Origin of the sequence: Collinsella ureilytica (assembly GCF_019795105.1) — a bacterium.
In the GTDB taxonomy this organism is placed as follows: domain Bacteria; phylum Actinomycetota; class Coriobacteriia; order Coriobacteriales; family Coriobacteriaceae; genus Collinsella; species Collinsella ureilytica.
In genome coordinates, this window is the sequence record NZ_JAIMFO010000005.1 from 173,015 (window position 1) to 368,388 (window position 195,374).

General features: G+C 52.9%; 160 protein-coding genes and 8 tRNA genes (1 of these 168 cut by a window edge). 45 read left to right on the forward strand and 123 right to left on the reverse strand.

Going from position 1 to position 195,374, the window contains the following annotated elements; all coding sequences use genetic code 11:
- Together K6V98_RS03495 and K6V98_RS03505 are read right to left on the reverse strand one after the other, a co-directional pair.
- A protein-coding gene (locus K6V98_RS03495) for an ATP-dependent Clp protease ATP-binding subunit (protein ID WP_306792729.1) crosses the window boundary here: on the reverse strand, positions 1-1,595 show its 5' portion. It extends 1,396 nt beyond the left edge of the window; only the first 1,595 of its 2,991 coding nucleotides appear in the window; the start codon lies at positions 1,593-1,595; its stop codon lies beyond the left edge, outside the window.
- Positions 1,596-1,856: 261 nt separating this feature from the next.
- Entirely contained in the window at positions 1,857-2,582 is a 726-nt protein-coding gene (locus tag K6V98_RS03505; protein ID WP_222199143.1) for a B3/B4 domain-containing protein, read from the reverse strand.
- A gap of 367 nt (positions 2,583-2,949) precedes the next feature.
- Between K6V98_RS03505 and K6V98_RS03510 the strand changes: the two genes are divergently transcribed.
- The 4 genes from K6V98_RS03510 to K6V98_RS03525 all read left to right on the forward strand — a co-directional run bounded on the left by K6V98_RS03510 (position 2,950) and on the right by K6V98_RS03525 (position 7,236).
- The gene (locus tag K6V98_RS03510; protein WP_222199144.1) at positions 2,950-4,740 is read left to right on the forward strand and encodes a glycoside hydrolase family 35 protein; all 1,791 of its coding nucleotides are present in this window, start codon (positions 2,950-2,952) and stop codon (positions 4,738-4,740) included.
- A 13-nt stretch (positions 4,741-4,753) separates the two neighbouring features.
- Complete coding sequence (locus tag K6V98_RS03515) at positions 4,754-5,218, forward strand: PTS sugar transporter subunit IIB (protein ID WP_222199145.1); 465 nt, start codon at positions 4,754-4,756, stop codon at positions 5,216-5,218.
- 100 nt (positions 5,219-5,318) lie between these two features.
- Positions 5,319-6,197, forward strand: a complete 879-nt coding sequence (locus K6V98_RS03520) for a PTS mannose/fructose/sorbose/N-acetylgalactosamine transporter subunit IIC (protein ID WP_442779802.1) — start codon at positions 5,319-5,321, stop codon at positions 6,195-6,197.
- A gap of 52 nt (positions 6,198-6,249) precedes the next feature.
- Positions 6,250-7,236: a PTS system mannose/fructose/sorbose family transporter subunit IID gene (locus tag K6V98_RS03525; protein ID WP_306792730.1), complete on the forward strand. Its 987-nt coding sequence runs from the start codon at positions 6,250-6,252 to the stop codon at positions 7,234-7,236.
- A gap of 304 nt (positions 7,237-7,540) precedes the next feature.
- On the opposite strand, the gene K6V98_RS03530 is transcribed toward K6V98_RS03525, so the two are convergent.
- The 11 genes from K6V98_RS03530 to K6V98_RS03580 form a co-directional block, all read right to left on the reverse strand.
- A complete protein-coding gene (locus K6V98_RS03530; RefSeq protein ID WP_222199146.1) occupies positions 7,541-8,251 on the reverse strand; it encodes a GntR family transcriptional regulator in 711 nt (236 codons plus the stop codon).
- 26 nt (positions 8,252-8,277) lie between these two features.
- A complete protein-coding gene (gene lysS, locus K6V98_RS03535; RefSeq protein ID WP_306792731.1) occupies positions 8,278-10,257 on the reverse strand; it encodes a lysine--tRNA ligase in 1,980 nt (659 codons plus the stop codon).
- Positions 10,258-10,332: 75 nt separating this feature from the next.
- The gene (locus K6V98_RS03540) at positions 10,333-10,803 is read right to left on the reverse strand and encodes a GreA/GreB family elongation factor (protein ID WP_222199148.1); all 471 of its coding nucleotides are present in this window, start codon (positions 10,801-10,803) and stop codon (positions 10,333-10,335) included.
- A 54-nt stretch (positions 10,804-10,857) separates the two neighbouring features.
- Complete coding sequence (locus tag K6V98_RS03545) at positions 10,858-11,127, reverse strand: Sec-independent protein translocase subunit TatA/TatB (protein WP_222199149.1); 270 nt, start codon at positions 11,125-11,127, stop codon at positions 10,858-10,860.
- Positions 11,128-11,329: 202 nt separating this feature from the next.
- Positions 11,330-11,406, reverse strand: a tRNA-Pro gene (locus K6V98_RS03550).
- 36 nt (positions 11,407-11,442) lie between these two features.
- A complete protein-coding gene (gene ispE / locus K6V98_RS03555; protein ID WP_222199150.1) occupies positions 11,443-12,339 on the reverse strand; it encodes a 4-(cytidine 5'-diphospho)-2-C-methyl-D-erythritol kinase in 897 nt (298 codons plus the stop codon).
- A gap of 3 nt (positions 12,340-12,342) precedes the next feature.
- Positions 12,343-12,636 (reverse strand): Veg family protein, encoded by a 294-nt coding sequence (locus tag K6V98_RS03560; protein WP_222199151.1) that lies wholly within the window; start codon positions 12,634-12,636, stop codon positions 12,343-12,345.
- Between the two features lie 456 nt (positions 12,637-13,092).
- The gene (gene rdgB, locus K6V98_RS03565; RefSeq protein WP_222199152.1) at positions 13,093-13,737 is read right to left on the reverse strand and encodes an RdgB/HAM1 family non-canonical purine NTP pyrophosphatase; all 645 of its coding nucleotides are present in this window, start codon (positions 13,735-13,737) and stop codon (positions 13,093-13,095) included.
- 138 nt (positions 13,738-13,875) lie between these two features.
- Positions 13,876-14,622: a ribonuclease PH gene (gene rph, locus K6V98_RS03570; protein ID WP_222199153.1), complete on the reverse strand. Its 747-nt coding sequence runs from the start codon at positions 14,620-14,622 to the stop codon at positions 13,876-13,878.
- 7 nt (positions 14,623-14,629) lie between these two features.
- Positions 14,630-15,532 (reverse strand): glutamate racemase, encoded by a 903-nt coding sequence (gene murI / locus K6V98_RS03575; protein WP_222199154.1) that lies wholly within the window; start codon positions 15,530-15,532, stop codon positions 14,630-14,632.
- Between the two features lie 204 nt (positions 15,533-15,736).
- Positions 15,737-16,642, reverse strand: a complete 906-nt coding sequence (locus tag K6V98_RS03580) for an HAD family hydrolase (protein WP_222199155.1) — start codon at positions 16,640-16,642, stop codon at positions 15,737-15,739.
- 377 nt (positions 16,643-17,019) lie between these two features.
- Between K6V98_RS03580 and K6V98_RS03585 the strand changes: the two genes are divergently transcribed.
- Positions 17,020-17,095: transfer RNA gene (locus K6V98_RS03585), tRNA-Val, on the forward strand.
- A gap of 614 nt (positions 17,096-17,709) precedes the next feature.
- Complete coding sequence (locus tag K6V98_RS03590) at positions 17,710-19,560, forward strand: Mur ligase family protein (protein ID WP_222199156.1); 1,851 nt, start codon at positions 17,710-17,712, stop codon at positions 19,558-19,560.
- A 282-nt stretch (positions 19,561-19,842) separates the two neighbouring features.
- Here the strand turns inward: K6V98_RS03590 and K6V98_RS03595 are convergent, their stop codons facing one another.
- Positions 19,843-21,111, reverse strand: a complete 1,269-nt coding sequence (locus K6V98_RS03595; protein ID WP_222199157.1) for a bifunctional ornithine acetyltransferase/N-acetylglutamate synthase — start codon at positions 21,109-21,111, stop codon at positions 19,843-19,845.
- A gap of 403 nt (positions 21,112-21,514) precedes the next feature.
- On the opposite strand from K6V98_RS03595, the gene K6V98_RS03600 reads away from it, so the two are divergent.
- The 6 genes from K6V98_RS03600 to K6V98_RS03625 all read left to right on the forward strand — a co-directional run bounded on the left by K6V98_RS03600 (position 21,515) and on the right by K6V98_RS03625 (position 26,091).
- Complete coding sequence (locus K6V98_RS03600; protein WP_222199158.1) at positions 21,515-21,952, forward strand: NusG domain II-containing protein; 438 nt, start codon at positions 21,515-21,517, stop codon at positions 21,950-21,952.
- Between the two features lie 70 nt (positions 21,953-22,022).
- On the forward strand, positions 22,023-23,102 hold the full coding sequence (locus tag K6V98_RS03605) for a hypothetical protein (RefSeq protein ID WP_222199159.1): 1,080 nt from the start codon (positions 22,023-22,025) through the stop codon (positions 23,100-23,102).
- Positions 23,102-24,109: a hypothetical protein gene (locus K6V98_RS03610; protein ID WP_222199160.1), complete on the forward strand. Its 1,008-nt coding sequence runs from the start codon at positions 23,102-23,104 to the stop codon at positions 24,107-24,109. The genes K6V98_RS03605 and K6V98_RS03610 overlap by 1 nt, the downstream gene beginning before the upstream one ends.
- A gap of 192 nt (positions 24,110-24,301) precedes the next feature.
- Positions 24,302-24,946, forward strand: a complete 645-nt coding sequence (locus K6V98_RS03615; protein WP_222199161.1) for a type IV toxin-antitoxin system AbiEi family antitoxin domain-containing protein — start codon at positions 24,302-24,304, stop codon at positions 24,944-24,946.
- Complete coding sequence (locus K6V98_RS03620) at positions 24,943-25,848, forward strand: nucleotidyl transferase AbiEii/AbiGii toxin family protein (protein ID WP_222199162.1); 906 nt, start codon at positions 24,943-24,945, stop codon at positions 25,846-25,848. Before K6V98_RS03615 ends, K6V98_RS03620 begins: the two co-directional genes overlap by 4 nt.
- Before the next feature lie 166 nt (positions 25,849-26,014).
- Positions 26,015-26,091: transfer RNA gene (locus K6V98_RS03625), tRNA-Glu, on the forward strand.
- A 67-nt stretch (positions 26,092-26,158) separates the two neighbouring features.
- On the opposite strand, the gene K6V98_RS03630 is transcribed toward K6V98_RS03625, so the two are convergent.
- Together K6V98_RS03630 and K6V98_RS03635 are read right to left on the reverse strand one after the other, a co-directional pair.
- Entirely contained in the window at positions 26,159-26,377 is a 219-nt protein-coding gene (locus tag K6V98_RS03630; RefSeq protein ID WP_222199163.1) for a hypothetical protein, read from the reverse strand.
- A 546-nt stretch (positions 26,378-26,923) separates the two neighbouring features.
- On the reverse strand, positions 26,924-27,142 hold the full coding sequence (locus tag K6V98_RS03635; RefSeq protein ID WP_222199164.1) for a hypothetical protein: 219 nt from the start codon (positions 27,140-27,142) through the stop codon (positions 26,924-26,926).
- A gap of 278 nt (positions 27,143-27,420) precedes the next feature.
- Here K6V98_RS03635 and K6V98_RS03640 point away from each other — a divergent pair, with 278 nt between their 5' ends.
- Positions 27,421-27,657: a hypothetical protein gene (locus tag K6V98_RS03640; RefSeq protein WP_222199165.1), complete on the forward strand. Its 237-nt coding sequence runs from the start codon at positions 27,421-27,423 to the stop codon at positions 27,655-27,657.
- Positions 27,658-27,880: 223 nt separating this feature from the next.
- Here the strand turns inward: K6V98_RS03640 and K6V98_RS03645 are convergent, their stop codons facing one another.
- Positions 27,881-29,971 (reverse strand): glutamine synthetase III family protein, encoded by a 2,091-nt coding sequence (locus tag K6V98_RS03645; RefSeq protein WP_222199166.1) that lies wholly within the window; start codon positions 29,969-29,971, stop codon positions 27,881-27,883.
- 376 nt (positions 29,972-30,347) lie between these two features.
- Here K6V98_RS03645 and K6V98_RS03650 point away from each other — a divergent pair, with 376 nt between their 5' ends.
- Positions 30,348-31,712 (forward strand): PFL family protein, encoded by a 1,365-nt coding sequence (locus K6V98_RS03650; protein ID WP_222199167.1) that lies wholly within the window; start codon positions 30,348-30,350, stop codon positions 31,710-31,712.
- Here the strand turns inward: K6V98_RS03650 and K6V98_RS03655 are convergent.
- Positions 31,702-32,850: a YibE/F family protein gene (locus tag K6V98_RS03655; protein ID WP_222199168.1), complete on the reverse strand. Its 1,149-nt coding sequence runs from the start codon at positions 32,848-32,850 to the stop codon at positions 31,702-31,704. The genes K6V98_RS03650 and K6V98_RS03655 overlap by 11 nt on opposite strands.
- A gap of 336 nt (positions 32,851-33,186) precedes the next feature.
- Positions 33,187-35,721, reverse strand: a complete 2,535-nt coding sequence (locus K6V98_RS03660; RefSeq protein WP_222199169.1) for a metallophosphoesterase — start codon at positions 35,719-35,721, stop codon at positions 33,187-33,189.
- Positions 35,722-36,062: 341 nt separating this feature from the next.
- Here K6V98_RS03660 and yhbY point away from each other — a divergent pair, with 341 nt between their 5' ends.
- Positions 36,063-36,365: a ribosome assembly RNA-binding protein YhbY gene (yhbY, locus tag K6V98_RS03665; RefSeq protein WP_222199170.1), complete on the forward strand. Its 303-nt coding sequence runs from the start codon at positions 36,063-36,065 to the stop codon at positions 36,363-36,365.
- 106 nt (positions 36,366-36,471) lie between these two features.
- Here yhbY and K6V98_RS03670 read toward each other — a convergent pair whose 3' ends face one another.
- The 4 genes from K6V98_RS03670 to K6V98_RS03685 form a co-directional block, all read right to left on the reverse strand.
- Entirely contained in the window at positions 36,472-39,300 is a 2,829-nt protein-coding gene (locus K6V98_RS03670) for a phosphoenolpyruvate carboxylase (RefSeq protein WP_222199171.1), read from the reverse strand.
- 186 nt (positions 39,301-39,486) lie between these two features.
- The gene (hisS, locus tag K6V98_RS03675; RefSeq protein WP_222199172.1) at positions 39,487-40,803 is read right to left on the reverse strand and encodes a histidine--tRNA ligase; all 1,317 of its coding nucleotides are present in this window, start codon (positions 40,801-40,803) and stop codon (positions 39,487-39,489) included.
- Between the two features lie 291 nt (positions 40,804-41,094).
- Positions 41,095-42,117, reverse strand: coding sequence for a DMT family transporter (locus K6V98_RS03680; RefSeq protein WP_222199173.1), 1,023 nt, complete (start codon positions 42,115-42,117; stop codon positions 41,095-41,097).
- 790 nt (positions 42,118-42,907) lie between these two features.
- Positions 42,908-43,759, reverse strand: a complete 852-nt coding sequence (locus K6V98_RS03685; RefSeq protein WP_222199174.1) for a class II fructose-bisphosphate aldolase — start codon at positions 43,757-43,759, stop codon at positions 42,908-42,910.
- Between the two features lie 533 nt (positions 43,760-44,292).
- Here K6V98_RS03685 and K6V98_RS03690 point away from each other — a divergent pair.
- Positions 44,293-45,135 (forward strand): DeoR/GlpR family DNA-binding transcription regulator, encoded by an 843-nt coding sequence (locus K6V98_RS03690; protein ID WP_222199175.1) that lies wholly within the window; start codon positions 44,293-44,295, stop codon positions 45,133-45,135.
- 416 nt (positions 45,136-45,551) lie between these two features.
- On the opposite strand, the gene K6V98_RS03695 is transcribed toward K6V98_RS03690, so the two are convergent.
- From K6V98_RS03695 to K6V98_RS03715, 5 genes are all read right to left on the reverse strand, one after another.
- The gene (locus K6V98_RS03695; RefSeq protein ID WP_222199176.1) at positions 45,552-45,851 is read right to left on the reverse strand and encodes a PTS sugar transporter subunit IIB; all 300 of its coding nucleotides are present in this window, start codon (positions 45,849-45,851) and stop codon (positions 45,552-45,554) included.
- Between the two features lie 165 nt (positions 45,852-46,016).
- A complete protein-coding gene (locus K6V98_RS03700; RefSeq protein ID WP_222199177.1) occupies positions 46,017-47,669 on the reverse strand; it encodes an ABC transporter permease subunit in 1,653 nt (550 codons plus the stop codon).
- A gap of 16 nt (positions 47,670-47,685) precedes the next feature.
- Positions 47,686-49,194, reverse strand: a complete 1,509-nt coding sequence (locus tag K6V98_RS03705; protein WP_222199178.1) for a sugar ABC transporter ATP-binding protein — start codon at positions 49,192-49,194, stop codon at positions 47,686-47,688.
- A gap of 144 nt (positions 49,195-49,338) precedes the next feature.
- Positions 49,339-50,625 carry a substrate-binding domain-containing protein gene (locus K6V98_RS03710; RefSeq protein WP_222199179.1) on the reverse strand — a complete coding sequence of 429 codons (1,287 nt, stop codon included), beginning with the start codon at positions 50,623-50,625 and terminating at the stop codon, positions 49,339-49,341.
- A 246-nt stretch (positions 50,626-50,871) separates the two neighbouring features.
- A complete protein-coding gene (locus tag K6V98_RS03715) occupies positions 50,872-51,921 on the reverse strand; it encodes a LacI family DNA-binding transcriptional regulator (RefSeq protein WP_306792734.1) in 1,050 nt (349 codons plus the stop codon).
- A gap of 300 nt (positions 51,922-52,221) precedes the next feature.
- Between K6V98_RS03715 and K6V98_RS03720 the strand changes: the two genes are divergently transcribed.
- From K6V98_RS03720 to K6V98_RS03730, 3 genes are all read left to right on the forward strand, one after another.
- Complete coding sequence (locus tag K6V98_RS03720; RefSeq protein WP_306792735.1) at positions 52,222-53,490, forward strand: aldose epimerase family protein; 1,269 nt, start codon at positions 52,222-52,224, stop codon at positions 53,488-53,490.
- A 78-nt stretch (positions 53,491-53,568) separates the two neighbouring features.
- Entirely contained in the window at positions 53,569-54,786 is a 1,218-nt protein-coding gene (locus K6V98_RS03725; protein ID WP_222199181.1) for a galactokinase, read from the forward strand.
- 65 nt (positions 54,787-54,851) lie between these two features.
- Positions 54,852-56,450 (forward strand): UDP-glucose--hexose-1-phosphate uridylyltransferase, encoded by a 1,599-nt coding sequence (locus K6V98_RS03730; RefSeq protein ID WP_222199299.1) that lies wholly within the window; start codon positions 54,852-54,854, stop codon positions 56,448-56,450.
- Between the two features lie 242 nt (positions 56,451-56,692).
- Here the strand turns inward: K6V98_RS03730 and nagA are convergent, their stop codons facing one another.
- Both nagA and K6V98_RS03740 read right to left on the reverse strand, forming a co-directional pair.
- Positions 56,693-57,877: an N-acetylglucosamine-6-phosphate deacetylase gene (gene nagA, locus K6V98_RS03735; RefSeq protein ID WP_222199182.1), complete on the reverse strand. Its 1,185-nt coding sequence runs from the start codon at positions 57,875-57,877 to the stop codon at positions 56,693-56,695.
- A 276-nt stretch (positions 57,878-58,153) separates the two neighbouring features.
- Positions 58,154-59,323 carry an SIS domain-containing protein gene (locus K6V98_RS03740; protein ID WP_222199183.1) on the reverse strand — a complete coding sequence of 390 codons (1,170 nt, stop codon included), beginning with the start codon at positions 59,321-59,323 and terminating at the stop codon, positions 58,154-58,156.
- A gap of 270 nt (positions 59,324-59,593) precedes the next feature.
- Here K6V98_RS03740 and K6V98_RS03745 point away from each other — a divergent pair, with 270 nt between their 5' ends.
- Both K6V98_RS03745 and K6V98_RS03750 read left to right on the forward strand, forming a co-directional pair.
- On the forward strand, positions 59,594-60,082 hold the full coding sequence (locus K6V98_RS03745) for a hypothetical protein (protein WP_222199184.1): 489 nt from the start codon (positions 59,594-59,596) through the stop codon (positions 60,080-60,082).
- A gap of 72 nt (positions 60,083-60,154) precedes the next feature.
- On the forward strand, positions 60,155-60,580 hold the full coding sequence (locus K6V98_RS03750; protein ID WP_222199185.1) for a hypothetical protein: 426 nt from the start codon (positions 60,155-60,157) through the stop codon (positions 60,578-60,580).
- Positions 60,581-60,758: 178 nt separating this feature from the next.
- Here K6V98_RS03750 and K6V98_RS03755 read toward each other — a convergent pair whose 3' ends face one another.
- The 27 genes from K6V98_RS03755 to K6V98_RS03885 all read right to left on the reverse strand — a co-directional run bounded on the left by K6V98_RS03755 (position 60,759) and on the right by K6V98_RS03885 (position 92,270).
- The gene (locus K6V98_RS03755) at positions 60,759-61,487 is read right to left on the reverse strand and encodes a GntR family transcriptional regulator (protein ID WP_222199186.1); all 729 of its coding nucleotides are present in this window, start codon (positions 61,485-61,487) and stop codon (positions 60,759-60,761) included.
- 131 nt (positions 61,488-61,618) lie between these two features.
- Positions 61,619-62,701, reverse strand: coding sequence for a PTS system mannose/fructose/sorbose family transporter subunit IID (locus tag K6V98_RS03760; protein ID WP_222199187.1), 1,083 nt, complete (start codon positions 62,699-62,701; stop codon positions 61,619-61,621).
- A complete protein-coding gene (locus K6V98_RS03765) occupies positions 62,691-63,488 on the reverse strand; it encodes a PTS mannose/fructose/sorbose/N-acetylgalactosamine transporter subunit IIC (protein ID WP_222199188.1) in 798 nt (265 codons plus the stop codon). The genes K6V98_RS03760 and K6V98_RS03765 overlap by 11 nt, the downstream gene beginning before the upstream one ends.
- An 87-nt stretch (positions 63,489-63,575) precedes the next feature.
- Positions 63,576-64,058, reverse strand: coding sequence for a PTS galactosamine transporter subunit IIB (agaB, locus tag K6V98_RS03770; RefSeq protein ID WP_222199189.1), 483 nt, complete (start codon positions 64,056-64,058; stop codon positions 63,576-63,578).
- A 66-nt stretch (positions 64,059-64,124) separates the two neighbouring features.
- Entirely contained in the window at positions 64,125-64,406 is a 282-nt protein-coding gene (gene yajC / locus K6V98_RS03775; protein ID WP_222199190.1) for a preprotein translocase subunit YajC, read from the reverse strand.
- Entirely contained in the window at positions 64,406-64,843 is a 438-nt protein-coding gene (gene agaF, locus K6V98_RS03780) for a PTS galactosamine/N-acetylgalactosamine transporter subunit IIA (RefSeq protein ID WP_222199191.1), read from the reverse strand. The genes yajC and agaF overlap by 1 nt, the downstream gene beginning before the upstream one ends.
- A gap of 493 nt (positions 64,844-65,336) precedes the next feature.
- On the reverse strand, positions 65,337-71,603 hold the full coding sequence (locus tag K6V98_RS03785; RefSeq protein ID WP_222199192.1) for an SHIRT domain-containing protein: 6,267 nt from the start codon (positions 71,601-71,603) through the stop codon (positions 65,337-65,339).
- 457 nt (positions 71,604-72,060) lie between these two features.
- A tRNA-Thr gene (locus tag K6V98_RS03790) sits at positions 72,061-72,136 on the reverse strand.
- Positions 72,137-72,223: 87 nt separating this feature from the next.
- The gene (locus tag K6V98_RS03795) at positions 72,224-73,411 is read right to left on the reverse strand and encodes a hypothetical protein (protein WP_222199193.1); all 1,188 of its coding nucleotides are present in this window, start codon (positions 73,409-73,411) and stop codon (positions 72,224-72,226) included.
- A gap of 234 nt (positions 73,412-73,645) precedes the next feature.
- Positions 73,646-74,737 carry an isocitrate/isopropylmalate dehydrogenase family protein gene (locus tag K6V98_RS03800; protein ID WP_222199194.1) on the reverse strand — a complete coding sequence of 364 codons (1,092 nt, stop codon included), beginning with the start codon at positions 74,735-74,737 and terminating at the stop codon, positions 73,646-73,648.
- A gap of 2 nt (positions 74,738-74,739) precedes the next feature.
- Complete coding sequence (locus tag K6V98_RS03805) at positions 74,740-75,438, reverse strand: hypothetical protein (protein ID WP_222199195.1); 699 nt, start codon at positions 75,436-75,438, stop codon at positions 74,740-74,742.
- 5 nt (positions 75,439-75,443) lie between these two features.
- Positions 75,444-75,884 (reverse strand): hypothetical protein, encoded by a 441-nt coding sequence (locus tag K6V98_RS03810; RefSeq protein WP_222199196.1) that lies wholly within the window; start codon positions 75,882-75,884, stop codon positions 75,444-75,446.
- On the reverse strand, positions 75,884-77,056 hold the full coding sequence (locus K6V98_RS03815; RefSeq protein ID WP_222199197.1) for an NAD(P)-binding domain-containing protein: 1,173 nt from the start codon (positions 77,054-77,056) through the stop codon (positions 75,884-75,886). The genes K6V98_RS03810 and K6V98_RS03815 overlap by 1 nt, the downstream gene beginning before the upstream one ends.
- Before the next feature lie 71 nt (positions 77,057-77,127).
- A complete protein-coding gene (locus K6V98_RS03820; protein ID WP_222199198.1) occupies positions 77,128-78,081 on the reverse strand; it encodes a DegV family protein in 954 nt (317 codons plus the stop codon).
- Between the two features lie 74 nt (positions 78,082-78,155).
- A complete protein-coding gene (gene hpf, locus K6V98_RS03825) occupies positions 78,156-78,743 on the reverse strand; it encodes a ribosome hibernation-promoting factor, HPF/YfiA family (RefSeq protein ID WP_222199199.1) in 588 nt (195 codons plus the stop codon).
- A 273-nt stretch (positions 78,744-79,016) separates the two neighbouring features.
- The gene (locus K6V98_RS03830; RefSeq protein WP_222199200.1) at positions 79,017-80,030 is read right to left on the reverse strand and encodes a substrate-binding periplasmic protein; all 1,014 of its coding nucleotides are present in this window, start codon (positions 80,028-80,030) and stop codon (positions 79,017-79,019) included.
- Between the two features lie 328 nt (positions 80,031-80,358).
- On the reverse strand, positions 80,359-81,072 hold the full coding sequence (locus tag K6V98_RS03835) for a ComF family protein (RefSeq protein WP_222199201.1): 714 nt from the start codon (positions 81,070-81,072) through the stop codon (positions 80,359-80,361).
- 3 nt (positions 81,073-81,075) lie between these two features.
- Positions 81,076-82,941: a regulatory iron-sulfur-containing complex subunit RicT gene (locus tag K6V98_RS03840; RefSeq protein ID WP_222199202.1), complete on the reverse strand. Its 1,866-nt coding sequence runs from the start codon at positions 82,939-82,941 to the stop codon at positions 81,076-81,078.
- Entirely contained in the window at positions 82,932-84,059 is a 1,128-nt protein-coding gene (gene holB / locus K6V98_RS03845) for a DNA polymerase III subunit delta' (protein WP_222199203.1), read from the reverse strand. The genes K6V98_RS03840 and holB overlap by 10 nt, the downstream gene beginning before the upstream one ends.
- Positions 84,056-84,682: a dTMP kinase gene (gene tmk / locus K6V98_RS03850; protein WP_222199204.1), complete on the reverse strand. Its 627-nt coding sequence runs from the start codon at positions 84,680-84,682 to the stop codon at positions 84,056-84,058. Before tmk ends, holB begins: the two co-directional genes overlap by 4 nt.
- A 102-nt stretch (positions 84,683-84,784) precedes the next feature.
- Positions 84,785-87,346, reverse strand: coding sequence for a DNA topoisomerase I (locus K6V98_RS03855; RefSeq protein WP_222199205.1), 2,562 nt, complete (start codon positions 87,344-87,346; stop codon positions 84,785-84,787).
- 110 nt (positions 87,347-87,456) lie between these two features.
- Positions 87,457-88,140 carry a hydrogenase nickel incorporation protein HypB gene (gene hypB, locus K6V98_RS03860; protein WP_222199206.1) on the reverse strand — a complete coding sequence of 228 codons (684 nt, stop codon included), beginning with the start codon at positions 88,138-88,140 and terminating at the stop codon, positions 87,457-87,459.
- Between the two features lie 56 nt (positions 88,141-88,196).
- Complete coding sequence (locus K6V98_RS03865) at positions 88,197-88,550, reverse strand: hydrogenase maturation nickel metallochaperone HypA/HybF (RefSeq protein ID WP_222199207.1); 354 nt, start codon at positions 88,548-88,550, stop codon at positions 88,197-88,199.
- A gap of 3 nt (positions 88,551-88,553) precedes the next feature.
- Complete coding sequence (tatC, locus tag K6V98_RS03870) at positions 88,554-89,348, reverse strand: twin-arginine translocase subunit TatC (RefSeq protein ID WP_222199208.1); 795 nt, start codon at positions 89,346-89,348, stop codon at positions 88,554-88,556.
- Positions 89,348-90,049, reverse strand: a complete 702-nt coding sequence (locus K6V98_RS03875; protein WP_222199209.1) for a Sec-independent protein translocase subunit TatA/TatB — start codon at positions 90,047-90,049, stop codon at positions 89,348-89,350. The genes tatC and K6V98_RS03875 overlap by 1 nt, the downstream gene beginning before the upstream one ends.
- 122 nt (positions 90,050-90,171) lie before the next feature.
- Positions 90,172-90,480 (reverse strand): STAS domain-containing protein, encoded by a 309-nt coding sequence (locus tag K6V98_RS03880; protein WP_222199210.1) that lies wholly within the window; start codon positions 90,478-90,480, stop codon positions 90,172-90,174.
- Positions 90,481-90,965: 485 nt separating this feature from the next.
- The gene (locus K6V98_RS03885; RefSeq protein WP_222199211.1) at positions 90,966-92,270 is read right to left on the reverse strand and encodes an aspartate aminotransferase type Ic; all 1,305 of its coding nucleotides are present in this window, start codon (positions 92,268-92,270) and stop codon (positions 90,966-90,968) included.
- 317 nt (positions 92,271-92,587) lie between these two features.
- Here K6V98_RS03885 and K6V98_RS03890 point away from each other — a divergent pair, with 317 nt between their 5' ends.
- The 3 genes from K6V98_RS03890 to K6V98_RS03900 all read left to right on the forward strand — a co-directional run bounded on the left by K6V98_RS03890 (position 92,588) and on the right by K6V98_RS03900 (position 94,663).
- A complete protein-coding gene (locus K6V98_RS03890) occupies positions 92,588-92,836 on the forward strand; it encodes a hypothetical protein (RefSeq protein WP_222199212.1) in 249 nt (82 codons plus the stop codon).
- Between the two features lie 240 nt (positions 92,837-93,076).
- Positions 93,077-93,517: a hypothetical protein gene (locus K6V98_RS03895; protein ID WP_222199213.1), complete on the forward strand. Its 441-nt coding sequence runs from the start codon at positions 93,077-93,079 to the stop codon at positions 93,515-93,517.
- Between the two features lie 165 nt (positions 93,518-93,682).
- Positions 93,683-94,663: a helix-turn-helix transcriptional regulator gene (locus K6V98_RS03900; protein ID WP_222199214.1), complete on the forward strand. Its 981-nt coding sequence runs from the start codon at positions 93,683-93,685 to the stop codon at positions 94,661-94,663.
- A gap of 29 nt (positions 94,664-94,692) precedes the next feature.
- On the opposite strand, the gene nhaA is transcribed toward K6V98_RS03900, so the two are convergent.
- From nhaA to K6V98_RS03980, 16 genes are all read right to left on the reverse strand, one after another.
- Complete coding sequence (gene nhaA / locus K6V98_RS03905; RefSeq protein WP_222199215.1) at positions 94,693-96,048, reverse strand: Na+/H+ antiporter NhaA; 1,356 nt, start codon at positions 96,046-96,048, stop codon at positions 94,693-94,695.
- 215 nt (positions 96,049-96,263) lie between these two features.
- Positions 96,264-97,205 (reverse strand): manganese-dependent inorganic pyrophosphatase, encoded by a 942-nt coding sequence (locus K6V98_RS03910; RefSeq protein WP_222199216.1) that lies wholly within the window; start codon positions 97,203-97,205, stop codon positions 96,264-96,266.
- A gap of 103 nt (positions 97,206-97,308) precedes the next feature.
- The gene (locus tag K6V98_RS03915; RefSeq protein ID WP_222199217.1) at positions 97,309-99,477 is read right to left on the reverse strand and encodes a C69 family dipeptidase; all 2,169 of its coding nucleotides are present in this window, start codon (positions 99,475-99,477) and stop codon (positions 97,309-97,311) included.
- Positions 99,478-99,859: 382 nt separating this feature from the next.
- A complete protein-coding gene (locus tag K6V98_RS03920; RefSeq protein ID WP_222199218.1) occupies positions 99,860-100,198 on the reverse strand; it encodes a PTS sugar transporter subunit IIA in 339 nt (112 codons plus the stop codon).
- Between the two features lie 137 nt (positions 100,199-100,335).
- Positions 100,336-100,641, reverse strand: coding sequence for a PTS sugar transporter subunit IIB (locus K6V98_RS03925; protein ID WP_222199219.1), 306 nt, complete (start codon positions 100,639-100,641; stop codon positions 100,336-100,338).
- A gap of 75 nt (positions 100,642-100,716) precedes the next feature.
- Positions 100,717-102,090: a PTS sugar transporter subunit IIC gene (locus K6V98_RS03930; RefSeq protein WP_222199220.1), complete on the reverse strand. Its 1,374-nt coding sequence runs from the start codon at positions 102,088-102,090 to the stop codon at positions 100,717-100,719.
- A gap of 104 nt (positions 102,091-102,194) precedes the next feature.
- On the reverse strand, positions 102,195-102,458 hold the full coding sequence (locus K6V98_RS08785) for a pentapeptide repeat-containing protein (protein ID WP_371734517.1): 264 nt from the start codon (positions 102,456-102,458) through the stop codon (positions 102,195-102,197).
- The gene (locus tag K6V98_RS03940; protein WP_306792737.1) at positions 102,340-103,824 is read right to left on the reverse strand and encodes a glycoside hydrolase family 1 protein; all 1,485 of its coding nucleotides are present in this window, start codon (positions 103,822-103,824) and stop codon (positions 102,340-102,342) included. Before K6V98_RS03940 ends, K6V98_RS08785 begins: the two co-directional genes overlap by 119 nt.
- Positions 103,825-104,231: 407 nt before the next feature.
- Complete coding sequence (locus K6V98_RS03945) at positions 104,232-104,825, reverse strand: DUF5028 domain-containing protein (protein WP_222199222.1); 594 nt, start codon at positions 104,823-104,825, stop codon at positions 104,232-104,234.
- Entirely contained in the window at positions 104,812-105,480 is a 669-nt protein-coding gene (locus tag K6V98_RS03950; protein WP_222199223.1) for an ABC transporter ATP-binding protein, read from the reverse strand. The genes K6V98_RS03945 and K6V98_RS03950 overlap by 14 nt, the downstream gene beginning before the upstream one ends.
- Positions 105,477-105,626, reverse strand: coding sequence for a hypothetical protein (locus tag K6V98_RS03955; protein ID WP_222199224.1), 150 nt, complete (start codon positions 105,624-105,626; stop codon positions 105,477-105,479). Before K6V98_RS03955 ends, K6V98_RS03950 begins: the two co-directional genes overlap by 4 nt.
- Before the next feature lie 74 nt (positions 105,627-105,700).
- Entirely contained in the window at positions 105,701-106,321 is a 621-nt protein-coding gene (locus K6V98_RS03960) for a hypothetical protein (RefSeq protein ID WP_222199225.1), read from the reverse strand.
- 76 nt (positions 106,322-106,397) lie between these two features.
- Positions 106,398-106,688, reverse strand: coding sequence for a hypothetical protein (locus K6V98_RS03965; protein WP_222199226.1), 291 nt, complete (start codon positions 106,686-106,688; stop codon positions 106,398-106,400).
- A 49-nt stretch (positions 106,689-106,737) separates the two neighbouring features.
- Positions 106,738-106,995, reverse strand: a complete 258-nt coding sequence (locus K6V98_RS03970; RefSeq protein WP_222199227.1) for a helix-turn-helix domain-containing protein — start codon at positions 106,993-106,995, stop codon at positions 106,738-106,740.
- A 132-nt stretch (positions 106,996-107,127) separates the two neighbouring features.
- Positions 107,128-107,457 (reverse strand): hypothetical protein, encoded by a 330-nt coding sequence (locus tag K6V98_RS03975; RefSeq protein WP_222199228.1) that lies wholly within the window; start codon positions 107,455-107,457, stop codon positions 107,128-107,130.
- A gap of 139 nt (positions 107,458-107,596) precedes the next feature.
- Positions 107,597-109,369, reverse strand: a complete 1,773-nt coding sequence (locus tag K6V98_RS03980; protein WP_222199229.1) for an ABC transporter ATP-binding protein — start codon at positions 109,367-109,369, stop codon at positions 107,597-107,599.
- A gap of 172 nt (positions 109,370-109,541) precedes the next feature.
- Here K6V98_RS03980 and K6V98_RS03985 point away from each other — a divergent pair, with 172 nt between their 5' ends.
- Together K6V98_RS03985 and K6V98_RS03990 are read left to right on the forward strand one after the other, a co-directional pair.
- On the forward strand, positions 109,542-110,264 hold the full coding sequence (locus K6V98_RS03985) for a GntR family transcriptional regulator (RefSeq protein WP_222199230.1): 723 nt from the start codon (positions 109,542-109,544) through the stop codon (positions 110,262-110,264).
- Between the two features lie 65 nt (positions 110,265-110,329).
- On the forward strand, positions 110,330-111,274 hold the full coding sequence (locus K6V98_RS03990) for a type I phosphomannose isomerase catalytic subunit (RefSeq protein WP_222199231.1): 945 nt from the start codon (positions 110,330-110,332) through the stop codon (positions 111,272-111,274).
- A gap of 435 nt (positions 111,275-111,709) precedes the next feature.
- On the opposite strand, the gene K6V98_RS03995 is transcribed toward K6V98_RS03990, so the two are convergent.
- The 8 genes from K6V98_RS03995 to K6V98_RS04030 form a co-directional block, all read right to left on the reverse strand.
- Positions 111,710-112,006, reverse strand: coding sequence for an HPr family phosphocarrier protein (locus K6V98_RS03995; RefSeq protein WP_222199232.1), 297 nt, complete (start codon positions 112,004-112,006; stop codon positions 111,710-111,712).
- A 19-nt stretch (positions 112,007-112,025) separates the two neighbouring features.
- The gene (locus K6V98_RS04000) at positions 112,026-112,568 is read right to left on the reverse strand and encodes a PTS sugar transporter subunit IIA (protein WP_222199233.1); all 543 of its coding nucleotides are present in this window, start codon (positions 112,566-112,568) and stop codon (positions 112,026-112,028) included.
- 476 nt (positions 112,569-113,044) lie between these two features.
- Positions 113,045-114,628 (reverse strand): LPXTG cell wall anchor domain-containing protein, encoded by a 1,584-nt coding sequence (locus K6V98_RS04005; protein WP_222199234.1) that lies wholly within the window; start codon positions 114,626-114,628, stop codon positions 113,045-113,047.
- A 532-nt stretch (positions 114,629-115,160) separates the two neighbouring features.
- A complete protein-coding gene (gene brnQ, locus K6V98_RS04010; protein WP_222199235.1) occupies positions 115,161-116,495 on the reverse strand; it encodes a branched-chain amino acid transport system II carrier protein in 1,335 nt (444 codons plus the stop codon).
- 27 nt (positions 116,496-116,522) lie between these two features.
- On the reverse strand, positions 116,523-119,123 hold the full coding sequence (locus tag K6V98_RS04015; protein WP_222199236.1) for an ATP-dependent helicase: 2,601 nt from the start codon (positions 119,121-119,123) through the stop codon (positions 116,523-116,525).
- A gap of 357 nt (positions 119,124-119,480) precedes the next feature.
- Positions 119,481-120,761 (reverse strand): uracil-xanthine permease family protein, encoded by a 1,281-nt coding sequence (locus tag K6V98_RS04020; RefSeq protein ID WP_222199237.1) that lies wholly within the window; start codon positions 120,759-120,761, stop codon positions 119,481-119,483.
- A gap of 738 nt (positions 120,762-121,499) precedes the next feature.
- Positions 121,500-122,813: an NCS2 family permease gene (locus K6V98_RS04025; RefSeq protein ID WP_222199238.1), complete on the reverse strand. Its 1,314-nt coding sequence runs from the start codon at positions 122,811-122,813 to the stop codon at positions 121,500-121,502.
- Between the two features lie 294 nt (positions 122,814-123,107).
- Positions 123,108-123,998 carry an undecaprenyl-diphosphate phosphatase gene (locus tag K6V98_RS04030; RefSeq protein WP_222199301.1) on the reverse strand — a complete coding sequence of 297 codons (891 nt, stop codon included), beginning with the start codon at positions 123,996-123,998 and terminating at the stop codon, positions 123,108-123,110.
- A 263-nt stretch (positions 123,999-124,261) separates the two neighbouring features.
- On the opposite strand from K6V98_RS04030, the gene K6V98_RS04035 reads away from it, so the two are divergent.
- Entirely contained in the window at positions 124,262-124,699 is a 438-nt protein-coding gene (locus K6V98_RS04035) for a universal stress protein (RefSeq protein WP_222199239.1), read from the forward strand.
- Between the two features lie 68 nt (positions 124,700-124,767).
- On the opposite strand, the gene K6V98_RS04040 is transcribed toward K6V98_RS04035, so the two are convergent.
- From K6V98_RS04040 to K6V98_RS04080, 9 genes are all read right to left on the reverse strand, one after another.
- Positions 124,768-125,910: a sensor histidine kinase gene (locus K6V98_RS04040; RefSeq protein WP_222199240.1), complete on the reverse strand. Its 1,143-nt coding sequence runs from the start codon at positions 125,908-125,910 to the stop codon at positions 124,768-124,770.
- Between the two features lie 2 nt (positions 125,911-125,912).
- A complete protein-coding gene (locus tag K6V98_RS04045) occupies positions 125,913-126,584 on the reverse strand; it encodes a response regulator transcription factor (protein WP_222199241.1) in 672 nt (223 codons plus the stop codon).
- A gap of 96 nt (positions 126,585-126,680) precedes the next feature.
- Positions 126,681-127,145: a hypothetical protein gene (locus K6V98_RS04050; RefSeq protein ID WP_222199242.1), complete on the reverse strand. Its 465-nt coding sequence runs from the start codon at positions 127,143-127,145 to the stop codon at positions 126,681-126,683.
- Between the two features lie 10 nt (positions 127,146-127,155).
- Positions 127,156-128,052: a hypothetical protein gene (locus K6V98_RS04055; RefSeq protein ID WP_222199243.1), complete on the reverse strand. Its 897-nt coding sequence runs from the start codon at positions 128,050-128,052 to the stop codon at positions 127,156-127,158.
- 297 nt (positions 128,053-128,349) lie between these two features.
- Entirely contained in the window at positions 128,350-130,080 is a 1,731-nt protein-coding gene (gene purH, locus K6V98_RS04060; RefSeq protein ID WP_222199244.1) for a bifunctional phosphoribosylaminoimidazolecarboxamide formyltransferase/IMP cyclohydrolase, read from the reverse strand.
- A gap of 207 nt (positions 130,081-130,287) precedes the next feature.
- A complete protein-coding gene (locus K6V98_RS04065) occupies positions 130,288-132,303 on the reverse strand; it encodes a DUF2207 domain-containing protein (RefSeq protein ID WP_222199245.1) in 2,016 nt (671 codons plus the stop codon).
- Positions 132,304-132,819: 516 nt separating this feature from the next.
- Positions 132,820-133,779, reverse strand: a complete 960-nt coding sequence (gene gluQRS / locus K6V98_RS04070) for a tRNA glutamyl-Q(34) synthetase GluQRS (protein WP_222199246.1) — start codon at positions 133,777-133,779, stop codon at positions 132,820-132,822.
- Positions 133,780-134,237: 458 nt separating this feature from the next.
- Positions 134,238-136,175, reverse strand: a complete 1,938-nt coding sequence (locus tag K6V98_RS04075; RefSeq protein WP_222199247.1) for an InlB B-repeat-containing protein — start codon at positions 136,173-136,175, stop codon at positions 134,238-134,240.
- Between the two features lie 470 nt (positions 136,176-136,645).
- Complete coding sequence (locus tag K6V98_RS04080) at positions 136,646-137,164, reverse strand: ferritin (protein ID WP_222199248.1); 519 nt, start codon at positions 137,162-137,164, stop codon at positions 136,646-136,648.
- A 155-nt stretch (positions 137,165-137,319) separates the two neighbouring features.
- Between K6V98_RS04080 and K6V98_RS08675 the strand changes: the two genes are divergently transcribed.
- The 9 genes from K6V98_RS08675 (at position 137,320) to K6V98_RS04115 (ending at position 146,794) form a co-directional block, all read left to right on the forward strand.
- The gene (locus tag K6V98_RS08675) at positions 137,320-138,093 is read left to right on the forward strand and encodes a hypothetical protein (RefSeq protein ID WP_306792738.1); all 774 of its coding nucleotides are present in this window, start codon (positions 137,320-137,322) and stop codon (positions 138,091-138,093) included.
- Positions 138,094-138,104: 11 nt separating this feature from the next.
- Positions 138,105-138,233, forward strand: a complete 129-nt coding sequence (locus tag K6V98_RS08790; RefSeq protein ID WP_371734519.1) for an LPXTG cell wall anchor domain-containing protein — start codon at positions 138,105-138,107, stop codon at positions 138,231-138,233.
- A 521-nt stretch (positions 138,234-138,754) separates the two neighbouring features.
- The gene (locus K6V98_RS04090; protein WP_442779847.1) at positions 138,755-139,267 is read left to right on the forward strand and encodes a sugar O-acetyltransferase; all 513 of its coding nucleotides are present in this window, start codon (positions 138,755-138,757) and stop codon (positions 139,265-139,267) included.
- Between the two features lie 577 nt (positions 139,268-139,844).
- Entirely contained in the window at positions 139,845-140,447 is a 603-nt protein-coding gene (locus tag K6V98_RS08685; protein WP_371734518.1) for a sugar-binding domain-containing protein, read from the forward strand.
- Entirely contained in the window at positions 140,375-141,643 is a 1,269-nt protein-coding gene (gene uidA, locus K6V98_RS04095) for a beta-glucuronidase (protein WP_371734520.1), read from the forward strand. Before K6V98_RS08685 ends, uidA begins: the two co-directional genes overlap by 73 nt.
- Positions 141,644-141,761: 118 nt before the next feature.
- Positions 141,762-142,280: a ClbS/DfsB family four-helix bundle protein gene (locus K6V98_RS04100; protein ID WP_222199250.1), complete on the forward strand. Its 519-nt coding sequence runs from the start codon at positions 141,762-141,764 to the stop codon at positions 142,278-142,280.
- 345 nt (positions 142,281-142,625) lie between these two features.
- The gene (locus tag K6V98_RS04105; protein ID WP_222199251.1) at positions 142,626-143,222 is read left to right on the forward strand and encodes a TetR/AcrR family transcriptional regulator; all 597 of its coding nucleotides are present in this window, start codon (positions 142,626-142,628) and stop codon (positions 143,220-143,222) included.
- A 117-nt stretch (positions 143,223-143,339) separates the two neighbouring features.
- Positions 143,340-145,079: an ABC transporter ATP-binding protein gene (locus K6V98_RS04110; protein WP_222199252.1), complete on the forward strand. Its 1,740-nt coding sequence runs from the start codon at positions 143,340-143,342 to the stop codon at positions 145,077-145,079.
- Positions 145,076-146,794: an ABC transporter ATP-binding protein gene (locus K6V98_RS04115; RefSeq protein WP_222199253.1), complete on the forward strand. Its 1,719-nt coding sequence runs from the start codon at positions 145,076-145,078 to the stop codon at positions 146,792-146,794. The genes K6V98_RS04110 and K6V98_RS04115 overlap by 4 nt, the downstream gene beginning before the upstream one ends.
- Before the next feature lie 388 nt (positions 146,795-147,182).
- Here K6V98_RS04115 and K6V98_RS04120 read toward each other — a convergent pair whose 3' ends face one another.
- The 5 genes from K6V98_RS04120 to K6V98_RS04140 form a co-directional block, all read right to left on the reverse strand.
- Positions 147,183-150,548 (reverse strand): CAP domain-containing protein, encoded by a 3,366-nt coding sequence (locus tag K6V98_RS04120; RefSeq protein WP_222199254.1) that lies wholly within the window; start codon positions 150,546-150,548, stop codon positions 147,183-147,185.
- A gap of 298 nt (positions 150,549-150,846) precedes the next feature.
- Positions 150,847-152,001, reverse strand: coding sequence for a PTS ascorbate transporter subunit IIC (locus tag K6V98_RS04125; protein ID WP_371734521.1), 1,155 nt, complete (start codon positions 151,999-152,001; stop codon positions 150,847-150,849).
- Between the two features lie 215 nt (positions 152,002-152,216).
- A complete protein-coding gene (locus tag K6V98_RS04130; protein ID WP_222199255.1) occupies positions 152,217-152,507 on the reverse strand; it encodes a type II toxin-antitoxin system RelE family toxin in 291 nt (96 codons plus the stop codon).
- A complete protein-coding gene (gene relB / locus K6V98_RS04135; RefSeq protein WP_306792739.1) occupies positions 152,504-152,731 on the reverse strand; it encodes a type II toxin-antitoxin system RelB family antitoxin in 228 nt (75 codons plus the stop codon). Before relB ends, K6V98_RS04130 begins: the two co-directional genes overlap by 4 nt.
- Before the next feature lie 358 nt (positions 152,732-153,089).
- A tRNA-Arg gene (locus K6V98_RS04140) sits at positions 153,090-153,166 on the reverse strand.
- A gap of 271 nt (positions 153,167-153,437) precedes the next feature.
- Here K6V98_RS04140 and K6V98_RS04145 point away from each other — a divergent pair.
- Complete coding sequence (locus tag K6V98_RS04145; protein WP_222199256.1) at positions 153,438-155,867, forward strand: tetratricopeptide repeat protein; 2,430 nt, start codon at positions 153,438-153,440, stop codon at positions 155,865-155,867.
- A 287-nt stretch (positions 155,868-156,154) separates the two neighbouring features.
- Positions 156,155-156,245 (forward strand) — tRNA-Ser (locus tag K6V98_RS04150).
- Positions 156,246-156,311: 66 nt separating this feature from the next.
- Here the strand turns inward: K6V98_RS04150 and K6V98_RS04155 are convergent.
- The 4 genes from K6V98_RS04155 to K6V98_RS04170 all read right to left on the reverse strand — a co-directional run bounded on the left by K6V98_RS04155 (position 156,312) and on the right by K6V98_RS04170 (position 160,166).
- Entirely contained in the window at positions 156,312-156,659 is a 348-nt protein-coding gene (locus K6V98_RS04155; protein ID WP_222199257.1) for a hypothetical protein, read from the reverse strand.
- 413 nt (positions 156,660-157,072) lie between these two features.
- A complete protein-coding gene (locus K6V98_RS04160) occupies positions 157,073-158,287 on the reverse strand; it encodes a MupG family TIM beta-alpha barrel fold protein (protein WP_222199258.1) in 1,215 nt (404 codons plus the stop codon).
- Positions 158,288-158,413: 126 nt separating this feature from the next.
- Complete coding sequence (murQ, locus tag K6V98_RS04165) at positions 158,414-159,313, reverse strand: N-acetylmuramic acid 6-phosphate etherase (RefSeq protein WP_222199259.1); 900 nt, start codon at positions 159,311-159,313, stop codon at positions 158,414-158,416.
- Positions 159,306-160,166 carry a MurR/RpiR family transcriptional regulator gene (locus K6V98_RS04170; RefSeq protein WP_222199260.1) on the reverse strand — a complete coding sequence of 287 codons (861 nt, stop codon included), beginning with the start codon at positions 160,164-160,166 and terminating at the stop codon, positions 159,306-159,308. The genes murQ and K6V98_RS04170 overlap by 8 nt, the downstream gene beginning before the upstream one ends.
- A 530-nt stretch (positions 160,167-160,696) precedes the next feature.
- Between K6V98_RS04170 and K6V98_RS04175 the strand changes: the two genes are divergently transcribed.
- Together K6V98_RS04175 and K6V98_RS04180 are read left to right on the forward strand one after the other, a co-directional pair.
- Positions 160,697-161,596: an alpha/beta hydrolase gene (locus tag K6V98_RS04175; protein ID WP_222199261.1), complete on the forward strand. Its 900-nt coding sequence runs from the start codon at positions 160,697-160,699 to the stop codon at positions 161,594-161,596.
- Between the two features lie 9 nt (positions 161,597-161,605).
- Positions 161,606-163,027 carry a PTS transporter subunit EIIC gene (locus K6V98_RS04180; protein WP_222199262.1) on the forward strand — a complete coding sequence of 474 codons (1,422 nt, stop codon included), beginning with the start codon at positions 161,606-161,608 and terminating at the stop codon, positions 163,025-163,027.
- Between the two features lie 452 nt (positions 163,028-163,479).
- On the opposite strand, the gene serS is transcribed toward K6V98_RS04180, so the two are convergent.
- Positions 163,480-164,769, reverse strand: coding sequence for a serine--tRNA ligase (gene serS, locus K6V98_RS04185; RefSeq protein WP_222199263.1), 1,290 nt, complete (start codon positions 164,767-164,769; stop codon positions 163,480-163,482).
- Positions 164,770-164,857: 88 nt separating this feature from the next.
- Here serS and K6V98_RS04190 point away from each other — a divergent pair, with 88 nt between their 5' ends.
- Positions 164,858-165,028 carry a DUF6724 family protein gene (locus tag K6V98_RS04190; protein WP_222199264.1) on the forward strand — a complete coding sequence of 57 codons (171 nt, stop codon included), beginning with the start codon at positions 164,858-164,860 and terminating at the stop codon, positions 165,026-165,028.
- A gap of 124 nt (positions 165,029-165,152) precedes the next feature.
- Here K6V98_RS04190 and K6V98_RS04195 read toward each other — a convergent pair whose 3' ends face one another.
- From K6V98_RS04195 to K6V98_RS04220, 6 genes are all read right to left on the reverse strand, one after another.
- Positions 165,153-166,142, reverse strand: coding sequence for an SPFH domain-containing protein (locus K6V98_RS04195; protein WP_222199265.1), 990 nt, complete (start codon positions 166,140-166,142; stop codon positions 165,153-165,155).
- Between the two features lie 300 nt (positions 166,143-166,442).
- Complete coding sequence (gene glyA / locus K6V98_RS04200; RefSeq protein ID WP_222199266.1) at positions 166,443-167,693, reverse strand: serine hydroxymethyltransferase; 1,251 nt, start codon at positions 167,691-167,693, stop codon at positions 166,443-166,445.
- Positions 167,694-167,994: 301 nt separating this feature from the next.
- Positions 167,995-168,081: transfer RNA gene (locus tag K6V98_RS04205), tRNA-Leu, on the reverse strand.
- An 87-nt stretch (positions 168,082-168,168) separates the two neighbouring features.
- Positions 168,169-168,999 (reverse strand): hypothetical protein, encoded by an 831-nt coding sequence (locus tag K6V98_RS04210; protein WP_222199267.1) that lies wholly within the window; start codon positions 168,997-168,999, stop codon positions 168,169-168,171.
- An 18-nt stretch (positions 169,000-169,017) separates the two neighbouring features.
- Complete coding sequence (locus K6V98_RS04215) at positions 169,018-170,436, reverse strand: PTS galactitol transporter subunit IIC (protein ID WP_222199268.1); 1,419 nt, start codon at positions 170,434-170,436, stop codon at positions 169,018-169,020.
- A gap of 214 nt (positions 170,437-170,650) precedes the next feature.
- A complete protein-coding gene (locus K6V98_RS04220) occupies positions 170,651-170,935 on the reverse strand; it encodes a PTS sugar transporter subunit IIB (protein WP_222199269.1) in 285 nt (94 codons plus the stop codon).
- Between the two features lie 648 nt (positions 170,936-171,583).
- Between K6V98_RS04220 and K6V98_RS04225 the strand changes: the two genes are divergently transcribed.
- A complete protein-coding gene (locus K6V98_RS04225; protein ID WP_222199270.1) occupies positions 171,584-172,354 on the forward strand; it encodes an SDR family NAD(P)-dependent oxidoreductase in 771 nt (256 codons plus the stop codon).
- A 199-nt stretch (positions 172,355-172,553) separates the two neighbouring features.
- Positions 172,554-172,637: transfer RNA gene (locus tag K6V98_RS04230), tRNA-Leu, on the forward strand.
- A 200-nt stretch (positions 172,638-172,837) separates the two neighbouring features.
- On the opposite strand, the gene K6V98_RS04235 is transcribed toward K6V98_RS04230, so the two are convergent.
- The 6 genes from K6V98_RS04235 to K6V98_RS04260 form a co-directional block, all read right to left on the reverse strand.
- The gene (locus tag K6V98_RS04235) at positions 172,838-174,013 is read right to left on the reverse strand and encodes a Ppx/GppA phosphatase family protein (protein ID WP_222199271.1); all 1,176 of its coding nucleotides are present in this window, start codon (positions 174,011-174,013) and stop codon (positions 172,838-172,840) included.
- 31 nt (positions 174,014-174,044) lie between these two features.
- Positions 174,045-175,649 carry an FtsB family cell division protein gene (locus tag K6V98_RS04240; RefSeq protein ID WP_222199272.1) on the reverse strand — a complete coding sequence of 535 codons (1,605 nt, stop codon included), beginning with the start codon at positions 175,647-175,649 and terminating at the stop codon, positions 174,045-174,047.
- 653 nt (positions 175,650-176,302) lie between these two features.
- On the reverse strand, positions 176,303-177,592 hold the full coding sequence (eno, locus tag K6V98_RS04245; RefSeq protein WP_222199273.1) for a phosphopyruvate hydratase: 1,290 nt from the start codon (positions 177,590-177,592) through the stop codon (positions 176,303-176,305).
- Between the two features lie 517 nt (positions 177,593-178,109).
- The gene (gene mazG, locus K6V98_RS04250; RefSeq protein WP_222199274.1) at positions 178,110-178,970 is read right to left on the reverse strand and encodes a nucleoside triphosphate pyrophosphohydrolase; all 861 of its coding nucleotides are present in this window, start codon (positions 178,968-178,970) and stop codon (positions 178,110-178,112) included.
- 1 nt (position 178,971) lies between these two features.
- Complete coding sequence (gene yfcE, locus K6V98_RS04255; RefSeq protein ID WP_222199275.1) at positions 178,972-179,529, reverse strand: phosphodiesterase; 558 nt, start codon at positions 179,527-179,529, stop codon at positions 178,972-178,974.
- Positions 179,530-179,720: 191 nt separating this feature from the next.
- Positions 179,721-180,092: an arsenate reductase family protein gene (locus K6V98_RS04260; RefSeq protein WP_222199276.1), complete on the reverse strand. Its 372-nt coding sequence runs from the start codon at positions 180,090-180,092 to the stop codon at positions 179,721-179,723.
- Between the two features lie 315 nt (positions 180,093-180,407).
- Between K6V98_RS04260 and K6V98_RS04265 the strand changes: the two genes are divergently transcribed.
- Both K6V98_RS04265 and K6V98_RS04270 read left to right on the forward strand, forming a co-directional pair.
- Positions 180,408-181,151 carry a Gx transporter family protein gene (locus K6V98_RS04265; RefSeq protein WP_222199277.1) on the forward strand — a complete coding sequence of 248 codons (744 nt, stop codon included), beginning with the start codon at positions 180,408-180,410 and terminating at the stop codon, positions 181,149-181,151.
- 62 nt (positions 181,152-181,213) lie between these two features.
- Positions 181,214-182,323: an FAD:protein FMN transferase gene (locus K6V98_RS04270; protein WP_306792741.1), complete on the forward strand. Its 1,110-nt coding sequence runs from the start codon at positions 181,214-181,216 to the stop codon at positions 182,321-182,323.
- Between the two features lie 104 nt (positions 182,324-182,427).
- On the opposite strand, the gene metA is transcribed toward K6V98_RS04270, so the two are convergent.
- From metA to K6V98_RS04325, 11 genes are all read right to left on the reverse strand, one after another.
- Positions 182,428-183,375: a homoserine O-acetyltransferase MetA gene (gene metA, locus K6V98_RS04275; protein ID WP_222199278.1), complete on the reverse strand. Its 948-nt coding sequence runs from the start codon at positions 183,373-183,375 to the stop codon at positions 182,428-182,430.
- Positions 183,376-183,492: 117 nt separating this feature from the next.
- Positions 183,493-183,783 carry a P-loop NTPase family protein gene (locus K6V98_RS04280; RefSeq protein ID WP_222199279.1) on the reverse strand — a complete coding sequence of 97 codons (291 nt, stop codon included), beginning with the start codon at positions 183,781-183,783 and terminating at the stop codon, positions 183,493-183,495.
- A gap of 28 nt (positions 183,784-183,811) precedes the next feature.
- On the reverse strand, positions 183,812-185,995 hold the full coding sequence (locus K6V98_RS04285) for a hypothetical protein (RefSeq protein ID WP_222199280.1): 2,184 nt from the start codon (positions 185,993-185,995) through the stop codon (positions 183,812-183,814).
- Positions 185,996-186,183: 188 nt separating this feature from the next.
- Entirely contained in the window at positions 186,184-186,981 is a 798-nt protein-coding gene (locus K6V98_RS04290) for an ABC transporter ATP-binding protein (RefSeq protein ID WP_222199281.1), read from the reverse strand.
- On the reverse strand, positions 186,978-188,045 hold the full coding sequence (locus tag K6V98_RS04295) for a FecCD family ABC transporter permease (protein ID WP_222199282.1): 1,068 nt from the start codon (positions 188,043-188,045) through the stop codon (positions 186,978-186,980). Before K6V98_RS04295 ends, K6V98_RS04290 begins: the two co-directional genes overlap by 4 nt.
- Positions 188,038-189,189, reverse strand: a complete 1,152-nt coding sequence (locus tag K6V98_RS04300) for an ABC transporter substrate-binding protein (RefSeq protein ID WP_222199283.1) — start codon at positions 189,187-189,189, stop codon at positions 188,038-188,040. The genes K6V98_RS04295 and K6V98_RS04300 overlap by 8 nt, the downstream gene beginning before the upstream one ends.
- 569 nt (positions 189,190-189,758) lie before the next feature.
- Complete coding sequence (locus tag K6V98_RS04305; RefSeq protein ID WP_306792742.1) at positions 189,759-190,724, reverse strand: YitT family protein; 966 nt, start codon at positions 190,722-190,724, stop codon at positions 189,759-189,761.
- 411 nt (positions 190,725-191,135) lie between these two features.
- Positions 191,136-191,603, reverse strand: coding sequence for a PTS sugar transporter subunit IIA (locus K6V98_RS04310; RefSeq protein WP_222199284.1), 468 nt, complete (start codon positions 191,601-191,603; stop codon positions 191,136-191,138).
- A 33-nt stretch (positions 191,604-191,636) separates the two neighbouring features.
- A complete protein-coding gene (locus K6V98_RS04315) occupies positions 191,637-193,118 on the reverse strand; it encodes an FGGY-family carbohydrate kinase (protein ID WP_222199285.1) in 1,482 nt (493 codons plus the stop codon).
- A 136-nt stretch (positions 193,119-193,254) separates the two neighbouring features.
- Positions 193,255-194,718 (reverse strand): PTS galactitol transporter subunit IIC, encoded by a 1,464-nt coding sequence (locus K6V98_RS04320; RefSeq protein WP_306792743.1) that lies wholly within the window; start codon positions 194,716-194,718, stop codon positions 193,255-193,257.
- A 224-nt stretch (positions 194,719-194,942) separates the two neighbouring features.
- Entirely contained in the window at positions 194,943-195,227 is a 285-nt protein-coding gene (locus K6V98_RS04325) for a PTS sugar transporter subunit IIB (RefSeq protein WP_222199286.1), read from the reverse strand.
- Positions 195,228-195,374: the final 147 nt, after the last annotated feature.

Below are 195,374 nucleotides of genomic sequence, written 5' to 3' on the forward strand. Positions count from 1 at the left end.
TTATCAGGCAAGAAACGATCCTGAATATAACGGCTTGATAAATGCGCTGCCGCTTCAATTGCTGCCTCGGTATAGCGAACATGATGGTGTGACTCATAGCGCGACACCAGTGCCTTCAAGATTTTGACGGTATCTTGAACCGAAGGCTCCTCTACATCAATCGCCTGGAAACGACGCTCGAATGCCGGATCCTTGGTGAGATACTTGCGAAACTCCTCTGCGGTGGTAGCACCAATAATCTGGAACGCACCACGAGCCAAGACGGGCTTTAGCATCGAGCTTGCATCAATCGAGCCTTCAGCCGAACCAGCTCCAATCAAGGTATGCATTTCGTCGATGAACAAAATGATGTCATCAGCCTCGGTGGCCTCTTGAATAACGTTTTTGAGTCGCTCCTCAAACTCACCGCGATATTTTGCTCCCGCTACCAGACCAGGTAAGTCTAAGGTCCAAATATTTTGATCGGCCAGATTATCTGGAACATTACCGGCTGCAATTTCTTGAGCTAAGCCCTCAACGATGGCAGTTTTGCCAACACCCGGGTCGCCTAAGATGAGCGGGTTATTTTTCGCCCGACGAGAAAGAATTTCCATCATGCGGGAGATCTCTTTATCACGGCCAATAACCGGATCAAGCTTGCCTTCGCGCGCTTGCTCCGTCAGGTTCGTACCAAACTGTGCAAGCGTGGAACCTTCCTCCCCTTGAGACTGAGGAGATCCACCAGAAAAGAAGGGCAGGCCAGCACCGGGACGACCCGATCCAGCGCCTGCCATTGGGCGCTTTCGACCCTGATCCTTTGCCGTCAGCCGCTCAATTGCCGTGCGCACCGCAGGAGCTGAGGTGCCCAGACGATTCAAAATATCGGTTGCCCGGTTATTGCCTTCAGACACAATGGCTAAAAGCAGATGCTCGGTAGACACGTAGGTTTGGTTATTCTCACGAGCAAGGCGGAAGCTGCGCTCCATAACCGCAATAACCGAAGGGGTAAAGGCAAGCTTTGCATGGGCAGATGCCTGAGCGCTTGCAGCTTCTGCGGCAGGCTCCTTGCTTGCCTGGTCAGAGACACCTTGCTCTGCAGATGCGCGCTTCTCAGAAGCGTCGCCCGTCTTGCTGGTGGCAGTGTCATGGCTTGTAATATCGGCATCGCTCGCCTCTGCATCAGATGCCTCACCAGCAGGAGCATCCGCAACCTGAGCTTCACCGCGCTCTTCTGCCGCTTCGGCCGCCGACGCATCAGCACCATGATCGGTGATCTTGCCAGAAGATAGCTCGCTATCCTCATCCTGCTCAGCGGATGCATCTCTCGCCTGGCTCTCTGCCTCAGCTTCATTTGCCTTAGCAGCTACCACAGCAGAAATATCTGAGTGCGCAAGCGATGATGCGCTCGGCTGCATACGATCCTTTGTGAGCTCCAACAGAATATCCTCATGTGCAATCTCGAGCTCGCGCAAGGCCTCAGCCGCAATACCTGAATCCTCTTTAGCAAGCGCCAAGAGCAAATGCTCTGTGCCTACCTTTTTAGAACCGAGCGCAATGGCCTCTTCTTTTGAGAGCGCCATGACCTTTCGCGCACGATCGGTAAATCTATCCAACATGAAAAACCCTCTTACATGCCCTGATGTTGCTATCAAGGTAGATGTTTACCCCAGACGCATGCCTTCAATTCATGCATACACAATGAAGGCCAGTGTAGGTGCACTCAATCGCGCGTGATCATGAGGTGAGCTGAGGGCTCCAGCTTGAACGAGGGCTCCAACGTGAGCTGAGAGCTCTACGTGAACTTTAGGATCCAACGCGAGCTGAGTGGCCAATGTGAACTTAGGGGCTCCATCGTGAACTGAGAGCCCAGCGTGAACTTAGGGCTCTAACACAACCGAGCGCTGATCAGTAGTAATGAGGTCTTCGAGCACAATCTGAGCCTTAAAATGGCGCTTAAGCCGCTCAGCCAAAACCCGTACCGCCTCTTTCGCATCATCTGCACGGTCAGGCTCTATGCACTCAAAAATGATCACCACGTTTTTCGTTGCGTCACCCAGCTCAGTTCGCTGGCAGTCGCGCCAATTCCAGCATCTGCTCGTGGCTCCAGCCTCGTCCACATACGCAAGCTCGCCCGGAAGCGTTGGATCATTCTCCTCCTCACCAATAGGCAAGAAGCTGTCTCCGCCTTCGGTTACCTTCAGCAGATAATCGCCCTCAATCCGATCCAGATCAAAGCCACCAATAGGAAAGGCATAGGAGAGCGAGACCGCATTACAGAGATCTACTGAGGGTGAGATGGAGCCAACCGGCCGTCCCTTTAATACACGCTTCAGCAGATTTTCAAATGCGCTGCGAACTCCTCGTTTGGTTTTGAACCGCCGGTATGCTTCGCGCCAGATACGCACCGGAGCATTCTCCGAAATAACCTCACTGGTTAAGAATCGCTCAGCCTGGCGATTAGCCTTTGCCAGCATGGCTGCGAGCTCCTCCCGATCCTCTTCGGGCATTTCAGTCCCGTCAATAAGATCCCGGGCCACCACAACACCAATGATTGCCTCGGGGAAAAGCTCCCAAAACGATTCCTCGCAAATCAGCTGTTTCATGATGCTCCCTTCAAACCATGCTATCGCTCAAGGCTTCGAATGCTTAGGACTCCAGATGCTCGCAGTCCCGAACCCCTCGAACTTTTTGAGCGCCATCCACTCGAACTCCAAATCCCCAGGGCTTCGGACACGCAAGCTCCCCCATGGCCTCCCACGATACCTGTTAAACCTTGGTAAGGATGCGCGCTCTGCCCACCTGAATACGCCCTGCCGTTCACCGACAGTTTTGCCCCGTTCACGGATCACCGTTTTAGGCCACTTGACCCCTGACCTCGTCAGTTCTATTTAATATATTAATATATTCATATGCGAACTACAGACCACCAGATGAAGCGTTGAAAGTACGAAGCGTTAGAAAGTGCGGCTCATGACTCACACCTTTGAAATCACCGACGAGCTTCTCTTAGATGGCAAGGCGTTCAAGATCATGGCCGGTGCCATTCACTACTTTCGTGTCCACCCCACCGACTGGTATCACTCGCTGTACAACCTCAAAGCGCTTGGCTTTAACACCGTTGAGACCTATGTACCGTGGAATCTGCATGAGCCAACGCCCGATATCTTTAATTTTGAGGGCATCTGCGACCTTGAGGCCTTCCTCGATATGGCCGCTGAACTTGGACTCTTTGCCATTGTGCGCCCCTCTCCGTATATCTGCGCTGAGTGGGAGTTTGGCGGCATGCCAGCCTGGCTGCTCGCCGATCGCTCTATGCGCCCGCGCTCGCGCGATGAGCGCTTTCTTGCTCGAGTAGCAAGCTATTATGATGAACTCATGGCTCGCCTGCGCCCACACCAACTTGATGCTGGTGGCAACATCATCATGATGCAGGTAGAAAACGAATATGGCTCCTATTGTGAGGACAAGCACTATCTGAACGCGATTCGCGAGATGATGATTGCTCGCGGCATTACCGTTCCCCTGTGCACCTCAGATGGCCCTTGGCGAGCCTGCCTTCGTGCTGGCTCCCTCATCGATCAGGACGTTTTGCCCTGTGGCAATTTTGGCTCTCGCGCCCATGAAAACTTTGCTGAGCTTGCGCGCTTTCATCGTGAGCACCAGAAAACCTGGCCGCTCATGTGCATGGAGTTTTGGGATGGCTGGTTCAACCGTTGGGGCGAGGAAGTCATTCGTCGCGACCCAGAAGAGCTCGATGAAGCTGTTGGTGAGGTCTTAGACGAGGGCAGCATTTGCCTCTATATGTTTCATGGCGGCACCAATTTTGGCTTTATGAATGGCTGCTCGGCTAGGCTCCAGCTTGATCTTCCGCAGGTCACCTCGTATGACTACGATGCTCCCTTAGATGAACAGGGCAACCCCACTCCGAAGTACTATGCCTTAGCTTCAATGCTTAAGAAGCGCTTCCCCGAACTTGAGCAGAGCGAACCGCTCATTAAAAAGTCCTTGCCCGCCCGTGTACTCACACGCCAGGTGAATACTGACCTTTTTGAAAATCTTGAGGCTGCAACTCATACCTATCATGACCTCTACACCCATCCCATGGAGGATCTGGGGCAAAACCTCGGCTATATCTTGTATCGCACACAGATTGAACGAGATAGTACCGAGCCTGAGCACCTGCGCGTCATTGATGCGCGCGACCGCATTCATGTCTTTGTAAACGGCGAGCTGGTAGCCACTCAGTATCAAACTGAAATTGGCGAAGATATCATGGCCGAACTCAAAGACGGCAACAACCAGCTGGATATTCTTGTTAAGAATATGGGTCGCGTGAACTATGGACACAAACTCCTAGCCGATACCCAGCGCAAGGGCATTCGAACGCGCGTCTGCGCAGACCTGCATTTTATTTCCAACTTTGAACACTACGGCTTTGACCTCACGGTACTGCCACGCTTGAACTTTACCGAGAACAAGCCGTGCAAGACCCCAAGCTTTCACCGCTTTGAGGTCACCTTATCTGAAGATGAAATCCTCGATACCAATCTTGATCTCACGGGCTTTGGCAAGGGCGTAGCCTTCGTCAATGGGCAAAACGTCGGAAGGTTCTGGGAGTGCGGTCCCATTCGCTCGCTCTATGTTCCTCACGGCATGCTGCATGCCGGCACGAATGAGATCGTCATTTTTGAAACCGAAGGCGTCTATCGGGATCAGCTCGCCCTGAGTCCCGCTGTCGTATACGAACCCGTAGCTGAGTAGGGAGCTGAGTGAAGTGATTGTTGGAACACGTATTGATTTTCGTTTGATTCATGGCCAGGTTGCTAATCTTTGGGCCAATGCCCGCCAGGTTGAGCGCTTCTTGGTTGTGGATGATGAGGTAGCAGAGGATACCCTGCAAAAGCAGGTGCTCCGCATGGCAACCCCGAGCACCATTCGCCTCTCTGTGCTTCCCGCAGAAAAGGCAGCGGCCAATATCTTGGCTAGAAAATACGATGCTACGCGCCTCTTCATTGTGGTGAAAAAGCCCGCCGTGCTCGTTCGCCTTATGAAGGCTGGCGTGAAGTTTGACGAGATCATCGTTGGCAATATGACCACCACCGAAGAAGTGCGCCGTGTTGGCCTCAATATCGGTCTTGATGCAGGCGACGTAGAAGCCTTCGGTGAGCTTGCTGCAGCTGGCATCCCCATGGTGTCTCAGCTTGTTCCCTCTAATAACCCCGAAGTTTTCAAGCTCTAAACCGGAGCCTCTCCCCCGTGCGCACGGGGGTAGTCATAGCTCATCTGCAACCCGCCCGGCTATCGGGCACAAGAAAAAGGAAGGGCAAGATGATCGCTTGGTGGCAAATCCTTCTGCTCACGCTGTTGCGGCATACCAGATCATGGACGAACTGAGCCCGTACACCTCAGCAGGCCAGGCTGTATTCGCCGGCCTCGTGAGTGGCCTCGTCATGGGAGACCTCACAACTGGTCTCTATATCGGTGGAGCTATGCAGCTCACCGTCCTGGGCGTAGGCACCTTCGGTGGCTCCTCGCGCATTGATGCCAACTCAGGAACGGTAATCGCTACCGCCTTTGCCGTTGCGTCCTCCATGGATCCGCAGCAGGCGTTCGCTGTTATTGCGACACCGGTTGCGGCACTCATGACCTATACCGACATCATTGGCCGCTTCTCCGATACCTTCTGGGCGCATCGCTGCGACGCAGACGTTGAGAACATGGCATGGGGAAGCTATAACTTCCACTACCTCATGGGCGGCGTCTCCTGGATGCTCTCTCGTGCTTTGCTGGTATTCTTGGCCCTCGCCTTTGGTCAAAACCTCATCGACCCGGTCGTAGCTGCCTTAAATGGCGATCCTGCCTGGCTTGGTAAGGGTCTTACGGTTGCTGGCGGCACTTTGCCTGCTGTTGGTTTTGCAATCCTGCTTCGGTATCTGCCGGTTAAAAAGCACGTTGCTTACCTTTTGCTTGGCTTTGCAACCACGGCCGTGTTCGTCACCCTCTTTGGTTATATCGGCAGCCTGAATGCTGACATTGCAGCTGTTGGTGGCCTAGTTGATGGCGCTCAGCTCACCGGCCAGTACAACGGTTTGCCCATGCTGTTGGTGGCCTTGATCGGCCTCGCCCTATCACTGATCTACTACAAGAGCGACCAGGCTGCTCCTGCTGTTCAGGCTACTGCGGCAGTCGAGATCGGAGATGACGATGACGAGCTCTAATGTGACAAAGCTGCCCAACGGCACAACAGGCTATAAGCCGACGTAAAAGGACATGAACCAAATCAGCTTGAGGAGCTTGTTGCTCTTCCAAGCTGGATGGAACTACGAGCGTATGCAGAGCAGTGGCTACCTTTGGGTTATGCTGCCCACCCTTCGCAAGATCTATGGTGATAACACGCCTGAGCTGAAAGAGATGGCGCGCCTGCACTGCTCCACCTTCTTTAACACCACAAACTTCTTGAACAATATTGTTCATGGTATTGATCTGGCCTTAGAGGTTGAAAACGGCATTGAGAGTAAAGACGCCGTTGCCGGTATGAAGACCGGCCTGATGGGTTCTCTCGCCTCCATTGGTGACTCGATCTTTGGTGCCTTGTTGTATCTATGCCTTGCCGCAATGCTTCACTCTAGGGAGAACTTCATGCCCGATATGCAGCCTTTACTCATTGTTGCAGCCATCCTTATGATCGTGGTCATGCTTGCCTCTGAAACCATTAAGCGCTTGCTTGATGCTGCCTTGGAGCGCCTGCTGGCTGAAGGCAAGTACGACATGGCAATACAGGTGCTTGACAAGCGCTTAGCGCGGATGCTCTTCCCTACCTTTAAGCAGTACTACCTCAGATTTTCTATTTATGAGGCATCAGGACAGGCCAGGCTTGCTCGCACGATGCTCAATCATCTGCTTGGCATGAAGGTCACTGCTCGGCGTCGAGCAACCTTGGTGGTTATTGCATTTAATTTCTTTATTAATCAAGAAGACGAACCAGCAGCACGCGCCATGCTCGAAGAGATTGAACGGGTCGGCACGGAAGAAGTTCTTGCTGATTGCAAGGACACCTACGCGATCGTTTTTGAGGGAGACTCCAGTCATATTGAGCGCATGGAAGGCCTCGTTGCTCGCGTAAAAAATACGCAGGTGCTCTGCAAACTGTATTACTTGCTTGCCCGCCAGTATAAGAACCGTGGCGACAAAAAGATGGCACGAGCCTTTGAAGCTAAGCTCAACGCACTTAAGGCAGAGGCTCGCGAGCAGGCGTAGAGAAGGCGTTTGTTTAGCTCTTCGCGGCGAGGATCAGGCGCACGTCCTCGCTTTAACGTTCTCACTGCAGTATCCTCACGGCAAGGGCTCAGGCGCGTCCTCGCTTTAACGTTCTCACTGCAGCATCCTCGCTGCTGAAGCCACAGCGTATCATCGGCAAAAAGAGCTAGAAAAAAAATGAGCTCTCCCGCGTACGCAAGAGACACAGGGCATGGGCGGGCATGGGCGGCAAAATCAAGCACGCAAGCTCGCGCACACGTTCAAAATGGCAACAGAGCATGCCAGCAACGTCAAGCATCCAGCCCTAAACAGGACTACTCCTCAGCTCAATTTTGTAGAAATCCCACCGCTTATAGCCAATAACATGCTCGATAACCGTACCATCGTCGAGCGTGGTGGTCTTTTCTTGGCGGACGCACGGCGTGTTCATATCGCAGGCCATCAAGCGCGCTATACGCTCAGGAATCGGCATCTCAATCGTATCAACCTCATATGAGGCCTCGTCATACAAGGCAATACCAAAGGCCTCACGAATGAAGCCATAAATGGACTGGTAGCGCGTTGGATCTGCATCAGGATCAATAAAGCGCTCAGGAATATGAGACTCGCTCACCAAGAAGGGCTCGCCTTCCACAGCGCGAACGCGCTCAATCGTCCAATAGGATTCGCCAGCGCGGAGCTTCATAATCTTGGCTACTTCCGGATCTGTCCCTCGCTCAAAACGAATAACCTCAACCGTCTCATCTTGAGCATGAGAAGAGAAGACCTCAATGTCTGAAAACTCCACGCGCTGACGCTTACGAGCACGCGTGATAAAGGTTCCAAGCCCTTGGCGGCGCACCACATAGCCCATATCAGCAAGGTCGCGGATGGCGCGAATCACCGTGATTGAACTCACGTTAAAGCGCTCAATCAAATCACGTTCGCTATAGAATCGATCACCCGGCTTAAAATCACCCGAGAGAATCTCGGCCTCAAGCTCGTTTCTGATGATCTGATACTTTGGAACGCCCATCGCCTATCTCCACGAAACCTCAGAGCTTAATACAGCTTCGCACCTGCTGGAATTCGGTCATCTACCATGAGCACATTCAGTCGCTCTTCACCTTCAACCTCATGAATCACGCTAATGATCATTCCGCAAGAATCGATACCCATCATGGAGCGCGGAGGCAGGTTGGTAATGGCAACCAAGGTTTTACCCACGAGCTCTTCTGGTGCATAGAAGGCGCGAATGCCAGAAAGAATGGTGCGATTGTTGCCCGATCCATCATCTAAGGTAAAGCGCAACAACTTCTTAGACTTTGGCACTGCCTCGCATTCCAGCACCTTTACCGCACGGAAGTCAGAGCGAGAGAAGGTCTCAAAGTCTACAAAGTCCTCAAAGAGCGGCTCCACGACGACCTGCTCGGCCGCTACGCGCTCAGCTTCTTGAGCAGCAAGCTCAGCAGCCTCACGTGCCTTAGCACGGCTCTCCTCTTGCCGCTCGCGTGCAGCGGCAGCGCCACTTGCGCTCGTGGCTTCGGGGCGCATGTGCGGGAAGAGCAGCACGTCACGGATAGAAGCAGAATCGGTGAGAAGCATGACAACACGGTCGATACCAATACCAATGCCGCCAGCAGGAGGCATACCGTACTCAAGCGCACGCACATAGTCTGCGTCGTACTCCATCGCCTCATCGTCTCCGCTGGCCTTCTCCTCCATTTGGCGGGCAAAGCGCTCAGCCTGATCAACCGGGTCATTGAGCTCAGAGAAGGCGTTGGCATACTCGTGTCCAGCAATGACCAGCTCAAAGCGGTGCGTCAAGCGCGGATCATCCTCACGTCGCTTCGCCAAGGGAGAGACCTCGACTGGGTAGTCAACCACAAAGGTGGGGTTGATAAGGGAATCCTCACCCAGCTCATCGTAGAGCTCGGCGATAATCCTGCCCGGTCCCCAATCTTTTGCTACCTCAATATCATGCGCCGCTGCAAGCGATGCAAGATGCTCAAGAGGCGTATCAAGGTCGACATCTTCGCCCAACACCTGAGAAACAACCTGCGTCATAGGAATTGACGGCCAGCTGCCCGAAAGATCGATCTCTTTGCCCTGAAACACAATCTGCTCAGTCGTATTCACACGGGCATTTGCTGCTTTGATGACGCCTTCGGCCAACGCCTTCATGCCCTCAAGATCGCTATAGGCGCGGTAAGCCTCCATGGTCGTAAACTCTGGGTTGTGCGTTTGATCCATGCCTTCATTTCTAAAAATTCGGCCAATCTCAAACACCCGCTCATAACCACCGACGAGCAACCGCTTGAGGTGGAGCTCGGTGGCAATACGGAGGTAGTTCTCCTGATCTAAGGCGTTGAAATGCGTAATGAAGGGCTTGGCTGTAGCGCCTCCCTGAATGGTCTGCAGGATTGGCGTCTCCACCTCCATGTAGCCGTCAGCCTCCATATAGCGGCGGAACTCAGAGATGATGGCTGAGCGCTTACGGAAGGTTTCGCGCACATCGGCATTTACGATGAGATCCACATACCGCTGGCGATACCGGGTCTCTTTGTCTGAAAGACCATGGAATTTCTCTGGCAGAGGACGAATGCTTTTTGAAAGCAGCATAAGCTGAGTTGGAGCAAGCGAGAGCTGGCCGCGCCGGGTGCGCAGAATCGTTCCCCCAACGTTGAGAATATCTCCCATATCAAGCTGGCCAATGAGCTGCCAGTCGGCCTCACTCATAGCGTTAATGCGGCAAAAGATCTGAATATCTGCCGTGGGGTCGCGAAGCACAATGAAGGCAATCTTGCCTTGGTTTCTCAGGGCAACCACACGGCCCGCAATGCGATAGCTATCTTCGGTCGCAGCACCATCTTCAAGCTCGGCATAGCGGTCAATCAAATCAGCCGCATACGCGTCCACATCCGAATACTCGGGATACGGATCAATGCCCGCCTTGGCAAGGGCGATCCTGCGCGCAAGACGCTGCTCACGCTCATTTGCCGGAGCAGCGGCTGAAGTATCGGGGGTAGTAGGTGCTGCCATAACATTCTCCTTCATATGCAAAAGCTCCCCGAGGCCTGGGTGGTCTCGAGGAGCATCCACACGCTGAATCTGTAGTTAGCGCGAGATTTTAGTAACGGTATAGGTGCGGCGCTTGCCAGCCGGAGTAATGAACTCCACCGTCTCACCCTCGGCGTGACCAATAACTGCGCGCCCCACTGGAGACTCGTTGGAGATCTTGCGCTCAAGTGAGTTGGTTTCTGTCGTGCCTACGATGGTGACCTTCGTTGCCACACCATCTTCATCTACCAGATCAACCGTAGATCCAATAGAAACAATGAGCTCTGACTGCTCACCAGCATCTTGCGCCTTAGCGAGGATGGCACGAATCTCAGCGATACGCGAGGCGTTTTTAGCCTCCTCCTCCTTTGCGGCGTCGTACTCAGCATTCTCAGAGAGGTCGCCAAAGGCACGAGCCTCTTTTAAGTGCTCGATAACCTCCTGCTGCTTCTCTCCCTCACGCCAAGCAAGCTCTTCTGCGAGCTTCTTGCGACCTTCCGCGGTCAGGACAATATCGCTAACTACCATACAGGAACTCCTTGGACGTGCACGTACGCTCGTAGAATGTGGTGAGTACTGAGGTTAGGCAACGTCAATAGGACCTTGCTCAGAATCCTCGCGGCGCTTCTTTGCGGCGGCAAGCTTGGCCTCAAGCTCGCGTATCTCTGCATCCTCATCGGCCTCATCGACCAGAGCTGGCTTCTCAGATGCCTTCGTAGGCTCATCCATGCCCTCGCGGATGTTTTTGACCGTGGAACCAAGAGACTTTCCGAGCTTGGGAAGATTTTTCGGCCCAAAGATCAGCAGGGCGACAATCAGAATGACGATCCACTCAAAACCTTTTGGGAACATACAACTTTCCTCTCATCAATCCCCGCGCTCGAGCGCGACGTTGGATACGGCGTCAATAACTGCGCCAGCGTTCGTTGAGTATACCGCGCGTATCAGACCCTCACAATAACCGCCACATTTTACACGCTCTGACCCCATGCTGTGTGAAAAAAATAAGGCGAGCTGAAACGCGTTGTCGTTTCTGCCCGCCTCTCATACACACTGGTCGGGTTGACTGGATTTGAACCAGCGACCCCCGCGTCCCGAACGCGGTGCTCTACCAAACTGAGCCACAACCCGAAGCCCGGCTATAATAGCAGAAGGCATAACAGAGCGCTAGCCATGCAAAATAACCGGTCCGGTTTTCTCCATCTTCGCCACCTTTGCCCACCAGCCATGCTCGTTTTGTGCTGCGCTCACCATGGCCTCGGCGTCCCTTTGCGTCTTACAAATTGCAAACACGGTCGATCCCGATCCACACACATCTGCTGCACGAACACCAGGTTGAGCACGCATCCAGCTGAGCACCTGAGCAATTGAGGGCAGCACCTCCGCTGCTGCCGGTGCGAGATTGTTTGCTACTGCCTGCATAATGCTCGCTTCATCGTGTGCGCGCAGCGCCTGAAGCATCTGCCCAAGATCGGCAGGCGCAGTCGGGTTTTTATCGAAAGCAGCATAGGCTTCTTGTGAGGTAACGCCAGCCTCACCGGGCGGACGGACTAAGGCTACCGGCGTTGCCGTAAGCGGGGCAAAAAGCTCTTGCAACGTATCTCCACGCTGAGCAAGCCAGGCTATAGACCCATGTAAAAAGAAGGGCACATCTGCCCCAATGCCTTGCGCTACCTGCTCAATACGAGGATCGAGCGGATCGAGATCCCAAAGATGTGCAATGCCTAAGATGACAGCGGCAGCATCGGTAGAAGGGCCTCCCAAGCCCGCACGAACGGGAATATGCTTGTCAATCAAAATCGTAAAGTTGGCTTGCCGACCAAAGGCATCTCCCATGGCTCGAGCTGCTCGATACGCAGTGTTTTGCTCCATCGGAAAATCTTGCGCAGGAGTCACGCGAACGAAGAGCTCATCTGCCGGAGCAATCTCGACCGTATCGGTAAGATCTATGGTCGTCATCACCGTATCAACACGGTGATAGCCATCTTCCTCCTTGCCGGGATGAACACCCAGATAGAGGTTGATCTTTGCCGGAGCACTGATCAGGAGGAAGGGGCGAGCCATTGCTTAGCGCTCCTCAGCCTGGCCAGCCTGGTCAAACAGCAGCTCACCGCTCTCTGGATCAAACAGCTCCACCGTGCCGGTAAGCACATCTACATACTGGTAGGACTGGCGAGACTTACGGCCTCGGCGCTCATCAACCTCTACGATGAAGACAGCCGGATGCACATTCATAATGACACCCACGCGCTCGATGACGCGGGTACGACCCATATTTGCCTTAACGCGTACGCGATCCCCTACCATGTCAGTCAGGCGGCCGCGAATCAACTCAACATGATCTACTTCAAGCTCATCCATCTATATCGCCTCCAGAAGGGCAGAATGCCCCATAGTTAAAACAGCTACTCAGTATAGCAAGCGAAACGTCCTGCCGATAGCATGAGGAACTTAGGGGGTTAAATTACATGAATGGGTAGTGGTAGAGCCTGATGTTCGCTCCAGCGACGACCAGCTGCGTAGGCCAATAGCACGTACCTGTGGAAAAAACTTGGTTGTGCAACTGTTTGCCAGTGGTGAGGTACGCGGCTCGTGGGAGAGGCTGCGGCACTATGTATACATTGCGCAATAAATTGGCTGCAACGAGGTACGCGGAGCTGCACGATAGGCCACATCGCTACGCATGCGCTCTGCTCAAGGGGCAGGCTGCATCGCTACGCATGCGCTGCGCAATTGATTGACAGCTGTGACTCGACACGTTGCTCTGCGTGGCAGGCTACATCGCTAGGCATATGTTGCGCAATAAATCGGCTGCAGCTAGACGCTCTGCTCGGCAGCGATCGCTCGTGCCAAAGCAGTTAGTGCGAAAAAACGATGACTGATGGCATTTTTTTCTTCTGGTGCAAGCTCTGCCATGGTGCGGCCTGGCGTGGCATCGGGTAAAAAGAGCGGATCATACCCAAAGCCGTGGCTTCCCACCAGCTCTGTTCCAATTGAACCCGCACAGGTACCTGAGCCCACCAGCTCACGTCCGTCTGGGAAAACCAGTACCACCGTACTTGCAAACCGAGCGCGGCGAGCCGCCTGTGGCACCTCAGCAAGCTTTTGTAAGAGCAGTGCATTATTGGCCGCATCGTCCCCATGAACACCAGCAAAGCGGGCTGAATACACACCAGGCGCTCCCTGCAAGGCATCAACCACCAAACCAGAGTCATCTGCGATAGCTGCAAGGCCAGTTGCTGCCACAGCCGCGCGAGCTTTGATACGCGCATTCTCTAAAAACGTTGTACCGATCTCTTCAGGCTCGGGAAACTCACCAAGCTGACCGAGGGCTACGAACTGGGTATCGGGGAGCACGTCAGCTAAGATTTCCTCAATCTCTATCAGCTTATGAGCATTACCCGTAGCAACTACGATGGTTGTTTCTGGATTAAGGCAACCCTTGCTGTTCGTACTACCCATGACACACCCTTCTTGTATGTATTCGAATGTATTCGACCAAGCCCATCAAACGAAATGCATGATCAGAAATCGCTTTTGCATACGTGCAGACAACCACATAAGCGCGGCCAACCACGCTGTCAGATGCTTAGTCTTCGCTTAGTCTTCGTCCTCACTCCGAAACGCTGTAACCTCATTTTGTAAATCAAGCAGGCGCCGAATACCCGCATCACCAAGATCTAAAAGGGTATTGAGTCGGTCTCTCCCAAAGGTAATGCGCTCACCAGTTCCTTGCAGCTCCACCATCTCACCGGTCTCGGTAGCCACAATATTCATGTCAACCTCGGCGCGAGAATCCTCGGTGTAGTCCAAATCAAGCAAGCATGCTCCATCAACCACACCAACCGACACGGCAGCGACTTGGCCGGTCAGCGGCAAGCGTGGAATCTTTCCCGCCTCAACCCAGAGAGCCAGTGCGTCATGCAAAGCCACCCAAGCACCCGTAACGCTTGCTGTGCGCGTGCCTCCATCTGCCTGAATAACGTCACAATCGACCGTTACCGTATACTCGCCCAAAGCCTTGAGGTTTACCACCGCACGCAGGCTTCTGCCAACGAGGCGCTCAATTTCCATTGAGCGACCCTTTCTTGTTCCCTGCTCACGCTTTGAACGGCGATTCGTAGAAGCGGGAAGCATGGCATATTCAGAGGTTACCCAGCCAGCTCGACTCGACCGCCTCCAAACGGGCACGCCTTCTTCAATGGTGGCCGCGCAAAGCACCTTGGTGTCGCCAAACTCCACCAAACACGACCCCAACGCATGCTTAAGAACCTCGCGCGTCAGCTTAACTGGCCGCAGCGCATCAGCGGCGCGTCCGTTTTCGCGATTCACTTCGATCAGCTCCATAATGCTCCTATGCTCCATGGCCAACGCTTAAGGCGTCGAGCTCAGATATGTCTACGTGTTCCACGCTTTTCAGTGGACGACCAAAGATAAAACTTCCTGCGGCCGCAAAAACCGCAATGTCGTCGGCAGTCGTTGCAAATCGGTGCTCTGGCACGGTCGTGGCAGCTGCGAGCTGTTCTCTGCGCATTAAAATATCTGCCAGCTCACGTGTGGTTTCTTCCGCAGAACTCACCACGCGCACCTGATCGCCTAAAGCTTTCGAAATAGGACCTGATAGCAGGGGAAAATGCGTACAGCCCAAAACCACCGCATCAATATCGCGACCACAAAGCGGAGCGATGGTGCGGCGAACCTCAGCACACACCTCTGGCGTATCAAAGATGTCGGCACCCTCGAGCCAACGGTCGCGCACATGAGCGCCGGTAGCCAGCTCACTCTCAACGATATCCACAAAGCTTGAAGCCGCACATCCGTATACATCCACACCAGCATCCAAGCGCTCAATGGCCTGTGTATAGGCGCCACTTCTAACCGTAAGCTCAGTGGCTAACACGCCCACGCGGCGCGAACGTGTGCTATTAATGGCTGCCCGAGCACCTGGCTCAATCACGCCAATGACCGGAACCGAGAGCAGTTGCTGCAAGGTACTCAAAGCAGCTGCAGTAGCGGTATTGCAGGCAACAACTATGATCTTCACCTGATGCTTTGCGAGCCATCGAGCAGCTTCAAGGGCAAATCGTCTGACCTCGCGCTCTGAGCGCGTTCCATACGGGCAGCGCTTCGTATCTCCAAAGTAGCAGATCGACTCCCCCGGCAAGCTGTTCGCAATCGCCCGCGCAACCGTAAGCCCCCCAAGGCCAGAGTCAAAAACGCCAACCGGGCGCTCATCGCTCGCGTGGCTTTTATTCATGAGCGACCTCCTTGCAGGAAGAAAAGGACATCGTGGTGGGCGAATTGTTTGTGCAGAGCACCTGATAGAGCACCTGATGCATGAGTTTTGCACGCGTCCTTTGTAGGACATGTACGCTGCTTTGCCATAGAGTCCTCTCGCTTTTATGCGAGGCGAGCGCATCTGCCCGGCCACAACTGAGCCGAGACGTGGCGAGCACCCGGATCATCCCTGCGCCTCAAGAACCGTCTTCATAGCACGTACCCAACCATCTACAATGCGGCCGCGCGTAATATATGCGTTATCGGTTGCGGCTAAGAAGTCCTCAGCGCCCTCATGTTTAAGACCATTTTCTACCAGCAAAAACGTGCCAACCGACTCTGCCATAGTGTAATCAGACTCCGCATCACCAACGCCAATCGTGGTGGCAGGATCAATACCGCGCAACTCACAAAAGCGTGCAATGCCCCGACCTTTGGTGAGACCAGCTGGCAAGATATTGAAGGCACGCGCCGCCTTTCCCTCAGGAATTGCAAGCGTGGTTGGGGCGGAGATGTAATTCAAAAATCCGTTATCTCCCCACTCAAGCGGAATACCCGCATGGTCGAGGATTGCGCGCACGTCCTCGTCGTTGGGAGCACCGCGCATGCCAACCGTCACCTCTCGGTGTTTGTAGCCTTCTGCCATGTCGTTGTGATACTCAACAATGCCAGGCCAGCTTGCAATGATCTGCTCGCAGACTCCCGTACCCTCGATAATCTCATGCGGCGTCATACCACAGGCCTGGTCATACGCCATATCGGCTGTGTAGTATTGCCAGTTGTCAGACTTGTGATCGAGCATGAGCAGTCCGCCCATCTCACCAATATATGCATTGAGTCCCAAAATGCGGACATCTTCGTGCAGCATTGAGCGGTTTCTGCCTGAGCACGGAATAACCTCAATACCAGCTCGTTTGAGCTCAACCAAAACCTCAACCAGCGCAAGACTCGGTGTGCCATCTGAGGCAGCCAAAGCACAGGAGCCCGGAGCGAGCATGGTTCCATCCATATCGGTAAAGATATAACGCACATCTGCAAGGCGACGGCGAAGGTCACCTTGAGCGTGGGTGGGCAGCATACAATTGGGCATACATCCTCCTCATTGGGTGCAATCATCCATGATAACCGGATTTATTGCGCTGGTCTGGGAATCCATCGGAGTGCGATATGGGGTCGGATGCATCCGCTCGCCTTGTGCCGAGGTGGGCACAGCCGAGCACCTTGCGCCGTTGCTCTCTGCCGTGGATCTATGCCGAGGTGGGTATGCCCTCGCACTTACGGGATGACCGGGCATTCATACCTCCAAGGTAACCATGCCCTCATACCCACGACATATGAGGCCCGACACAACCGTTCCTGCACGACAGTTGGAGATGCGTGGCAGGTGCGTCACTCACGCAACGACTCCACTAGAAAAAGATATGGCTAGCGCTCTGCCGAGAATCAGGTATACTCTCTCTCGTTCATGGGCGATTGGCGCAACGGCTAGCGCAGGTGCTTTACACGCACAAGGCTGGGGGTTCGAATCCCTCATCGCCCACCATATGCACGGTATCCGAACCCCCAAGCACAGCCTCGCTTGGGGGTTCGTCACGCTCAGTGGCAACGTCTCCTCTCAAAACTCATCACATTGATCTCGCAAAACTTTAAAGATAGGGGAAGCAGCGAGAAAAAACGTGCTCTTTTGACCCCAATGTACCTATCTCTACCTGCTAAAACATTGCTTTCAAAGTTGTGCTCAACCAACTTTGAGGCTGGACAATACGCGCCCCATCTTTCCCTTGATTGAGGCTACGGCTGAGGTTGCGATCTGCTTTCTGCGGGCAATACGTGCGTTGCTTTCCCCTGATTGAGAGCTGGCGCGCTTGGTGTGCGTGCATTTTGGTGTCGTTAGGAGCATTTTTGCCCGCACTTCGCGTCAAATCTGTGTCTGAAGGACAATAAATGTACTAAATTTAACCCCCCTATGCTCATTTTGACCGCCCACAAAAGACTCCTCAACGCCCGATACACGGCCTAGGTCTATGCCGGTATCTGCGTGCGTATGGCTCTCAAAAGACTCCTCAACGCCCAATATGCATCCAACCCGTGAAACAATGCCTGAGGCACAAGAGGTATGCTGGTGCTGCTATGCACCCAACCCGTGAGGCAGCATTTATGGAAACAACCGATCGCACTCCGCTTACCCTCGCAGATTACGCAAGGCTTCTCGATCAAGAAGGCATCCTTATCTCGGCACCTGATCATCTGATGCACGAGCCATCATCTGCCCGTGAAGTGTGTAGCCATGCCAGGGTCACACCGAGCCATGGTAAGGTCACACCGGTCTCCGCCATATCAGGCACCAATGCCATACACACGACGCACGAAGCGCACGATGAGCAAGCGCCGCAAGCAACAAAAGCAGAGGCCACACTACCAGGCGTGCAAAGCGCATCGGTAGAAATGCAAGCGAAGCAGGTGAAGCAATCAACCTCAGCAACGCTTCTGGCATCGACCGAAACATCAGAGCACGTGCCGCAGGCATTTTCTGCGACGCCCACCAATATTGCTAGCCGCTACCCCACCGACTGGAAAACAATCCCGGTCAAACACGCCTCCGACGACTCACGGTCAGTGGAGGCACACACGCTCTTTGTATGCAAAGGCGCTGCGTTTAAGCGCGACTATCTGCTCTCTGCCATAGCTTCCGGTGCAGTTGGCTACGTATCTGCCCACGATTACGATGTGGACATTCCGCTTCTTCTGGTAAGCGATATTCGCCGCGCCTTGGCTGTTGTGGCAGATGCCGCCTATGGGCATCCGTCTGCTGCACTCAAAATTTGTGCACTCACCGGAACAAAAGGTAAAACGACCTGCGCATACTACCTCAATCATCTGCTCTGCGAGCGCGCTCGTGCTTTGAACAAGCCACAGCCTGGCTTGTTTTCTACCGTTGAGTATTTTGATGGAATCGAATCAGGAGGCTCGCAGCTCACAACCCCTGAGCCCTTCCAGCTTCACGAGCGATTCTCTCACGCCCGCGATGCTGGCCTTGAGCAGATCATCATGGAGGCCTCGAGTCAGGCGCTCAAATATGATCGAACGTATGGAATTACCTTTGCCGTTGGCGCGTTTTTGAATATTGGACGAGACCATATCTCCCCTATTGAGCATCCTAATTTTGAAGATTATCTTACGAGCAAGCTGCGTATCTTTAACCAGTCAGAGACCGCAGTGGTAAACCTCGACATGGATTTTGCAGATCGTGTACTGGCAGCTGCTCAGACGTGCGAGCACCTCATAACGTACTCCCTCACCAATCCCAAAGCGGATATCTACGTCGAGCATCTCTCTCATACCAGCGCTGGCATGACAGGCCTCGTTCACACCCCGGGCTTTACACGCGAGATGCATTTTGCCACTCCGGTTGCCTTTAATGTTTCAAATGCGCTGGCTACCATCGCCTGTGCATTGGCGCTGGGTACAGAAGAGCAATTCATTGTCCACGCCTTTGAAGACATGCAGGTTCCGGGACGCATGAAGCTCATTCCCAGCCCCGATGGCAGCATCTTGGGGGTCGTAGACTATGCCCATAACGGCATGAGCTTATCTGCGCTCTTAAAGGGGCTGAAGGAGAGCTATCCCGACCGCGAGATCATTGCCGTTTTTGGAGCGACGGGCGGCAAAGGGGCAGACCGACGGCGCACTATGGGAGAAGCGGCCGGGCAACTTGCAGACAACGTGATTGTGACCGAAGATGATCCCGGCCCGGAAGATTCGCGCGAGATTTGCAACACCATTGCTGAATGTGTAGCAGCTGAGGGACGAATCCAAGCAGAGATCATTCTTGATCGCGAGCAGGCAATCCGAGCCGCTGTAGACCAGGCAAAGCGCCCCGCAGTCGTGGTCATTGCAGGCAAGGGCGATGACGCTTATATGCTGAGAAACGGCGTGCGAGAGCCGTATACCCCCGATTCGGTCACACTGAAAGCCGCACTTGATGAAGCCTGTGCCGCTGCAAAATAGGAGGCTCAAAGCACGCTTTTTGAGCTTGCAGCCGGTCATGAGGCTTCCTTGAGATTACATACCGAACTTGGCAGGAGAGGCTGAGAAGAGCGCATGCCAAGCTCGAGCTACAAGCGGCACATGAGTTTCAAGCGGGTACACAAACGCAAATGAGTTTCAAGCGGGTGCACAAGCGCAAATGAGCCTCAGGCGGATGCACGAGAGCAAATGAGATTCAGTCGAAAGCGCATGCAATAGCCTGGAAGCATCGCGGCTACTCACAAGACAGCTGCACGTACGCACTTACGACAAGCGGATCTGCGCCCAAAGCGTCGTTGATGCCTCTCCAAGGCCAAGATCGACCGTAAGCTCAATCTCGGGCGTTTCAAAGCGGCGCGCGAGATCCTCCTCATCCACTGCAACTCCCATGCCATCGCGGCAAATTTCCACACCGAGTAAATCGATCCCGATGCGATCGGCTACAAGATCTAAGCCCGACGCGCCTAAGGCAGAAATGGTTCCTGCAAGCGGGGAGCAACGCTTAGACAATGCGGCTCGAACAGCAGTTGAGCTCACCACAGCTCGTCCTGCCAACTCGGCATCTTCGAGCGAAGCAGCTCCCACAATCCGTATACGCGCTATATGAGAGTCCGTCTCCTCAGTGAGAGTAAGTCGGACAAGCGTTCCACATACCTGCTGTACAACATAGGCAAGCTCTTCAAACTCCTCCGTCCCAACCTCAATCAGAGGGCCTTCGGGAGCAGCAGCGCCACTTGCCATCATCACAATCATGCCGTTTGTGGAAGGAGCACTGACGAGGGCAATATGGTGAAAGAGCGGGCTTGCGCAAGTTGCAGCAAGGGTATTGAGCGCCTGATGAGACACTGGTGCATCCAAGGTGATGCAGGTGATAAGTGAGGTATCGTCCGCGATACCCGTACCCGGCCGTGCACACATACCACCGACCGTAAAGGTGTATTCAGCCCAGGCGAGCACGCCACTCGGATACGAAATAGCACACTCAAGTGGGCGAAGGCCACGGGAAAGCACGCGAGCTGCGGCGCTGCCTCCATCTGAGCTTGCCGCATCAATTACATCAGGCAGACGCGTTTCTATTGGGTCAAGCGCGAGCGGCACTCCTAGAGAACCGGTAGATGCAACAAGCACCTGCTCGGTCTCGCAGCCCAAAATCTGGGCAGTAATCTCACAGGTATCATGCGCAACCTGCACGCCCGCCTCACCAGTTGCTGCATTTGCAGAGCCCGCATTCATCACAAGGGCACGCACGCGCCCCGAACCTTGGGGAAGGTGCACTTTGTTGATCTGGATTGGCGCTGCGGGAAGCGTACTTTTCGTGAAAAGAGCCACGGTCTCTACCGGCTCAGCAGCTAAAAGAATGGCAAGGTCAGGCTGGCTTGTGTCGTGAGCGGCAGCACCATGTGCAGCTAAGCCACCGGGATGCGCCTGTGAGGCTATGCCCACATGAATACCCGCTGCAGTAAAGCCCTTTGGCGAGGCAGCTCCCCCACCTTCAAGTGGGCGCAACGAGTTGTCAAAGCGATCAATATTCATATCGGCTCCTTGGCTTATCACGCATCTCGCATCACGTTGATGAGTACTTGTAAGTGTAGCCTGTGCTTGCCGCGTACGATACATCTCGACGCCAAACGCCATATGTTTTGATAAGTTTTAGAATTGCAGTGTCGGTGTCGAAGCTGAGCGAGAAGCGGTATGCACGAGCTGGGGGCGTGGTCGCAAGCTCTGCAACAGGTCGCGCGATGAAAAGCAGTGCGAACCACTGCAACAGCACGCAACCGCTGCAACAGTTCGCGCGATGATGAAGGAGTCGCAAGCTCTGCAGCAGTGCGAGCCACTATTGCCAGCGCGCGACGAAAAGCAGTCGCATGTTGATGCAGCGCGCAGGCTTATGCGCCAGCGCGCAAACTGATGCATCGCACAAGTTCAGGAGGCAGACGTGAAGCGCGGGGATCGTATACTTATCATCCTCATAGCAGGAGTGCTGGCAGTCGCTCTCCTTTGGATTGCCGCTGAAAAGAGCTCTCGCTCTCCAAGCGCTTCAAGCAACCCAAGTACCCCCATAGTCGTCACTCAAACAAAAGCCGGCTTTTACCAGGTCAACTCACTTGATGAAGACATCGAGTTCACGGTAGAAGCCCCCGGAACTGGCTCTGGTAGAGATGCCCTCCATAGCGAGAACACCATCTCAATCCACCATGGCGAGGTGCGCGTCACCGAAGCAAATTGTGCTAACCAGGTATGTGTTGAGCACACAGCCATACATGAGCCGGGCGAGCAGATTGTCTGTCTTCCGCATGGGCTCGTTGTTCAAATTGCCAACAACGAAGCTGACATCGCCAAGCTTTCCTCAACACAAAATAATAAACCTGAATAATAAAGTGCTCGCACTGTAAGAAGCCAAACGGTATAGTGGGCAGACTACGAACGAGCTGAAAGGAGGCGTTATGCCCTGTGATCCTTTGAGAGAGGATTGCCTTCGCCTCTTGGTGAATCACATTGCACGTGATCATACCGATGCATATTCATTTAATGAGCACGTTGATTACGTCATCAACACCTATGCTGAAAATCCCGATCGGCTCATCGTAACTGACCAAGAACGAGCAGCTCACTTGGTTGCCCTTGCTGCCGATAAGCTCGACTATCACGTAGCATTTTCAACCGCAGACAATGAAGACGAGCTCAAACGGCAAGAAGAAAGCGTTATCCATGATTTAAAAGAGGCAATTGAGCTTGATAGCACCAACTGGGACGCACGCCGCATGCTGGCAGAGCTCGAGCTCGATAGTTCTGAAGAGTTTTTAACCTTCCTCCAAGACAACCTTAACGAGGTAAGCCGTTCTTGCTTTGCAACTGCGGTCAAAGCGAAGGCTCATGCCTTCGATGAATTTGCGCGCGATCTGCCGCTCTACCCCTATTACCGATGGCTTTATACCATTGCAGCACGGTCTTTTGATTGCGGCCATTACCACAGCTCCCTGATGATTGCTCAATCGCTTTTGCATACAAACCCCGACGATTACACCGATGTTCGCTTTACCGCTGCACTTGCCATGGCAAAGCTTGAGGTTGATCGCCAAGAGCTTGCACAGTTTCGCAAGAACCATCACCAGGCGTATAGCGTTTTACTTCCCGATGGCAACTCACAGCCCAGACCAGACGACCCCTGGATGCTCATTGCCGAGCTTGCCCTTGCTTGGAAGTCATTTGATATGAAATCGGCAGAGAAAACGCTTGCACGCCTCCTCACATTGACACCTCACGCAGCTGCAACACTGAATCTCCAAGCCGTGGTTCCCGATGGCGTGTATGCACGACTTTGCGTACCCATCAATTCAGACGACGAGCTTGCCCTTGCGGTCAGTGAGGCAGATCCGCTGCTACAGGAGGGCATTGGCACACCCATCGCTGCGCCTTTTGCATCATGGCTTGGAGAGCACGACCTGGTTTTACAGGCCTTAGAAGCAGATCCGGATTGGCATCCTCAGACTTTGGACTTTGATCCATTCGGGAGTGGTATCTAATGGAACCGTCTGTGTATATCCCGCGCTATCTTGAGCGCGAGTATCTACGCTCGCATCCCAATCTCACACCGGCAGCACGCCAACTGGTGCACGAAGAAATTGCCACTCGTCCAAAATCGTTTATAACGGACGATCATGGGCTGGCTCTGCTGTCATACGCACAGGTGCGCAATGCGCTCATTCATCGCTTGGAGACTGCAGAAGATCTACTGGAAGATGAGTTTGAACAAGAGCGTATGGCTGCTTTTCGCGATGCTCGTATTGCTTCAGCGCAGATCTATGACACCGATCCTCGCTGTATAGACGCCCGCTTGCTTGAAATTATGATCGCTGAGGCTCCAGTTGAAAACTGCGTCAATGATGCCCTCATCCTTGAGCGAAATGCCAAGCGCCTGATCAAGCATGTAGTGCCTGGTTTTGACGAGGATGCCCCTCATTTTTGGAATGAAGACTTCTTAGCAACATCCGGAGAGGATGCCGCTACATGTACGGCGGCAACTCCTGAGCTCATTGGCTGGCTTCACACACTTGAGGCGCTCGCATTTCTCTGCATCGCCACCGCTCGCTATAGCGCAGCAGCTGGTTTTGCACGCACAGCTATGCGCGCCCAAGGCTACGATGGCTATCCTCAGGGCAGCCTGCTGCTTGCGCTTGCACGACTTGAGCAAGAGGATGAGTTTTTTAAGTACGCCGATGAGTCTCCTTGGTATTTACTTTCACGTGCGCTCCTTCTCTATAAGATCGATCGTGAACGCGCAGCTAAACGAGCTATTCAAGAATTTGCGCGCACCTGTGAGGGCGGGGCATATTTCTTGCTCAATCCCACCTATCTCAATCCCTATGTGCCCACCCGGCCTCTGGAGACCGTTGCCTGGAAACGCACACATCAGGCAGTTTGGGAAGCAGATACGATCTTGTCTGATGTGCCCGAATTTAGCGCATGGGCAGAAGAGGTTGAGGGTGTGCTTGCTGCCGCAGAAGACTTTGCCCGAAAGCAAGGTTTATAGCGCTGAGAGGCTGCCTACAACTTCTCTGAGCTATTACGGTTGGGAATGTTGGTTGCCTAGCAATCGAGGCCGCTCAACAATCAAAGCCGACGGAGCTAACGCAACGTGTTGCGATAGAGCAAGCAACTGGCGGCACCATCTGGCGTATGTCTTACCTGTTGCAAATGTCTGCTTTTAGCGTACAATTGCAACATGAGCTATTCGAATCACATTGCTGCTCTTAACGAGCTTTCATCATCGGAGGGAGTATTTACCACCGCCCAAGCGGGGCGGCTTGGCATTACTCGCAATGCGCTCTCTCAGGCTGTCGCATCAGGCCGTGCGGAGCGCATCGCTCATGGAGCTTACAAGCTGTCTGGCTCGCAGAGTGATTGTACTGATGAGCTAGCGGCCATCTGGAAGCTTACTAATCCTCCTCGATTTAGTCACGAACGCATGCAGATGGCAGCGTGGGATGGTATTGCCATCGGAGGATCGACTGCAGCGAGTTTGCTGGAGATTGGAGACTTTTATCTCTCACCCTATCGCATATACGCCCCAAAAAGGATCAACTCTCGGATCAGCTCGGCTTCCTTTGCCGTTAGAAGAATTGATAGGTTAGACATTGTCTGGATAAAGGGTCTACCTGTCACATGCCCTGAGCGTACGCTCATTGACCTTTGTATTGATAGTGAGGAGTGGTCTCTCGTTCGAGATGCGATGCATGACGTCGAGAGAATAAACAACAGACGTTTGATTCAGATTGTCGCATCGCTTCCTGACCGCAAAGACATGAGAAATCGTCTCACTCCTATACGTGAGTATCTGAGCGATCATTGTGCAAAGGAGTGCCGATGAGATACAAAACCCCTGCCGCACTCGAGATGGCTGTCAAGGCTGCAGCGAGGGCAGTCCGAATGGACACAAGCCGTGCGATTACTGGCTTTTACTTTCATAGGCTGTTATGTCGGATTTTCAATGACCCGGCGAGACGATTCGTGCTGAAAGGCGGTCAAAGCATGCTGGCGCGAACCGTCGATGCACGTGCGACGCGCGACATTGATCTAGTCTACCGGGAACGTTCGCTTGATGCAGCTCTAAAGGATCTGACTAAGCTCGCATCGCAGGATATTGGCGACTATATGACGTTCATATTTACTTCTGCGACACCCATAAAGCTTGATGACGAGTATCGATCTGGCCTCAGCGTCACGTTTCAGCCGATGCTTGGAGCAAGACCCTTGCAGCTGATATCGATTGACCTCGTCGTAGATGAAGTGCCTCTCGAATGCGTTGAAACTATCACTCCTGCTGACAGGCTTGCGATTGAGGGCCTCATGGAGTGCGACTACCTTGTGTACCCGGTTGAGGTCGCACTTGCCGACAAGATGTGCGCTCTGATTGAAATGCATGACGGTAGACCTTCATCTCGCGTTAAGGATTTGGTAGACATCGTCATCTATGCCATCACATGTAGGGTGGATGGAAGGATGCTAGAAGAACGGATGAAGCGCGAGGCAGCTGTTCGGAAGATTACACTCCCCAATACCTTCGGAATTCCGGAAGAGTGGGTCGGCTCCCGCGAAAGGCAGTTCACGAAGTTATGCTCACAGACGGGACTGATTGGTATTTCGACAATCGCTGATGCGATGGATCTTGCCAGCAAGTTACTTGATCCAGTCCTCACCGCCGCTGCCGAAGGAATGGTTTGGAACCCCGATGCAGCAAAGTGGGAAGCCAAGGCTGACAGAACGTGTTGAGTGGATGAGATCTGACTGATGTCGATTGAGAATCAGTCGGGATCAAAAATTACCCTGCTATTGAATTTCAAGGAATTAACGGTGACTCGGTGGCTTGTGATCTTGAAAGTGAACCTTGATTAAGGTTGATGTCAAACGCGAATCATCTGTTATACTCTTCTGCGCTGTCCCCATCGTCTAGAGGCCTAGGACGTCGCCCTTTCAAGGCGAAGATCACGGGTTCGAATCCCGTTGGGGGCACCACCTTTTTGAGGTCGGGGCGAACTTGAGACGCTGGAGCGCGTACAGGTTCGCCCTTTTCGCATCATAGTTACGCGTTAGATAGTGCATCAGAGGAGCCAGGATTAACGGAAGCCTGCCGTTCCATATCTTGGCGGATAAGCGCTTTAAGATAACCCTGCTTATTCGGCTGGTTTTCCATCCACTGAGCTATGTCGCTATCAGTTGGATAAAGCCTAATAACAACAGTTGTTGTATGTTTCTTCCGGTATCGAGCATCTGCTCTACGCTGTGCTTCTGTTTGTGCCATAAATAACGCCCCTTTCGGTTAGCTCTATGAGAACCCCTACAACAATAACAATGACAACCCATTTTACCGTAGGCGTTATAAACGATAAGAAGGCTCATGCAATATGGGCAGAGCGCACGAGTGCAGCTATTATGAAAGGAAGCCGAAACGAAGCAAGAGATCAAAGCCTACTTATGATTGGGGCTGATGCAACGTGAAATACGATGTTGATTACGATTTCGTGTTCGAGGAAGACGAATTTGGCACCCCAAAGCTTCCCGATAATGTGAGCTGGCGCGGGAATCTGTGCGTACTGCCGAATGGTCGATATCTGCCGCCCGGTCTTTACCGTACAGCGGATGGCGGTGACCTCATTTACGAACCACGCGAACTAAGCCCGTTCGCGGAAATGCTTGCGCAGTTCAATAGGTAATTACAAAATAAAGGCTCCCACGAGGAGCCTTTTTTATGGCGAAAGGAGGCCATGGGAAGCACTGTGCGCGAGCTCAGCGTGAATGAACGCTGGCATCGTAATGCCATACGCACCACCTTTGATGCCATAAATACCTATGAATGAGCTGGTGCATCAGAGGAGCCGGAGTTGGCGGAAGCCTGACGGTTCATATCCTCGCGGATAAGCCCGCGAATATATGCCTGTTTGTTCTCCTGTGCGCTATACCACTCCCAGATATCCATATCGGCAGGGTAAAACACCGTATGCGCCGCACGAGTCTTTTCACGCCGATATTTTTCAGTTGCGCGGCGCTGTGCATCTGATACAGCCATTAGCAGTGCTCCTTTCGATCAATTCGTGCAAGGATCTCCATAACGAAAAACATGACAATCCATTTGAGCGAAGCGTGAATGATTTCCATGATGTTCCCTTCTGGATATAATTCCCTCGTGAGGCGCGGTTTCTACGCCCCTCCTACTGGTTACCGCTTAAAGTGCTGCACTCACTTTGGACGGTTCCTCATCTTCGGCTTATGTTTCTAAAAGTATACGTGTCAATGTACTCTTAAAGCTAGCCGATCGTGCAAAGCCTTTGTACTTAAGGAACGAATATGATTACCTTTAATGAAGCGAAAGAAAAAGCAAAAAAGTTGTTTCCCTCTGCTAATTACTTTTCCGAATATGAAGATGCCTTTGTTTTCTCTGACTATGAAGATTGCAGCATTGGAGGATCTAGTCCTCTTGTCGTGTTGAAAAGCTCAGGAGATTGCATAAATTACATTGCATACACTTCTGGACATAATGAGCTCGTTACGATTGAGGAAGGCTATATTTCAGCCGTTGGCTAACTGATGTAAGCACGCTTTCACGTACGGATCCGCAGGATCCTCACATACAGATCCGTATTTCTTGCAGCGCCAGCACCAAGGCATCAACGGCACGCCAGTGCGCGTTAACGACATGCCAGAGCACAGCGCCAGCGCACCCAAGCATCGACGCTACGCCAGCACCGAAGCATCAGCGGCAGCCCAGCACGCGCTAGCAGCACGCCAGCGCGCTCAGCCCTCTACACTACACGTAAAAGAGAATGTCGTCGTAGGTTGGAACAGGCCAGTAATCGGCAGCAACAATCTCTTCCATTGCATCAACGGTCTCACGAAGCCGTGCCATTGCAGCCGATACCTCATGAGCATAGCAATTGGCCTGAAGCTGGGCGTCCGCCTGGGACTGAGCCTCTGCATGGCGCTTTTCAAGCGCGCAGATTGCCTCATTGATCTCGGTAATGCCCGCGCAAAGCTCGTTTAAGGTATTTTGCTCCCACTGCATAGCGGCCTCAGCACCAGCAGCGCGAATTGCCTCAAGACCACGGGCAACCTTGGTTGCATACGCCGTAATCACCGGCCGATAGGTGCGACGTGCCTCGCGAATCATGGTCGTCGCCTCAATATTCATAAGCTTGTTGTACTTCTCAAGCTTGCAGTCATACCTACAAACTGCCTCGGAACGGCTTAAGACGCCCATCTCTTCAAATAAGGCAATGTTTTTCTCAGCCACCATGGCAGGAAGCGCATCTGCGGTCGTGCGGCAATTGGAAAGCCCGCGCCGAGCTGCCTCCTCATGCCATGCCTCGTTATAGCCATCGCCCGAGAAGAGAATGCGGCGGTGTGCCAGCAACGAGCGCTTACAATACTCAAGCGCTGCCTCAGGAAAACGCTCTGCCTCAACGGCTTCCAAAGCGTCAGCAATGCCCTTCAAGGCCTTTGCAACCGCCGTATCAAGGATCATATTCGCGTCAGATACATTTGCTTCAGCGCCCACCGAGCGGAACTCAAACTTATTACCCGTAAAAGCAAAGGGGCTTGTACGGTTGCGATCTGTATTATCGCGCTCAAGCTTGGGCAGGGTATTTGCTCCAAGATCTAACACGCCATGGGTTGCATGCACCGAGGCCTTGCCATCCATAATGTTTTGCACAACCTCGGTGAGCTGGTTGCCCAAAAAGATCGACATAATTGCCGGCGGTGCCTCATGAGCGCCCAAGCGGTGATCGTTTCCGCAGCTTGCAGCAGACAAGCGCAAGAGATCCTGATACTCATCCACAGCCTCAATAACTGCCGTCAAAAAGACCACGAACTGTAAGTTCTCAAGCGGTGTATCGCCCGGATCAAGCAGATTCTCGTCCTCTGTGCCAAGCGACCAGTTATTGTGCTTACCCGAACCATTGATGCCTGCGAACGGCTTCTCATGCAAGAGACACACCAAATCATGGCGCGAAGCAACGAGTTTCATCTTCTCCATCACGAGAAGATTGTTGTCCACTGCCTCATTAACCTCGCTATACACCGGTGCCAACTCATGCTGACACGGTGCCACCTCGTTGTGCTCAGTCTTCGATGGAATACCAAGCGCCCAAAGCTCATCATCCAGGTCTTTCATATATGCAGAGACCGTTGGACGGATTGCTCCAAAATAATGTTCCTCAAGCTCTTGGCCCTTGCACGGCGAGGCACCAAAGAGCGTGCGACCACAAATGACCAAATCGCGGCGGGCTCGATAGGCTTCTTTTTTAATGAGGAAGTATTCCTGCTCATCGCCAACTGAGGGAACGACGCGCTTGGGATACTTTCCAAAAAGAGCAAGCACCCGCTTTGCCTGTGTGTCAATCGCAGTCATAGAACGCAAGAGCGGCGTTTTTTTATCAAGCGCCTCTCCGGTATAGCTACAAAAAGCGGTAGGAACGCAGAGTACCTCGTCCTTTACGAAAGCCGGGCTCGTCGCATCCCAGATGGTATAGCCACGCGCCTCAAAGGTGGCACGCAAGCCGCCATTTGGAAAGCTGGACGCATCTGGCTCGCCCTGTACGAGCGCCTTACCAGAAAACTTAGTAATGGCTGTTCCGTCTCCCACCGGCTCAAGAAAGCTATCGTGCTTCTCTGAGGTAATGCCTGAGAGCGGCTGAAACCAGTGAGCATAGTGCGTAGCTCCCCGTTCAAGCGCCCACTCTTTCATGGCATGCGCCACCGCATTTGCTACATCAAGATCGAGGGGCTCACCCTCCTCAAGCGTTGCCGCCAGCCTGCGATGTACATCTTTTGGCAAACGCTTTTTCATTACCGCGTCTGAGAAAACCTCGGTTCCATAGCGATCCGTAAGGTCAGCCATGAAAAACTCCCTTCGTGGGTCTTTCTGCGGAGATGCTGCCAGCACCTGACAGCATACGTTCACGTAGCGTAAAGGGACTCTGTTACACCTGTGTTAATAGGTGGCAACACACCATAACACTTTGGCACACAAGCATTGTACCGTGCAGCACGCACTGTATGAGTATGTCGTTCAAACACCAAAACGGGACAAGGTGCTCAGGCATCCTATACAACAAAGAACGCCTCGATACACCCTCCACTCCCCGCCTTCCGAGCTTCCCAACAAGCTACACGTACAACAAATACCTGTTAACACATTGTCTTTGCCCCATTAAAGGAGCTCTCGCGGTAGAATCGAGCAAGACGCAAGCACAGAGGCGCAAAGAGAGGTACTGATGTCGATCACACCGCAAGAAATTGCTGAGACACGTGGCATGGTTCGTGAGCAAAATCTCGATATTCGCACCATCACCATGGGAATCTCACTCATGGGCTGCGCTGATGAAGACCTCAAACGCATGTGCACCAAGGTATATGACCGGGTAACCCAAACCGCCGAGCATCTCGTCTCTACCGCCGCTGACCTTGAGCGTGAATATGGCATTCCTATTGTGAACAAGCGTGTATCGGTAACACCCGTAGCCCAGATTGCTGCTGCCTGTAAGGATGTTGACCTCACACCTCTTGCTCATACGCTTGATAAAGCTGCTGCAACCCTTGGTATTGATTATTTGGGAGGCTACTCAGCGCTCGTGCAGAAGGGCATTGGAGATGCTGATCGTCGCCTCATTGCATGCATTCCTGAAGCCCTTGCTGCTACAAGCCGCGTCTGCTCGAGTCTCAATGTTGCAAGCCTTCGGGCAGGTATCAATATGGATGCCGTCTTACTTGCTGCCCGCACCATTCGCCGTGCAGCAGAGCTCACGGCAGATGAGGACTCCGTCGGTGCCTCCAAGTTTGTTGTATTTGCCAATATGGTGGAAGACTCCCCCTTCATGGCTGGAGCCGTACATGGCAGCGGAGAGGCCGACGCCGTCATTAACGTTGGCGTTTCTGGTCCTGGCGTTATGGCTGCTGCCTTGGCAGAGCTTTCTGATGAAGCTGACATGATGGAGGTTGCCGAGCGCATCAAGCAAACTGCCTTTAAGATCACGCGCGCCGGTGAGCTTATGAGCCGCGAAGCTGCCCGGCGCTTAGGCGTAGAAAAAGGCATTGTCGATCTTTCGCTCGCCCCCACTCCGGCGGTTGGAGACTCAGTGGCACGTATTTTGGAGATCATCGGTGTTGGACGCTGCGGTGGCCCGGGAACAACGGCGGCGCTTGCTCTCTTGAACGACTGCGTTAAAAAGGGCGGCGTCATGGCAAGCTCGAGCGTGGGCGGCCTCTCTGGTGCCTTCATTCCCGTCTCAGAAGATGCGGGCATGATTGAGGCGGCAGAGGCAGGAGCGTTGACTTTAGAAAAACTTGAAGCCATGACCTGCGTGTGCTCGGTTGGCCTGGATATGATTGCGATCCCAGGAGATACGTCGGTAGAGGCCATCGCTGGCATCATTGCCGATGAGATGGCCATTGGCGTGATCAACAATAAGACCACTGCGGTGCGTATTATCCCGGCCATTGGCAAGCAAGAGGGTGAGGCGGTGGAATACGGCGGGCTTTTTGGTCGCGCCCCGGTTATGCACGTGAATCCTCACGCCGGTACCGTTCTTGCCCACCGTGGCGGCCGATTCCCCGCACCACTGAACTCGCTTAAGAACTAGCGGGCTCTTTTGTTACGGCGGCACATACAAAGGCAGTGACCGGCACACAGGCTATCACCGCAATGCCGCCGACAAAACTATGTAAAAGCTCAACTGCCATATAGTCAGATGAGATGAGTTGCGCCATATCAACGCCATAGGCCATGAGTACGAGCATGGAGGTCAGACTCGACCCGGTAAATGCCAAAATCAAAGTCTGGCACATGGTGCCGATCATATCTCTTCCCATATTAAAGGCAGAGGTCACCATCTGAGTTCGGCTGAGCGTTGGGTGCTGATCTTTCAGCTCAAACAAAGCCGTTGCGATTGACATACACATATCCATCACCGCGCCGAGTGAGGCTACCAACACCCCTACAAACAAGGTTGCCTGCACATCAAGACCTGTGGTTTGGGCAATGAGGATCAGCTCCTCTGCATCCCCTTTATTAAACCCACTAACCACAAGAATGGATGAGAAGAGCACATAGACTCCAGCGGCAACTGCCATTCCAAGAACGGTTGATCCAATGGCAGCATAGGTTTTTGGACTCCAACCATTGAGCAAGAGCATGGAGAAGATCGTAATGATGATCATGACAGCCAGACCGGCAGGCACCGCAGGAATGCCCGAAAACACGGCAGGTACCAGCAACAAAATAATCATCAGCATGGCAAAGGCCAAACCGATCATGGATCGCAGCCCTTTGAGACCACCTACCACCACCATGCAAAGAGCAAAGAGTCCAAATACAAGCGCGCTTTTTCCCATCCGATCATAATTAAAGACAGAATAGTAGGGAGCAATCCCTTCTTGGCGCTCTGCCTTAATTATCACGCGCTCACCAACACGACCTAACACATTATGATCAGCAGAAAGGCTATTCTCCGCTAAGACCGTCTCGCCAGCTCCCATGCCTGTTTCTAGGCGAACCTCCAGAACCTGATGGCCTAAGAAACGATTCGTCCCCTCCTCACGATCGAGATGCTCCTCTTGTACACGCACGATTGTTGCCTCTGGATAGGTAATGCCGTTGGCAGTAAGCATCGTAAATGAGGTATCACGCGTTGAAGCAAACCAGAGCGATCCTGCAATCACTGCAAGCATGAGCAAAACGGTCAACAGGTCACGACGGTGGGAGATGAGTCGATCTTTCACAACAGCTTCCTTTATATGAGGAGAACGAATAGGCGAAGCTCTACGAGGAGCAGATAACGAGACAGAGAGCCACACTGTGAAGCAATGGATCTCCGCACACATCGCTGTGCGCAACATGCATGGCAGCCAGTTGGGGTTGTGTTTGGTGCCAAGCGATGAGCTTCAGTGCGGACGAGCAGTACATGATGGTCGGAGCACCGTACTCCGTAGAAAAGACAGGCAGGCTGCCGGCCGAACGGGAGAGCGCGCCGCCGATGAAAAGGTCAGTCGGCGACGCGCAAACACGTTGATGCAAGCGCAAAAGCAAGCGTTGCGAATTACAACAAGACCTGCACCTTATGAGCGGCGAGTGTGCTTATAGGTAGCCGCAGCTCCCAGCAAAACTGATGCCACCAGAGCAACGGGAGCATAGACCGCAGAAACATCACCGGTCTGAGGCATCTTGCGTGCTGGCTTGCTCGGGCGAGCACCGGGCTTTTGACCGGTTCCAGCGCCGTTGCCGGTTCCTGTGCCTGTACCGGTTCCAGTGCCAGTGCCTGTGCCCGTGTCGGCTCCTGTACCAGCGCCTGTGCCAGTTCCAGCTCCAGTGCTGTTACCGGTTCCCGTACCTGTGCCGGTTCCGGTATCCTTACCATCTCCAGTACCCGTGCCCGCACCGGTATCCGTGTCAGCAGCCTTCACAACCTCGACCGTCAGGCTCAGCTCAGCTGTTTGCCCGTAGGCATCCTGAGCGGTAAACGCAAGCTTCCACGTACCAGGCTTAGACGTATCAACTGCCTGCTGGGTCTGACCTGCCGGATCAGTAATTACCACCGAAGGCGTCAAAGCCTCTCCCCGGCTATCTTGGGCACGTACATGATCCAGCGGATTGAATGGTTTACCGACCGTCGTCTGAACCTTCTCCCCAGCCTCGACCGGCGCAATCGTGGGCTTGGCCGCCCGAACGATCGTAAAGAAGTCCATCTTCTCCAGGGCATCCCCGCTGGAGTAATAGGTGTTGAGGGTAACGGAATCAGGGGTAACTGCCACATCGGTAATTGAGGGACGGCGGCTCTGATCCTGAGCGGCTGCATAGCTTGGCAAACCATTAGCAAGCTGGCTATTCAACTTGTAATACTTAGAGCCCGATGCTGAGTTAGCCGTGAGATACAAGATCTGTCCGCGCTTAGGGTTGATCGCCTCAGCCGGTGCAGGCTCACCCTTAGAAATATCGTGGCCTTGCGGAATCACCGGGTTTGCACCCTCCATGAGGTAGGTGCGGGTGAAATAGTGATCATGACCCATGAGCACAACGTCGATACCTAAATCGGTAAAGATGCGCGAGAGCTCGCCACAGCGCTGGATAATGTCACCGTCTGAATAGTGCGTTGCCAGTGAGAAAATCGCATGATGAAAGACTACAAACTTCCAGGTAGCATTGGGGTTCGCCTGGATCGCCTTCTCCATAAACGCCTTGTGCTCAGAAGTCGTCCGATTGTTTGAGTTAATCATCATGAACAGCGCACCGTTATAGGTGTACCAATAGTCGCCCGACTGCTCACCGGTATTGTTCGAGGTACCCAGTGCATCGACATTGGGCATATTGTTGTACTCGGTATAGCGCAGATCTCCCGCATCGTGGTTGCCCACCGTCGTTGCCTGAGGCATCGACTTAAGCACAAGCGGGCTATAGTAGCCATCGTATTCGCGCTCAATGGTGCGGCGGTTGATCTGGTCTCCGCCAGATACTAAAAACTCAGCGTTGAGCGAACGAGACAGCTCCAAGGTCTGATTCCAACCCCGGGTATCGTTATCAGCATCTCCACTTGCGCCAATTTGAGGGTCGCCAGCAAAGAGAAAGTTGAACGGCTTGTTTTTGCCTTCGCTCTCGGTATTGAACTCATGGGTATCAGACCATTTTGCATCGTTTCCAACCTGATAGACATAAGTCTTTCCCGGCTCAAGGTCATCTACCACTGCCTTATTGGACTGATAGCCAGCGCGTGTAGCAGAAGCTTGTACTGCTGGAACCGAGTGCACACCCTCAGTGGGGAAGGTTGTTTGCGCGCCTTGTGGCTTCTCGGCAATTTGAACAAACGAAGGCGCATTGGAAGTGCCTAACCAATTAAAACGACGCTGAGCCTCAGTGCCACCTACCGCAAGTTCAAGAGCCTGAATATCAGCCTCGCGCTTGCCTACATTCAGGGTCAAACGCTTAAGATCAAAGTAGATATCTGAGCTCTCAGCGCGTCCTTGGTGAAGCTCAACAGAGATCACATTGCCGCTGGCCTTGAGCGCCAAACGATCCACATCAGCAAAGGCAATCTGAGCTTCTTTAGGTTCAGAGGCATTCGATCCACCATAGCCCTCTACGTCAAAAGAGCCCTCAGCGTCATCTCCGCCAGCAATCCTTACACCATTGATATAGATCGTCGCAGCGTCATCATATACAAAGGCACCGCTCAAAGAACGAACAGCGGAAGGATCCTCTACCGAAAACGTTGTACGGAAATAGTAGACCGGAATGGCCTTACCATCAGCACCATTCACGTAGTGGTGCAACAAAACTGTTGGCGTATGACCGCCACCCAGATCGGCAAGAGCACCGCGCTTTGCACCAAAGCTTCCACGGCCAGTCTTCCACGCGCCGTCAGTCACCTCTGCAGAGGTTTTCCAGCCATCGGCAGGTGGCGTATTGTCGTCTCTGTACTGCCACTCAGTTGTTCCCGATACCACCACATCTGCATTGGCGGCTCGAGCATCTACCGCGCTTGGGCGCACAAAGCCAGCCCAAACAAAGGTAGCAATGAGTGCGAGGACGGAGGCTAGCATCAGTGCCCACGCCCTTCTCGATCGACGACACCCATCAAGCTTTTGCATGACGTGTTCCATATCCGTCCTCTCAAATTGTGAGTTTCCCTCTTAAGACACGTCCCGATCGATAAGGACGCGCTTGCCGCAAGCCATGATAAAAATGGCAAATCAGCTGAGAGATTGTTGGAGGTAAGCTCTTTGTATGGAGTCAATCAAGGGCGAGGTGAGGGCACAAAAACGGACGGGCGCTCAGATTGCAATCGGTGCAGAAGGGCGAACAACTTGAGGCACCCCTTGAGATGGAGCAAACAGCACATCCTCAAACGTCGTGTGCGGCAGCAGCGTGCGGACAATACGCACTGATTACCAACCGCCTTGCCTGATAAACTATGACGAGCAAACAATGGAAAGGACGCACCATGGCGCTTTCAGGAAAACAAATTCGGCATCTTAGAAGCCTTGCCCACCACCTCAATCCAGTCGTTTTGATTGGAAAGGCCGGAGTAACTTCAGGAACCACTCAACAAGCATCAGAAGGGCTCGAAGCGCATGAGCTCATTAAGTGCGGTGTGCAGGATGGATGCGACCAGACTGCGACAGAGGTCGCCCATGAACTTGCCGAGCTTGTGGGCGCTGAGGTTGTGCAGGTCATTGGACACCGCTTTTCGCTCTACCGTCCGAGCAAGAAAAAGGACATCGAGCATATCAAGCTGCCTCAATAGATTCACTCATCGCAGGTGCCCCTGCTCTTAGCCATGCAAAAAGCGCCCCATTAGAAGCCGTGGCTCCTTAATGGGGCGCTGGTGTGGCGATCTCAAACGAGAAAACTTACCCCGTATTTTGCAAGCCCGCAGAAACGCCGGTTACGGTTGCAAGGATGAGATCGAGGTATTCGGCCTTCGCCTCCTCAGAGAGGTCATCCTGGCGCACGCGAACCTCGCGCAGAGTTCGTACCTGCGTGAGCGAAAGGGCATCTACGTAGGGATTTCTGAGGCGCACGGCACGACCCAGAACACGCCGGTGCTCAAGCGGCCATTCATCTCCCACAATAGCCAAGGTCCAAGCGCGTGTGAGCTGCATCTCGCGATAGACCTTCTCGGTCAGATCCGGTCGGTCGCCCAAGGCCAGATACATCTTGGCAATGCGCAGGTCAGTCTTTGCGATCGACATCTCAATATTGTCAATAAAGGTGGTAAAGAGCGGCCACTCGCGATAGGCACGACGCAAAAGATCAAGGTCATCTAAGACCTCGCATGCGCTGCCCAAGCCATACCACGCCGCAAGGTTAATGCGAGCCTGGCTCCAACTAAAGACCCAAGGAATCGTGCGCAGGTCATCCAAGGACTTCGCACCCAGACCGCGCTTGGCAGGTCTGCTACCAATCGGCAAAAGACCGACCTCGGTCAAGGGTGTAACCGTGCTAAACCAAGGCGTAAAGTCTTCGGTATGCAAAAGATCGAGGAATGCCGCGTGAGAAGCATCGGACAGCGAGGCGGCCATCGAGCTATACGCCTGAGTCATCTCAGTGTTGATGCGCTCAACCGAAGGAGCGCTGGTCAGCAAGGTTGCTGCGGCAACGCTTTCGACATGGCGCTTTGCTAGCTCAATATTGCCATAGCGAGCAAAGATAACCTCACCTTGCTCAGTCAGCTTAAAGCAGCCATTCACCGATCCACGAGGCTGGGCGAGCACGGCACGGTTTGCCGGGCCACCACCTCTACCAACCGCACCACCGCGACCATGCATGAGTGTGAGATCGATGTGGTGGCGCTCAGCCCATGCAACAATACGCTCCTCAGCCGCGTGCAGGGCAAGGGTGGCCGTGGTAGGACCAGCATCTTTTGAGGAGTCAGAGTAGCCGAGCATGATCTCCATCTTGTTGCCCGTTTGCTCAAGACGCTTGGCAACAGCGGGCACCTTGAGCATATCTTCGAGGACATCAACGCAGCCCTCAAGATCTTCAAGCTGCTCAAAAAGGGGAACAACGTCGAGCTCAGGAACATCTTCGGCGTGAGCAAAGGCAAGACTTGCCAGCTCATACACATCGGCCACGTCTTGGGCGCTCTTAGTAAACGAGATGATATAGCGCCGAGCGGCCTTCGTGCCAAAACGACGTTGAATCATGCCGAGGGCGCGGAAGGTATCCAGCACCTCACGCGTCATAGGATTCAAGGCTCCCCGCTCGCCATTGCGACCGTGCTCTTTAATGTCTGCCAGCGCACGGGCGTGTACCACTGAGTGCTGACGGAACTCGGTCTCTACCATGTGGAAGCCAAAGGTCTCCACCTGCCAGATGATCGTTTGCACCGGGCCATAGGCCGCACGAACCGCACCAGCCTTGGCCAAGGAGCGCTGCACGACGCGAAGATCTGCCAAAAACTCGTCAGCATTGCGATACATCGTATCCGCCACACGGCGAACCGTAGCATTTAAGCGCTCAGCCATCACGAGCATAACTGCACGATGAAGCTCCGACGTAGAAATGAGCATGGCGCGAGACGTTAATACCTCGCTCATCTCTACCTGACGGCTCCAGAGTGCCACCAGCTCATCTGATGGCTTGGTGTAGCGAGCCTCAAGCGTGAGGTTTCGTCCCACACGACGGCATTTCTCTTCAAGCTTGGCAATCATATGAGCCGCATACACATGAGCAACCTGGCGGCTTACCCGCGCCGTTACATTGGGGTTGCCATCACGGTCAGTTCCAATCCAGCTCCCGAGCCTAAAAAATGCTGGACATACGGGAGGAACAGTTCCCGCACGATCGCCTAAGATCCAATCGTCAAAGCGGCGATACACCACCGGAATCGCATCAAACAGCGTGTGATCAAAGATGTCGATTACCGTATCTGCTTCCTCGACCGGCGTTGGCTTTTTGAGCTCAATGGGAGAGGTACGCACGAGCGCATCAATTTCTTGCAGGAGATGGCGCTCGTTTTCCATAAGCGATGTGCCGCCCAGCAAAGGCCGCTCCTCAAGCAGGCGAGCAATCCGGCGAATCTTGCCCTCAACTGCCTTGCGGCGTGCCTCGGTGGGGTGAGCCGTGAACACTGGATGGAACTCGAGCTTGCCCAAGAGCTCGAGCGCGCGCTCTTGGCCGACTTCCTTCACAAGTTGGTCAAAGGCAAGGGCGAGTTCATTGGTAGGATCGGGCGGCATCACGTCTCCGGCACCAATTTCAACTTCGCGCTCACGTGCCTTCAGCACGCTGACGCGGTAGTTTTCTTCAGAGAGATTGGCGAGGTGGAAAAATGACGTGAGGGCGCGAGTGAGCATCTGCGCATGATCCACATCAAGCGAATCGATCAGGGCAACAGCCTCACGAAAGGCGCGAACCTCTTCCCCATCTCCTGTTGGAATGCCTTCTGTATCCACAGCCTCAGCAACTGCCGCAGCGCCGGGGTTTCCCTCATTTGCAGTAACTACCTGAGCTAAGAGCTCATCAAACAGCTCTCGCACTTGAGAGTCGTACTCGTCGAGCACCTTGCGCTCCAGACGCAAAAAAAGCGCCAGATTATCGCGCAGACTCTCAGGGATATCGATCTCGGTGATCTCGGACAACGCGCTCCCCCTTTGATCGGTCTCAAAGCCGTTCCTATTATAGGGACGCGCGAGTGAGAGCGCTTTATTTAGCAAAAGTTTTTCGTTTGTTTTCATAAAATCGGCGAACGGAGGCTTGCGCGCGGCAGAAGAGCAATTCTTCGGCGAGCGGTTAGATTTCTAGCGCAAGCGGTGAGCAAAGGCAGCTCGCACAGAGAACGCCGGGCAAGCGGTGAGCGCGCTGAGGACACCGAGCGCACGGTGCAAGCTGAGCGGGCGCTGAGGGAGCCTCGCGAACGCCTGCTATACCTGAGCTAACAGATAGGCTGCAATTTCCTCGCGAGCTACCAGCTCTTCGGTTCGTGTCGTAAGATTTCGAACCTTCACCGATCCTGCAGCCAGCTCCTCCTCGCCAACAATCACCGCAAAGCGAACGCCCAGCTTATCTGCCTGCTTAAACTGACCCTTGAGCGAACGGCTCTGATAGTCTGCCTCCGTGCGAATGCCCGCACGACGAAGATCTAAACACACATCAAAGGCGTGGGTGCGCATATCAGCTCCAGTAGCAGCGACATAGACACCGAGCTCATCGGCAGGCGATACCATCGAAACACCCATGGCCTCAAGGGCAAGCAAAGCACGCTCAAAGCCAACGGCAAAGCCCACGCCCGGCGTCGGGCGTCCGCCTTCAATCTCAACAAGACCATCGTAGCGGCCACCGCCGCCAATCGAACCAACGCCTGCCCCGGGAACCTCAACCTCAAAGACCGTGCGGGTGTAATAATCCAGACCGCGCACCAGGCGAGGATCCTCAATATAGGCAATGCCTGCACGATCCAAATATGCCTTTACCTCGGCATAGTGGCTTGCACAATCCTCACACAGGCTTTCGGTAACAAGGGGCGCTGCCTGCATAACCTCGCGGCAGTGCTCATTTTTACAATCAAAGGCACGCAGCGGATTGATCTTTGCACGCACCAAGCACTCATCACACATCTCATCGGCATGATCGAAAATGAATGAGCGCACGCTTTCGCGATAGGCCGGACGGCACGCAGGATCGCCCATGCTATTGATCAGCAAGCGCAATTTTGAAAGATCAAAGCCCAGCTCACGATAGAAATCCATGAGCATAATGATGCACTCGGCATCAGCAGCAGGATCAGGCGCACCAATCCACTCAAGTCCAATCTGGTGGAACTGGCGAAGACGACCGCGCTGAGGTCGCTCACCGCGAAACATTGGCTCGGCATAATACACCTTAAGAGGAGCTGCTCCTTGAGGCACCAGGTTGTTTTCTACAACCGAGCGCACCACGCCAGCTGTGCCTTCTGGGCGCAAGGCCAGGCGCTGCTTGGGCTTGAGCGAGGCGTCTGAACCCTCAGCGAGCACACGCTCATAATTGGCTCCAGAAAAGACGCGAAACATTTCTTTGCGAACCACATCGGTTGACTCACCAATGCCATGGACAAACACATCAAGCTGCTCAATCGCGGGAGTCTCTACCTCATCAAAGCCATAGGGATGAAAGACGGCAGCTGCCGCCTCTTGCATGCGCGTCCACGCACGCATCTCATCTCCGATCAGATCCCGTGTACCTTCAGCTTTTTGTGCCCGCATGGCATACCTTTCTTCGTTATCGGCCGACCCACATTATACGTGTGGCATCGCTGCCGTCACCTTCAGCTGCATATACCCACGCTTTGTAACATGCTCAGGCGCCCCCGCGTGCATCCGCACACAGCTCGTCGCACATGGAAGCGGAAATGCAAAAGGCTAAGATGCACAGAGCAGCCCGCAGGTGAGCTGGAATGCGAAAACGGAGGCAGCAACTCCCGGCTTTTACGGTGTCTGCATCAATTCCAAGGCGAGTCGGAATGCGAAAAGCAGAAGCAGCGACTCCAACGCCGCCTATCTCGTACGATCAGCCAAGAATCCAAAGCGAGTCTCAGACAACACGATCGACAGAAAGATGAGCACAAATCCAAACACGAGCCTGCCCGTAAGCATTTCTCCTGCAAACAAAATAGCAAAGAGCACGCCCGAGGGAGACTCGAGCGAAAGTAAGAGCGACCCTGTTGACGCTGGCACATGAGCGAACGCAAGATTTTGAATTAAGAGCCCAATGCAGGTGCACACGACTGACAAAAAGACCAGGATGCCAATGGTATCTGGCGTCCAGACCTCAGGTTGAGGAGCCGGCTCAAACAAAAACGAGGTCACTAAAGCACCTACGCCTACCACCAAAAGCATCCAAAAGGTGAGCACATTCACATCAAGGTCGCGGCCAAAGCAGCTCATCACCGCCATCTGCAGGGCAAAAAAGCCAGCCCCTACCAAGGTCAGGGCGTCGCCAAGCCCAATGCTGAGATCGTCTAAGGCTACAAAGGCCACGCCACAAAGACAGAGCAGTGCCGCTCCCACATTCCACCTGCTCAGCCGCTCGCCACCCATCATATGGCTGATGAAGGGCACCAAGATGCAATAGGTTCCGGTCAAAAAAGCGCTCTTTCCACTGGTTGTTCCTACAAGACCAGCGGTTTGTAGGCCATAGGCAGCCCACATAATGAGTCCCATTCCGAGACCGACAACGAGATTGCGGGCATTAAAGTGAGCGCGAATACGGCGGTGTAAGAAGAGAAAGAGAAGACCTGCCGAGGGCAAAAATCTCGCTCCTACAATGAGGAACGGTGGGAAGAGATCGAGGGCACCCTTCATGATGAAAAACGAAAAACCCCAGATGAGCGCCATTGCCACGAGCAAGGATTTCCAGAACAGCGGCGAGCGAGCGCCTGCTCCGCGCAAAGTCCCAGCGCCGCGATCCCACGGAGCTACCGGAGCATCTGGCCCTAATAGCGCCTCGAGGCTATCGTTCGAATCTTTATCTAAATACGTGCTGCTTGGTGCGGTGTGTGTACGGTTCGCCTCAGTCATGCGGGGACAATGCCTCTCAAGATGGGAGGCGTGGTGTCCGCGCCGTGCCCTCTGCACGGCACCGCCTCGTGGACGAGCCTAGCGCCCGGACCCCCGGAACGCATTCGCACTGTACCACGCTGACCAGCAGGCTCTCAATTCACCGAACTAAAGCGCAAGGCAGAGCACACTTATACAGCAGGCTCGTAATCGGCAAGCAGCTCAACCAAGAGCTGATAGGCGTCGTCGGCGTGCTCAATTTCGTTCACACCACTTTTCTGCTCGCACGGGGCAAATTGGGCAGATCGGCCTTTCTAGCGAGAGTGGAAGACTTTGCGCTAGTGGTCGGCTTACATGGGGGTATTGGGTTGATTGGGCTGAAAATACGGTATAGGGGGTTGGTTTTAGTACATTTATTGTCCTCTATGCACAGATTTGACGCGAAGTGCGGGCAAAAATGCTCCTAACGACACCGAAACGTACGCCGGTTCCACTGCAAAAGTGCACTCTCGAATTTAAAAATCTGGAGGAGGCACTCATCGACACCAACCTGTACGCCAGCTCTGCTCCAAAAGCGCTATTCCAAATTGTGGAAAACTAACACGTGCCCTCGCGAAACATCAAAGCGTACGCCGGTCTCACTTCAAAATTTGGAAAAATCGACGCGTATGCTCTTGAGTAAAAGGGTTATGGGAGCAAAACCGCGACCCAGCGCGTGAATGCACTCATAAACAAAAACCGCGATTCGGCACGTACGCATGCCGAATCGCGGATACACATCCAAGCCGCTCAGAACAAGAAGTGACTAAATCTATGCGCGGCCGTTTGAACCCAGGTTCTCCATGCGGATCTTGACGATCTTGGTGATCTCATCCATACCTGCACGAGCCGGCTTCTTCGGATCAAAATTGCCAGGATTTTCTGCCATATATGCCATATAGCCCTTGGTATACGCCTGACGAAGCTCAGTTGCGTAGTTAACCTTGCAAATACCGTTGGAAATTGCCTGAGCTACCTGCTCATCGGGAACACCAGAGGTGCCATGCAACACGAGAGGCACATCGGTCTTGGCGGCAATAGCAGAAACCACATCAAGCGCAATATGAGGCGTTCCATGATACACGCCATGAGCAGTGCCTACGCCAATTGCCAAGCTCGTGCAGCCTGTGCGCTCTACAAACTCAGCCGCCTCATCAGGATCGGTATAAGGATTTTCTCCCTCAACAGCCGGGCCGTCGTCCTCTTTACCGCCTACCTTGCCAAGCTCTGCCTCAACGGGAATGCCCAGAGCCTTGCCCACGCGAGCAACCGGAGCCGTAACCTCAATATTCTCCTCATATGGAACATGACTACCGTCAATCATGACCGAGGTGTAGCCTACCTTCATAGCCTGCATGCAGCGATCAAAGCCATCCCCGTGGTCGAGATGCAAAGCCACTGGTACATCGGTGCGCGCAGCAGCGGCAGAAACCATGCCATAGAAGTAATCAAGACCGGCGGATTTTACCGTACCAGGCGTGGTCTGCATAATCACCGGAGAGCGCAGCTCCTCAGCAGCAGCTAAGATAGCCATCACGAACTCAAGGTTCTCCACATTGAAGGCACCCACACCATAGTGATTTTTTTGTGCGTCGAGCAGCATCTCTTTCGTAGTTACCAGCATGATCGCTCCCTTCCGCTCAGCACAAGGTCAGCTGAGCGCACACCGCCGTCTTCCTTTCCGGCGCATCTTGAGACTATTGTAGGTGAGGCACATTCCAAGATCTGGGAATTTTAGGCTCTAGAACGTGCATATTCTCCTCAATACGCAAGAAAAAGAAAGTCGATTGCTCTCAAGAATTAAAGCACACGTTATTTCTGCAGGTAGATATGAAGCGGTTGTGGCATTTTCCTGTGCTGCATAGCAAAAAGAAAATAGATTAGCTTCTTTAAAAGAAAGCATAAGAAAATAGATACAAGATGCGTCGCAAGACGTTATAGCAAAATCGCAGTGTGGATTACCCCGACGCGCAGGAATTATGCATGAGCACAAAGGTCAAGCGCAAGCTAAGCCGGTGGACGAGCAGGAAGGCGAAGCGCGGGATGAGTCAGAGATGAAACGCGAGCTGAGCAGGCGGAGGTGCGTAACGGACGTAAGTATAAAGACGCTATGCGCAACACACTGGGCATCTCTAATAGCAGTCACAAGGAGCCGCCATGAGAAAAAAGCAGGCCGAACCCAACAAGCCAAGCACAAGCACCAGATCTCGAAGTGGCGCTCGAAGCTTTGCAGAAGAGCGTCAGTCGGCCATTGTTGAGATGCTTGAGCGCAATACCTCTATTCAAGTGAACGATATTGCTCAGGCTTTTGGTGTCTCGGCAGTTACCGCTCGAGCCGACCTTGATGCCTTAGCTGCAGATGGCAAGCTACGACGCACCCATGGTGGGGCAGTTTCGCTCCACAAGACCCTGACGGTCTCGGTACAAGATAAGCGTGTGAATCTCAACGCTCAGGAGAAACGTCGTGTTGGCCTCGCCGCTCAAGCGCTCGTAGAAGATGCTTCAACCATCATGGTTGATTCAGGAACAACAGCTCTGGAGTTTGTGCGCGCACTGGGCAAGCGATCAGGGATCACAATCATTACTGCAGATCTCACCATCGCAAATTTTGTAGATGCGAGCCTGCCTGATATTAATTGCGTACTTCTAGGTGGAACACTTCGCAAAGGGCACCGCTATACCTACGGTCCTTTAACGGTGCGATCCCTCGATGTCCTCCATGCCGACCTTGCCATCATATGCCCAGGTTCGTTTGTTCCCTCTCGAGGACTTATGACGGACTATCCGCAAATGGCAGACGTGAAAGCTGCCATGATTGCAGCCGCAGATACAAGCTGTGCCCTCATGGATGCAAGCAAAGTCGGAGCAGGTGGCCTGATACGATTTGCTGGTTTGGAAGATCTGGATGCTATCGTGGTTGACCGCGATCCAGCAGGTATTGTTGGAGGGATGGCAGAATCGTTGGGTGAGCAAGCTCCTCAGCTCATCATCGCGCCCTAAGTTGAGTGAGCGCAAGGCAGCAGCGTCGAAGCCCATCATTGAGCCCTCACCACGACGGGTCACGCAAGCGCAAGGCAGCAGCGTCGAAGCTCTCAAAGCGCGAACCGCCGAATACGGCAGCGGACACGTCTCAAGGTTTGAGCCGAACCACCGCGCACGACACAAACAAGGCAGCGGGCTCGAGGCCGCAGCGTCGAAGTCCTCAAAACCATAACCGTCAAACACGGAAGCAGCCACGTCTCGAGGCTTGAACCGAACCGCCGCACACGACACGAACAAGACAGCGAGCGCGAGGCCGCAGCCACGGGACTCTCAAAGCGCGAATCGAACCGTCACGCAAGGCAGCAAGCGCAAGGCCGCAGCCCAAAACCCCAAACCAAACCGCCCACGCAAAAAAGCGGCTACGTCCTCAGCCCTTAGAGTTCGAGCAGCTCAGCTACCCCGTCCATAATGCCCGGGGCGTCGGCACGCGCATACAAATCCTGATCAATCACCGAGACAGGAACGGTAGAGACCTCTTCTACGCTTCCCTTTGCAAAACCGATCTGTGGGCTCAAAAGCACGAGATCAGCCTCAGAAATCTTCGACACAGCGTCGCTCATGGGATGAGCCTCAATCTCAATTCCAAGATTGCGCTCGGTAGCAACATGCTGCATTTTAGAAACAAGCAGGCTAGTTGAAACGCCTGCCGTGCAGCAGACAAGAACCTTCTTCATTCATCGTTCCTTCCGTGAGCTCAAACGCAGATGCGAACAAAAGATACTGCAACCTCATACACGCACAGCAAAAAACCAATAGCAAGCAGCAGCGCCGCCGAGCGGGGCGGAGATGTGAAAGGGTTCATCTCCGTCCTGCACGACGGCGCCGCCACGAGGTATGTCTTACTTCTTGCGGATATACTTCAGGCAGTCAAGGGTTACGGCGATCAGGATGATGATGCCGGAGAAGACGAACTGAAGGTTCGTATCAATACCCAAAATCGTTAAGGAGTAGGTCAGTGCGGTAAAGATCAATACACCTACGGTAACGCCGGAGATCTTACCAATACCACCGGTAAACGAGATACCACCAACCACGCACGCAGCAATGGCGTCCATCTCCCAGCCCTGACCATAGGCAGCAGAGCCAGAACCAACCATGCGGATGCACTCAAGCCATGAGCCAAAGCCGTACAGGATGCCGGCCAGCAGGAAGGCACCGATAGAAATTGCAAAGACGTTAATACCAGATACTGAAGCTGCCTCGGGGTTTCCACCAACGGCATACATGTTCTTACCAAAGGTGGTCTTGTTCCAAATGAACCAAACAATGGCAATGGCAGCAATTGCCCAGAGGATGATCGTCGGGAAGCCGTTGATCTTCGGGGTCACCATATTGGGGATCTGCGGATCAATAGCGCCAAAGGAAACGCCCTTAGTGGCATAGGTTACCAAGCCAAAGATGATGAGCATATTGGCCATCGTTGAGATAAACCAGTGCATCTTAAACTTTGCGGTAAAGAATCCTGCAATTGCAGAGAACAAGGTGCAGAGCGCCACGCAAACAACCAGAGCAAGCAGGATACGTCCCACAACCGGCATGGTTGAGAAGTCAAAAGCAATGCCAAAAACCGTACCCGTATTGGGTCCTTGGTGCATGATGATCGTAGAGGCCACCATACTCATACCAACCATACGGCCAATTGAGAGGTCGGTACCGGTCTGCAAAATGAGGCCAGCTACGCCAAGCGCCAAGAACATACGCGGCGAGGACTGCTGCAAGATGTTCAGAATGTTTTGCACCGTGAGCAGCTGGGTGCCCTTAATGGCAGGTGTAATACCGCAAAGCACGGCGAAGACGAGCAGAATTGCGAGATACAGACCATTGTTGAGCAAGAAGTCACGCGCGCTAAAGGTATAGCGATAGGTCTCCCAGCGCTGTGCCAGCTTTTCCTGGAAGGTAAAGCGCGACATGCGCAGCATATCCAGCAGGTGGTAGCGATACATGAAAGCCTCATGCTCGCGATCCTTAATGCGCTGCATGTCCTGCTGATAGGTAACCTTGGCGTCAAACTGCTTGTTCTTATAAACGTACTTCTCTTCCTTTACCTCTTGGGAGTCGGAAAGAGAGGCAAGTTCTTTTTTGTGGTCGCGCTCAAGCTCAGCCAAACGTGCCTGATAGTCCTTCTTTGCAACCTCGCGCTCGGCCTCGCAGCTCTGCTTGACCGGAGTCAGATACTCTTTCTCAAAGTGCTCATTTAAATACGCCTCAGCCTCGGCAATGAGCTTTGAGATAGCATCGGCGTGAGATGCCTCAACCTGCTTTGCAGCATCCAAGTCTTTTTGGAATTTTGCAATCTCGCGATCGCGCTCTTCGCGCGTGAGGATCCGGTCGTTCTTGGTTGCGTCGATGCTCGACTGCAGCTCCAACACCTTCGTGGTGCCATCTGCGCGCAGCTCATCAACCTTGCGCTGAATCTCGCTCACATGAGCGTCAATCGGCTGCAGAAGAGCTGTCTCCTGCTCAACCGAGAGTACCGTGCGTGACTGTGCCATAGTTTCATCCCCTCGCTTACAGGTATTTCGCGCTTAGACGCAGGAGCTCTTCCTGGTCGGTTTTCTTTGTCTCTACAATGCCCGAAAGCCTGCCGTTGGACATAACACCAATACGGTTGGTAATTCCCAAAATCTCAGGCATCTCCGAGGAAACAACGATGATCGTTGTTCCCTGCTTAGCCATTTCAATGATCAGCTCGTAGATCTCGTATTTTGCTCCCACGTCAATGCCGCGCGTGGGCTCATCCATCAAGAAGATCTGCGGATAGCGCTCAAGCCACTTACCAAAAATAACCTTTTGCTGATTACCACCAGACAAGCTTGAGATCAGATCATCTGGACCCATGCACTTGGTTCTCATGGTTTTAATCTCACGAGCCGTTGCCCGAACCATCTTGCTCTGAGACAGGGCAATGCCGTTCTTATACTGATCAAGATTGGCAATCGTGGTGTTAAAGGTCAGATCTCCTTTGAGGAACAGGCCATTTGCCTTGCGCTCCTCGGTAATCAGGGCAAAGCCATGATCCATAGCATCTTTTGCCGAGCTAAAGTTCATCAGACGATCGCGGAAGTACACACGACCTGCCGCTCGGGTACGGATACCAAAGATCGTTTCAAGCAGCTCCGTACGGCCAGCACCAACCAGGCCATACAAGCCAAAGATCTCACCACGGCCAACCTCAAAACTGATGTCTTGCAAGTGTGGCTCAAACTTGGTGGAGAGGTGACGGATAGACAAAATCGGCTCTCCCGGCACATTGTCTACCGGCGGGAAACGTTGAGCAAGTGAACGGCCAACCATAGCGGAGATGAGCTCGTTCATATTCGTCTCACTCGTGCGCTTGGTCATAACAAGGTTGCCGTCGCGCAGAACTGAGACCTCGTCGCAAATCTCAAAGATCTCATCCATCTTGTGCGAAATATAAATGAGTGAGATGCCCTGATCGCGCAGCATGCGCATCATTTGGAAGAGCTTCTCTACTTCTTGAGCCATGAGCGAAGAAGTTGGCTCGTCGAGCACGATCACCTTTGCGTTATACGAAATAGCCTTTGCAATCTCGCACATCTGGCGCTGAGAAACCGACATCGTGCGCATGGGCTGGGTTAGATCAACCGTCATGCCGAGGCGGCGGAAAAGCTCATTAGCCTCTTTGCGCATACGTGGCTCGTCTACGATACCCATCGAGTTGACCGGATAGCGGCCAAGGAAAAGATTATCTACGACGTTGCGCTCCAGGCACTGGTTCAGCTCCTGGTGCACCATGGCAATACCGTTCTCAAGGGCGTCTTTAGGGCCAGAGAAACTAATCTCTTTGCCCTCAAGCATGATGGTGCCCTCGTCCTTTTGATAGCTGCCAAAGAGGCATTTCATCATGGTGGACTTTCCAGCACCGTTCTCACCCATGAGGCCCATCACGCTGCCGCGGCGCACGTCGAGATCGATATGGTCGAGCACGCGGTTGCGTCCGAAGGTCTTACTCATCCCCTGGATGGAAAGAACGATGTCCTCGTGCGTTTCAGTCATGTGTTCACCCCTCGTGTTCTCCGCATCCCACACAGGCAGCGCCCGGGCGGGTCTCATATAACAGATGCAAAAGGGGGAGAAAGAACCTTCCTCCCCCTCTGCTCCTCAGACTCGGATACTCAGCCGATTGAGCATTCAGGCGAATTAGCCCAGCAGCGCGGTGTAGGAAGCGCCGTTGTCGGTCTTCACCATGTTGATGGCAAAGGCATCATACTCGCTCGGGTTGCCCAAACGGTTGGTAAGCGTTGCCTCGCTCTGGCCGTCACCAGCAACAAAGTCAACATCGAGGTTCAAAACCTCCATGTACTTCTTCAGCAGTGGCTGATAGGTGGAGGACAGGAAGTTGTCGCCAGAGTTGTAGATGGAGAGCCAGACCTTCTTCTTGGGGGACTTGCTCTCATCAAGCTGCGACTGGGCAGTCTTGTACAGCATGGTGGGATCCATGAAGTCCTTGTAGTTATCAGGCGTAACGGCCAGGTTCATGGCGTAGAAGGAACGATCGGTATCGCTGTACTTGAAGTCCTCAGCGGCGATCATGTTACCAGCCTCATCCTCCTTACCAACACCGGTCTGGATGTCTACGCCGTCCATGGCGTTGCGGAGCAAACGAAGGGTGAGGTAGGCCTGAACACCAGGGTTCTGGGAGACGGTGCCTGCATAGCCCTCGGCAATGGCGGCTACAGCGTCAGAGTTGGCGTCATAACCAAAGGTCGGAACCTTGTGCTCCTTGGACCAGGCGTTAAACATGGCCATGCCCATGCCGTCGTTGTTAGAAACGATGATGTCAATCTGATCACCAAAGGCGGAAGCCCAGGTACCAATGGCGTTACCAGCCGTGGGGGCATCCCAAGTGGATCCAGCGGTGGTCTTCATCTCCTGGCTGGCAAGCTCGCGAACGATAAACTTCTTGCCATCAACCTCAATCTCGCCGTCCTTCACAACGGTGGAAGAACCATCCGTGTTGGTACCAGCGGCGTCAGACACGACGTTGCCATCCTTCTCAACGGCCGTGCCAAGCGCCTTGCGGCAACCACGGGTACGAGCGATGGAGTCGTTGTGTCCCACGTCACCGATGGCGAGAACGTAGCCAATGATGCCGTCACCGTTGCGGTCGATCTTGTCGGCGTTCTTCTTGATGTAGTCAACCACCATCTGACCCTCAAGCTCGCCACCCTGGTTGGCGTCAAAGCCAACATAGTAGGTGTCCTTATTCCACTGCAGGGTCGTCATATCGAGCTCACCGGTGGAGCTGTTGGACGGCTGACGGTTATAGAACACGACCGGCTTGGCCGCGTTGCCGCCGGCGGCTGCAGGAGCGCTACCAGCAGGAGCCTTGCCCTGCCCGCCGCAGCCCGTAAGGACTCCGGCGCCCAGGACGCTCATCGCGCCCAGACCGCACACCTGCAAGAATTGACGACGTGACATGCCCATGAGAACAGCCCCTTTCATGCGGCGCATTTGCGCCCCTCATTAATACGAACGGTGCGGGCGCACCGTAGCAGATTTCCGAGGAGAGGCGGGTGCTCCCACCCCGGGCTTCTGCAATGCTAACGTTAACATCCTGACCGCGAATGCGCTCAGTGTAACTCTAAGCGCTCGCCAAACGGTCAAGATTTGGGTGTAGACGGTAGATGAGTCCGATTGCGTATCATCAACCTTCACACCCATGTGTAAGAGTTATCTGCGATCTGCCACAGAAGACCGCTCAACCAATACACCAGGGATCCGCACAGCCTCGGGAGTTACGCCCGGATCCTGCACGGCATGCTCAAATACTTGACGACCACGCTCCCGCAAATCAAAGCGCACCGAGGTGAGTTCAACATGAGGAACCATGGCCTCAAGCGAGTCATCAATACCAACCACGCTCACGTCTTCTGGAACACGGCGACCTTGCTCGCGAAGGGCATCAATAACGCCAGCAGCCATCTGATCGTTTGCCACATAGACGGCAGTCATTGCCCGATCTTTTGCCAAACGCTGGCCAATCTCGTATCCCGAATGCGGGGTCCAGTCTCCGTGGAGAGGTTCTTGAGCCGCAATGCCACGTCCAGCAAGAGCATCTCTCCAGCCAGCCTCACGAAACTCACTATCAATTGAGTAGGTAGGGCCGCCCACGAAGCGGATCTGTTCATGCCCGTGGGCAAAGAGATGATTCATCACCAAGGCCGAGCATCCATAGTGATCAGAATCAACGGTTGTGCAAAGCGGGTGAGCATACATCGTAACAATGACCGTGCTCATACCCGGCTGAGGTGTAAAACTTGGAAAATCAGGTGCCATACGGCTCATGCCAATAATCATGCCGTCTACCGGAAGCTCAGCCATACGCCGTGAAGCTTCTGCCAGGGCAAAAGCCTCGTCTTCACACATCTCAATCATGGTAACGGCATGCCCACACTCACGCGCGGCGGCCAAAATGCCATCGAGCATGGTGAGGTTACCAATCTTTGTAATGTCGTAAACGCACAGACCAACAGCGCGATAGCTTCCGCCGCGCAGTGACCTACCGGCATAGTTTGGCCTAAAACCAAGCTCGTGCATGACTGCCAGCACTCGATCACGGGTTTTTTCGCTCACATTGGGCACGCCATTTGCCACGCGGGACACCGTTTGCTGAGAGACTCCCGCTGCAACTGCGACATCAGACATTGATACCGCGCGCCCCTTGTATACACCCTTGCGCTCCGGTTTTGCGGAGAGCGCGTGGCGGATGCGCTTCTCCATGACGACCCCTTTCCGCGCATCGTCCATCCTCTTTCGACCATAGTAGCGAATGACCGCTTACGGGGGTTTTGCTACCAGTCACAGGAAAGAGAATTAACAAATGACAGCCTTCATTGAGTACGTTAACATTCTAAGCGTACTCATGCAAGGGAAATCTCGTATCTGGTTGCTCTGCTGATTGCTCGTTGCGCGGGTCATGCCCGGGTCAGACTAGGTTTCTGAAGCGGGCAGCAAGGCTGTGGGAGCAGCTGGAAATGTATACGGAAACGAGTGGCTTAAAACTTCGTTGAAAGGAACTCTATGATCCTGAAAACGCCATTTGGCCAAATGCCCGATGGACGCCCTGTTTCGCGCTATGAACTGAGTGTGGGCTCTGCTCGGGTTTCGGTCATGGACTTTGGTGCTGCGATTCTGAGCGCCGAGGTGCCAGATCGTACCGGCAACCTCACTGATGTCGTGCTCGGTTTTGATTCACTTGAGGGCTATTTTGATAACCCGGCCTGCCATGGTTCGGTCATAGGCCCTTCTGCCAATCGCACGGATCGCGCTGAGGTACCACTTGGTGGTACGGTGTATCATCTGCCAGCCAACGACGGGCCAGATCAGCAAAATAACCTGCATACCGATCTCAAGCTCGGCCTGCATAAACGCCTCTGGGATGCTGAGCTTGATGAAGCCAACAATGCTATACAGTTTTCCTGCTGCCTAGACGATGGTGAGCTGGGACTTCCCGGAGCAAGGCGCTTCTTTGCCATCTATACGCTGCGCACCTGCAAAGCATCGGCCACCGAAATAGCTGCCTGCAAGTCCGACGGAGCGACCACTGAAGGAGCAGCCTGCGAGCTCGATGGAACGACCGTTAAGCCCGACGGAGCAGCCACCGAAGAAGCGACCTGCGAGCCCAACGGGACGGCCAATAAGCTCGACGGAGCAGCCTTCGCGTGCAAAACTCCGGCTGAATATACTGAGGGCGCTGAGCTCGTCTTGACCCTTAGGTGTGAAACTGATCATGACACCTATGTAAATATGACCAATCACACCTACTTCAACCTGCAAGGAGCAGGTTCGGGATCTGCCCTTGGTGCCCTCGTAACGCTTCGGGCCTCTCACTTTTTGCCCATTCGCGAAGACAGCGTTTCTGCTGGAGAGATCAGGCCAGTGGCACACACACCATTTGACTTCACCAGCCCAAAGCGCCTCGATGCAGATATTGCTGCTGATGATATTCAGCTCGCTCGTGCCCGTGGCTATGATCACTGCTTTGTAATCGATGGCTACGAGCCTGGGACTGGCGCACGTCCTGCTCTTTGCGCCCACGACCCCGCGAGCGGCCGTGTGCTTGAAATCCTCATTACCCAACCTGGAGCTCATCTCTACACCGGAAACTGGCTCAACGACCATAATGCAAAACGAGGCGCCTCCTTTGAGCCGGGAGCCGGCTTTGCCTTTGAGCCTGAGTTTTTCCCGGATAACGTCCACCACGCAGACTGGGAGCATCCCGTATGTACACCCGACACTCCCTGGTCTCAAACCATTGTGTACCGCTTCTCTACCGTTGATCCCGCGTAGTTTTCCAAAAAAAGCTACGCATTCATGTATCTACACCATGCCTCGCAAGGCGGCGAGGCCAAGAGGAAGGATTCGCCCATGTCAGAGACCATCCACGATGCAGCAATCTCCCGGGCTCGCGCCTATTTTGTGCAAGAGTTCGGTGAGCCCGCGCCCGACGCTCGCCTGCTCTATGTTCATGCGCCGGGTCGCTCTGAGATCTCAGGCAACCACACCGACCATGAAGGCGGTCGCGTTATTGCTGGAGCCTTAGATGTGGCAGTGGAAGGCATTGCGGTTGCCAATGGTACGAATACGATTCGTATTGCTGACGAAGGCTTCCCTCCGTTTGAGATCACCTTGGATGACCTCTCCGTTCAGACCGAGGAGCGCGAAGGCTCCGCTTCGCTCCTGCGTGGTATGGCAGCACAGCTTGCCGATACGGGCAGAGAACCGACTGGCTTTGACTTTGCCTTTATTTGCACGGTTCCCTCAGGTGGCGGCCTTTCAAGCTCCGCTGCTGTAGAGGCTGCCTATGGGCGTGCCATGGAAGCGCTCTGGGAGGGTCGCGAGATCTCCCCCATTGAGCTCGCCAAGATGAGCCAGTTTGCCGAGAACGAGTACTTTGGAAAGCCCTGCGGCCTTATGGATCAAGCTGCTGTATGCTTGGGCGGCCTTGCGTATATGGACTTTGAGGAGGCCACGCAGCCAGCATGCGCCAAACTCGACTTTGACTTTGATAAGGCAGGATATGGCCTCGTTTTGGTAAAGGTTGGAAGCGACCATGCCGATCTTACTGACGAGTACGCTGCCATTCCGCAGGAGATGCAGGCTGTAGCTGCAGAGTTTGGCAAGAAGCGTCTTTGCGAAGTAGACCCTCACGACTTTGATGCTCGCGTAGCCGAACTTCGCCAAAAGCTCGGTGACCGCGCAGTGCTTCGCGCCATCCATTACTTCTATGAAGTGGGCTTGGTAGACAAGCGCTGGGATGCCCTGCAGGCGGGTGATATTGATCGCTTCCTCGCACTCACCCGTGAGTCTGGTGCCAGCTCAGCCATGTTCTTGCAAAACGTAACAGTTGCAGGCTCCGATGTTCGCTCACAGCACACCATGGTTGCCCTCGGCTTGGCTGAGCGGATCTTAGCCGGACGCGGTGCTACACGCATTCACGGCGGTGGCTTTGGCGGCTCCATCCAGTGCTTTGTTCCAACTGAGCTGGTAGATGAGTTTATCCAGCGCATGAATGCCTGGCTGGGCGAGGGCTTTGCTCGACACTACGCCATTGCTCAGGAGGGGGCGTTTGCTCAATGGCTGTAAGCGCAGAATCTGAGGCACATGAGGTGTGCGAGGTGTGCGGAACAGCCTGCGAGCGTGAGGCACACATGAGCCTTCGAGACGCAATTGAGAGCTTAGTTGATTACGCCTGCGGATCTGGCATGCTCGAGCAGGCAGATCGGCGCTGGGCATACAATGCCGTTCTTTCTGCTATCGGAGCAGAAGGACCAGGCCCTCTTGAGGCATGGGAGCTTCAAGCGGCAAAGCCTCCGCAAGACTTCGACCTTGCTTCTACCCTTGCCCTCCTTGCCAATCAGGCCTCTACCCATGGGCGTTTTGAAGATACCGCCTCAGGGCATGACCGCGCTGCCATGGAAGTTATGGGGTCGCTCATGCCGCGTCCTTCAGAGATTGCGCGAAAGTTCTCTGAGCTGCAAAAAACCGCAGGCCCAGAAGCTGCAACAACCTGGTTTTACCAGCTTTGCGGAGATGCCGACTATGTGCGGCGCTCCGCCATTGCACGCAATATTGAGTGGACAACACAAACCCGCTGGGGAGATTTAGAAATCACCATCAACCTCTCTAAGCCAGAGAAGGATCCCCGCGATATTGCTGCTGCAGGCGCTGCCAAAAAATCGAACACCGGATCAGATGAGGTCTACCCGGCTTGCCAGCTCTGTATGGGAAATGAGGGCTATGCGGGTCGCGCAGCGGTCTCTCATGCAGGAGCACATCCTGCCCGCCAAAACCTGCGCATCGTTCCTGTTGAGCTGGGTGGCGAGGCCTGGGGTCTGCAATATAGCCCCTATGCCTACTTTAGCGAGCACTGCATAGCCATGAGTCCCGAGCATCGACCCATGCATGTTGATCGTGAAAACATGGAGCGTCTGCTCGATTTCATAGACGCCTTCCCTCACTATTTTGTTGGCTCAAATGCCGATTTGCCCATTGTCGGTGGATCCATTCTCTCTCACGACCACTTCCAAGGCGGTCGCCACGTCTTCCCTATGATGCGCGCTGAAGTAACAGATACCTTCTCGATTCCTGGCTTTTCAGGCGTTGAGGGCGAAGTGCTCAACTGGCCAATGACGGTTTTGAGGCTTCGCTCCTCTGATCGGGCCGTGCTCTTGGACGCAGCCGATCATGTGCTTGTGCGCTGGCGTGCGTGGGATGATGCCGAAGCAGGCGTGGTTTCTCATGATGCAGATGGCACACGGCATAACACCATTACGCCCGTTGCCACAAAGAGCGGGTCTGACTACGTGCTCTACCTTGCCTTGCGCTGCAATATCACGACCGATGAGCACCCACTCGGAGTCTTTCATCCGCATGCGGAGTATCACCATATTAAGAAGGAAAACATTGGCTTAATTGAGGTCATGGGGCTTGCCATTCTGCCACCGCGCTTGGTAGATGAGCTTGATGCGGTGAAACGCCATCTGATTGCTGCTCAAGGGGCAACTCAGGATCAGCCCATGGAGCTTGATGCGCTGGAACAAGCGCTTCGCTCAGATGCCCTCTCCGCTCCGCATGCTCGCTGGGCTCTTGAGGTAGCAAAACGCCATCCCAGCTTAGGTGTGGATGCCGAGACAATCCTTCATGATGAGGTTGGCTTTGTGTTTGGCCAGGTGTTGGAAGATGCTGGTGTCTTTAAGTGGGATGAAGTAGGACGCGCAGCGCTCGCTCACTTCTTAGAGGCTCTCTAGCACTGGCGCGGCTGCTACGCTCCGGAACGACCGGAGCGTAGCAGCCGGAGCGTAGCAACCAAGGCGCAGCAGCCGGAACGATCGTGCTCAGCAACCGGAGTACAACAACCAAGGCGCACCGCACGCAGCGTGTATCACGCAATGCAAAACCCGGGTATGAGCAAGAACTCATATCCGGGTTTCGTGTTCGCGCTCACTGCACGTACGAAGCGCTCACAGCTACCATAGCGCCATCACACGCACTAGGCTGTGTAAACGCAGGCTCCACCAAGATAGGTCTCATGCAGCTCAGCATCTTTGGAAAGCACGACGAAGTCTGCCGGGTGGCCTACGCGGATCGATCCGCATACATCAGCAATGCCCGCAGACTCAGCCGCTGCCTGCGTGGCCATATAGATGGCCTCGGGCTTACTTGCCACGCCCCACGCAACAATGTTTTGCACTGCCTCGTGCATCCGCAAAATCGAGCCAGCCAGCGAGCCACCATCCTTTAAGCGAGCAGTGCCGCCACCAACAATAACGGGCAGCTCACCCAGGTGATAATCACCATCAGGCATGCCACCTGCACGCATGCAATCTGTAATAAGCGTCACATGGTCATACCCTTTTGCATCGATCACAAGTTTTGCAGCAAGTGGGTTGACGTGATGCCCATCGCAGATGATCTCTGCAAATGCCTCTTTACTGGTGAGTGCAGCCCCAACCATGCCGGGCTCACGGTGGTGCAAAGGACTCATACCGTTATAGGTGTGCACAAAAACTGAGGCTCCCGCCGCAATGCAGCGATACGCATCCATGATTGTGGCATCTGAGTGACCAAGTGCCACGACCACGCCTTGAGCCGTTGCCGCAGCGGTAAAGGCCGGACTCTCCTCATATTCTGGAGCAATGGCGATCTTTTTTACGAGTCCTTTCGCAGCTTGTTGCCAACGCTCAAGCTTCTCTAAGGAAGGTGGGCACAGATAGGCAGGATTTTGAGCGCCTTTGTGCTTCTCGGTAAAAAACGGCCCTTCCAAAAAGATGCCCTGGATACGAGCACCTGGAGCCGAGGCACCGCCGTTCTCATCCGACGCATTGCCGTCCTGCTCAGCTGCCAGTGCAACGGCGTGGCAGGCATCCTCAAGCTGCTCGGTTGTGGCAGTCAGTGTTGTTGCAAGCCAGGAGGTCACACCATTTTCTAAAAGACCGCGAGCAATGGCGCGCACCGCTGCTGGATCGCAGTCCATAACATCGTGATCGTGAAAACCATGGATATGCGTATCCACAAAACCGGGGGCAATTTCCATACCGGTTTTATCCACAATCTCACAGTCGGGCTTCTCGGTTAGATGCGCTCCAAACACGCCATTTTCCACCATCAGATAGCCGCCCTGCACAGGGCCGGTTGGTAGATAGAAGGTATCTGCCGCAATTGCATAGGTGCTCATAGCTTCGTTCCTTTCTTAAAACCTGCCAGTGCTGCTTCGGGGCATGCCCTTTGTATCCTGCATGTGGATGCTCAAACAAGTACTCTTGTGAGGCATGCCTCTTGCTTGTGCTTTGTGAATACTGTCTATAACCGCTGCGTCCTGCACGCTCAATGGCTACGCTTTGCAAAAATCCCCGAATCGTCCTCCCAAACGGTGTGCCCAGTGCCTATATAACAAAACCCGCCCCGTCCAATGAACGAGGGCGGGTCTCATACGTGAGGTTATACCCGAGTTTTACGCGGTAAACGGATGAATCGTAACGCCTTTTACCACACGGTTGACCGTACCGCTGGGGCTTGGCGTGTCTGGCGTATTGCCCACGCGGATCGAGTTCAAAAGCGATACCGTCTGCCCCACCATAATGAAGGGAAGCATCAAATACGCTGCAGGTAAGGCCTCAAAGCCCGTGAAGGTGAAAGCCTCGCCCGAGAAAAGCTCTCCAGCATCTTGTTGGATAGCAATGATCTTGCGGCAAATACCATCAGCCTTGATCTCGTTCAAGATATCCAAATCGTACTGGCGCGTATACGGATCGTTGCTCACAAATACAAAGACCAGCGTCTTATCGTCTACGAACGACTTAGGCCCGTGGCGATACCCCATCGACGTGTCATACGAGGTAGCAACAAGACCATGAGCAAGCTCAAGGATCTTGAGCTGGGCCTCTTGCGCCAAGCCGCCAAAGGAGCCAGATCCCAAATACGTCACGCGATCAAAGTCGGTGAGCAAGAACTGCATAACCTCGCCCTCACGAGCAATAACGTTCTCGCCCATCTTGGCAGCGCACTCAACCCAGGCGCGCTTCTGTTCATCATCAGCTGCATCAAAAATCAGGGTGGTCATGAGCGACATGCAGCTAAAGGATCCGGTCATGGCAAAGCCACCGTCGTTTGCACGAGGAATGAGAATCGTATGAGCGTGCGAATCTCCCTCGCTCTCACGGGCGAGCTTGCCCTCCGGAGCGCAGGTGATGTTCAAAAAGCGGGCGTTCTTTACATAGCTCCGCACAACCTCGACGGCAGCCAGGCTCTCGGGGCTGTTGCCCGAGCGAGCAAACGAAACCAAAAGCGTCGGGTCATCGGGGTTCAAGAAACCCTGAGGAGCAGAAACAAGGTCGGTTGTAGCAACGGCCTTAAATTCATAGCGCGAGGTATCGCCGAAGCGGTTCAAATACGGAGCGACCGTATCGCCTACATAATCAGAAGTGCCAGCACCTGCAAAGATAACGACCAAACGACGGCTCTCGTCCATTGAGGCAGCCTCAGCTAAAAAGGTATCAAGAGCCTCTTTGTGGTCTGCATAAATGGAGAGCGCATCACGCCAGAGCTCAGGCTGTTGCATAATCTCAGCCGTGGTAATGTCGGCACCTAAACTCTTAAGTTCTTCCGAGGTTTTCTCGAACATGGCCTGCCTTTCTCTTGTGGCCTCCTGTTAACACTTAGTATATCCTTTAGTTGGTCATCTGGTAGTAACCAGCTAAGATCAGCAGAAACTCCCTATCCATTCGCGTCATAATCTTACCGTTCACCCAATTTGTTCTGGTAGATCTTGATTGTTCCCGCATGCAGGTCTAGGTTGAACGTGTCTTAATCTCACGATGAAGGAAGGTGGGAAGGCTCGTCGTTCCGGAATACATGAGGCACGGTCGGTATTCAACTACATTGGAGGGGCACCATGATCACCATTTGCATTACTGCGAACAATGAAATTACGATTCAGGGAAACGGCTACTCGCATGTTGAGTTCTCTGGCTTCGAGCATGGCATTCGCTCAAGAATTCAACCAGCTACCTGCGCGGTCTACACAGAGGGCGAACAGAAGGCATGCACGGTAACGGGGCACATGCTTGGCAACCAGCCCTTCTATGTCGTTGAGGCTACCGGTGCCGCAGGCACAGTCAAACTCTCCCAGGAAATGACTAATATGGTGATTGACTACTGCATATCTGGTAACGGCTTTAAACTCGACGGCTCATTTTCTACGGGCTCATTTTCTATCCTACATAAGGGAGAACCTGCTACTACCGTCCAGGCTTCCAAAGATGGCTCAACCATTCAGGTCGCGCTCGATATCAAGGATACCGCTTATGCACACTGGCTCACTGGCCTTGCGGTGGCCACAGCGCTCATGGTGCACAAACTCAATCCCACCCCGGCAGAATAGGAGTCAACTGATGAAAGCCAAGCCAACTCAGTTCATGAACATCGATATTCGTCCACGAATTGTTGGCTAACAATGAAAGAGAAGCTTATCAGGATTATAGCGATTGTTTCTCTTACTCTCGCAGTCATCCTCCTTGCTACAACACTCGATGCTACCAGAAAGGTTACTTATTTAAAGCAAGGTGCTTTAAAGGGATTTGAAGTAACGGGCATGTACCGAGAGCAACCCAACAAGTTCGCATCCCTTGCTCTCCAGCTTGATACCAGCAACAGATGGCAATTCACCAATACTGACAACACCGTAGTGAATGGCACCATCAAGCTTACAGACGATCCAAATCTGATTGATTTGGTAGATGAAACGGGAGCCACATACGGAACCGTGCATATAGCGTACTCGATGCCATCCGAAGATGAAGGGCTTCTCTTTCTCAAGACCGCCTCAGAGGTAACCGCCTTCGACAAAGCGGCAGGCAAGCCAGCCTTCTTGCAAGAATAGTTGATTGTTAGTGATACGGCTCTCACCTTAAATACACTACCGTATTGAGGTGGGAGCCGAACTTGTTCGCTGCTTAAGCGTCTAAGGCGCGCGAATGTGTTCTCCGCTACAACACCTCAGCGAGAGTACGCCTTGGTCGCTACCCCCCCCCACATCCCGGCTGGAGGAGCTTCGCCCACTATTCCCCACGCTGGTGATACACGCGATATTTAAACTTATCTGCCCGGGCAACTGAGAGTGTATATTCCACTACCTGATTGCTCGTATTATAGGTTGTACGAATGAGTTCCAAAATGGGTGCACCTTCAGAAATCTCAAGCAATCGAGCATCTGCCGGCCGTGCAATACTGGAAAAAAACTCTTCTTCTGCTACGCGAATTTTCTGATGAAAGTCATGCTCAATGATGTCGTAAAGCGACCTGCGCTCCAAAACGGGGCGCTTTAAAGAAAGAAACATTCTCAGTGGCAGATAGGTACGCTCCACCATCAGTGGGATGCCATCTGCCGAGCGCAGACGCTTGAGTTTGATAAGGCGCTCACCAAGGCGTACGCCCATCCGCTCAGCCTGATTCTTATCTGCCTCTACCTCTGAAAACTCAATGATGGTTGTAGACGGAGTCCGGCCCATCGAGCGCATTTGCTCAGTGAAGCTATAGGTTTGACTCAAGTTCGTTTGCACTGAGCGATCGGCTACAAACGTACCTCTCCCATGCTGACGTATTACCAGCCCGAGTCGCTCAAGCTCCTGAAGTGCAAGCCGCACTGTAGTTCGAGAGAGCCCATACCGCTCAGAAAGCTCACGCTCGGACGGCATGAGATCACCTGCGCGATATTCATGCTCAATCTTCTCGATAAGGATATCAACGAGCTGGTCATAAAGCGGTTGACGTCGAGCGCCCATTGCCATGATCGAGTTCTCCCTGGTCACTTGAATTCATATAAAAAAGCCACGTACCCGGACTTCCGAGCACGTGGCTTTAGCTTGCACTCACACCAGATCTTGCCCTAAAAAGAGTTATATCTGGCTAGGTAAGCAACTTACCAGATGCTGGGCCACAGGCCAAAGGGACCGGCGCCAAGCAGGCCGAGAATAAGCAACAAAACGATGCCCTTGATCGGCGTAAAGTTGTGCTTTGCGAACAGATAGTACAGCATCAGCACAAGCGCCAGAGGCACCAGCTTAGGCAGGACAGTATTGAGCGTGTCTGCCACAGAGAACTCAACCGGAGACTCAGTGACCGTACCGTAGGTAACGGAGCTCATACCATTACCAAGATCAGTAACGCCTGTCTCCACAGCAGCGCCTGAAGCGTCGGCGGCCTGCAAAGGCTCACCCTTAGCATCAGTCATAGCCATGGTACCAGCCTCGGCTGTCTTAGTATCGATGCCCTTGAGCGAGGTGAAGTTCGCTACATCGTCATTGGAGACGATAACAGTGCTCGCTGCAATGGAGCGGCTTACACCATTGGGAACCTTGAGATTGATCTGGGTTCCGCCCATGGTAACCGTCAGGCAACCAACAATGAAAACACCCATGATCGAGGCAGCGCGCGTAAATGCCTGCATATTAGCTGTCAGAGCGTCAATAGCGCTCGTACCAAGCTTGTATGACCAGTTCATGAGGCCAAAACGCAGAGCAAACTGGCACACGTTAAAGACGATCAGGAAGGCAAGCGGCGCAAAAGCGTTGCCCTGGATAGCCATGTTTGAGGTAATGCCGGCCGTAATAGGCACAAGCGTCAACCAGAACAGAGCGTCTCCGATGCCACCAAGTGGTGAAGCTGCAGAAATACGGACAGCACGAATGGTCTGGGTATCCACCTTGTTCTGCTCGAGAGAGAGCACGATACCCATAACGAAGGTCACCAGGAACGGGTGCGTATTGATGAAGTCAAGGTTGTGATACATCGACGCAGAGAGGTCGTTCTTATTGGTGTGAACCTTCTCGAGACCGGGGAGCATGGCGAACAACCAGCCACCAGACTGCATGGTCTCAAAGTTGAACGAGGACTGCAAGAAGCAGGAGCGCAGAGCCATGCGGTTCAGCGTAGCCTGATCTACCTGCGGAGCGGGAGTAAGATCCTCATAGCGCTCCGGTACAACAAACTCATTAGATGCCATCTTCCATGTCACCTCCGTCAGCAAACGCGGCCTTGAGCTCGGTCTGCTGCTGGAAGTCCCAGAAAGCAAGGCCAAAGCCAATAAAGGCCAGGATCAACAGGGCGGGCGAAGCCAGGGACGGAATTGCAGCAACGATGCATGCAAGACCAAAGCCCATGAAGAAGAAAGCCCACATATCGCGGCTCATCATGATCTTCAGTAAGATGGCAAAGCCTACGAAGCGCATCATGCCACCGGCTGCAGAGAGACCGTTGTTGACCCACTCGGGGATTGCATCGACGACCTGCTGACCAAAGGCCTGACCGCCAATGAAGAACAGGGTGACGATGACAGCGAAGATAAGGCCGAGAATGGCCTCGGAGATGATAGTCCAAACGGTTACCCGACGCGGATCAGCTGCTATTGCAGCACCACGGAACTGCTCAAGGAGCGGGGCACGAACCGTAAAGAACAGAGTTACGCCGTACTGGCCGAGCAGAGCAAACGGGAAGGCGGCAGCGACTGCCACATTGGGCTCCATGTTGAGCGAGCAGGCAAAGATCGCAGCCATGATGCCACCGATAACAGCGTTAGGCGGCTGAGCACCACCAATCGGCATATTACCAATTGTCATGAGCTGATAGGTGCCGCCAACGACCAGGCCGACCTCAAGATTACCAAGAATCATGCCGACGATGGCACCTGTCACGATGGGCTGATACAAAGACTCCAGGAAGTCGAACTGATCGATTGCCGCAATAAACGTAACGATAAAGATCAGCGCGATCTGAAGGGCTTGTGCTTCCATCTTGCTCCTCCTTTCAAGGTGTTTTTGAGACAAAAACGGATCAAACGGATACGGCCAAGCGTGCTGCTTTGCCGCCGGATGCGCAGCTTACGAGAACAGCTTGCTTGCATCCTCAACCGGCGTGCTCGGAACACGCCTGATCTCTAGCTCCACCCCCATTTCCTGCAGCTCGCGGAAAGCGGCGACATCGGAATCATCAACCGCTACAGAAGTAGCAACCTGCCGCTTACCCTCCGACATATGCATATTGCCGATGTTCACCTTTTTTATAGGAACTCCGCCTTTGACGAGCGATAACACGTCTTGGGGAGTTTCGGCCACGATAAAAATCTTCTGCTTAGGAGACGCCTTACCAATAATCTCAATCGTCTTCTGAAGTGAGAAGAAGCGTGTGGCTACGCCAGTGGGCGCTGCCATTTTCATAAGGTTCTGACGCATGGTATCCTCAGCCACCTTGTCGTTGGCGACGAGAATAAGATTTGTTCCCAGCGTGGAGTTCCACTGCGTAGCAACTTGGCCATGAATCAGGCGATTATCAATACGAGTAAGAAGAATATTCGGCTCTGCCATTGCGATCCATTCCTTTCACGAGTGGATGGGTCCGGATACGAGGCGGGGATGATCCCCGAACTTCGTCTAATCGAGTTGCTGGATGGCGTAGCGAGAAACATCCAGCTCAGCACCGGAGCGCGTCGTAACCGTGACTCGATCTCCAGAAACGCGCTTCACCGTGCCAAAAATGCCACCTGAGAACATGACCTCTTTACCGGGTGCAATTTCTTCATGCAGCTTCTTAAAGTAGTCCCGCTTTTTTCTCATATTGATCTGAGACCAGACCGTGTAGGCAATACCCATGATTGCCAAAAGAATAAGCAAGGCGATTGAGGAGGACAGGATGTTTGATCCAAGATCTCCCATTAGATTCCATCCTCATCATCATCTGCTGCGGCGGCTGCCAGAGTAGCAATGCTTTGGCGCGTAATGCCTGTCTTGCCTACCGCTACTGCCTGCTCTGCAAGCGCTGTAAGGCTCGATGCACCAGAGCGGGTGAGTAACAGCTCAATGAGCATGGGCAGGTTAGTGCCAGTAACCACCTCTACGTCTGATACATCAGCGGAGATCATCATAGCTTGGTTAAAAGGAGTGCCGCCGAGCAAGTCGACAAAAACCAGTACGCCCTCGCACTCCTCACGCATAGCAGTAATTGCTGCACGCAGATCATCCCCGTACGTAGCAGCTGCAGACCCTTCAAATGGCACGATCTGAAAGGCTGGCTGGTCTCCTGCCACCATATCGATGGCGCTTTTGAGACCCGTTGAGAATTGCCCGTGACCTGTAAGGATGAAGCCGATCATGCCCTATCACCTCTTCCTCTGTATTGCGCTGCGCGCAACTGGTAGTAACCACGTGATCAGTCTTGTCACATGGTAGCAGATGTGAGCCTGTGGTCAATCTGTGAAGGCAAACTAATGTTTACGCTACCATTTACCACCAAAAAATGACCGTTTACAGAGTTTATCACTATCTACCTGTTGCTTTAGTGTACAGCACGCCGAGAAACTGTTTTTTAGCGTATTCCGAAAACAAAATCTTTTTTCGATATACAGAATAGCGACCAAGAACAAATCGTCTAGAAGCTGTGAAGTGGGCTTTTTACCCCTTATGCAAAACGCTTTAATACCGCTTCCTACGAACTCGGCAAGAACGCTCAGAAGACTCCGCCCTTATGCAATACCCCGTATCCACACAGCGAAGCAGCTATGGGGATACGGGGATCCATACGTCAAGGCATGTCGGTACTGAAACCCTACCGCCTTCTTCTGTCAAGACAGGCCGAATATTGAAACTCTACTGCCTTCTTTTCCCTTCTCTTTTCATAAACGCCTGAGTCAACAGAGCCAAGATACCCGTCACAAATGCCACGATGGACACAATGCGCGCCGTGTCACCTGTTGCAGGCAGTACCTTGCCCGCACTGGTGCGCGCGGCAGAAGGCGTGCCAGGCATGGACTTCGTGGTCTTCGTAGGCTGTGCAGGCTTCGCAGGCGGCTCGCCCACCGTTATGGTCACATCAACACGGGCGGTGCTACCGTCGGGGAAGCGTACGTCCACCGGTACAACAAAGGTGCCTGAGGTCTTGCCGTCGGGAAGTTTGGCACCGTCAGCAAGGGAGAGCTTGGGAGCCTTCTTGTCGGCTGGATAGCCAGGGACGGTGACCTTTGCTAGCACTTCCTCAGCAGTTGTCTTCTCACCGTAGTCCTTAGACAGTGCGCCGCCTTTGGGCGGGAAGAGCACCTTGTCGAAAAGCGTGAACTTCCACAGACCTGTAAAGCGGACATCGCCCTGTACGTTCGCGTGCTCGGCAGGCTGCCAGCCCTCAAACTTCCATGTGCCGCGCTCTGTTGTCTGATTGTCGTAGGAGTTCTCAGGTGCTGTAACCGTGAGTGTCTTGTAGGTCTGGGAGGCCTCAGGAGCACGGGGGACAAAGCCTGCAGGCGCGTCCACCGTGGCACCTGTCTCGTCGTTAAAGACAAAGACGTAGCTCACAGCAACCTTGTCGTTTGGAATGAAGTTCCACGTGCCCACCATCTTGTGAGTACCGGCAGAAGCATCGGCTGAAGCGTTCCAGCCAGCAAAAGCCCAATGCCCTGGCACACCGTTGAGCGTGTCAGTTGGAGCCTCGTTATACGTCGGCTGTGCAATAGGATCACCCACATAGACCTTCGTGGCAGCAGGAGGCTCCGCCGTGATGACGGCAGGCTTGTCCGTAAGCGTCTGATCACCATTCATGTAGGCAAACTCATACGTCACGTTCACCTTCTCGCGCTCCGTGAAAGCCCACACGCCTTCAAAAGTGTTCGAGCCGTCCTTTACCGTAAGACTCTCAGGCTTCCAGACAGCAAACGCCCATGTGCCCTTAACGCCTTCCTCCTCGAGGAAGGTCTGGGTGAAGGTAGCAGGAGCAGCTACGGTAGTGCCAACCCACGTAGGCGCAGAGTCAGCCGGCTTCAGCGCCTCAATTTGCGTCTTTATGTTTTCCGAGGGCTCCGTGCGACCGGAAACGCCCTGGTATGTGAAGGTGTGATTTACAACACTTTTCGCCTTAGGCGTAAAAGTCCACCTACCCGTAAAGACGTTTGAGCCGTCCTTTACCGTAAGGCTCTTAGGATCCCAACCAGCAAACGTCCATGTGCCCTGGTCGTCCCCCGTATCAATTGCAACGGGGTCATAGGTGGTCGTAGGCGCCTCGACTACCTCGTCTACCTTGTAGGCTTTTTTCTCCGGGAGCTGCAAGGAAGTCACAGCTTCAGGGAGGCTTCGACTCTCCCCTTCCGCAGGCTTACATGCATAGGTTACGTCCGCTAGTTTTGGCTCGCCCACCGTTATGGTCACATCAACACGGGCGGTGCTACCGTCGGGGAAGCGTACGTCCACCGGTACAACAAAGGTGCCTGAGGTCTTGCCGTCGGGAAGTTTGGCACCGTCAGCAAGGGAGAGCTCAGGAGCCTTCTTGTCGGCTGGATAGCCGGGGACGGTGACCTTTGCCAGCACTTCATCAGCAGTTGTCTTCTCACCGTAGTCCTTAGACAGTGCGCCGCCTTTGGGCGGGAAGAGCACCTTGTCGAAAAGCGTGAACTTCCACAGACCCGTAAAGCGGACATCGCCCTGTACGTTCGCGTGCTCGGCAGGCTGCCAGCCCTCAAACTTCCATGTGCCGCGCTCTGTTGTCTGATTGTCGTAGGAGTTCTCAGGTGCTGTAACCGTGAGTGTCTTGTAGGTCTGGGAGGCCTCAGGAGCACGGGGGACAAAGCCTGCAGGCGCGTCCACCGTGGCACCTGTCTCGTCGTTAAAGACAAAGACGTAGCTCACAGCAACCTTGTCGTTTGGAATGAAGTTCCACGTGCCCACCATCTTGTGAGTACCGGCAGAAGCATCGGCTGAAGCGTTCCAGCCAGCAAAAGCCCAATGCCCTGGCACACCGTTGAGCGTGTCAGTTGGAGCCTCGTTATACGTCGGCTGTGCAATAGGATCACCCACATAGACCTTCGTGGCAGCAGGAGGCTCCGCCGTGATGACGGCAGGCTTGTCCGTAAGCGTCTGATCACCATTCATGTAGGCAAACTCATACGTCACGTTCACCTTCTCGCGCTCCGTGAAAGCCCACACGCCTTCAAAAGTGTTCGAGCCGTCCTTTACCGTAAGACTCTCAGGCTTCCAGACAGCAAACGCCCATGTGCCCTTAACGCCTTCCTCCTCGAGGAAGGTCTGGGTGAAGGTAGCAGGAGCAGCTACGGTAGTGCCAACCCACGTAGGCGCAGAGTCAGCCGGCTTCAGCGCCTCAATTTGCGTCTTTATGTTTTCCGAGGGCTCCGTGCGACCGGAAACGCCCTGGTATGTGAAGGTGTGATTTACAACACTTTTCGCCTTAGGCGTAAAAGTCCACCTACCCGTAAAGACGTTTGAGCCGTCCTTTACCGTAAGGCTCTTAGGATCCCAACCAGCAAACGTCCATGTGCCCTGGTCGTCCCCCGTATCAATTGCAACGGGGTCATAGGTGGTCGTAGGCGCCTCGACTACCTCGTCTACCTTGTAGGCTTTTTTCTCCGGGAGCTGCAAGGAAGTCACAGCTTCAGGGAGGCTTCGACTCTCCCCTTCCGCAGGCTTACATGCATAGGTTACGTCCGCTAGTTTTGCCCACTGAGCCACAAAGGTAAAGTCTTTATTCACCTCGGCGTCACCAGACGGCGCTTGGACATCCCAGCCCTCGAAGACATATCCCTTTGCAGGCGTCGGATTGCTAGGTACCGGCACCTTGCCGAACGCAAGGCCGTCAACAACATCATAAATGCGTGCGGTTACGCCTTCCTCGAAGCTGCCATGCTCCCCGGCCTTCCAAGCAACGCGATGGTAGCCATCGGGTGTCACCGCCTGCTCATTCGTGCGCGCGAGCACGCGGGCATCCTCATACGAGAACGTGACGACCTTCTTGCCAGTACCGTTGATACCGAGAAAGCCTCCGGTCTTGTTCAAATCGAAAACAAGCGCCTGCTGAGGAGTGCCAACAAGTCGCCAGCCCTTGATGGGTTTGTAGTTCTGCGCATCATAGTGACGATTGAGGTTTGTCACCGTCTCGGGTTCGAGCAGGTCGCGTCCCTTTTGGTCGACATACCTCACCTGGTATGTGCGTTTGCTCAGTGGATGATACGAGAACGTGATCTGATTTACACTCTCATCCGCATTCGGGTTTGCCTCGACCGTGACGGTTCGGAAGTAGCCGTTGTCTGGAATATCCTGCCGCAAGATCCATTCGTCACCCTGCCAACTTGCGAGGGATGATATCTCGGAGCCCACACGTGCCTCGGGAACAACATCATCATGCTCGTCGGTCTTAACGCCGTCTAGATCATAGAAGACGTGACGAACTGTCACCCGCGCCACATTGCTATTGCCCCACACGGCTCGCAGATAGACGTTTTCCACCACAGGATTCTCAAAGGCGTAGAGAGGCGGCACACCGTAGGCCTTTCGGTAGGAACCGTCCTCGAGGGGCTTGCCGTCCGCGCCAACCGCGGGCTTTCCCTCCTTGTCCTTCTTAAAGAGAACAAGCTCCCATCCAAGGAAGTCATACCCCTCACGGTGAGGAATCTCAACGCTACACCCCTTGTTAGATTCCGCAGAGGCGGGGGTGTGCTCAGAGGCTGTCTCGGTGCCGCCACCACCAACGCCTGCGCCATCAGGCTTCATGGGGGTGAGACTGCACTCAGAGACCAGCCAGCCGTTTTGCACACCAGTCTTGGTCACCTCAGACGTGCCCTTATAAGTGCCGCCGTTGGGATCTACCGTAAGCGTCCAGGTCTTCTCGGGCGGTGCCCAAGAGGCGTAGAGCGTCAGGTCGTGGTTGGGCATGGTCTCGCGACCATCTTTGATCAGGTTCTTCCCTGCAGCATCAAGCGCCCAGCCCTTAAATTCGTAAGTCGCAGGCACCGAGGTGGGACGCTCAGGCTTAACCGTCTCATCAAGATTAAGCTGCATGAGTGGGCGGTCATAGAGAACAGATTTCTTGCGATCGTTCGAAAACTCCTTAGCTTCCTTAGGAGTTTTCGGATCATCGTTTAAGTAGAGGTGATAGGAGTTCCTCTTGTAGCGAAAGCGGACGTAACCATTCTCTCTATATGAGCTGCCCGCCATCTTCGGTACGAACTCTATCTTCTTATCATCCGGACGACCGACGTTGAGTTCTTCCAGGGTATTGGGGACCTCTTGCTGCTGGCGACTGGTGAAGCGCGTGGAAGTGAAAACGGACTGCTTTTGCTCCGGGTTCACCCTCGTGAAACCCTTGAGCTCCGGAGCAGGGAAAGGATAGGTCGTGGTCTTGGTGTCACTCTTCCAATAGTAAAGGGTAGTGTCTACAGCGAAGGATCCGTCGAAGCCCTCCTTCTCGAAATCAACGTGCACCGGCTGGTTGCCCGTGGCGTAATAACATTGGATACCAAGGCTTATCTGATCGTCGGCAAGCTGCACGCCGGGGCGGCTCGTGGATGTTCGCATCCCGTCCTTGTACTGAATAAACTCCTGCCAGGTCAGCCGGTAGGGAGGAGAATCCAAATAGGTAAGTTTGCTATTCCCGTTTGCCATCCAGCCCTGGCCACTCTTTTTATCAGGCCAGTTGGTCACCAGCCGATCCCACGGCCACTTCGCCGCGAGGTCTTGACCGTAGCGGGCACGCACGGTGTAGGGATTCTTGGTCGCATCATAGACGACCCCGCCGACTTCGATGGTGGGGTTAAACGTAGAACTAGTCCTCTTGTGCTTCTCAAAGACGAGCTCATAGGTCGCCCGATCGTAGTAAACGTTGTAGGTGGTGGTGCCGTTGGCACGAACAACCTTTTGAGTACCATTTTTACCTTTGTTGGCTTCTTTCGTACGTTCGGTGTTCACCCGAAAGAACTTCTTTAGCTCGTCTTTGCTGGGAGTGTGACCCAAATCCTCTGCGATGTCCGGAAAGAAGATGCCCTCCGTATCCGTTTCTGCCGGATTGGGCGCGGAGTTTGTCTGGGCATCCTTGATTGTTTTCAGACCCACATAGTCGTAGCGATCACGCAAGGGAAGATCGGCGTTACTATCATCGTAGTCTGCCCTTTCTGCCCAGAACAAAACGGTATAGTCCGCCTTCTCCTTAAACTTCCACTGAGCGGTGAAGCACACATCGTGAGCGGGCATCTCGATCTTCGCAAAATCATCCTTGCTAATAAGACTACCGGAAGTAAGCGTAGAGCCGTCCTGCTTCTTCAAGTCGCAGTCGGCCTTCCAGCCCAAAAATTCACCACCCTCCTGCGTCGGGTTATCAACCGGCGGAATGGCTTGCTCGAAGTAGAGACGCTTGGCGCGAACATCGGTACCGCCCGCCGAATCGTACCTCACCACGTAGCTGCAGCGAAGATAGTGAAGCTCTATCTTGTAGTCTGCGGAAACGGAACTAGGAAGCTTGGTCCAAAGCGAGCGGCGCTCGGGCTCAAAGCCCTCACGCTCAGAAGCATCCAGAGGTTTGACCGTCAGAGTCTCCCCCACACGACCTCCCTGCTTGGTTTCCCGACGCTGCCCCCGGTCCTCAAAGACATTGGGATTCGTGAGCTTTTGGAAGGTGTGAACCACGCGGATACTTACAGGTTTGCTCTCATAGACACGATCCAACACGTTGCCGTCGTTATCATGAACAAACTGCCAGGTGATCTGATCCGGCTGCCCGCTCTGAGGCGGTTGAAAGCCAACAAGCTCCGGAAGCGTGACACGTGTGTTTACGCGCGGATCGTCGATCGCGCCTACCGTCGCTCGGTAGGGCTGCCACGCTTGTTTTCCATTGGCGAGATAGTGGATCTCCGTCGTGTAGCTCTTGGGCTGCATCGGACCAAAAGCCTCTGCGTTCGCAGCATCCTTGGTAGCAGGACTCGTCGGGCCATACACGACAACATCAGTCGCGTTTATACCACCTTTGGGATCCTGCGGAGCCGGAGCAGACGCCATGACACCGGCTGCAAATGCTGAGGTTGGCATCAAGCAGCCGACCGCCAGCACAAGAGCCAGAAATAACTGAGATACCCTACTCGTTGGTTTCATTTTTTACCGCCTCAGAATTCTTTCCGTCCATTCAAAAATTCTATTATGTTAGTCATGTTATCTCATTTGAGAGGAAAGTGGCAGCCTGATTGCCCAATATATTACGCGCATATTGGCATTGCGCTGACATTGACATGCCTGCATGGCGCCCTCAAGCGAGCGTCACGGCAACCAGCCATCGGACAAACCGGTACAGAATTGAACTTCTGCTGTGCAACGATAAAAAGCGGGCGGACTCAAAGCCCTCATGCCTTATTCCGCCCGAGCAGAAACACCATACTCAAACTTGATCATTTCCCGTACTCAATCGATAGAGCAGGATGCATTTCATGCGCGGGCGTGTGCCCAGCCAGACGAGGGGCTCCGTGGGCTTTCAGCTCTTCCGAATGAGTGCAATCCTTGCATGGAGAAGAAAGCAAAAGGCCAGATAAGAATAACCCACCCGACCTGAAAATACTGGAGCCAGCAATCGGACTCGAACCGATGACCCCCGCTTTACGAGAGCGGTGCTCTACCAACTGAGCTATGCTGGCACATCCCCGGCATCAAAGCCAGCGACTGCCCAATACTACGTGGAAACTGGCTTGGGCGCAAGATCAATCTCTGGGCAGCAAGCGTGCCTACATATACAAGCCGTAAAGATTGATATCGGCCTTGCCATACAGCCCGTTCACATAGTCAAGCCAAGCGCTCTGGCTGCCCTGCATTTCTTGAGCATACGCCTGATAGGCAACCATATAGGCAGTTTGTGCCTGCTCATAGGTAGCGCCATCCGCGCTAAACGCCTTATCCTTAAAGGCCTGATGGAAAGGACCGTCGCCCTCTGCCCAAGCACCCTTCTCTGAATCCCACTCATTTCCGGCAAGCTTAATAATGTAGTCGGCATACTCTTTGGTAGGAGATCCATCTGAGCCCTCAGCTGGAGCCGTAGGCTGCTCAGGAACTGTAGCAGCGGCGGCAGGAACAACTTTGTCGTAGAGCTTCTTTATCGTTGCATTTTCTTTGACCAAACGTTCAGCGCTCTCTTTTGAGGTGTTGTACTGAGTTGCAATCTCGTCATAGCTATCAGTACCAAGCGTGGTCTTGGCATACTCTTTGGCTTCATCATCTCCAACCGAGATACCTTGAGCCTCAGCCTCGTTGAGCAAAATGCGATTCCTGGCATGCCCGAGCAAAACATCTGCTGAAGGAACCCGATAGTCCCCATCTGGTCCTTTTGCCGCCTCAAGCGTTCCTTGGGACTCCAAGGCCTCACGCACTGTAATCTGATGCGTGCTGCCGTTATACGTCAAAGACGCCACCACCGTATCGAGCTTATCCTCAGAAATCGTGCGAGCATTAACGCCGTGCGATCCAAAGCCTCCATGATCAATAAAGTAGCCAATAACGCCACCGGCAACGAGAGCAATCACAACAAAGATGGCCAAAACGAGACGGCGATCAAGCGGGCTGCGCTTGGCCGATGCTGGCTCATTGGCGGCCTTTGAGCTCTGCTCGTCTTCGACAGGAGCAGGCGTGTTCTCTACCTCAGGCGTGCGAGAAGTCTCAGACATCTCCTCATCGCGATCCATCTTTGGGCTTTCAATTCCATCCATAAGAGCCTCATCTCGAGCATCGGCTAGGGCAGCGGCCTGGGCGGCAGCTTCGGCCTCTTGAGGGGTGATACCAGCAGCAATATCTTCAGCAGATTGTCCACCAATCAGCTCAATAGGAGATTCTCCTGCGCCGTTGGGGCCTTCTCCGCTAAAAATCACCTCAACACCCTCGATGACCTCCTTTTGGTCATCTTTTTTCCGAATCATGCCCATAGGGCCGCTCCTTTACCGTCATTCACATCCATACAGGCATACAAGATACGTCAAGGAGTTAGAGAACGGAGCAACGGAAGAGCCAGCACACTAAGTTAACGTCTCTTGTAGCATTTCTTGTGAAGCGAAATACGGAAGCTCATACCTCGCTCATACGCAAGCCACCTATCATAAGCTGCGCAACAGGCACCCTCAATGCTCCACACACGCTCGAACAGGCACGAGTTGCGCAATCTACTGGTGTGCAATCTGCTCAATGAGAGCATCGGCATAGGCTTGCGTTCCTACAGCACCTGCAGATGAACCCGTTTGCGTATGGCGAACATCGGCTGTTACACACGCGCCCTCATGCAGCACCGTTCGCACTGCCTCCCGAATCTTTGAGCCAGCCGCGTGTTCGCCCAGATGATCAAGCATCATGGCAGCAGAAAGGATGAGAGCCGTGGGGTTAGCACGATCTTTGCCTGCAATATCGGGAGCAGAGCCATGCGTGGCTTCAAACAAAGCCACCGTCTGCCCCATATTGGCTCCCGGAGCCATACCAAGACCACCAATGAGACCGGCACCCAAATCAGAGATGATGTCTCCATAGAGGTTTGGCATAACCAGCACATCAAAGCTCCAGGGATCTTGAACAAGCCCCATGCATGCCGCATCTACAATTCGATCTTCAAATGCAACGGTAGGATGACTGGCCGCGACCTCGCGAGCAACACGCAAGAAAAGGCCGTCAGTCTCCTTCATAATATTTGCCTTGTGAACTGCGGTGACCTTGCGCCGCCCAGCACACTCAGCATACGCAAAGGCTGCCTCAACAATCCGGCGTGAGCCAACCTCAGAAATTGGCTTAATACTTAAGGCAGAGCCCGGACGAGGTGGCGTTTGTCCCGAACGCACGATTGCATCAACGATCGTTTGTACCTCAGAATCGTTGGGCGAAAACTCAATGCCCGCATACAAATCCTCGGTATTCTCGCGAAAGATCACAAGGTCAATATCGGTATAGCGAGAGCCATCACCCGGTTGCGAAAGGCAGGGGCGCACGCAAGAAAAGAGATCAAAATGCTTGCGCAGGGCCACATTAATGCTTCGAAAACCCGAGCCTACCGGGGTAGTAACGGGACCTTTAATGGCAACGCGCGCCTCTACTATGGCATCGAGCACGCGCTCGGGCAAGGGCGTGCCCTCCGTCTCCATAACGGCAGCACCAGCATCCTGCACATTCCAAGCAATTGAAACGCCTGTGGCTTCCACCACACGCTGCATCGCCCTGCTAATCTCCGGTCCGATTCCGTCTCCTGGAATCAACACGACCTCATGCGCCATCGTTACTCCTCGTCGTCATCCTCCAGATCATCCTTAGAAACGTGACGTGCGCGCTTCTGTGGATTCTCCAGCTTAAAGCGCTTGACCAGCATCTGATAGATCTCAGAGGAGCGCGACCTCAAATAGGCTCCCTTGCCATTCTCGGCATCAAACTCAAGTCTACCTGCCAGCTCACCGGCTACACGGCCATCAATTTTGCCTGTGGCAAAGGTATAAAGCAGCGCGAGCATATCGCGATATTCAAGATCCCCGTGGTAGCACTGAATAGCCTCATCAAGAATAGGCCAAACCTTCTCTGAGCGACGGCGCTCGGTAGAGCCCCAGGTGATGAGGAGGCGAAAGGCCGCTAAGCGAAGCGGGGCAGATACCTCATCAAAAAGAGCCTCTTCCGCAGGTCCAAAGGCAGCGCCGATCTCTCGGGCATGGTCGGGCACCAAGATGGAACAGGCGTCCAAAATTTCCCAGCGTGTTTGAGCCTCCGGCCGCTCAAGCGCATCAAGTAGCTGCGGGATATGATCAGCAAGCGCTGACGGCTCAGCTTCTGCAACGAGGGCAACCAGATGCGCAGCGTTTTGACGACGACGGCGAGAACTACCAGAGAGCTCTTCGATCATCTCGGCAAAGGCAGCTTGATCGCTCAGAATGCGCTCAAGATCTGCCCGCTCTTCATCGGTCAACTCGCGGTCAATACGTTCAGGCATGTGTCCTACCTCTCGTTTTTCTTCTCACTATATTGGTTCTGGCTGTTCGCAGACCCAGGGGCAACAGAGATTAAGGCTTGTGGAGCCGCGCCGGAGCGCTTGCGCTTGCGCCGTGCCTCTCCTCCACCACGCTGTGCAAGTTCGCGATGCGATCGGTTCACATTAAAGACCCGGTCGTGCACACGCCAAGGACCTGTAGTTTCTCCAAAGCCCATTTTGAGGCCGCCAATATAGCCACCAAGCAGGCCAACGAGGGCATAGAGCAAAAGTGGCAGACCTGAGATCAGCACGCCAGCTAACACCGCGCAGCCAATGCCTACGGCATTCATCTTCCAATAATCGGCCTTAGTAACTGATCGCTCACCTACTGAGGTTCCAATCGTAAACCCCAAAAAGAGAGCAAAAAGGAACAGGATGGCCGCCAAGATGAAGAAGGAAAGCTCCACTACGCCTCCGCGCCCTCATGCTTGTGGCAGCAACCCTCACCATGCTCGTGGGTGTGACCTTCACCGTGGGTGTGGCAGCAGCTCTCACCGTGCTCATGCTCGTGGTCGTGGCTACCATCATGACCATGGCAGCAACCCTCGCCATGCTCGTGGTCGTGGCTACCATCATGACCATGGCAGCAACCCTCGCCGTGCTCGTGAGCATGCTCGTGGTCGTGACCGCAGCCACAACCCTCGCTATCCTCGCTCATTGTATACTGCGACCAATCAAGCCCAGCAGCTACCGCATCGGCCTCCTCCTGATACATAAGGGTCAGCGCTTGGGTACCCATCTCGCCACCACCGATGGTATCGAGCACGTCATACAGGCCAAAGGCAGTCTCGGCACCAGGCAAGACAATCTCTCGATCTTCAGCAAGCTGCAAGGCCAAGCCCAGATCCTTTAAGAAGTGCGTAACCTTAAAACCTGGACGATAATCCCCATCCAAGGCTGCTGGAGCCAAAGTTTCCATCACGCCTGAGCGGCCAGTACCGCTCACAATCAGCTCGCGCACACGCGCTAGGTCAAGACCAGACTGTTGAGCTAGAGACAGGGCATCTGCCATGCCTGTTAAGCAGCCCGCTAAGGCAACCTGATTGGAAAGCTTGGCAGTTTGGCCGGCACCCGGACCGCCAAAGCAGAAGATGTGCTTCCCAAACGTTTCCAAAAGCGAGCGAATCGGCTCAATATCGCGCTCAGTAGCGCCAACAATTAAGGTCAGGGTGCCATCAATTGCACCGCGCTCGCCACCAGTTACCGGGCAATCAAAGGCATACAGGCCAGAAACCTCAGCAGCCTCTGCAATATCCCGAGCAAGCTCAGGAGAGCTCGTGGTGAGATCTATAAGGGTTGCTCCACGCTTTGCCGCAGCAAGCAGCCCGTCGCTCGACAAATAAACTTCCTCAACATCGGTAGGATAGCCAAGCATGGTAAAGACAATATCCGCCTCACGAGCTGCGTCTGCGGGCGTATCTGCCCAAACTGCTCCGCGCTCAATGAGAGCTTCTGCTCGCTCGTTGCGCGTGCGCGTAAAAATCGTAAGCGGATAACCCGCATCCATAATATGACCAGCAATGGGTGCACCCATAATCCCGGTTCCGATAAATGCAACTGCGGGTTTCTTTTCTGCCATACTGCTCTCCTTACCCGAGCATCCGGATGAACCGGAATACCATCAACGATCTACTACAGCTCACGGCGAGTCTATTCGCCACGAACGCGGCGAGCAATCCGGTCTGAAAGCGACATCTTTTCGCCACGGTTTTGACCCCAAAAGATGACTGCCACCATACCTGGCCCCACATGAGCACCAATGGTTGGTCCCACCGACCCGCGCAAAATGGTCAGACTCTTGCAGCCCTCCTCTTTGCGGATTGCCGCCTCTACCCAATCTGCGTCCTTCTCAGCATCAGAAGAAACAATAGTGATGGGAAGCGCAGAATCAGGAACCCAGTTCTCCTTAAAGCCTTTTACGAGGGATCGAAGCGCCTTTTTGCGGCCACGATTTACGCCCGTCAAGCTCAACGCACCCGAAAGGTCAAAGGAAAGTGAAGGCTTAATATCAAGCTTGCTTGAAAGCTGGGCTGCTGCCGGTGGAATTCTGCCACCCGCAGCAAGCGCATCGAGGTTATCGAGGGTGAAAAACCCGTGGACGTAGGATTTTGCCTCATGTGCCCATGCAGCAAGCTGTGAGGCCGTAAGGCCGGCACGACGCTGGCGAACCGCCTCAAGCGCCAAGAGCTCAGCAGCTGCTGAGGGCAGGGCGTTATCTACCACATGAAGCTCAAACTCAGGATAGTTCTTCAAAACCTCAGCAGCAGCTTTACAGGCGTAGTCATAGCTGGAAGAAAGAGCGCTCGTAAAGCAGAGGTAGACCGTCGGTGTGCCCTCTTCTGCACAAGCCGTAAAAAACTCAAGATAGTGGCCAAGCGGAATTGCCGCCGTAGAAGCACGAGCACCTGAGCGCAGGCGATCGTAAAACTCCTTGGGCGTCATGCTCTTCCAGATATCATCTAGATGCTCGGTGCCATCCACAATATAGGGGAAGGCTAAAATATCAACATCAAGCGTTGCGGCGATCTCTGGTGTGAAATCAGCGCAGGTATCTACCACAATACGACAGTTACCCTTTACCGGGCCAGGTTGCTCTGTGATCATGCCCACCTTTCGGTCGCCGGGAATGGCGGCCGCCAGATTGACGGCCGCTCTCCTATCAAATCTTCCCTGCTATCTTACTCGTCAAGTGTTTCAATCTTGGGCTTGATAATGCCGTATCCACCATTCTTCCGGTGATACACCACGTTAATAAGACCTGTCGTTGCATCTTCAAAGACATAAAAATCATGTCCCAAAAGATCGATCTGCACTAATGCCTGCTCCTCAGTCATGGGAGTGATCTCGATGACCTTCTCACGAACCAGCAGGTCATCCTCCTCATCGGCAGGAATAAGCAGGTCTGCGAGATCCTCTACGCGCTCATAGGGCAAGACCTCGGCAGCAGATGCGCCACCATGGCGGTTATCGACCACCCGCGTCTTGTATTTGCGCAACTGACGCGTAACCTTATCTGCCGCAGCATCAATAGCGGCATACATATCAGATCCATGCTCTGCCACGCGAATTACCGTGCCGCGCACGCGCACCGTTACCTCCACAATGGCAGGCTCAGGATTTGAAGGATTTTTCTCATAGCGCAAAACGACATCGACGGTCATAGGCGCGATATCAAATACCTTGCAGGCTTCTCCGACCTTCTCATGCACATGTGTACGCAAGGCATCGGTCACCGTGGTCTTACGGCCGGAAACCTTGATATCCATGCTCACTCCAATCCTTCCGGGTACAGATTCCAGGCCAAGAGCCTGATATGACGTTTGTACCCAGAATCGGGAAAAATGTGCGATAGAAGATCCAACTTCAACCCACCGCCGCAATTGGGCACGGCCAAAATGGACGAGCTATGAATTACGTTCTCAGGAAGTACGCGGCCAAGGCATCTGTCTCAAACCATTGGTGCGCACGGCATGCCCACCTGCTTCCCTAAGCATTACGTGGCCAAGGCATGTGTCTCAAACGCATGCAGACAAGCGGAGCTAGCGCCCATCCTCATCATGGTCGCTGGCAGCGCTCCGGGTCGATGTGCCCTCACGGCTTGAGCTCTCGCGGTCAGGAGCGTTGAGGCTTTTTTGCCGCTCAGTCTCTGCCTTTCGCTCAGAGGTTGTACTAATGCCCGAGACCATCGTCCCTTCAAGCGTCTCAGGAAGATGCCCGTACCAGGCCACACGAATAGCATCCAGCACGCCGTTTGATGCGAGCGTGTCCATCGCATCGCTAATTTCTGAGATAAGCTCGCGATTTTTAGCCTTCATGCGCACGCCATAGGTGGTTGCCTCGTCAATTGTGCACACGAATTTGAGACCGGTGTGCATCCGTGCTAAATAGGCTCCCGTCGTTACCGAGCAGGCGGCGTAATCAGCCTTGCCAGCAATGACTGCCTCCAAGCAGTCATTCACATTCGTGCAGCTTATTTCCTCAGCCTGAATGCCGCATTTTGAAAGCACATCTTTAGAAGATGAGCCGGACTGCACAGCAATGCGCACACCATTCAGATCTTGCAGAGACAGGCTCTTTTGTTGCGCGCGATCAGACATAGCAAAAAGCGCCGGAGCATCCTCTAAATAGGTACCCACGATGGTGCCTTCTTCTAAGGCTCCTGCTACAGGAGCGCCTAAGAAAATATCCGGAGCACCCGGGTCTCCCACCGAACCGGGATCTGCACCAATCACAAAGGAGACCTTGAGGCCGAGCCTTCGAGCGAGAGCTCGAGCAACATCAACTGAATAACCGGTGAGCTTGCCATCTTTTGCGGTAAAGGCCTGCGGTGCACTATTTGAAGGCAGCCCCACCGTTAAAACGCCCTCAGTTTCTATGACCGGCGCTGTAAGCTTCACGCGCACATTGGGCTCGGGAACCTCGGCACGCGTAGGGGTAAGCAGCGAGCATCCACAGAGGGAACCGATCGCGAGCGTCGCACAAACCGCGACTGCAAATCGTGAAAACCTATGCTCACCCAGATCTCTCATAACAACCCCCGTCTCACAGACCATGCCGTTCCCCCCAGCTGACCTGGTTTTTTACCCCACACTTGCGCACTGGAGCCTTTGCTCAACCGCCACAGCGGCATCACGACTAACCCGCTCGCCCGCAGAACACCCATTGCTCTGAATATGAACGGGCGGTGCGTCTAACTTCTAGGACGCGCCATGATCGCTCCCGCGCGTACACGGGAACTTACGTGGGTCCTTTTGACCGCGTCTGCCCTGGACTGAGGCGAGAAAACCCCGCCCGCAACCACAGCCTGGAAGGAACGGAGCACAGTATAGCAGGTGAGCAGCAAGATTGTCCGAGGTCGAAGCTACAAGCTACAGGAGATCCCTACCAAACGCGGGCAAGGGCGAGTCCATCTACCCGGGAAGCTCCGGCAGCACATAAGGCTCCCGCCGTTGAGGCCATGGTGGCTCCCGTGGTAATCACATCATCAACCAGCAGAAGGTGAGCCCCACAAAGATCGGCAACCACCTCATAGCGTTTTGAGTGCAATGCAAGCCGCTCTGATCGACCTAAGCGACGTTGATCGGTGCGACCGTGCTTTACGAGGGCATCGATGACCGGGCGACCAGAAAGCTCAGAAAGCGCTCGGGCAATCGCTTCCATGTGATCAAAGCCGCGCCGCCGGAAAGCCTGAGCCGTGGCTGGTACAAAGGTAAGAGCATCTGCAGCAGAGAGGATGCCGCCATAGCGCTCGCGTGCTGCCATCTCTGCATTGCTCGCAGTATCGAGCAGCAGAGCGGCACATGTCTTGGCGAGACGACGCTCACCAGCATCTTTATACGCACGAATGATACGTGGCAGCGGGTCATCAAATGCCGCCGTTGCAAGCACGCGCGAAAGCGAACCAAGCTGCCCATCGCACTCAGTACATAGCAGCGCTCCATACGGAGCACCACAGTGTATGCAGCATGTTTTAGGATCAATAAGCGCAAGTTTGTTTAAACAGTTCTGACAAATGAGTGTGCCAGGTCTTTCACAACCAGCGCAGCGGGTGGGCGAGACCGTCTCAAACACAGCCTCAACAACCGCCCGCCACATAGCTTAGACCTCTCCTGGCTCACTGCCGCCCGGGCGCGGCTTGCGCGTACGACGGCGACGAACGCGACGCTCAGTCTCGCTCACCTGGGTATGGCTCGGTGTCGTTCCTTCTTCGCGATCGCGCTGCTGAGTCTCATGAGCAGAAGATCTCGAGGTGGCTGTACGGCTAGGGCGCTCACGGCGCACCTTTCGCGCAGATCGCTCTTGCGAATACTCTTGAGCGGCTTGTCCCCCACCGTCTCCGGGACGTCTCCGAACAACCCGCACTTCACCCTCGGCCAGCTGATCTGCTACAGAAAGCGTCTCGGGCTTTGTAGATGCAGATCCTCGACGACGACGCGTTTGTGCCTTCCGACCTTGAGCAGATGAGCGCTCCTGCCCCTCAACAGAGGATGTATCTTGAGATGAGTCTGCGGCGTCGCGGGCAGCAGCACGGCGGAACGCCTCATCTCTATCTTGATCAGACATCCGGCGACGACGGCGACGGCTCGGCGCTCCTTCACGGCTTGCAGAAACAGCACCACGTGCCGTCGGGGCAGATCCTCGCTCAGAAGAGGTAGCACTTCGCTCGCCTCTAGCACCTTGGGCTCCACGAGAAGCTACATCGTTCGATTGTTTCATACGCTGATCTTGAGCTGTTTCATCAACATCAGCAGGCACTGCTGATGTTCGGCGACGGCGAGGCTTTCTGCCAGCTTCCGCTCCTGCCTGATCGAAGCGGCGAACTGGGTCTGACGCACCCATCTGATTGCGACTACGCTTTCGCAAACCCTCGCGCTCGGGTACTTGCTCCTCATCCTCAGCCACACTGCGCCGACGACGCTGAGCTGAACCTGCCGATTCAGAGGGCAGATCCTCATCCTCGCCACGGCGACGTGCCTTGGGAGTGGGACCTGACATAGCAATACGGTCAGACGAATCGAGGCTATCTCCCACGTCAACACCGTTTTTGCGATCGAGCTCTACCAGAGCAAGCTTAATCTCAGGAGACTCAATCCTGTCCATAATATCTCGGGTAACGCAATCCGGACGGCACCTACAGCCCTGAGCTTCAGCCTTCTTCTGACAACTTTCAGAGCAGCTCATATCCGCGAGGCTTACACGAAAAACCCGACCGCCTTCCAGGCGCAAGATAAGCTGTTCACGCGGGGTATCGTACTCTTGTATACGCGCTTTTCCGAGCGGTGTATCAATGAGCGTCTTTTTCTTTGGCGCGCGGCTCTTAAAGTCTTTATACGCTTCAAACTCATAGCGTAAGCAGCACATAAGCCTGCCGCACATCCCAGAAATCTTGGCAGAGTTCAAAGGAAGATCCTGCTCTTTTGCCATGCGAATCGACACGGGCTCAAATTGGCCGCCAAAACGAGCACAACATAACTCCTGGCCACAGGTAGCGTAGCCACCCGAGAGCCTCGTCTCATCGCGCACGCCAATCTGGCGCATATCCACCCGGATATGAAAATGAGCAGAGAGATCCCGAACGAGCTGTCTAAAATCTACCCGCTCCTCCGCTGCAAAATAAAAGACGGCGCGCTCTCCTCCAAAGAGAAACTCCACACCCACGGGCTTCATATCCAGGTCATTTTTCTCGGTAATCTCACGAAACGCCGTCATTGCATCTTCACCACGCTGAGCAAGCTCATCCGCTCGAACAAGATCGACGTCCTCAGCAATTCGTATGACCGGCTTTAAGGTTCCCACAATCTCTTCTGCAGAAACCTCAAACGGATCAGCAACAACCAGGCCAATCTCGGTACCGCGCTCAGTTTGACAAATGGCGTAATCAGCCTGAACAATATCCAACCCGCAAGGAGCAAACCACAGATCGCGCGAGGCGAAGGGGAATTTAACGGGTACGACTATGGGCATTGGAGCCCCTTTCTGATAGCAAAGAGCATGGTCTCAATGACCAGCTGGGGAGTGACGTTTCTGGCGAGTCGAGCCTCGGCAACAGAGACCGCATCGAGGGCGCTGAGCACTCCGGTAACACAGGCAGCAGCGGAGAGGCGCTCGACAATATCCTGAACGTCGGTATTCACGCGGCTTGCAAGATCGACCCCCTCACGTGTGAGCAGGACGTCGCGCAGCAGCGATCTGGCGCTCGCGAGAACTTCCATAATACCTGATCGTCGACGGGCGGTTAATTCGCGCTTATTGCGATCCTCAAGCTGCTTTAAAGCACCGCGACTCAAATAGTCAGCATTTTGTTCGAGGATGGCCTTTTGTGTTGATTCGACCTCTGCCAAGGGGGCATCGCACGCGAGGGTAATTTCTCGCGCGCGCTCAAGAATATCTGCCGCGTCTGCATGAGGGAGGGAATCAAGGGCATGGATCATTGCGCGACGCGCAGCTTGGCGATCTGCCGAGCGAACAAACTCAATTGCCTCAGCTGAGCCTTGCGAGACAGCCGCTGCAATACGCGCTCGATCTGCAAGCGCTCCTGTTTCTCGCCCAATCTGATCGGCGATCGTTTGCAAGGACAAGGTTTGAAAAGGCACGCACTGACAGCGAGACATAATGGTAGGCAAGATGGCGTCTGCGCTGGTTCCCAACAAAATAAAGGTAACGCCCAAAGGTGGCTCTTCTAAGGTTTTGAGCAGGGCGTTTGCAGTGTTGGCACGAAGCTGCTCAGCACGGTCAATGATATAGACCTTGCCTTTGCCGCGAATGGGCGTGAGCGGAACTTCTTCGAGTACATCGCGAACTTGGGAAATGAGATAACCCATGGCGCTTTCTGGCTCAAGCAAGCGCACATCGGGATGTGTATGACGGGCGACCCGACGACACGCATCGCAGCTTCCGCAGCCCGGATTTTGTTCATCCTCACAGAGCAGCGCTTGTGCAAATGCCCAGGCAACTTCGGTCTTCCCTGAACTGGGAGGGCCTAGGAACAGATAGGCATGACTTGCCCTACCCGTATCTGCAGCTCGATGCAAAAAATCTCTTACCCGAGCTTGGCTTCCCAGTTCTGCCAACAAACCACTCATGAAAGATCAACCAGACCTTTCAAGGCGTTACAAACCCGAGCAAACACGTCTTCCACCGAGCCGTCTGCATCAATGAGGCGCACACGATCGGGTTCATGAGCGGCAATGGAGCGAAATCCTGCGGCCACACGTGCCTGAAATGCCAAACCCTTAGCTTCCATACGATCTTTAGCACCCCGAGCTTCGGCGCGCGATGCTGCCACCTCAACCGGAAGATCAAACACGAGGGTACGTGAGGGCACGCATCCATGAATGGCCAGCTTGTTTGCCTGTTCAACAGCTGCTCGATCAAGACCCCCGGCATATGCCTGGTAGGCAGTCGTGGAATCATAGAAGCGATCACACAGTACGGTTTTGCCCGCAGCCAAGGCAGGCTTGATGCACTCATGCACCAGCTGAGCGCGGGCAGCTTCGTATAAAAGCAGCTCACAAGTTATGCCCATGGCAGCGTTTTGCGGGTCTAGCAGGATATGCCGAATTTGCTCTGATATATCTGTCCCGCCCGGCTCGCGAAGGCGCACGATTGTGTGTCCGGCCTGCTCAAGGGCAAACGCGAGCAGATCAGCCTGGGTAGACTTGCCCGAACCATCAATTCCCTCAAGTGTGATAAAGAGCGGACTCATGAGCCTCCTTCTTGCTTATCGTGCGCATGCGGCATACCAGGCGAGAACACGTGGCTTACCGCATGGTTTAATGGTCTATCTCGTGTCGGAAGCCTTGTTTGCTTAGCTCGTTTTCTTCGTGCTAGCCTTCTTCGTAGAACCCGCCTTCTTCGCAGCGCTCGTCTTCTTTGCTCCGGCCTTCTTTCCCGTACCTGCCTTGCGCGCTCCGCCACGACCACGAGCAGGCTTTTTCTCCTTGCCCGGGCAGTCCATATTTACACAGATCCGCCACGGCCCTCGAGCAGTTTCTACCACGACGATGGGTGCACCACAGTCTTGGCACACCTCTCCGGTTGCCTCAAGCTTTCCGCGAGCCGGAAGCGGATAGGAGACCTCGCAAAGCTCGTAGTTGGTGCATCGGATAAAACGCTTGCCGGAACGCTCAGACTTATGCGCAATCAACTCGCCGGTACGCCCTGCCTCAGCACAGACTGGGCACTCCCCTACCTTGATATCCGGCTCAAAATTCGTAGGGCAGCGTGGATTCACGCACTGCTCCCATGCGCGATTGCGGAAGGGCTGGCACTTAATACGAGGTGCTCCGCACTCGGGGCACACAGCCGCCTCCCCCTCCAAAGGACTCACCTTCACGCCGCTTGGCACCGGATAGGTAACGTCGCAGTCTGGCCATCCCATGCAGCCAATAAAGCTTCCGCGCGTCTTTGCACTCGTTTTCATAACTAAGTCTTTGCCGCACTTGGGGCAGGCACCCACACGAGCATCGGCCGTTACCGCATCAGAAATTGCCTCGCCCAAATCATCCTTGTGCTCAATGAGCTCATCAAGCATGCCTGCAAGCAGAGCACGTGAGTGATCGACCACATGGTCGCGGCTTTCTTTTCCTTCTGCAACCGAGGTCATATCTCGATCCAGCTCAGCAGTCATTTCTGGCGTAGTAACACGCGGCGCATATTGCGAAAGAGCATCGACAATTGCCATACCTAACTGGCTTGGCTCAATCGGATCATTTTTGAGGTAGCGCACCTGATAGAGCCGCTCAATAATGCTTGCACGCGTAGACTTCGTGCCGAGCCCGCGCTTTTCCATCTCTTGTACGAGCCTGCCTTGCGAGTAGCGCGCCGGCGGCTCGGTTTGCTTTGCCTCAAGCGCAATATCAGAAACAGCAACCTCATCGCCTTCAGCAAGGGCGGGAAGCTGCTCATCGCGCTTCAAGCCATAGGGGTATGCCTCGCGAAAACCGGGCTGTACCAAAACATCTCCCGATGCCACAAACGGCTCGCCCTCCACGTCAATCGAGAGCTTTGTGTTCTCGATGGTGGCAGGCCCCATGAGCGTTGCTAAAAATCTCCGAGCGATCAGGTTGTAGAGCTTTTTCTGACCTCCGTCGAGCGACTCTGGATTGCCCTGCCCAGTCGGGTGAATAGGTGGATGGTCGGTTGTTTCGGTCTTGCCGCGCGTAGGCTTCATCGGCCCTGCGAGTACCTTCTTGCACACCGGAGCCAAGGCTGGTGAGTTTTTGGCCAAGCCAGAAACAATGCCTGCCAAATCAAGCGATCGCGGATACACCGTATTGTCTACACGTGGATACGAAATAAGACCGCTCATATACAGGCTCTCAGCAATGCGCATCGTGCGTGCAGGCGCTATGCCCTCAGCAGCAGCGGCCGCCTGAAGCGAGGTTGTATTGAATGGCACGGGCGGTGCCTGTTTGCGCGACCGCTTGGCTACCGCAGACACCCAACCACGATTGCTACCATCTACGTGCGAAAACACAAGCTCTGCAGTAGCCTTGTCGGTAAAGCGCGTAGTAGCATGGGCAATTTTGAACTCCTGCCCATCCTTTTCAGCCTTTCCTCGAATCTGCCAATAATCCTCAGGGACAAAAGCCATGCGCTCCCGCTCGCGCTCAACTACTAGCGCGAGTGTGGGCGTTTGTACACGACCAGCAGAGCGCACATTTCCAAATCCGCCAAACTTAGCCAGGGTAAGATAGCGCGTCAGCACAGCGCCCCAAATGAGATCAATATACTGGCGACTCTCACCAGCATCAGCCAGATCTTGGTCAAGCTCGACGAGATGTGCGAATGCCTCAGTTACCTCACCTTTAATGAGGGCAGAATAGCGGGCACGAGCCACCGGCACCTCGGGCGCTACCTGGCGCACCTGCGAGAGTGCATCCGATCCAATCAGCTCACCTTCGCGGTCAAAGTCTGTAGCAATAACCACAGAATCAGCCTTTTTTGCCAGGTTTTTAAGGACGCGAATGATCTCTTTTTCAGCCGGATTTTTAACGATCGGAGCCCAGGTAAGATATGGGAGGCTTTCTACCTTCCAGCCCTTGATATTGATGCCATTCGCCAAAAATGGACGCCGCTTTGTATCGTACGGAGGGCGCGGCAGGCCATCGGGAACATCGGCGAGGAGTACTTCTCCCTCAGCATCTACACTGTGCCAACCAGCCTTTTGATCAAACAAGATCTCATCAGGAAAGTCTGGAGCCAAAATGTGGCCTGCCAGACCCATAGAAACCCACTCTTCGCCATCCACGGTAAAGCGATAGACCTGCGTGTTATACACCTTATCGGTCTTAGGGGCACCCACCTGGGAGAGCAGCTGAGCAATTTTTTGGGCAGCAATGTTTTTCTCTGCAATGACGAGCTTCAAAGGAAGGCTCCTAACGTGGCCGATACGGCCGAGTAAATCGACTGTTTGGTGACCACAGTATACACGCAGGCAGAAAAAGCAAGCTGAGCAAGCATCTCACTACGTGCTCGCTAGCTTCTTACCGAAAACATGCGCTTTGCCAACCAAGCACACCACGCATCCATCCCAGATCCGCGAACCGCACTGATTGAAAACTGCGGAGCTTCAGGATTGAGATCATCCAACGTGGCACTATAGGCATCAAGATCAAAATCAAAGGCAGTGCGGACATCAATCTTGTTGAGCAGCAAGGCATCGGCATGTTGAAAAATGCCTGGGTACTTGAGCGGCTTATCGTCCCCTTCCGGAATCGAAAGGATCATGACTGAGAGATCCTCGCCAAGGTCAAAATCCACCGGGCACACAAGATTGCCCACGTTTTCGATGAAGATCACATCGATTGTTGAAAGACCCGGCCCTGCGTCAAGAGCGTCAACGGCTCGCCGAATCATATCTCCCTCAAGATGGCAAAGACCGCCGGTATTGATCTGAATGGCAGGAATACCAGCTGCCTTCATGGTCTGGGCATCCACATCTGACGCAATATCGCCCTCAATCACGGCACACCTGAGATGGTACTGATCACGCAGGCGCTCATTCGTAGCCAGAATAGTAGAGGTCTTGCCTGAGCCCGGGCTTGAGAGCACATTCACGACAAAGGTGTTGGTGGCAGAAAAACGCTCACGAAGCTCACGTGCGATCCGCTCATTTGCAGACAGGATCGGGCGTACGATCCCCACGGTTTTTTCTCCCATAGCCCCACCCCTCAACAAGGCTCCCGCTTAGCAGCAGTCGTACTACCAACGTATTGCTAATCGTCTGTCTCAATCTCCATGGATACAATATCGAGTTCACGACCCGCGAGCAGACGCGTATTTGTACTACCGCAGGCGGGACAGCGCAGATGAAAGCGATCATGATCAAAGGTTATTCCACAGGCAGAGCAGATGCTTTTTGGGCGCACCTCATCTACCTGCAGCTCGGCTGAGGAGGTGAGCGAGTCATCTTCGCGCAACGCCTCCCACGCGAACCTGAGCGACTCCTCAACCACCTCACGCATGTCACCAATGCGCAAACGAACTGAGATGATCCGACTCGCGCCAGCATCGTGGGCAGCGGCGATAACGGTCGCTAAAATCCCGTCCACAATGCCCATCTCGTGCATGCCTTAGGCGTCCTCATCCTCATCGTCACCAAAAAGAATACCTAAGCGGCTGCGCGTCAGACCCTCTTTGCCCTCGGTTGCCATAATGACAACGCGGGTCACCAGCAGTGAAATCTCATAGAGCGAAAGCATGGCGGCATACATAAACATCAACGTGACCGGGCTTGCGTCAGGCGTAATAGATGCCGAAACTACCAGCATGGCAACATAGATATAACGCCAAGCTGATCTGAATTTGGCATACGGCACGATATGAAAAACTGCGAGGTAAAACACGATGAGCGGCAACTCGAACGAGATGCCAAAGCCAATCATTAACAAAATCTCGATGCCAATATAGTCCTCAAGATTAGGGAGAGCAGCAGCGATGGTTTGTGTCTCGGCAATGAGCCACTCAAAGGCTGCCGGCACAATAATGAAATAACAAAATACCGCGCCGACAAAGAAGAGACCCGTTGCGGCAAGCACCGTGGGAACGACCCACCGGCGCTCATTTGGCTTTAAGGCAGGCAAGAAAAAGCCGAGCAGCTGCCACAGAATCATGGGCGTACACATGACGATGGCAACCTTGAATGCAATGCCAAATTTAATGGCAAAACCACCGAGCGAGGTCATGATAACAAAGTCTTGACCTTCCAAAAAGGGCATGATGGGCTCTTTTAGGATATCCACGATGGTAGGCGTCGCAAAATACATCACGATAGTTGCCACCAAGACAGAGACCACCACGATGGTGAGGCGGCGGCGAAGCTCTCCCAAATGATCGAGCAAAGGCATGCGCGCAGGACCGATGGGCATTAGAGCTCACCTCCATCAGCGGGAACATCAGCCGCATCAGACTCTGTAGGCTCAGGAGCTACAACGGCGAGCCTTTTTGGGCGACGGGTATAGAGGGCAGCCGTCGCATCAGAAGCTGCATCACTCGGCTCGTCCGCTGCAGCGTCGCTCGGCTCAGACCTACCTTCCCCACTCGCACTATCCGTCTTGCGAGCTGCGCCCTCATCATTGCCAGTCGAATCGTGCGCAGAGCCAGCCTCTTCGCTTGTCGCTTCTTCCTGCACATCTTGCACCGAGCCAGATTCACGCTCTGCACGTGACTCAGCTGCAGAAGAGCCCGCTGCTGCAGCAATCGCGCGTTCCTCACGTTCTTCCGCCTCAGCTCGCTCTGCAGCAAGGCGCGCACGGCGCTCCGCAAAGGTTTCACGCCGCCGCTCAAGAGATGGCGCGTCTTCAATATCCGCATCATCATCGTCTGCATGCGAAGATGAAGAAACTGCATGTGCCGAACTTGTTGCCGCCGTTGTTGCTTCTTGCACCACCGACGTCATGGGGTCAATTACCTCAGACTGCACCATGGATGTCATGCGTTCTTGCGTCTCTCTAAATTGACGCAGGGCGCGGCCAATTGTGCGCCCCATCTGTGGGAGCTTGTCTGGCCCGAAGAGCAGGAAACCGAAGACCAAAATGATCGCCAATTCCCCGGAACCGATGCCGAACACGTACACCTCCATGTGCCGTCATATTCGAACCTCAAAAACGAGGCCTTTCGCGCTACTCAGTGCGCACTCGGTAGCACCAAGTAGTACCAAGTAAGAAGTCAGTTGGAACGAGTATAGCGTTCCTACACCAAACCAATCTCTTCATCAACGCCCAGTAGTTTGGCAATGCGCGCCACATTTGGCTGAGCATTCACAACAGAAAAGGCTCGACCACGCTCAGTTGCGTGGTGAGCAGCGCCCACCAGCACGCCAATCCCCGTTGAATCAATATAGCCAACCTGAGAAAAGTCAAGCTCAACGCGGTCGGTAGGTTGCTCAAGCGCCAAATCGATTGCGTCGCGCACTTTGGATGCATTTGAAATATCAATCTCGCCAGAGACCACAATGCCATAGGTCTCAGGCGATGGGTTCGTTTTAATATGTAACTCCATGCTGTTCTCCTTTTGTGTTCTTATCAGCTCTATCTATCACGCTTAGCTTACATAAACAAATTACTCGAATCGCCCTTTGACGACTGAACTGCTCTACCCAGTCGATAGCTTTTGAGGCCAGAGCATGCGTGGCCTCTCTCATGCGTTGACTCAGTATAGCCGCCGGAGGCGACACACCCCTCCTGCCTTTGATCTCTGCATGAAAGGGACAGCGCTCAGATCGACGCGGCTTCAAGACGCCCCCTCGGTGCATGCGCTTGAAGCCACAGTGAGCGCCCATCGCGGGCTATGGTTTGCCACCCTTCCTCAGCTGTGCTTTGGTCGCTATGCCCTTGACTTGAGCAGCAGCACGATGACACAACGGCGCGAGCACGCAACGCGACAACGCAACAGCGCGAGTGCGCGATAACGCGGCGACACAACAGCGCGAGCACGCGACAAGACAGCGGCGCAACAACATCACGACGCAGCACAAGCACGCTGCCTTAGCTTCGCTCCTCCAAAACAATCTGGGCAGAAACGAGCTTTATGGCAACAACAAGCACCTCAAGTGCCTCATGTAACTCTTCAAGTGTGGGATAGCTCGGCGCAATCCGAATGTTTGTATCTTGAGGATCGAGCCCGCCCGGGAAGGTTGCCCCGGCTGGCGTGAGGCGCACGCCTAAGGTGGCGCACAGTTCAACAATGCGTTTAGCTGAGCCGGGAACCCCATCAAGGCTTACAAAATATCCTCCATGTGGGCGCGTCCAACGTGCACAATTCGTACCTCTCAGCCCCTCAGATAAGACACGCTCAACCGCAGCAAATCGAGGGCGCAAGAGTTCAGCATGGCGCTGCATATGAGCCCTCATTGCCTCTGCATCGGGCAAAAAGCGCGTATGGCGCAGCTGATTGAGCTTATCTGCGCTGATCAAACCCGCCTGCATATAGTGAGCAAACTCATGTATTCCTGCAGGCGAGGCACCTATGAATGCAATGCCTGCGCCCGGAAAGGTGATCTTGGATGTTGAGGCAAACGCCACAATGCGATCCTCAGTTCCGGCCGACCGTGCCACCTCAAAGATATTTGCCAGCTCATCGCCAGCATCAGCCAAATCATGAACGCAATAGGCGTTATCCCACAAAATCTTAAAATCAGGAGCCGCCGTTTTCATAGTGGCCAGCCGATGCACCACGTCATTGGAATAGGTAATGCCGACAGGATTGGAATACTTGGGAACGCACCAGATGGCCTTCATGGACGCGTCAGATGCAACCAAGTGCTCAACCTCGTCCATATCTGGCCCCTCAGCACCCATGGGAACCACGATGTTTTCCATTCCAAGATCTGCCGAGATTGCAAAATGCCGATCATAGCCAGGGCTTGGGCACAGTGCCTTCACGCGCACCCCATCGTTGGCCACTGCATACTCAGACCAAGGCATAGCACCGAGGCTGCCCTTGCGCCAAAACATGGCCAACATATCATGTTCAATTAACAAGCTCGATGAGCCAAGGGCGAGTACCTGATCTGCCGGACAACCAAGCAGATGAGCACCCATGCGCCGCGCCGAAGGGATACCCTCAAAGCAGCCGTAGTTAGAACAATCTACGCCCTCATCAAACAAATCTGCATCAGCATCTAACACCGAGAGCATCGGGCGAGACAGATCAACCTGCTCAGGCGAGGGTTTGCCGCGTGCCATATCAAGAGAAAGCTTCCGAGCACGAATCTTGTCCGCTAAAGCCTCAAGCTCTGATAAGGCATGGGTAAGTTCCTCATCGGACATCGTTTGGTACATCGTGGGCATACGATCCCTTCCGCTCACGGCCGCTGCGTGCAGCCATATCCGCCGGGCAACCTGCTTATGCGGCATTTCTTGCAGACTTGAGTATACGTTCAAACAAGATATTGCGTGTATCCCGCTGAAAGGATATTTACATGCTTCGAACATTACAGAGATAGACAGCACAGCTTATTTGACCTGACTCAAGTGGTGTATCTAACATGGCATACTTCAGAGAGTTGTTCACCTTATAGCGCTGCCTTTCTGATAAAGCGGTATGCGTTATAGAGCTTCTTGCCTTGGGGAATAATCGAGACACGTTTATCACGAGGAGGTAGCTCATGGGTGCGCTTCAAGCAGAAGAATTTGGCGAGCTTCAAAACCTCGTTGATGGACTGTTTCAAAATGCCAAGACGGTCGAGCGCATTGATCTTGTTGTTCAGGCAGAAATTCTGGATCTGACGGATGATCTGATGGAGATTGTGACCCTCATCCCTCCTGGAACCTACGAGCGGGCTCGCCTTTGCGATCAGATTAACTCAGCTCTTGCAGCTCATGGCTGGGGCGGCACCTACGGAACGGTCGAGTAAGTACGCGGGCAACAGCTCCGAGCGCTTGCATGCTACACTCTGCAAGCTGGGGCAGCGCTCCGTGAGAGAACAACGCTCACGGCAAAGGCGTACGCCGCTTACAACAAAGGCACATATCGTTCACAGCAAGGCTACGCACTGTCCGCAGCAAGGAGGTAAAGCACTTACAACAAAGCCGCGCACCGCACACAGCAAATCCGCTGGGCAGGAGCGCAAACAGTACAAGACGAAACAGGGTCGATGAACAAGCACGCTCTTAAACATACTCCCTCCCCTGAGCTTCGCCAGCGCGCCCAAGCTATTCATGCGGCTGACCGTGCCTTGGCGCACCTCAGGCGCGCAGCTGATCTTTTGGACTCAGCCAAAAGCTGGGGCTACTTTGACATGTTTCTTGGCGGCATCGTAAGCTCCATGATCAAACACCGCCGTATCGATGACGCGGAAGACGAATTCAATGCTGCTCGAGCCGCCGTTCAACGCTTCGCACGCACCATGAACGATTTTGATCCCGATGAGATCGTCCGCTTTGATCGCGGTGGCTTTGTGGCTGGCATAGATATTTTTCTCGACAACGTCTTTGCCGATATCTTTGTACAAAGAAAGATCGAGAAAGCGCAAGTTCGTGTTGGAGAAGCAATCGAACACATTAGCCTCATGCGCGAGAGGCTCATGGACGTCTGAGTTTTAGTTATTTTGATACGCGTGCCCACTCCATAGGTATCTACCTGCTCTTTGCAACCAGAGCGTTCCTCGTTTTTCTCAAAAAAGCAGCCATTAGTTGGTGGATTGATCAGCTACGCTACCATAGGGTAAAGGTGTCCCAATCACCTCTTTTAAGGAGCCACGGTGAGCTTTAGAGAAAATCTGCAACACCTGCGTTCTGCCCGCAATATGACTCAAGAACAGCTTGCTATGCTCATAGGAGTGAGCCGCCAAAGCGTTACAAAATGGGAGGCTGCCCGTGCGTATCCTGAGATGGATAAGCTCATTAAGATCTGCGATATCTTTGGCTGCTCCCTAGACGATCTCGTAACGGGAGATCTCACTGACGCAGTTCCATCACCAGGGGAAATATTGGAAGATGCACCTGCAACTGATATTTGCGGATATGACACGCATATGCGCTCATTTGCTGTTCGCATCGGTGCTGGCACCAGCTGCTTCATTCTTGGTGCTGCTTTGTCCATTCTTTTATCTGCGATCTTTGCTGAGGATGCTGTTCCACCCATCGGTCTTCTTATTGGCATCCTGGCTGGACTTGCTCTCGTTGTGCCCGCCGCCATGGAACACAGTCTCTTTCAGCGCGAGCATCCCTTTATTACAGACTTTTATACACCAGCTGATCGAGCTCGAAGCGCCAAGCGTCTTGCATATGTTCTCATCTTAGGAATCGGACTCATCTTGGTTGTAACCATGTGTGCAGATCTATGCTCCCAATTTCTTGCAGAGAACTTCGTGGGAGCGATTGAACTCACCGGCATTGGCTGCGGTGCTGGCATGCTCACCTGGGCGGGCATCATGCACAATAGACTCAATATCGAGTCGTATAACAGGTCGGTAGCTGAAGACTTAGATCGCAAGGAAATTGAGAAAATCTACGGAACAGATTCCTCAGAAGCTGTTTTGTATCGCGCGCGCATGAATCAGCTTGCAGGAATGCTTTGTGGAGCCATCATGATTGTGGCAACGATTATTGGTCTTTGCCTCCTGTTTTTACCCGTACCTCCCGCGATTAGCTCTCGGTTCTGGCTCAGCTGGCCAATTGGTGGGTGTCTCTGTGGCCTGGTGGGCACTGCGATAGCTTATATGAAATATCGCCACTCATAAGGCTTCGCGCAATGGCTTCATGCAAAGCCTTAGGCAGCAGAAGATTTCTTACTCACGCGAGACATCATAGCCAAGCCAACCAATGCAGCCGTCAAGGTAGCCGCAAGAATGGCTGCCTTGGCGGCGAGTAGCTCCGGCGGCTCAGACCAAAAGGCCAAGCCCGAGATTAAGATCGACATCGTAAAGCCAATGCCTCCCAACACGCCCACGCCTGCAATATGTCCCAAACGAACTCCTTGCGGCAGCTCAGACACACCGGCCTTAACCATGAGAAGTGTTATGCCAAAGATTCCTACCGGCTTTCCCAAGAGCATGCCAAGATACACACCAATCGCCACCGGATCCAAGGCAAGTGCCAACAGATCAACGCCTACGAGGCGAACCTGAGCATTCACAAAAGCAAAGATCGGCAAAATAAAGAAGTTCACAGGCGTAGAAATATACCGCTCAAGGCGGATAAGCGGCGGAGATACTCGATGCAAGACCCGCTCCACAGCCGCAGTTGCATGCGTAAACTCATGCTGACCCAAGATATGAGCCTCTTCGTCAAAGCGCTCATCAAGCTGAGGAACTGCCTCTTGCCCCAGCCACGTTGTAAGGTTTTCTACCTTCACGCCCGACCCTGCCGGCACGCAGAATGCCAAGATCACACCAGCGAGCGTGGCGTGCACGCCGGACTGAAAGAGACAAAACCAGAGCACCAGACCCAGCAGCATATAGGGAGCAAGGCGCACATGGTGCGTGCGGTTGAGCAGCACCAGAGCTGCTGTAGTTAGCCCAGCAGCTGCAAGCCAAAACGGATTGGGACTATCCCCATAAAACAGGGCAATGGCGGCAATTGCAATGAGGTCATCTGCAATTGCAAGCGTGGAGAAAAAGACACGCACGCCAGCAGGAATCCTATTGCCAAGAAGCGAGAGCACGCCAAGGGCAAAGGCAATATCGGTAGCCATTGGAATCGCCCAACCATGGATGGCTCCACCCCGGTTTAAGCATGCATATATAACCGCTGGAGCCACCACACCACCCACAGCGGCTACCATGGGCAGCAAGGCACGCTTGGGCTGGCGCAACTCGCCTACGGTCATCTCATATTTGAGCTCAATGCCAACCAGCAAAAAGAAGATCGCCATCAAAAAGTCATTCACAAAGAGCTCAACGGTCATGCCTGCACTCACCTGCCCCAAAGCAAGTGAGATAGGCGTCTCCAAAAACTCGTGAAGCACCTCGTAGGCATCGGTGTTTGCGACGATGATTGCCAACAGAGCGGCACATACCATAACGGCAGCAGAAACCGTGCCGTTGCCCGTGATGCGCTCAAGTGCGGTCTTCCTTCGGATCCTGCGCTGTTGTGTCTCGCTAAAGATCCAGTCAACCTGATGCATGAATGAGCTCCAATACTCATATGATGGCGGCGCTCCACTACTTGTTGGAGCACCCGTATACCGTGGTAGTAGTTCTACCCTTGTATTCTTCGCAATCTGCACTGCATGCACGGCTCAGCTTTGTGTACGACGCAACTTCGCATGCAGACAGCCTCGAACAGCGAGACTTCATGCAAGACGTATGCACCGCACAGGATACATGCAAGAGTTCCCGATCAGTGAGCAGCTGCAATAATGGGAGCTGCAACCTGCTTCTTGCGCGAAAGCACGCCCGGCATCCACACGCCCTCATGTACATCGGCAATGCCTAAACCGCGCTGGGCAACCTCAGTATCGCCAGAGAGCAAGACCTGAGATCCCTCTTCTAAAATATCGGTGATGAGTAAGACCACACCTGCCGCGTCATGCTCCTTGCGATACTCCTCCATGGCCTTTCGAATCTCGGGCAGCTCTTGTAAGGCAGCAGCCCCATCGACCGTTTCATACTGGCCAATAAAGAGGTTCTTTCCACCAATCTCAAAACGCTTAATATCGCGCTCCACCATTTGGCGCGGGGTAAAGTCTCCCGAGCCACGGCTCTTAAAGATCTCCTTGCCATACTCAACGGGATCCACACCCAGCTGTTTGGCAAGACGCTCAGCAAAGCGACGATCAACATCGGTCGCAGTTGGGCTCTTGAGCATGACGGTATCGGTCATCATAGCTGCAAGCAAGCAAGAGGCCTGAGCATCTGAGATCTCTACGCCATACGCATCAAAGAGATACGTGATAACTGTGCAGCTTGAACCCCAAGGCAGTACAACCGCAAAGGGGGGCTGAGAAGTCTCAAAATTGCCTATCCGATGGTGATCGATCAAGCCAACGATATTGGCGTGTTCGCGACCAGGCACCGACTGACCAAGCTCATTGTGGTCAGTCAGGATAATCTGCTGGCGCTCTTCACCTTTAGCAGGAGGCTCAATGCCCTCAATAAAACGAGGCTCCTCAATTCCTAGGCGCTCAAGCAGAAGTGCGCTCTCTTTAGGCAACGGACCCAAGCGACAAGGAACATAGGTATTCCCATCGTTCAAGGCATTTTTGAGCTGCGCGAACATCAGGGCAGACATAATGGCGTCATTATCGGGGTTTTGATGACCCACAACGAGGATGGTGCTCATGGATTCCTCCGGATTCACTCGATCAAATTTACCGATATCCTAGCATGAGAAAAGACGGGGCGGCACCTTATGGCACCGCCCCGCCCAATCCTTTACAGCAAGCCTACCGACGTTTACGTGCCACCATAACAGCACCTGCGCCTGCAAGCAAAATGCCAGCTCCGTTTGCCAAGCAAGCAGAGATCAACGCAGCGTCACCGGTCTGAGCCAGGTGAGCCCGGCGATAGTTCCGACGAGGCTGCTTTTTGGGCAGAACCGTAATCGTTGCTTCCTCAGAAACTACCGTTGTAGAATCGATTGCGTTCTCTGCATCTGTAGGATTCGTACCTGCAGCTACTGGCATCGGAAGCGAAAGCTCAACGCGATAGACCTCAGTTCCCTCTTTTTCTGAGCTTACTGCCAAGGTCTTTTCATGTGCGCCCTCGACCGGTACAAAATCACCTGAGTTATCGCGGCGATACCACTGATAGAGCAAATCTTCACTGAGATCCGTACCGTCTGCTGCAAGCGCTTGTGCTTCAACAGTCAGTGGGGTCGTCTTGTCACCCAGCTCATAGGTTGCCGAAGTCGGCTGAGCAGAAATGGTGATTGTTGCAGACTGCGGCTTGGGAGCAGGGGCGACGAAATAAGCCAGAGGAGTCTTCATCGTGCCTGTTTCGGCATTCAAGTCAGAAGGCACAAAGGGCTCGGCAGCAGAAGCCCCCTTCAGGTGCGCGCGCATCTCATTCAAAAGCGGCTTAAGCTTGTTGTACGCCTCAGAAGTTACCTGAGCAAAGAGCTCGTTGGCGAATGCCTCACGCTCGTCCTCAGGAGTTGCAGACATCTGCTTATCTGCCTCGGCGTGCTGAGCAATAATCTCTTTTTGCAGCGCGTCCAAATAGGTACGAACGCCCGAAGCCAAGGTTGAGCGGTTGTTATAGGCAAGCGTATTGATATCCATCAAAACGTAATCAAGATTTTTGCCCGGCTCTTCTTCCATAGCCTTTTCTACAGAATCTTCCTTCGCCTTTCCCTGATGGTCAGCAGTTACCGTATCCCACGCAGGATAGTACTCTGATGGAACCTCGGTCAGCAAGGCAGAGTAGATGGGCAAAAAGACGCTGAACTCTGCGCGCGAAAGTGCTTCCCAATGAATGGTTGCAATATCGGCAGACTTGCCGGCACGAATCTCGAAGATGTGATTTTCCACATTGCGATTATTGCCAATGGCATAGAGCTTGGAGTTCGTATTGGCATTGAGCTTTTCGGTCTGCTCGCCACGAGCTGCCAAGGAACGCAGTGCCTTGAACGTATCTACCTTACCGCCCGGAATAAAGGTGAGCTGAGGATCGGTGATATTGGTTACGCGGCCATCTGAGTCAACCGTGTAGTCGGTACCCTCCTCTAAAGGTGCACCAAAATATGCACGACCTTGCGCTAAGCGTGTGTTCTGACCAGCGCCTGGATCCTGCTTACCATAGGTCTTTGCAATATTGGGCGTGCCATCGTCATAGCTTTGAAGCAGGTTATGATCCTGGGCAAGCTTGACCACGTTTGCGGAATGCAAACACGAGGTCTCATCATCCAAATCGGCCTTGTACTGGAGTCTTCCCATATTTGGGTTTACCGACGCTACGTCTGACCCCATCTTCCAAGCAATCCACTGATGACCAGAAAGCTGGCAGAAGATCCAAGTCTCAGCATTGTCTGCGATAATAATCTGGTTGCAGTCTTGCGAGCCATGCTGATCAATCACACGACCCAGCTTGACCACACCATCTTTTGCCGTATCAGCCACAGAAAGAATGAAATCTGCCAAGTTGTACTCGCCAATGCCGGTAGGCACGAGTGGATCAACTGCCGCAATCGCATCGTTATAGTCGGTCGTTAAGGTCGCAGAAACAGAGACACCGCGCTCGTTAGTACCAACCTCTGAATACACTCGCTTGGCAATTGGATCATCCTGGGCATCCCAAGCCGAGGGAATATCGCGCACATAGGTATAACGATAGCCCGTTCCCTGATAGGTATATTCAAATCCTGAACCCACGACCGCATCGTTTTCAAAGGAGCGGAACTGCGGGTTTTCCAGGCGCTCTTGAATGCCGAAGCACTTCACATAGCGCGGATTATAGTCTTCCGCGCGACCCACATAGGTGGATCCATTCTCGGTGAGGGAGCTCCCCACGTAAACCTGCGTGCAGGCAAGAGCGCTCATCGGCGTTGCTAACAGCAGCGACGCAGCGAGCATGCCCCCTCCCGCAAGCTTGCGCATAAGGGACTGAATTCTCATACCATTGCCTTCCTTTCTTAAGGCCGACATCGCCTGAGCGTGAACTCAAGACGCAATAGGCACAATAGCTCCCTTGAGTTTACTCAATTCAAGCCCTTTTTTATTTAAAATGTCTCGAGCTTTTCCGTAGACGGATGGGGGAAATCGACAGAAGGATGCTGCCGAGAAGGTCACGTATGACATGAGGAGCGCTCCGCCCTCTGAACCGCTTATGGCTGAGAACCACCTACACCATAAGGAGGACTCTTTCCAGTGAGCCGCCTATGGCAAGAGGGCCGTTCATGACACGGCAGCGCCTCGCGTGTTTGCGAAACGCTGCCAGAGAAATGCCCTCACTGCGCATTGCGTATACTCTGGGCACATGATGCAGGTGCTGAACGATCTACGCCTTAAGCGCCGCGAGTTCGCGGTGCACCACCATCAGCTCAGTTGCCATAATGCGCACCGTCTCAGCACTTGCCATCTGATCCTCAGCATGGAGCAAAATTAACGGAGCTACGGGTTCGCGCTCTCCTGCTGCGTCAGCTTGCAGCAGGCGCATATGAGCATCGTGACCCTTCCCGTATGCCTCGTCTCCTTCGGCTATTGCCGCATCAGCCGCATCAAAGTCGCCAGCATGAGCCTGGCGAACTGCATTGATAAAGCAGCTTTTTGCCATGCCAACATAGCTGATAATTTCAAAGCAGATCAGTTGCAGTTCTTCTTTTTCTTCAGGCGTCATGTGGTGACGATCCTTTCTAGCTTGTTTGCAACGCGCAGGCGCTGAGGCACTTCGCCCTCGCTCGCGTGAGCCCGAACGCCATAGTTCGAACACCATCGCTCAGCGCCACAACCCATCAGCGCAGCATGCTGCGACGCTTATCCAATCCGCTCGAGTGCCTCGTCGATGATCTTGGCTGCGTTCATCCGGCCATAATCCACCATCGGAATAACCTCAACGGGAATGCCCGTACCAGCAAGCGCCTCTTCAAAATCGCCCTTGGTGTAGGCAATCTGGGGACCGAGTAACACAATAGTTGCATCGTCTAAGCGCTCACGCGCCTCATTGAGCGGGCGTGCCTCAATTGTAAGATCGAGCCCGCGAGCCTCAACTTCCTTTTCCATCTTTTGCACGAGCAGACTCGTAGACATACCGGCATTGCAGCATAAGAGAATCTTTTTCATGATGATCTCCCTTTCAGTCTTCATCTCAGAGCATAACGCTCATACAAAGTATTCGGTCGCACCCGGCGTAGCACCCTAGTTCTCATCGCTTGTACTCTCAGCGCTTGCCTGCTTCATAAAGACCTTCTCGGACACCTTCATGAAGGGCAGGTACAGCAACACATCAACCACGAGCAAGATCACCTGCAGCACCACGGCAGCAACGTCTCCACCGGTTGCTAAGAAGCTATTCAAGAAGAGCGGGGTTGTCCAGGGAACCGGAGCAATGCAGGGCGCAATAATGCCTGCCACAGTTGCTAAATATGCCACCGTAATATTTACTGCTACGCACAGTACAAAAGGCACCATGAGCGGCAGGTTATACACGAGCGGATATCCATAAATAACTGGCTCGTTGATATTAAAAATGCCCGGCAAGAGCGACATCTTTGCGACCTCGCGAGAAGGCTTGTACTTGCCCCAAATGAAGGTGGCAATAATCAGGGCAATGGTGCAGCCCGATCCACCACTCAGGGCAAAGACATTAATGATGTCCATATTCATATAGTTCTCAACCGGAATAGGCTGACCAGCCTGGAAAAGCGTGGTGTTTTCCAAAAGCACGATGGTCAGAATCGGCTCTACCAAAACACCCGTTACCGTGCTCTGGTGAATTCCCAGCGTAAAGAGGAAGGTGCCCAAGCAGTATACAAAGACCAGGCCAGGCAGGCTGGTAACAACCGAGCGAAGCGGTGCTTGAATCCAGGTATTAATAAGCGAGATCAGATCAGTTGCAAAAATTGCATTGAGCAAAAGTGCAGCAAGCGCAAAGGTTCCGAGTGTAAGCATGATCGGAATCAAGACATTAAAGGACTTCTCAACCGCAGGGGGCACACCCTCGCCTAACCGAATCGCAAACTTATCAATACCAGACAGCTTGATAAAAAGTGTGGTGGCTAAGAGTCCAATGGTAATGGCACCAAACATACCCTGGGTTCCGGTATTGGATGCAGAGAGCACACCACCCACCTCAGCCGTGGTGATCTTTTCGGTGATCAGCTCAGAGCCAGCAGCAAGGTTTGCCGTAACCGTCATGGGCATCATAATTACGAAGGCTGCGATGGAGATAACCACGCATGCCACCGCATTATCAAAGCGCTTGTTTCGTGCGAGGCTGTATCCAATCATGCCAGCCAGCAGCAAGGCTGAAATATTTAAGGTACCTGAGGCAATAGCAGATCCCCAGTACTGCAGCGTTGTGAGGAGCTCGGCATTTGGAGCAAGTCCATTCGCGCCCCAGATCTTATCGAATAACACGGCATTTACTAGCACAGCAATACCGACCAGTATGAACAGCGGCATGATGGTGGCAAAGGCATCGCGCAATGAGCGCAGATGCACCTGGTTGCCGATCTTGGCTGATTTCTCGGCAAATGCGTCAAGAAATGCCTGGCCTTTCGTAGATGACATAGTGCTCCAATCCTTCGTAGTAGATATGTAAGACTGGTACGATCCGCATCGAACATAATCCGCATCGATCGTGCCTGAGCTGGGGGCGCTGGTGCCTGGTACGCCTAGGTTGAACGAACAATGCGCCAGGTGCGCCTGGCATGCCTGAGCTGAGCGCGCCTGAGCTGAGCATGCCTGAGCTGAGCATGCCTGAGCTGAGCGTGCCTAAGCTGAGCGTGACTGAGCCGAGCGCGAGCCACGCCCAACTCCTTAGACGATCCGGTGGGTTTGAGCAACCTCAGCAAGCCAAGCGGCTGAGCGCTTTGGACGGCGCTCATAGGAAGCGCCAAGATCCACCTCAACGAATCCATACCGATTCTTGTAGGCATTTGCCCAGCTCCAGTTATCAATCAAACCCCAATAGTGATAACCCAAACAGGGCGATCCTTCCTCAATCGCGCGCGCCAAACACACGAGATGATCTCGCACAAACTCGATACGGTACGAATCTGCAATCACGCCCTCTGCATCGCGGTTGCTCTCTTCATGCATCACCCCCATGCCATTTTCAGAAACGAACCATGTCAAACCCGGATAGTTATCCCGGATATAAAGACCAAAATCATATAAACCTTCTGGATAAATTTCCCAGCCACGACTCTTGTTGATGCGTGCCTGCGGCCAGTGATAGTCATCTGACAACCGCAGGTGGCCTCGCTCATCAGTTGCCGCTTGGGGGGCTTGTACGCGGCGCGGCTGATAATAATTGCAGCCCAGCCAGTCAACCACGCCTTCTGCAAGAATCTCCTCATCACCCGGACGAGTGGGCAAACAGACCCCCCGATCCTCAAGGGTTTTGACCACGTCTGCTGGCAGCTTTCCGGCCGTTACCAAATCGAGCCACCACCGGTTATTGATCCCGCCCACCATACGGACGGCCTCCAGATCGGCCTCGCTTGGATCATCTTTTGTATACGTTGGATTAAAGGCGTTGATGAGGCCAATCTTGGCGTCCGAACGAATCTCTCCTGCCTGCTGCAGACGCCGAAACGTACGCACCGCCAAGCTATGCGCCAATGAAATATGGTATTGCACGCCGCGAGCCCGACCAAAGTCACGAAGCTTGGGATACCAAACGCCCTCTTGATAGCGCATCTCTGGCTCTACCGTAGGCTCATTGAAGGTAAACCAGTGCAAGACCTCATCGCCAAACTCACGAAATGCAAGCTCAGCATAGTGAGCATAGGCCTCCACGACCTCGCGGCTCTCCCAGCCTCCCCGGCGAAACAAATACGTAGGCATATCAAAATGGTAGAGATTTACAAAGCATTCAAGACCGGCTTCGTGCGAGGCACGGAACAACTCATGGTACCAGGCTGCACCCTCAGGATTGATTGATCCATCGAGCGTTAACAGGCGGCTCCACTGGATTGAGGTACGCCACGTAGTCAAACCGAGTGAGGCCATCAGAGCAAGATCCTCGCGATACCTTGCCATAAAATCATTGCCCGCGTAGCTTCCCACTCGATTGTAAAACGCACCAAGATCTTCGTTTGACCAGGTATCCCACAGGTTTTCGAGCTTACCGCCCACACACCACGCGCCCTCGGTTTGAGGGCCTGACATTGCCGCCCCAAAAAAGAAATCCTCTGGGAGTACGTACCTGTGCGCAGCCGCTTCTGGGTCACCTCCCTGTTTGGGTGCCTGGGTATCTTCTTCTGTACCTCTTAAATCTGCTTCCTGCGCATCTCCCAAGAGATCTCCTCCCCGCCTCATGCACCTACTCACGAGCTCTGCGCTCAATTCATCCGCCATGCCTACCAGCACCTACGCATAAGCTCACCGTTCATGGTGCAAAGTGTAGCGCTCTACTTGTTCTTGTAAAGCGTTCTTTTTCTGAACGGTGAAATAACGCCGGCAAACGGCCTAGAGACTAGGATTTGCCGGCGCTAAACGGGTGGAAGCCTATACGGGTGGAAGCCTAATTGTGTACATACGTGCGTCTTTAAACGCATTTCTGCCCGTGGTTGGCGTCAAAAGTATGTCTTAAGACGCAAAAATGTACTAATTTTGACCCTCTATACCGTGAAATACACGCTGTGTCGCACGGGCACGTTGGTAAAGATGAATCGATACGCCCCCTCATCCAAGTTTGGACGATGTCAATTGCCACGTGGAGCAAGGAATCCATCACGCTCGGTTGTTGAGAACGGCACATGAACCGTAAACTCGGTGCCGGGCTTAACTGAGAGCTGAAAGGCTCCTTCAATCTGAGAAACAGATAAATTAAAAAGCTCACTGTCTACCCGCAACCATAAATGGCGTTGAGCCTCAGAGAGCAGGCTCCAGCCAAGGGAGTCCAAGTATCCGCTCTCTTCGCCGCCCGTTCCATCGTTGCGAATCACAATATCGAGCACGACAAGGTTTACCTGGTCAAAATCGGTAGTGTCTGAGGCAATATAATTATAGTCTGGAGCTCTTAACGACGAGTCCGGAGCAAAGCGGCTGATGTACTCGTTTACCGACATCCGCGATGCGCCCGTCACCGTAATCTCGTACGGATCAGTATGTTCATACTCGTACTCAGCAAAGGATCCCTTCAACGCCACCGGCTCACCAAGCGAATGCACCTCAGAAGGATAGGTAGGAGCCACCCGGTTTACCCAGGTAACACCCATAGCAAAGCCTGCGATCAAGGCAATGCCCACCAGCGCGCCGAGTATCCTAGTCCAGAAAACACGCTTATTGCTCGCCATGAGAGTCACTTCCCTTCAGCACTTCATGGCCGTCCAAGTGACCCTCAGCTAGGTGATAGAGTTCATCAGATAAGGTGGTGAGAATGCGTGGATCATGGCTTGCAATAACCAGCGCAGCACCACGATCGCGCTCGCGGCGAACCAGCTCGGCCACCATCTCTACTCCCGAAGTATCGAGGGCGTTCGTGAGCTCATCAAGCACAATGAGGTCAGGTGATCCCATCACCGCTGCGGCGATTCCGAGCCGTTGCTTCATACCGAGCGAATACTTCCGGTATCGGCGGTGATCATCGGGGTCAAGCCCTACGGTATGCAAGAGTTCCCGCAGGTGCTCTCTATCCGCCTTTCCTTTAAGAGCTGCAATGAGAGCCAGATTATCTAGGCCTGTGCGCGTATCCAAAAACGCCGGACCCTCAAGCAGAAAACCAACACTCGGCGGAACTTGGATCTCAATACCTAAGAGTTTGCCATCAATCCAAACACCGCCCGAACTTGGTCGCATGAGACCTAAAATAGCGCGCATGAGCATCGTCTTACCAGAGCCGTTAACTCCAGCTAAACCCACAACCTGGCCAGATTCAGCCGTCAAGGAAATATCTTTTAAGCCCTCTGTACTGCCAATGTGCTTGGTGAGCTCTTTAATCTCGAGTTTCATGATTCGTACTCCTTTGAGAGGATATCCATCCGCGAGAATCGCCAGCTGCCGATGAGCATCGCTGCCGCGCCTAAGCAAAGTGCAAACACGATGCCTCCGAGCGGATCTACTCCCGACGTTATAACGGTTGAGGCGCGCCCGAACATGAGGTACTCCCCCGGAAGAAGCGGATGAAACAGCAGAGCCGACATAAACAAAATGCTCGCGGTAACCCCGTAGCTCAAAACCGGCCGAATCCAAAGCGAAGCGCAAATTGAACCATGCACAGCGCCCACGACATACAGACTCCTGCTCCAAGTGCAGAAAGGATGGAAAGCGAACGAGGAGTAGAAACAAAATCAATAACATCGATCATGAGACTGCCAACCACGTCCTGACCAATCGTGAGCGACAAATCACCCGAACAAATCGCAGTTACTGCAGCAGACAATCCGAAGATACAAATCCAGAATGCCAAAACATAGGCACTAATCCACAAGCATTTTGAGATCCACCAACTCCGGCGACCCCCGGAAGCCACAACCGTCTGAATTCCAAAACCTTCCAAGTTCCTAAAGGGATAACGCAAAGGAATAAAAAACAAAATGAAGCAAACCATGAGCCACGATGCGGGAATGACGAACGGATAATTCCGCTCAGGATGATAAATTGACATACCAGAAAACGAGACAGCAAGCATATCTCCCCAAGCAAGTTCAGTGAGTGAGAATCCGGCTCCCGTATAGCCAACTAAGAGATACGAGAATTGCAATATCAGCGCACCGGGGATAAGCAGTGCCTGCCGCCATATTGAGCGAAATCCTTCTGAGAAATCGATTCGGATAAGGGTGCATATCCTCATAGGATATCCCTCCTCTGATGCCGAATCAGCAAGACAACCGATGCAAGGGCAGGCACAAGCATCGTTGCGGCGGTACTCATTGGGTCACGCTCATAAGATCCCCGGTCGCTCGCAAGAGGCTCGCAATATCAATGCAGCACCCCTCAAGAGCCATAATGCTAAACACATAATTCGATAGATAGCTAACGATTGTAGCAAGTACGTACGAACTTACCAGCAAGATAACTCGATTTTCAAGCAAAGTGGAACAGGCAAGTACAAATACACCCCAGAGTCCAGCAAGGAAAAAATCAAGTACGGTCTTAGCCAACACAAACATGAAGGAGTGTGTAAAGAAGAGCTGCGCCCACATCTCTGTGTTATGCATGCCAAATTTGTCTGTAAACAGGTGATATGAACTTCTTATACAGAGGTGTTTACATGCCAATGACCTGCGAAATCTTTTTTCTTAGTTGTTCGCGACTATGTACAACCAAAAACGCGAAGCCCTTGCGGCAAGCGGTATTTACGCTCCCACGAGAGTAGCAACGCTCGCGAGCAATGGCGTTCATGGTAAGACCGGTGGCACTCAAAATCAGAATTTCAGCTTCCTGCTCTGAGAGACCTTTGCTCAACAGATAGTGCAGCACCCGATCGTGGTTGGGCATGGAGATACTCGGGGTGCGATGCTCCATAGCACTATGCAAACACAGTTGAGCAAACCCCAACACGGGCATGCTACAGATAATGAGACAAGACACGGCACTGATTACAGAAACTTCGCCTCGACCACCAAACGGTAATGAAAAATGCAGATGAAAAAATCCTCACATTTCAAGCCGTTCTTCATTGTGCAACACGACCCACACAAGAAAGATTGCAGCTATCAAGGCCGGGAACAGAGCAACAGTTGTGCACATGCGAGCAACAAGAGAGCGCCTGCCCTCATGAAACCACCACGCCCGAGCAAGGGTAAGTCCTATAAGCAAACCGATCCCAATGAGCATCGCACTAGGTGCAGGAGCGGGTTTAATGAGCGATCGTGAAAGGTCATAGGGAGCTGAAAGGAGGAGCAGAGCAATGCCAAACAGCACTGTTCGCACCATACGGATAAACCACGTGCGCCGTGCTGGTACTTGATCACATTGCTCGTCCACCGTCACCGCCCTTTCGCTGCGCCGCTACATGTGCTCATACCATGCACCGACAAAAATCAACTTTTGTATCGTCACTATAGCGCAGCGGAGTATTTTCGAAGAGCTCTTTTTGTTGAGCAGCCTTCTGTTGAGCTCTTCACTAGCACGCCCAAGCAGCTGCGCGGTCACCCTCAAACTGCATCCGATAGTATCGTGCATAGGTTCCATCACGAGCCATCAGCTCATCGTGAGTACCCTGCTCAACCACGCGTCCCTGCTCAACGGTAGCTATAACATCAGCGCTTCGAATCGTTGAGAGCCGGTGGGCAATCACGATTGTTGTACGCCCGCGTGCTAGCTCAGCCAAGGCTTCCTGCACGGCAGCTTCGCTCTCGTTATCCAACGCGCTCGTTGCTTCATCCAAGATAAGAATCGACGGATCTTTCAAAAAGACGCGAGCAATAGCCACGCGCTGCTTTTGGCCGCCCGAAAGTCGGCTTCCTCGCTCACCCACAACCGTGTTATAGCCCTCGGGCAAGGTCTCAATAAACGTGTGAATATTCGCTCGACGAGCGGCTTGCTCAATCTCAGAATCACTCGCCCGTGGTCGGCCGTAGGCAATATTCTCTCGGATCGTTCCGTCAAAAAGGTAGACGTCCTGCTGAACCAGGCCGATCGCCTTTCTCAGACTTTCTTGCGTAACATCTCGAACATCTTGCCCATCGATCTCAATAGTTCCTGCATCCACGTCATAAAACCGAGGCAAAAGCGCGCACGTAGTGGACTTGCCGCCGCCAGAAGGACCAACTAACGCAAGGGTCTCACCTGCTCGAATGGTGAGATTCAGATGATCAATGACTGGGCGCTCTTCGCCAGTATCTGTTCTCTCACGCGTTTCGTAGCTAAAACAGACATCGCGATACGTAATTTCTCCGCGCTCCAGCACGAGATCGGGGGCACCCGGAGCGTCTGCGATATCTGGTGCATGACGCAATACCTCATCCATACGACGAAAGCCTGCGATCGCCTTTTGGAAGAGCTCCGTGGAATTCACGAGGGTCTCTATCGGCGTTGCAAAAAGGCTAATGTAGAGCGCAAAGGTTGCCAGATCAACGGCACTTATTTGGTTGTGCGCAATCAGGTAACCACCGAGGATGATGATTGCCGCGTACAAAGATCCGGTCATAAGGGCACTCGTAGCTTGGTATCTGCCCATCACGTGATACATGTCCACTTTTGAAGCGAGGTAGCGCTCATTCGAGTGACCAAACTTAGCGCGCTCCACCTCCTCGTTTGCAAACGACTTCACCACACGCATCCCAGCAAGCGAGTCTTGAAGTTGGGAGTTCACTTCCGCGATTCGCACGCGGTTCTCGGCGTAGACCGTTCTCATCCGATAGTTTTGGTGCACCATGATCGCGACAAAGACCAAGGTAATCCCTGCCATCACTCCAGCTAGAATCGGGGCGATCGTAAAGAGGATGACGAATGCACCAACAATCTCAATCGTACAGATAATGAGCCATTCTGGAAGATGATGGGCTCCCTCACAGATGTCAAAGAGGTCATTTACGACTCTGCTCATCATCTCCGCTGAATTATGGCGGTCAAAATACGAAAAACTCATCCGCTCATATTGGTCAAAAAGATCTTGGCGCATCTGGGATTCCATGCGCGCACCCATGATGTGACCTTGAGCAGACACAAAGTAGCGGCACGCCGTCCGCACGAGGTAGAGCACGATCAAGCCCAGGGCAATCATGCCCAGCGCGTCAAGAATTGCTGCGGATCCTTCGCTAAACAGGCCTCCCGCAAGGGTGCGCAAGATGATAGGAAAGGAGAGATCAATTGCCGCAAGCACGAGAGCGCAGGCGGTATCTCCTATGAAGAGGTGAAGCTGCGGTCGGTAGTACGAGAGGAAGCGCTTAAACATAGACGCCTTTCAGGTTGAACTTTCTGGTCGAATCGTGTGGAGCGGGACAAAGTAGACAAAGCAAGGTGAACGAAGGGTAATTTGGAACAGTAATACAAGTGTAAATCATGATCAGGACGGACAAGAACGATACCTGTATACTCGCAACAACCGAACAGAGCGAGGTAGACGCATGCTGAAGTACGAAGCAATTGCAGAAGACCTACGGAAACAAATTGAAGACGGAACGTTGGGGCAAAACGAACGCCTACCCACCGTTGTTGAGCTATGTCATGCCTATGGCGTGAGCAAGATCACTATTCGTCGTGCTATGGAGCGGCTGAAAAAGGACGGCCTGGTCTCGAGCCGTCGTGGCAGCGGTACCTTTGTAAAGCGATCTGCCTCGTTTGAAGAAAATCCGCTCGTAACTGGTCTCAACGAGCACGCAGAGGGCTTTACCGCTCAGCATGCTAAAGCTGGCGATGCCGTCAGCTCTGAGGTCTACGATTTTGCCGTGATCACACCACCGGCGGAGGTAGCGGAGCTGCTCGGACTCTCTGCGGAAGACTTCACGTACTACCACTGTCGAACGCGCATCGCCAACGACCTCCCGATTGCCATTGAGTACACGTATATGTCGCTGGCGCTTATCCCTGGTCTGAAGCTTCATCACTTATATGAGTCGGTCTATCGGTATCTTCGGGAAGAGGTCGGGCTCAAACTCGGGAGTTTTCACCGTGCAATTCGTGCTGTTCCAGCAACCGAAGAAGAGGCTACGCGCCTAAAAACCGAACCGGGAGCCCCTCTCCTTGAACTTGAGCAGGTTGGCTATCTCGACAGCGGCATTCCTTTTGAATACTCCCGCACGCGCAATGTTGGCTCTCGCTACGTTTTAAATAACATCACGCTTGCTTGAACTGGATGCCGCATCATCCTCTATACTCAAGCTAAAAATCAATCTCATCGCGTTTGGAGCGTAGTATGCAAAACCTTGCACAGCCCATTGTTCTCAAGCCTGTATTTCACGAGATGATCTGGGGTGGACGTCGGCTCGAGACCGAGCTTGGATATACCATTCCCGACGGCCCAATTGGCGAGTGCTGGGCAATCTCTGCCCACCCCCATGGCGACTGTCTCATTGCTGGTGGGTCATTTGACGGCATGCATCTTTCCGAGCTGTGGCGTGAGCATCGCCATGAACTCTTCCCTGGTGCAGATCAGGATCGCTTTCCTTTGCTTGTAAAAATTATTGATGCCGCCGCCGACCTCTCGGTGCAGGTTCATCCCAACGATGAATACGCGACCCTTCATGAACATGGCAGCTTAGGCAAGCGGGAGTGCTGGTATGTGCTTGACTGCGACGACGACGCTACGATCGTTATTGGACAGCGAGCCAAGTCGCGCGCTGAGCTCGCTCAGATGATTGAAGAGGAGCGCTGGAACGAACTTCTCAACGAGGTTCCAATTCAGCCGGGCGATTTTTTCCAAATTGACCCCGGTACCGTCCATGCCATTAAGGCTGGCACGCTCATTCTTGAGGTGCAGCAATCAAGCGATATTACGTATCGCCTCTTTGATTACAACCGCAAAGGGGCAGACGGCAAGACTCGCGAGCTCCATATTGCTCAGAGCCTTGATGTGGTTGATTACACGCATGAGGCACCAAGCTCCGGAGCAATTCAGGCGATCGAGCATGATGGCATTACCTGCTTAGAGTCAAATGAAAGCTATACGGTTGAGCTCATTCGAACAAACGGGAGCCGGATCGTTTCTCACTCAGAACCGTTCCTTTGCATTTCGGTTATTGGAGGAGCAGGCACCATTTGCGGTGAGCCGGTGCAGCTGGGCAGCCATGTGTTGATCCCTGCTACCATTCGCAACATCGAAATTGAGGGCGAGCTAAAACTCATCACGTGCCGCCCGTAAGGATACGTGCCAACAATACTATTTCCGGATGCTCGTAAGCGTTTTTGCCGAGCGTAAGGATGCTTGCTGCTCATAAGGCTCTCGGGTGCTCGTAAGCGTTTTTGCCGCCAAAACGGCTTCCGGGCGCTCATAGGGGGTTTAATTTAGTACATTTATTGCCCATCAGGCACGGATTTGACGCCAAGTGCGGGCAAAAATGCTCCTAACGACACCAAAATGCACGCAAGCAGAAAAAATAACTGGCTTCCCATCCCGTACAGACAGCTTCGATTGATTGGATTCCCAAAACGCCCGTAGCCGGCAGAGAAAAATGAACGGTGAGCTCGAAAGAGCTTACGCCGCATGAAGCGCTACGAGCCACAGAGCGCTGCTCGACATACAGCGCTACGAGCCATGAAGACTGGCACGGCAGAGAGCTTGAAAACTCAGATTTATTTAAAAGGTAAACGCTTGACGCAAGGCTTGAGCAGCTGCCTGTTCATCTGAGCCTTGAACCGTAATGATGAGTTCATCGCCGCAGGCCGCGTTCAACGACATCAAGGCCATCAGATCTTTTGCATCTACACCACTACTACCTGCGGGAATATCGGCCGAACGGTCGCCAGCAAACGAACTATCCACTCGAGACACCGTGATCTTGCTGTCCCACGACATTGCTGCGGCAGCAATTTGAGCAACAGGGCGAGCGTGCAGACCCAGAGGATCACAAATAATATGTGAAAACTGAATCATGCACGCTCTTCTTTCTTACCTAGCGAGTAACGCGAATAACGGCCTCACCAGCAGCAACCTGAGCCTCAGGCTCAACTGCGAGATCTACGCTTGCAAACTCAGGCGTATTGGAAACAGCCAGCACAACGCAATCTGCAAAGCCTGCCTCTTTGATAGCGGCGCGATCCATCGTAATCACCGGCTGACCGGCAACTACCTTGTCGCCCTGCTTCACATAGCCTGTGAAGCCCTTGCCCTCCATGCTAACCGTATCGATACCAACATGCACCAAGACCTCGATGCCGGTATCTCCCATGATGCCCACGGCATGACCCATAGTCACGATCACCGTACCAGAAAGCGGTGCGTACACCGTTTCCTCTTCAGGCAAGATCGAGCAGCCCTTGCCCAGCACCTCACCAGAAAAAACCGGATCAGGTGTATCGGCCATAGCAATAACGCGACCAGCAACCGGGGCGCAGAGCACGTCATCACCGCTTGCAGCCTCAACAGCTGCGGGTACTTGAGGCTCAGCTACAGCCGGTGCCTCTTCCTTCTTCTTGAATACATCGAACAGTCCCATGTGCCCTCTCCTCACGTTCGCTGGAACACTTGTACCAGCACTGATACCCGTATGCTGGCTCCGACCATCTCAAAGCCAACGCACGTGCTGGCACGTCTTTGACAGCAATACTATCGAGCCTGACTCTCAAAAACACAGAGCCACCCGGCTGCCAGCATGACCATGCCAGCAATGATACCGGTCTTACGCGGGGTCGATAAGCCCAAGCGCCAAAAATGCCGCTTACTTTATCCTCGTCTACCCCCCCCCGCAACATAGCCTGCCATAGCACGAACGCTAAAAATAGATCTCGAGCCGCGCATACCCTATTCATGTTTAGTCGCATTCATTCAGTAGGCCATTTCTGCGAACAGAATTTTGATCTATTCCTTCAGCCAACGAACCCTTCCACTGCTCACACATCTTTCCGATGCACAAAAAAACGGGATCACGAATAGTGATCCCGTTTTACACCAGCTTTGAGTGTATACGTTCAATTAGCCGCGGCGACGCTTTGCTAACACCATGCCGCCGGCACTCAACAGCACACCGCTCGTAGCGCTCAGTACTGCTATGCCATCAATCGCACCAGTCTGCGGGAGACGAGGGGCAGTACGCAACCGCCTCTTTTTGGCTAGCTTTTCCTTAGCAGGCTTAGTTAAAGACACCTTAAACTCATCAATTGTTGCCCCGTTTTTGTCTTTAACGATTACAGCAATTACATCGCCAATTTTTGCCTGATCATTGGGAGTTACGGTAATCGAGCCGTCTTTATTCAACACTGCAGTGCCAGGGCCATTCACGTCAACCGTAGTTCCCTCCTGAACCTTTCCTTGCTCCAAAGGCACAACAACAGGAGTGTCTAGAGGCGTTGTTGCGTCACCCCATGTGGGTGAAATGGGTGTCGCAGGTGTTATAACAGCAGCTTTTGGAGAAATATCCAGCGTCCATTCACACACAGCGCCATCTGCAACGTAGTTCAGTACGGGATCAACCAACGATGCAGTTACCTTAACATAGGTACCGCGCTCATTAGGCTCCCCTGCCTTGTTTACACGAACCTGAGTGTATGTCCATGTTGGATGTGCTGGGTCGGCTGGCTTAGGAATAAGAACCTTGCCCGGCACTCCCGCTTCTGTCGACGATTCAACTGTTGGAGCTTCGGGTGTTACCGCCTTCACATGAGACGTAAGCTTTACTTCCCATCCAGTAAGATCGCTGCCTTCGACACCGGTAATTTCATAGCGCCCGTTTGCACTCTTAGTGGTTTTGGTATCGCTGAACTGAGCCGTCATGGTATACGTTTTATATTTACCTGTGTAGTTACTATAAAGATCAAAATCATTGCCCGATGTTGCATAAGTAATGAGTGTTTCTCGATGTGTCGCATCATACTCCGCACTGGGGTGATGCTCAGCCGCATCCTCAAAGGTATATGTGTTGACGATCGGCCTGCCGTTTCTGCCAATGAACGGCTCCGTCTTATCCTTATAAGTTCTATTAAACCCAATTGAGATGGGAATTGTTGTTTTATTTCCTGTTTCCACCCGATCATCAGGGTGGATATCCCCATTCACAAGAGAGAAGCGGAAATCTGTATTGGCTTGCTGAAACAGCAAGCAGTCTTGTACTGTTGTGCCTGGAGAAACACCGGTGCTGTATGCGAGATCGCGTGCATATCCCGCCTCATCAGTCATATACAGATAACCTTGGTCAAGTCGCACATCGGTATACGTGGTATCACCAATTGTTTGCGTGGCCTCGGTTGTAACTTCAAACGTGGCTTTTTCGCCGTACGTCAGCTCAAATGCTACCCACTTATTCTTTGGCACCCGTTGCTCGGCTGCATCAGGCGCTGGTTTGCCATATTGCGGGAAGTACATCAGGATCTTAACCTTTTGCCCCATACGAGCCTCATCAAATCCCCAATGCGGCTGGTCATCCTTGTATTTCCAGCGGAAGTTTATGGTCCAGCTGCTTGTTGTTGGGGTATCAGCAAAGGAAGCTCTACCTCCCCCCAGCAGGCTAACGACAAAGACAAAAACAATTGCCAAGCCGAGCCAAATATGAGTTTTTCTCATCGGAGACTCCTTTCTTGTATGTTGGGATTTTATCATACATTGAATTCTGAGCAAAAAAGGCGAGAATTACCTGGTTGCAACAAAGACTGCAAGCCTTTATAAGATCTTTTTATACATAATTGCTCCCTTATTAAGGATTTTTATGTATCTGTAAGTTAAGGAAGCTGTATCACCTCACAAAGAGCTGATGCTTTTGCTCACTTCAGCTCAGATCGCATCCCTTGACTCACAATACACCCTCCTTGGAAGAAGACATCCCTAAGAAATAAGTGTGCACAGCTGTATCAACCAAGCATGGACCCACATGCACAAGTGGCTCCTCTAAGGGCAACAAGCTTGATTACATCGAACATCAACGTGGAAACAGCACTCAGATGGAGATAGTGGAGCCCTCGCCGTTTACAACAGATTCTTATCTGGAAAATGAGCGCAAATTGGAAAATGAGGCGTTCGGCATGCGTAAGCCCCGTCTACTCCTAAACGCTTAGGGATAGACGGGGCTATGCAAACGGAACAATGTGTATGCGCACGCTTATGCGCTTGCACGCTCCGCCTTAGCTGAAGTGCCTACAAGCTTCTCAAGTGCAATGGCGATTGCGAGTGCCACTAGAGCGGGAAGCACCCAGCCAAGACCCTCTTTAGCAAATGGCAGGAGGTCAAAAGGCAGCCACAACGTCTTTGCAAAGGCGTCGCGCATACTGACAGCCACGCTAATAACCGCAACGGTACCAATCACAAACGGCCACACGCGTGGCACGCGATCGCACACAGTATGAAACACTCCCATAATTACCAAGACAATGGATACGGGATACAAAGCGCTCAGAAGCGGCACTGAGAAGGTGAGGATCGCGTCGAGACCAACGTTGGAGACTGCGCAGGAGAAAAGGGCGAAGCCAAAGGCCCACGCACGGTAGGACGCTCCCGGAATCTCTTCAGAAAAATAGGTTGCGCAGCAACTAATCAGACCAATGCACACGTTCAAGCAGGCAAGCAAAAAGATTGCAGCGGCAATTGCCACACCAACCGATCCAAAGTGACGAACCGCAGACTCCGTAAGAACAAAGGCACCATTGGTAGCCTCAGGAATTGCAGATGCAAGTTGTTGGCCTGTAAAGGCAAAACCGACATAGATGATGCCAATCAAGGCTCCAGCAACAGCGCCAGCTCGCGAAATCTCACGCGCAACATCGCGCGGCTCAACCACACCAAGCGCTTGGATATTCGTAGCAATCACAATGCCGAAAGTAAGGGATGCTAAAAGATCCATGGTCTGGTAGCCCGTCAAAAAACCTTGAAGCATCGGACTCTGATCATATGGCGTTTGGGCTGCAGGAATTGAAGCTGCTGGATCTAAAATTGCTGCAACCGTTACGGCAACAATGAGTACGATCAAAGCAGGCCCGGTTACTCGGCCAAGCAAGCGAGTGAGCTTGCCTGGGCGTAGTGCAAAGAAAAAGGCCACCGCAAAGAAGGCAATCGAGAAGATAAGACGAACCATCTCCATAGGTAGATCTGGTGGCAACAGGGGAACCAACATCTCAAATGAAGTGGATGAGGTTCGCGGAATTGCCAGACAAGGACCAATCGAGAGGTAGATTGCAGCAACAAAAATGCGGCTAAACCACGGGTGAACACGATTGGCAAGCGAGCGAACCGTTCCCGCTAAGGCTACCGAAATAATGCCTAAAATGGGCAGACCAATACCGGTGATTAGAAAGCCAATGGCAGCAGGCGCCATGTCTGATCCAGCTTTGAGACCCAAAAGAGGAGGCAAGATCAGGTTTCCGGCTCCAAAAAACATTGAGAACAGGGTGACCCCTACTGTAGCCGCTTGGGCAACTGACAATCTACCGGCTCGTTCCATACATCCCCCTTCTAAGAAGTATGTGGTCTAGTCTAGCCGAACGATCGGTGCGAAACCTATCATTAACTTTTTAGTCTGGCCTGACCGCTCGAAACTCACCTCAAGCAGGTCACCGTCAACAGCAATAACTGACCCCGGGCCAAAGGTTTTATGATTCACACGGTCTCCCACAGCAAAGACCTCTGCTGCTCGGGCAGCATCTGGTCGGCGCTGCTCAGGTACGCGAGTAGAAGTGACACTACGCCCCGATCCAAAAGTTGCTGGAGGAAGTCCCGCATCTGGCGCAATCTCGCGATGTCTGCGTGCTCCTCCCGAGGATCGTGTATACGAGCCAAAAACACTGCCCCCATACTCAGCTCCTGTCCCAGACCCAAAGGTTCCCCTGCGATCCCCTCGCTTTTCCCAGCCAACACCGCCAAAGCCAGAGGAGCCCACGCCGGTAATTTCAATATCTGCCTCGGGGATCTCACCAATAAAGCGCGAGCGAGGATTGGCCTGGGTTGATCCATAGGTGCGTCGAGTTGCCGCATACGTGAGGAACAAGCGCTGGCGAGCGCGCGTAATGGCTACGTAAGCAAGGCGGCGCTCTTCCTCGAGCTTGCCTGGTTCATCTGGCGTCGCCCCAAACCCCCCTACATGCGGAAATATTCCCTCTTCAAGTCCAGCAACAAAGACTGCCGGAAACTCCAGACCTTTAGAGGAATGTACCGTCATCATGGTGATAGCTGAAGAACCCCCAGCTAGGGCATCAAGATCAGAGCGCAAGGCAAGCCATTCCATAAGAGCAGGTAAGGCCGCGCAAGATAAAGGACCGTATGCTTGCTCGATCTCAGACGCGCGCTGAGCACCAGGATGAGACGCAGCCTCGGATGAAGACGGTTCAAACGCAACATCTCCAGGCTTTACCCCCGCCACTCTCTCTTCCTTAAACGCTACAGTCAGGCCACTAGCCACATCTCCGCTGTCCATAGCTTTCTTAGTTGCCACTTGAGATGGAATATCGGCAATACCTGCTGAGCGCAGCTCCGCCAAGCTCTCAAGCGTACCTTCAATATCCTCATGAGTCTCTTCAAACTCAGCGGCTACGCCCAAAAACTCCTGGATGTTCTCTATGCGGCCTTCCGCCTCCATGGATCCCTCAGCTCGCAAGGCGTCCATGAGCCCTGATGCGCTCACAATGGCATCAACCACCTGGAAAAGCTCACCGTTCATGCGCCGACCACTTCGGACAATGTCTACAAACGTATCGAGCGCACGGCGAACCTTAGGAGTAAATCTCCCCGTTTCTGCAACCGCAATCTCACAGGCGTGGAAAAAGCTGCAATGATTTTCGAGAGCCAAATCCTCGATCTTTGCAATGGATGCCGAGCCGATGCCGCGACGAGGTGTATTAATCACACGCTTGACGCTCATCTCATCTGAAGGATTGACCACCATCTTGAGATAGGCCATGACGTCGCGAATCTCCGCACGATCAAAGAATCGTGTACCACCGACGATGCGATACGGCACGCCTGCACGCAAAAACATATCTTCCAAAATACGAGATTGTGCATTGGTTCGATAAAACACGGCAATATCTTCGTAGCTCATGCCAGCATCGTGAAGACGATCAATCTCACTCGCAATCCAGCGGCCTTCGTCTCGCTCATCAGCTGCTTGATATGCACGAATCAGCTCGCCATCCCCTGCGGCTGTGAACAGGCGCTTTGATTTTCGCTGCGAGTTATTGCGCACCACTGCATTGGCTGCAGAAAGAATATGTCCGGTACTTCGATAATTTTGCTCAAGCTTAATGACCCGAGCGCTTGGATGATCCTTCTCAAAATCGAGAATATTGGAGATATCTGCCCCACGCCAGCTATAAATCGACTGGTCGTCATCGCCTACGACCATGAGGTTGCCGTACTTATTTGCTAGCAGATTAGCCAGAAGATACTGCACACGGTTTGTGTCTTGGTACTCGTCCACGCTGATATAGCGGAACCGCTCCTGATAGCTCTCGAGAACTTCAGGACGTGTGCGCAAAAGCTCCAATGCTCGAACCAGCAGATCATCAAAGTCCATGGCATTTGCCGCACGCAGGCGCCGCTCAAGTTGGATATACACGCGGGCAGCTGCACGAGATGTATCGTTCTCGGCAAGCTCGAGCATCGCCTCGGGACTTACCATGGCGTTTTTAGCAGCCGATATCTTCCCTCGAATCATATTGATTGGATAAGTCTTTTGATCCAGGTCGAGAGCGCCCATGATGTCTCGCACCAATCGACGAGAATCATCGTCATCGTAGATAGTGAACTGGCTGGTATAACCCAAAAGATCCGCATCCTCACGCAGGATCCTTACGCACATAGCATGAAAGGTGCAAACCCACATACCGCGCGTACCTTCGGGAAGTAGATCTGTTAGGCGCTCACGCATCTCTGCGGCCGCTTTGTTGGTGAAGGTAATGGCCAAGATACGCCAGGGAGCCACCCCTTTATCCGCCACAATATGAGCAATGCGGTGTGTAAGGACGCGTGTCTTACCCGATCCAGCTCCTGCCAACACGAGCAGCGGTCCTTCGGTTGTAAGAACAGCCTCACGCTGGGCGGGGTTGAGCGAGTCAATATCAAAAGCGGCTGCCATAGAAGGTCTCCCTGCTGGTTGGTCGGATGCGGGCTTGCGCGCAATGTCTGCGCAACACTCTCGAGAACATGCTCTCGCAAGCGTGTACGGTACGCGGGGATGCATACGCGAGATGCAAAGGCGCAAGCGCACATGTGGCGCTACCTCACATATAAGGCGCTGCCACACGTAGCTCCGCACAGATTGCGCGCATAATACACTCCCACACGCTGAACAAGTTTCCAAGTCAGACGTGGGCGGCCTACCAGTATACGACGGCATGCAGACCACACCGGTCAGCTGTACCCCCATCTTGAAGAGAGGTGTTTAATGCCAAGTTCGGCGCGCGCTACTGAGCGCGTCATATCAGGCGCTTCGTCAGACGGTGGACTCTGGCTCTTCATCTGTCTGCGCGGGTAAGATCAGGTTGAGCAAGATGCCAACAAGTGTTGAGGTTGCCATGCCAGGCAAGGCATAGTCGCCCACTGGGATAGAGATCCCTGCTGTCTCCATGCCGACCCCAAGTATGATCACAACCGAGGCAATCATAAGATTACGATTGTCGTCAAAATCAACCTTATTGCTCACAAGCATTCTCAAACCATTGCTTGCAATGAGTCCAAAGAGCAGTAGACAGACGCCGCCCATCACCGGAGAGGGAATTGAGCGTACAAGCGCAGCAAGCTTTGGGCAAAAGCCTCCCACAACCAGGGCAATTCCTGCGGCATACCAAAAGATTTGCGTTGCATAAACGCGGGTGACACTCATCACGCCAATATTTTCTGCATACGTCGTGGTCGGAGGGCCACCAAGGCAGCCCGAGATAACGCACGAAATACCATCTCCCGCAAGCGAGCGCGGCAGCATCGAGCGATAATCGCGACCTACAACCTCACCTACCGTAAGCAAGTGACCGATGTGTTCAATGACCGTCACAATTGCCACGGGGGCAATGAGTGCAATCGCGCCCAGATCAAAGCGAGGGGCGTTTAAGTGCGGCAAGCCAACCCAGGCCGCCTCTGCAACAGGCGCGAGATCAACGAGGCCAAGTGGGATCGAGACCAGATACCCAACTACGATGGAAAGCAGAACCGGCACCGTGCCAAGCAATCCCCCACGGCTCGAAAAAACAACAGCTGAAACCAGTGTAATCCCAGCAACGACTGATCCCAGTACAAAAAATGTCGGGTTGCCATCGACACTATCGTGCATAAGCGCCATTTTGGCTGCCGTAGCAGACAGTCCCACTCCAATGACGATCATAACGGCTGCTACCAGGACAGGCGGCAAAATCCGGTCAAGCCAGCCAGTACCGATTACACGCACGATCGCAGCAGCTGCCAAAAACACAAGACCGGCAACAATGACGCCGCTCATAGCCGCGTCTAGCCCGCGCGTAGCTCCAACGGCCAAAATAGGGCTGATAAATGCAAAGGAGCTTCCTAAATAGCTTGGAATCTTGTTCCGGGTGACCAGCAAGTAGCAGATAGTTCCTATGCCAGAACACATGATGGCAACATTAGGATCAAGGCCAGTTAAGATCGGTACCAGTACCGTTGCACCAAACATGCTCATCATATGCTGGATACCAAGTGGAATCGCACGAACTGGCGCAACGTGGTCGTCCACTCCAATGACTTCGCGCTCGTGACGAGCCATAGATCCTCCTGTTGTTGAGCCGGACTTCAATTACCGCCGATTAGAATTACGGCTGCCGCTTAACTCCAAGCCACCTGAGATTCGGCTGTTGTGAATACGAATTTCACTGCCGCTAATTCGAGTTCCATCTGCTGCTGACTCGGACTCCAACCGCCGCCGATTTGAATCCGTATCACTATAGCGGAATATAGTGACTTCTCGCCGCGAAGGTGAGTTGATTTGCGCTCGCACGGATAAATCCGCCCGCACGGCTGGATGTGCTCGCACGGATAAATCCGCCCGCACGGGTGGATGTGCTTTCACGGGCGAGTACACTCGCACGGGTGGGGATACACTTGTAGGTGCGCTTTCTTCCCGCGCCAGATCTCCCAGCTTAAGAAGAGCAGGACATGTCTTCAAGCATTTTGACCGGAGCGCTGAGTGAAAATAACAACAAAAACTGCCAAGCCAGACACAAAGTCCAACTTGGCAGCCATAGAAACATCGCGCCCAGCAATCCAATAATATGCAAGCTACAGAGCCAGCAACGCAGGCGCATACATCGCTCAATAACCCATGTGCAAGGCGCAAACACAAGAGCATTTAACTCAAAAAACACAGTGCCAAAGCATACTAGCCGAAGGTGCTCGCACGCTTTAAGGACAGCGCCAGAGCATGCTAATCGAAGATGCCAGTACACTTAAGGAGCAGCGACAAAGCATACTTGCTGAAGCGCCGGCGTGCTTGAGCCCAGAACACCTAAACGATCAGGAAGTAGATCAAAAATGCGATGGCAGCCACCCACATGAGCGGCTTTACCTTCTTGATCTGGCCGGTCACTGCAGCAACAGCAACATAGGCAATGAAGCCAAAGCCGATGCCGTCAGAGATGGAATAGGTAAAGGGCACGCCAGCCACGATCATAAACGCCGGGAAGCCTGCAAGTAGGTCGCCCCAGTCAATATCGTGAACCTCGCTCATCATGAGGTAACCCACAAAGACCAAGGCACCGCAGGTAGCGGCCGAATTCACAATGGCAATTACCGGCGCAAAGAATGCCGCAAGAATAAACAGAATGCCAACGACCACAGACGAAAGGCCAGAACGACCACCGTCTGCCGCACCCGAGGAAGACTCAATAAAGGTGGTAATGGAAGACGCGCCAACCAAGCCACCAACAGCTGCAGCTGCAGAGTCAACAATCAGAATCGGCTTAATATCTTGAACCGATCCGTCCTCATTCAAGAATTCGCCCTGCTTGGCCACGGCCATGGCAGTTCCCATGGTGTCAAAGAAGTCAGACATCATGAGGGAGAAGGCAAACACGATAAGCGTTGGGTTGGTGAGCACCTTAACGATACCCATGGTTCCCTGCTCATCCGTTAAGAACGGAGCGCCAAACGACGAGAAGTCCAGACCTGAAACGAGCGCCTCAGGCATGTGCGTGAGACCTAGAGGAATACCAGCGAGCACCGACACGATAATGCCGACCAGCAAAGCGCCAGGCACGCGCATCGAATACAAAATGACCGTAGCAACAATGGAGATGAGACCCATAATAAACAGCGGGTCGCTCACCTCACCCAAGGCAACCATCGTTGCCTCATTGGCCACGATAATGCCGCCATTCTTAAGGCCGATCATCGCAATGAAAAGGCCAAGGCCGACAGAGATAGCATGGCGAAGCGAAACCGGAATTGCATCCATAATTGCCTCGCGCAGACCGCACAACACGAGCAGGAGAATCGCCACGCCTTCAACGAAGATAACGGCGTTTGCAGCATGCCAGTCTCCCCCGGCAATTGAGGTTAGGGTGAAAGCAACAATGGCGTTCACGCCCATGCCCGACGCGCAAGCGAGCGGTCGATTGGCAAAAATGCCCATCAGGATGGTCATAATGCCAGCACCAAGGCAGGTAGCCGTAACGGCGGCAATCATGGGAATGCCTGCCTCTACGAGCAGCGAGGGGTTCACCGCAATGATATAGGCCATCGCGAGAAACGTCGTGAGGCCAGCACGCATCTCTGTGCCAACGTTCGACCCTCGTTCGGAAAGCTTAAAGAACTGATCCATGGCTTCCTTTCTGTCACACTCTGAGGCGCACCCACAGTTGGCACGCACACACGCTCGGGCGCAGCCGCAACCACAAACGGCGACGCACAAAAACTCGACGCGCTCATAGGACAGCGCGCACAGAACGCGTTAACGATACCAAATTTCTGCAGGGAAACGGCTATGGAATCATGGCTGTAACACTCTCATAGGATGAGTGACGGAATCGTAAAAATGAACCGATCGACAGGCTGGGCAGAACCACGGCCTAGGCAGAACCGCCGGGGCAGGGTCGAAGCCTCAGACAGGCACCGCCTACACGAGCGAGGGAGTAGCTCCGCTGAGTAAGAAATAAGCCAGCACAGCCACGCCAAGCAAAATACGGTAGATGCCAAAGGCAGTGAAGTCGTGACGACGCACGAACGACATCAGCCATCTTATTGCTAAAAGCGAGACCACAAAGGCAACCGCGCAACCTACTGCAAGCAGCATCGTCTCTTCCAGAGCAAAGGTCCCACCAGTGAGCAAAAACTTAACGAGCTTGAGAGCACTTGCTCCAAACATAACCGGGATAGCCAAAAAGAAGGTGAACTTAGAGGCAACCGTGCGCGTACAGCCCAAAATAAGACCACCGATAATCGTTGATCCTGAGCGCGAGGTTCCTGGCACTAACGCAAGCACCTGAAACAGACCGATCCCGAGGGCAGTCTTCCAAGAAAGTTCCTCGAGGCTTTCAATCGATCCGATATCAGAATCAGATACCGCCAGATCTTCCTCACGAAAATGAGCTCCGACCAGCTGGTTTTCGGCAGCTGCGAATCGGGATGCTCGCACGCGCTCCACCACAATAAAGATGAGACCATACAGAATAAGAGCACCAGCAACAACTGAGGCGTTGTACAGATGCTCCTCCATCCAATCATTCAGAGGAATGCCAATCGCTGCTGCTGGAATACAGCCAAGCACAATCTTGCCCCAGAGCGCCCACGTGCGAGCGCGACCTTCTCGGCCTTTTGAAGGGCTGAGCGGATTGAGATCGCTAAAAAAGTAAACGCATACCGCAAGAATTGCCCCGAGCTGAATAACCACGAGGTACATGTTCCAAAACGCCTCGGACACGTTCAGCTTGGCAAATTCGTTCACGAGGATCATATGCCCCGTTGATGAGATGGGCAGCCATTCAGTTACGCCCTCGACCAAACCCATCAGGGCAGATTTAAGAAGTTCGATGATCACAGATCCTCCTGTCGCAACGGATCACTCCGCTTTGCTGTGTACGCGCACTGCTGTGTACGCGCGCATTGCTGCGGCTCATTATCGCCTGCGCGCGGCAAGACAACCACCCGCGCCGCGAAAAAATCAGCACGTCCGCAGAATCGTTGCGGAAATTCGAACTCCAGAGGGGTATACGATTGGTAAGACGGTTCGCAGGCCGGGGGATCTTCCCCGCCAAACTGGAGGAGGGCACCATGAGCGAAGGGTATTCAACGGTATTCGTCTCGCTCGACGGAACTGAACAGCAGGACTTTGTCCTCGCACGCGCAATCAAGGTAGCAGCGAATAACAATGCCAAACTCGTTATCGGCCACGTTATTGACTCCACTGCTTTGGAAGCAGCAGGCTCCTACCCCATCGATTTGGTAGAAGGTCTTGAGGAAGCCTTCCGTGAGTCTATTGCCGAACAGGTGGAGGCCGCGCGCGAGAATCCCTTCATCTCCGAAGTGGAAGTGCTTATTCGCTCTGGCCGCATCCGCGAGACGCTAAAGGATGAAATGCTCGATATCATTCGTCCCGATCTGGTGATTTGCGGCGCACGTGGGCTATCGGGCATTAAGTACGCGCTTTTGGGCTCAATCTCTACCTTCTTGCTCCGCAATACCGACTGCGACATTCTCGTCGTGAAGTAGCTTGCATCCTTGCATAAGAGATCAGGTGAGCAATGAGGCTGGTGCGTATGCCGCACCAGCCTCCTTTGCTACATACTGCTTGAAGGATCGACTCGGTATGAGCCGTGCATTCTGCTGCGCTGCGACGAATCGTCCTCGTCCACATAACGGAAGCGATTCGTTGGGAAAGCAAGGCGCATCTCAAAGCCCTCTCCCAGAGCCGATCTGGCTTCCACGCCAATGCCCATCTTGGTGCACAGTCGCTTCACCAGATACAAGCCAATTCCCGTTGCTCGCTCCGTCACGCGTCCTTGCTCTCCGGTAAAACCACGATCAAAGACACGCGGCAAATCCGCCGCTCCAACACCGCGCCCATTGTCAGCCACGACGAGCACAACGCGCTCAGACGAGCGCCCCTGATCTTGCACATACGAAGAGAAAGTAATTTCTGCGCCCTCTGCGCGTGCGTACTTCACGCTATTTTGAATCAGCTGTCCCAAAATGAAACGAATCCATTTTTCGTCAGTAAAAACCTTTTCTGAAAGATTGGCCAAGCGCGGCTCCATATGCGCGCCAATGAGCAAGCGGAAGTTATCCTTTACGGTCTTCACTACCAGATCGTGCAAAGTATAGGATCGCACCAGATAATCGCGATCGACCGTTTCTGAACGCGCATAAAAGAGCGCCTGTTCAATATAGCCTTCCGTGCGATCCAGTGACTCTTCAACCGCATCGGTGCCGCGCAGCACTTCCTCAACATCAGGCGCAGATCCGTCAATTGGCATAAGCGTATCCCGCAGATTTTCTACTGCTAAATGCGCAGCAGACAACGGGCTTTTTGCCTCATGCACCCACGTCTCTATATACTCTCGGTACTCTCCAACGCGACGCTCAGCAGCGGAAATGCGATTATTTGCAGCCCTCGTGATAACCTCCAGGTCATCATAGGCAATGCAACCCTCTACAAAATAGGGACGCTCAACCATCTCTGTTAGCCACAGTGCCTGATCGGGATGCTGAGAACACGCATGCAAATCGCGATAAAACGCCTGCTTTCTTGTGTAATCTACAATGAGCACAATCAGAGCACTCAACACAGGAATTGACGTGATAAGCAGCGCCGCCGCACCCGTGACCGATACTGCGCCTAACGCAATATACAGAAACACAATGGATGCCACGCCAACAGCAATACCGGGAGCGCACGAGCGCAAATACGAACCTAACCTCATCGCTACACCGAATAACCGTGACCGCGATGCGTCACCAGATAATCCGTGACCCCGATCTTTTCTAAGGTGGACCGGAGACGATTGATATTCACTGTCAGCGTATTGTCGTCCACAAATGCTTCAGAGTCCCACAGATCTCGCATGATCGCTTCTCGCGAAACAATAGTCCCAGCCTTGGAAATTAAGAGCGCGAGGATGCGCATCTCGTTTTTAGTGAGCTCAATCTGTTTCCCGTGCGCGCGAGCGAGTGATCGTGCTGGATCGAGCTCAACTCCACCATGAGAAAGTACAAGCGCGCCCTCTGCACCAGAAGCGCGGCGCAGTAAGGCCTCGATACGTGCGACCAAAACGCGGAGCCGGTAGGGCTTGGGAATAAAATCATCCGCACCGAGATTCATGCTCATGACCTCATCGATCTCGGTGGTACGTGCGGTCAAAACTACAATTGGCACGTCGCTTGATCCTCTGAGCTCGCGGCAAATAAACTGGCCATCGGTTCCCGGCAAAGAGAGATCGAGCAGTACAAGATCCGGCTCGGCAGCAAGTATCTCTTCCACCACTCGGTCAAACGAGATAGCGGCCGCCGTCTTAAAGCCATTGCGCTCCAACGCGGCAATCAGCTCATTGCGAATGGCGGCGTCATCTTCCACGATATAAATCAGCGGCTCTGACATAGCTCTCCTCTCACACTTGATTGCATTATGACATCGGTGAGCAAGCTATGAAAACGAACCTGAGGGAGCTTTCGAAGATGTAAGGACAAGGTCGAACTATTCGTGATCTTCCGCAGGTTCATACCATGCGGCCATAAATGCGCAAAGTATCAGGATGCAATCAAATATAGAAAAGAAATCAAAGAAGACCGGATTAACGTATATAAATATGCCATATCCATCAGTATCTGGCATAATGAGTTTAAATACTAAGTTAAAAGCTATATCAATGCCGATCAACACACGAAACATCTTTGAGGCTCCCGCAGATGTATCCATGTGAATATGTTTCTTAATGAAGGCAAACATACGGGAGAAGACGATAAAGCTAACCAATGAAATTGTTGTTGGGATAAGAAGTCCAAACATCAGGCGATCTCTGAGAGTAAGGTCTGTCCAAAAACCAGTCTGATAGCTAAAAATATAAAACCAGATTCCCGGAGTTTGATAGTAGGCAAAAATTACAAGGGAAAGGAGAACAGCTGCAACTATGCTGCCTACCTTCCAAAACTTACTATCCATAAACCACCCTCTAACGTGCACGAGCTTGCAGGGCTGCAAGCCCCTCGGAACAAAGCGTGATGAAAGGTTCGTGCGCGTTCACAGCAGGAACTATCCCGTGTTCATCTGACACTAAAAACCATGCACTCGCCTGAGAACGATCAGGTGCCGTGGTTCCTGAATCAGCCACTGAATCGTCGGCTGGAAGCTGAGCGAGTAGCACTGCCAAAAGCTCGTGTGACAATAATGCTGCCTCTGCGGGTGTATCTAGCTCCAGGGTCTCAGATGGCGACCCGTCTTGCATAGCACGCGATGCCGGAACAGCTTTCACATCTGCAAGCAAGCCATCTAGCTGGTCAGCTGGGAGCACTCGGTGATGCACGGTCAGCCCCCGTGTAGCCGCCAGCTGCTCTACAAGGCTCAGCATGCCGGATACGACAGCATGCTTTGCCTGAAAAATCACAAGATTAGAGCCCGCTACCATGCAGAGCACCTCAGGCGCGACACCTGCCTCTGCACGCTCCGCCTCTGCCTGACGAGCGCACAGCACAAGATCAAGCAGTGAGGTTTGTGCAAGCGGCTCGTAAGGTCCAACCGACATTGCAGCGTTACCGTTCACATCCACCACGAGCATGAGGACGCCATCGCGCTCTGAGTAATCCCCCTCAGCAAGTGACCATTCAATATGTTGCTTTGCCCACGAGACGAGATTTCTCGTGATTTTCTCACCGTTTACCTGACGCTGAGCAAGTGCACGAATGTGCCGGTTCAGAAGAGGGACGCGCTTGTGAGCCATTCTCCAACGGCAAATAAGCGCTGGCCGATCAAGGTCAAAGGGTTCAGAGCCAAACTCTTGTGTCTCACAAAACTCCTGATAGGCATTCAGATCCTCTGCATTATCGAAGATCTCCTCAATTGGCTCGTTCATCCCACTTCCTTTCTGCTCAACAAAAAGAGCTGCGGCCAGTCGTGCCCGTGCTGTAACCATTCTGACAGGTGAGTTGGAGTAAACGTCGGTTACAGGCACCCACCACAAGCAAGGAACGCCTCGCAGCAGCTCGCTAACAGCTCACCAGCGGTTCACCAACAGCAAGACATTCTCACCAGCACCTCACAAGCACCTTATCAGTGACCCGCCAGCAGCTCAGGTAGTGAAGCGCACCTCACCAGCAACTTACCAGCAACCCGGCAGCACCTCAGGTAGTGAAGCACACCTCACTGGACGCTAATGTCTAAAGTGACGGACGCCGGTGAACACCATGGCGATCCCGTGCTCATCGCAAGCTGCAATGCACTCGTCATCGCGCTTAGACCCACCCGGCTGAATAATGGCCGTCACGTCATGCTCTGCGAGCACATCAACGTTATCCCTGAACGGGAAGAAGGCATCACTTGCGCACACAAAACCTGAGGCCTCAACACCCATCCGCTCACATGTGTCCTCGGCGCGTGTGCACGCGAGCAAGGCAGAATCTACGCGGTTCGGCTGGCCTGGCCCCATGCCAACGCCTGCCTGATCCTTCGCAATGAGAATGGCGTTGCTTTTCACACCCTTGCACACGCGCCAAGCAAAGAGCAGGTCGGCAAGCTCGGAATCGGTGGGCTGGCGCTTCGTTGGAACCGAGAAATTTGCCACATCCTCATCCACACGGTCGACGGTTTGCACGAGCATGCCACCATCTACCGAGCGAAACTCCATCTCAGTCGGGGTGTCTACCCCGCCGGTGGCAAGCACACGCAAGTTCTGGCGGCGCTTCAAGCGCTCAAGCGCCTCGGGCGTATAAGACGGAGCGATCAGGACCTCGACAAACTGCTTATTTACATCGGCAAAATGCTCAACCAGCTCGAGTGGAACCTCGCGATTGCATGCAATGATGCCACCAAAGGCACTCTTGGGATCGCATGCAAACGCCCGGTCATACGCTGTTGTAATGTCGGGCGCAACCGCACTGCCACAGGGATTTTGATGCTTTAAAACCACGCAGGCTGGCTCGTTAAACTCCCGCACCAAAGCCCATGCAGCATCGGTGTCGAGCAAGTTGTTGTACGAGAGCTCTTTGCCTTGGATCTGGTGAGCAGAGGCGAGCGAATGCGCAGAAGCTCCGGGGAGCCGATAAAACGCTGCCGTTTGATGAGGATTCTCACCGTAGCGCAGCTCCTGCTGCATCGTCAGCGAGAGCGTGAGCTCAGCTGCCGGAGCGGCTGCCCAAGCAGCAGCGTCAAGCGAACTGTCGGCGGCCGGAGCTGCAACGGCAGCGGAAGCCGAAGCACTGTCAACGCTACAAGCCGCATGCTCAGTCCCAATACCCGTGCAACAAGATGCCGTAGTCGCAGCACTTGCATCCGCCTGCTCAAGCTGTTCTGCCAGATACGAAGCGATTGCCGCATCATAGGCAGCAGTGCGCGCATACACCTTTGCCTGCAGCTGCCGCCGCGTTGCAAGCTGAGTTGCACCGGCATACTTTGCCATTTCAGCAAGGACGCGCGTGTAATCTGCCGGATCAACCACAACAGTCACCGCATCGGCATTCTTAGCCGCAGAGCGCAGCATCGAAGGGCCGCCAATATCAATATGTTCAATTGCATCAGCAAAGCTGGTAGTGGGGTCAGCAACCGTGCGTTCAAACTCATAGAGATTTACCGCTACTAGGTCAATCAGGCCAATCTCATGCTCGCGCACCTGCTCCATATGAGCGGGCAGATCACGGCGAGCTAAGAGTCCACCGTGCACCTTGGGATGCAAGGTTTTTACGCGCCCGTCCATCATCTCTGGAAAGCCCGTAAACTCCTCAATCGGAACAACAGGAATCCCGGCCTCAATAAGCACGCGGGCGGTGCCGCCAGTTGAGACAATCTCTACCCCATGAGCCTCTACCAGCTCACGAGCAAAGTCCACCACGCCCGTCTTGTCCGTCACCGAGATCAGAGCGCGCCTGATCCGAGCATCCTGCGCCATAGTCCCTCCTAGATCTGGAATTATATGAGTCCTGCGATCGGCCAAACCCCATATCCTGCCATGCTATATGTTCAGCAAAGTCCAATGCCTTGCTAAGCATTATGCACAGGCAAGCTATGCGGCCAACCAATCGTTGTGCCCAGTCATACCTCACCAATGTAGCGCACTTAGCTCGCTCGCGGATGCAAAGCTAAAAGGATACAAAGTCTAAAACGTTCCTCCGCCGCCTCCGCCAGCGCCGCCGCCTCCACCACCGGAAAAGCCGCCGCCAAAACCACCTCCGGAGCTGTCTAGGCTCCCCGCCAAGGCCGACATGCTGAGAGAGCGACCCATATCTCCAGCCTCAGACAAGGGAGAAGATAGTGAGCCGTGACTCGTAAGCAACCACCACGTGGGATACACATCTCCGTAAGAATCTGCAAACTCGGCAGGAGTTGCCGCTGCTAGCTCCTCAAGGACGCGCTCAGAGACTCCAAGCGCAACAGCAAGCACGAGCAATTTATTCCAGAGCACCACATCTCCTGGAACTGCTTCTCCCAGACGCGTGAAGTCTTCAAACCAACGCTTAAGTGCCTCACACTTTGCCACCAGCTCAGCACCCTCAGCAGAGTAGCGCTTAAAATGGGAGCAAACTATCATACCTACCAGCACAAACGGTATGCCGAGCAAGGGCCAGGGGCTTTCGAGAATCGCGCAGGCTCCAACGATAAGCATGCCGCAAAACACCGAGGCAATGATGCCTAAGATTCGCCCAGCCATTCCCGTACTCTTCACATAGTTCGTGATTGTTAGCTCAACTTCTACCGCATCAACAAAGGAACTCCAACGCTCGCTTGCACCTCTGCTATCTTCTTCTTGTGCTTCGCGAATCTCACTAAATGACAGACCATGCTCGTACTCGTCCAACCCGCGGGTATATACGATCAGCCCAGCTCGATCTATACGGTTTTGAAGCGACTGATACTTATTCGAATCCACGCTCAGCAGATAGTCTTCATCAATACGCTCTTTGCCCAGAAAACCATGTGTGACCTTCTTGGTCTTAGTGATAGAAATAACCCTATCTTCGTTCAACTTCATAAGCGTTGCCACGAGCGCGCGATCCGTAACCGAATTTTCCGCCATGAGTGCAGAAATAACGGCAGGGTGATCATCGGATGGAACGTCTCTAAAATAGGTCTCTTGAAAAATTGGCTTTTGCTGCTTTACTGCACGCCTGGCCACCAGAGCAATAATGCAAAAGATAACCGACGCCGCGATAGCTCCACCTGTAAGCATGTAAGAGAGTATCCGCGCTTGTTCACGCTTCTCGTTTGCCTGCTGTGCCCAACGCGCTTCGTCTTTGAGCACCTGGTCTGTTCGATCTTCTGCCTGCCCAGATAAGATTGGCACCCAGGCGGTTGGAAAGAGCACGCGTGCTTCGGCAAAGGTACCGCTCAGCACCTTTGGCGCAGTAAAGAGGACGCGAGGGCCTTCGGCAGAATCTGGCTCAGGCATGACGGTGCCGTCTAACGGACCATGACCCCAGGCGCGGAAATTTGCCTGGTCATCTCCTGTATGCGCAAACACGCCCGATGAGGCTGCACCGGCAAAGGTAATGCTCAATCTTACGTCTTCTGCATCTTGCTGCCAGTCGGAGCCGATGAACTTCCAATAGAGCTCAGCAGTGTCCTTCCACGCCATAACCGCACCCGTCAAGGTATACGACACTTCAAAAGCTGCGGATGTATCTGACTCATGCGGCGAAAAGACTTTAAGGGTGAGCTCGCCGTCTTCTTGCACCGTATAGACCCCGTGGTCTCCTGGGTACGCCTCAGTTACACGCTGATACGCCGTCCCTGCTGTGTTGTCAGCAGCTGACGTGCTGGAGGTGCCAGCTCCGGGCGCGTCTGACGTGGAAGAGGTGCCAGCTGCGCCGGATGAGGTGCCCGCGCTAGCTGCGCCGCTCGCATCATTCGCGCCAGCAAGGTCGCGTACTGACGTAATCGCAACTGATACGTTTTCATGCTGTTCGTTTTGACCAAGCGGGATCTTCCAAAAGACCCCATTCACATCGTCAGAGAAGCGAAAGACTCGGCGCTCACGAACGTGCAAGCTACCGTCAGGCTGTACCACAGCAGCAATGTCTACCTGCGGCATTTCAAAATTTCTGGCAAAAGCGGGAACAGGCAAGCCAAGCACCAGCGCCAGAGTGGCAATCAAAACAAACACACGCGTTCGCATAGAAGCGCCTTTCGTCGGAACGGATTGCCTTCCATTGTAGCGAGACGTACCGAGGATGCATGCGAGTGTCCGCATCTGATCCAGACCTTACGGAGTGACCTACTACTTACAAACGCGCCGACCTGCTCCACATGCAACAATGATGTCTATCGTGACTCTCACCGTTTGCTGGATAGCTTCTCGCATCCGAGGGGCTCTCTACTACTTTTCTGTCAGCTCATCTTGGTTTTCTGCCCCTTATGGCTGATCTGCCGCCTGTCTGCTTGCGCTTGCTCTCGTGGTAGCTACGTTTACTCTCCTGGCAGCTGTGCTTACTCTCGTGGTGGTTGCGTTTGCTCTCTTGATGGCTGCACTTACTCTCGTAATAACTGCGCTTACTCTCGTGGTAGCTACGTTTACTCTCCTGGCAGCTGTGCTTACTCGCGTGGTGGTTTCGCTTCTAACGCTCGCTACGCCTTTTCTACCCTTCCGAGCAGATGATCTTGATCATCTGCTTCTAGTTTTCTTGCGAGCCACCTACTCTCGTGGCGGCTCGGGAGCAACAATATCTTGACGATGCTGTCGAATAAGATCCCACGAAAACGATAATGCAAGCTCGTCTGCGGTACGTGGCTCATAAGCTGCCGTAAGCCCCACGGTATACGCAAGCCAGCCCAGTAAACGCTCGGGAGTTTCAAAACGCTCGCGAAGCGCCTCCATATCGCGATCGCGATCTCGCTTGGAAAGCCGACGGCCATCCTTTGCCGTTAGCAGCGGAATATGAGCGTAAGTGGGCTCGGGCAAGCTCAGCAAACGCTGGAGATAGATTTGGCGCGGAACGGATGTCAGCAGATCCCGACCACGCACGATCTCGGTTATGCCCATCTCGGCATCGTCCACTACCACTGCAAGCTGATAGGCAAAGATGCCATCACTTCTTTTGATGAGAAAGTCTCCGCAGGTCATAGCCAGATTCTCACTACGGCTGCCAAAGACGCGATCCTGAAATGCGATGGTAGCAGCAGGATCATCTTCATCTGGGACAATCAGGCGCATGGCAGGTGGCCGGGTATGAGAGCGCTTCGATATCTCTGCGTCAGAAAACTTGCGGCAGGTTCCTGGATAGATCGGCGTGCCATCCGATACATGCGGGGCCGATGCCGCATGCAGCTCGGCTCGCGTACAAAAGCAAGGATAGAGCAGTCCCTTCGCCTGCAGCTCTCGCTCCGTCTCACGGTAGATATCTTGTCGATCTCGCTGATAAACCGGGTTTCCGTCCCATGTAAGCCCAAGCCATTCTAGATCTGACAGCAACAAACTTGTCCAACGCGGATCTTCTGCTCGAGTATCTAAGTTCTCAATTCTCAAATGCACAAGACCGTTTTGTGAGCGTGCCGACAGCCACGCAATTAAAAAGGCATAGATGTTCCCGAGATGCATCCGCCCTGTTGGGGAAGGCGCAAGTCGGCCAACCACTCTGCCTGTTCGATTTGTCATCCGTATTTCCACCTTACGTATCCGCCTCACGTATCCGCCTTACGTGTCCGCCTTACGTGTCCGCCTATGAGAAAGCTACCGTGAACGCCGACTGCAAGCCAGCTTACTACTATGCTTGGCTGCTTTGTCATGCGCATATCCAAGCACGCAGAACTCTATACAGCCCTCTACGACCTGCTTTTACGACATAGGGGGTTACTATTAGTACATTTATTGCCCGACAAGCACAGATTTGACGCGAGGTGCGGGCAAAAATGCTCCTAACGACACCAAAATGCACGCTCTCATCCACGCGAGCCCAGGAGCAAGAAGGCGCAAATAGTGAAACGAGCAGAAAAAACGTGTGGTAACAGCGTTTGCCATTACCACACGTCTTGTTCGGTTGCACTCATGTGTTTTTGAGTGCATATGCTTAATAGCGAGGAGGAGCGCTGGCTACTCCTTGCTGCACATCTCGCTTACGAGAGGTGCCCCTTCTTGCGGCGAAGCACTGCAGCAGCTCCAAGAACGAGTGCAGATACGCTAGCAATACCGCCTACCAGAGCAAGGCTTTGGTCTCCGGTCTGTGCAAGGCGACGCTTTGACTTGCTCTTTGTCTTAGTCGTCTTCGGGTCAGTCTTGCTTGGAACCTTCTCCCACTTGGCATAGATGGTCGTATCGGCCGTGATAGGTGCCTTGAAGTCGAAGGGAGTCTTCAGCTCTGCATCCTTGAACCAACCAGCAAAGGTGTGGTCGGCCTTAGTAGGAGCAGCAGGCTCTTGTGCGAGCTTACCTTCCTCAACGGTCTGAGCCTCGACTGCTGTGCCACCGTTAACCTCGAAGGTCACGGTATAGGTCTTAAGAGCCGGAGCTGGAACCTTATCCCACTTGGCGTAGACGGTTGTGTCGGCGGTGATGGGAGCGGTGAAGTCGAAAGTATGCTCGAACGCTGCATCGGCAAACCAACCAGCAAAGGTATGGTCGTCCTTAGTAGGAGCAGCAGGCTCCTGTGCCTTGGCGCCTTCCTCGACGGTCTGAGCCAGAATAGGTGAGCCACCGTTGACCTCAAAGCTCACGGTGTACTTTGCCGGCAGTTTCTTAAAGCTTGCCGTATACAGCGCATCGGCCGTAACCTTTGTGTCGCCACTTGGCAGGGCAGGAGCCCAGGCATCAAACTCAAAGCCATCATTGGCCGCTGGCGTAGGCAGCGTGATCTGCTTAAACGGAGCATCCTTGCGCACTAAGAACGAAACGCCCGTCTTGTTTTGGCCAAAGCTGCCGTTTGCGGCGGTCTTAAAACCAACTACAACATAGTCTCCGCGAGTCACAGGATGGGTCTTGTTGACCTTGAGGAGGGTCTCGGCAATGTTAGGATCGCCTGGGTCGGCAGGATTGTTCATATCAGTTGGCTCATACGGAATGACCATCGGAGCGGTCTTGATCGTATAGCTACCCACAGCAGAGCCAACTTTGTCGTTAGCATCCAGCCTGGCCATCATGGCATCGTATTTATCTAATTTGTCGACACGTTCGCCTTGCTTATCATAAATTCCAGCAAATAAAAAGCCGTCTTTTATAGAATAAAACTTTTGATTCGTATAAGTTTCACCGGCTTTTTCTGCAGCAACACGATCAAACGCTTCCTCCGCATAAGACCAACGTTTCTGCAGTCCATTACCTACGAAATGCATATACACAGTAGGTAACGAAATAGACTCTACGCCATCATCACCGGTGAACTGATATTTACGCGCAAAGACCGGCGTGATTACAAAATCAATCTCAGTCTCACTCACAACCCAAGACTGAATATTGTTTGCATCGTACTCTCTCCCATCAAAAATGCGATGAGGAGATTTAGTCAAGCTCTGCACAGACTGACCAACTACAAACTTGTATTGATCCTTATAGGCATCTTTGATCTTCAGCCTGCATGCACGAGTGATGCGGAATTCGTCAGAGTCATACCACCCGTTCTTAAGTGGCCATAATAGTGCATCTTTTGCAAATTTAAGCTGCGTATCCCTACCGTCAACCGTCCAGTCGAGAATACGAGAGGTGTCCGGCACAAGCTCAAGGACACCCTCAACACCTGCACCTCCCCTTTGCGAGTCGGTATACACCGTAAAGTCTGACCACGTTGGCGCTAAGTCGTTCACGGTTTGACCAACAATTGGATAGAACGTGGTGAGATTATCTGCGGTAACAACGGGACGAATGCCGGTAATTACCTTTTGCTCCTGATCGGGAACAGAGCCTAAAGCGGCGGCTTGAGCAGAAGCTTGCCCAGCAGCCTCTTCAGCATACGCCGCTGAAGTGAGAACAAGCGCCATAGCTGGAACCATCAACACACTCGCGACGATGGCAGTTATGAAGCGCCAACCCCCCCCCAGCTTGGTTTTAACAGCTGCGTTCATATGGAGTTCCTTTCTCCACAGCGTGGTACGTGTCTACCAAACACAGACCTCGAGCCCACGGGAGCTCAAAACCAGATGCCCGATTTACAAACACTCGGAGTACGCACTGACCACGCTCAGGAGCGCTGAGGGCGCGATCCTCTTGTAAGAGGCATCGTGCGTATGGTAGCTACTACGATTACTGCAGTTAAATACTGCCACGGGGTGTAATCAAAAAGAGTTTTTTCAAATTAACTTTTCAGAATATAGGCAGGATTGCGAAGTGATATTCGGCAAGCGGCATGTTTATTCAGGTGGTCGTATTGCTATGCAACTCTCGTATTAAAAGACCTAAGAACGTGCTGGTGAACCATGGCAAAAGGGGCATCAACCTGCATTGATGCCCCTTGCAAAGACGCACGTGTCTTGTGAATCACACGTACTCGAACGTGCCCTTATCGAACAGCTCAATATCCCCTACCCGGCAGAACTTAGAGCGGAAGCGCGGTCATCTGCGTGTAGGTGCGCTCCAAATATTCACGATCCAAGCCATAGAGACCCTTGGGATCGCTACCAAAGAGCTCCATATTCGTAATCATGTCCCGGGCGTTTGCCTCTTCCTCGCCTTGCTCCTCCACAAACCAGTCGAGCATACGCATGGTGCGAATGTCTTTCGCCTCGCGCGCCACCTCATAGCATGCGTGGATGCAATCGGTAATATGGCGCTCATGCTCAAGGCCAGCCTTCAGGGGTTCTAAGTCATCTGAGAAAGACAGGTTAGGCTTGGCAATGGCCTCCATCGTGGGCACGTAATCGTTATCCAGCAAATAACGGCGGATTGCCATGGCATGATCAAGCTCTTCCTTCACCTGAATCATGTACCAGTTCGCAAAGCCCTTGAGTCCGCGCTCCTCGTAATAGTCGGCAAAGGTGATATATAGATACGACGAATAGAGCTCCTCGTTAATTTGTTTCTCAAGCGCTTGCGCAACCTTCTCGTTCATAGACATAGCCTCTCCCTTCGGGTTGACGAGATTCACCCACCATTGCATTACAGCCCTTATACCCAACGAGTCGAGCTATTCGCACGGCATTACGAGCGCTCCTCAAGATCACCCGGCGCTTAGGACGAATTTCCGTACAATTTTGAGAGCGGAGGTTTGTTATGAAAGTGAGCTATACCCAAGAGCAGAGAGCAAAAGCGGTAAAAGTCTATAGAAAGACTAAGTCTTTCGCTCAAACAATACGCATACTTGGTTACCCTTCACGTCACATATTGTTTGACTGGGTGAAACATCCAAATCCTAAACCAAAGTCTAAGCAGCCTAGAACGCCAGCAAAAAGATATAGCTGGCAGCTCAAAAGACTCGCTGTTGCAAAGGTCATAAGCGGGCAAGACATAAAAGAGATTGCCTATAAGCTCGGTATCGTGAGCTACGATGCCCCTTCCGCCCTGATTAATGCCTACTTTAAAGATGAATCAGGCTCACCCGTGGAAGAGGTAATTGCCGACGTACTCCCCGGGTCTGAACAGCGCATCTATCTAGATAACTTCACCGCTATCAAGCAGTTTAAAGACTATAAACCCAATGCCTTCTTCTATGGTTCCGATGATACAAGTTTAGGCAAAGTACGCCTTTTCACCGATAAAGATGGTCGTCAGTTCATATCCTTTACTGCCGAGCGCAATGCCGACCTGGATATCCAGTATGTACCGGGCAAAGATGATCGTCATGCACCAAACGCAAGTGGTGTTCACACTGAAAGCCAAAGCGACAACAAACCCGATACAAAGAATGAGCAGAAACCTATAGACACATCGAAAGATCAGGAGCAGAAAAAGAATGGACAAGAGCCGATAGATATGTCGGTAAATCAGAATCAGACACACGATCAGCAGCAAGAACAAACAAGCAAAGACAGGAACAAAAGCAGCTGAAAACCCAAGATCTGGGCAACAACAAGAAACCCCGCCGTCATCTTCCTCAAACAGGAGATACTGCTTTCGTTTTGACAACAGCAGTAACCGGATTCTCTTCGATAGGCCTGCTCGGTGCTGCACTTCGCCGTCGTCAATAAAGAGATAAGCTTTTGCATCTTTGCTCTGTTTGCACATCGCCGCTACTTAGCAGCGCTGTGCAGCAATCGATAGGTTCAGCTTCAGGAACGTAACGCCGCCGCTAGCAGCGCTGTGCGACAATCGGTCGTATAGCGTCGAGCGGCGGTTTGCTTATGCCGATACTATTTCCATCCTGGAATCAATAGTGTCTGTGTGCTGAATCACGTGTGTTTTGAGTAAGACAGTATGGTGGACATGTGACGCATGTCGAGTTCAAGCAGATTTTCAGCGGTTGAGGGGTTTAACAAGACGTTGGATGGTTAAATCGAACGAGTATATAGCTTAAATATTATGCGCTGTGGCTGCAAGGTAGCAATTACTCATTCCAGCAGACGCTATGATGAGCATGCAGCTGTCCGTTACCTAATGTAAGATATGAGCTCGACAAAGATAAGGCCAAGTAGAGTATGTGTGAAAAAGAAAAAATGCAACATCAAAAGCTCTATAACGCAAATTATGATAAGAGCCTAAAAAAGAACGAATACGATGCAAAACTCTATGTCAAGAGTATAACCGGCTCCCTATTGAGGATCTGGATATCCGCCGTCAAATGTTAAAAAGAATTCTTGGAAAAACGGGTAATAATATTCAAATTGAACCGGACTTTTGGTGTGATTATGGCTACCAAATCGAGGTCGGTGAAAACTTTTATGCCAATCATGATTTGGTGATCCTTGATACAGGCGGTGTCCGTTTTGGTAACAATATTTTCATTGCACCTTTTTGCGGATTTCACACATCAGGACATCCGATTGATTTTGAACGCAGAAATCAAGGATTAGAATACGCCTATCCCATATGTGTCGGAGATAACGTGTGGTTTGGTGCAGGTGTACAGGTTATGCCGGGAGTGACCATTGGCAGCAATGTTGTAATTGGCGCAGGAAGTATTGTGGTAAAAGACATCCCCTCAGATAGTGTCGCGTTTGGTAACCCATGCAAGACGATACGGAAAATAACGGATGATGATAGACAGTCAAATTGGAGCCGCTAAGCAGCCCAGATTTTGTCCGCATTTCAAAGGAAATAGTATTAGGCGAAACAAGCAGAGATCGCAAACACATCATTGTATGCGCAGGCGATATTTTTAAGAAAACAAGTCTTGAGAATTACCGAGCAGCATTATTGCAAGGAATCACCTCGACATGATGTAGATTCTGCACCTTCTAAGATACGTGATTAGCTATAGGGAATTTGCGAATGGTCTTACAACCAGCATATTTTTCAAAAATGGTTATACACCAATATCTGAAGAAACCGTGGCTTTTATGTCCTGGCAAAAATAAAGGGACGACCTTCCCCCACAGGAACAGAACAGCTCGAATCGATCGCCTGCAACGTAACGAAAAATAAGCAAGTGGCGCTTAAGAAAGCAGTAAACTATGCGTGGAATTACCCTTACGTTATCGGAAGACATGAGATAGGTTTCCCTACTACCAGCGCCGCACGGAGCATTTCACCCCGATACAGCATGGCTTTTCCGGGAGCTTCTATCACAGCATCAGAAGTTACGTACACACCGTGATACCCCTAAACCATGGAGCACGGCAGTAAATCAGACAGGCGGTATTATGCTGTATCCCAAATTAACAGAATCAAGGACGCCTGTAGACTTAGGCGGAATGTGGGATTTCAAAACAGATAACGGAGCTATATCGGTAGGAGAAAAACTCCAAGATGCCATTTTAATGACCGTGCCCGCAGCATATAACGATCTCACCGAGTCTGTAGAGCTGAGAGACTACGCCGGTGTTGTTTATTATCAGAGAACCTTTTGTGTTCCTAAGAGTTTAAGAACTGAGCGCATTGTACTGAGATTCGCAGCAATAACTCATAAGGCAACGGTGTATTTAAATGGGCAAGAAATCACCCGGCATAAGGGTGGATTTTTGCCCTTCGAAGTGGAAATTACCAACTTCATTCAATGGGGAGACAATCTCTTAACCATTGCCGTTGATAACACCATCGATAAATTCACGCTTCCTGTTGGAGACGAGGACGGTAATGGCATGCTTTCGGTTTTTGGGCCGGAAAGCACAAAACGCGCAAAGAGCACAAAGAAAAGAACAATCCAAATTTTGACTTCTTTAACTATGCAGGCATCATACGACCGGTCAAGCTCTATACAACTCCTAAAAAATATATCGAAGACATTACGCTTGTATCAAAAATAGACGGCACAGACGCCAAGATCACCTATGACATCCAAACCGTTGGAGATGGACCTGTATTCATTGAAGTTTATGATAAAGAAGGGGGAAAGGTTGCTGAGGCTACCGGTAAGCAGGGCGAATTAACCATCACCGATGCCCATCTTTGGGAGCCGCTTGCTGCTTATTTATATGATGTAGTTGTACGATTTGAAGACGATACATACACGGAAAGATACGGTATCCGAACAATCGAAGTTAAAAATGGCGCATTTTTAATCAACTCAAAGCCGTTTTACTTTAAGGGCTATGGCAAACATGAAGATACCTTCCCAAATGGAAGAGGCATCAATCTTGCCATGAACCAAAAAGATATTTCCCTTATGAAATGGCAACATGCAAACTCATTTAGAACCAGCCATTATCCTTATAGCGAAGAGATGATGAACCTCTGCGATGAAGAAGGCATTGTGGTTATCGATGAGGTTCCCGCTGTTGGCATTCATTTGAATTTTGGCGGTGGCGCTCATTTTAAATCCGGAGAAAAAGTGGGGACATTTGACCCGGTTGAAAAGGGCGGAATCAGAACGTTTGAGCATCATAAAGAAGTGTTGCGCAACGTCATTGCACGTGATAAAAACCATGCCTGTGTTGTTATGTGGTCAATTGCAAACGAAGCTGATTCATCCGCAGAAGGAGCCTACGAATACTTTAAGCCTCTCTATGATCTGGTGCGCGCCCTTGACCCACAGAAAAGACCCCGCACGATCGTAAGCGTTCAGATGCAAAACTATAAGGACGATATCACCTCGAAGCTTTCTGATGTCATTTGTCTCAATAGATACTATGGATGGTATTTCTCGGGCGGAGATTTAGAAGCGGCAAAAGAGGCAATGGCTGAAGAGTGCGCATACTGGGACAGCCTGGGCAAACCTTTTATGCTCACAGAATATGGCGCTGATACCGTCATGGGGCTTCATGATACTGTCCCCACTATGTGGACCGAAGAGTATCAAGTTTTGTATTACAAAATGAACCATGAAGTAGTCGATGCTTGCAAAAACTTTTGCGGAGAGCAGGTATGGAACTTTGCAGATTTCGCAACAAGCCAAGGTCTTATGCGTGTGCAGGGAAATAAGAAGGGGCTCTTTACACGAGATAGAAAACCAAAGCTTGCTGCCCATTATTTTAAAGACCGCTGGGAGCATTTAGGTAAGTAAGCACTTTGTATACCGTGTACTCTTGGGTATACTTTCTCGAACGGCGCGGATTATCCACCCGCGCCTTTTCTTTTTCTGCTGTTTCCCGGTATACAGTGCAACCCGAACAAAGGATCTTATGCGCACATACGAAACGAAGGAAGAGCTCAAGGAAGCTATACGGACAGCCTTCGAGAAGTACATCAAGGAATTTGACCACATCCCTGAAACTCTCAAGGATACGCGCGTACCCGAAGTAGACCACACTCCTGCAGAGAATCTTTCATATCAGGTAGGGTGGACAACCTTGCTGCTCAAGTGGGAAGAGGACGAGCGTAATGGGCTTCACGTACAAACGCCATCAGATCAATTTAAGTGGAATCAATTAGGAGAGCTCTACCAGTGGTTTACAAACGCCTATGCTCATCGAACGCTTCTCGAGCTCAAAGCGCAGCTGCGCAACAACATTGAAGCCATCTATGAAATGATCGATTTATATCGTGACGAAGAATTATTTAAGCCACACATGAGAACCTGGGCCGATGAAGCGACAAAAACAGCTACCTGGGAAGTGTACAAGTTTATTCATGTGAACACCGTAGCGCCCTTTGGAACGTTTAGAACAAAAATACGAAAATGGAAAAAGCTCGTTTTGTAAACGAATTGAACAAAAGGGCGTACATGAGCGCCCAACCGGTCGCCATTAATCTTCACCGCTAACGCTTGCTGCCACCCGTTGGTTTCAGCAAGCGCTCACCACACCCCAGCATGCACATCCTTGTCTCATGCTTTGCAGCCGCAGCGAATATGAGCCTTCTCCCGCATGTGTAACGCACAACCCTACGCGCTCTATGTAGCACCAACCCTTTATGCCCACCATAACGTACAGTCCTTCATGCTCAACATAGCGCATGCCTCTCCAAGATTAAAAACAGTATTGACAACATCCAATAAGTTTCCTATCTTTTACTTTTTAATAGACGCATGCGTCGGTTGGAGCCATATGCGCGTGGTAAAAACAAAGTCAGAACGTAAGGAAGAAATTTTAGAAGCAGCAAAAACCGTCTTTTTGCGAAAAGGCTTTGAGGCCGCAACGATGGAAGACATCATTGCTGAAACTTCCCTCTCTAAGGGAGGTTTTTATCACTATTACGCAAATACAACAGATATTATGCATGATCTCATGCTTCAAGGTATTGCCTATCGTATCGATATTATTTCACATACCATCCCCGACGGAGCTACCTGGGATGACGAGACTCTTATTAATATCTTGGTCGACAAGTTTCTCGATGAGAGTGACCTCATGAGCCTCTATGTGATTTACTTACAAGCCTCGTATAAAAACCATGCGCTTAAAGATCTTTTTGAGCAGCTCAAACAAGAAAATCGCTCTATGTTCGAAAAACGTTTTGGCGCTCAATCTCAAACCGAAATGAACCTCTTTTATTCAGATCTCTTTCTCAATCTACTCAACACCATCATGCTAGGCGCTGAAATTCTTGACGCACGCGAGAGCTTTCGAAAAAATCGTCCATTTTTTGTATCCATGATGCGCCTTGCCCTCACGTACGCACGAGAAGATCGAATAGTTACCTGACGCTTACACCGCTATCCAGCGCTAAAGGCCGCCGGCATTCTGCAAGCGAGCACCTCTTACGCTCAGATGATGTTCTGCTCGCTTACGACGCGCAAACCCCAACAGAAAGGAATCGATATGGACGCGTATAAAAAGATAAAAAGCTATGTTCCCGGGATGGGGGGCGTATTTGTTGTAGCTATGGCGCTGATCATCATCTCATCAGTAGCCCTCATTGCTGAGTATCAGGTTATTTATGCATTTCTTGAAGAAATTTTGATAGGTGCACACCTCGAAGGTCTTACATTTTTAGCAACCATCTTGGTTTTGTATGCCACCGTATATACCTTGACATATTTCGCTGGCGCCATGGCAACGCACTTCATTGCATTTCGCCTTGAGGCAAATTTGAAGAAATCCGGAATGGATGCTCTTCTTAATGCGCCGTTTTCATTTTATGACAAATACCCATCAGGAAAAATTCGTAAGATTCTCGATGACAACACGGGGCTTACCCACACCAGCGTCGCACATCTTCTTCCGGATTTAGCAGCGGTACTCTTTATTCCACTTTTCGGCTTGATTTTGGCAGGAATCATTGATTGGCGCCTCTGCGTATTTATGGTCTTTACCGTCATTGTCGGAGCTTTTATTGGTAAAAAGATGATGGGCGAGAGCGCATTTATGGGCGAATATATGAAAGCTCAGGAGGATATGAGCTCCAACGCCATTGAATACGTCCGCAATATGAGCGTGGTTAAAATATTCAACGCCAACGTACGCTCTATGAAAAACTTCTATGGCTCTATCAGCCAATATGCCGATAAAGTCTTGCGCTACAGCATGTCATGCCGCACGCCTTATGTTACCTTCCAAGCGTTCTTTAACTCGATCTTTTTACTTCTCATTCCCCTCGGCTTTTTCTTTATTAACCAAGGGGAAGACCCCATCATGTACCTCAACAAAGCAATTTTTTATGTTCTATTCTGCGGTATTTTGTTCGTCGCCTTTATGAAGGTTATGTACGTCGGCATGCACACGTATTTAGCACAATCGTCTATCGAAAAAATCGAAGGCCTCATTGCTGAAATGAAAGAGGAATCACCTGAGACCGGCACGCTTGCAGAGCCCTCATCTTTTGACATTGACTTTAAAAACGTATCCTTTGCCTATGAAGACGAGAAGATTTTTGAAAACTTTTCGCTTCATTTGGACGGCGGAAAGACCTACGCCTTGGTAGGCTCCTCCGGCGGCGGAAAGTCCACTCTGGCAAAACTTATTGCCGGATTTTACCAACCCCAGGAAGGCGAGATCCAAATTGGCGGGCACGCCCTCAGTGAGTATTCCGAGCAAGCCTTAACTTCTATGGTTGCAATGGTTTTTCAAAATGCGCAACTCTTTAAAACAACCCTCTACGAAAACGTACGTATCGGCGATCCGAGCGCCACGCGACAAAGCGTTATGAATGCCTTGCAGCAAGCTCGCTGTGAGGAGATCCTTAATAAGTTCCCCAAACGTGAGGATACCCTCGTTGGAGCAACAGGCGTACATCTTTCCGGCGGTGAAAAGCAACGCATTGCCATTGCGCGTGCCATACTTAAAAATGCCCCTATCATTGTTTTAGACGAAGCGTCAGCAGCCGCTGATCCCGAGAACGAATACGAAATTCAACAGGCATTTACCAACCTTATGAAGGGCAAAACGGTCATCATGATTGCTCATCGGCTTTCGAGTATTCAGAAGGCTGATGAAATTCTGGTTATTGACAATGGCCATATCCTTGAGCGCGGCAGCCATGAAGCCCTTATGGCGCAAGGCGGGCGCTATGCCCATTTACAGAGCTTATACACACAGGCAAATGAGTGGAGAGTCGCATGAAAATCCTGCAAAAGACGTTTTCATTAACCGATCATGGCGCTCGTGGCATGACCATAGCATCCATCGCGTCTTTTTTCGTAAACATTGGCTATATGGCCTGCATGATTCTCTTTTTCTTCTTTGCACAAGATATTTTAGATGATGGCATGTTGAGCTCTTTGTCGAACTATCTCATTGCAATCGTTGCGGCAGTTGCCTTCACCTATCTTGCCTTGGACTGGGAATATCGTGCTACCTACAACTCAACGTATATGGAAGCCAGAGACTTACGCATATCCATCGCAGATACCCTTAAAAATCTTCCGCTTGGTTATCTTGCCCAGCATGATTTGTCGGATCTTGCCCAAACGATGATGCAGGATGTTCTTGATCTTGAGCACGCCTTTTCTCATGCCATTCCCCAAACTTTTGGAGCGGGTGCGTTCCTTTTGCTTATGATCATAGGTATCTTCTTCCAAAACGCTTGGGTCGCTCTGGCAATATTTGTACCATTTGCTCTAGCGGTTGGCGTGTGCTTGTTCTCAAAGTCCTATCAGAAATACTGTGCAAAACGCTACTTTGATGCTAGGAGAAAGAATATCGCCATTCTCCAAGAAGCCATTGATATGCAGCAAGAAATTCGTTCCTATAATTTGGTAGACAGCAAGCGCAAACAAATTCACGAAGCAATTGATCAAGCCGAAAAGCTACAAATGAAGCAGGAACTTGGTCAGGGTGTTCCAGTTTTATCCGCGCAGTCCATCGCAAAGCTTTCACTTGCCTTAACCGTCTTAGCGACAGCGTGGCTCCTCATACAGGGCGAGATGAACGCCCTCTTTGTTATCGGATATCTCATTGCCGTCACACGCATGCTCGGCGCACTTGAAGGTATCAGTATGAATATCGGAGAGCTTTTTCACATTGACGTGCGCCTTGACCGCATCAAGGAGCTGAAAGCCACCCGTATTCAAGAAGGCGAACCCACTACGTTTGAAAACTATGATATTGAGGTTAAAAATCTATCTTTTGCCTATGGAGAGCGCCCTGTTTTAGAAGATGTTGACTTTTGTGCGCAGCAAGGACACGTCACCGCTCTCGTAGGCCCTTCCGGATCTGGTAAAACAACCATGATCCGTCTTCTGTCGCGTCTGTACGATTACGATCAAGGCGTTATTACCCTTGGCGGTCACCCACTCAAAGCAATTGCTCCCGCATGCCTTTATTCTCAAATTTCAATGGTATTTCAGGAGGTCACACTCTTTAACGGAACCGTTATGGAAAACATTCGGATTGGGCGACAAGACGCTACGGACGAAGAGGTTATACAAGCAGCGCGTAAGGCGCATTGCGAAGAGTTCATTCTCAAACTTCCTGAGGGCTACCAAACCATGATAGGAGAAAACGGGAGCAAGCTCTCAGGAGGAGAGCGGCAGCGTCTGTCTATTGCCCGTGCCTTTCTTAAGGATGCACCTATTCTGTTACTTGATGAGATTTCGGCGTCGCTGGACGTTGAGAACGAAATGGCAATTCAGAAAAGCCTGAACGAGCTGATAAAGAATAAGACCGTCATTATCATTTCTCATCGTATGAAATCCATTGAGGATGTAGATCAGATCGTTGTTTTTGAAGAAGGTCGCATCAACGGCGTTGGAACGCATCAGCAGCTTATGGAGAGCTCAGATCTGTACCGTCGACTCGTTGAAAAATCAAGGCTTACTGAAAGCTATGTGTATTAATACGAGCATCTATACGAAGCTTTGATTCGTATTGTTTCTGTGCACGTGGCCAAAAGCTGTAGTGTACCTGTAAGAAAATGTGTCGTGTGCACAATGCCATGTACACGCAAGGTCACGTGCAAGCACTGTAACTGCAGGCAATGTGGCATGTAAGCAATGTGGTTCGTGAGGGTTCACAAGCACCGCGGCTTGTAGGGATTCACACGCGGTGTCACGTGCAGACAACGCGGCTCGTAAGCGACACGGATCACAAGAAAGTGACGTGCGCGCAATGTCGCTCGCAAGTAATGCGATGCAAGCAAAGGTAGCAACACAAACAATCCCGCCTCCAAGCGCACAGCCTGAAGGCGGGATATGCATTGAACTTCTTTACTCTGAGACAAGCAGGTTAGCGGTTCTCATCATGCTTTTTTGTACGCTTCGAGGCCATCATGCCTGCAGAGGCAATAAAGACACCAACAGCAGACACATATGCATACAGCTCAGATCCATCAAACGTCTGGGGAAGATGAGCTGAACTGCTCTTTTTGCTCTTTGCTGAAGCCTTCTTCATATATTTCGCCTGCTGAGCCTGCTGGGAAGCTCGCAAGGCAGCTTGCTTTGCGGCTTGCTCCTCTTTTTCCTGCGCAAGTTCGGCCTGTGCATGAGCGAGTTCGGCAGCTGCAAGATTATAGGCGGCTTGCGCATCTGCAACAGCGCGTGCAAACGGCGCATGAGCAGCCTTTGCAGCCTCAAGCGTCTTCTGCGCCGCGAGCGCCTCATTCTTGGCAGCATGAGCAGCAGCTGCCAGCGCGGCGAGGCTTTCAGGAAGTCCGTCCACAGCACCAGTTTCAATGGCCTTCTTGAGATCAATGGCGCGAAGCACAGCGAGATCTGCCTGAGGTTTTGTGACTGCCTTTTGAGCATCGCTCAGAGCAGCATCAGCCTTCTTCTTGCCTTCTTCTGCATCTTTGAGTTTTGCTTCGGCGTCTACAACGTCTTTCTTTGCCTGCTCAGCCTCTTTACGAGCAGCCTCAAGGTCGCTCTGAGACCGGGTAAGACTGTCTAATTTTTTCCCTGTATGCTCAAGCTTTTCCGTTGCAGCAGTAGCGTCGTTTTGTCTTTGAGCTGCAGTGGTCTGCGCGTCCTTGTAAGCATCCTCAGCTTTCTTTTGGGCTTGTATGGCTTCATCATGCTTTTGTTGAGCCACAGGAAGCGCGGCCTGAGCGGTCTCAAGTTCGGTTGTTGCTTTCTTGAGTTCCGCCTCTGCATCTGCAACAGCCTTGGTAAGCTCAGCAAGTTTGCCATAAGTCTTATCGAAGTCATCTGCCAGCTTCTTATGCGCTGCTGTCTTGGCATCTGCCTCTTTTTTCGCAGCGTCATAGGCGGTTTGTGCTTCTTGAACCTTTGTATCGGCGGCAGTCTTTTTAGCTTCTGCCTGCTGAGCCTCTGTTTCGGCATCAGATTTCTTGGTTTCTGCCTGAATCACTTGTGCATCAGCGCTCTGTGCAGCTGCAAATGCCTCATCACGCGTCTTTTGCGCAGCCTCTAATCCAGCTTGTGCAATTTTTTCATCTGCAGCTTTCACGGCAGCATCGGCACGTGTAAGTGCCTCAGCAGCATCCATTGCCTTCTTTTGGGCTTCAGCAACCTTCTTTGTCGCCTCATCAACCTTCTTCTGAGCCTCAACAACCTTGGCTTGAGCTTCCTCGGCCGCCTTTGAATGTGCAGGATCGGTCTTTGATAGGCTGTCGACATACTGATTATACAGCTTTTCGAATTCATCGACGGTATAGGCCTTTGCCTGCTTACCATCTACCTGCTCAGTACGTTCAAAATCAACAACAGCGGTAACAGGGAATTTATCGCTGTAGGTTGCAACACCAAAGCCCATAACCTTGTAGTCAGTCGCAACTATATTGTAATAGTGCCCACATGTACTAAAGTCTGCGCCCAGCTTTTCAAGCTCTGCCTTGTTTGCCGTGTAAAACGCATGCACATCCTTAGGGGCAATGGGGCCTTTGCCCATCTTTGCCACCGCGTCATCGAAAATTTTCTTTTCGTTCTTTCCGCCCTCTACCCATTGCTTTGTAAAGTTCGCATTTGTGCTTGAATTCCATGCAGCATTTTCATTTCCAGAGTGAGGTGAATGTCCCAGTACGTTGGCAGAATAATTTGCATCTGATTGTGCCCTGCCCATCAATGCAAGCTGCACCTTAAGCGGTTCAAGACCAACTTCCTGACGATATTGATTTAGCAACTTCATTTGCTCAAGAGCGGGCTTCATATTGGCAATTGAGGTGGCGTCTTTTGGATCGCCAACATGTGTGTACTGCGCGTTAGAGGGCGATTTTGTTTGTATATTATCGATAGCGGCCTGAGCAGAGTGTGCATCATCTTGCCCTGAAGCGGCGTTGTCTTTTACCCATGTATAAAAATCAACTGCGCTCTTTTTAGCAAGCTCTTCCGGAGCTGCCGGCGTCCCTTGTTTCTTGAGCTCCTCTTTTGCCTGAGCAAGCTGTTGCTCAGCTGCTTTTTTACTATCATCAGCGGTTATAAGAGCCTCGTCCGCTTGCGTCTTTTGCTCACGTGCTGTTGTTTGCTCTGTTTCAGCTTTTTTCTTCTCTTCACGTGCGGCAGTGTCCGAAGCTTTTGCCTTCGTGAGAGCCTCTTCAGCAGCGGTAAATGTTTTGTCTGCCTGCTGCTTTTTCTCGTCTGCCGCCTGAGCATCAGCGGTTGCTTTTGTAAGGTTATCCTTCGCCTGCGTTAGCTTTGTTTGCTCCTCAGCCTGAGCAGCTTGAGCGCTGTCAAGCGCTTCTTTATCCTTTTGAGCCTGCGCCTGGGCTGCATCAGCAGCCTCTTTTGCCTGGCGAACCTTACTCTCCTCAGCTGCGGCCTGCTTTTGATCGCCGGGGACTTTGGCAAGCTCCGTCTTGGCTTTCTCAAGATCACTTTGAGCCTGAGCCTTGCTCGCCTCGGCCTTTTTCTGAGCCGCTGTTGCCTCATCGAGATTCTTGGTCGTTGTCGCAAGCTCGGCGTCTGCTGCCTCTTTTTGAGTACGAGCGGTTTGCTCTGTCTCACGTGCTTTCTTCAACTCAGCCTGCGCTGCATCTGCGCTCTTCTGCGCCGCATCGCGCTCACGCTGAGCGGCGTCGATTTGCTCGGATGTAGCAGCCTTCTTCTCCGCCTCTTTAACCGCAGTTTCCGAATTCGCCTGCGCTTTTTGAGCAGCGCTCAGTTTTGCAGTGGCGGATTCTTCCTCAGCAGCTGCCTTTTTCTGGGCATCATCCGCAGCCTTGAGGGCTGTGTCTGCTTTTTGAGCAGCTTTGGCTGCTGTATCTATTTGAGCATCTAATGCATCTGTGGCTTGCTGCTGTGTCTGGGCAGCTTTGCTTGCTGCCGCATCTGATGCCGCTTGTGCTTTTTCTTGAGCTTTGCCCGTTTGCTCAGCAGCTGCTTGAGCGTCTGCAAGCTCTTGCGCACGCTCCTTCTTTGCCGCTTCCGCCTTTGCAACGGCATCGGCAAGTTGTTGTGCGGCGTCCTGCTGAGCCGTGGATGCTCCCGGCTCACCGCCCAGTCCCGCTGAAACCGGGCTTGCTCCTGCGTGAGAATCCTGAACAGCTGAAGCCTCCATTGCCTGAGCGGAGGTATACGGCCTTAAGATTGACCCTGCAATAAGAGCTGTTACTGCAGCTGAAGCCGCAACGCGTCGAAGCGCCACATGCCTTTTCTGCGGCGTCTCTTTTAGATGCTTGGGCTGATACGTTGACTTCATATCATCAAACTCCTTCCAGATAAGAGCACGAGTAAGCGAGCACAGGATACCCACTTACTCACTATCAAAGAGCGGATCATCTCTTTAGATGATGTAATGCGTCGCTTTTCTTCATATTGCTAAACTGTGGATGGATTATATACGCTGTATGCATATGTTCTATGCGTACACGGACAACTTTTTGAAGATGCCCACAATCTTTTCTGTTGAAGCGATGTCAGAGCCCGCTTTCTAAGAATATGATTCAGTTTTACAATTGTTGGGGACAGTTCCTTTAGCTCTAAATCAAAAATTGATCCTATGAGGCAAACAAAATCACACCACATACTGCAGCGCCTACAACAGCACCACGAACACCACCGGTGGCATTACCGACAATAGCAGCGCATCCAATTTCGAAGAAACACGTGGAAATTAGTGGGATAACCACTGTTGAGGAAATGCCCATAGAACCGGTAATCAGAATCGTCAAAATAGATGTGATCATGGCAACGATAAGCCCGATCAACAGCGCATTGGGAGCATACGGGAAAATTACTGGCACATCCAAGGCAGGAATGGCATCAGGAACAATCTTTTCAGCGATTCCTTGAAAGGCAGGAACAATTTCAGCAATAAGCATACGAACACCCTGAAGCATAATCGTTATACCAACGCCGAAATAAATTACATGGGTAAAAATATAAGTAAAAGCTCCTGTTTTCCCTTCAGCGTAACCCCACACTACAGCTGGATCCTGCCCGTTGGCAACCAGAATAATGTACATAACGATATAGGTAACTCCAATAGCAAACGAGCCTGTAATGGCAATCTCTCTAAGAAATCCAAGCGACTTGGGGAAGCTCAATTCTTCAGTTGAGTGGCGCTTGTTACCAATAAGGCCTGAGATCGCAGAAAGGCACGTTGTTGGATGCCCAATAGTAAATGAATCATCTCCAGTAACCTCCTTCACAAATGGACGCATAAGATTTGGAAAAACTACCATATATAGTGCAGTAAATACTGCTGCCAAAGCTATGAGTTTTATTCCAGAAAGACCGGCATCCACACCAGCCGCGATAAAAACCAAGGGAAACCAATACAGCATATGCCCGGTTAAAAATATAGACTTCCATTTAGTAAAACGGGCTACCAAGATGTTAATAGCAAACGCTAAGATCATAACAATACCGATTTCAGTGCCATACTCAGCACTGATATTAACTGTCGTAGATTTAACTGCCTGAGGCATAATGCTGTTACATGCAGCGGAGATTCCATCAATTGAATTGCCAGTAATAAGGGACGTACCTGTTGAGAGGACGAAAAAACCTACGCCCGTCATGACTGTTCCTCGAACAACCTCAGTGACCGATTTTCTCTGTAAAATCAAACCAATCATAGCGATAAGTGCGATAAAAATAGCACCTTGCCCAAAAATCTCATTGATAATGAAATTTAGAATTGTATCAATTCTTCACTCCTTCTACTGACGAGCAGACTCGAGATATGCCATGACCTTTTCTTCTACTTCTTTTTTGCTCATGAAGTTATCGAGCTCAACTATTGGGACTTTTGCACGATCTTTGATACGCTCACCGAGCTCCTTGGAGATAAAAATGACGTCGCACTCGTTTGCACAACACGAAGCCACATCACCACAAAAAACTTCAATATCGATGTTTCAGCCTAAAGCGCACGCTTAGGTAGATTCTTATAAACACCCTGCTTATGACCAATCCGAACTGCCAGAATAGTGAGAACTTCATCCTGTATCTGGCCGAGAATCCTATATGCTCCAACACGCCAACGCCATCCGCACGCCGTTCCTTGAAGCTGTTTTCCACCATGAACCATTCTCGGATTTTCACATCCGTGTAGATGCTCATGAATCCAAGACAAAATCATGAGACGCTGCTTCTTCGGTATGTTACGGAGACTCTTTACAGCTGGTTGCGCAAATTCAACTTTGTAGGTCACTCGCCCATCATAGCCATACGCATGACCTCTTCCATTGAATACGTCACGCCATCATCTTCAGCCAGAGCTTCTCGATATGCTTGAAGATCAGCTGCTTCTTCGACTCTTTCAAGCGAGCTTTTCCGGACAAACTCAGAAAAACTTTCTCCCATAAAGTCGGCGCAGGATTTGATCCAATCTTTTTCCTCATCTGTAAACCGAATAGCAGTCGCCCGCATAGCCATATGCCCTCCACCCTTCGTACTACGATGTAGTACGAAGATCTTACCACAGAGGCTCAAGAGCAATATGGCAGCATCGAGGGTTCATCAGTACAAAGTGCCCTCTTGAAATAGTGCTTTCTGTTAGGAAGCTCTGAAGTGAAGAGACTCCTTCGAGTGAAAGGACTGATGAGCGATGCTTGAAGACGCTGCACCTGTATGTCAAAGGGGCCTCCATGAGTGATTACCCGTGCTTGACCAAGGTCGCTGCAGGACAATGGGGTAGCCGAGGCCGCCAGAGGACAACCGAAACCACATGATTCATTTGAAATGAAAAGCGAAAAGGCCGGGCGATAGAGGAGCCCGACCTTTTATAAACGACTGGTGCGGCGTACAGGATTCGAACCTGTGACGTTCTGATTCGTAGTCAGACCCTCTATCCAGCTGAGGTAACGCCGCAACACAAGAGATATATTCGCACGCGTGCAGGGGTGCGTCAAGCATCTTTTTTACAAATTGCCGTCTGTCTCCATCGACTCCCCTCATTGAGCCATCTATCTAGGCTGAATTTCGAACGGTGGCACGAATATCTTGCAGCGTGCGATCCGTAGTGTCTTTGCCTGCCTACATACTCGCCCATACGGCCGAGCACAAACGAGCAATCGAGCAATATGTCGCTGCTATTGGGCATACTATGAGAAGTTCGCACCGATTTGGAAGGAGGGGTTCTATGACTGATCGATCAATCGTTGAGGTACCACTTTTGCCTCGCCCCGATCGGCTTCCCCGCCTTCCTGGCCAGCCAAAAGATACAACCTATGTGCTCGTCAATAACATCTGTCCTCAGCCTCAAGACTCCTTGGGTTACTTGGCGGAGCGAATCGATCCTTTTCACGCTCGCCTCATTGCATGCCTGGCAAAAGATGGTCGAGTGCTTGCGGTTACTGAGCCAGTTGAAGAATTTCCCGAGGTTGCCGGACTCCTCATTGCAAAAGAGCACGACAACGGGAGTGGCGGGATCTATCTTGCTGTACCCGGAATCTCAATGACCCGTGTTGGTGCCTACGAAATAGATCCGCCCGCCGGTTTTCGTGAAGTGACCCCGGACAAAGGGTGCAATCGTTCTCAGACACTTCGTCCATTCATTGCCTCGCTCTATCTTCGTTATCTGGTTTTTCCAAACGAAGATGTACGATCCTCAATTCCTGTCTCCCTGCGTGCTCACGAGATCGACGCCGAGCTGAAGCAGCCGCTTGATACGCCGGTAGAAATCTTTGAGCATTTTAATGACACGCCGCTACCAGACGCGCTTGAGGCTCTGCTTTTTCGTCTCAAAACGGCACAGCAGCTTTCCGGAATTGAACAGTTTGCTTTGCGACTCTTTGCGCATACCGACCTGAACCAACTCCGCGAAATCGCTCTGCGCGCCGATTTGCAGCTTGCACGCATCGAACGCACGCGATCTTTTTACCTCAAGCTTGATCAAGAAAAGCTCAGCCCTGCTGATCTGACCTTTCTTTTTGCTCTCGAGGCTACGTTCAACCGAATTTCACGCGTACTTGATGCAATGGGAGCCGGTCTTGCTCCAATTACTGCGTCACCAACCGAAGCGGCCTGCATCGCAATCGATAAGCGCGTGCTGAGCGATGTGGGAAGCTCCTGCCGAAAGCTCCTCGCACGCGCGTTTGAGCCCAACCGATGGGCAGCCCCGGTCAATCCAAGCGGCTATACCTGTGAGGCTGGTGGCGAGTGGGATGTACGCACACGGCTTGCATCCACCTGCGAGCATTTGAACCTCGTCTTTAGGCTGGAATACAATTTCCGCTTCCACGCTGCAAAAAATTTGATAGGCATTCAGTTTATCCAGCCTGATGTACAGGCCATGCAAGCCTGGTCGTTTGATGCTGCCACCAACTCCTGGCACGATCTTGAAGTGCCGACACGCGAGACTATGGCACATGAGATGGCAGCGCGCATGGCGCTCGTTTTAGCTGCGGCATGCTTCTCGTCCGGAGCAACGATTGAGCGCTGCGCTGTCCAGATGCAAACGACGTCGCTCAAACCAGCCCGATCTTTTAGCTTTGAGCGCGGCGCATTCGTCTCTGACTGCCTCTCTGCCTCAGACAATCTTGATCGCTTCTCATTAGTCGATGCCAATGCTTCTCACGTCTTGGCTCCCTTTGAAGTTGCTCACGACCACCCTGATCTTGATGTCTTGCGCGTGCCAGCACCTGGCCTCGCAACTCCTGCTGCCGCCGATGAGCGCGCTTTACCCTCTGACCTACAGCGACTGCTTCTTGCAGACACCGCTCAAGAGCTTGCCATCATGGATGGCGAAGATGATCCTTGGATGCTCAGGCTGCAGCAAACGCGCTCACGAGAATCTCAGGATTTAGACCGTGCAGGGGCTGAATACGCAAGGATTATCGAAGAGATTCAGGCAAGCTGTGCTGCTAAGGAGCTTCTTGCAAGCCGCCCGCTCGTGAGCCGATATGCAGATGAACTCTGGCAGCGCATGCTTATGGGATACAAAGCCGAAGATCCTGATCTCAGAATCTATCGCCTGCCGCATGCTCTCTTTGAGGCACAGCTGAGCCTTACCAACCTCTATGCACACGCTGGCAGAACAGATGATGCCATCCGCGAAGCACGTAATCTTTTGGATATAGCCCCTGTATCGAGCCGTGCGCACTTCAGCCTCATCAATCTGCTTGCCTATGTTGGCCGCTTTGATGAGGTCATTGAGGTTGCTCGGCATGGCATGCCTTTTGCCTACGATTTAGAAGACTGCGCCTATTATCTCTACCGCCTTGCATTTGCACTCTGGACTGAGGGTGATCATACCGGGGCTCTCGCCTGCTATAGCATGATGCCAAATCTTGGTAATGATCTTGATCAAACCGCTCGTACCGAAATGCAGTACCTTTTGAGTGAGATGGGTTTAAGCGAGCCTCCCGCTATTCAGGAGATAAAAGCTGCCCTTGCAAAACGCGGCATTGATGCACCTCCAACCGATGAACTCATTGCCTTTCTAATCGAGGTATCCCAGCGACTTTGCGATGCAGGATTTCACTATCTAGCAGCGCATTGCGTTCTTGAGATGGGTCGTATCATCGGCGACGACGAGCTTGGCGTCGTCTTACGCTCACTCAACTGGTAGTCTCTCGAGCGCGAACGATTTCTACAAACGGGACGCACCGTGCCAGAATTACCTCCTGAAGAGAAAAGCGCTTACCCTGTGCTCACGAGCTCTAGCCCATGAGGAAAATTGAACAACCGCCTCAAGGGAGCACGGGCTCCGCTCGAGGCGCTTATTGCACAGGAAATGCAGCTCGGAAATCCGTGCGCTCCATGTGTGCAGCCGACACAAACGATGGCAAAACACGAACATCCAAATTGGCACACTGTACGAATGAAGCCGTCTGGGTTATGATGCTTGGGCTATACGGAGAGCTGACCGAGAGGCCGAAGGTGCTCGCCTGCTAAGCGAGTATTCCCCTAAAGGGAATCTGGGGTTCGAATCCCCAGCTCTCCGCCAGCGAATTCAACGGCTCTCTGGCTTTTAGCTGGAGAGCCGATGCTTTTGCAAACCCGTGCTAGCAAACTAACGCACAATCGGCGGCTCCTTAACCTCGTAGCCAATATTGAGCCTGCGCAAAAAAGCACGAATATCGGCATCTGCCTCTACACCAGTAAATTCACTCGCAAGAACCGCTGGAAGCTGTGGACTCAAATCAGCTTGTACAAATTCCATGAGCGATGAAGTACCGGCAGGATCAACCAAGGTGGTAACGGGATGAGGAGACTCTTCAAAACACCACTGCGTAAGCGGACCCTCACTCACCCGCATGATTTGTAGGCCTCCCTCCCGCGTCATCGCGCAATCAATGCGCAAAGACTCCCCGTCTTCCGAACTCTCGAACAAAACTGCAACTTCTTGGAACACCTGCATTTTGCTCCCTCCTGTGCCTTTTTCTTATAGTCATTCTATCATAAAAAGCGAACATGTGTTCGTATATTTTTAGTATTCTGAAGAAGGTGGTAGGAGAAGATGATGCGTCAGGCTCAGCCTTGAGATGCCTCGTTCGAGCTTCCATGCTCGGCCTGCCTATACAGCGATGTGAGTCTCGGTTGTAAGGGCTGCTTACGGTGTCGTACCTACTTATACAACACTGGATCTCTCGATCTTGAAGCGCCTAGTTCGAACTGCGTTACTCGACCTGCTGAAACGGCAACGTGAGCTTCGATTGTAGGACTGTTTACGTTGTCATGCCTACTCGTGTGTTGCCAGAGCTGCTGATACAACAAGGTAAGCTGAGCTCTTAGAGCTGGTTACGTTGCCGTACCTGACCGCTTGCGCAGCACTTATTCAACTCGTTTAAAGCGAATACCAAAACCGCTACGTACGAGCTTGAGCAAATGCAGGTCTTGCGCACAGACCCTGCCCGCAAGCATCTGCCTTGGATCACCCGCTAGATCTTGCCGCGCAATCTCAAACTCACCCTCGTATCGCAGATAATCCGCATTCGCAATAGAAATAGTTCCCTGAGGCCGTGCACAGGTACGCTGCACGCTTGAGTCGACAGATTGCGTGCTTACACCGACAGGCTGCGAGCCAGCAACGACGGGTTGTACGCAGGCAGCTTGTGCGCCCAGGTCGGCAGGCTGCATATCTGAGTCAGCACATTGGGCACAGACAAACGGCTCCGAGTCAGATGCGTCAACATACGCACTCGAAGCCACCGTCCGCAAAGTCGATCGAGACTCCTGAGATCGAAATACATAGCTGCTGGAATCTGGTCGGTCATGATGAATCTGACCATCCAGATACTCAAAGCCAGACTCAAACTCACAGCGGAGATCTACAAAGCCTTGTGAGATCTGTGCCATACGATTCCATGAGTTTGTGGAAAGCCCAATATCCCCAACAATGACTCCGTCACAGCCACCCTGATAGACCAGATCAAGCGCTTGTTCGGCAAGCATCTCTGGGTGCGCCCGATGAACCTCTATTGTGGGCAAGCCTTCATGCAAAGGCCCACGACGCTCTCCATCGCCTGGCACAAAGGCCAATACCTCAAGCCCCCATGCATTCAAACGCTCATTTATCTGACGAAGATCTGACATAGAAAGACCGGTCAACGGCTTGGGGTAATAATTGTGACAAGCAGTGAATCGACTGAGATCTGCCCCCGCTGCCTTCCATGCACGAATATCTTCCCGCGACACCGTAGACGCATTGCAAACAATCCGGAATGTGTGAGAAAGCTCAGCTACCTCATTATGCGTAAACCCGTAATCAAGCCGAATACTCGTGATGCCAAGAGCCGCCAGATCTTCAACCGATTGGCAACCAAGAAGCGAGCACGTCTCTGGCCCCACATCTACCATAAGCTCCATTTTTGCTGAACGTACCTGCTCGATCAGGTCTTTGGCATCGCTCAGTGAAATGCCACCAGCGTCCTCAGGAATATGAAGCGAGGTGAATACAAGCGAGACCCCAGACGCTGCTGCTCGCGCCAGCACCTCTCTCGTAGCTTGAGCTCCACTACTGAGATAAAGCGAGATTCCTGTTTTCATACGCTTCCTCCGCAAGCACCCACGCTTCCGCGCTGCTTCTCCGCAATCCCCACGCACCTCAACGCACCGCCGCAGACATCCCCTACCATCGCACCGCTCAGAACGCCGCCGCAGGCACCCAGAACATTACGAGCCCGAGATGGCACGTCGTACCATGCCGCCCGCCTGGTCAAGTGCCACGCGAGCCGACGCAGCATCCATCTTTCCTAACAACATAACCACCGCAGTTTTCACATGGCCTGTCGCCTCTGTAAGTGCTGCAACAGCTGCAGACCGCGAACAGCCCGTGGCTTCCATCACAATATTTTGCGCCCGCACGGTGAGTTTTTCGTTTGTTTGCTGCACATCTACCATGAGATTTTTGTATACCTTACCTATGCGCACCATGGCAGCTGTTGAAATCATATTGAGTATGAGCTTTTGCGTTGTGCCTGCCTTCAATCGCGTTGAGCCAGTGAGCACCTCCGGTCCTGGCACCGGCTCAATGGCCAGATCGGCCTCACGCCCCACCTCAGACCCTCGATTGCACGCAATGGCAACCGTCTTACACCCACACGACCGAGCGTAGCGCAGACCATAAAGCACGTACGGAGTTCGCCCGCTCGCCGTAAGACCCACCACTACATCATGTGAGGTCAAACCAATTGATATGAGCTCCTCTTTTCCTAAGCTCGTACTATCCTCTGCTCCCTCAACCGCCGTAATAAATGCCTGGCTACCTCCGGCAATAAGGCCGACCACCATCTTGGGAGAAACTCCAAAAGTTGGCGGACACTCTGCTGCATCGAGCACACCTAAGCGCCCGCTGGTGCCAGCTCCCATATAAATGAGGCGAGCACCTGCGCCTAAGGCCTTGGCCGCCCACTCAACTGCTTGAGCAACCTGGGGCAAAACCTCACGAACAGCCTGCACCGCGCGGGCATCCTCTTCATTCATTGCCTCGGCAATCTCAAGTGTACTCATTTCATCTAAATCGAGGGTGGAGGGGTTTCTTGCCTCGGTTACGAGAGCCTCAAGATCAAGCATGATCCATCCCTTTCGGTCGCTTCTCATCAAAGTTATGCAGCATAATGTGGGTGCAGCGCTCGTAGTCGCGGGCAACATATAAGGCGTACAGCGCGTCAACAATCATGAGTTGTGAGGCACGCGATGCCATAGCACCGCTTCTCACCAAAGGCTCGCTCGTTGCGAGCGCCAACACCCACGTTGCCTCATCGCCAAGCTCGCTGCCCACTACTCGCGTAATCGCGATCACGCGTGCCCCGCGCTTTTTGGCACAGCGCGCAATCTCAACCATCTCACGTGTAAGACCTGAGTAACTAAACACAATCGCTAAGTCATCTGGATGTAAATTGCGAGCGCAAAGCAGCTGACTGTGCCAGTCTTCGTATACATGGCACTGCTTATCCACGCGATTCAGCTTCAGCTCAAGATCGCGAGCGGCGAGCAACGACGCGCCTACGCCAAAAAGGCAGGCAGTGCGACACGCCTGAAGCGCCGATACACACGCATCAAGTACCTCGGAATCGAGTAAGCGCTGAGTTGCTTCGAGCGAACGAACGGTGCTTCGAACCACCTTTGCCAAGATCTCCTCAGTCGCATCCTGAGGTTCTATCCCCTCAAGGGCTACGTCGGCAGAATCTTCGATTGTTGCTAGCTCAAACAAAAGTGCCCGCTGCAACTCACGATAACCAGCACAGCCCATCTTCTTACAAAAGCGGACAACAGTTGAGGGAGAGGTGTGACTCGTTTTGGCAAGGCCGCGTATGGTTTGGATCGCAGCGCTTGCAGGGTCACGCGAGATTTCCTCAGCAATACTTCGAATAGCTGGGCTTTTGCTTCTTCTGAGCTCTCGAATTTTAAGCAAGATACCGCGCATGACAAAATCCCTTGCATCTGGTGGTATGCACGCACGAGCGGCCTTCTTAGGCAGCCTTGCGCGCAGCCATACGAGCGAGCGGCTCTGTTAGCAGGCGATCGTGCGCACCCCACCTCATTAAACACTGATGAATACGATTAGATCATGCTTTCAAACTAAACTTGGTACAAAGTTTCACATATATCGTAGAAAAGAACCATCACTTCCGCTGAGCGACAAGAAGCAACCGCTCGCAAAACAAAGCTATGTCAAACATTCCAACCTCTGGCCAGTCGTGCCGGCACCCACATTCGCCCGTCTATAGTGCGAAATACACCCCGGTCAAGCTGCCGAGTTCTGAGCTTTCGGTGCATGACTGCTCGCACGTCAAACGCGGCTGCTCGTTTCTCAAGCGTGGCTGTTCGCTTCTCAAGCGTGGCTGCCCGCAGTTCACATGTGGCCGTGCGTACCCCAAGCGCGCCTGCCCGGCTGGCAAGACGGGGCAACTCAGTGGGCAGACCGTATAGCCCACCTGTAAAAAGGAGGAGCGGATGATTGAAAAACGGATCGTAGCGCTCGCCATTTTGGCTTGCAGCATGATCATTACGATCCCGATCACGGGATGCACAGCCACCGAACCTAACTCGGCACCTACACGAACGGCTCCCAGCGCCGTGCAAGCAACATCGTTTTACTCTCCTGTACTTGGAATTGACTGGAACTACGACGTCTATCTGCCACGCGGATACGACGCCAAGTCCGAGCGTACCTATCCGGTTCTGTACATGCTCCACGGCCTATATGGCAACCACCGTAACCTACTCGAACGTTTTAATTCTCAGCAGATGCTCGACGGTGCTATGAACCGATCGGGCACCGAAGCAATCGTTGTGTTTGTAGATGGCTTCAACTCGTTTTATGTTGACTCAGAACATGGCATGCAGATGGAAACCGCCATCATGGATGACCTCATTCCGTTTATCCAAAAGACTTACCGGGTCTCCCCCGACCGTGCTGCTCATGCAATCGGTGGCATCTCAATGGGTGGCTATGGAGCGGCGCGCTTGGCGCTTAAGCACTCCGATCAGTTTGGCGCGGCGATTATGGTCTCGCCTTCTGTGTGGCAGCGCCTCCCCGAAGATAACGCCATCTTTAAGTCTCAGCACGCTTTTAGCGATGGGGACACCTCGTGGTCGTGGGACGTCTACGATCGCCTCTCGCCTGCTGCCTATCTTAATCAGCATGCTCAAGATATTGCCTTCTATGTTGCCACCACGGCCGACGACGGAACGGTTCCTGTAGCGGATGTGGATGTCTTTGTGGATGCAGCTCGGACAGCTGGCGCAGATGTGACCTACCGGCGCGATACCGGAGACAACCATAATTGGGCGTATTGGACAAAGACCATGCCCGGGGCTTACGCCTGGGTTCTTGACCGGTTTGAGAACTAGGAGGCAGGGATGGATTACGTTAAAACTGCAGAGACGCTGATAGATCTGGTCGGCGGTAGGAAGAACCTGATTTCGAACGCCGTCTGTATGACACGCGTGCGTATTGGGGTCAAAGATATCTCACAAGTGGATATGGAAGGTTTGCGCGCGGTTGAGGGCGTTATGGGAGTTGTGCAGGCAAAAACGATACAGATCGTATTTGGTCCTGGCACTGTTACCAAAGTCGGTGAGGCAATTGCCGAGCTGACCGGTCTTCCGCTGGGAAGTGTTGAGGCAGCCGAAGATGATCTGGCCGATATTGCACAATCAAATAAGGACGATCAAAAGACAAAACACGACCACACCTTACAACGCGGACTGCAACATATTGCAAACGTCTTCATTCCTTTGCTTCCCGGTATTATTGCGGCAGGTCTCATTAACGGCGTCTGCAATGTTATTGACTTCCAAACTTCTGGAGCTCTTACCACGCACTGGTGGTATCTCACCATTAAAACAATTGGCTGGGGACTTTTTACGTTCCTGCCGATCTTTGTTGGTATGAATGCTGCTCGAGAGTTTAAGGGAACGGCAATTCTTGGCGGCATTGGTGGAGCCTTCTGCTTAAACGCTGCGGTTCCAGGCTTTCCACTTGCCTCTCAAGCTGTGGCGATGCCATTTACCAACTCATTTTTTGTAGCTGGTATTGGCGGCATTATTACTGCACTGTTGATGGGTGCCTTCTTCGCCGCACTTGAGCGCGCGATCAGAAAAGTCATGCCCAATATCTTGGATACGTTCTTGACGCCGCTCATCACAACTATCGTGGGCTCGCTCATTGCTGTTGTATTCTTGCAGCCCGTTGGCACGGCACTCACCTCGGGCATTTATCTTGTGATGGATTTTGTATACACCCAGCTCGGCGTTTTTGGTGGCTATATTCTGGCGGCAGGATTTTTGCCCTTGGTATCCGTTGGTCTTCACCAGGCGCTCACCCCCATCCATGCTCTTCTCAACAATCCTGCAGGACCCACTGAGGGTATCAACTACCTGTTGCCCGTCTTAATGATGGCCGGAGGCGGACAAGTGGGAGCAGGTCTTGCCCTCTTCCTGCGTTCTAAGAATGTCCGCTTTAAGCGTCTCGTTATGAGCTCGGTACCCGTTGCTATTTTGGGAATTGGCGAGCCGCTCATGTATGCCATTACGCTGCCATTAGGCAGGCCTTTTATTACTGCCTGCTTAGGCGCTGGCATTGGAGGAGTGGCTGCGTCCATCCTGCATTTGGGAACCGTCTCTCAGGGCGTGTCTGGCCTCTTTGGTCTTTTGATTGTGCAACCTGGAAGCCAGATCTCCTATGCCATCGCAATGCTATTGGCCTACGCTGGTGGCTTTGTCCTGACTTGGATCTTTGGCTATGACGCAAAACGTATTGAGGAGATCTATCCGGAATAGGAGCTTTCATCCGTGGCGCGAGAAGACGCCTGCAGTAGGCCGCTGATGACAGGGCGCGGCGGCAGACTACTCGCAAGAGGGTATTGACGGGAAATTGCCAAACAGGCTACTCGCGGGAGAATGCTGACAGCCAGGTGCTGAAGACAGAGGACGTTGGCAGCCAAGAGTGGCAGCCAGGTGCTAGACAGAAGGCGTTGGCGACCGAGCGTGCCAGCCAGGTGTTGGCAGCAAGCTGTTAGCGTCAGCACAACGACAGCCGCATGAGGATCAGCGCTGGGCTCAGCACAAGCCTCTCAGCCGCATGAAACAATCAACAAAAGCGGGTTCGGAACCAGAGCTCCGAGCCCGCCTTTTTGTAGCTCTGTGCTCGGGTGCCAGGTCTGAGCACCAAGCCTAGGTGCCAGGTCTAGGTGCCAAGCCTGTACGCCAGACCTCAGCCTCGCTACTTCACCTTAAGCTTCCGGAACAATTCGGTCGCAACCCATATAGGGGCGCAACACCTCCGGAACGGTAATGCTGCCGTCTGCATTTTGGAAGTTCTCCAAAATCGCGGCCATGGTACGACCCGCTGGCAAGCCAGATCCATTCAAGGTGTGCACAAACTGAGAGCCCTTAAAAGAAGCAGGGTCACGATACTTGATATTTGCTCGACGCGCCTGGAAGTCTCCGCAGTTAGAGCAAGAAGAAATCTCCTTGTACGCGTTATAGCTGGGCAGCCACACCTCCACGTCGTAGGTTTGACGAGCCGAGAATCCAATGTCGCCTGTGCAAAGAGAAATCACCCGATATGGGAGACCCAGCTGCTGCAACAGATACTCAGCCTCAGCCGTCATGCTCTCAAGCTCAGCATCAGAATCTTCGGGAGTGGCAAACTTGACCATCTCTACCTTGTCAAATTGATGCTGACGAATAATGCCACGGGTATCTCGACCAGCCGAGCCCGCCTCCTCACGGAAGCACGGTGTAAACGCGGTATAGCGCAGCGGCAGATCCTCTGCATCTAGCACCTCACCAGCGTGAAGATTCGTAAGCACAACCTCTGCCGTGGGGATCAAGAACTCATCCTCACCCACGTGATACGCGTCATCTTCGAACTTAGGGAGCTGGCCGGTGCCATACATGGTCTGGCGCTTTACCACCACCGGTGGCCACCACTCTTTAAATCCGCGAGCAGTATGCGTATCCAAGAAGTAATTAATGAGGGCGCGCTCTAGGCGAGCTCCAGCTCCGCCAAGCACAGTAAAGCGGCTCCCAGAGAGCTTATTGCCCCGGTCAAAATCGAGAATATTGAGATCGGTACCCAAATCCCAGTGCGCCTTGGGCTCAAAACCCTCTGCAGCAAAATCACGCGGCGTACCCCACCGGCGACGCTCAGGGTTTTCTGTCTCATCCACACCCACCGGCGTGGCCTCTCCTGGGATATTCGGAAGATGAGCCATGAAGTCATCCAGCTCAGCGTCAAGCTCACCACGACGGCTAGCGAGTCCCTCAATCTTCTCGTTGATCTGGCGAACAACGTCTTTGGCCGCCTCTGCCTCATCACGAGCGCCCTCGCGCATGAGGGTGCCAATGCGCTTAGACTCAGCGTTGCGCTTCGCCTGAAGTTCTTCAACCTCGGCGATCACAGAGCGCCGATCGGCGTCGAGCGCAAAGAAGCGATCCCGATCCCACGACGTTTGACGATTCGCCATTGCGTGGTCAATGGCATCTGGGTTCTCGCGAACGTATTTCATGTCAAGCATGCTGACCTCCGAGTGTTGGCGCGTAGTGTATGTGCCAGTATATACTGATGGTCATATTGAACGCAGTCTGGCAACGGAGAAGCACCTCATGGACGCTTTTTTTACCTTCCTATTTGGAACCCGCGAGGGACTAGCCGTCCTATTCGTTGGCGGCTTAGTTGTTTTTGGAATCGCAGCCTTCTTACTTGAAAAGCGCACCGGCCAGCTCTATGTCGATCGCGGCGAGGACGAGAACGGAGACGACGGCTTCTGGAGCTAGGACACCGCGCGCCCGTCCAAACCCCATGGAATCGAAACACAAGAGCACCCGCTCAAGCCATCATGGCTCAGGCGGGCGCTCGGGCAGTGCTCTAGCTTACGAGCTTCTGACGAACTCAAAGGGACTATTTAGCGTCTTTCCCACGACGCTCGCGCTTTGGCTGGGCAGGTGGCTGTACTCCATCCTCTACCTGATGAGCTGTTACGATCTGCTCAAACATTGAGGCGGACTGCTTAAAATCAGTTGGCAATACAACTGTTGAAGCACGACCACTGCGAGCATACTCGTTCATCATCTCTGTCCACTGGGTGAACATGAACAGCTGATTTGCCTCGTCATTGCCCACGCCCGTTTCTTGAATCGTTTCGAGCGAGTCCTTAATACCAATGGCGATTGCCTTGCGCTGATTGGCAATACCCTCACCGGCCTTCTCCATAGCCTCTGCCTCGGCCTTCGCCTCAGTAACCCGGCGAATACGATCGGCCTCTGCCAGATCCTGAGCCGCTGCCTTGGTGCGCTGAGCGGCGTTAATCTGGTTCATTGAATCTTCCACCTCTGCAGGCAGAGCAATGCGGGTAATGAGGGTCGAAACGAGGGTGAAGCCGTAATTTGACATTTGCTCAGATACCGTAGCGTTCACGTCCTGAGCAATGTCGTCCTTCTTGGCAAAAACCTCATCCAGCGTGTACATAGGGATAGACGAGCGCAAAGCGTCGGTAATAAAGTCGCGCATCTGAGCAACCGGCTCTTGCAGCATGTAGTAGCTCTTGTATACGCCAGAATCCTCAGGCGCGGCACCCCGCTCGTAACTCACGTGATACTGGGCAGAAACCTCAAGACCAATCGTGACGTTGTCCTCAGTCTTCGCGTCAATATCAAAGCCATTCTTCATGGTGCGCAAACTCACCGTGGCAGCACGATGGTCAATCAGAGGGATCTTGATGTGAAACCCTGCAGGCACAATACGGTGGAATTTTCCGAAGCGCTCAATAATGACCGCATGCTGCTGTTTAACCACAAAGAATATGCCCCGAAGAAAAAAGAGCGCAATGACGATCAAGATGATGGTGGTTACTAAGAAGTCAAACAGATCAAAAAATGTAAAGAACTCCATTACTCTCCTATCAGAGGTTTCGTTCCGAACCACGTTTCTTGCGTCTTAATGGTACACGATCACCAAGACACCTCCTTGCAGTTGCCCGCACCTGCTGGGGCATGCCATGCATCTACACCTTACATCTCTCAGGGTTCACGCTCGAACGCACACCAAACGAGCACCAGCCACTCTCACGCTTACACCCTTTCAGCCTCGTACGCACCAGCCGCTCCTCAAAAGTTCGCGCTCCGTGCCCGCACACCTACGCACCCTCGCACGCCCCCCACACGCGAACAGACAGCCATACAAACTCGCCCGTTAGAACTCGGGATACAACGGATGCCCCGCCAATAGCTCGCGCACACGTGCCGCAATCTCCACCTGGGCTGCTTCGTCGCCTGCCTGAAATACCGCGCGAGCAATAAGGCTGCCCACCTCGCGGAACTCCTCTGCCGTAAAGCCGCGCGCTGTGCCAGCAGCCGACCCCACACGAATGCCACTTGTTACAAAGGGAGAGCGCGGATCTCCAGGAATTGCATTCTTGTTCACCGTAATGCCAGCATCCTCAAGAATTCGCTCAGCGTCTTTTCCGGTCACACCACTCTCGGTAAGATCCACCAAGCAGAGGTGATTATCAGTACCACCAGAGACCAGCCGCAGGCCGCCCTCAGCAATTCCCTCGCCTAAAGCTGCTGCGTTTTCTACCACGTTCTCAATATACTCGGCAAACTCCGGACGGAGCGCCTCGCCAAAAGCGACGGCCTTACCAGCAATAACATGCATGAGAGGGCCGCCTTGTGTGCCCGGGAATACCGCCTTGTCAATCGCGTGTGCAATCTCTTCGTCATTGGACAAAATGAAGCCGCCGCGAGGACCGCGCAAGGTTTTATGGCTCGTGGAAGTTACCACATCGGCATGGGGCATAGGAGAAGGATGTGCGCCCGTTGCTACGAGGCCAGCGATGTGAGCCATATCCACCATGAAGCGCGCGCCTACCGCATGGGCAATGGAGGCCATGCGCTCAAAATCGATAACGCGCGGATATGCCGAAGCGCCACCCACAATGAGTGCCGGGCGCTCCTTTTGAGCAAGCCGCTCGAGCTCGTTGTAATCAATGGTCTCCGTCTCAAGATCCAAACCATACGGGATAAAACGATAAAGCTTTCCAGAAAAATTGACCGGACTGCCATGTGTGAGGTGTCCGCCTTGGTCAAGACTCATGCCTAAGACGGTGTCTCCCGGCTTAATAAGCGCTGCATAGGCAGCCAGGTTAGCGTTGGCACCACAGTGCGGTTGAACATTTGCGAACGCACAACCAAAGAGCTCGCAGGCACGTTTGCGTGCGAGGTCTTCAACAATGTCTACCTTCTCGCAACCGCCATAGTAGCGACGGCCAGGATAACCCTCAGCGTACTTGTTGGTAAGCACGCTTCCGGTAGCTTCCATGACCGCAGGGCTGGTGAAATTTTCAGAAGCGATCAACTCAATCGTTCCGCGCTGGCGGGTGAGCTCCTGATCGAGTGCTGCTGCCACGTCGGGGTCATGCTTTCTGAGATGAGCAAGTTCCATGGAGCCTCCTTGAGTCAGCGGCGCGCGTGCGCCGACGAGTCTGCACGTACTGTGTTGGATACCCATACGGCAGCATCCATTGCAGCAACTGACTCAGTTGTCCAAGTCCTTACAAATCTGGTATCAGCAAGGGTGCTAACACTCGGTTTAAGAACAGTATTGCTATGTGCAAAGGACAAGGCTCATAAGAGAATGTGGCTCGTGCAGAAACGAGACTCATGAGAGGTAAAGGCTCGTCTGTGCACGCCGGCTACGCAGCAAGAAGAGCAAAAAGCCCCCAAGCGGGGGCTTTGCAATCAAATGGTGCGGGCGAAAGGACTTGAACCTTCACGAGCCGGAGCTCATATGGACCTGAACCATACGCGTCTGCCAATTCCGCCACGCCCGCAAGCGTTGGTAACTATACACGAGCAGCGGCTCCTTGGCTAGATGGTTTTTACGACTCATCATGAGCGGGCTGGCAACGAGCATATGCTCAACGCTGGCGAGCGCGTACGCGAATCCCTTCCGGATCGAGATATTCCTCAAGAGCAAAGAAATACGTACGCAGATCATCCACACTGCTGCCCCTAGCAATGCCACGGTGCATGCTGGAGAGGTTCACGAAATACGCTCGCTCACGAGCATGCGCTCCTGCCAACCGTACATGCATACGACCCGCTGCACCCTCACGAACCGCACAGCGCGTTAAGTTTGCCAGCTCAAAACGATCAGTTGCCCCAAAAGAAGTGAGTGAAATCGCATCTGGCTCAATCAGAATCTCGCGAGGATACGCATGCCCTATAAAGGTTCGCATGGCTGTATACACACCGGCAACGATCATCACCACACTCGCCACATGCACAAACAGAGCTGCCCCGCCTGTAAAGTCTGGGCGCATGACCAGGATAGCTGCACCCAGCAAGGGAAAAACGAGGGACGCATAGCCGGGGATGAGCACCTCAGAGCGATAGGTCGCTGCATCAACAACCCATCTACCTATGGGTGGAGCTGGCAAAGACGCACCTCTTCTACCGAATGGCGGTACAGAAGGCACCTCTGCTGTTTGGTCTGTGGTCTCGTTAACCTGGAATTCGATTTCTGTACCAGAGCCCTCAAGCCGCAGCATAGTTGAGCGAACATCAGAGAGTTCCTGGTCTGTAACCCAAGATGCCTGGGAGGGAAGCTCCACAGGTGCCCCCACGTCGCTCTGGCGCTCCCACTCAGCAGGCCGCTCCACATCGCACGTCTTCGTGTCGTCGCCTAAGCCATCGCGCGACTTCACACTGCCGCCCAAGCCGTCACGCGCCTGCGTATCGTCGCTCACGCGTTTCGCCATTAAACGTCACGCCGCCTCGTGCATCTCATCGTGCAACTCACGCGCTTCTTTTAGAATCCGGCTGCGATTCCAAAGCGCCAACGCCGCTGCCCCGACTCCCGTTACGCCTAGGCAGAGCCAGCCGTTCATATCGCCCAAGAATACGAAAATGAAGGTCAGCGGATTCGCGCCATCGCACAAAGAAGAAATCTGTGCGGATGCCGTACCAGCGTACTTGGCAATATCAAATCCAGATTGCAGAGCAGCTGTTGTTTGGAACGGCGCCATATAGGTAGAAATCAAAAGGCCGATCGCCAGCACCACCACACCAACGATCAGGCCGCGAAAACCGTTTTGCCCAACAATCGGCGTCACCAACACGAGCATATAGGTAGCAGTTGCTAGATCGCCAAACGGAATGACCTGGTTACCCAAAGGCTGTAGCACCACAGCAAGCAGCAGCATTACAGGAATTAAGATCAGCGCCATCGAAAGCGTTACTGGATTACCCACGCCTACAGCAGAGTCCAAACCAATATAAATGCGCCCACGGTTCTTCAGGCGTTTTTGAATGAACTCAGACGCTGCGTCTGAAATAGGCAGCAAGCCTTCCATGAGCAAGGATGCCATACGCGGAATAAGGACCAAAACCGCGCCCAGAGAGATTCCAAGAACCAGAATCTTTGTAATGGAGCCAGCGACATCTGCCGGATCAAAATATGCAACTGCACCGATAACGATACCAATGACGGTGCCCACAAACAGCGGCTCACCGAACACGCCAAACTTGCGCTGCATTGCCTCAACATCAAGGTTGATATCGCGCACACCCGGAATTCTATCAATGAGGGCGTTCACCGCCATTGCAATTGGGGCAAACGCGGCAGTAAAGCCGTGCGGCAACGAAACTCCTGGCATACCTAAAGACTTCTCAACCTGTGGAGCGGTAATATCACCCAAAATGAGAACAATCACCATGTTGATAACAGCGGCAGCAAAGCCAAAGGCCAGGTTATCAGTGATAATCGCCACGATCGAGCCCGTAAATGCAAAATGCCAGTAGTTCCAAATATCTACGTCCACCGTTTGTGTGGTGTTCGTCAGGAGCATAATCACGTTCACTAATAGGCCAAGCGGGATGATCAGCGAGCCTATTGTTGAGCCCATAGCGATTGCTGCTGAGGCAGGCCAGCCCACGTCGATGATAGAAAGTGAGAGGCCAAAGCGCTCGACCATTGTCTCAACAGCTGGAGCAAGGTTCACGCCGAGCAGATTATTAATTACCAGGGTTAAACCAATGAATCCCACGCCGACCATCAAGCCAGCTTTGAGACTCTTGCTAAAGCCTCCACCTAAACAAACGCCGATAATCGTGATGATGATCGGCATCATCACCGATACACCTAATCCTTGTATGAAGGTAAAAATACCGAGCAGAGCTTCCATATTTGCTTCCTTCCCTCAATGAACGGAGGTGTGTGAGCATACAGACAGACATATCCTGTACGTACTGGCGTGTCAGCATCGCGATCGGTCGTGGCTCTTGTAAGCGAAAACGCGCGGTGTGCATTGGGGCGCCAGAGCTACCCGGCACATGTAGCGCTCCGAAGCATCAGAGCCGCGAGCAGGTCAGGTAGTTGCCTACCAACCTGCCGAGCTCCTAGCCAGCCAGGGCTTCCAGAATCTGCTTCTCAGCATCGGCCTTTCCTATGCCGGTCAAAAATGGAACGCCACTCACAAATGCGCAGGAAAGCCCCGCGGGAGCAACCGTCGTAGCAACCAGAAGGTCAGCATCAGAGCACTGAGCAGCTGCCTCAGAAATAGAGCACTGCACGATGCGATATTGCCCTCGGTAGTCATTCTCATCGAGCAGAGTAGCCACCTTGTTAGCAACGGCCGTAGAAGTAGCAACGCCAGATCCACACGCGAGCACAATCTTCTTCATAGCACTCTCCTTTTTAGACAATACGTCTCTACTAGTGTACGTCCTTGGTATCCTGAATCAATCCTCAGTTGATAGCGCAACGGCATCCCCTACCCTCATTAGGCGGATAAATAATTGGGCGCTTTCGGGCTTTGTTACAGTGTTTTTCAAGCTTGCACAGCAAGCTGCTACCTCGTTCAAGCTTGTACAGCATGCGGAGGCTTCTTTCAAGCTTGCATAGCCTGTTGTTACACATCCGAAGGAGGTCTTTAAATAAGACCTTTCAAACTTGAACAGTCTGTTGTTGCAAATTCCTGGCTTTTATTTTTTGCTACATGTTTTTCAGATAGGACGTGGGCGATTTTTATTGGCATGGCGATCTCTGATTATTTCTATGTTCTGTTTTATGTTTGCGAAACGTAACGAAAAGAAACTGAGAATGATTATGAGTTTAATGCCGTCACGCCTATAATGAAGAGAAGCAAGCAACATGGGTTAGATTCGCTTTCTTTAGTGGTGCTGCTTGCGGGCACTGCGTCGGCAGTGCATTGCGTAGACAAAGTAGGAAACATTACAGGTACTGCAACTTATCTCAAAAGCACTTGTAGTACGATAAGCACTATACGTGCAGGTGAGTACATATAAACACAGCAAGAGAAGGGTAGAAACATGCAGTTTAAAGACAAAATTGTTCTTCTAACAGGAGCGAGCTCAGGTGTCGGCTTTGAAGCTGCGCTGCTTTTTGCAGCAGAAGGAGCCAAGGTATATGCCGTTGCCAGAAGAGTAGAGAGGTTGCAAAAGCTAGTTGAAAAAAGCAAATCTGAAGGCTACCCCGGTGAGATCATCCTGGCAGCGGGCGATGTTGGCAAAAAAGAAGACGTTGAAAAGGTTATTGCAACCATTGAATCCCAAGAGGGAAAGCTTGACGTATTAGCGTGTAACGCTGGCGTTATGGATAAATTTGAGCCGATTACTAATCTATCAGAGGAAAGCTTTGACTGGATTATGAATGTCAATGTAAAAGGAAATGCAAGGCTCTTTAAGTATGCTATTCCCCTGATGAAAGATGGTGGCAGTATTGTAGTGACTTCCTCCATTGCAGGCATACGCGGTGGTAAAGCCGGTGCTGCTTATACTATGTCCAAGCATGCCCTAAACGGTCTCGTAAAAAATACAGCCGCCATGTATGGCAATAAGAATATCCGCTGCAATGCCGTTGCACCGGGAGGTATTGCTACCGAGATGGTAACAAGCTTAACAGCTCCTGATGCAGGTATTGATACCGAAGGTATGGAGGTAATTGGCAGAGGCGCAAATATCAATAAGATGAGCGCTTCAGCAAAAGAGATCGCCGAGAACCTTGTATTTTTGGCTTCCGATCATGCCTCAAACATCAATGGCCTGATTTTGGTTTCCGATGGTGGCCTAACCAATATGTAAGCAATAAAAGCAGCAGGTAAAGTGCTGTAATCCTGCTCAATGCATTCCCACAAGCATTACTGAGCAATTAAATTCTCTCCAGATGTAGGCGTTTATTACATCTGGAGAGTTTTTATTGCAAAGCGTCAAGCTTGGATTATAGTTTGTGCGACAAACTTAGCTTCTTTAACGGTCAAGCCGTGCTAGACTTATCACTCGTGGGGGCGTGGCGGAACGGCATACGCAGGAGACTTAAAATCTTCGGCCTTCGGGATTGTGGGTTCGAATCCCACCGCCCCCACCATCTGAGCTTGAACCGCACTGCCCATCTGAGCTCGAATCCCGCCGCCCTTTCACTATCTGGGTGCGAATTCCATTGCCTCCACCATCAGGCTCGAATCTCGACGCCTCCACCATCTGGAGTCGAATTCCGTCGCCCTCCCGCCATCCTTACTATGTGTGAATAGCTGTAGGGCTCGCCGGTCAATGCTTTGTTGAGCCTGGCTACGAGAGCTTGGGCACCCAATCAATCGGCGAAGTTCCGTGCTCCAGCACGTGAGCTGCCACAAGAGCAAGTCCAGTCAGGATTCCACCCTCGCTGACCGTCAACTCACTCATTCCTGCTGTTTGCACGAGCGCTTCCACAATCAGCGCGCCGCCCAAAATCACCGGCGCGCGCTTAGGTTGAATACCGGGCATGTTGACGATCTCTTCAACTCGCTTATATGAGAGTCGGTCAATCATGCTGCGAATATCATCTAAGGTCAGCGTTGAGAGATGGACAGCATGAGAATCGTAAACCTGCATGCCTTTCAACATGGCCACCAACGTGGTAACCGTTCCCCCAACCGCAACAAGCCGCTCGGGCACGTGATGGCACTTTGGCACATATGCCTGCTCTGGGGCGTTCGCGCATTTCGGCAGGCGTGCATTCTCTGGGACAGGTGCGTCATCCACTACACATGCACCCTCCGATACACATGCACCCTCCGATACGCATGCGCCCGCTGTCGCAAGTGAGCCCTCCGATACCTGCGAGAACTCTGGTCCGTACGCCCGCTCTTCCTCGCGCGTACGCGGTTCAGAAAACTGAGCCCAATACTGCTCAAATGCCCTGCGTGCAGCTGTTGCGGCTGCAGCGATCTGCTCCGCAGTTGCTGGCGCTGGCGTGAGATAGCGCTCAGTCAGGCGACGGCACCCCATATCGATCGACGCAACGGCACCGAAAGCAAGCTGAGCGGGCGGCTGCAGCACACCTGTGGCAATCTCAGTTGAACCTCCACCAGAATCTGCCACCGCAATACGCTGACCAGGCATACCGCCCGCAACACCTAAAAAAGAAAGCGTGGCCTCAACCGTTCCAGGAATCACCGTGGGCTTAAACCCCAAAGCCTCAAGGCTGCCGAGCAACTGCGATCCGTTCGTCGCATCTCGCGCAGCACTCGTAAGCGTCATCAGGGTTGCCTCTGGCGCAAACTCGGCGATCTCGCCCGCAAAGCTTTTGCATGCCAGAAGAACCCTCTCAATCGCAGTATCTAAGAGAGCACCCGTGGCATCCACGCCCTCACCTAGGTCGGTAATACGCGTCCGGCGCATCTCAGATACGACGCGTCCTTCGCGCACATACGCAAGCGACAACCGCGACGAAACGGTTCCAATATCTACCGCTGCAACGCGCACTTTTGCCTCCTCTATAGAAGGGATTGCGAGGTCAGCGGCTTCCACTCTTGGCGCGCGAGTCGCTTTTCGAGTCTCCCTTGGAAGTACCTTGTGAATCACCGCTGGAACTTGAGCCAGCATCGGCTGCTGACCCGGATGCCGATCCTACCGCTGAACCGTCTGCTGACCCGGTATCACCATGTCCCGTTGAAACAACCGCCTGGCCCTCAACGCCCGTAAAGAAGAAGAACGCGTCGAGCACCTTGAGATACCATGGCGAATTCTCATAAACCGCGCGCATCGCACGCTCTACCTCGGCAGACGTTGTTGGCTCGTCGTCTTTATGCTTTTTGTTGGCTCGGGACTTATCCTTGTCCTGCTTGGCTTCGGCATCGCTGCCCTTGCCTCCATCAGCGCTGCCAGACTCACCAGCGCCCTTCGCATCTGCATGCTGCTCAGCTTCGGCTGACACATCAGAGGAGCCATTATTACTTGCGCTCTGATCGGCGTTTGCTGCATCGCCAGCATGCTCTCCGGAAGGCTCTGTACCCTGTGCATCACCGTCTGTGCCATTTGATTGAGTGTGCATTCCACCGGGGGTAAGACCAGCAGCAGTAGCCGCAGCAGCTGCGGCAGCGGCCTGGCTCGATGTTCCCGCGCCACCCAAGAGGCTCGCCAGATCTACTGATGCTGCATTTGTATCTCCCGGAACTGCTCCAGCGTCCGTATTGGGCTTAGGCTCTGCTGATGCTTGTGTCTCAGGATCAGGCTCTGGTGCCGGTAGCGGATTGCCCTCATCATCAACGCCCGTAACGGTGATGGTCTGCTCTCCCGCATGCACCATCCCCAGCTCTTTGCGAGCGGTGTCTTCAATCCCCTCTTTTGATAAGAAGACATCTACCTCTTTTTGGAGGCGCTTGTTATAGCGCTCGCGGATTGCCAATTGCTCGGTCAAGATTGCATGCGACCGCTGAGCGATGTAGAGGTCGCGCGCGGGCAGGTAGAGCCCGACGAGAATCGCCAGCGCCACAAGGGTACGGAAGAGCACGCGGTATGGCCCGGTCGTAAACGCGTTACACGCGCGAACGAAGCGATTGTCGCCCGCATATCGCAAAAAGTCAGAAGCTCGCGAGCGGGATCGCCGTGCAGCTCGGGCGTTTGCTGCGGATGCTTGCGTACGTGCGGTGCGTGCGGTGGTACGCGAACGGCCTCCAGCGGCTTGCGTACGGTCAGTGGCTTGCGTACGGTCGGTAGCACGTGCACGGCTGCCGTGAGCTTCCGTGCGAATGTCTGCTGCGGACGCTGGTACCTGACGAGCAGAACGTGTGCGACGCCCTCCTTGAGCAGCTGCCCCTTCTTTCGCGCGATCAGCGGTGCGCATGCGGCGTGCCCCACGAGTGTTTGCTGTACTTGCTTGCCCGCGGTTGTCAGCGGCTTGCGGGCGATTGGTGGCAGCTTGCGTGCGGCTGCCAGCTTGCGAGCGACCAGCTGATCGGCTCGGCATGGACGCTGCTGGAATAGCAGCAGCTGCCCGAGCAGCCTCGGAGAGATTGCCTGTTGCATCTGGATCCAAGCCAGACGTACGCGGGCGGCTGTCAATACCCCCGAAGCCAGCGTGGACTGAGAAGCCTGTTTTGTTTCGAGTCGAAATAGTCATCTGCGCCTTGTGTGTTTGAAGTGCCTGTGCGCTACAAACCAAAGCTTACCACGCGACTCCCCTTTCGCCCCTCAGTGATCTCAGCTCATCCATCTCTCCACGCACTTCAACCGCGCTTTCGCAAACGGTGCAAAGCAAGATCCTTGCGATCGAGAACGACATAATGCCAGGATTTTGTCATCAAAAATGTGTTCATTCCCGGTATAGGGGGTTATATTTAGTACATTTATTGTCCGCCAGGCACAGATTTGACGCGAAGTACGGGCAAAAATGCTCCTCACGACACCAAAATGCACGCTCCGGTGGCGAGCAAAACGAGACGCGGCACCAGCCCAACACGTGGCCGCCCAACGCGTGGCCGCCCAACGCACACGACCCAACGTGTAGCCGCTCACCACACGCCCAATGTCTGGCCGCTCCACGTACACACTCCCAGCGCACAGCCACCCACACGCACCCATCCAACGTGTGGCCGCCCAACGTGCAGCTACCCAACACGCATCCATCCAACGCGCCATCCGAGGCGCGCATCCGAGGCGTACCTCCGCCAAGCACGCACCCTCGATGGGTAGAAGAAAACCCCGCTCGCCTGGAAAACCAAGGCGAACGGGGCTTCAGAACTACTCAGCACCTGCTATGAGCAGAACGCCAACTTACTTGATGCAGTAGAAGGCATCCTTACCAGCGTAGACCGAGCTCTCCTTGAGCTCGTCCTCAATACGGACAAGCTGGTTGTACTTGGCAATACGGTCAGAACGGCAAGGAGCACCGGACTTGATCTGGCCAGCGTTGGTAGCAACAACAAGGTCAGCAATGGTGCTGTCCTCAGTCTCGCCAGAACGGTGCGACACGACGCAGGTATAGCCAGCGCGCTTAGCCATCTCAATAGCCTCGAGGGACTCGGTCAGGGTACCAATCTGGTTCACCTTGACGAGGATGGAGTTAGCAGCACCCAGCTCAATGCCCTTCTTCAGGCGCTCGGTGTTGGTAACAAACAGGTCGTCACCCACGAGCTGAACCTTGCCACCAATGCGGCGGGTGAGCTCAACCCAACCGTCCCAGTCCTCCTCGGCCATACCGTCCTCAAGGGAGATGATGGGGTACTTATCAACAAGCTCGCACCAGTAATCAACCATCTCAGCGGAGGTGAGCGTACGACCCTCGCCCTTGAGCTCATAGTTGCCCGTCTCGGCGTTGTAGAACTCAGTTGAAGCAGGATCCATGGCATACATGAAGTCTACGCCCGGCTTGTAACCAGCCTTCTCAACTGCCTTGGTGATGTACTCAAGCGGCTCAGCGTTGGTCTTGAGGTTAGGTGCAAAACCGCCCTCGTCGCCCACGCCGCCACCAAGACCGGCCTCGTGCAGAACGCCCTTCAGGGTGTGATAGACCTCTGCACACATACGCAGACCCTCGGTAAAGCTCGGGGCACCAACAGGCATGATCATGAACTCCTGGAAGTCCACGTTATTATCTGCGTGCACGCCACCATTGAGGATGTTCATCATGGGCGTGGGAAGCAGGTGTGCGTTCACGCCTCCCAGATACTGATACAGCTCAAGGCCAGCGGACTGAGCAGCAGCGCGAGCAACTGCCAGTGAAACGCCGAGGATAGCGTTTGCGCCAAGGTTGTTCTTGTTCGGCGTACCGTCTGCCTCAAGAAGAGCAGCGTCTACACCGCGCTGATCAAAGGCGTCCATGCCCACAACAGCGTCTGCGCACTCTTTGTTCACATGGTCCACTGCCTTAGAAACGCCCTTGCCGAGATAGCGACCCTTGTCACCATCGCGCAGCTCGCAAGCCTCAAAAGCACCTGTAGAGGCACCAGAAGGCACCATGGCGCGGCCAAAAGAGCCGTCGTCAAGAACAACCTCTACCTCAACGGTGGGGTTGCCGCGCGAATCGAGCACTTCGCGACCGTAGACGTCCAGAATCTCACTCATACAAGTCTCCTTTTCCCTTGAAGACGCAGCTCGGCATTCCGATGCGCCGAACCATACATCTCCTATTATGCCCAATTTGAGTCTCCGAGAACCGTGCATCTTGGCGAATATCTGCCCTTTGCGTTGAAAAACCGTACCGCTCGGGTGATCCGGTCTTGACTCTCGGTTCGCAGACTGCCCTCGGCCTTAATGCGTGTTGTGCAATCCCGCCAAACCTTACTGCCGTGCCATCTTGAACGACTGTCACAAGCCTGAGATGCTTTACACGATCCTGCAGTCCTTTGCTGCCCCGCTTCCTTGGGCGGCTACCTTGGAACCGGTGCATGTTGTGCAATCCCGCCGCGCCTTACTGCCGTGCAACCTTGGATGGCCGCAAAAGGCTCCAGCATGTTTCACGTGATCCCGCCGAACCTTACTGCCGTGCCGGCTTTAGCGGCTGCCAGATGCCTCTGCCCCAGCACGCGGTACGCAGCACGCGATCTCGCGCCCCATCAGCTCAGCTCCTTGAGCAGGAACTCTAAGCCTCAGCACGTTTTACATAATCCCATAGCTCATTTTGCTCAGCCGAGGAAAGATCCTCCAGCGCGCGGCCGTCCCTCGCTGCCTCAGCCTCCATGGCCGACCAACGCTCACGAAACTTCGCCGTACTCGCCCGCAAGGCACTCTCGGCATCTATCCCTTCCATCCGCGCCACGTTGACCAGTGAGAACAAGAGATCCCCGAATTCCATTTCGCGGCTCGCACTGCCAGGACGCTCCCGATCAAACTCGGCGTGCTCCTCTGCTACCTGCGCCCACACCGCATCAACCGAATCCCACTCAAAGCCCGCAGAAGCCGCCTTGCGCGAAACCTTCTGAGCCTGCATAAGTGCCGGCAACGCACGGGGAACATCATCGAGCAGGCCGGACGGAGTCTTAATCTTTTCAGAAACACGCTCTTTGAGCTTTGCCTGCTCCCACGAGTGCAAGGCCTCCTGAGCATCATGTGCTTCAACATCGCCAAACACATGTGGATGGCGACGAACGAGCTTTTCTGAGAGCGTGCGAATAACATCGGCGCAACTAAACTCATGAGCATCTGAGGCAATCTGAGCGTGGAGCAAAACTTGCATCAAAACATCACCCAACTCTTCACGCAAATGATCGGTATCACCATCTTCAATGCAGGCGACGGCCTCGTAAGCCTCCTCGATCATGTTTTTCGTAATGCTCGTATGCGTCTGCGCGCGATCCCACGGGCACCCATCGGGTTGGCGAAGCCGCCAAATGATATTGACGAGCTCTTGAAAGGCCTCGCCCACCTCGGACGGCTCCGCGCTCATGCCTGCCTCCATAAGCGAGACTAGGCTCTCCGTCCCGTGATCAATCTGTTCTCCCATATCAAGCCTCCTCGGTAAGTACTACGTGAGAAAACGTGCCGTCCTCCCAGATACCATAGGAGTGCGAACCGTCTTTAGGAATCGACACGCTCCCGGGATTAAATGCCCAAATTCCCGGATGGTCTGGTGCCTCTTCATTGACCTTATGATGCGTATGCCCAAATACCACCGTTGAACCTGGAGCGAGCTTGGGAAGCCGATTCACGCTATTGTGAAATCCAACCCCATATACATGTCCGTGAGTCAGGAAAAGCACCGAGTTGTCAGGGCAAACGAGCTCAGCAGCATCAGCCATGATAGGGAAGTTGAGCACCATCTGATCTACCTCAGAGTCGCAGTTTCCTCGCACGGCGGTGAGCGGCAGCTGATCAGCAAGGGTATTGAGGAGCGGAATCACGCGCTTGGGATTATAGTCGCGCGGTAGATCATTTCGAGGGCCGTGATAGAGCAGATCTCCAAGCAAGACCACACGGTCGGGAGCCTCGCGATCAATAGCTGCGATGAGACGCCCAGCCCAGTATGCCGACCCGTGAATGTCGGATGCGAAAAGAATCTTCATCAACCGCTTTCCTCTCTTTTTATGCCGAGTGCGCACACGATGCCGCGCGTGTGCCGAATTTATACCGAGCGTGCACAAGCGTTGCCGCACACACGTTCCTGTATGTGAGTCGAACCCGAACGAAGGCTATTGCACGCGCTGAGCCCGCGTACACATTACTGCGCCGCAACGCCACATGGACTCCTCGCACGCTACAGCAAAGCCTCTTCCCAAGCGGCTTCCTTAAAGCCCACCAACACCTGAGCTCCACCATCCACAATAACGAGCGGGCGCTTAACCAGCATGCCGTCAGTCGCCAGAAGGGCAAAGGCGTCCTCATCAGACATACCGGCATCAAGCTGCGCCTTTACGCCGAGTTCACGATAGCGCATGCCACTCGTGTTGAAGAAGCGTCGAAGTGGAAGGCCAGACGCACGCTGCCACTCAGCTAGCTCATCTGCCGTGGGATTTGCCTCAACAATGTGGCGATCCTCATATGAGATACCGTGGTCATCCAGCCACTTTTTTGCCTTCCTGCACGTAGAGCACTTCGGATACTCAAGAAACAAAACTGAACCTGCCATACAATCCTCCTTTAATCGCACCTGCACCGGGCGCGCGAAATGCTTTTTCACGCCCGACGCAGAACACGCACCTATCTCTTGCTACCTTACGCTCGCTCGAAGACGCTTGAACAATCGTGCGGACACAAACGCCTCCCTAGTCGCGAGCTATCTGTTCGCAGTATGCCCAATACAACATCTCAAGCCTCATGACACGAACCACGCCGCGCAATATGCAGATTCGCCGGGCGACCAAGAAGCATACGAGCCGGTAAAAGAAACCCGTAGGCTCGGGCTCGCAAGCCCGGTTGTGTGATGCTGGCTTATACTTAGCCCATGTCATCTCAGCGCCACATACGCCCTGATACGCACACGAGTTCACGAGCTACGTGCACGAGTTCAGAAGCCGCACGCCCGGGGCCAGGAACTACGTGCCCGAACTCAGCGGCTGCACGCCCGGGTTCAGAGGCCACGTGCCCGAGTTCAGAAACCGCACGCCTTGACTCAGAAGCCCCACACCAAAGTTCAGCAGCTACGTGCGCAAATTCAGAGGCTACGCACCCGAGCAAACGGATCTCTGCAGGAGCGAAGGCCGCCCACTACGGAATCTTGGTTGCCCTCGCACTTGTTGCAGGCTATATAGAGATGCTCATTCCCGCGCCTGTTCCCATTCCTGGAATCAAACTTGGCCTAGGAAACCTAGTTGTTCTTGTTACCCTAGTTCGCATGGGCACAATCGGAGCCCTCGCCGTAACAAGCGCAAAAGCAGTACTCTCGTCCATCCTTTTTGGAAATCCTCAGATCATGCTGTTCAGCCTGGTTGGAGCCCTCCTCTCGTGGCTGGTTATGGCACTTGCATATAAAAGCCGAATGCTCTCGTGCATCTCCATTTCTGTGCTTGGTGGAGTCGCACACAACGCAGGTCAGCTCATGGTTGTTGCCCTGCTTCTCACACCACAGGTTGCACTTGGCTCAGCACCGCTCCTTGCAGCATCTGGAATGCTTGCCGGAGCAGCTATCGGGATTATTGCGCACACAATTCTGGCGGCTCTGCCCCAGCAAGACAGGTGGTCGAGGTGACAGAAGTCTCGAGCAATGAGAGAACTTGCTCTTGCAGGCACCGTCAGCCTGATGGTAGCTCCATGATGAATCGGCGAGCGCTCGTACTGGGCGCTTTCAGCATTGCTGCTACGGGCGCAGCTTCACTCCTCACCGGCTGCCATTCTGGCGAGGTTTCCCGTCTTTTTGGCGGGTCTGCCCAGCAAGACACAATCGATTACAACCTGGTTCGTGGATCAACCTTTGCCTTTGATACCTACTGCGAGTTCACCATCTATGGTGGAGCAGATAATCACGCAGAGCACACCTCCGGCAAAGCCACTGCGCAGGAAGCCCTTACCCTGTTGATCTCTGAATGCGAGCGCTACACCGCCCTGCTTGATCCCTATAGCGAAACGAGCGATATCGCACGCATTAATGCGGCACACGGCGCTCCTACAACCGTTGATCCAGACACAATTGCAGCTCTTACCTGCGGCCTTGAATATTCAGAGCGCTTCGATGGTCTGTTCGATATTACGATTGGCGCGGTCTCTATGCTTTGGGACTTTAAGGAAGGCATCCGTCCCACCGATGAGGCACGTACCAACGCGCTACCTCATGTGAACTGGAGAAATGTTCATATTGATGAGGAGACTGCCACCGTTACGCTCACCGACCCCGAGGCAAAAATCGACCTCGGCGGTATCGCAAAAGGCTTTGTTGCCGATCGACTCTGCCAAACCCTGCGCGAGCAGACCATCATCGAAGCCGCTGTTATCTCCCTTGGTGGTAACATCGCCTATTTTGAAAGCAAACCTGATCACGATAGCTGGACAACGGGCATCAGAGACCCCGCCCATCCCGGAGGCACCGAACTCGTGGGCACGATCCACACCGACGGCGGATCGGTAGTAACCAGCGGCCTCTATGAGCGAACTTTTACCGATAGCGCCGGTACCTGGTGGCATATTTTGGATCCCAAAACTGGTATGCCTGTGCAAACTGATCTCGTGTGCGACACCGTTATCTGTGAGTCTTCTGCCTTGGCCGACGCCTTATCTACCACCCTTTTTGTTGCAGGCAGCCAGCGCGGCCAAGAGATCGTATGTGCAATTCCAGATGCTGAGGCTTACTTCATCTTGGAAGATGGAACACATGCCGCAAGCGAACACTGGCAACAGCGAACAAGCTTTTCAAAAGCTCGCAAATAGCCTGACTTACTGCACCTTACATGCACACTCAGCCGCTGGCACCGCAGACTCAGCAGGCGTGGCGACCTGACTTTGCAGCAACTCGCACACGCACGCACTCAGTCCTACACCAAACCAGATCGGCTCCGTACATCGCGACCAATGCTTCGCAAGTCATAGGGAGTTGTCTGATACACGTAATAATTGAGCCAGTTAGTATAGAGCAGCTGAGCATGGCTTCTCCACGTATTTGGCGGCTCCGCACTCGGGTCATCACCTGGGAAATAGTGACGAGGTATTGCTACCGGAATCCCCCGCGCAAGATCACGCTCATACTCAAGGCGTAAGGTCTCGGCATCATACTCGGGATGTCCAAACACAAAGAACCGACTGCTATCTGTACTCTTTACAATATACAGTCCCGCCTCATCAGACTCTGCGATGATCTCAAGCTCGGGCACGCGCTCAATATCTTGCCTGCGCACTTCAGTATTGCGGGAATGAACCGCTCGGAATGTATCGTCAATGCCGCGCACCAAAGGAGAGCGCGGCTCCACCAAGTGATGCTCAAACACACCCGTCGCTTTTTCGGGGAGCGCATACTTAGGAATACCGTAATGATGATACAGACCAGCCTGAGCGCCCCAACAAATATGCAGGGTTGAATGTACGTTTGTAGAGCTCCAGTCCATGATCTCTTGTAGCTCGCTCCAGTAATCTACCTCTTCAAAACGTAGCTGCTCAACCGGGGCACCCGTGATAATCAAGCCGTCGTAGCGGTCATAACGCACGTCGCGAAAGGTTCGATAAAACGTCTCAAGATGAGTCGCAGAGACGTTCCGCGATTCATGACTATCCGCACGCAAAAGCTCAACCTCTACCTGTAAGGGAGTATTTGAGAGTTGACGCATGATCTGCGTTTCAGTAGCGATCTTGGTTGGCATGAGGTTCAAGATGAGCACGCGCAAAGGACGAATATCCTGATGCAGTGCTCGAAACTCAGTCATAACAAAGATATTTTCGCTCTCAAGCTCAGAGGATGCAGGTAGAGCGTCTGGAATGCGGATCGGCATATGGCCTCCTTCGGTGCTTTGAATCCATAATAGCCGAGCGCAATCGCTACATACGAGAGCAAGCTCGCACAAGGCGAGAACTTACTACATCAGCGCTGTTTGTGAACTTGATAAAAATCAAGCGCCGCGATAGAGGCGATCATACATTTCGCGTGAAGAGACACCGAGGCGAGGATCAAACTCTTGCAGGCGACCGTCCTTAATAAAGAGCACCGTATCTGCCACGCGGTCAACGTTATCAAGAATATGAGAAGAGATCACGATGCAGCTTCCCTCAGCAGCGCGCTTACGCAACAGCTCAGTGTGGCGAGCCACATTTGTAGGATCGAGCGCGTTCATGGGCTCATCGAGCAGAAGGTAGCGCGCACCCGTAAGGTATGAGATCGCAAGTACTACCTGCTGTCTCATTGCCTGAGAAAGCGAACGCACCGCTTTTTTATAAAGTCAGCAATCCCGCACGCCCAATCATCCCAGCAATAATGTGCGCCGAGAAAGCAGAGACTGGTCTGCCGAGCAACACGCAAGCAGAAGGGTATGCAAAGTCTCCAATGCCGTTGAGGGCGGCAGCACATGCAAAGCCAACAAAAAGCGGCGCAGCAATTGCTACAGCCGCAAGTGCGCCTGCAGCAAAAAAGGCAGCTACAGACACCCACACTCTCGGCACTGGAGCCTGCCGAACCAGAGAATCTCCTCCCATCAGGCTTGCAGTTGCAGAAGAGAGTGCCAACACAGGCAGCAGCCATAAGATCGAAGGAAGCATACTCAAAAGATGTGGCACATACACCGCTGCGGGCATCTTCCGAGCAATCGGATACAGAACAGGATCAGAAAGCTCAGCCATGTGCTTCAGCAGCAAACCACGTGCGGCAGCCTGAGCAGAACCATCCCTACCTGCAAGCTCGGTGGCTCCCTCAGCTACAAGCTCAGAACGCAAGCTCTCAAAAGCGCCAAGCGCTCGAAACTGACTCGCCGGATCAGGCGCGTAAACAAAGGCGTTCAAGTGATCGTAGAGCTCTTGCATGCGTGCTGCGCGAGGATCATGCTCATCCATAACGGCAACCCGATCCGCAAGCTCATGCATAGGGCCGCCCTCGTAGCGCGATGGGTAATAATCCGTCAGATCGGGATCGAGCGAAAACACAAGCGGGAACAGGGCTGCAACCGCTACCAGCAACACAGCTGCACCATAGGCAGGAGCTTTTACCAACAGGCGTGAGAGATAGAGCAGATACGTGCCAAAGCCAGGGCGCGTAGACGCAGATGGAGATGATCGAAAGTGTCTACCTGAATCCGCTCCTCCATGGTCAGCTTCGTGTGCATCCGTTCGAAAATGGCGACCTAGCAACTCCGAGTCACTGCGATGCTGGTCTTTGTCCCAACATGCCGGGGGAAGCTCATCATCGTTACCATTGACTCGCCGCACACCACTTGCGCGAAACACTCGCACCGCAACAAGCAGCACAATCGCCAGCACGACCGCAGTTATGCCCAGCGAGCTTACTCCATGTACAAACGTAATGCCTGACAGCTCATGCCAGGCAGGTATAGCCGTAACACTACCAACCGATTGGCGCAGGTCAATATAGGTGCAGGGCAAAAACGGAGCAATTGCTCTAAAGGATGAACAGCGACCATAATAATCCCGGAACACAAAAGGAATCAGCATGACTGCAGTCACAAGCGCAATGCCCGGCAAAGCACGATTACAAACTGCCACAGAAATATGCGCCATGAGCGATGAGATAAGCGCGAACAACATCGTGAGCAAGATCATTTGTAGGATCACAAACCCCACAGCAGACTCAACTACCCGAGCGCCATCGTTAAACACTACGGGATAGCCCAGGTCGCCTATGCCATTGCGGATGCCGAACACAAGCAAACTCGGCACATGCGCCAGAGCTACCACAACAAGCCCTGCAGCCGCACTCCCTATGACGGCGAAGGCAAAGCGAGAACGGTCTCCCACCGGAGCAAGATCAGCTAAGCGTTCGCGGCGAAGCCTGCGTGCACCGAGAGTAGCGAGCGTTAAGACAGGCAATGCCCACACAATTGTGTCCACACTTGCCTCGGCCGTATCTCCCGATCCCGCTCGAGCACCCGGCTGTATGAAGGGAAGCATCCGTGCAAAATCCGCCACTCCCTTGCTATCCGCTGCGAGCCAGGTAAGCGCTGGCATGTCTGCATTGGTGCGATAAAAAGCAATATGCGGACGCTGCTCCAGCGCTCGATAAAATGCTATCTGCCCGAGGTTTTCTGAGGTTCCCACACCACCAGAGACATCATATTCAAGCTGAAGATAGTCCGCCCGCGCCTCACAATATGCAGCAAGATCACCAGCATCCCACGCAGCAATGATTGCGCGCATCGCCTCTTGAGCCTTCTGTGCTTGCTCATACTGCACCTGATGAGCTGGGTTAAACTCTCCATCAGCTGGCTCAGGAACAGTGGGCTGATACGCAAGCTCACGATTCATTTCTACGTTGGATCGTTCTACATCGCCAAGAAATGTAGAGAAAAGCCCGGACAGGAGTAAGATTTGCAAAACTATAAGCATCACAAGAACGGGCCACGATCTGAGCGTTTCGCTTATCGTACGGCGCATGAAGCGGATGCCCATAGCAACCCCTCCCCAACAGAGGGGCGTCCTCGGCAGAATGTCACCTCCGAAATGTGACATATATCTAGGAGAGACGCCCTAGGGGGTTGACGCAATAGCGAATCGTCGCAACAGGCAGAAGAAGGGGCGGAGCGTCGCACATCGAAATGATTGTGCAAAGCCCCGCCCGGGCATTTAAAAAGGGCAATCTAAAAAGTATAGGTAGACTCACGAACCGATCGTTTGAGGTGAATATGAGGCATATTGTTGTCTCCCAGCGTTACGGATGCTTCCACCCCATAAACGTCTAGGATCAACTCCTCAGTGAGTACCTCGCTCGGTGTTCCCTCAACACACGTGCCTCCGCTTCGCATCAGCACCGTTTTATCCGAAAACTGCGTTGCCAGGTTTAAATCATGCAGGGTAATGAGGGTGATTGTATTTCTTGCCTTGGTATAAGCCGAGATCAGCTGCATAACCTCCAGCTCATTTCTAATATCCAGATTTGCTGTTGGCTCATCGAGAAGCAGTATCTTCGGCTCTCTCACAATAGTCTGAGCAATGCCGACAACCTTTCTTTGACCGCCACTCAGTGCGTTATAACGCGCACCAGCCAGCGGCTCAAGGTGCAGCGCCTCGAGTGTCTTCCAAACGCTCTCTTCATCTTCTGCAGAAACCTTGAGGCCAAGCCTGCTAATCTTTCCCAGCAGCACCACATCAAACACGGTCAGCGCAGGCTTGTTGGCATTATCCTGGGTCAAATAACCCATGCTCCAATTGTATTTATCTGCCGAATACTCCAAAACATCGCGCTCATCCAAAAGGATTCTTCCGATCTGGAAGCTCCGGTTTGCAATTGAGCGCAAGGCCGTGCTCTTGCCTGCCCCGTTTACGCCCAAAAGCGTGGTTACTTCTCCAGCAGCTGCGCTAAAAGAAACGCCTTCTAGGATGGGCTTTGGGCTCCCGTGATACCGATATCCGCACTGTTCCAACTCAAGCTGCTTCATCGTGCACCGCCTTTTTGCCGCATAACCAGCACAAAGAAGAACGGCACGCCGATGATGGACGTAATAATTCCGATGGGATAGATGATTCCCGGAATAATGACCTTACTGATGATGGAAGCAACGGAGAGGATCGTCATGCCGCAGATTGCGGAGGAGACAATGTATGAGCGCTGATCCTCACCAACTACCATTCTGGCGATATGAGGGCCTGCAAGACCAACAAAGCCAATCGTTCCTGTAAAGCAAACTGCCGTTGCAGAGATCAGCGAGATGAGCAAAAAAGCCCGGAGTTTTACGCGGCCAACCTTCACGCCGAGACTCTCGGCCTTTTCATCTCCTAAGAGAAGCGCCGTATACTTCCAAGAGTCCTTTAACAACAGCGGCACGCAGATGAGGGTGCAGGTAGCGGTGATTGCAAGCTTGAGCCAGGTGGTCTTTTGCAGGCTACCAAACGACCAAAATACGATGGCCTGGTTCTGCGTTTCAGAAGAACCATATTGAACGAGCGCCTGCAGGGCTTGGAACAAAAACAAGAGCGCAATGCCAGAGAGCACCATGCTGTTTGCAGCCATGCCGCGCTGCCGTCCCATCCAGTAAATGAGCAGGCAGATAAGCATGGAAAACAAAAATGCGAGGCTTGATGTTCCAACAGAACCCAGACCAACGACGATTGCTATCGAGGCTCCAAAGGCAGCCCCTGCACCAACACCAAGTGTGTAGGGGCTCGCCAAGGGGTTGACTAGGATGGTCTGCATGACTGCGCCGGAGCTACCCAGCGCACACCCAACTACCAGCGCCATCAGCGCAATGGGCAATCTCATACCCAGTACAACAACCTGTGTATTGACCGGCACCTCGCCGAGCTGGAAGAGGCATGCAAGAACTTCGTTCCAGCTCAGCATGGCAGGGCCGGTCATGATATCCACGACCAAGCTGCAGGCACAAAGCACCAGCATCACGATGGGAAATACAAAGCGGATTTTCACGCCGCGCTTGTACTCTTTTCTGATGCTCTGAGTATCTGCAGCAAGCTCTGCCTTGTGATCTGCCTTCTGGCTACTCACTTAAAGACACCGTCCAGACGCCCTCGAGCTTAACTGGCATATAGCGCTCAAAGAACTCTTTCAGATTTGCCTCAGGATCGATGTCTTTAAAGAGCTCAGGCTGAACCATCTTGGCCATCATCTGAACACCGGCAAAGTCAAAGATATGACGAGACAGGTCGTGATACACGGCACCCATCCGGTGATTCTTAACGGCATTCAAGCCACCCCAGCCATCACGATTCTCATAGCTCGTAAGAGCAGCGAGAGCAGCCTTCTTATCGGCACCATAGCCGAGAACAATATTGTCGCTAATATCCGTCTGAGGGCTTGCGGCAAAGATCACAACATCGGGGTTTGCAGCAATGACCATCTCGGGGTTTACATCAACGCTGTTGCCATCACCAAAGTCGTACGCGATATTCACGCCACCACAGGTTGCGATGAGCGGACCCCACATCTTCTTGCCCCAGCTGTTGCCATACTGATTCACACCACGGCTGAACTCCATATACACATTTGGCCTGGGATCACTATCGGAAAGCTTGGCAATGCGGTCAGTCACAACCTTCATCTGCTCAGTGTAATAATCCACGATCTCTTTTGCGCGCTTGGTTTGCCCCAGCGCCTCGCCTAAGGCAAGCGTGCTCTTTGAATGCGTCTCGACCGTCTGAGAGTGGTAGTCAACAAAAAGAACCGGAATACCCGACTGCTCAAAGAGGGGCAAGCTGGACTCGATGTAGCTAAAGTTCACCGGAGCGGACATAATGACCAGATCAGGCTTAAGCGAGATGATGGACTCTGCACTAATGCCGTCGTTATATCCAACGTCTGCAATTTCTTTGAGCTGAGGGAATGCCTTTGTATAGGTATCCCATGCGTCTTCACGACGGCCCTCCCAATATGCATGGCTGTAACCAACCAGCTTATCGACGCCGCCTTCGCCGGCCACTGCCAAGTACTCCTCAAGGTTAAAGGTCACGACGACTTTTTTTACGTCTGACGGAATCTCGACCTCACGATCAAGCACGTCAACTACCGTCTTTTTAGTCTGCTCTTGGGCAGCTCCGGCATTGCTGCCTGCTTGGTTAGAAGCAGCTTTGCCGCAGGCACCAAGCGTGAGTGCCACAAAGCACGCTAAGAAAAATGATAAAAACTTTTTCATGTACATTCCCTTCTTTCAGCAAAAAGCCGAACCCTTGCTGTATGTTTCCGGGAGTTCACCCGGAAGGTTTTCTTTTACGAGCTGATCCGCTCTGATCCACGTAGATGGCTCTTTATTGCCATATAGCTATACGATGAGCAGCGCTTTAAAATCCTCGAGGTTGTCCATCGGTCTCCCTTCTGGGCTATCCGGGGGGATTTGATAATATATTCTTGCCGGATTGTAACATTTTCATAGCCAAAAACAACTCATCCCCCACCGGAAGCGCAAGCGGGCGCGGATGGGAGGGATCGTGCTAAACAGATGATCTGAAGAGGTGCGCGTGCCGTTCGGGAACGCGCAGGCGAGCTTGAGCGAGCTGAGGGCGCACACAAAGCGGGTTCTACCAGGGATTCTGGCACGACGCGGGGGCATAGTCAGGCGATTCTAAAAGTTACAAGTACGGTTTAGGATGCACGAACAGGCACGCACCGTCGGCTTAACGTCAGACGCAAGTCAGCCCCCTGCAAGAAAGACTCCTTATGCGCGAAAAGCTGCTACACAAGACAGCTCCCTGCAAGAAAGGCTCCTTATGCGCGAAAACCTCGCCCGATAATCTCTGAGCTATTTACGATTGTCATAAATGCAGATGGGTCAAGCTCACGTACATATCGCCTGAGCTTCATGGCTTCACGTCTGGAAAGCACGCTCATCACCTGCATGACCTTTCGGCCAGAATAGGCACCGTAGCCAGGAGTGATGGTGGCGCTTCGGTTGAGCGAACGCACAATAAACCGCTCAACCGCGCAAGGATCTGAACAAATGACGGTGCAAACCTTACGCAGATGTAGGCTCTCAATTGCCCCATCTACCACGAGTGTCTTGGCAAAAAGCCCCAAGATGCAATATAGCCCCACACGCGGGCCGTAGAGCACTGCCGCCGCCAGTACAATCGCTACATCCACTACGAGAAGTGCCTTGCCAATTTCTAGGCTGGTACGGCGATTCAAAATCATTGCCAAAATATCTGTTCCGCCGGTCGAGGCTCCAATATCAAATACGATCGCACTGCCCACAGCCGGAAGAATCACGGCAAAGCACAGGTCAAGCCACATGTCTCCGGTAATTGAGGTGTTCACAGGCACAAACCGCTCAACTAGCGACACGTAGGCAGAAAGAGCAGCAGAAGCAAACACACTCCAGCCGACGCTGCGCTTATCTAAAAAGACCAAACCAAAGGCAACCAGTACCGCGTTAATTACCCACATAAACGCACTGACCGGATAGCTCGGATACAGCTTGATGAGCACAATGGATAGACCCGAGGTTCCACCAAATGCAAAGCCATTCGGAGCCTTAAACACCACAATGGCAACTGCCGTGAGCAGAAGACCTAAGTTGAGCACCAAAAAGAATCGGATCCGCCCTGGCCGAGAGCTACGCTTCTCTGCAATGAGGCGACTCCGCTCCGCCTCTTCACTCGTTTGGCAGCCCGCCATGGGCACAACATTCAGGTCAGCCGGGCCATACGTATGCGACCCCGCATCCCCTTGCATGAGCGATGCTCCTCTCAAACCGAGCTCAATGACCAACGCGGTGCTGCGAGCTGTATCTTCTGATGAGCGATACACCTCACAACACCTATCCTCGCGGTCATGATAACGCGAGTAGAGAGGATGGCTCTCATATTAGGAGTCGCTACGGAATGTTCACGGACAAGCGGCTTATCAGCAGGCGTGGATGGCGGGCGGAAAAGGGGAAACACACCTAGCGGTGCCGCTGCCCGCGCATTCACTCCGCGCGCTTACCCGAACTCGCTTATCCCCGAGCTCTTCGAACTCGCTGTTCTATTCCCTTTGATTAAGCTTATAAGACGCGCTGCTATCCAGGCTTGTTGTGCTGTGCGCTGCCCGGACTCGCTGCTCTCAACTGCACGCTCGTAGCTGCACACCTCACTGCAACATGTCTTACGCGAGTGCAGCTTTTGATAAACGAAATACCTCGCTCGTATGCTCAGATACCACAATCTGCTTCACAAGTTCCTGATCCTGAATTAGGCCGATAACCCGCTGGAGCATCCCTAAATGTGCATGTGCCTCGGGCAGCGCCAGCATAACGACTAAGCTCACCGGACACGTGGCTGTTGGGTCATCCATCTTGCGCCAAACTACCGGGTGCTTGAGCACGCCTAAACAGATTGCCCCACGCTCCACATGCTCAGGATCGCAGTGAGGTACCGCTGCACATATCCCATCCGGAACCTCAAGCCCCGTAGGAAAATTCCGTTCGCGATCCAACAGAGCTGGAAGAAACGAGTCCTTTACGAGCCCACGCTCAAGCAGCATATTCGCAAGGCGTTCCTCTACTTCCTCCGCCTGGATCTCATCCTCAGCGAAGATGAGAACCAAATCCTCGCTAAACGCCAACTCTGCCATATATCGCTCCTCTCGGTTAAAAGATGCATCCGCCTACGGCTCGATTGCCGCAATTACCTCTTCAACTGCTCGATAATGTTCAGAAAATAGCTCGCTCAAATAGGAATGGCGCTCTGGGTTGCAGGTGTACACCGTGGATTCAAACTCAGAAACCACCTCGCGACCCGCCTTTTGAGCCGCAAGCATCACTGCTCCTCGCGCCACCGACTCACGCACCCGACACGCGCGCACTTCAACACCAAGAGCATCTGCCTTCAGCTGCATCCAGAGAGGCGACTTAATAGAAGGGCCGATGACCTTCGCCACTCGACATCCCTCATTGCCCAGCATATGGTCGTAAAGGTTTTTGAGCTCAAGCGCCAGGCCGAGCGTTGCTCCATAGAAGAGATCCTCGCGCGTTGTTGTGTCGGAAAAGCCATACAGGCAGCCTTTCGCGTGGACACTGCGCCTCGGCGGCCCACTGCCGCGTAAGTGCGGAATAAATACAAGCTCGCGGCCAACAAACTCATCCGCGAGGTATCGGCGGTGCATGCGCGCAGGCAATACATCAAAAAAGGTGTCCTGATCAATCCCCATCATCTCGGCCACCCACTCAAGGGCAAAACCCGCCGTGGGCAAAGATGCATAGTAGGAAAATCTCCCATCGCGCACATAGCGCCCATTAGATAAACGTGCCTGAAAGGAGCCATTCGTAAGCACTGGCTCACGATTCAGGCGCAAAATGCCCTCAGATGTACCAGTGGAATTGAGAATCTCAGAATCAGGATCAAGATCACAGGCAATTGATCCGGCCATATGATCATGGCCAGCCACACATACCTGGCAATTTGCCGGCAAGCCAGTACGTCGTGCAATTTCTGGCCGCACGGCACCTCGGCTCACGCCGCTTTCCACCAAGTGAGGAAAAAGCGAGGCATCCAAGCCATAGCGCTCAAGAATTGAAGTATCGGTCTTTCCACTTGCGACATCCATCACAAAGGTTCGAGAAGCAAGCGATTCATCCTGGGCTCGCTCACCATTGAGCCACCAAGCAACAAAGTCTCCAAGTGGAAGCCAGGTAGCGCCTGCAACCTGCGACCCATGGTCTCGCATCCATAAAAGCTTAAACAGGCCATAGTTGGAATGCGCAGGAATACCCATGCGCTCGTAATACACAGCAGCCGAACCATCGGCGTGCAGTTCATCCACATACTCGCGCCCACGCGTGTCAAACCATGCGATTGACGATCCATCATGAGAACCATCTGGATAAACAAGTACTCCAGATTCTCCGACGCTTGCCACCGATATAAAACTGATCGGCACCATATCAGCAACATCGGCACACGCAGTTAGAGCGCGAGCAAGCTCGTGCTTAAGTGCATGGACATCAAAATCTACATAGGTGCCGTCTTCGATCTTTGGGGTTGCAAACTTCTCAAGGTGCACAACATCGCAGGCAGGTAGACGGCACAGCAAAACTTTGCTGTTTGTTGTTCCAACATCAATTCCAATCGCATACTCCATAGATCTCATCCCCTCTCCTTTGTGATGCACCAAGACGGAGCAGAGAGCAACTTTTTGCTTCAAAGCTCCGTCTTGTTTTTCGGTGCAGCCTCAACTTGCGAAAGCCCGCACCCGTACCAGCACACCTCTTGGGCTTTCTAGCTCTTTACTCGCCAGCCTCCGCTATGTCATATGCGTGACGGCGTGTTACTTTCCAAGTAAATGCAATTAAAACACCTACTGCAATAGCAGCGCCGATGGCGAGGTAATTACCTGAAAATACCTGATAGATGAGGTAACGGAAGGGATTGCCACCATCCAAGAATGCCGTAACAAGGCTCCCAGAAGCAGACGTATCATAGCCAACGTTTTGCGCCAGCTGCGTAATCAAAGGAGCAGCAGCCGAGCAAATGAGCAGATCCCCAATCAGGCAAGGGATTGCCACGATTACCGCACGCACAATGTTTTGGTTGCAGGCAACCACAATCATGGAACAAAAGACTGCAATGTTGGCAAGGTCGGCAACGGGCAGCGTGCGATTTCCCGGCACTACAAAAGCCAACAAGACTGCAATCGGCGTTAACAACAATCCCGTTGAAATAATGGCCGGGTTACCAATTGCAACTGCAATATCCAAACCAATATTAAAGTCAGTGCGATCGGGGAACCGCTTTGCCATAAACTCACGCACGCCATCAGAAAGTGGAATCAGGCCGTCCATCAAAATACGCGTCATACGCGGCAGGATATACATAACAGCGCCCAAGGTAATTGCGAGCTTGAGCAGGCTATTGAAGTCATATCCGGCAAGCAAACCAAGCATCAGACCCAAGAAGAATCCGATCATCATCGACTCACCAAAGATACCCAAGCGCTTCTGAATGGTCTCAGGATCTGCATGTAGTTTATTAAGACCAGGGATCTTGTCGATTAACCAGTTGCCGAGCAAACCGATTGGGAAGAACACCGCACTTGAAAGGGTGGGGAGAGAAACCCCAGGCAGGTTGCAGTGCTTCTGCACAAGCGGGGCACTCCAGTCAGCGATTTTGATAATCACCACTGCTGCAATTCCTGCGCCTACCAGACCCAGGGCAAAATTGCCTGTCGCGACATAAACGAGGCATCCCGCAAAAGCAAAGTGCCAGTAGTTCCAAATATCAATATCGATCGTGCGCGTCCATTTAAAGGCAATCATCACAAGATTAATGACCAACGTAAGCACGATTGCAAATGGGGCAATAGGAGTTCCCCAGGTAATGGCTGCAAGCGGTGTCCAGCCAAGATCCACTGCGGGCATGTGAAGCCCGGTGCGCTCAACCATGGCTTGAGCCGCAGGGCCAACCACGCTTCCCATCAGGTTAAAGATGGTGAAAACACCTACGAAGCCGATGCCCGCCATAAGGGCTGAACGAAATGCCTTCTGAGGCTTGATGCGAAAACACAGCGCGATGACTAAAATCACGCAAGGCAGCATGACTGTTGCATCAAAGCTCAAGACATACTGCACAACCTCATTTAGGGTTGATGCAAACTCTTCCATGGTTCCTCCCGTGTTTGTTGTTGTGTGCCAATAGGTTTTGAATACGCTTGATCGATCTAAAAATGCAGACGAGTCCTTCAGGGGTGGCAAGCACCCCTTTTCCTGTGTTCAACTGTTTTTTGAATGAGACCGGTGAGCGGTGCAGTGTGTCGCCGTTCGACTGCTCACGTGTGCGGTTGAAGCCTGCTGAGCTGCACGCCTTGTACGTGTACGCCCACAGAGGCTACGAGCTCACTTCGCACTCATATGCCATTCAGGCGAACTCAGCGAGTCACCTCGTTTGTGAAACAAGCATAAGCACGGCTGGCCGCCGCCTAAGATCGGAGAATGTCTTCGATCTCTTGATACGTCTTCTCGGCACCAAAGCCCATGAGAATAGGCAGGCCCATTACCACCGGTGTTTTGATCTTTGCCGGCACCTGGCAGGTTGCCACAATCAGGTCAAACTCGTCGCCAATCTGCGCAACGCTGGCAACATTACGCTGATCAAACTCGCAGTCAAGCCCGTGCTCCAAGCAATACTCCTTGACCTTCTCTTCCACCACGGTTGACGTGGCAACGCCTGTCGCACAAACAAACAGCACCTTTTTCTTTGCCATGGCAATCTCCCTTCTGTATCCACCTTGCATGGCCTAAACCCGCGCCCGTACTCCCCTTACGCCGCTGCTTTGTCCTCAAGCCCGTTAATAGCAAGCTGGGTTTTTCGGGCAACCTCGCTCACTGCAGCTCTGGCTCGAAGCAATACG

Coding starts and splice junctions, on each gene's coding strand:
- K6V98_RS03505 (WP_222199143.1), bottom strand. CDS start 2,582: ATGAAACAGCTGATTTGCGAGGAATCGTTTTGGGAGCTTTTCCCCGAG.
- K6V98_RS03510 (WP_222199144.1), top strand. CDS start 2,950: ATGACTCACACCTTTGAAATCACCGACGAGCTTCTCTTAGATGGCAAG.
- K6V98_RS03525 (WP_306792730.1), top strand. CDS start 6,250: ATGAACCAAATCAGCTTGAGGAGCTTGTTGCTCTTCCAAGCTGGATGG.
- K6V98_RS03530 (WP_222199146.1), bottom strand. CDS start 8,251: ATGGGCGTTCCAAAGTATCAGATCATCAGAAACGAGCTTGAGGCCGAG.
- lysS (WP_306792731.1), bottom strand. CDS start 10,257: ATGGCAGCACCTACTACCCCCGATACTTCAGCCGCTGCTCCGGCAAAT.
- K6V98_RS03540 (WP_222199148.1), bottom strand. CDS start 10,803: ATGGTAGTTAGCGATATTGTCCTGACCGCGGAAGGTCGCAAGAAGCTC.
- K6V98_RS03545 (WP_222199149.1), bottom strand. CDS start 11,127: ATGTTCCCAAAAGGTTTTGAGTGGATCGTCATTCTGATTGTCGCCCTG.
- ispE (WP_222199150.1), bottom strand. CDS start 12,339: ATGGCTCGCCCCTTCCTCCTGATCAGTGCTCCGGCAAAGATCAACCTC.
- K6V98_RS03560 (WP_222199151.1), bottom strand. CDS start 12,636: ATGGATGAGCTTGAAGTAGATCATGTTGAGTTGATTCGCGGCCGCCTG.
- rdgB (WP_222199152.1), bottom strand. CDS start 13,737: ATGGGTAGTACGAACAGCAAGGGTTGCCTTAATCCAGAAACAACCATC.
- rph (WP_222199153.1), bottom strand. CDS start 14,622: ATGGAGCTGATCGAAGTGAATCGCGAAAACGGACGCGCCGCTGATGCG.
- murI (WP_222199154.1), bottom strand. CDS start 15,532: ATGAATAAAAGCCACGCGAGCGATGAGCGCCCGGTTGGCGTTTTTGAC.
- K6V98_RS03580 (WP_222199155.1), bottom strand. CDS start 16,642: ATGCCCAATTGTATGCTGCCCACCCACGCTCAAGGTGACCTTCGCCGT.
- K6V98_RS03590 (WP_222199156.1), top strand. CDS start 17,710: ATGGAAACAACCGATCGCACTCCGCTTACCCTCGCAGATTACGCAAGG.
- K6V98_RS03595 (WP_222199157.1), bottom strand. CDS start 21,111: ATGAATATTGATCGCTTTGACAACTCGTTGCGCCCACTTGAAGGTGGG.
- K6V98_RS03605 (WP_222199159.1), top strand. CDS start 22,023: ATGCCCTGTGATCCTTTGAGAGAGGATTGCCTTCGCCTCTTGGTGAAT.
- K6V98_RS03610 (WP_222199160.1), top strand. CDS start 23,102: ATGGAACCGTCTGTGTATATCCCGCGCTATCTTGAGCGCGAGTATCTA.
- K6V98_RS03615 (WP_222199161.1), top strand. CDS start 24,302: ATGAGCTATTCGAATCACATTGCTGCTCTTAACGAGCTTTCATCATCG.
- K6V98_RS03620 (WP_222199162.1), top strand. CDS start 24,943: ATGAGATACAAAACCCCTGCCGCACTCGAGATGGCTGTCAAGGCTGCA.
- K6V98_RS03630 (WP_222199163.1), bottom strand. CDS start 26,377: ATGGCACAAACAGAAGCACAGCGTAGAGCAGATGCTCGATACCGGAAG.
- K6V98_RS03635 (WP_222199164.1), bottom strand. CDS start 27,142: ATGGCTGTATCAGATGCACAGCGCCGCGCAACTGAAAAATATCGGCGT.
- K6V98_RS03640 (WP_222199165.1), top strand. CDS start 27,421: ATGATTACCTTTAATGAAGCGAAAGAAAAAGCAAAAAAGTTGTTTCCC.
- K6V98_RS03645 (WP_222199166.1), bottom strand. CDS start 29,971: ATGGCTGACCTTACGGATCGCTATGGAACCGAGGTTTTCTCAGACGCG.
- K6V98_RS03650 (WP_222199167.1), top strand. CDS start 30,348: ATGTCGATCACACCGCAAGAAATTGCTGAGACACGTGGCATGGTTCGT.
- K6V98_RS03660 (WP_222199169.1), bottom strand. CDS start 35,721: ATGGAACACGTCATGCAAAAGCTTGATGGGTGTCGTCGATCGAGAAGG.
- yhbY (WP_222199170.1), top strand. CDS start 36,063: ATGGCGCTTTCAGGAAAACAAATTCGGCATCTTAGAAGCCTTGCCCAC.
- K6V98_RS03670 (WP_222199171.1), bottom strand. CDS start 39,300: ATGAAAACAAACGAAAAACTTTTGCTAAATAAAGCGCTCTCACTCGCG.
- hisS (WP_222199172.1), bottom strand. CDS start 40,803: ATGCGGGCACAAAAAGCTGAAGGTACACGGGATCTGATCGGAGATGAG.
- K6V98_RS03680 (WP_222199173.1), bottom strand. CDS start 42,117: ATGACTGAGGCGAACCGTACACACACCGCACCAAGCAGCACGTATTTA.
- K6V98_RS03685 (WP_222199174.1), bottom strand. CDS start 43,759: ATGCTGGTAACTACGAAAGAGATGCTGCTCGACGCACAAAAAAATCAC.
- K6V98_RS03690 (WP_222199175.1), top strand. CDS start 44,293: ATGAGAAAAAAGCAGGCCGAACCCAACAAGCCAAGCACAAGCACCAGA.
- K6V98_RS03695 (WP_222199176.1), bottom strand. CDS start 45,851: ATGAAGAAGGTTCTTGTCTGCTGCACGGCAGGCGTTTCAACTAGCCTG.
- K6V98_RS03700 (WP_222199177.1), bottom strand. CDS start 47,669: ATGGCACAGTCACGCACGGTACTCTCGGTTGAGCAGGAGACAGCTCTT.
- K6V98_RS03705 (WP_222199178.1), bottom strand. CDS start 49,194: ATGACTGAAACGCACGAGGACATCGTTCTTTCCATCCAGGGGATGAGT.
- K6V98_RS03710 (WP_222199179.1), bottom strand. CDS start 50,625: ATGGGCATGTCACGTCGTCAATTCTTGCAGGTGTGCGGTCTGGGCGCG.
- K6V98_RS03715 (WP_306792734.1), bottom strand. CDS start 51,921: ATGGAGAAGCGCATCCGCCACGCGCTCTCCGCAAAACCGGAGCGCAAG.
- K6V98_RS03720 (WP_306792735.1), top strand. CDS start 52,222: ATGATCCTGAAAACGCCATTTGGCCAAATGCCCGATGGACGCCCTGTT.
- K6V98_RS03725 (WP_222199181.1), top strand. CDS start 53,569: ATGTCAGAGACCATCCACGATGCAGCAATCTCCCGGGCTCGCGCCTAT.
- K6V98_RS03730 (WP_222199299.1), top strand. CDS start 54,852: ATGAGCCTTCGAGACGCAATTGAGAGCTTAGTTGATTACGCCTGCGGA.
- nagA (WP_222199182.1), bottom strand. CDS start 57,877: ATGAGCACCTATGCAATTGCGGCAGATACCTTCTATCTACCAACCGGC.
- K6V98_RS03740 (WP_222199183.1), bottom strand. CDS start 59,323: ATGTTCGAGAAAACCTCGGAAGAACTTAAGAGTTTAGGTGCCGACATT.
- K6V98_RS03745 (WP_222199184.1), top strand. CDS start 59,594: ATGATCACCATTTGCATTACTGCGAACAATGAAATTACGATTCAGGGA.
- K6V98_RS03750 (WP_222199185.1), top strand. CDS start 60,155: ATGAAAGAGAAGCTTATCAGGATTATAGCGATTGTTTCTCTTACTCTC.
- K6V98_RS03755 (WP_222199186.1), bottom strand. CDS start 61,487: ATGGCAATGGGCGCTCGACGTCAACCGCTTTATGACCAGCTCGTTGAT.
- K6V98_RS03760 (WP_222199187.1), bottom strand. CDS start 62,701: ATGGCATCTAATGAGTTTGTTGTACCGGAGCGCTATGAGGATCTTACT.
- K6V98_RS03765 (WP_222199188.1), bottom strand. CDS start 63,488: ATGGAAGCACAAGCCCTTCAGATCGCGCTGATCTTTATCGTTACGTTT.
- agaB (WP_222199189.1), bottom strand. CDS start 64,058: ATGGCAGAGCCGAATATTCTTCTTACTCGTATTGATAATCGCCTGATT.
- yajC (WP_222199190.1), bottom strand. CDS start 64,406: ATGGGAGATCTTGGATCAAACATCCTGTCCTCCTCAATCGCCTTGCTT.
- agaF (WP_222199191.1), bottom strand. CDS start 64,843: ATGATCGGCTTCATCCTTACAGGTCACGGGCAATTCTCAACGGGTCTC.
- K6V98_RS03785 (WP_222199192.1), bottom strand. CDS start 71,603: ATGAAACCAACGAGTAGGGTATCTCAGTTATTTCTGGCTCTTGTGCTG.
- K6V98_RS03795 (WP_222199193.1), bottom strand. CDS start 73,411: ATGGGCATGATTCGGAAAAAAGATGACCAAAAGGAGGTCATCGAGGGT.
- K6V98_RS03800 (WP_222199194.1), bottom strand. CDS start 74,737: ATGGCGCATGAGGTCGTGTTGATTCCAGGAGACGGAATCGGACCGGAG.
- K6V98_RS03805 (WP_222199195.1), bottom strand. CDS start 75,438: ATGCCTGAACGTATTGACCGCGAGTTGACCGATGAAGAGCGGGCAGAT.
- K6V98_RS03815 (WP_222199197.1), bottom strand. CDS start 77,056: ATGGCAGAAAAGAAACCCGCAGTTGCATTTATCGGAACCGGGATTATG.
- K6V98_RS03820 (WP_222199198.1), bottom strand. CDS start 78,081: ATGATCACAGAGCAACCTGGCCCGGTAAAGGGTAACTGTCGTATTGTG.
- hpf (WP_222199199.1), bottom strand. CDS start 78,743: ATGGATATCAAGGTTTCCGGCCGTAAGACCACGGTGACCGATGCCTTG.
- K6V98_RS03830 (WP_222199200.1), bottom strand. CDS start 80,030: ATGGTCTGTGAGACGGGGGTTGTTATGAGAGATCTGGGTGAGCATAGG.
- K6V98_RS03835 (WP_222199201.1), bottom strand. CDS start 81,072: ATGTGGCGGGCGGTTGTTGAGGCTGTGTTTGAGACGGTCTCGCCCACC.
- K6V98_RS03840 (WP_222199202.1), bottom strand. CDS start 82,941: ATGCCCATAGTCGTACCCGTTAAATTCCCCTTCGCCTCGCGCGATCTG.
- holB (WP_222199203.1), bottom strand. CDS start 84,059: ATGAGTGGTTTGTTGGCAGAACTGGGAAGCCAAGCTCGGGTAAGAGAT.
- tmk (WP_222199204.1), bottom strand. CDS start 84,682: ATGAGTCCGCTCTTTATCACACTTGAGGGAATTGATGGTTCGGGCAAG.
- hypB (WP_222199206.1), bottom strand. CDS start 88,140: ATGGGAGAAAAAACCGTGGGGATCGTACGCCCGATCCTGTCTGCAAAT.
- K6V98_RS03865 (WP_222199207.1), bottom strand. CDS start 88,550: ATGCACGAGATGGGCATTGTGGACGGGATTTTAGCGACCGTTATCGCC.
- tatC (WP_222199208.1), bottom strand. CDS start 89,348: ATGCCCATCGGTCCTGCGCGCATGCCTTTGCTCGATCATTTGGGAGAG.
- K6V98_RS03880 (WP_222199210.1), bottom strand. CDS start 90,480: ATGGAGTTACATATTAAAACGAACCCATCGCCTGAGACCTATGGCATT.
- K6V98_RS03885 (WP_222199211.1), bottom strand. CDS start 92,270: ATGCCCACGATGTACCAAACGATGTCCGATGAGGAACTTACCCATGCC.
- K6V98_RS03890 (WP_222199212.1), top strand. CDS start 92,588: ATGGGTGCGCTTCAAGCAGAAGAATTTGGCGAGCTTCAAAACCTCGTT.
- K6V98_RS03895 (WP_222199213.1), top strand. CDS start 93,077: ATGAACAAGCACGCTCTTAAACATACTCCCTCCCCTGAGCTTCGCCAG.
- nhaA (WP_222199215.1), bottom strand. CDS start 96,048: ATGCATCAGGTTGACTGGATCTTTAGCGAGACACAACAGCGCAGGATC.
- K6V98_RS03910 (WP_222199216.1), bottom strand. CDS start 97,205: ATGAGCACCATCCTCGTTGTGGGTCATCAAAACCCCGATAATGACGCC.
- K6V98_RS03915 (WP_222199217.1), bottom strand. CDS start 99,477: ATGAGAATTCAGTCCCTTATGCGCAAGCTTGCGGGAGGGGGCATGCTC.
- K6V98_RS03920 (WP_222199218.1), bottom strand. CDS start 100,198: ATGACGCCTGAAGAAAAAGAAGAACTGCAACTGATCTGCTTTGAAATT.
- K6V98_RS03925 (WP_222199219.1), bottom strand. CDS start 100,641: ATGAAAAAGATTCTCTTATGCTGCAATGCCGGTATGTCTACGAGTCTG.
- K6V98_RS03930 (WP_222199220.1), bottom strand. CDS start 102,090: ATGTCATCTACGAAAGGCCAGGCATTTCTTGACGCATTTGCCGAGAAA.
- K6V98_RS08785 (WP_371734517.1), bottom strand. CDS start 102,458: ATGCCTACAAGAATCGGTATGGATTCGTTGAGGTGGATCTTGGCGCTT.
- K6V98_RS03945 (WP_222199222.1), bottom strand. CDS start 104,825: ATGGCGAGCAATAAGCGTGTTTTCTGGACTAGGATACTCGGCGCGCTG.
- K6V98_RS03950 (WP_222199223.1), bottom strand. CDS start 105,480: ATGAAACTCGAGATTAAAGAGCTCACCAAGCACATTGGCAGTACAGAG.
- K6V98_RS03955 (WP_222199224.1), bottom strand. CDS start 105,626: ATGTTCGGGCGCGCCTCAACCGTTATAACGTCGGGAGTAGATCCGCTC.
- K6V98_RS03960 (WP_222199225.1), bottom strand. CDS start 106,321: ATGAGGATATGCACCCTTATCCGAATCGATTTCTCAGAAGGATTTCGC.
- K6V98_RS03965 (WP_222199226.1), bottom strand. CDS start 106,688: ATGCATAACACAGAGATGTGGGCGCAGCTCTTCTTTACACACTCCTTC.
- K6V98_RS03970 (WP_222199227.1), bottom strand. CDS start 106,995: ATGGAGCATCGCACCCCGAGTATCTCCATGCCCAACCACGATCGGGTG.
- K6V98_RS03980 (WP_222199229.1), bottom strand. CDS start 109,369: ATGTTTAAGCGCTTCCTCTCGTACTACCGACCGCAGCTTCACCTCTTC.
- K6V98_RS03985 (WP_222199230.1), top strand. CDS start 109,542: ATGCTGAAGTACGAAGCAATTGCAGAAGACCTACGGAAACAAATTGAA.
- K6V98_RS03990 (WP_222199231.1), top strand. CDS start 110,330: ATGCAAAACCTTGCACAGCCCATTGTTCTCAAGCCTGTATTTCACGAG.
- K6V98_RS03995 (WP_222199232.1), bottom strand. CDS start 112,006: ATGATTCAGTTTTCACATATTATTTGTGATCCTCTGGGTCTGCACGCT.
- K6V98_RS04000 (WP_222199233.1), bottom strand. CDS start 112,568: ATGGGACTGTTCGATGTATTCAAGAAGAAGGAAGAGGCACCGGCTGTA.
- K6V98_RS04005 (WP_222199234.1), bottom strand. CDS start 114,628: ATGAGAAAAACTCATATTTGGCTCGGCTTGGCAATTGTTTTTGTCTTT.
- brnQ (WP_222199235.1), bottom strand. CDS start 116,495: ATGGAACGAGCCGGTAGATTGTCAGTTGCCCAAGCGGCTACAGTAGGG.
- K6V98_RS04015 (WP_222199236.1), bottom strand. CDS start 119,123: ATGGCAGCCGCTTTTGATATTGACTCGCTCAACCCCGCCCAGCGTGAG.
- K6V98_RS04020 (WP_222199237.1), bottom strand. CDS start 120,761: ATGGCTCGTCACGAGCGCGAAGTCATTGGAGTGGACGACCACGTTGCG.
- K6V98_RS04025 (WP_222199238.1), bottom strand. CDS start 122,813: ATGGATCAGTTCTTTAAGCTTTCCGAACGAGGGTCGAACGTTGGCACA.
- K6V98_RS04030 (WP_222199301.1), bottom strand. CDS start 123,998: ATGGGTTTGGTCGAGGGCGTAACTGAATGGCTGCCCATCTCATCAACG.
- K6V98_RS04035 (WP_222199239.1), top strand. CDS start 124,262: ATGAGCGAAGGGTATTCAACGGTATTCGTCTCGCTCGACGGAACTGAA.
- K6V98_RS04040 (WP_222199240.1), bottom strand. CDS start 125,910: ATGAGGTTAGGTTCGTATTTGCGCTCGTGCGCTCCCGGTATTGCTGTT.
- K6V98_RS04045 (WP_222199241.1), bottom strand. CDS start 126,584: ATGTCAGAGCCGCTGATTTATATCGTGGAAGATGACGCCGCCATTCGC.
- K6V98_RS04050 (WP_222199242.1), bottom strand. CDS start 127,145: ATGGATAGTAAGTTTTGGAAGGTAGGCAGCATAGTTGCAGCTGTTCTC.
- K6V98_RS04055 (WP_222199243.1), bottom strand. CDS start 128,052: ATGAACGAGCCAATTGAGGAGATCTTCGATAATGCAGAGGATCTGAAT.
- purH (WP_222199244.1), bottom strand. CDS start 130,080: ATGGCGCAGGATGCTCGGATCAGGCGCGCTCTGATCTCGGTGACGGAC.
- K6V98_RS04065 (WP_222199245.1), bottom strand. CDS start 132,303: ATGCGAACGCGTGTGTTTGTTTTGATTGCCACTCTGGCGCTGGTGCTT.
- gluQRS (WP_222199246.1), bottom strand. CDS start 133,779: ATGACAAATCGAACAGGCAGAGTGGTTGGCCGACTTGCGCCTTCCCCA.
- K6V98_RS04075 (WP_222199247.1), bottom strand. CDS start 136,175: ATGAACGCAGCTGTTAAAACCAAGCTGGGGGGGGGTTGGCGCTTCATA.
- K6V98_RS04080 (WP_222199248.1), bottom strand. CDS start 137,164: ATGTCTATGAACGAGAAGGTTGCGCAAGCGCTTGAGAAACAAATTAAC.
- K6V98_RS08675 (WP_306792738.1), top strand. CDS start 137,320: ATGAAAGTGAGCTATACCCAAGAGCAGAGAGCAAAAGCGGTAAAAGTC.
- K6V98_RS08685 (WP_371734518.1), top strand. CDS start 139,845: ATGCTGTATCCCAAATTAACAGAATCAAGGACGCCTGTAGACTTAGGC.
- K6V98_RS04100 (WP_222199250.1), top strand. CDS start 141,762: ATGCGCACATACGAAACGAAGGAAGAGCTCAAGGAAGCTATACGGACA.
- K6V98_RS04105 (WP_222199251.1), top strand. CDS start 142,626: ATGCGCGTGGTAAAAACAAAGTCAGAACGTAAGGAAGAAATTTTAGAA.
- K6V98_RS04110 (WP_222199252.1), top strand. CDS start 143,340: ATGGACGCGTATAAAAAGATAAAAAGCTATGTTCCCGGGATGGGGGGC.
- K6V98_RS04115 (WP_222199253.1), top strand. CDS start 145,076: ATGAAAATCCTGCAAAAGACGTTTTCATTAACCGATCATGGCGCTCGT.
- K6V98_RS04120 (WP_222199254.1), bottom strand. CDS start 150,548: ATGAAGTCAACGTATCAGCCCAAGCATCTAAAAGAGACGCCGCAGAAA.
- relB (WP_306792739.1), bottom strand. CDS start 152,731: ATGGCTATGCGGGCGACTGCTATTCGGTTTACAGATGAGGAAAAAGAT.
- K6V98_RS04145 (WP_222199256.1), top strand. CDS start 153,438: ATGACTGATCGATCAATCGTTGAGGTACCACTTTTGCCTCGCCCCGAT.
- K6V98_RS04155 (WP_222199257.1), bottom strand. CDS start 156,659: ATGCAGGTGTTCCAAGAAGTTGCAGTTTTGTTCGAGAGTTCGGAAGAC.
- K6V98_RS04160 (WP_222199258.1), bottom strand. CDS start 158,287: ATGAAAACAGGAATCTCGCTTTATCTCAGTAGTGGAGCTCAAGCTACG.
- murQ (WP_222199259.1), bottom strand. CDS start 159,313: ATGCTTGATCTTGAGGCTCTCGTAACCGAGGCAAGAAACCCCTCCACC.
- K6V98_RS04170 (WP_222199260.1), bottom strand. CDS start 160,166: ATGCGCGGTATCTTGCTTAAAATTCGAGAGCTCAGAAGAAGCAAAAGC.
- K6V98_RS04175 (WP_222199261.1), top strand. CDS start 160,697: ATGATTGAAAAACGGATCGTAGCGCTCGCCATTTTGGCTTGCAGCATG.
- K6V98_RS04180 (WP_222199262.1), top strand. CDS start 161,606: ATGGATTACGTTAAAACTGCAGAGACGCTGATAGATCTGGTCGGCGGT.
- serS (WP_222199263.1), bottom strand. CDS start 164,769: ATGCTTGACATGAAATACGTTCGCGAGAACCCAGATGCCATTGACCAC.
- K6V98_RS04190 (WP_222199264.1), top strand. CDS start 164,858: ATGGACGCTTTTTTTACCTTCCTATTTGGAACCCGCGAGGGACTAGCC.
- K6V98_RS04195 (WP_222199265.1), bottom strand. CDS start 166,142: ATGGAGTTCTTTACATTTTTTGATCTGTTTGACTTCTTAGTAACCACC.
- glyA (WP_222199266.1), bottom strand. CDS start 167,693: ATGGAACTTGCTCATCTCAGAAAGCATGACCCCGACGTGGCAGCAGCA.
- K6V98_RS04215 (WP_222199268.1), bottom strand. CDS start 170,436: ATGGAAGCTCTGCTCGGTATTTTTACCTTCATACAAGGATTAGGTGTA.
- K6V98_RS04220 (WP_222199269.1), bottom strand. CDS start 170,935: ATGAAGAAGATTGTGCTCGCGTGTGGATCTGGCGTTGCTACTTCTACG.
- K6V98_RS04225 (WP_222199270.1), top strand. CDS start 171,584: ATGCAGTTTAAAGACAAAATTGTTCTTCTAACAGGAGCGAGCTCAGGT.
- K6V98_RS04240 (WP_222199272.1), bottom strand. CDS start 175,649: ATGACTATTTCGACTCGAAACAAAACAGGCTTCTCAGTCCACGCTGGC.
- eno (WP_222199273.1), bottom strand. CDS start 177,592: ATGAGTGAGATTCTGGACGTCTACGGTCGCGAAGTGCTCGATTCGCGC.
- mazG (WP_222199274.1), bottom strand. CDS start 178,970: ATGGGAGAACAGATTGATCACGGGACGGAGAGCCTAGTCTCGCTTATG.
- yfcE (WP_222199275.1), bottom strand. CDS start 179,529: ATGAAGATTCTTTTCGCATCCGACATTCACGGGTCGGCATACTGGGCT.
- K6V98_RS04260 (WP_222199276.1), bottom strand. CDS start 180,092: ATGGCAGGTTCAGTTTTGTTTCTTGAGTATCCGAAGTGCTCTACGTGC.
- K6V98_RS04265 (WP_222199277.1), top strand. CDS start 180,408: ATGTCATCTCAGCGCCACATACGCCCTGATACGCACACGAGTTCACGA.
- K6V98_RS04270 (WP_306792741.1), top strand. CDS start 181,214: ATGATGAATCGGCGAGCGCTCGTACTGGGCGCTTTCAGCATTGCTGCT.
- metA (WP_222199278.1), bottom strand. CDS start 183,375: ATGCCGATCCGCATTCCAGACGCTCTACCTGCATCCTCTGAGCTTGAG.
- K6V98_RS04280 (WP_222199279.1), bottom strand. CDS start 183,783: ATGAGACAGCAGGTAGTACTTGCGATCTCATACCTTACGGGTGCGCGC.
- K6V98_RS04285 (WP_222199280.1), bottom strand. CDS start 185,995: ATGGGCATCCGCTTCATGCGCCGTACGATAAGCGAAACGCTCAGATCG.
- K6V98_RS04290 (WP_222199281.1), bottom strand. CDS start 186,981: ATGAAGCAGCTTGAGTTGGAACAGTGCGGATATCGGTATCACGGGAGC.
- K6V98_RS04300 (WP_222199283.1), bottom strand. CDS start 189,189: ATGAAAAAGTTTTTATCATTTTTCTTAGCGTGCTTTGTGGCACTCACG.
- K6V98_RS04305 (WP_306792742.1), bottom strand. CDS start 190,724: ATGCAAGGGGATGCGGGGTCGCATACGTATGGCCCGGCTGACCTGAAT.
- K6V98_RS04310 (WP_222199284.1), bottom strand. CDS start 191,603: ATGGCAGAGTTGGCGTTTAGCGAGGATTTGGTTCTCATCTTCGCTGAG.
- K6V98_RS04315 (WP_222199285.1), bottom strand. CDS start 193,118: ATGAGATCTATGGAGTATGCGATTGGAATTGATGTTGGAACAACAAAC.
- K6V98_RS04325 (WP_222199286.1), bottom strand. CDS start 195,227: ATGGCAAAGAAAAAGGTGCTGTTTGTTTGTGCGACAGGCGTTGCCACG.